Raw genomic sequence first — 226759 nt, forward strand, 5'->3', positions numbered from 1 at the left:
CTGTACTGGCTGGCGAACGCCGACGTACCGATCGCGAGCACGGTCGCCACGACGGTCGCGATGCGTCCGAAGTCCAGGTAGTACTTGTCGTCGCGGTCCTTGACGACGTACGTCTGCCAGATGTCGTACGACATGACGGTGTTGAACGCGGAGATGTTGGCCGCCATACCGGCCATGAACGCGGCGAGCATGCCCGCGATGGCGACACCGAGCAGACCGTTCGGCAGCAGGTCCCGCATCAGGAAGAGCAGCGCGTTGTTGTAGTCGTGCGTGCCCGATCCGGAGAATGCGCCGAGGCCGGCGGCCGCCATACCGGGAATGATGATGATGAAGGGGATGAACATCTTCGGGAAGGTGCCGATGATCGGCGCCCGACGAGCGGAGTTCATGTCCTTGCTGACCATCGCGCGCTGGACCTCGACGAAGTTCGTGGTCCAGTAGCCGAAGGACAACACGAAGCCGAGACCGAAGACGATGCCGATCACGGACAGGGTCGCGCTGCTGAAGCCGGTGAGCCCCTGGCCGGGCCAGGACTGCATCGGGTCGTGGGCGAAGTTCTGCGCGTGCAGCTTGTCCTTCAGGCCGCCCCAGCCACCGATCTTGTGCATCGCGATCAGCGTCAGCGGCAGCAGTGCCGCGACGATCACGAAGAACTGCAGCACCTCGTTGTAGATCGCCGCGGACAGTCCGCCGAGGGTGATGTAGGAGAGCACGATGATCGCCGCGATGACGGTGGAGACCCAGATGCTCCACCCGAACAGCGTGTTGACGATGGTCGCCAGCAGGTAGAGGTTGATGCCCGCGATCAGCACCTGTGCCACCGCGAAGCTGATCGCGTTCACGAGGTGCGCCGTCGATCCGAAGCGGCGGAACATGAATTCCGGCACGCTGCGCACGCCGGAGCCGTAGTAGAACGGCATCATCACCACTGCCAGGAACAGCATCGCCGGGATGGCGCCGATCCAGTAGTAGTGGAACGTGGCCATACCGATCTGCGCGCCGCTGGCCGACATACCCATGATCTCGGTCGCGCCGAGGTTCGCGGAGATGAATGCCAGGCCCGTGATCCACGCGGGCAACGATCGCCCGGACAGGAAGAAGTCGACGCTGCTGGACACCTGACGGCGGGCAACGAGACCGATTCCGATGACGAAGACGAAGTAGAGCGCGATGAGGATGTAGTCGACCGGTCCGGCATCGAGTCTCAACGCGGACGAATCCATGTGCATGGGGGCACCTACGGCTTTCTGTGGGGCCATCGAAGCAACTCGACGGGACGCAACGGGAGTGCGCGACTGCGCAGACACTACTCCGCAGGTGACACGTTCCAACGTTCGGTGTTGAGCGTTTCAGTCGGTCTTTGCCGAACCGAAATGATCCCAACCCACGCTGGCGTGCTCCCGGCCTCCGACGGTGATGCCTGATCCGGGCGCAACGACGCCGATCACGCGCCATTCCGGCGGCACCGAACCGCTCGGGAAACACGCGAGCAGACAGTGTTCCTCTCCCCCGGTGAGCACGCAGGTCTCGGCGTCGGCGACTCCCACCGCGCCGGCCAGCTGCTGTATGTCGCCGGCGAGCGCCGCCGGGTCGAGGTCGATCCGGACGCCGCTCGCGTGGGCGATCCGCCCACCATCGCGCAACAGACCGTCCGAGATGTCGAGCATCGCGGTCGCCCCGGCGCGTGCAGCCACCGGCCCTTGGTCGTATGGCGTGCGCGGACGGCGTTGCGCGAGCACCAGATCCGCGTCCTTGTCCGGCTGATCACGTTGCAGGAGGAGCAGCCCGGCGGCTGCCCGTCCCAGGCTGCCGTGCACGGCCACGTCGTCGCCCGGCCGAGCACCCGACCGTAGGACAGCAGCGACGCCGTCGAGCTCGCCGAGCGCGGTGATGCTGACCATCCTGGTGCCGGCGGGCGCGGACGACAGGTCACCGCCGACCACCACGGTCCCGGCGGCCTGCGCCGCGTCGGCGACACCGGCGGTGAAGTCCGCGACCCAGTCCAACCGCGTCTCCTCACCAGCGACGAGCGTCACCAGCAACCCGGTGCAGCGGCCTCCCATCGCGGCGATGTCGGCGACGTTCTGCACCACCAGCTTGTGCCCCACGTCGGCGCCGTCGGACCACTCATCCAGCCAGTCCCGGCCGAGCACCATGGTGTCGGTCGTCGCGAGCGCCGCCCCGGAGCGGACCCGCAACAGCGCAGTGTCGTCGCCCGGCCCGATCAGCACGTCGTCGCTGCTCGCGAAGCGCGGCAGCACGGTGTCCAGGAGCTGCTGCTCCTCCACGTCGGCCAGTGTGCGCGGGTCCCCGGACCGGGTCCTGGAGTGCGTCATACCTGCTGAATCCACCCTTCGTCACCGCGCGCTTGTCCACGCACGGTAGCGTTTCCGCGGGCACGGCGAGCGTGCCGGCACCCCGTCCCGCGGGGCTTCGCAAGACACTCGGGAGACTACGCAATGGTTCAGGCCTACATCCTCATCCAGGCGGACCTCGGCCAAGCGACGGCTGTCGCCGCCGCGGTGCGCGAGATCCCCGGCGTGCTGTCCTCGGAGGACGTCACCGGCCCGTATGACGTCATCGCCCGCGCCGAGGCCGAGACGCTCGACAAGCTGGGCTCGCTGGTCGTCGCGAAGATCCAGGAAGCCCCCGGCATCATGCGCACGCTCACCTGCACCGTGGTCCATCCTTGATCCGTTCTCTCACCGTGGCCGCCTGCACGGTGGCGCTCACCGCGTCGCTCGTCGGCTGCGGAGGTGACGATGCCGTCAAGGCGTCCCCCGCCGATCTGGCGTCGAATCCGTTGTGCGCCAAGGCTGCTCGGCACTGGCCCACCACAGTGGCCGACCAGAAAGCACGCAAGGTGACCACGAAGTCACCGACCGTGGGCGCTTGGGGTGACCCGGCGATCATCGCCCGCTGTGGCCTCACGTCGCCAGGCCCGACGACCGAGCACTGCGTCAGAGTCGACGGCGTCGACTGGGTCGGCACGAAGCTGTCGGACGGAGCGCGCTACGTCACCTTCGGTCGCTCGCCCGCGGTCGAGGTACTGGTCCCGACGAAGTACAACGCGTTCCCGCCGCTCGGTGCCTTCACCGCAGCGGTGCGGCAGATCCCACAGGGAACCCACCGCTGCAGCTAGCGCAGGCCGACGCGTCGCTCCAGTGCGAGCTCGATCAGCTCGGTGATCAACGACGGGTAGTCGAAGCCGGACTCCGCCCACACCCGCGGGAACATCGACGACGGGGTGAAGCCCGGCATCGTGTTGATCTCGTTCAGTGTCAAGCCCGTTCCGGCCTCATAGAACCAGTCCACACGTGACAGGCCCTCGCAACCGGCCGCCTCGAAAGCCTTGACGGACAGTCGCCGGATCTCCTCCGCGACCTCCTCGGGCAGGTCCGCGGGACAGCTCAGCTGCGCGTCGCTGTCGAGGTACTTCGCCTCGAAGTCATAGAAGGTATGGCGGTCGCCGGTCACCGTGATCTCGCCGATCTTGCTAGCCCGTGCGGGGTCCGAACCGCGCCCCTCGAGCACGCCGCACTCGACCTCGCGACCCGCGATCGCGGCCTCCACCAGCACCTTGGGATCCGACTGACGTGCGACCTCGATGGCCTGCTCCAGGTCTTCGGGACGGTCGACCTTGACGACACCGACGCTGGACCCCGCACGCGCCGGCTTGACGAAGACCGGCATACCGAGGCTGGCGACCCCGTCGAGACAGGCGGCGCTGTCGCGACGCCACTCCTTGTCGGTGATCACGACGTGCGGGCCGACCGGCAGCCCGGCGGCCGAGAAGACGACCTTCATCAGCGCCTTGTCCATCATCACCGCGGACGCGGCCACACCGGAGCCGACATAACGGGTGTCGGCGAGCTCGAGCAAGCCCTGCAACGTGCCGTCCTCACCGAACGGTCCGTGCAACAGCGGCAACACGACGTCGACCGATGTCAGCCGCCGCGGAGGTTCGTTCGGCGCGAAGACCATCACCTCGCGAGCGCCGGGATCGGTCGACAACAGCGCGGTCGTCTCCCCCTGCACGCTCGGCGTGTGGTCGGCGGTGAGCTGCAACGGCTCCGGGTCGTCGGCGACGAGCACCCATCGACCGTCCTGCGCGATGCCGATCGGCACGATGTCGAACCGGTCACGGTCGATCGCGCGCAGCACGCTGGCCGCGGTCGAGCAGGACACCGCGTGCTCGCTGGACCGGCCGCCGAAAACGATTGCGACGACGGGCTTTCGGGTGGATTCATCGGCAGCTGAGCTGGCACCTGCGGCCGGACTGTTCTCACTCATCACCGTGAGCCTAACGTGCAGGACGTGGACGGCCGCGCTATGCAACCGTAGGGCGTGCCAAGGTGGGCGCATGCCTGAAGACGCCAGCAGCTACTCCCCCGCGACCCGACTGGTCGGACTCGGACGCCCTGCCCGGCAGGCCGGAGCCCCGGCGAGCCCGGACATCGAGCTCAGCTCGACGTATGTCGCCGGCGACGGCCCGGCATACGGGCGCTTCACCAACCGCACATGGGAGGCGCTCGAGCAGGTGCTCGGTGATCTCGAGGGCGGCAGCGCACTCGCCTTCGCCAGTGGTATGGCGGCCGTGAGTGCCTGCGTGGACCTGACGCCACAGGGTGGCACCGTCGTCCTGCCGGAGCACGTCTACAACGGGAGCAGCTCCCTGGTCGACCGACTGGCCGAGCACGGACGACTCGTCCCGCGACGGGTCGACCCGACGGACACCGGCGCAGTGCTCAACGCCCTGGACGGCGCGGACCTGGTGTGGCTGGAATCGCCGACCAACCCGATGCTCGAGATCGCCGACCTGCCGACCATCCTGACGGCGGCTCGTGATCGTGGCGTCGTCTCGGTCGTCGACAACACGTTCAACACGCCACTGTTGGCGCGACCGCTGGAGCGGGGCGCGGACGTTGTCGTGCACTCGGTCACCAAGTTCCTCGCCGGCCATTCCGATGTCGTGCTCGGTGCGGTCGTGACCGCCTCCGACGACGTGCGAGAGCGCTTGCACATCCACCGCACTCTGCACGGCGCCATACCCGGTCCGCACGAGGCGTGGCTGGCACTGCGCGGCATGCGCACGCTGCACCTGCGGATGGAGCGCTCGTGCGCCAACGCGGCGGAGCTCGCGGACCGGCTGGCGAAGCACCCTGCGGTCGGCGCCGTCCGTTATCCTGGCTTCGGCGCGATCGTCTGCATCGAGCTCGCCGGGGGCCGCAGCGCGGCGGAGGCCGTCGAGCACGCTGTCCGGCTGTGGCTGCCCGCAACGAGTCTCGGCGGGGTCGAGTCATCGCTGGAGCGTCGGCGTCGGCATGCCGGCGAACCGACGAGCGTCCCGGAACAGCTGCTGCGGTTGTCGGTCGGCGTCGAGGACGTCGAGGACCTGTGGCGTGACCTGGACGCCGCCCTCGGGTCGGCCGGCTGACGTCGTCGTAGCCGGGTGACCCCGGCTAGTTCGTCTCGTGCTTGCGGGCGCGGGACATCAACGCTCCGACGACGTCCTTCGGGTCGCGGCCATCGTGCACGACCGCCGCGACGTTCTCGACGATCGGCACGTCGACGTCAGCACTCTGCGCCAGCTGCAGGATCGACTCGCACGACTTGACACCTTCGGCGGTCTGCTTGGTGCCGGCGATGACCTCGTCGAGCGACATCCCGGACCCGAGGCGATAACCGAACGTACGGTTGCGCGACAGCGGGGACGCGCACGTGGCGACGAGGTCACCGACGCCGGCGAGGCCGAGAAAGGTCTGCGGGTCGGCGCCCAACGCCGTTCCCAGCCGGGCGGTTTCGGCGAGCCCACGCGTCAGCAGGCTGGCCATCGTGTTGTCGCCCATGCCCATGCCGGACGCCATGCCGACGGCGAGTGCGATGACGTTCTTGGTGGCACCGGCTATTTCGGTCCCGACGACGTCGGTGCCCAGGTAGGGCCGGAAGTATGACGTCGCGCTGGCCTCCGCCACCTTGGCCCGCACCAGGGGACTCGCGGCTGCGACGACGGCGGCAGCCGGCTGCCGGGCGGCGATCTCGGGTGCGAGGTTGGGCCCGGACACCACGACGATGCGGTCCTGTTCGACACCGCCTGCCTCGGCGATCACCTGACTCATCCGTTCGCCGGTGCCCAGCTCGATACCCTTCATCAGCGAGACGATCGGCGCATTCGTGGGCAGCAGGTCTCGCCAATCGGCCAGATTGCCACGCAACGTCTGCGACGGGACGGCGAGCACGACGATCTCCGCACCGTCCAGCGCGTCGGCATACGAACCGGTGGCCGTGATCGATTCCGGCAGCTCGCGTTGGGCGAGGTAGGCGGAGTTGAGATGAGTGCTGTTGATCTCGTCGACGACCTCCTGCCGCCGCGCCCACAACCGGACCGTGCACCCGGCGTCCGCCATGATCGCGGCGTATGCCGTGCCCCAATTGCCTCCGCCGAGCACTGCTACCTGAGTCATCGGTCACCCTTCGTCTCTGACGGGTCGGCGATCTTGTGCGGCCCGTCACCGCCGCGCGCCGCATGCTGGGTGCGCGGGTCGAATCGTGTGTCGGGCGCCTTCGCGTGCCGGATGCCCTCCAACAGCCGCGTGATCTCGTCCATCAGCCGCACGCTGGCGGTGCGAAGCTTGACGGCATCGATCGGACCCTCCCGCAGGTCGCTCAGATCGACCTCCGGACCGGCGGCGACGTGGATCAGCTTGCGCGGCAACAGCTTCGGCACCTTGTCGCGGTAGGGCCACATCATCTCCTGGGTGCCCCAGATCGCGAACGGGACCAGCGGCACGCCGCTCTCCAGCGCCAGTCGTGCGGCGCCGGATTTGCCGACCATCGGCCAGAAGTCGGGCTCGCGGGTGATCGTGCCCTCGGGGTAGACGCACACGCAGGCCCCGCGCTCGAGTGCCTCGGTCGCCGCGGACAGCGCGGACGTCGCCCGCGACGTGCCCCGGTAGACGGGGATCTGTCCGGTGCCCTGCAGGATCTGCCGCACCACCGGCGGTTTGAAGAGCGAGGCCTTGGCCAGGTAATGCGGGGCGCGGCCGGAGGCCACGAGGAAATGCGCCAGTGGGAAGTGGTCCATGTTCGAGATGTGGTTGGAGGCGGCGACGAAGCCTCCGTCGCGCGGGACGTGCTCCATGCCTGTCCAGTCACGGATGGTGATCCGCTGCAACACCGGGTACAGCGTCGTGATCACCTTGGAGTACATCGGCTCGATGTTCTCCGTCATCGGGGGACGCGACACGAGTGTTGGCTCCTTACCTCAGTCCGCACGGCGGTCCTGGCTCTGCCCGCACAGGGCGCGACAATACCTGCAGTTCTCACTATCCAACCCCACTCCGCCGCCGCCGCGTAAGTGAACCGCCGCGACAGGCGTGTCGGTCGGTCTGAGAACATCGTCCACGTGGAAGCCGCAGTCACCTCGACCTGGCACGTGATCGTTCCGGTGAAACACAGTGCGAGGGGGAAGTCTCGACTGCGCCCGCCCGCGGGTGTGCAACGACGCGACCTCGCACTCGCCATCGCGCTGGACACCCTCGACACCGTGCTGGCCGTCGTACCCGCGCACCAGGTGTTCGTGGTGACCGCGGACCCCGAGATCCGTCTGCAGCTACGCGGTTCCGGCGCGGCGGTCGTGGACGACCCGGCGCGCGGACTCAATGCCGCTGTCGCTGCGGGCATTTCGGCAGTCAGCGCGGCGGCCCCGCACAGCCCGGCCGCTGTCCTGCTCGGTGATCTTCCGGCTCTCAATGCCGCCGAACTGGCCCGCGGGCTGGCGGCCTGCGCGGCCGCCGAGGCAGCCGTCGTACCCGACCACGAAGGCAGTGGCACCGTGTTGTTGACCCATCACGATGCGGCACGATTGGTCCCCCGATTCGGGACGGGTTCGGCTGCGCGCCATGCGCGTTCGGCGACGACGCTCGAGCTCGATCTACCCCGGCTGCGGACCGACGTGGACAACGACGCGTCGCTCCGTCGCGTCCGTGAACTCGGTGTCGGACCGTGGACCGGACGACTGCTGGACTCCCTCGCCTGAGCGCGCGCCGCGCACGGTGCCAGTTCCTCGTACCCGTAGGCTGGCAGGCATGCAGGCGACCATTCACACCTTCGACAACGACAGCGGCTCCGGCAGTGTGCTGACCGACAACGGCCGGCTGTTGACCGTCGATCACGAGACGTTCGCGAAGTCGCACCTGCGCCATCTGCGACCCGGGCAGCGGGTCAGTATCGAAGTGGGTGGCGAAGGTGTCACCCGCCTCTGGATCGACGGCATCGGCCCCGGTCAGCGGATCCGCTGACCGAACTTCCCGGAGAACAGACCGACGGCCATCCCGTGTGAAACACGAGATGGCCGTCGGCGGTTGCGCGACGTGCGATGCGTCAGCGACGCGAAGCGCGCTTGGCGGTGGTCTTCTTCGCGGTTGCCTTCTTGGCAGTCGTCTTCTTGGCGGTGGTCTTCTTGGCCGCCGCCTTGGCCGGAGTGGCCTTCTTGGCGGTGGTCTTCTTCGCGGCCGCCTTGGCCGGGGTCGCCTTCTTGGCGGTGGTCTTCTTGGCCGCCGCCTTGGCCGGAGTGGCCTTCTTGGCGGTGGTCTTCTTCGCGGCCGCCTTGGCCGGAGTGGCCTTCTTGGCGGTCGTCTTCTTCGCGGTCGCCTTCTTGGCCGTGGTCTTCTTCGCAGCGGTCTTCTTGGCGGGTGCTGCTGCCGCCGCGGTCGACGCGCGACCACCGGCGTTGCCGGTCTTCGGCAGCGAGCGCGGGTTGGCCACTACGGCCTTGAACGCCGTGCCGGGCTTGAACTTCGGCACAGCTGTCTTCTTGATGCGCACTGTCGTGCCGGTGCGCGGGTTGCGGCCGGTGCGGGCCGCACGCGAGATCTTCTCGAAGGTGCCGAAGCCGGTGATGCCGACCTTGTTGCCCTTGGCGACCTCGCGGATGATGGCATCCACCACAGCCTCCAGCGCGTCGCTGGCTGCCTTCTTACTGCCGAGACGGCTTTCCAAGCTCTGGATGAGCTCTGCCTTGTTCATGGGTCCTATCCCCTTCGGGTGGTGCCGGCGTTCGACCGGACGTCCTATTGCACTTCCTCAAGCTGACGCTCGATTGAGACAGACGGTATGCCCACCACGTCAAGTCGGCAACCTGCAACGCCGCTCTATTTGCCCATGGCACAACAGCTTTGGGCGGTCCAAGAGGTCCGCACCGGGTCAATTCCACCCTGTGCGCATGCCGCGCCGGGAGCGCGTCATACCGTGTCGCGATATCTCAACTTCTTTTAACACCAACACAATTCGCGCGGGGCCCCCAAAAGGGACACCCGCGCGAAGTGGTATGACGGACAGCTGGTCAGGCCGGTTGGGTCGACGGTTTCCAGCTCGGTCGGGCAGATTCGAAATTTGTGATCTGATCCGCGTGTCGCAGAGTCAGACTGATGTCGTCCAAGCCTTCCAACAGGCGCCAGCGGATGTAGTCGTCGACCTCGAATCCGAAGACGTGCTCGCCGGCGACCACAGTCCGCTGCTCGAGGTCGACGGTCACCTGCATGCCCGGGTCGTTCTCCAAGAGCTTCCACAGCAATTCGATGTCCTCCTGCCGCAATTGGGCGGCGAGCAGTCCGGCCTTGCCCGCGTTGCCGCGGAAGATATCGGCGAACCGCGAGGACAGGACGACCCGGAAGCCGTAGTCCATCAACGCCCATACCGCGTGCTCACGGGACGAGCCCGTGCCGAAGTCCTGACCGGCGACGAGCACCGAACCGCCCCGGAACGCAGGGTTGTTCAACACGAACGTCTCGTCGTTGCGCCACGCGGCGAACAGGCCGTCCTCGAAACCCGTGCGGCTGACGCGCTTCAGGTAGACGGCCGGGATGATCTGATCGGTGTCGACGTTGCTGCGCCGCAACGGAACTCCCACGCCGGTGTGCTGGGTGAATTTCTCCATGGCTCGTGTCGCTCCTCTTCCCTCGGCTCGGTGCAGCTCAGTTGGTGGTGGTCAGGTCGGCCGGACTCGACAGCGTCCCGCGGATCGCGGTCGCAGCGGCGACGAGTGGGCTGACCAGGTGCGTCCGACCGCCCTTGCCCTGTCGTCCCTCGAAGTTGCGGTTCGAGGTGGACGCACTCCGCTCGCCAACAGCAAGCTGGTCGGGGTTCATGCCCAGACACATCGAGCACCCGGCGAGCCGCCATTCGGCACCAGCTTCGGAGAAGACCTTGTCGAGTCCCTCGCCCTCGGCCTGCAGCCGCACCTTCGCCGATCCGGGCACGACGAGCATCCGCACTCCGTCGGCCACCCGGTGGCCCTTGATGACGTCGGCGGCCGCACGCAGGTCCTCGATCCGGCCGTTGGTGCATGAGCCGAGAAACACTGTGTCCACTGCAATTTCGCGCAGCGGCATACCCGGTGTCAGGCCCATGTACTCGATGGCTCGCTGCGCCGCGGCCTTCTCGTTCTCGCCCGGGAAACTCTCGGGGTCGGGCACGTCCGCGGACAGCGGGAGTCCCTGCCCGGGATTGGTTCCCCACGTGACGAACGGCGTCAGTGCGCTGGCGTCGATGTCGATCTCGGCGTCGAAGGCGGCGTCGTCATCGCTGACCAACTCCGACCATGCCTGCACCGCGGCGTCCCAATCGGCACCCTGCGGAGCGTGTTCGCGATCCTTCAGATAGGCGAACGTCGTCTCGTCCGGGGCGACCATGCCGGCCCGGGCACCGGCCTCGATCGACATGTTGCACATGGTCATTCGAGCTTCCATCGACATCTCACGCACCGTCGATCCGCGGTACTCGAGCACGTAGCCCTGGCCGCCGCCGGTGCCGATCTTGGCGATGACAGCCAGGATGATGTCCTTCGCCGTCACACCCTCCGGCAGCGCGCCCTCGATGTTGATGGCCATCGTCTTGAACGGGTTCAACGGCAGCGTCTGGGTCGCGAGCACGTGCTCGACCTCGCTGGTGCCGATGCCGAAGGACAACGCACCGAACGCGCCGTGTGTCGACGTGTGGCTGTCGCCGCAAACGATCGTCGTACCGGGCTGGGTCAGGCCCAACTGCGGGCCGATGATGTGCACGATGCCCTGCTCGGCATCACCCATCGGGAACAGCCGCACGCCGAACGCCTCGCAGTTCGCGCGCAACGTCTCGACCTGGGTGCGACTCACCGGGTCCGTGATCGGTCCGGCCGTCGTGGGGACGTTGTGGTCCTCGGTGGCAACCGTCAGGTCGGGCCGGCGCACCGTTCGACCCGACAGCCGAAGTCCCTCGAACGCCTGCGGGCTGGTCACCTCGTGCACGAGATGTAGGTCGATGTAGAGCAGATCCGGCTCACCGTCGGCCTGGCGCACGACGTGTTGTTCCCAAACCTTTTCCGCCAACGTGTTTCCCACGTCGACCCTCCTTCACCGAGCCTCGACCCGGGGCGACTCTCGCCCCGGAACACCTGTTGCCGACCGAGCCTGACCGTGAAACTCGCCACAAGGACTTGCGTCTCGCGGACTGAGACGTCAGTATCAGTGCATGGACAACTCTAGCGGTGTTGGCGTTCTGGACAAGGCGGCCGTGGTGCTTTCTGCCCTTGAAGCCGGCCCATCCACCCTCGCCCAACTGGTAGCTCACACCGGACTCGCGCGGCCGACGGCACATCGACTGGCCGTCGCCCTCGAGCACCACCGCCTCGTCGCACGAGACATGCAGGGTCGTTTCATCCTCGGTCCGCGACTGAGCGAGCTCGCCTCCGCGGCGGGCGAGGACCGCCTCCTGGCAGCTGCCGGGCCGGTGCTCGGCGCCTTGCGCGACCACTGCGGGGAGAGCGCGCAGCTCTACCGCAGGCAGGGCGACCAGCGGATCTGCGTCGCCGCAGCGGACAGGCCGATGGGCCTGCGCGACTCGATCCCCGTCGGCGCGACGCTGACGATGCAGGCGGGATCGGCTGCTCAGGTGCTGATGGCCTGGGAGGAACCGGACCGACTGCACCGTGGCCTGCACGGCGCGAAGTTCACCGCGACCATGCTGTCGGCGGTCCGCCGCCGTGGCTGGGCGCAGAGCGTCGGCGAGCGGGAGCAGGGCGTTGCCTCGGTCTCCGCCCCGGTCCGCGGTCCGTCCGGTCGGGTCATCGCCGCGGTCTCGATCTCCGGTCCGATCGAGCGCGTCTCCCGCCAGCCCGGGCGACTGCACGCCGGGACCGTCGTCGCCGGCGCGAACAAGCTCACCGAGGTGCTGGCCCGCGCACATGCGGCCACCCAGCGTCGCGGCGAGTCGGCCTGACCCGGCCTAGGCCGATGACGCGAGCCGCTCGCGGGCGGTGCGCCCGCGACGGGTGAGCGGGATCGACCCGGTGGCCTTCGCCAGGCCCCAGTCATCGAGATTCCCGTATGCCGACTCGTGCCCGCCCGCCGGAACGACATAGGTCTCGTGCCAGATGCCGATGCCGTCGTCCCGGCGCCGGCCGTTCGCGCGGCGGTATATCTCCCGCCAGGCCGGTCGGTGTTCCAATTGCTCGGCACTGGCGTAGCCGTAGAGGTCCTCCGCGCTGCGCCAGTACTGCACCGCGACCGGCCCGCGCGGGCCGACGCAGTTGTATCCGCCGATGAAGCCGAGCCATTGCTCCTCGCCTGCCTCGGAACGCGACTTGTTGCGCCACAGCTCGGCCTGCATGCGCCGCATCGCAGCCGCGACACGGCCCCACTGATCGACCCGCCATGGCTTGCGGACGGTCATGCCGATCAGGAAGACCACGAGGTCACCCTCGTGGGCGTGGGTCGTCATGGTGATCTTCACGGCATACTCCCGGGGCCTATTGGATAGTGCGACTCTCCATTATTGGCGAGTGGTGCTATCCAATGTCAAGATCCCTTCCATGCGCATCTCCGAGCTGGCCGCCCAGACGCAGGTACCCGTCGCCACGTTGAAGTACTACCTGCGCGAGGGGCTGCTGCCGTCCGGCACCGCGACGAGCCGGACACAGGCGACCTACAACGCGGCGCACGTCGACCGGGTCCGTCTGATCCGCGCGCTACTCGAATCGGGTGGGCTGAGCCTGACCCGGGTTCGCCAGGTCCTGGACACGCTGGACAGCCCGAACGTTCCCCGGCACGAACTCCTCGGGGTCGCACAGGAGTCCATCACCCCGCCGCTCCCCCAGCAGCCGGACCCGGAATGGACAGCGCTCGCAACTGAATTCGCAGCGTCCCGCAACTGGCCGACCCGAGCCGACGACCCGTTGCTCGTCCTCCTCGGCGAACAACTTCGTCTCATCGTGGCCGCAGGCGTGCTGGGCGCGGACCTCACGCAACTCGACCGGTATGCCGATGCGGCCGAACGGCTGGCTGCGGTTGACATGAGCACTGTGCCCGACGACGCCGACGGCGCGCTGCGTCAGGTCACGGTCGGCACGGTGCTGACGGATCCGATGATCCTGACCCTGCGCCGGCTCGCCCAGCAGACGCTCAGCACGACGAACGGCGAGTGACTCGCACTACCCGCGAATTCCCTTGTACCACTTGTCGATCGCTGCCTTGCTCGTCGCAAGGTCCGCCCCGGTGTTTTCGCGGTAGAGCTTGATCGCGAGAACCTTCCTGCCCCTCGCGATGGCCGCGCCGATCGCCACCCGCGCCTCGTGTGACAGCTGCAGGTCGAACTCCTCGATCCGTTCGGCCGGCACCTCGGCGCCGCCCCTGCGCCGCACCGTCACCAGGTAGACCACGGCGACCACCACGACGAGCAGCAGGACCAGCAGAATCCACATCCGTCGAGACTACCGAGCCGCCGACGTCGGTCGCCGGCGGTGCGAATCCCCCGGGTTCAGTGCACCGTCCGGCCACCGACGAGCCTCGCGACGTACGCCGCTGCCTCCTCACGACCGAGTCCGTGCGTGGCGATCAGCCCCCGCTCGATGGTCGCGGCGTATGCCGGTGACGGCGGCCGCTCCTGCACGCCCATCGTGTCCGGGAAGGTGAAGGTGAGCACTGGCTCGCCCTCGATGGCGCCCGCGACCAGGACCCGGTCGTAGAGATCGGTGCCACCGACCCATTCCCCGGCCGCGATGGCCTCCGCCAGCGGTAGATTGCCGCCCACGGGCAGATGCCGTTCCTGGAACCACACGTCGGAGAACTGTTCGACCGTGAGCCGGTAGGCGGTCGCGAGGGCCGGACCCTCACCGAGCGGGTCGTAGAACGCCATACCTCCACCCCACACGCCGGATTCCTCTCCGAACAGCACACGCCCGGGCAACTGCGTCGGCCGGCAACCCGTGGGCATCGAGGTGTCCCGGCATCCGGTGTACGTCCGTCGCGCGCCCTCGGGGCGCCCGCCGCTGATGTAGCAATCGAAGCGTTGCGGTGAGAGGTTCGAGCCGTAGGAGGCGTACCAGACGTGCGTGGTCATCCTCCGATGATGGCTCAGCGCACCGACTCCAAGGACGCGGGGCGTGCCTCGCACCGCGTCGCGGTGACGGTCGGCGCGGTCACCGCGGACCGGCCGAGCAGGCACGCGGCGGCACCGAGCACGAGACCACCGATGACGCCCGCGTCCGGACGATCACCGAGCAGCAGCCAGCTGAGCACCGCGGACACCGAGGGTATGACGGCGAAGAGCATGGCCACCTGACCGGCGCCCCCGCGCCGCAGCGCCGCGAGGTAGAAGCTCATCCCGAGCAGTGAGCTGAACCCGATCATCGCGGCCATCGACCAGACCGCCTGCACCGGCCGGTCGACGTGCATCGGTTGCGTCACCGCGAACACCACGGCCGCCGGCACGGACGCGAGTATGCCGATCCCGGTGCCCATGATCGGGTCGACACCACGCACGTGGCGCTGCTGATAGACACCCCCGAACGAGAGTCCGACCAGCGCGATCAGCACACCGACGATGCCGACGCCGAGCGAACCGGCGGACCCGAGCCGGCCGGCGAACGCCACGAGGACGGCAACGACCGCCAGGGCCAGCGCGCACGCACGCCTCCGGGTGATCTGCTCACCCAGCATCGGCTTCGCGAAGGCAGCAGTGACAACGGGATTCATCGACACGATCAACGCGACCAACACCGGAGACAGGCCCAGACTGAGCGCTTCGTAACAGCCGATGAACTGCACCGCCTGGATGAGTACGCCGACCACGACCACGTGTCCGAGTTGCGCTCCGCGCGGCCACGACACCCCGCGCCGGGCTGCAAGCAACAGCAGGATCGGCGCCGACACCACGAAACGCAGCACCAGCACCAGACCGGGCGACATCGCCTGCACGGCGAGCGCGCCGATCGGATAACCCAAGGCGTAGAGGACGACGACGACGAGCGAGAGACGCACCGGAAGTTTCACCGGTCCATCGTCGAACGACGACCGACGCGGCGTCCAACAATGATCAGTGATCATTATCAATCGTGTTTCTTGATCGGTTACGGTGTGACCATGTCCGCGACTCTCGACATCACTCCGCTGCGTTCTCTCGTCGCGATCGCGGGGGCAGGCGGTTTCCACCGCGCCGCCGTGACCCTCCACCTGACGCAATCGGCCGTCAGCCAGCACGTCCGGAAATTGGAGCAGGCGACCGGCCGGCAACTGGTCGAGCGCAGCGGACGCCAGACGCGCTTCACGCCCGACGGTGATCAGCTACTGCGCAGCGCGCGACGCATCCTCGCCGCCCACGACGACGCGGTGCGACTCTTCGAGGACCCGGACTCCCGCACACTGACCATCGGCGCCTCCGAGCACGCCGCCGAGATGCTGCTGCCGGAGATCTCGAGCGCGTTGCGGGCGGCGCTCCCGGAGACGAGCTTCCGCTTTCGCCTGGACCGCACCGCGCACGTCGAGCGAGCCCTCGAGGAGGGTGTCGCAGATCTGATCGTCCTCGCCGAACTCGCCCGGCCGGCCACGACCGAGCGGAGCCGACTCCGGTTGTGCTGGTTCGCCGCGCAGGACTTCCGCGCTCCCGATGCAGGCCCCTTGCCGGTCATCGCCTTCGACGAGCCGTGCATGCTGCGCCGGCCGACCTTCGAGACCCTGGCCGGGGCCGGCCGGGAGTACGACCTCGTCGCGGAGGTGTCGAACCTGTCCGGGGGATATTCGGCGGCGCGCGCCGGGCTCGGCGTCATCCTGCTCCCCCACATCGGCCGGGCACCCGAGGGCCTGGTCGAGTGCGTCGAGTTGCCGGCTGCCCCCGAGGTTCGCATGTCGGTGCGGGCCGCGGCGGCCACACCGGCGCCGGCAGTCCGGGCCGTCACGAAGGCCGTTCGCAGGGCCATGCAGGGGGAATGACGAAGCGCCCGAGTCCAGGTGGACTCGGGCGCTCGTTCTACGTGACCCCAGCGGGATTCGAACCCGCGTTACCGCCGTGAGAGGGCGACGTACTAGGCCGCTATACGATGGGGCCGCGGCTGGTGAAACCATACCCGCAAGCGGGCGATTTCACCGAATCGGCGATCTCTCGCCGATGGCTGGGGTACCAGGACTCGAACCTAGACTAACTGAACCAGAATCAGTCGTGCTGCCGATTACACCATACCCCAAGGGGGTATCACTTCGCTGCTGGCGGAACGCCACCGACGAGGTGAACCGAGGCGAAACATTACCCGGTAGATGGCGCTGCGCCCAAATCGGGGATGTCCAGTCCGTCGGCGGTGGGCGACAACTGCGCCAGTGACGTGATGGACGGCACATCCACCAGCCCCGTCGCCTCCGCCCTACCGTCGCGTCGCAACCAGATCGGCTGCAGGCCGGCGCCGCTCGCGCCGACGATGTCGGCGTCCCACTCGTCACCGATGTATGCCGTCTGCGCCGGCTCACTGCCGAGTCGCTCGCACGCCGCTTCGAAGACCCGGGCGTCCGGCTTACCGAACCCGAGCGTGTCCCGGGTGACCAGCGTGGCGAATCGGTCCGCCAGGTCGGTCACCTCCAGCTTGGGGAACGTCGCATCCGCGGAGGAGTTGGTGAGCGCGCCGACCGCGATCCCCGTCGCCTCGCACGCGGCAAGGAAGGGCAGCACATCGTCGAAGCGGTGCTGTCGAGCGACGAACGCCGGCCGGAACGCGGCCTCGAAGGTCTCGAGCGCACCGCCGGGCACTGCAAGGCCGTGCGCTTGGCCGACCTCGGCGAGACGCCCCGCCCGCATGGTCTCGAAATCGAGCTCGCCGGTGATGTACCGGCGGAAGAACCCGCCCGGATCGCTGCGGAAGCGCGCGGCCGCTGCCGCACACCACAGCTCGTCCTGGTCCGGCCACACCTGCGCCATACCGATGGCGCCGGCGGCGACCATGGCAGCCGTGGTGTCGACCAGCGTGTCGTCGACATCCAACAGAACCGCAGACACCGATAGCCGAACAGACTTCATTCGCAGCGCGTTTCGTCGATCACCGGGCGGTGGCTGCTCAGAGCGTCGCGCGCAGCGCCTTGAGGCGACGCAACGTCGAGTCCTTGCCGAGGATCTCCAGCGACTCGAACAACGGCGGCGAGATGCGCTGCCCGGAGACGGCCGTCCGGATCGGACCGAACGCGAGCCGTGGCTTGATGCCCAATCCGTCGACGATCGCGGCACGCAGCGCTTCCTCCAGACGCGTCGCGGTCCACTCCAGTCCGCTGCCGTCGGGGTTGCCGACGGCTCCGCTGATCGGCTCGAGCGCGGCAATGGCCGCATCGAGCACCTGCGGGGCGCTCTCCTTCAGCTGCTTGCGGGCGTCCTCGGCGATCTCCAGCTTGTCGTCCTCGACGTAGAACGGTGCGACGAGCGCGGACGCCTCCGACAGCAGGTTAATGCGGGTCTGGATGAGCGGCACGAGCGCGTTGAGGCGACCCAGCTGCGGCAATGACGCCGGCTGCGGGAGGGCGCCGTCGCGCTGCAGGAACGGCAGCAGCCGCTGCGCGAGGTCCTGCTCGGACAGCTCGCGCAGGTAGTGCCCGTTCAGCCAGTTCAGCTTGTCCAGGTTGAACACCGCACCGGCCGGGTTGATCTTGTGCCAGTCGAAGTTCTTGCTGAACTCCTCGAAGCTGAAGGTCTCTCGCTCGGTCCCGTCGTCTTCGATGATCGGCGGATGTCCCTGCAACGCAAGGAAGTTCACCAGTGCCTCGGGCAGGTAACCCTGCTCCTGGAACCAGGTCAGCTTCGCCCACGGGCTCTTGCGCTTGGAGATCTTGGCCCGCTTCTCCTCGCGCAGCAACGGGATGTGTGCGAACTGCGGAGCGTCCCAGCCGAGCCACTGGTACAGCAGGATGTGCTTGGGCGTCGAGGAGATCCACTCCTGCCCACGGACAACGTGCGTGATCTCCATCAGGTGGTCATCTACGACGACCGCGAGGTGGTAGGTCGGGAAACCGTCGGCCTTCAGGATCACCTGGTCGTCCGGCCGCGGCGCCTTGGTCGGGCCCATGATCAGGTCGTCGAACTGCAGCGGCGCGTCGTCCGGGATGAGCATCCGGACGACCGGCGTCTCGTTGAAGCCGGGCAGCTGGGCCCGCTCCTCCTTCGTCTTGCCGAGGCAGGTGCGGTCGTAGCCGGTCGGCTGCTTGGTCTTCTGCTGCACCTCACGCATCTGGGTCAGTCGCTCACTGGAACACCAGCAGTAGTAAGCGTGCCCGTCGGCGATGAGCTGCTCGACATACGGCTGATAGGTGTCCAGTCGCTCCGACTGTTTGTACGGCGCGAACGGCCCGCCCTTGTCCGGGCCCTCGTCCCAGCCGAGACCGAGCCAGTGCAGCGTGTCGTAGAGCTGCTGCTCACTGTCCTCCTGGAACCGCGCGCGGTCGGTGTCCTCGATGCGCAGGATGAAGCTGCCACCCTGCTGTCGCGCGAACGCGAGGTCGAAGATCGAGACGTATGCCGTGCCGACGTGCGGGTCACCGGTCGGTGACGGTGCGACACGCAGGCGGGGCTTCTTGGCGGAGACGGAGGTTTCGCTCATGATGCTCCGGATTCTATTGCCAACCCTGTTAGAGCAAGGCTCCGGCCAGCGACTCCTGCATCCAGGTCAGGAAGTCGTAGTAGAGGCCGATGATCAGCCGCGGGTCCTCCGACGCGTCCTCACCCGCCTCCGCGAGGTCGCGTTGCAGTTGTTCGCTGTCCTCGTCGGTGCGCAGCCGAAGTCGCTCCCCCAACGCCAGCCGTACGTCGGCGAGACCGACCAGCAGTGCCTGCGCCTGGCCGAGATCCAGGTCGAGCTTGTCCCGCGTCGCCGGCTGGTCCAATGCGTCGATGGCCGTCGTCAGGTTGGCGACCTTGCGCTGCCGCAGGCTGTGCTCGGTGAGCGCACGGAACTCGGCGGCCACCTCCTGATCGCCCCGGTGCCCATCGGGCAGCAGCCTGGCCAGTGCCGGATCGCGATGTGCGAGTTCCTCCGGGTCGGGCGCGTTCCCGAGCCCGGCCAGCAGGTCCTCGACCGGGTCACCGGAGAGCCCGCCGCTGGGAGTCAGCAGTTCACGCGTCTGACCCAGCAACTCGCGCACGATCGCCCGCTCGTTGCCATCCAGGCGCGCCACGACGCGAGAACCCTTGCGCTTGAACGCAGTTGCCATGCTCAGGCGTCCTTCTCGAAAGTCGCCCACAGACCGTAGCCCTGCATCGCCTCGGTGTCGGTCTCCATCCGTTCCCGTGGCCCGCTCGACACGACGGCCTTTCCGTCGCGGTGGACGGACATCATCAGCTTCTCCGCCTTGGCCTGCGAGTAACCGAAGTAGTTCTGGAACACCCAGGAGACGTACGACATCAGGTTGACCGGGTCGTTCCAGACCAACGTCACCCACGGCCGATCCGTCTGCTCGGTCGCCTCGACGTCGAGGTCGACGTCGGGCGAGGCATGCTCCGGGGGCGCTACAGACACGCCACCACGATAGGCAAGACACCCCAGGGAAAGCGACGCCGCCTGCCTCGACGACGTTAGAGTGACGCGCGTGACCACACCCGTGGGCGCGTCCACCGCGCTGCTTACCGACCACTACGAGCTGACGATGTTGAGTGCGGCGCTGCGTGACGGCACCGCGAACCGTCGCAGCGTCTTCGAGGCGTTCGGTCGCCGCCTGCCCGACGGACGGAGGTATGGCGTGGTGGCCGGCACCGGCCGGCTGCTGGACGCCCTCCAGAACTTCCGGTTCGACGACGCGGAGTTGCAGGCCTTGCGCGAGCGCCGGGTCGTCGACGATCGGACCCTGGACTGGCTGGCGTCATACCGCTTCACCGGCGACGCCTGGGGCTACGCGGAGGGTGAGGTCTACTTCCCCGGCTCACCGATGCTGGTGGTCGAGGCGAGCTTCGCCGAAGCGGTCGTTCTGGAGACGCTGGTGCTGTCGATCCTCAACCACGACACCGCGATCGCGTCCGCTGCCAGCCGTATGACGGCTGCCGCCGAGGAGCGCCCGTGCATCGAGATGGGGTCGCGTCGTACCCACGAGGAAGCCGCGGTGGCCGCGGCCCGCGCGGCATACATCGCGGGCTTCACCACCACGTCCAACCTGGAGGCGGGGCGACGGTACGGCGTTCCGACGACGGGCACGGCCGCGCACGCGTTCACGCTGTTGCACGACGACGAGCGTGCCGCATTCCAGTCCCAGGTCGACACTTTCGGCCCGGGCACCACGCTGCTGGTCGACACCTACGACGTGCCGAACGCCGTGCGGCTGGCGGTCGAGGTCGCCGGCACCGAGCTCGGCGGGGTCCGGCTGGACTCCGGCGACCTGTTGCAGCAGGCGCGCGAGGTCCGCGAGCAACTCGACTCGCTCGGTGCCACGAAGACCAAGATCGTCGTCACCTCCGACCTCGACGAGTTCGCCATCGCGGCACTACAGGCCGGCCCGGTCGACGGCTACGGCGTCGGCACCCAGCTGGTCACCGGATCCGGTGCCCCCACAGCGGGATTGGTCTACAAGCTGGTGGCTCGCGAGAACTCCGCCGGTGAGTTGCAGGGCGTCGCGAAGAAGAGCAAGGACAAGACATCGATCGGCGGCCGCAAGTTCGCGCTGCGCCGCCGCACACCGCAGGGCATCGCCGAGGCGGAGGTCATCGGCATCGGGACACCGCCGGTGGACGACGGCGATGACCGTTCGCTGCTGGTGCCGCTGATCACGAAGGGTGAGCAGGTCTTCCACGGCACACTCGACGATGCCCGCGAGCAGCACCGCATGTCGCGGGCGGAGCTGCCGCCGACTGCTCGGCAGATGTCCCGGGGCGAGCCGGTGATCCCGACGCTCTACCAGCAGGGTGATGACAAGGAGCGGACGCAATGACGAGCATCGAGCTGCTGGACGGCGACGCCGCCGAGCCATACGCCGATCGCATATTCGCCTTGTATGACGCGGTGTTCGGCAGGTTCCCCGACAAGGCGGACTGGCGCGCGCAGCTGTTCGACCGTGACCGCAGGCGCGACGGCTACCGGCTGGTGCTGGCACTCGACGGTGAGCGTGTCCTCGGCTTCGCCTGGGGTTACCGCGGCGAGCGCGGCCAGCACTGGCCGGACCTGGTGGCACGCACGCTGCCGGAGTTGCCGGCCGAGTGGGTTCGCGATCACTTCGAACTCGTCGAGTTGGCGGTCGACCCCGAGGCGCGCCGGCAGGGTCTGGGCGGGCGACTGCACGACGCCCTGCTCGACGGCCTGACCGGCCGTGCACTCCTCGGAACCGTTCTCGCCGTTGACGATCCGGCGCTGCGCCTCTACAAGTCACGCGGCTGGAGCACCCTGGGTCACCTCGAGGACAACCGCCAGGTCATGGGCGCCTACCTGCCACTCCCCCGACGGTAGCCAGCGTGTCGAGCACCGCCCTGAGGAGCCGCGAGGGACGAGCGGCGTCTCGAAGGGTAGGCGTGAGGAACGAGCGCCGTATCGAGACCAAGCGGCGGTGAGCGATATGACGCGCATCGACGTCCTGGACGGCGCGAGCGCCGCTGCCTACGCAGCACGCGTATTCACCCTGTACGACACGGTTTTCGGTGACTTTCCGGACCAAGCCACGTGGCGCGAGCAGCTGTACGACCGCCATCGCGCGCGGGACGACTACCGACTCGCCCTCGCGCTCGACGGCGACCGGACGGTGGGGTTCGCCTGGGGCTACCGCGGCATCCGCGGCCAGTTCTGGCCGGACCTGGTGACACGTTCGCTGCCCGAGGTCGGCCGCGAATGGGTCGGCGACCATTTCGAATTCGTCGAACTCGCCGTCGACCCGGCGTCGCGTCGACAGGGCGTCGGACGTCGGCTGCACGACGCGTTGCTCGACGGCGTGACCGGACGCGCACTGCTCGGCACGAGCGCCGACGACGATGACCCCGCCGTCCAGCTCTACAGATCACGGGGGTGGGTGACGTTGGGCCTCCTCGACGCCGATCGACGGGTGATGGGACTCCGGCTTCTGCCTTCCGCAACGTCGTAGGCTGCACCACATGGGACGCGCACTGGTGCTGGTCGATGTCCAGAACGATTTCTGCGAGGGCGGTTCGCTCGCGGTCGAGGGCGGCATCGGCGTCGCCGAACGCATCGCGGCTTACGTCGACGGGCACGGCACGGACTACTCCCACCTCGTCGCGACCGCCGACTGGCACGTCGACCCGGGCAGTCACTGGTCGAAAACTCCTGATTTCGTGGATAGTTGGCCGATTCATTGCGAGGTCGGGACACCGGGTGCCGACTTCCGTTCCGAGGTACAACCCGTCATCGCACAGGTGGCGGCGGTGTTCCGGAAGGGACAGTACGCAGCGGCATACAGCGGTTTCGAGGGTGCCACGGAGGACGGCGTGGCACTGGCCGACTGGCTGCGCGGCCATGACATCGACGAAGTCGACGTCGTCGGCATCGCCACCGACTACTGCGTTCGCGCCACCGCCCTGGACGCGGCCGCAGCCGGTTTCTCCACCCGCGTGCTGACCGACCTGACCGCCGGTGTGGCTGCGGAATCGACCGCGCGAGCCTTGGACGAGTTCCGCTCCGCCGGCATCGAGGTCGTTCACTGACAGCGCCGAGGCCACGATTCTCGCCGTAGGTCAAAGGTGCGAGCGCGGGAACAATCCGCACATCATGGGCGCTTGAGACGGTGCAGTCACCGCCCCGAGAGGACTCCGTGAGCGAAACCGCGACCACCGCACACAACGGCGCATTGACCCAGGAACAGGAGACGGTCGACGAGGCGTATCTGCGCAGAGACGAACTCCTGGCCGAACTCGAGATCGACCTGGCCAGGGCACCACGGGACACCGTGGAAGCCGCTCGGAACACCACCCTGAGGCGCCGCCGGACCGACCTGCAACACGCCGAGTCCGGCCTGGTCTTCGGCAGGTTGGACGCCACGGACGGCACCGTGCGGCATCTGGGCCGGGTCGGCATACCGCGGGCCGATGACGAATCGGACCCTCTCGTGCTCGACTGGCGAGCACCTGCAGCGCGTGCCTTCTACACCGCCACTCCGCTGGACCCGCAGGGTCAGCAACGGCGCCGGCACATCCACATGGACGCGCGCCGCGTCACCGGGGTGGATGACGAACCGTTGGACGGCTCAACCGATTCCGGTGACCTCGTGGGTGAGGGCGCGTTGCTCAACGCCTTGTCCGCACGGCGTACCGGGCGGATGGGCACAGCCGTGGCGACGCTCCAGAAGGAACAGGACGGCATCGTCCGCGCGAGCAGCGACGGCCCGCTGGTCGTGCAGGGCGGCCCCGGCACCGGCAAGACCGTCGTCGCACTGCACCGCGTGGCGTATCTGCTGTTCACCCACCCGGAGCTCGCCGGCCAGGGCGTGCTGGTGCTCGGACCTTCTCGGCGGTTCCTGGACTACATCGCGCAGGTACTTCCTGCGCTCGGCGAAACCGCTGTCGTGCCCGCGACGTGCGAGACCCTGTTGCCCGGGGCGTCCGTCGAGTGCGACGAGTCACGGGAGCTTGCCGAGATCAAGGGCCGTGCCTGCTGGCAGCCGACCCTCGCGGCATGGGTGCGCTCCCTCGCACCGGCACCCGCCGACCTGACGTTCGTGCTCGACGGCGAGCACCACACGGTGCGGGCGCCGCGCGTTCGACGTGCGCTGGAGAGTGCTCTGGCAGGACGAGATCTGCACGCGGCGCGGCAATGGTTCATCGAGCACATGCACGACCTGGTGACGGACTCCACCGTCGAACGGCACGAGGAGCTGCTGGCCGGGGTCGAGGTGGGCTTCGAGGACATCCTCGCCAAGGTCGACGCCGGACAGGCACGCAACGACGACCGTGGGGTCCGCCTCGACATCAGCGGTTCCGAGGTCGACGGCACGCTGACCGACGCTGACATCGACCGGCTGCACGACCGAATCGCCGGCGACCCCAACGTTGCTCGTGTCCTCGCCGACTTCTGGCCGATCCGCGACGCGCGCCGGACGCTGTACGCACTGCTCGGCGACGAGCGACTGCTGCAGCAGTTCGCCACCTCACTCGACGACAGTGAACGTGCTCTTGTCGCCGGTGCTCCTCGGCAGCTTGCCGCAAGCGACATCGCCTTGCTGGATGCCGTCGCCGAATTGCTCGGCACTGTCGACGCACCGACCGAGCAGGGCGAGTTCCTCGCCGATCGCGCTGCGAACCGGCGGGATTGGGCCTATGGCCACGTGGTCGTCGACGAGGCGCAGGAGTTGTCGGCCATGCAGTGGGAGATGGTGCGACGGCGTGTCCCGAGTCGGTCGATCACCGCGGTCGGAGACATCGACCAGACCGAGGCGCCGCACCGCCATACGACGTGGGCCGAGGCCATCGACCCCGTCTTCGGAACGCGTTGGCGCCGCAGCGATCTGACGATTTGCTACCGGACACCACGGGAGGTCATGGCGCTGACCGGGCCGGTGCTGGCCCGGGCCGGCAGCCAGAACGAACCACCACGAGCGGTTCGGGACTCCGGCATCGACCCGTGGACCGTGACCGTGAGCGAGGCCGAACTCGCCGCCACTGCACGGGATTCGGTGACCGCGATGGCGGCCCGCTGGCCGGGAGGCAGCGTGGGTGTCGTCGCACCCGCCGCCCGTGTCGCCGAGTTGCGGGACCAGCTGCCCGACACCGTCGTATTGGCCGCCACCGAGGCCAAGGGGTTGGAGTGGGATGCCGCCCTGGTCGTCGACCCGGACGGCATCACCACCGAACCCCGCGGCTGGAACGGGTTGTATGTCGCCCTGACCCGCTGCACGCAGGAGCTCGGTCAGTTGCGACTGACGTGAGCCCGGTCAGCTCACCTGGATCGGTGTCGTACCGGACACCAGGCGCCAATCGACCTGGTGGAACGTCGACGGGTCGATCGTCTTGTTCGCGGTGACCCAGTCGATGATCAACTGCCGAATCTCGTTCTGCCTGTTGTAAACGACCTCGGCTGTCGTGACACCCGGGAAGCCGCCACCACCGGACTGGCGGTAGTTGTTGATGGCGATGACGAAGCTGTCGGCGTCGGCGACCGCCGTCCCGTCATACGCGAGGTTGCGGATGCGGTTGCCGGCCGGAACGCTCAGGTCGATGTCGTAGGTCAGTGCCGCGTCGAGGCCGCCCATGACGTCGTAGTTGTAATCCGGGGTGCCGGTCGGTGCCGTCGGCGTCTTCGCGTTGGTGACCTGGTCCATCGTGAACGGGCCGGTGCCGCTGACCTGCTGGAAGTAGCTCACCGACGTCTCGAGGTAGGCCTTGACCTGCGCGCCGGTGAACTTGATGCCGAGCAACGTGTTGTCGTAGATGTACAGCCCTGCGACGTCACGCACGGTCACGTCACCCTCCGGGATGACAGCCGTCCGGCTGAACGGTGCGGCGATCGACAACACCGGGGTGTTCTCGTCCGCCGTGCCGACCAAGCCCGCCTTGAGCGCCTGCGCCTGCACCAGATTGATGAAGTCGACGGCGGCGGCGTCCTCCACACACGCGCGCGCACCGCTCATGGTCTCGGCGCAGGTGCCGATGACGCCGTTGACGTACGTGCGGACCTTTTCGTGCGGGGCGCGCAGCAGCGCGGCGATGGCCGGGTCCTCCGGCGCGGTGTTGGAGTTCAGCAGGGTCGCCGACGAGCTGGCGACCTCCCACTGCCCACGGTTCTTGCGCAGGTTCAGGTCCATCACCGTGACGCGCTCACCGAAGCACAGCGGCTCGGAGAGCAGGACCTGCTTGCCGGTCTGCTCATTGGTGACGAACCGCTGCGGAATCTCGACGTGCGCGTGCCCGACGAGGATCGCGTCGATGTCCGGAACCTGTTGTGCCAACAGGGTGCTGGCGTTCTCGGGGTACGGCAGGGCATCACCGTATGACGAGGAGGTGTCCGCGCCGGAGTGGCACGACACGACGACGATGTCGGCACCGCGTCGTTTGACCTCGGGCACGACCAACTTGGCCTGCTCGACGATGCCGTTGAACTTGACCTTGCCCTCGACGTTGGCCTTGTCCCAGATCGCGACGCCGGGAGTCACCAAGCCGACGATGCCGACGGTCACCGGCTTGTGACCACGCACGTGCACGCGCTTCAGGACGTATGGCGGGAAGACCGACGTGCCGGTGTTCCAGTCGAGCGCGTTCGCACCGAGCAGTGGGTGGTGCAGCTGGCTCTGGAACGTCCGGAGCAGGTCCATGCCGTAGTTGAACTCGTGGTTGCCGAGAGCGGCTGCGTCATACCCGATCTTGTTCATTGCCAACGCCATCGGGTGTATGACGCCCTTGCCGATCGGCTCGATCTTGGCGTAGTAGTACGCCAGTGGCGTGCCCTGGATGGTGTCGCCGGCGTCGAGCGTGATGCAGGTGTCGGCGCCCCGCTCCTCGCGCACGGCCTGGATCAACGTCGCGCACTTGGCAGCGCCCACGTCGTTGTGCGCCGCGTCGTCATACTCCTTGTCGCTGAAGTAGTCCCAGTTGTAGACGTGCCCGTGCAGGTCCGTCGTGCCGAGGACCGTCAGCTTCAGATCCTTGCCCGGGCCACCAGGCTTCGCCTCGGCGTCCGGGGCGTTCACAGCTGCACCGACCACGCCGGCACCCCCGATCATCGTCATGGCCAGCAATTGGCGGCGGCTCGTGGCATGTCGGACGACGGGGTGCATGGAATCTCCTTCAGGGGGTCGGACCGCGCGGATCACGCTCGGCAACTGCACCACGCTAGCGACGATCGAAAGCGAAGTGTCCGTTACGCCGTACCGAACGTGGGTACAACGGTGCGAGAGCCCCACCGCTTAGCATCGGTGAGCATGGATGCCCCAGAGACCGAATGGTTCCGTCGGCACGCCCGCCCTGGCGAGGAGTGGTCCGGGCCCGGATTCGTCCTCACCGCGGACTACCACGCGATCTACCTGTTGAACGACGACATCGACCATCTCCCGGAAGCGAGCGACTCGATCGCGTGGGCATCGCCCGAGGGAAATGTCATCTTCTCCACCGTCCGCCGGTACGGCCCCGTGATCGTTCAGGTCGAGCAGCTGACTTCGGCGCCGGACGCGGAAGACATCAACGGCTGGGACGCCACGACGTCGTTCGTCCTGCCGGTCGTCGATGACGCATTCCTATTGCACTCGCCCTTCGGTGAGCCGTCGTTCAACATCCAGGTGCCTGCCGGCGATCATCGCGTGCTGGTGCGCCGTGTGGTGTCCGGAAAGGACGCGGTCAACGGTGACGACGACTACTTCAACGTTTCCGAGCCGCCCTACGAATTCCTCCTGGTGCAACTGTGGCCCACCGGTGGTAACACCGAGTCCGATCGGCTCCGGCGATTCCGCGCCAGCCGCGACTTGACCGCATGGGCCGCTGCCGCACGGCGATCCGAGGATGCCGCCGAGCACGCCGGAGCTGCGCGCCGAGCGGAGCTCTGGGGACGGCTCGACCCGCCCAGTGATCTGGAGGCGATCGGACCGGAGGCAGCACACGCCGCAAAGGGCTCATATGAACTCGCACTCGGCCTCACCCGATCCAGCCCGCGCGCTGCGCGAGAGACCGCAGCGTGGGCAGTGGAAGCCGTTGCAGCGGAGATCGACGGGCCACCCCCGGTCGATCTCACATCCGCGGTGGAGGCAATCCGGTCAGGCGCGCCACTGCCTGCACCATTCGATGACATCGACATGGCGTTCAGGGCGATGCTTCCGCCGATTGGTGAAGGAGGCTTCGGGTCCTTCAGCTTCGGCGCACAACCAACTCGGCCACGCGGCGCGACCGCGGCAACTTCGGCAACCTGTGCAGCGATCTGCTCGACCAACGTCGCCAACCCGATCGAAGCAGCCATGCGCGCCCTCAACCAGGCCGCAGCCGGGCATGTGGACAAGGCAGAGTTCTGGCGCCGAGCGGAGGAGGCGTTCCGGCGTTTGCAATGACCGTCGGTTATGCCAAGAGTGCGTCGGAGCGCACCCGTGGCATAACCGAGACGGTTGGATCAGCTCTTGCCGCCGACCCAACTCCAGGCGTACTTCCCGTCGTCGGTAGCGCTGCCGGCCTCGCCGAGTTCCATCGGCCGGAACGTGTCGACCATGACCGCGAGCTCGTCGAACTCGTGCACGCCGATGGACTTCTCGTACGCGCCCGGTTGCGGACCGTGCGCGTGACCGCCGGGGTGCAACGAGATCGAGCCCTTGCCGATGCCGGAACCCTTGCGCGCCTCGTAGTCGCCGTCGACGTAGAACATGATCTCGTCGCTGTCGACGTTGGAGTGGTAGTAGGGCACCGGGATCGACGCCTCGTGGTAGTCGACCTTGCGCGGCACGAAGTTGCACACGACGAAATTGGTGCCCTCGAAGACCTGATGCACCGGCGGCGGCTGGTGCACCTTGCCGGTGATCGGCATGAAGTCGGCGACGTTGAACGCGTAGGGGTAGAGACAGCCGTCCCAGCCGACGACGTCGAGCGGGTGGTAGGGATAGGTGTAGATCGTGCCGACGATCTGCCCGCCGTTGCCCCGGTGCTTCACGTAAACCTCTGTGGGAGCGTCGGATTCGGCGCCGACGTCCTCCGCCAACAGCGGCCTGGCCGGCCCGCGCAGGTCACGTTCGCAGTATGGCGCGTGCTCCAGCAACTGGCCATAACGGGACAAGTAACGCTTCGGCGGTGCGATGTGCGAGTTGCCCTCGATCGCATAGGCACGGAACGCCTCGGTGAAACCATCGTCGCCGGCAGCCACCGGCAACCAGCGATGGGTCGTCGCGCGCGGCACGATCAGGTAGTCACCCTCGGCCACGTCGAACGCGCCGAAGACCGTCTCCACCCGCGCGCCACCGCGCTCGACGTACACGCACTCGTCGCCGATCCCGTTGCGGTACCAGGGGCTCGGCGTATCGGCCACGACGTACGAGATGCGGACGTCGCCGTTGCCCAGCACCAGTCGTCGCCCGGTGACGGCATCAACCCCGGTGTCGCCGTCCCCGAACAGGTCGTGCAGCTTCAGGTGCCGCGGCAACAGCGGGTGGTTCGGCTGGGTCTGCTGCGACCAACGGAACTCCCACGGCTGCGCGTCGGAGATCGCCGACGGCAGGCCCCGGTGGTAGAGCAACGAGGAGTCACTGGAGAACCCCTCCTCCCCCATCAGCTCCTCGTAGTAGACGCTGCCGTCCGGCCGCCGCAGCGCGGTGTGCCGCTGTCGCGGCAGCTGTCCCATCGATCGGTAGAACGCCATTGTTCTCCTCTTTCCCCGTCAGTTCCACGTTTCGGACCCATGGCCCGTGGTCGCTGCGGCCGGTCCCCTGGCTACGGTGGCAGCATGCCCAGTCTGCCCACCCGCACGCTGTTCACTCAGTTGGTCGACGACGCGGCCGTCTTCCCGCCGGGAAACTTCTCGCTCTCAGAGGCTATCGACCGACGCTCCACCCGTCGCGGCACCCCGGCATCCGATTTCGTCGGACCGCTGCTGCTGCCACCGCGATTGATCGATGAGGCTCTCGAGGACCACAGCGGATTGGTCATCACCGTCGTCGGCCGGCCGGATGCCGCCCTCGGCGACGTGATCGCCGCGGCGGAGAACGTTGCCGACGCGGCAGGGCACGCACTCGCCGGTGTGGAGGTTGCAGCCGGAGACGGCTGGGAGCGGACCCTCGACCTTGCCGTGCCTGTGGCTCTCGAAGTGCCGGCGGGTGCCGCCGGTCGTGACCTGCTGCCAGGCATTGCCGGCCACGACGGTCAGGTCATCGCGAAGCTGCGGACCGGGTCGACGCCGGCCAACGACGTTCCGTCGGTGAACGACACCGCTGCCTTCATCACCGAGTGCGTGCAACTCGGGGTCGCGTTCAAGCTGACCGGCGGCCTGCACCGTGCGATCGCGCACACTGCCGGCAACGGCACGACCGATGCCGAGGAACAGTTCGGCTTCCTCGGCATCCTGCTCGCGGTGCACGCAGCGCTGATGGGTGGTGACGTGGCCGCAGCCCTGACCGACCGCGACGAAGCGTCGATCACCGATGCGATCCGCGCGATGTCCGAGGCCGACGCGGTCACTGCACGCAACGTCTTCACCAGCTTCGGTTGCTGCGACGTACTCGACCCGATCCGCGACCTGGCCGCACTCGGCCTGATTCCCGAGAGGACCGCATGAGCACCACGACCGACGAGCTCTGGAGCATCGACAACCTGCCGTATGGCGTCGCCAGCACCCCTGACGGCGGCGCTCAAGTCGTCACCCGATTGGGCGACGACGTCGTCGAGCTCGCGACCCTCGCAGCGCTGGACAACATGCGCAAGTGGGCTCGAACCTTCCGGCACAGCTCGCTCAATCCCTTTATCTCCCAAGGCCGTTCGTCCTGGTCGGCGGCCCGCGCCTGGCTGCAGGACATTCTCCGGGACGAAGGCCGACGCGAGCTGGTCGGCCAGGCGACCAAGCCGTTGTCCGAGGTGACGTTGCACCTGCCCGTGGAGATCGCCGACTACGTCGACTTCTACGCCAGCGAACAGCACGCCACGAATGTGGGATCACTCTTCCGCCCGGACAGTGCGGCCCTGCTGCCCAACTGGAAGCACCTTCCGATCGGCTATCACGGGCGCGCCGGGACCGTCGTGGTCTCCGGCACCGACATCGTGCGCCCCGTCGGCCAGCGCAAGGGCAAGGACGACCCCGAGCCCGTCTGCGGGCCGAGCATCCGGCTGGACATCGAGGCCGAGGTCGGCTTCATCGTCGGGGGCGAGACGGAGATCGGAACGCGGCTCACGGTGGACGACGCTGCTGATCACCTGTTCGGTGTCGCCCTCTTCAACGACTGGTCGGCACGAGACATCCAGGCGTGGGAGTACGTCCCGCTCGGCCCGTTCCTCGGCAAGTCGTTCGCATCATCGCTCAGCCCGTGGATCACGCCGATGGAGGCACTGGAGGCGGCGAAAATAGCTCTGCCGAAACAGGATCCGAAACCACTCGACTACCTGCTGGGCGACGGGCTCTACGGTCTCGACCTGCAGTTGGAGGTGCGGCTCAACGACACCGTCGTGTCGACTCCGCCGTACAAGTCCCTCTACTGGAGCCCGGCCCAGATGCTCGCGCACCTGACGGTCAACGGTGCCAGCCTGCGCAACGGCGACCTCTTCGCCTCCGGCACCGTCTCGGGTGACTCGCGCAACCAGCGCGGCAGCCTGCTCGAGCTGTCGTGGAGCGGAAAGCAGCCGATCGAGCTGTCGGACGGCACGACGCGCAGCTTCCTGGAGGACGGCGACACGGTGACGATCAGCGCAACCGCCCCGACCGCCGGCGGTGGTCGGATGGCGCTCGGCGAGGTCACCGGCACGATTCGGCCGAGCCGGTAGGTCGCTCGAAAACGCTTGGCGCTACTGGCGTCCGGCGTACGGCGGAACCGGACCACCGGACGGCGTCTTCGGCGTGCGGGTGTTCACGACATACGTCTTGGCCGCCTTGTCGTGCAGCGACTGGGCGTGGCTATCGCCGAGCGGAACCAGTCCGTCGACAAGGCTGAAGACCGACCCGAGCGACGCCACGAAGGGCACGAACGAGGTGATGTTGCTGACGCCCTTGACGACCGAGCGGATCGCGACCGACCGCAGGTCGGGCTTCGCCGTCGACGAAGCGCCTCGCACCCGAACACCGAAGATCATGTGCCCCAGCGTCTGGCCACGCCAGGCGACCAACGCGATCTCGTAGACCAGGTAGAGCACCAGCGCGGTCAGCGGGAACTGCCACGGCACGTTGTAGACGGCGTCCGGGATCGGTGGCTGGGACCGACCGTCACGCGCCGCGTCGAGCACGTCGTCATACCAGTTGGTGATCGTCGTGACCCACGGGTGCAGCCACGTCCAGGAGACCGCCACGGAGACGACGGACAACAGGATGTTGTCCACGATGTAGGCGAACAACCGGCGCCACCAGGACGCGGTCGGCTCACCGTCGGGTGTCGTCTTCACCGGGCGCGGGGCGTACGGCTGCTGCGCGTATGGCGACTGCGGCCCACCTGGGTACTGCTGCGAACCCGGTTGCTGTTGCTGCTGATAAGGGCGCAGCTGCGGCCGCTGGCCGTACGTGGCCTGCTCCTCGGCCGCCCGCTTGCGCTCCTGCTCCTCCTCGTACTGCCGACGGGCGTCGCCGATCCGGGACTGCTCGAGGTTCGGCTTGACCTTCGGCATCGTGCGGTCACTCCACAGGATCCCGTCCCAGTAGCGAAGCTGATCGGGATTCTGGGGGTCGTCATACCAACCGGACGCACGTTCGCTCATGATGACTCATCCTCTCATTGCACGGCCGGCGACCGATGCTCGGCGCTCTGATGAGCGACGAACGAGCTACGAACGAGTAGGAATCGGAACCGATTCCCGACGCTCAGCTTCGTTAGCCCCGAAATCGAGGCTTCGGAGAGTACGGTCTTCGGTGCTCACCGAAAGGCACGATCAGCTGCCGGACTCATCGGAGTTTCAGCGGCGAAGGGATGATGCAGGATGGCCATAGATACCGAGCCCGCTCCGGCACAGTCGGAGGATCCAAAACTCCAGAGACACGTCGGCCGGATAGGCCTGCTGTTCGCGAGTGTGGGGTCGATCATCGGATCGGGCTGGCTCTTCGGCGCGATGAACGCAGCGCAGACCGCTGGTCCCGCGGCGATCATCTCTTGGGCCCTGGGCGGATTCATGATCCTGCTCATCGGCCTGTGCTACGCAGAACTCGGCACGATGTTCCCGTTGTCCGGAGGCGTCGTGCGGTTTCCGCACATCGGGTTCGGGTCGTTCGCGAGCTATATGACCGGCTGGATCACCTGGGTCGCGTGCATGGCCGTTGCGCCCATCGAGGTCGAAGGTGCGCTGACCTACGCGACGAAGTACGCGGACTTCACCGAAGCGAAGACCGTGGACGGGGCAACCGTGCACACGTTGACCGGCCTCGGACTGGTCGTCGCTGTTCTGGCGATGGCTGTCTTCGTGGTCATCAACTATTTCGGCATTCGGTGGTTCGCTCGAGTCAACAACGTGCTGGTCTGGTGGAAGCTCGGCATCATCACCATCGTCATCGTGGCCTTCCTGATCACTCGATTCGACGGAGGTAACTTCAGTTCGCACGGCTTCGCACCGATGGGCGCGCACGGCGTGTTCACCGCGATCGCGACGTCCGGAATCGTCTTCTCCTACCTCGGTTTTCGACAGGGTATCGAGCTGGCCGGTGAAACTGACAACCCGCGCCGCAACGTCCCGTTCGCAGTCATCGGCTCGGTCCTGCTCACCTGCCTCATCTACGTCCTGCTGCAGGTCGCCTTCGTCGGCGCCGTGAGCCACGGTGACATCGCGAAGGGCTGGGCGCACGTGAGCTTCACCGACGACTTCGGCCCGCTGGCAGCGATCGCGACGGTTCTCGGCCTCGGATGGCTCGCCACGCTGCTCTACATCGACGCCATCGTTTCCCCGGCCGACACCGGACTCATCTACACCACCGTTACCTCCCGGATCTCGTTCGCGATGGCCCGCAACGGCAACGCCCCCAAGGCATTGGCACGGACCACCAGCAACGGTGTCCCGCTGGTCAGCATGATTCTCGCGTTCATCGTCGGCCTGGTCCTGTTCCTGCCGTTCCCGAGCTGGCAGCAACTGGTTGGCTTCATCACGTCGGCCACGGTGCTGTCTTTCGGCTCGGGCCCACTCGTGCTGTTGGCCTTCCGCAAGCAGCTTCCCGATCACGAGCGTCCGTTCCGCCTCCCGGCCGCACCTGTCATCGCGTTCTTGGCATTCTGGTCGTCCAACCTCATCGTCTACTGGACGGGTTGGGAGACCAACTCGAAGTTGTTCATGGCGGTGCTCCTGGGCGTCGTGCTCCTCGTGATCATGTACGCCGTGAACGCCGCACGCGGCCAACAGCCCCAATGGGATTGGCGCCACGGGACCTGGTACGTGCCGTGGCTCGGTGGCCTGGCACTGATCTCCTGGCTGGGTGACTACGGCGGAGGCCAGGGCGTGCTGCACTTCGGATCGGCGTTCCCCGTCACCTTCGTCTTCAGCGCCATCGTCATGGCGTGGGCACACTTTGTGCAGCTGCCCCGCACACAGGTTGACGTGTACATCGAGCACTCTCGGCAGGAGACCCTGCTGGAGGAGCAGGAGCTGGGCGCAGCACCGTGATCGGCTGACGGTCGCTCCTCGCTGCACCATCACGGATGACCGCCGGTCGGGCTTTCGCCCGGCCGGCGGTTTCTTGTGTGCCGGATCGTCGACGTGCTCGCTAGTATGCGAATTGTGTTGAAAATCCTGCTCTTCCTGCATCTGCTTACGGCGATCTTCGCTGTCGGCCCTCTTGTGCACGCGGTCACCACAGCCTCCCGAGGCCTGCGACAGGCGGACGCGAATGCCATCTCGGCGTCGGCACGGATGGCGAAGATCTACTCGATGGTGTCGGTGTTGGTCGTCATCTTCGGCTTCGGCCTGATGTCTCAGAAGCGGCGCGGCGAGGAGCTCGGGTCGTTCGGCGACACGTGGATCTGGCTGTCGGTCCTGTTGTGGGTCGTCGCCGTCGCACTCACCCTCGCCGTCATCGTTCCGGCGCTGGAGAAGGCCGCCGACACCGTCACTAGCGGCGGCCAGGATGCGGCGGGCGACCTGCAGACCGCGGTCAAGGCACAGACGGCCCGCGTTGCCGCATCCGGTGGCGTCGTCGGCATCATCTTCGCCGTCATCGTCGTGCTGATGGTCTATCGCCCCGGCAGCTGATGACCCCCGACGACGTCGCGGAGTTCCTGGCAACACTGCCGGGATGCATGCGGAAGGGCACCCCCGCGGTGCCTGCCTGGTATGTCGACAACCGCATCGTCGCCCGCCTCGTCGCGCCGGACGAACTGATGATCCGGTGTGCGTTCGCCGCACGTGATCGCCTCGTGGCGGATCATGCCGAAACCTTCGGCGTACCACCGGCATACGAGGCGCACATGAAGGTGCAGGCCATGCTGGACGGTGACGCTGACGCCATCAGGGATGCGTTGCGGCAGGCGTGGGAGTTGCAGCGCGCACACTGACCTCGGCATGAAGAACATCGGCCACGACTGCTGCTGCAGTCGTGGCCGATGTTCTTGCGGGTCACGCCGGACGCTTGCTGGGGGCTGGCGCGTCAGGCGGGATCCGAAGTGTTCTCAGAGGTTTCCGCGCTTGTCCTGCTCCCGCTCGATGGCCTCGAAGAGCGCCTTGAAGTTCCCCTTGCCGAAGCCGAGCGAGCCGTGTCGCTCGATCAGCTCGAAGAAGACGGTCGGACGGTCGCCCAGCGGCTTGGTGAAGATCTGCAGGAGGTAGCCGTCCTCGTCACGGTCGACCAGGATGCCGCGCTTCTGCAGCTCCTCGACCGGCACGCGGACCTCTCCGATACGCGCCCGCAACTCCGGGTCCTCGTAGTAGCTGTCCGGGGTGTCGAGGAACTCAACACCGTTGGCACGCAACGAATCCACGGAGGTGATGATGTCGCCCGTGGCGACGGCGAGGTGCTGGGCGCCGGCACCGCGGTAGAACTCGAGATACTCGTCGATCTGCGACTTCTTCTTGGCGATCGCCGGCTCGTTCAGCGGGAACTTCACCCGGTGGTTGCCGTTCGCGACCACCTTGCTCATCAGCGCCGAGTAATCGGTCGCGATGTCGTCGCCGATGAACTCGGCCATGTTCACGAAGCCCATGACCCGGTTGTAGAACTCGACCCACTCGTCCATGTGGCCCAGTTCGACGTTGCCGACGATGTGGTCCAGCGCCTGGAACAGCCGCTTCGGCTGGCCCTCGCGACGCTCGATGGTCGAGGACTGCGCGACGTACCCGGGCAGGTAGGGGCCGTCGTACTTCGAACGGTCGACCAGGGTGTGGATGGTCTCGCCATACGTGGCGATGGCGGCGATACGGATCGTGCCATGCTCATCGGTGACGTCCTCGGGCTCGCGGACGACGGTCGCGCCCGCATTGCGCGCCTGCGCGATGCACTTGTCGACGTCCGGGACCTCGAGCGCGATGTCGACGACGCCGTCACCGTGCTTGCGGTGGTGCTCCACCAACGGGCTGTCCGGGTCGACGGCACCGTTGATGACGAAGCGGATCGAGCCGCTCTTCAGGACGAAGGACTTGTGGTCGCGGTTGCCGGTCTCGGGGCCGCTGTAGGCGACCAGCTCCATCCCCCACGCACTCTGGTAGTAGAGCGCGGACTGGGTCGCGTTCCCGGACACGAAAACGATCGCGTCCCACCCGGTCACCGGGAAGGGGTCCTTGTCGGCGTCGTAGTCCACCAGACCGACCAGCTGCTTCAGCTGCTCCAGGTCCTGGCCGGCGGCGAGTTCATCGGGTGTGAGGTTCACAGTCGTCGTCATGTGCACACTGTGCTCCCAGTCACACGACCGCGCAATCGGGATGCTGTTTGCTGATCATGATGTGCAATATGTGCGATCTTCCGGCGCGCTGATCGAGCATATTGCACACGCAACGAGCACCATTCGTTCGGAGGGGCCGACCGGATCCGCGCGCCGGGAGTCGTCCAACGATTCCTGCACACCGACTACGTTCGAGGTATGCCGCAGATCGACGAGCTCGACGCACGCCTCATCACGCTGCTGACCGACCAGCCGAACATCGGCGTCCTGGGCGCATCCCGGAAGCTCGGCGTCGCCCGAGGCACGGTGCAGGCGCGTCTCGACCGACTGCTCGACCGCGGTGTCATCTCCTCGCTCGCCCCGACCCTCTCGGCCACCGCACTCGGCTACCCCGTGATGGCGTTCTGCACGTTGCAGATCCAGCAACGCAAGGGCCGGCAAGCGGTCGTGGATCACCTGCGCGGCATACCCGAGGTGCTGGAGGTGCACACGATCACCGGCGGTGGGGACCTGCTCGCCCGCGTCGTCGCCCAGGACAACGCCGACCTGCAACGCGTCATCGACCAGATCGTCGAGACCGGACTGGTTGTGCACGCGTCGACCACGATCGCGCTCGCCGAGCTGGTCCCCCATCGGACCCTGCCGCTGGCCGCGGAGGCGGCCGGCGACGGCCGGACCCGATGACGGTCAGCGCTTGCGACCGACGAACCAGTTGCGAATCATGGTGATTCGCTCGGTGACTTCCTCGGTCGACGCCCGGTCGAGCGCCGGTCCGCCGCACTTCACCCGTAGCTCATGATGCACGTGGGCGTGCGGCTTCCCCGACTTCGTGGAGTATGCCGCGACCAGCGCGTTGAGCTCCTTGCGCTGGGCAGCCAGCGCGCGGTGGGCGGCCATCGGCTGGTCGTCCTTCGGCGGACGCTTTCCGGTCCGCAGCTGTTTGTCCTGGCGCTGACGTAGCAGGCTGGTGACTTGCTCCGGCTCCAACAACCCTGGCAGGCCGAGGTATTCGTCCTCTTCGTCACTGCCCGCAACCGCACCCATGCCGAACTGCTGCGCGTCGAACAGCACATGGTCGAACTCCGCCTCGGACTCCAGCGCTTCGAACTTGCCCTCCAACTCGCCGAGCGCCTTCTCCTCACGGTTGGCTTCGGCGAGCAGGCCCTCTTCCTCGTCCCAGATCGAATCCTCAGCCTTCTCAGGCCGATCCAGGGCGTGGTTGCGCTCCTTCTCCATGGTCGCGGCGAGTTCCATGATGGTGGGCACCGTGGGCAGGAAGACGGTCGCCGTCTCACCACGACGCCGGGCGCGCACGAAACGGCCGACGGCCTGCGCGAAGTACAACGGCGTCGAGGTCGACGTCGCGAAGACACCGACGGCCAACCGGGGCACGTCGACGCCCTCCGACACCATCCGCACCGCAACCATCCAGCGGTCCTCCGAAGAGGCGAACTCCTCGATCCGGGACGATGCGCCGCTGTCGTCGGAGAGCACGACCGTCGGGCGAACTCCGGTGAGCTCGTTCAGGGTTCGCGCGTAGGCGCGGGCTGCCGTCTGGTTGGACGCGATCACCAGACCACCTGCGTCGGGCACGTGGCGCCGCACCTCCGTGAGTCGCTTGTCGGCTGCGCGCAGCACCGCCGGGATCCAGGCACCAATCGGGTCGAGCGCGGTGCGCCAGGCCGCGGCGGTCGCATCCTTGGTGAGCGGCTCCCCCAACCGTGCGGAGATCTCGTCGCCCGCCGAGGTGCGCCAGCGCATCGCCCCGCCATACGCCATGAAGAGCACGGGACGCACGACACCGTCGCGCAATGCGTCGGCGTAGCCGTAGGTGAAATCGCTCGCCGAACGGCGTATGCCGTCAGGTCCTTCTTCGTAGTGGACGAACGGGATCGGTGCCGTGTCGGACCGAAAAGGGGTACCGGTCAAGCAGATTCGCCGAGTCGCCGGCTCGAATGCCTCACGAATCGCATCACCCCACGACTTCGTGTCGCCACCATGGTGCACCTCGTCGAGGATGATCAGGGTCCGCTTGCGTTCCGTGCGGTAGCGATGCAACGCCGGCCGACTCGCCACCCCGGCATAGGTCACGGCAATGCCGTCGAACCCCTTGGCGTGCTGCTCCTGAGCGTTGGTGAACCGTGGGTCGATGTGGATCCCGACCCGGGCCGCCGCGTCGGCCCACTGGGTCTTCAGGTGCTCCGTCGGCGCGACGATCGTGATCTGCTCGATGATGCCCCGCTGCATCAGCTCGGTCGCCAACCGCAGCGCGTAGGTCGTCTTACCCGCGCCGGGGGTCGCCACCGCGAGAAAGTCGCGAGGCTGCTCGGTCAGGTACTGCTCGAGCGCCGCGGCCTGCCAGGCCCGCAGCTTGCCGGCAGTCCCCCACGCCGCCTTCCCTGGGAACGCCGGTGACAGGTGCGAGGCGGCCGAGGTACTCATAGGCCGACAAGGCTAACCTCCGGCACCGTCACTCTCGCGAGGCGGGTCAGCGGGCTCAGGACTTGTCGTCGCCACCGTCCTGCGGGGCACGGATGCCTTCGTAGATCTCCTTGCAGGTCGGGCAGACCGGGAACTTCTCGGGGTCACGACCGGGCACCCAGACCTTGCCGCAGAGCGCGGTCACGGGCTCGCCGGAGAGCGCGCTCTCCATGATCTTCTCCTTGCGCACGTAGTGCGCGAAGCGCTCGTGGTCGCCCGGCTCCTGCAGCTGTTCCTGCGCGTCGGTGCGCTCGCGCTCCAACGTCGCCGTCGAGGTGCTCGGGAGACTCGGGGCGCTCTCCGGAGAGGACAGGCGATCCGGTTCGTCGACAGTGCTCATGCCGTCAAGTGTAGTTCGGGGCTCAGTTGAGATCGGGATCCGCCGGGAACGTCGCCGCGAAGGAGACGGAGCTCCGCTGCCGTTTCAGGATGCGCTCCCACAGGCCGTCGGGATCCGGGCTGAACGCATCACCCGACTCGGCGTCGACCACGAACCACATGCCGCGGTCGATCTCGTTCTCGAGCTGCCCCTCGCCCCATCCGGCATACCCCGCGTAGATCCGGAGGCTGTCGACGACGGGGGCGATGATCGGCGGCGGAGCGTCCAGATCGACCAGACACATCCCGCCGAAAAGGTTTCGGATGCCGAGGGATTCGTCGTCGTTGCCGTCTGCGGACGCCAACGCGAGTGCCGTGTCGAGAGACACCGGACCACCCTGGAAGACGCAGTCCGGCGAGGACACGTGCTCCTGCCAACCGGGCAGCACGGCATCCACCTCGGCGCTCAGCGGCCGATTGAGGATCAGCCCGTGCGCGCCCTCCTCGTCGTGATGCAGCACGAGCACCACGCTGCGGGTGAAGACGTCGCCCTCGCCGAGCTCGGACTGCTCCTGCGGAACTGCGACGAGGAGTCGTCCGGTCAGGTCGGTCACTCGACCATTATGAGTGACCGACCTGCCGAAGTGGCTCGGCGCAGGTCAGCGCCCGGAACCGCCGCGCTGGAAGCGGTCGCGACCGCCACCACGGTTGCCGTCGCGTCCGCCCCGGCCGCCGCGGTACCCACCGCGGTCGTTGCCGTAGCGACCCTGGCCGCCGCGGCCGCCGTACGAACGTCCACCACGCGGGGCGCGGGGCGGGCTGATCAGGCGCTGCAGGTCGGACTCGGAGATCGGCGCACCCTCCGGGGTGCTGCCACCGGCCGCGCGGATGACGTCGTCGCCCGGTCGGGCGTTCTGCACCTCGATGTCGACACCGGCAGCTTCGAGCAGACGCTGCATCGTCCGACGCTGGTGCGGCAGGGCCAGGGTCACGACCGTGCCCTTCTCGCCCGCACGCGCGGTGCGACCCGCACGGTGCTGGTAGTCCTTGTGATCCGCGGGCGGGTCGACCTGGAGCACGACACCGACGTCGTCGACGTGGATGCCGCGCGCGGCGACGTCCGTGGCCACGAGCACCGGCACCTTGCCGTCCTTGAAGGCCGCCAGCACGCGGTTGCGCTGGCCCTGGTTGAGACCGCCGTGCAGCGAGGCGGCCAGGACGCCCTGGTCGCGCAGTTCGCCGGCGACCCGGTCCGCGCCGAGCTTGGTGCGGACGAAGACGACGGTGCGGCCGGCCCGGTTGGCGACCTCGGCGGTCACCAGCTTCTTGTGACGCGGCTCGATGAGCAGCGCGTGGTGGTCCATGGTCGCGATGGACGATGTGCCGTCGTCCGTCGCGTGCTCGACCGGGTCGGTGAGGTAGCGCTCGACGACGGTGTCGATGCCGCGGTCGAGGGTCGCCGAGAACAGCAAACGCTGCCCGTCGGTCGGGACCTCGTCGAGGATCTGCTCGATGGCCTCCAGGAAGCCCATCTCGGCCATGTGGTCGGCCTCGTCCAGGATGGCGATCTCGACCCGGCTGAGGTCGGCGGCGCCGCGCTCCATGAGGTCGATCAGGCGTCCCGGCGTGGCGATCAGCAGGTCGACGCCACGTTCGAGGGCGGACAGCTGCGGCTCGTACGGCATACCGCCGGCGACCAGCTTGTGGCGCAGTCCGACGACGTGCACCAGCGGCTGCAGCGCATCGCTGACCTGCATCGCCAGCTCGCGGGTCGGCACCAGCACGATGGCGCGAGGCTGACCCGAACGCGCCTTGCCACCGGCCGCCAGACGCGTGAGCGTCGGCAGGCCGAAGGACAGCGTCTTACCGGACCCGGTGCGGCCGCGGCCGAGCACGTCACGGCCGGCGAGCGCGTCCGGGATCGTTGCGGTCTGGATCGGGAACGGAGAGGTGATGCCGTCGCGGGCGAGTCGCTCCACCAGCTGCTCGGGGAGACCGAGGGCCGCGAATCCGTTGCCCTCCAACGAGATCGGCTCGGCGGGACGCTCGTGCCGGCTCACCGCGGGGCGGGACTCGACGGCGCGCTCGTCGCGACGGGGCCGGTCGAAGTCCCGGCGCTGCGGACGATCGTCCCGGCGGTCGTCCCGTCGGTTGTCGCGGAACGAGCCGTGGCGGTCGTCACGGCGACCGTCACGCCGGTCGTCGCGGCGGTTGTCACGCTGGTTGTCGCGGTATGACGGACGGCGGTCGTCGCGGTCACCGTACGACCGGCGGTCGTCACGGCGCTCGAAGCCCCCGCGGTCCTGCTTCTCGTAGCCACCGCGCCGGTCGTCCCGCCGGTCGTCCCGGCGGCCGTACCCACGGGTGTCCCCGTCCCGACGGTCGGTGCCGCGACGGTCGTCGCGGTCGTCGAAACGTCGCTTCGGCCGGTCGTTGGACCGCTCGGGTCGGCCCTCGGATCGGCTATCGAATCGCCGCTGGCCGCGGTCGTCCGAACGGCGCTGGCCGCGGTCGTCACGGTTCCAGGAGTCGCGCTCACGTCGGTCGTTTCCGCCGCGCCCGCCCTCGTCGCGCTGCTTGCGCACGCCGGAGCGCTTGACCTCGAGCTTCTGCGCGCGGGTCCAACGCGCCTTCTTGCCGTCCATGGATTTCTTGTTGGGCATACGTCATTTCCTCTGAGTTCTACTGGGTGCTGCTGAGCACACCTCGCGAGGCTCGGGCAGGACGGAGAGTCCGCATCATGGGCGGATGTCGCTGCTCGAGGGGTCCTCGGCGCCGGATGATCTCGGCGCTCACAAAAGGAAAATCAGCAATGAACGCAAGACCGCGTAATTAACGAGAACAACGGTAGCGGACCACACACGGCCCGATCAAAACGAGGAACCGGTTCCAGCACGTGACATCCGTCGCACTGAACCGGCCGATCGGCTTGTCAGCCCCTTGAGCGATCGCTCAATTCTGACTATCCTCATGATTGATCGATCGCTCAAATCACCGAAAGCAGGCCACAGTGACCGCAGCACACCAGGACTGGCGCAGGGATCTCGGCGTTTTCACCGCATGGGCGCTGACCGGAATCACCGGGTGCGTCGCAGTGGCGGGCATCCTCACGATCGGCATCTTCGTGATGCCCGTCGTCGGAGTGTTGCTCGGGATCGCGATCTTGCTCACCGGCCGCCGGCCGCACCGCGAGTTCACGATCACCGGTCTGCTGCTCGGCCCGGCACTGTTGCTGCCCGTGATCGGCTGGGTGCTGGCCACGCCTGACACCATCGACGGTCACACGCCGGTCCACTGGACGACGTTCCTGCCATTCGCAGGCACGGGCCTCGCATGCCTGGTCACCGCCCTGGTGCTCTTCGTCATGCTGGGCCGAGATGCTCACCGGTCGGTGCCTCCGGGCCCGGTGCGCCCGTGACAGCTGCCGGGTTGCTCCGGATCCCCAGGTCGACGGATACCGTGGCACCCACCATGGTGGACACCAAGACGAAATTGCTCGAGGCGAGCATGGACGTGCTGCGCACCGACGGGATCGCGGGGGCATCGGCCCGAGTCATCGCCGGCCGCGCCGGAGTGAACCAGGCGTTGGTGTTCTATCACTTCGGCACGCTCAATGGTCTGCTCACGGCCGGCTCACGCCATACCGTCGACCGACTGGCGGATCGCTACCACCAGCTCTTCGCCGAAGTCGACTCCCTCTCCGCGCTGCTGCGGGTCGGCCGTGAACTGCACGAGACCGAGCAGGCGGCCGGCAACGTCGCCGTGATGGCCCAACTGATGGCCGGCGGTCAGCGCGACCCCGAGCTCGCCACCGCCGCCCGGTACGCCATCGACCGATGGATCGCTGAGGTCGAGCAGGTCGTCGACCGGGTGTTGCGATCGAGCGTCCTCGCCGACATCACCCAGGCGCGCGGCCTGGCTCGCGCCGTCTGCGCGAGCTTCATCGGTCTCGAGCTGTATGACGGGATCGACCCCGACGGCGGCACCGCCGCACTGGATGCCCTCACCGAACTGACCGTGCTCGCCGATGCGATCGACGATCTCGGACCCGTCGCGCGGCGCGCGGTTCGGGCGCGACTGAAGTCAGGCACGCGGCGAAAACCCTGAAGTCTCAGGCGTGCTCGTCGCCCTCGTCGGCGCGAACCGCTTCAGCCACCGCGCGCGCGACGACCTTGGAGACGTCCGGCTGGAACACGCTCGGGATGATGTATGCCGGGTTCAGTTCCTCCGGCTTGACGACCGCCGCGAGCGCCTCGGCGGCGGCGAGCATCACGTGGGTCGTCACGCGGCTGGCGGCGGCGTCCAGCAGACCGCGGAACACACCCGGGAAGATCAGCACGTTGTTGATCTGGTTGGCGAAGTCGCTGCGGCCGGTCGCAACCACCGCGGCGTGCTCGGCCGCCGCGGTCGGGTCGACCTCGGGGTCCGGGTTGGCCAGGGCGAAGACGATCGCGTCGTCCGCCATACCCGCGACGTCGTCGCCGTTCAGGACGTTGGGCGCAGAGACTCCGATGAAGACGTCCGCTCCGCGCACGGCGTCCTTCAGCGTGCCGGTCACATGCTCCGGGTTGGTGCACGCGGCGAGCTTGGCCAGGTCGCTGTCCGGGGCGGACTTGATGTCCTCGCGCTCCGGTTCGACCACACCGTTGATGTCGGACAGCACGATGTCCTTTGCACCCGCGGCCATCAGCAGCAGTGCGATCGCCGTGCCGGCCGCACCGGCACCGGACTGGACGATCCGGACCTCGGAAAGATCCTTGCCGACCACTCGGAGGGCGTTGCGCAGTGCGGCGAGCACGACGATGGCAGTGCCGTGCTGGTCGTCGTGGAACACCGGGATGTCGAGTTCGTCGCGCAGCCGGCGCTCGATCTCGAAGCAACGCGGCGCCGAGATGTCCTCCAGGTTGATGCCGGCGAAGACGGGCGCGACCGCCTTGACGGTGCGGATGATCTCCTCGGTGTCCTTGGTGTCCAGGCACAGCGGGAACGCGTCGATGTCGGCGAACCGCTTGAACAAGGCGGCCTTGCCCTCCATGACCGGCAGCGCCGCGAGCGGGCCGATGTCGCCGAGTCCGAGCACTGCGGTGCCGTCGGTGACCACCCCGACGGTGTTGCGCTTGATCGTCAAACGCCTTGCGTCGTCGGGGTTCTCGGCGATGTCGAGGCAGACTCGCGCGACACCGGGCGTGTAGACCATGGACAGGTCGTCGCGGTTGCGGATCGGGACCTTCGACTCGATCTTCAGTTTGCCGCCGAGGTGCGCCAGGAACGTGCGGTCACTGACCTTGTGGATCTCGACGCCCTCGACCGCGCGCATCGCACTGACCAGCTCGGCTGCGTGGTCGGCGTCGCGCGCAGCGGCCGTGACGTCGATGGTCATCCGCGCGTTGTCGGAGTGGTTGATGTCGAGTGCGGTGACCAGTCCCCCGTTGCGCTCGACGGCGCCGGTGAGCTCGCTCACGGCGGTCGCCCGACCGGGCAGATCGACGCGGACGGTGATCGAATTGGACACGGAGGGCTGAGCGGTCATGCGGCCATTGTTGTGCGTCAGCTCACGTGCGTGTCACCGGGGGTCGTCCGGATTCTCCCGACCGTCACCGCAGACCGGCGATGATCGCCGTCACCTGATCCTTCGCATCGCCGAACAGCATCCCGGCGTTGTCGCGGTGGAACAGCGGGTTGGGTACTCCGGCATACCCGGAAGCCATCGATCGCTTGAGGACGATGACGTCGGTCGCCTCCCAGACACGCAGCACCGGCATACCGGCGATCGGCGATCCCGGGTCCTCGGCTGCTGCCGGGTTGACGGTGTCGTTCGCCCCGATCACCAGCACCACGTCGGTCGTGGCGAAGTCGTCGTTGACCTCGTCCATCTCGAGCACGATGTCGTAGGGCACCTTGGCCTCGGCGAGCAGCACGTTCATGTGTCCGGGCAGTCGCCCGGCGACCGGATGTATGGCGAACCGGACCTGGACGCCCTTGTCCCGCAAGGTTTTCGTCAGCTCGGCGACGCCGTACTGGGCCTGCGCGACGGCCATGCCGTAACCGGGGGCGATCACCACCGAGCTCGCTGTCGACAGCAACTCGGCGACCTCGGCGACACTCGTCTCCCGGTGCGCACCGAGGTCGCCACCGGTCGCCGGCCCGGCCTCGATGCCGAAGCCACCGGCGATCACCGACAGGAACGAACGGTTCATCGCCTGGCACATGATGTAGGACAGGTAGGCACCGGAGGAGCCGACGAGCGCACCGGTCACGATCAGCAGGTCGTTCTCGAGCAGGAAACCCGACGCCGCGGCGGCCCACCCGGAGTAACTGTTCAGCATCGACACCACGACCGGCATGTCGCCACCACCGATGGAGGCGACCAGGTGCAGGCCGAGCGCGAGCGCCAGCAGCGTGACGACGACGAGCAACCAGAGCTGCGGCTGCACACAGAACCAGACCGTCAGTGCGACGAACAGGATCAGCGCACCCAGGTTGAGCAGGTTCTTGCCCGGCAGCACCAGTGGCTTCGACGGCATCCGGGCGGACAACTTGAGGAACGCGATCACCGAACCGGTGAAGGTGACCGCGCCGACGAAAACACCGATGAAGACCTCGGCGTGGTGAATCCCCAGCGTGGACAACGCATCCAGGTGCGCGGCCTCGGCACCGTGCGGGTCGTTCTCGACCGACAAGTAGCCGTTCCAGCCGACCAGGACCGCGGCCAGCCCGACGAACGAGTGCAGCAGCGCGATCAGCTCCGGCATACCGGTCATCTCGACGACGCGTGCCCGCCACAGCCCGATCGCGGCGCCGATGATCATCGCGACGACCAGCAGGGCGAGGCCGGAGCCCTGGATGTCCCGGTCGATCGCGAGCGCGATGGTGGCCGCGAGCGCGAGCGTCATACCGGCGATGCCGAAGGTGTTGCCCACCTTGGCGGTCTCGTGCCGGGACAGTCCGTCGAGCGCGAGGATGAAGAGCAGGGCGGCGACGATGTATGCCGCGGAGGCGGCGGTAGCGACACTGATCATGACCGCGCGAACATTCCGAGCATGCGGCGGGTGACCGCGAATCCGCCGAAGACGTTGATCGACGCGAGCAGGATGGCGGCGAACGAGACGATCGTGATCGCCGTGTCGTGCTGTCCGATCTGCAGTAACGCGCCGACGACGATGATGCCCGAGATGGCGTTGGTGACCGACATCAGCGGTGTGTGCAAAGCGTGGTGCACATTGCGGATCACGTAGTAGCCGATGACGATCGCCAGCGCGAAGACCGTCAGGTGCACCGTCAACGCTTCCGGCGAGATGGCCAACAGGACGAAGAGGACTACCGCGACCGCCAGGACACCGGTCAGGCGCCGACCCGGCGTCAGGGGTTGCTTCTCCGGTTGCGCCGCGGGTCGCTGGTCCGGCGTGCCCGGTGGGGGCGCCGCGGACACCTGGACGGCCGGTGGTGGCCAGCGCAGCTCGCCGTCGCGTACGACCAGGATGGAGCGCTGTACGACGTCGTCCTCGTCGATGACCAGCACGCCGTCCTTGGCGGGTGTGAGCAGCTTCAGCAGGTTGACCAGGTTGGTGCCGTAGAGCTGGGACGCCTGAGCCGGCAACCGGCCGGCAAGATCGGTGTAGCCGATGATCGTGACACCGCCCTCGGTGACGATCAGCTCGCCCGCCACGGATCCCTCGACATTGCCGCCGTTGGCTGCGGCCATGTCGACGATGACGCTTCCGGAGCGCATCGACGACACCATGTCCGCGGTGATCAGCCGCGGCGCCGGCCGCCCGGGGATCAGCGCCGTCGTCACGATGATGTCGACGTCCGCCGCCTGCTCGGCATACAGCTGCGCCTCGCGCTCCTTGTAGTCGTCGCCCATCTCCTTGGCATAGCCCGTGGCGGAGACTTCGGCGTTCGGGTCCTCGATCGAAAGGTATTCGCCACCAAGGGACTTGACCTGGTCGGCGACCTCCGGGCGAGGATCGGTGGCACGAACGATCGCACCGAGCGAAACCGCGGTGCCGATCGCGGCGAGACCTGCGACGCCGGCCCCGCACACCAGCACCTTCGCCGGGGGAACCTTCCCGGCCGCCGTCACCTGACCGGTGAAGAACCGGCCGAAACTGTGCGCCGCCTCGACGACCGCGCGGTAGCCGGCGATGTTGGCCATCGAGGACAGCACGTCCAGCGACTGCGCCCGGGAGATGCGCGGCGCCGCATCGAGCGAGAGCGCGGTGATCGGCCGCCGCGCGAGGTCCTCCACCAGGTCCGGGTGCAGCCGTGGAGCGAGTATGCCGACGACGGTCGCGCCCGGGTGCAGTCTGTCGAGCTGCTCGGGCGAGAGCGCATTGACGCCCAGGACGATGTCCGCCTGCCCGGCGTCGCCGACGTCCGCTCCGGCCTCGGCATACGCCTCATCGGCGAAGCTGGCCCGGGCGCCCGCATCGTGCTCGACGACCACGTCGTATCCGAGCTTGCGCAACTCACGGACGGTGGCAGGTGTCGCAGCGACCCGGGTCTCCCCCTCGGCAGCTTCCCTGACGACTCCGACCCGCATGGGGATCCTCTCGCTCGGCTGTCGCCATCGTAGGTGCGGACGGCGCCCGGCGTGGGGATACGAAAACACCGCAACCGGACGAATCCGGTTGCGGTGTCGTGGTGGTCGATGGCTCCTGTGGAGGTGGCGGGAATCGAACCCGCGTCCGCTGGCGGCGAGGTAAGGCTTCTCCGGGCGCAGTGCGCTGAGGATTTTCTCGGCCCCAGGGCTCGCACGCACACGTTCCCTGACAGGCCCAGCCGAGTAAGAGTCCCGTGTCGTCCCTCGGCGTGACGACACAGCAAGTCCTCTAGCTGACGCCAGACACTGAGTCGAGAACTAGCTCAGGCTGACGGACTTCGAGGCTCGCTCAGGCGGCGAGGGCGAAGTCGGTGCGCTTTGAGTCGGCACCTATTGGTTTTGCACGGAGCGTTAACGAGATAACCGTGCATCCTCGGCCCGCTTCCCCTACGACGGCGATCAACGTCGAAACCGATCACCCCCGGGTCAAGTACGAACCATCGTCCACTGTTCAGTTGTGCGTTGCAGCATACGGTTCAACGTTCACCGACGCGAACCGATTCCTTGCCGGGTGACGCCCCGGGCGACTTCGGCTGACTCAGACCCCGAAGTCCGGACGCAGCGGGTATGCCGCCCGTCCGTCGGGCGCGACCTTCTCACCGAGCGCCTGGTGCAACTGGATGTGATTGCGCTCGAAGCCGATCGCCGACCCGGCCAGGTAGAGGCCCCAGACACGTGACGTCTGCTCGCCGGCGTCACGCACGCACTCGTCCCAGTTGGCCGAGAGGTTCCTGCACCATGCGCGGGTCGTGCGGGCGTAGTGCTCGCGCAGGTCCTCGCTGTGCCGGACCTCGAAGCCCTGGTCCTCCATCGCCGTGATGATCGTGCCGACCCCGGTGATCTCCCCGTCGGGGAAGACGTAGCGGTTGATGAACCCTCCGCGGGTGAGCGCCGGCGCCTTGTTGTCCGGTCGGGTGATGCTGTGGTTCAGCATCCGGCCGCCGACCTTGAGCTTGTCGTAGTTGAACTTGAAGTAGCTCGGGTAGTTCTTGACGCCGATGTGCTCGGTCAGCCCGATGGAGCTCACCGCATCGAAACCGGTCTCGGTGATGTCGCGGTAGTCGCCGTGGCGCACCTCGGCGCGGTCGTCGAGGCCGTTCTCCTTCAGGTGCTGCTGTGCCCACGACGCCTGCTCGGCCGAGAGGGTCACACCCAACGCGGTCACGCCGTAGTGCTGCACCGCGTGCTTGACCATGCCGCCCCAGCCACAGCCGATGTCGAGCAGTCGCATGCCCGGCCGGAGTCCGAGCTTCTTGCAGACCAGGTCGAACTTGTGCTCCTGAGCCTGCTCGAGGCTGGCGTCCGCGTCCGGGTAGCACGCGCAGGTGTAGGCCATCGTCGGTCCGAGCACCAGCTCGTAGAAGTCGTTGCTGACGTCGTAGTGGTGGTGGATCGCGGCCGCGTCCCGCTTGCGTGAATGCCGCAGGCCGCGCAACCCCTCGGCCATCCGGCGCCATTGCGGGAGCGATTCCTGCGCCGGCAGCTCGGGAACCCGGAAAGCCTTCGGCCCCAACGACTTCAGGATCTCGGCCATCTCACCGGCCGGCGGCCGCTTGGGCGCGAAACCGTCCAGGAAGAGCGCGAGGAAGTCGTACGGGTCGCCCGGGTCGATGCCCTCGACGACCAGATCGCCGGTGATGTAGGCACGCGCCAGTCCCAGCTCCCCGGGAGCCGTCACGAGGTAGCGCAGTGCCTTCTCGTTGGAGATGTCGATCGTCACGACCGCGTCCGGATTTCCACCGCGGGAGCCGTCGTACGCCTTCACCGCGAAGGGCACGTCGGTGCCGAAGATCCGGTCGGAAATCTCGCCGATGCTCAGGGTCATCGCCGCTTCACCGCCTTTGTGTAGAGATCGGGCAACCGCCCGTCCGGGTCGTACTTGCTCTTGACCGCCTTCAGCGTGTCCCCACCGTAGAGACCCCAGAAGGTCTCCTCGTCGTAGTAGACATCGCTGTAGAGGGATTTGTGGCCACCCAGGTCGTGGACGACGCGCTCGATGTCCTTGTTGACATCGCCGTCGGCCCGGTCCGGGCGGATCTCGACGGTCGACCAGAACCCGACGTTGACGTACTGCTCTCCCCGTTTGAGCGGGTAGAGCGGCCAGGGCTGATCGCCGTGGTCCTGATCCCGAACAGCCAACGGGCACAACCAGATCGGCTCGATCGGGACATTGTCGAGGAACCAGTCGAGGTAATCCTGCGTGCGCTCCAGCGGCACCTCGACGTCCTGGACGACACGCTCGCGGGGCAGCTTGCCCTTCATCGCGTCCAGCTTGGCGAAGTATCCGTGCCGGTTCTCCCAGCGGATGACCTTCCCGTAGACGTCGCTGCGCAGGTAGCGCTTGGGCACCACGCGGCGCACCGCCGGCTTCTGCAGGCCGAACGCCCGATTGCACCAGAACCAGTCGGTGTCCCAACGCCAGATGTAGTCGTGCACCGTCAGGTAGTCGTCACTGCGCTGCTGGATGGACCGGTAGAAGATCTGCTGACCCGTGTAATCGGAGGTGTATGGCGCCGAACTCGCCCACCCGCCGAGCACCAGGTAGGACTCGTCCCGCGAGAACACGACGCCGTCGACGAACTCCACGTCCTCGCCGTCATACGTGCGCTCCTGGAGCACCCGGCCGAGCGTCTCGATGAGTTCGTCGATCGTGCCGAATCGCACGTGCCGCAGATGGACGTAGGGCGCCACCCGCTCCAGCCTGATCTTGAGCCGCACCGAGTAGCCGAGCGATCCGTAGGAGTTGGGGAACGCCCGGAAGAGGTCGGCGTGCTCGTTGTCGTCGCTGGCGGTGACGATCTCGCCCGCACCGGTCAACACGTCCATCTCGAGGACCGACTCGTGCGGCAGCCCGTTGCGGAACGACGACGACTCGATCCCAAGCCCGGTGACCGCACCGCCCAGGGTGATCGTCCGCAGTTGCGGCACGACATACGGCATCAGTCCGTACCGCAACGTCGCGTCGACGAGGTCCTCGTAGGTCGTCATCCCCTGCACGTCGGCGGTGCCGGCCCGCGGGTCCACCTCGACAACGCCGTTCAGCCGCGAAACATCAAGCCCGGGAACAGGATTCGCCTCCCGAGGACGAAACAGGTTGGAGGTCTTCTTCGCCAGTCGAACCGGAGCGTCGGCGGGCATCGCCGCCAACTGACGCCGCAGGTCTTCGACCGCCGTTCGGTGCTTCGCCCAGCCGACGATCTCGCCGCGTGCTCGCGCCACTAGTTCCTCCAAGACCGCACTGTCAGGTTGCGCCCAGCAACCTACTCCCCCGCCGTACGGGGCCGATCGCCAGCCCTCGATAGACAATCGATGCGACTCAGATCACACGACCCCGGACCGAAATGACTTGCGCTCGGGAAACGCGGAGGTCTACCTTGGCATAGAACGAAACAGTTTCGTTTCATCGAAGATCAGGAAGACTGCTCCTCGATGACCTACTCCGCCAGGGAAGGAACACCGCAATGAACGCCTCCGCGAACATCGCCGAAGTCGGCACCAAGCCGCGCGTCGAAGGTGACCGCGAGGCGGAGATCCTGGAAGGCGTCATCGCCACACTCATCGAGGTCGGCTACGACCGGATGACCTTCGATGCAGTGGCCGGCAAGGTACGCGCCAGCAAGGCGACTCTCTACCGGAAGTGGCCGACCAAGGCCGACCTGGTCGTGAGCGCACTGGAGCACCTCAAGGCACAGGGCGGCGAGGACCCGAACGGCCTGCCGGACACCGGCAGCCTGGCGGGCGACCTCACCTTCCACTTCTGCGACGACCAGGAGTTCAACGAGAAGTCGACGCTGCTCTTCGGCGCCGTCGTCTCCGCGATCCATCGGGACCCCGAACTCACCACGGTCTTCAACGAGCGCTTCATGAAGCCGCGCATGGCACAGCTTCGTGACGTGATCGTGCGCGCCCAGCACCGCGGGGAAATCGGCGCGGGCGCCGACGTGGACCAACTCGCCGGCATCCTGCCGTCCGCCATCGCCTACCGGGTGATGACGACGGGCCTGTGTCCGGACGAGCCGTTCATCACCTCCACCATCGAACAAGTCCTGCTCCCGGCCTGCCGGGCCAGCGTGACGGACAGCCACACCGACAGCGGACAGCAGTAGTCCGCAAGATCCGTTTAGCTCTGAGTGTCGAAACAGAGCGACTTCGTTCGACATATCTGTAACAGCACCAACGACCGCCACCCGGCGGCCGGCTGAGCGAACACACCCCCATAGTCAACCGACGATCACATCCGGTCGCCGGCCGAATACTCCTGTGCCTGTTGATAGTCGGGCACCCATCACCGGAAGGAACACCCGATGACCGCAATCGTCGACGTGGTGTCCGAAGAGAAGGCCACCCCGAGGAAGACCAACCTCACCGTGGCGCTCATCGTGATCGCCATGGCGCAGTTGATGATCGTGCTGGACGGCACGATCGTGAACATCGCCACTCCGCACATCCTGACCGACCTGGACTTCACGCAGTCCAGCGTGCAATGGGTCGTGACGGCATACGCCCTGTCCTTCGGCAGCCTGCTGCTGCTCGGCGGACGACTGGGCGACTTGTTCGGCCGCCGCCGCATGTTCATGGTCGGCGTCGCCGTCTTCGCGATCGCCTCGCTCATCGGTGGCATCGCACCCAGTGGTGCACTGCTGCTGGCGGCCCGCGCCCTGCAGGGCGCCGGCGCGGCGCTGGCGTCACCTGCCGCACTCGCCCTGATCAACACCACCTTCCCGGCCGGGAAGGAGCGCAACCGCGCCATGGCCGTGTATGCCGCCATGTCCGGAGCCGGCGCAGCCGTCGGTCTGATCCTCGGTGGACTGCTCACCGAAGCCGACTGGCGCTGGACGTTCTTCATCAACGTGCCGATCGGTCTCGTCGTTGCCGCGCTCGCTCCGCGAGTGCTGGTCGAGTCCGAGGGCAATGACGGCTCGCTCAACATCTGGGGCGCGGTGACCGGCACCATCGGTCTCTTCGGCATCGTCTACGGCCTGTCGCACGCCGGACAGCAGGGCTCCTCGTGGGGCGACTTCGAGACGCTCTTCCCGCTGATCGGCGGACTGGTGATCCTCGCGGTCTTCGTCCTGGTGGAGAGCCGGGTCAAGCACCCGCTGCTGCCGCTGCGCGTCCTGACCGACCGCACCCGCGCCGTGTCGCTCTTCTCGATGCTGCTGATCGGCGCCGGGATGTTCTCGATGTTCTTCTTCCTCGGCCTGTTCATCCAGCAGGTGCTGGGCTACTCGCCGGTGAAGTCGGGCTTCTCGTTCCTGCCGTTCAGCGTCGGCATCATCGCCGCCGCAGGCATCGCCTCCAACCTGGCCGGACGGGTCGACCCCCGCTGGCTGTCCGGTTTCGGTGGCGTGCTGACCACAGCGGCGATGTGGGGATTCACCCAGCTGTCGACCGACAGCGGCTACGCGTCCCACCTGCTGCCGTGGGTGCTGGTCATGGGCTTCGGCATGGGCTTCCTGTTCATCCCGCTGACCATCACCGCCACCGCCGGCGTGAAGAAGGACGACTCGGGGGCGGCTGCGTCCGCGCTCAACACCGCGCAGCAAATCGGAGGAGCTGTCGGGATTGCCGCGTTGACAACGGTGTTCACGCACTACGCCACACAGAAGGGCAACGAGCTCGCGGCTGCGGGCCAGGCCGCCATGGAGAAGGCGACCGCCGCCGGTCAGACTCCGACCAAGGGTCAGATCGCCGACGCGACGCATCAGGCCGCGCTGCAGGCGCAGACCTACGGCTCGACGCACGCCTTCTGGTTCGCCGCAGGCATGCTGCTGATCGGCACCGTGCTGGTCCTCACCCTGCTGAACATCAAGCACACCGAGCTGGCCACCGAGGAAGCCGCAGTTCACGTCGGCTGACACCTCAGCAGCTCCGCACGACAGCCATGGCCCGACCCCGTAAGGTCGGGCCATGGCTCGTTCGTTGCACGTCGTCCCGCGCTCGCTGGATGTCGCGCACGTCAGTGGCCGCCGAGATCCCGAAACGCTCGGCGGCATCACCGCGCCGTTCGGTGGTGTGGTGACATTCGCCGTCGCGGTGGGCGACCACGTGCGCGCCGGCGACGTGCTGGCCGTCATCGAGGCCATGAAGCTGGAGGCCGCGATCACCGCACCGGCGGACGGGCGGGTCCACCGGCTCGGCATACCCGATCAGGCGCTGGTCGAGGGCGGCGACGTGCTGCTGGAACTGCGCTGACCGGGCCGCGCCCAGGCCGTTGGAACCCATCGGCCGCTGCTCGGGTCATAATGGCGTCACCGTGCGGTGGTCGGGAGCCGATCCACCGAGCCGATGACAAGAGCCGACTTCAAGAGCCGACAACAAGGGAAGTGCATTTCATGGCCAGGGCGCGCGCGGCATACGTCGCAGCCTCGATCGTTGTCGGTGTCGGCCTGGTGGCCGGGTGCGGCGGCAGCAGCGGCGGCACCAAGGCGGCTCCGCCATGGACCGAGAACTCCGCACAGGACGGGCTGATCGCGCAGAAGCTGCCCGGGAAGGGCTCCGACCGCAAGGTCGTCTCCGGCGGCGCCCCCTGGTCGTTCACCCTCGCCAAGCCCGATGATCCCAACGTCCCGTCGTCGCAGTGGCCGAGTGCGGACAGTGTGCTCACCTCCGACCAGCTCAAGGGTGCGATCCCCGAGGCGACGTCCGTGACATTGGGGAAGTGCGTCAAGGGCGCCAACGGCCCGGCCCACACCGACAAGAGCGTTTCCTGCCCCTGGTCGATCGCGCTCAAGGACGGTGGCGGCTACACGAACTCGATCGACGTCTCCATCGTCACGATCGGCGCGGACGAGAAGGTCAGCGAGTTGTGGACCGCGGAGCGCAACAAGAACTTCTCGTCCCGCAAAGCCGGCGAGCGCTACTACACCAGCGGCTCGTTCAGCGCCAAGGGCAGCTACTACCTGGACAACAACCAGTCCTCGGTGCTGATCTCGGACGGCAACATCGCCGCCTGGATCAACGTGACCTTCAACGGATTCAACTCGCTGAGCGACTCGCGCAACACCATGCTCACTGGCATCTTCCCGGTGCTCGCCAAGGATCTTGCCGACCGGATGCCGAGGAAGTACGCATGAGCACCCCACGAAGTTTCTCCCCCGCTTCGCTCCTCCGAATACTTCGCAGGGACCCCGCATGAGCACCCCGAAACAGCGCCGCCTCGCTCTCGCGACCGGGCTCGCCGTCGCCGTCGCGGTGACCGTGCCGGCATACACCGCGTATGCCGCGGGCAACGCCGGCACTCCGGCGGCCGCACCCAGCGCATCGCACCCGTCCAGCCGGTCCACCAAGGCGAAGCCGACACCGACCGTCACGCCATACAGTCCCCCGGCGGCGCCGGAGGGTGCCGCACCGCCCGCGGCCAGGATGATCACGCCGTCCGGCCACTTCGGCGTCAAGGTCGATCGCACCGGGAAGAAACCGATGGACGACACGTGGCCGTCGGCCACCGAGGTGTTCACCCAGGCCGAGTTGCGACAGGTCGTGCCCGGTCTCACCGACGTCACCGCAACCACGTGCCACACCGGCAGCCTGCCGGACGGTGGGTCGACCAAGAAGTCGACCACGTGCACCCTGAACCTGCGCATCTCGGGTGAATCCGATGACGACCGCAGCAAGCTGATGATCAACATCCGCGGCTTCGGACTACCCCAGCAGATCGGCAAGGAGTGGTCCAAGGAGCTCGCACAGGCGCGGGCCCGATCCGCGAAACGCCCTGGGCTGTATACCTTTTACCCCAACAAATCGTTCGGCACGTCTGCGGCATACACCGACGGAACCACCACCAAGGTGCTGATGCAGCACGGTGACGTCGCCGGCGAGATCTGGTTCAGCGGCATCGGCTTCACCCACCTGAACTCCGACTACCTGAAGTCCCGACGGCTCTACCGCACCACCGTCGTGCCCGCCCTGGTCCAGTTGCTCGGGGCCAAGTTCACCACCACCGAAAAGGCAGCCGCATGAAACGCCTCGCCCTCGTGACCGCCGCCAGTGTCCTCGCCGTCTCCGCGCTCACCGGATGCGGTGGCAGCGGCAGTGGCGCCGCCTCCGCGTCGAGCACCAGCGACGGACCCAAGCCGCACGAGCCGTACAAGACCGACAAGCCCGGTCAGTGGGACTCCCCCGGCGTCGTCGTCGCCAACAGTGCGGGCCGCAAGCTGGTCCTCGATCCGAAGCTCCCGGTCTATGACCCGCCGATCAGCGACGGCGGTGTCGCACAGTCCGACTGGCCGGTCGCCGGGCGGCTGCTGTCGATCAAGGAGCTGATCGGCATCTTCCCCGACGCCACCAAGATCGGCTTCACCCCGGACGGTCCGACCAAGCTCGTCGTCACACCGTCGCTGAAGGGTGACTCCAACTCCGACAGCGCGACCCAGAACACCATCACTCTCACCATCACGTCGGTGGGCACCGAGGACTCCGTCCTCACGGCATACGACAGCAAGCGGTCCAGTGACCGCACCGTCTACACCGGGGCCGGTGGCAAACCACAGGACGGCCACACCTACTACAAGGACGGGTCGTTCAAGACCCAGCGACTGAGCATCGAGCCAGGTGATGGCGGAGCACCTACCTACAACACCGTCATCGGCAATGGTCGCACCGCCATGCAGCTGAAGATCACCTACGACGGCTTCTACTCACTCGACGGTGACGGCTTCGACTCGGGCCAGATCGTGCAGCAGCAGATCATGCCGTTGATCCTGCAGTTGCTCGCAGCGCGGATGTGACCTACTCGCCCTCGTCCAGGTCGTAGGCCGGCACGCGCAGCGTCGCCACGAAGGTCGCCACTGCCGCGACGATGACCACCACCCCGATGGCGGGGGCGCCGTTCGTCGCGACGGTGAACCCGACGATCACCCCCAGGGCGTTCCACAACAGCGACGGTGTGCGCGCCAGGCTCCGCTCCCGCCAGAACCCCCAGGCGAGCAGACCACAGCACACGCCGAGCGCGAGCACCGTCGCGCCCTCCGTGGCCGCGCGGCCGCCGTTGTCGGTGCCGCCGGAGACGGACTCCACGAGCAGCACGACGGCGAGGATCACCAGCACCACCGTCTGCAGGGCGAGGAGCGCAGCGGGGATCCGCCAGGTGGGTCGGGGCATCCGGGGCGTCGTCACGGCATGCACCGTATGACGCCCGCCACCCTGCGGCGTGACCGACCCCACCGCCGCGGTGACCGTGTGACGGACAACTCACCTTCGATAGGGAAATTCTTGGTCAAAGCGCTTGTGGATTGTTGTTCGTATCTGTGAAAGTTGGGAACAGCGTATGGCGCACGGGCGTTACCCGAGACGAACACTTGGATAAGTCCCGGTCCGCCGACACGAACATCCGCACTCGGGCACCCCCAAGTCGCGGCCTGACACACCACCGATTCGTTGATGCACGTGCTTTCGGCACGCGCATCTGGAGCAAGGAGCAGAACCACATGGATTGGCGCGATCGCGCTGCATGCCTGGACGAGGACCCGGAGCTGTTCTTCCCCATCGGCAACACGGGACCCGCCTTGCAGCAGATCGAGGACGCCAAACAGGTGTGCCGTCGCTGCGAGGTCATCGACACCTGCCTGAAGTGGGCTCTCGAGTCCGGCCAGGACGCCGGTGTGTGGGGTGGCCTCTCCGAGGACGAGCGCCGCGCGCTCAAGCGCCGCAACGCCCGCGCCCGCCGCGCAGGCTAAGGCTCCTCCCGCAGCCGCGCCACGAACCGCACCTGCGTTCCGTGCGGCTCGATCCGTGACCAGCTGATCTCCCCGCGCAGGTCCTGCACGAACGATCGCACGATCTGGATGCCGAGCCCGGACCGCGCCGGGTCGAAGCGCTCGGGCAGACCCGCGCCGTCGTCGGTGACGGTCACCCGCAGCAGGTCCTCTCCGTCGGTGCTGGTCGACCGCTCGGCATCGAGCGTCACCTGTCCACCGTGCGTGGCGAAGCCGTGCTCGATGGCGTTCTGCACCAGCTCGGCGACGACCATCGCCACGGCGGTCGCATCCTCGGCGTGCAACGAGCCGAACGTGCCGGTCAGTCGTGCACTCACCCGCTCCTGCGACCGGTTGCTGATCTCGACCGCCGAGCGCAGCGCACCCGTGGCGATCTCGTCGAACGGGGTGGACTCGTCCCAGCCGCCGCTGAGCGTCTCGTGGACCGCGGCGATGGTGCCGACCCGTCGCACCGCCCCCGCGAGGGCAGCACGCGCCTCGGGGTCGTCCAACCGGCGGGCCTGCAGACGCAGCACGGCGGCGACGGTCTGCAGGTTGTTCTTCACCCGGTGATGGATCTCCCGGATCGTCGCGTCCTTGCTGAGCAGCTCCCGCTCGCGCCGGCGCACCTCACTGACGTCCCGCACGAGCAGCACCGCTCCGGTGCGGTGACCGCCCTCGGACAACGGGATCGACCGGGCGCTGACGTAGGCACTGCGTGACTCGATCTCGGTACTCCACGGGACCCGGCCGGTCAGCACCATCATCAGCTCCTCGTCGACCGGTCCCCGCTCGGGCAGGATCTGGCCCAAAGCCGACGCGAGCCGCGCGCCGACCAGCTGATCGTCGTGTCCGAGCCGGTGCAGTGCCGACACGGCGTTCGGGCTGGCGTAGGTGACGTTGCCCTCCGCGTCCAGCCGCAGCACGCCGTCACCGACGCGTGGCGCGCCTCGCCTGCTCGCCGGCGCCGCGGCCGGGTTCGGGAAGTCCCCCGAGGCGATCATCCGGGACAGCGCGTCGGCCGTCGCCAGATAGGTCACCTCCAGCCGGCTCGGGGTGCGCATCGACGCCAGGTTGGTATGACGCGTCAGCACGGCAACGGCCGTACGACGCTGCACGACCGGGATCGCTTCCTCACGCACCGGAAGGTCGTCGCGCCACATGGTCGAGTGCGACCGGATGATCTGCGGCCCGGCATACGCCTGGACGACGGTGCGCTGCCGGGTGTGATCGATCCGGCTGCCGACGACGTCGTTGACGAACACGCCGACGCCCGTGGTGGGGCGCACGTGCGCGGCGGCGACCCAGCTTCCGTCGCGGGTGGGCACCCACAGCACCAGGTCCGCGAAGGACAGGTCGGCCAGCAGCTGCCAGTCGCTGACCAGCAGGTGCAGCCAGTCCCACGCGGACTGATCCAGGTCGGTGTGCTCGCTCAGCACGTCGTTCATCGAGGGCACGTCGCCGAGCCTAGTCAGCACCGGGTATGGCGAGAGCGGCGCCCGGCATACGCCGGACGCCGCTCTGCGCGATGTGCTCTAGCGGGCCGAACCCGACCGGACCACCGAACGCAGCGTGCGCAGCGCGACCGACAGCGGTGCCAGCCCGGCCTCGTCGAGCTCCGCGACGCCGACCAGCGCCTGCTGGGCACGGTTGATCGACTCGGAGTTCTCCTCGGCCCAACGGGTGAGCCGCTCGTCCGCGGTCTCGGTGGCCGGGGTGTCCGCGATGACGGCGGCCGTGAACGAGTCGAGCACGGCATACAGATCGTCACGGACGGCACCACGGGCCAGCGAGTCCCAGCGGTCCACCCGCGGCAGTCGCGACACGGCCTGCAGGATGCGGTCGATCCCGAGCCGCTCGGACAGCATGAAGTAGACCGCTGCCACATCCGCGACCGGTGTGTCGGTGCTGATGGCCTGCTCGGTGATGTCCAGCAGCGAGTAGGAGTCCAGCAGCGCCGCCGCCCAACCGGTCAGCTGCTCCGGGACACCGCCGACGCTCATCTCCTCCCCACGCAGCCGCCAGCGCTCACGCTCGGAGCCCTGCAGCATCTCGGGCAGCTGCGGCGTCAGCTCACGCACGACCGGGCCGAACCGCTCGATCTCGCCGGCGATGTCCAGCCGGGCCGGCCGGCTGTGCACCAGCCAGCGGGTGGCGCGGTCCAGCAGCCGGCGGAACTCCAGGTAGAGAGCGGTCTGGGAGTCGGTCGGCACCTTGTTGTCCAGCGCCTCGACCTGCGTCACGAAGTCGGTCAGCCCGAAGACCTCACGGGCGATCACGAACGCGCGGGCGATCTGCTCCGGTCCGGCGCCGGTCTCCTCGGCCACCCGGAAGGCGAAGGTGATGCCGCCGCGGTTGATCATCGAGTTGACGACCTGGTTGATGACGATCTCCCGGCGCAGCGGGTGCTCGGCCAACTCGGCGGTGTACTGCTCGCGGATCGGCTTCGGGAAGTATGACGCCAGGCGCTCCTCGAACCACGGGTCCTCGGTGAGCTCGGACTTGCTGAGATCGGCCTTCAGCGCCAGCTTCGCGTAGGCGACCAGGACCGAGAACTCCGGTGAGGTCAGGCCGCTCTCGGCACTGGCCCGTTGGTCGATCTGCGCGTCGCTGGGGAGGAACTCCAACTCACGATTGAGCTCACCACGCTGCTCCAGCCAGTGGATCAGCCGCTGGTGCACCGGCAGCATCGCGTGGGTCTGCGCGCGGGCGTTGCCGAGCAGGACGTTCTGCTCGTAGTTGTCGCGCAGCACCTGCGCGGCGATCTCGTCGGTCATCGAGTGCAGCAGGGTGTTGCGCTGCTCCAGGTCGAAGCGGCCCTTGCGCATGAGGTCGGTGACCAGGATCTTGATGTTGACCTCGTGGTCGGACGTGTCCACGCCGGCCGAGTTGTCGATCGCGTCGGTGTTGACGCGCACCCCGTGCTCGGCGGCCTCGATGCGACCCAGCTGGCTGGCACCCAGGTTGCCGCCCTCGCCGATCACCTTGATCCGCAGCGCGTTGCCGTTGACCCGGATCTGGTCATTGGCGCGGTCACCGATGTCGGCGGCCGTCTCGGAGGATGCCTTGATGTAGGTGCCGATGCCGCCGTTCCAGAACAGGTCGACCGGCGCCAGCAGGATGGCCCGCATGAGTTCGTTCGGCGTCATCTTGACGACGTCGCCGGCCAGACCGAGCGCGGCGCGCACCTGCGGCGTGATCGGGATCGACTTCGCGGTCCGCGGGTGGACCCCGCCGCCCTGCGAGATCAGCGACGTGTCGTAGTCGGCCCACGACGACCGCGGCAGGTCGAACAGGCGGCGGCGTTCGGCATACGAGGTGGCCGCGACCGGCTCGGGGTCGAGGAAGATGTGCCGGTGGTCGAACGCGGCTACCAGCCGGATGTGCTCGGACAGCAGCATGCCGTTGCCAAAGACGTCACCGCTCATGTCGCCGACACCGACCACGGTGAACTCCTGGGTCTGGGTGTCGGTGCCCATCTCGCGGAAGTGCCGCTTGACCGACTCCCAGGCGCCCCGAGCGGTGATGCCCATGGCCTTGTGGTCGTAACCGGCCGAGCCACCGGACGCGAAGGCGTCGTCCAGCCAGAAGCCGTAGTCCTGCGCCACGCCGTTGGCGATGTCGCTGAAGCTCGCGGTGCCCTTGTCCGCCGCGACGACCAGGTAGGTGTCGTCGGCGTCGTGACGCACGACGTCCTTCGGCGGCACGACGTCGCCGGACACGAGGTTGTCGGTCACGTCGAGGAGCCCCGAGATGAAGAGCTTGTATGACGCGATGCCCTCGGCCAGCCAGGCCTCGCGGTCGCTGGGGTCGGGCAGTCGCTTGGCGACGAAACCACCCTTGGACCCGGTCGGCACGATGACGGCGTTCTTGACCATCTGGGCCTTGACCAGGCCGAGGATCTCGGTGCGGAAGTCCTCCGGTCGGTCGCTCCAGCGCAGGCCACCACGGGCGACCATGCCGAAGCGCAGGTGCACGCCTTCGACCCGCGGGCCGTAGACCCAGATCTCGAACTTCGGCTTCGGGCTGGGCAGCCCGGGCACCGAGGCGCAGTCGATCTTGAAGCTCATGACCGGGCTCGGCCGGCCGTCCTCACCGTGCTGGAAAGCGTTGGTGCGCAACGTTGCCCGGATGACGCCCATCATCGTGCGGATGATGCGGTCGTGGTCCAGGCTGCTGACCTCCTCGAGCGCGGCCTCGACCCGCTCCACGATGCGCGCCTCGGTCTCGCCCCGGGACGCGTCGGGCTGCTGCGGGTCGAACCGGGCCTCGAACAGCTCGGTCAGGTCACGCGCGAGGTCGGCGTTGGCCCGCAACGCCTGCTCGATGTAGCTCTGACTGAAGGTGAACCCGATCTGACGCAGGTATTTGCTGATCGCCCGCAGCACCGTGACCTGCCGGGAGCTGAGCCCGGCGTGCAACACGAGCGCGCCCAGGCCGTCGCTCTCCGCGTGGCCCTCCCAGGCGTCGCTGAACGCGGTCTGGAACCGGTCGCGGACCTCCGCGGTCGACGCGTCGTCGGTGCCCCAGTCGGCCTCGCCCTCGGCACGCAGGCCGAAGTCGTAGACGTGCACGACGACGCCGTCGGCCCGCTTCATCGAGTAGGGACGCTCGTCGGTGACCTTGACACCCAGGTTGGTGAAGACCGGGAGTACGTCGGTGAGCACGACGGGGTTCCGGCGGAACAGCTTGAACCGGCGCTCGCTCGGGTCCGCACCGGGTTCGCGGTAGAGCGTCAGCAGGGTGTGGTCGTCCGACTCCAACGCTTCGATGCGACGCAGGTCGGCGACGCCCTGACGCGGGGTGAAGTCCTCCTTGTAGGCCTCCGGGAAAGCCCGGGCGTAGAGGCTCATCACCCGTGCGGACGCGTCCTCGCCGTCCTCCTGGTGGGCGACGGCACCCAGCCGCTCTCCCCAGGTGCGGCTGCTCTCCAGCAACTGTTCCTGCAGGTGCTCCTCGTCGACCTCAGGGACATCGGCGCCCGGACGCAGCCGGACCACAAAGTGGATCCGCGCGAGCGGCGAATCGGCGATGCGCGTGGTGTAGTCGACGGCCGCGGCGTCATACGCGTCGCGCAGGATGCGCTCGATGCGGAGCCGGACGCCGGTGTTGTACCGGTCGCGGGGCAGGTAGACGAGCACCGAGACGAACCGCCCGAACTCGTCGACCCGGCGGAACATCTGCGACTGGCGACGCTCCTGCAGGCGCAGCACGGTCGTGGAGATCTCGTAGAGCTCCTGGCTGGAGGTCTGGAAGAGCTCGTCCCGCGGGTAGGTCTCGAGGACCTCGAGCAGGTCCTTGCCGGAGTGGCTGTCCGGCGAGAACCCTGTGCGGGCAAGGACTTTGGCGACCCGCTCGCGCACCACGGGCACCCGGCGGACCGACTCGGTGTAGGCGCTGGAGGTGAACAGGCCGAGGAAGCGCTTCTCCCCCACCACGTTGCCCTGCGCATCGAACGTGCGGATGCCGATGTAGTCCAGGAACGACGGACGGTGCACGGTCGCTCGCGAGTTGGCCTTGGTGATGGTCAGCAGTTGCGGGTTGCGCGCGATCGCCCGACCGCGTGGGCTGAGCCGGCCGAACGACTGCGACGACGGCTTGTCGAAACGCAGGATGCCGAGCCCGGAGCCGGGTGCGGTGCGCAGCACGTCCTCACCGTCGACCGTGTCGAGGGTGTATTCGCGGTAGCCCAGAAAGGTGAAGTGGTTGTCGGCCAGCCAGCGCAGGAAGCCCTGCGCCTGCTCGACGGCGCGGGCCGGGACCGGCTCCGGGCGGGAGCCGTCCAGGTCGGCGATGACCTGCTCGCACTCGGCGTGCATCTTCGCCCAGTCGTCAACGGCGACACGCACGTCACCCAGGACCCGCTCGATGTCGGCCACCAACCGGCGGTCGGCTTCCTCGTCGGCTCCGAGGTCGATCTCGAAGTGCATCCACGACTCGCTGATCGGCGCGAGCGCCGCCGCACCGGTGTCGGGCATCGCGTCGGCGTCATGGATCTGCTGCAGGTGTCCGGCGGCGTCGCGCTGCACCCACAGCTGCGGGTGGATCAACGCGTGCACCGCACGGTCGTGGCGGGACAACTCGGCGATCACCGAGTCGACCAGGAACGGCATGTCGTCGGTGACGATCTGCAGGATCGCGAACGGGCAGGACCATCCGTCGGTCTCGACGGTGGGGTGCGACATACGCACCTTCGTGGTGCCCGGCGCCCGGTCGGCGGCGAGCTGCTGGTGGGACCGCAGTGTCCCGAGCAGTCGATCCGGGCCGTAGCCGACGATGTCGTCGTCGGCGACGTGGCGGTAATAGCGGTCGAGCAACCACGGCGGGGTGTCGCCCTGCTGCTCCGAAGCGCATTCACGCAAGATTTCTGAACGGGAAGTGCTGTCCACGGACATAGATGTTCTTCGGCCCTCGTCACGACGGTTTCGGGAACGACGTCGTTGTCGCCCCACGGCTCACAGTAGACCCGAGCGTGGCGAAGAACACACCCGGGACACGGGGTCCGAGCCAGCTTGTGGGCAAGCTTTCGCAGAACGGCTCGCGCGGCGTTAGTCTGCCGAGGATGCAGACCAGCGACCGGACCCGAGGAGTCGCGTTGCTGGTGCCCCGATTGCTGAGCATCCAGACCGATCCGGCCGAGTTCGAGACCGCCGACGCCATCGCCGAAGCCATCGAACGGTCGGCCGAGGCACTGTTGCGCTGGCACGACGCGCTGGCCGACATACAGCATCGGGGTGCGCCCTGCTCCGGGCTGCCCGACCCGGTGCTCGAGGAACCGCCGGCCGACGGTCCGGCGCACGCCAGTCGCCGACTCGCCGACCGGGTGTATGCCGGGAGCATCCCGGCCGATCCCGCCGGTCTCGAGGTCGCCGCCAGTGAGTTGCACCGCATCGCGCACTCCGTGACGCGCGTGGCCGCGACCTGTCCGCACGAGCCGATCACGGTGCAGGGCAACGAGATCGCCGCCGCGCTCGACCGGCTGGCGAGTGCGCTGCGCGCGCTCGCGGACACGCTGCGCACCGAGTCCCGCCGCCTGACCGACGCGATGGCCGGTGCCGTGTCGGGTGGCGCGGAGCAGGTCCTGGGACGCGTCGTGCGTGCCGAACACGCGGCACGGTTGGCTGCGGCGACCACATTGCGCGGCTGACCGCGAGGTTCCGACTACGCTGCGGCATATGAAGTATTCGGCGGCCATCGCCGCAATCAGTGGCTGCCGACTCACGAACGACGACTTGGCCGGTACGGTGCGCCCATGAAGATCGAGGAGACGTGGAGCTACGACGCCCCGGCTGATCGGGTGGTCGCGATGTTGCTCGACCCGGCGTTCCAGGAGGCGAAGTGTGTCGCCACCGGTGCCCTGAGCCACTCGGTGTCGGTCACCGAGGAGGCCGGCGTCCAGGTGATCGAGACGCACCGCGAGATGGCGACGGACGGCTTGCCGGAGAACGTCTCCCGGATCGTCGGAAAGACCTTGACCGTCATCGAGATTCAGCGATGGGGACAACCGTCCGACGACGGCGCCCGCACCGCGGACATCGATGTGTCGCTGGGTGGCCTGCCGATCAACTTCGTCGGCCACATCCAGCTGACCCCGGCCGGCGACATCACGAACATGCACGTCCTGGGCGACCTGCGCGCCCGGATACCGCTGGTCGGCAAGAAGGTCGAAACAGCTTCTGCGCCAGCGATATCCGGCGGCGTGCAGATCGAGGCGCAGACCGGCCGGGAGTACCTCGCCGCCCGCTAGCGGTCGAGGCTCGTTCAGCTCCCCAGGCCGCGACCGAGGGCCGCGATGATCTTCGGACGCAGCTCACCGGCGGCGATGACCTCGTCGACCGAGCCGACCTGGACGGCGCGATGGATGCTGTGCACACCATCGAACTCGGCGGCGACCTCGGCGATCTTGGCCGCTCGCAGGTTGGCCTGCAGTTCGTCGAGTTCGACTCGCAATGCTGCGCGTTCGGTGACACCGGCGCCGTCGAAGCGCTGCTGCAGCTCGGCCAGGGCCGGGTCCGCTGCCGCCCGTTTCGCGACCTCTCCGGCGAAGACCACCGCTGCCGCGGGAGCGCCGCCGAGCACCGATGCGAACGAGCCGTCGACGGCCAGCACCGTCATCTGCGGATTGAGTCGCTTGGAGAAGACCACGAACGCGCCGCCGTGGTAGCGCGAGATCACGCAGAACACGATCGGGCCCTGGAAGTTGACGATGGCCCGACCGATCTCGGCGCCGTACTCCAACTGCAGGTTGCGCATCGACTCCGGTGACCCGTCGAAGCCGGAGAGGTTCGCGAGCACCACCACCGGCCGGTTGCCCGATGCGGCGTTGATCGCGCGGGCGACCTTCTTGGACGACCGCGGGAACAGCGTGCCCGCCGTGTAGGTGTCCGGCCCGTCCGTGGGTGGGAAGCCCTGTCGCGCAACGGGTTTGGACTCGATGCCGATCAACGACACGGGGTATCCGCCGATGCGGGTGTCGACCGTGACGGCGGTCTCTGCGTCCGCCATACTCGCCCAGCGTTCGAGCATCTGGTGATCCTGATCGGCGACCGCACGCATCACGCTGCGTATGTCGAAGGCGCGCTTCCGGTCGGGGTTGAGCTCGGCGGAGAAGATGTCCCCCACCGTCGCGAAGTCCCCGTCGTGCGGGCTGTCGGAGATGTCCCGATCGACCGGGTCGGCCGTCGCGGCACGCCGCGGCCCGGACTCCCCCGGCACGACATACGTGTGGTCGTAGTGCTGCATCAGCACCATCAGTGCCCGCGCGAGGTCCGGCACCCAGTACTGGGCCTGACCGTTGGGACCCATCACCCGGTCGTAGCCGCCGATGCCGTGGTTGTCCTCGGCCGACACGCTCCCGGCGAAGTCCAGCGTCTGCTTGCCGGTCAGCACCATCGCGCTGTCCGGAGTCATGATCAGGATGCCCTTGGTGTGCATCAGCATGGTGGCTTCGGCGTTCCAATAGGGCTGCGCGCCGACGTTGATGCCGGCGACGACGATGTTGATCTCGCCGCCGTCCTGCGTGAACTCCACGATCCGCTTGAGCGCGACCGCGACCCAGTCCATGTTCTCGGTGCCGCTGGTCATCGACACCCGCGCACCCGCGGACACCGCGAACCACTCCACCGGCACCCGCATCCGCTCGGCGAGATCGATCGCCGCGACGACCCGGCTGCACTCGGCCTCCGACAACGCCCCGAGCGATTTGATCGGGTCACCGGCGAGCACCACCCGGGTGACGCCCTCCGGGTAGAGGTCGGTCGGGGTGTTGACGACCCCGACGATGATGCCGGCGGTGTTCTGACCACGCGGCCGGTCGACCGGCACCAGGGTGCCGTCGTCGTCGAAGTCGTACTCGACGAACGAACCGGACCCCGCCAGTGTCGGTTCGAGCTCGTAGGGGTAGACCATCCCGCGCCGCCGTGCGCGCAGCACCTTGGCGGCGTAGTCGTCCAGCGGAGCGAGCGGGGTCGTCGGCGGCTCGATGACGTCCGCGGCCACACCGGCGCCCGGCGTGGCGTGGAAGCGTATGGCGATCGGGTTAGGCGTACCGTCCGCGCCCTCGACACGACCCTGGGCCAGCACCTCCTCGATGCCCGCGCCCTCGGTGAGCGGGGTGATCTTCGCCTGCAGGGCGGCCAGGTGCTCGATGTCGGCCTCGACCGGCGGCCAGACCGTCACCCAGACGTGGTTGACGTCCAGCGGGGTCTTCCCGCCACCGTGCGACGCCCGGACCCGGCGGATCGCCTCGAGGCAGTTCTCGACCGCACGCTCGGCGTGCGGCAACGCCACGACCGCACCGTCGTCGTCGCGCACCACGGCCATCTGGCGTACCTGGGCGAGCGCCACCAGCCGTCGATCGGCCGGGTTGCTGCGCGCGACACAGTCGAGCAGCAGCACGTCCTCCGGTGCCTCCAGCCGCGTCACGTCGAACTCGCGCAGCCGCCAGAGGTTCAGGCGACGACCGACCATCGGGTGCATCCCGCGGACCAGATCGTCCTCGACCCAGCCGTTGCCGTCCGCAGCCGGCCGGAAGGTGAAGTAGTCGACCGCACGTGGTGCGGCCGGGCAGACCGCGAACGACACGCGGCGCGGTCGCCGCGCGAACGACAGCCCCGGCAGCAGGTCGAGCAACAGGTCACGTGCCCGGTCGGGGCGTTCGGGCAGGTCGGGCCAGCGCACGTAGATCTCGACGACGCTGTCGTGATCGGTCGCGAGCTGGTCGTCGACCGCCACACGCACGGACCCGTCGCGCAGCTGAGCGATGTCGGCGACGGTCGTCACCACCCGCGTCTGGCCGTGCGTCTCGGAGAGGTACTCAGCACGCGCGACCGGCCGGCCGCCGACGTGCGCCACCTGCAGGTCGTGCAGGTCGTACTCCAGGTAGTGACGCCGGATCAGCACCTCGAGCAGCGGCTCGTAGTCACTGTCGATCGTGCTCGGCTCGGCATACAGCCGATCACGCAGGAACCCGACAAGCTGCTCGGGTATGGCGGTGAGGGCCGCGATACGCGAATCCCTATCGGGCGCAGCGGGATCCGTCAGCGCGGCCACCTCTTCGGCCACGCCGCCCAGGATGCTGGAGCGCTCGACGTCGACGATCGGCTGGTCGAACCAGCGGAAGCGCACCGACCGGGTCAGGTCACCCACGACCGAGAAGCGGCGCTGGGTCGCGCGGACCACCCGCTCGAGCAACGCACGCGCGCTGCTGGTGTCGCTGGGAGCCGGAACCGACAACCAGCTGCGCAACAGCTGGATCGCGATCTCGACGTCGCTGACCTCCTGCTGTGCCAGGAAGATCCGGAAGAGCGCCTCTTCCAACTGCGGTGTGCGGTCCAGCTCGGTGATGCCGTAGTGCCGCAGGACGCGCAGCAGCCGGTCACGGAAGGACTGCGGCAGGTCGCCGCGGTCCAGATCGAGGGTGCGCAGGTAGGTCTGGAAGTGCTCGCGTGCACTGTGCACGCGCAACTCGGAGTGCGACTCGTCGCGTGCCGGCCGGTTGCGGCTGAGCTCGGCGAAGTCCGCGAACATGTCCAGCAGCGCGAGTTCGTCGGCGCTGGGAGCCGCCGTCGTACCGCGCTCGTCCAGGTAGGCGCGCAGCGTGCTCAGGCGGTCGTCGGGGCTGACGTCATACCCCATGAGCGCGGAGCGCATGGTGGCCATCGCCGCGGCGTCACGCTCCTCGCGCGTGCGCACCCGGTCGTCGGTCGGCAGCCCCAGGTCGGTGCCGGAGACCTCCAGCTGGTCCTCGGTGTCGTCGCCCGTCGGCTCCAATCTGACCAGCGGAGAACCGGTTTCGACCTGCGTGCCGGCTCGCACCAGCACCTCGCGGACCCGACCGGTGAACGGCGCCGGCAGCACCGTCTCCATCTTCATCGACTCCAGCACGAGGACCGGCTCGCCGGCGGCGACCTCGTCGCCGACCGCGACCGGTGTGGCGACGACCAGCGCGGGCGCGGGTGCCCGCATGACGCCGCCCTCGTCACGGCTGACCCGATGGGTCACCCCGGCGACCTCGATCAGCAGGGTCGGACCGTGTGACGCGCTGACCAGCCGGAACGCCTCGCCGTCGACGGTCAACCGGCTGTGCACCTCGTCCAACCGCTCGATCGAGGCGGCGACGTTCTGGGTCGCGGCGCCGTTCGTGATGCCCACCGCGTAGTCGTTCGGGCCGACCCGACGCACCGAAACCGTGAAGGTCTCCCCGCGCAGTTTCAGCTCGGTGGTGCTGTCCGGGTCGTGGTGCAGCTGCGGGCGGCCGCCGTATGCCGTGTCGAGGAACCCGGCGATCTCGGCGTGTTCGCGCTCGGCATACCCCTCGATCGCGGCGGCCACCAGCGCGATGCCCGCGTGCGGGTGATCCGAGAGACCGCCCGCGGCGCGCACCCGGTCGATCCAGCCGGTGTCCGCCCAGTCGGGCTCGCCCCGGGTGACCTCGGGCTGCCCGAGGAGTTCGAGCACGAAGCTCTTGTTCGTGACACCGCCCTCGATGATGACGGTGATCTCCTCCATCGCCCGCCGCAGGCGCGCGAGCGCCTCGGACCGGTCGGAACCGTGCGCGATGATCTTGGCGATCATCGAGTCGAAGTCTGCCGGGATCGTGTCGCCCTCGCTGACACCGGTGTCGACCCGGATGCCCGGCCCGGCCGGGAGCTCCAGGCGGGTGATTCGACCCGGCGCCGGCGCGAAGTCGCGGTCCGGGTCCTCGGCGTTGAGGCGCGCCTCGACGGCATGCCCGCGCTCGAGGGGGCGTTCCCCGGTGAGGCGTCCGCCCGCGGCGACCTGCAGCTGCAGTGCGACCAGATCCAGGCCGGTCACGGTCTCGGTGATGGGGTGCTCCACCTGCAGCCGGGTGTTGACCTCCAGGAACGCGAACGTCCGGTCCTGCGGGTGGTAGAGGAACTCGACCGTGCCGGCGCCTCGGTAGTCGACCGCGAGCGCCAATCGCTCTGCGGCGCCTTTGAGTTCGGCGGCCTGCTCCTCGTCCAGCAGCGGGGACGCGGACTCCTCGATGATCTTCTGGTTGCGTCGCTGGACCGAGCAGTCGCGGACTCCGACCGCCCAGGCGGTGCCCTGACCGTCGGCGATCACCTGCACCTCGACGTGTCGTGCGCCGGTGACGAGCTTCTCCAGGAACACGACGCCGCTGCCGAACGCTCGCTCGGCCTCATCGCGAGTGCGCTGGTAGGCGTCCTCCAACTCGGCAGGACCGGTCACCTTGCGGATGCCGCGACCGCCGCCGCCGGCGGTCGCCTTGAGCATCAGCGGATAGCCGACCCGCTCGGCTGCGTCGAGGGCGTCCTGCAGGGTGTCCACTCCGCCACGGCTCCACGGTGCGACCGGGACACCGACCTCCTCGGCGATCAGCTTCGAGCCGATCTTGTCCCCGAGCCGCCGCATGGCCTCCGCCGACGGGCCGATGAAGGTGATGCCGAGGCGCTCGCACAACTCGGCGAACGCCGGGTCCTCCGCGACGAATCCCCAACCCACCCAGCACGCGTCGGCACGGGTGTCGACCAGTGCGCGCTCGAGCGCCGCGAGATCGAGATAGGGCCGGTCCGCGGCGAGTCCGATGAAGTGCGCCTCGTCGGCCTCACGGACGAACGCGGCACCGCTGTCGACGTCGGTGTGGAGCGCGATCGTCTGCAGCGGATCGGCGACGCCGTCGAGGGCGCGGCGGGCGTTGACATCGCGTACGGCGTGGATCAGGCGCATCGCCGCTTCTCCACGGTTGACGATGGCGATGCGGGTCAGTTCTCGAGGGACGGAGTGCACAGGGAGACTCTGCCACTTCCGGTCGGTTACTCCACAGTCCGCACGCCGACGAACGTGTTCTTGTCGGCCGAATTCGTCTCGGCCGGCCCGGAATCAGTCGGTCAGCGCCTCGCGGACCAACGGCAACTCCGTGGCGTCATACCAGGACAGCTCGAGGTCGGCGTCGACGTCGCGTTCACCGGCCGGATCGAGGACGTGGAAACTGGCGATCCGGCGGCGCGGCGGCGCACCCTCGATCCGCACGGCCGATGCGGCGTCCGACTCGGCACGCTCGGTGACCTCGTCGTCATCGACATCGACGGACGCGACCACTCGTAGGTCTCGGGCCGCCGCATCCGTCGCGGCGTCCTGGGTCGCGAGGTACTCCAGGCCCTCGTCGTCCTCGTTCGGCAACTGGGCACGCAACCGGTCGGTGACCGCGAACGCGTGACGGGTTCGCGCCGGCAGCGCGCCGGTCTCGTCCAGCGCGCGCAGTTCCTCGGCGTCCAGGGGCAGGTAGGTCCTGATCAGGTTGCTCATCCGCGAGTCTCCGTTTCGTCCAGCAGTTCGGCGAGGGCATCGGCCAGGCACTGGCCGAACAAGTCCACGTCGGACATCGCCTCCCGGTCGGCGGTCAGGCCGAAGTCGACCCGGCCGTTGTATGACGTGAGCCCGATCGACAGCGTCTGGCCCTTGGGCAGCGGGATGACGGGGTAACTCTCGACCATCGGTGCGTCCCCGGCATACAGGGTGCGTTGGGGCCCGGGCACGTTCGTGATCACCAGGTTGAACATGCGACGCGACATGGCGTTGCCGAGCCGCGCACCCAACGAGTGCAGCGTCGGCGGCGCGAAGCCGGCGAGTCCGGCGATCGAGGCGGCGTCGATCGCCGAGGCGCCGTCGTCCAGGTGCTGGCTGGTGGCATACGCGATCTGGTGCAGGCGCATCTTCGGGCGCGCCTCACCGACCGGCAGGTCGATGAACATCGGCGACACCTCCTCCGCCAGGTGGGCGTCGGGTCCGGCGTCCTCGGGTTGCACGCTCAGCGGCACCAGCGCGCGGACCCGATCACCGCCGGGGACGACCTCACCGCGTGCGAGCAGCCAGCCGCGCAACGCACCGGTGATGGTGGCGAGCACGACATCGTGGACGGTCACCGACTCGGCGCTCTGGTCGCGGATGCGCCGATAGTCGGCGAGTTCGGTCGAGACCATCACGAACCGTCGGTGCACGCTGATGGACCGATTCAACGGACTGTCCGGTGCCGGGCGGGTGGCGATCCGGGCGAGCACACCAGCCGCCGACGCGGCACCGGAGCCGCTCTGCCGGACGAGTCGGTGGGCACCGCTCGCGGCGCCACGGACTCCGCCGGCCGCCAGGTGCGCGACGCTGAGCGGGTTGCGTGCCACGTCGCTGACGGCGCCGAGCAGCAGGTCGAAGCCGCTCGGCGTCCGGGACGCGCGCCAGGTCTGCGGGATGGGCTGCTCGCGGGTCGCCTCGGGGTCGACGATGATCTGACCGATGTCGATCGCATGGATGCCGTCGACCAGCGCGATGTGGGTCTTGGTGACGATCGCGAACCGGCCGCCCTCCAGCCCCTCGACGAGGTAGAGCTCCCACAGTGGGCGGTGCGGATCGAGCGACCGGGCCTGGATGCGGCCGACGAACTCCTCCAGTTGTGCCGCCGTGCCGGGCTTGGGCAGCGCGGACCGGCGTACGTGGTAGCTCACGTCGAAGTGCTCGTCGTCGGCCCACACCGGCGGCAGCAGCCGCCCCGGCACCTGCCGCACCTTCTGCCGGTAGCGGGGCACGAACGCGATGCGATTGCTGACCAGGCTGACCAGTTGTTCGTACTCGAAACCGCCTGCAGGGGGGTCGAAGATCATCACCGATCCCACGTGCATGGGCGTCGTACGGTCCTGCAGGTAGAAGAAGGACGCGTCGAGCGCGCTCAGTCGGTCAGCCACGGCCACATGTTTTCACGATCATGGGGCGAACGCGCGGACGCCGATCAGCGCCGGCCGGCGAACCAGCTGCGCCGGCTCGTCGCCGTCACCCCGGTCAGATCGGCCGCGAGCTGCGCGATCGCCTTGCGTGCGACGGAGCCGGCTGCGTGCTCGGCCAGCACCTGCCCGGCCAGCAGTGCGCCGTCGCACGCGGCCCGGTCGTCCGGGATGATCGCCGGCGACGTGACCCCGGCGAAGCGCTGCAGCGCCTCGGTGACGCGTTGTTCGGGTGAAGAACCGACCGCGGAGGACCGGACCCGGTTCGCGACGACCCACGGCGTAGCGGAGATCACGCCGCGCAACTCGTCGAGACCACGCACCAGACGTTGCAGCCCCACCGGATCCGCCGAGCCGACCGCGAGCACCGTGTCGGCAGCGCCGAGGGCGGCGAGCGTCGCCGCGTTACGGCGCGGCGCCGCCGTGTCGTAGCTGAGCTCCTCGTCCTGCTCCAGCGGGGCGGCCACGTCGACGACGATCAGCCGGCCCAACTGCCGGCATTGTTCGAGGACCGCCTCGAGCGCGTCGTCGCGGACCTCCGGCCACCGATCCGCGCGCGGTAGACCGCTCAGCACCCGTAGCCCGGGCGTCACTTCCGGCGCGACGCCGGCCAGCGAGCGCACGTCGAGATGCCCGGAGTCGGCGAGTCGGGTCGCGGCCGCGACACCGGGTGCCTCGTCCAGCAGCGCCAGGTGCTGCGCGACCGAGGCGGCATGGGTGTCGGCGTCGACGAGCACGGTGGGCACGCCCAGCCGCGCGGCCTCGGCCGCCAGGTTGACGGCGACAACGGTTCGCCCCGGGGCGCCGGGCGGGCCCCACACGGTGACGATCCGGGCGGTCTCCCGCGGCCCGTCCGGCACCGGCGGTGTCGGCAGCGCGAACGACTGCTCCACCACCGGCTTCCGGGGCAGGTATGGCGCTCCCCCGTCGGACAACGCTGCCAGTTCGGCCTCCAGCGACACCGTCGGATCGTCGGATGCATCGGGGACGGAGCCGGCGTCGCGCGTGGCCCCGCTCGACCCGACGCCGCCCGCGGCACTCTCCGCGACGCCCTGCACGGCACGCTCGAAATCGGCCGCAGACGCGGTGACCGGGAGCTGGGTCCGCACGCCCCACTGCTGCAGCACGCGCTGCTCCTCCTCGACACCCGGCTGGTGCACGCCGACGATGCCGACGCCGGCGTCCCGCAGCGCGCTGAGCACGCCGCGGTCCAGCTCGTGGAAGTCGGCCGACAGGACCGCGACGTCGGCACGGCCGGCGGTGCAGATCGCCAGCAGGTCGGCCACGTCCGCGCAGCGCCGGACCAGGCGGACTCCGGTCGATTGACCCAACGCCGCGGCAACCGCCGCCTCGTGGGCTGCGCCGATCGCCGTCACGACCGCGGTCGCCATCAGTCGCCCTTCAGCGGCGAACCGGCGGCCGGCACGAGGTCGACCTTGGCGCCCTGGTTGACCGACTCCAGGACCTCGGCGACCTTGTCGTCCGGCACGAGGACGTGCACCGCGCCGCTGTCGGACGACACCGAGAAGCCTCCGCCGCCACTGGGGACCCGGGCCACCACCGCACCTTCGATGATGCGGGCCGGCGCGGCATACGAGTCCTGGCCGACCTTGGTCTGCTCCTTCGCCGAGACCCATACGTCCACGACCGAACCCTTGACGAGGTTCGAGGACTGGGACGCCTCGACCGGCAACGCGACGGCCTTGACCGACACCTTCGAACTGCTGCCAACGGCGGAGCGTGGGACCAGTTCGCCGGCACGTACTTCCCGGAGCACCTCGCCCCGGGGCAGCGGGTCGTCGGCGCTGAGATAGGTGCCGCCCGCCTGGTCGATGCGGACCTTGACGGCGTGCACGTCCGAGGAGCCGACCTTCTGTCCGGGCACCAGGGGATGTGACGCCTGGAGCACCTCGACCGAGTTGTCGTAGTGGCGCATCGCGGCGGCGCCGCCGATCGTGGCGACGAGCACGAGCAGCACTCCGGCCACCAGCCTGCTGTCGCGCCATGACGGTCGCTGCAGCCGGTGCGCTGTCGGTGTGGGCAGCTCATCCGCTGCACTATGACGTCGACTCTCCACGTGGTCCTCCCCTTGCGGTTCTTCTCATCGAGGACGCCCCCGCCCTCGACATCCAAGACTGTAAAGAATCGGCAGGCCGAACGGGGGTTTGTCCACAGGCGGTCCGTGGGAGACGGTGCCGGATGCGACACAATGAGGCCACTGCCAGTTGCGAGATCAAGGAGGGCACCGCCGTGCCAGCGCGATTCGTGTCCATCGCCGACGTCGCCGAGACGTTGAGCATCTCCTCGCGCCAGGCCTACGGTCTGGTGACCAGCGGAGAACTGCCCGCCATCAAGGTCGGCAAGTCATGGCGCATCGAACTGACCGAGCTGGAGTCCTACATCCAACGGCAGTATGCCGATGCCCAGGCCCGCGTCGCCGCTGGCGACTTCGGCGACGACGAGAGCTGATCGCTCACGCCCGACGCACGATCCCGATCGCGGCGAACGGCACGACCCGGTGACCGGTGACGGCCGTGGCTCGGCGCACCGCATCGGCCGGGTGCTCCGCCAGGTCGACGTGATCCGCGCCGACCTTGTCGATCGTCCCGGTCGCCAGGCCGCCGGAGACGTCGTGGATCGCCACCGCTGCACGGTCCCGCGCGATCGCGCGTAACGCCACACCGACACCGAACCGGCGTCCCAGCCCGCGGTCGTCGTCACTGCGTGTCGCCAGCCCCACCAACGCGGTCACCGAGCTCATCGGCACGAGGGCCGCGTGCCGCCCCTCTTCCTGGACGAGCAACCAGTCCTTGCCGAGATCGTCCAGCGTGCCGCGTACCGAACCGGCGCCCGTCACGACCGTGATCACGCTGCCGACCGACCGCGCCGCACGATCCAGCACCGTGACCTCGGACCGCTCGCGCCGGGTGCGGTCGGCAACCTCGGCCTGCAACTCCCGCCGTTGCTCGGCGAGCAGTTGGGCCTCCAGATCCGAGAACAAGTCCTGCCAACGCACGCCGCAACGGTAGCGGGCCGCGCCACCGCCATGGACAACTGCAGATGAATGTGTTTAAGTGCCTTTGTTGTCAGTTGATGTCGTTTAATACCTTTTACGACCTGATGATGCATCGCAGCACCGGCGCCAAGGGAGGGCGAACATGCGGGACATGGGGATCACCGGGCACATCCACGGGACAGGGCACCGCGCTCGGGCGGTGACACTCGGCGTGCTGGCGGCGGGCAGTGCACTCCTGGCGGCATACCTCGCGTGGGGCGGCATGCTCGGCGAGTTGCACCGACTGGAGCACCGCAGCACCGTCCATACGCCCGATGCACTGCCGGTGCTGCTCTGGGCCGCACTCGTGCTGGCCCTGCTCTGGGCGACGCTGCTGATCGCGCTCGCCACGGCGACGTTGCTGCGCCGTACACCGGGCTCGGGCGGCGGAGACGCCGGGACCGCGCGACGTGGTCCCCACGCCGGCGGGATGATCGGACGAGTCGCCGCGGTCCTGCTCGCGATCACCGCCCTGTCCAGTGTGTCGGCGACCGCACCCGCGTTCGCTGCGTCTCACTCGACCGTTTCGACCGCGGGCACCACCGCGACGCGCTCCCACGTCGCCGGCACCGCGCCGTCCCCGGGTTGGACCACCAGCCAGGACACGAAACACCCTGCGAAAACTGCGGATTCGTGCACGGGTCAGGATGCACCCACTCCGGGATGGGTCCCGGACAAGCCGGCCCGCACCGATCAGGTCGCCCGCGACTGCGCACCCCTGGTGACCGGCAAGCCGGTCGCCGACGACTCCGGGGCGGTCGTCGTGCATCGCGGCGACACCCTCTGGTCGATCGCGGCGGCGCACCTCGGCCCGCACGCCGACGCGCAGACGATCGCCGCCGAGTGGCCACGCTGGTATGCCGCCAACCGCCACGTCATCGGGGACGATCCCGACCTGCTCGAGGTCGGCACCAGCCTGCAGACACCGGACCACGCACTCGAAGGAAGCATCCGATGAGCACCGCCACCGTCCAGCCGTTGCACCTGTCCCCCGCCTCGGGCTGGCAACCGCCGGCCCTCGACGAGTCGGCCGTCGATGTGCTCTACGACGACGTCGTGGCCGCCTCCCGCGACCGGCGGCGCGGCTACTCGCAGCCGGCGCTGCGAGTGGTGCTGGGCGCCGAGGACGTCGACCCGCAGTTCGGTCCGCAGGCGACGCGGAGCCACCTGCTGCCCGAACCGAACGCCTGGCTGCAGCGGATCGCCGGCGCCCTCCTGGAATGTATGACGGGAGTCCGCTCGACGAACCAGATCGCCCGCTGGGTGAGCCCACTCGTCTACGAGCGCGTCAATGCCCGTTCGGTGATCGCCAAGCGCCGCGGCGCACGACCGTTGCATCGGTCACTCGTGCGCCGCGTGCACCTGTGCGAGCCCGACGACGGTGTCGTCGAGGCCAGCGTGGTCATCCAGCACGACGGCCGCGTGCGCGCCATGGCGCTGCGGATGGTCGGTGTCGACGGCCGCTGGATGGTGACCGCGATGGAAATCGGCTAGCGCTCAGCTCTTGGCCTTCGCCTTGCCGGCTTCGTTCTTCTTCGCCTTCTTCCGGGCCCGGCGCTGGGCACGCGGCAGGTTCGAGTCGTCCTCGTCGATGACCCGGCCGTCGTCGTCGACCGCGTGCGCGGTCGCGGCGCCGTCCTCGCCCGGCGCGGAGAAGGTCATCTTCTCCTTCGGCGCGGGCAGCGATGCGGCCACCTCCTCGGGGTCGACCTGCACGTGGAACAGGTGCTGGACCGACTCCTCCTTGATGGCGTCGTTCATGGCACCGAACAGCGCGAAGCCCTCGCGCTGGTACTCCACCAGCGGGTCACGCTGGGCGTACTGCCGCAGGTGGATGCCCTCCTTGAGGTAGTCCATCTCGTAGAGGTGCTCGCGCCACTTGCGGTCCAGCACGGTCAGCACCACGCGGCGCTCGACCTCGCGGCTGACCCGGTCGCCGAGTTCGTTCTCGCGTGCGTCATACGCGTGCTGGGCGTCCGAGCGCAGTTCCTCGGCGAGCAGGTCGGCCTGCAGTCCGGCGCGACCGCCGACCTCCTCCTCGATCTCTTTCTCGGTGAGCGAGACCGGGTAGAGGTCGCGCAATGCCTCCCACAACTTGTCGAGATCCCAGTCGTCGGAGAAGCCCTCGGCGGTGGCGCCGTCGACATACGCATCGACGGTGTCGTTGATGAAGTGGCGGACCTGGACCTCCAGGTCCTCGCCCTCCAGCACCTTGCGACGCTCGCCGTAGATGACCTCACGCTGACGGTTGAGCACGTCGTCGTACTTCAGGACGTTCTTGCGGATCTCGAAGTTCTGCGCCTCGACCTGGCTCTGCGCGCTCTGGATCGAGCGGCTGACCATCTTGGACTCGATCGGGACCTCGTCCTCGATCTTGGCGGTCTGCATGAAGCGGTCGACCATCGCGGCGTTGAACAACCGCATCAGGTCGTCCTGCAGCGACAGGTAGAACCGGCTCTCCCCCGGGTCGCCCTGGCGGCCGGCGCGACCACGCAGCTGGTTGTCGATCCGGCGCGACTCGTGCCGCTCGGTGCCCAGCACGTAGAGACCGCCGAGCTCGACGACCTCCTCGTGCTGCTTCTCGACGGCCTTCTCGGCCTTCGCCAGCGCCTCGTCCCAGGCGTCCTCGTACTCCTCCGGGGTGTCCTCCGGCGACAGGCCCTTGCGCTTCAGCGCAGCCATCGCGATGAACTCCGGGTTGCCGCCGAGCATGATGTCGGTGCCTCGGCCGGCCATGTTGGTCGACACCGTGACGGCGCCCTTGCGACCCGCCTGCGCGACGATCGCCGCTTCACTCTCGTTGTGCTTGGCGTTCAGCACCTCGTGCGGCACGCCCTTGCGGCGCAGCTGCTCGGAGAGGTACTCGCTCTTCTCGACGCTGGTCGTGCCGACCAGGACCGGCTGGCCCTCCTTGTGGCGGTCGACGATGTCGTCGACGACGGCCTTGAACTTGGCCTTCTCGGTCCGGTAGATCAGGTCCGACTGGTCCTTGCGGATCATCGGCTTGTTGGTCGGGATGGTCACGACGCCGAGCTTGTAGATCTGGTAGAGCTCGGCAGCCTCGGTCTGGGCGGTGCCCGTCATACCGGACAACTTGTCGTACATGCGGAAGTAGTTCTGCAGCGTCACCGTCGCGAGGGTCTGGTTCTCGTTCTGGATCTCGACCCCTTCCTTGGCCTCGATCGCCTGGTGCATGCCCTCGTTGTAGCGACGGCCGGCCAGCATGCGGCCGGTGTGCTCGTCGACGATCAGGATCTCGCCGTTCATGACGACGTAGTCCTTGTCGTTCTTGAACAGCTCCTTGGCCTTGATGGCGTTGTTCAGGTAGCCGATCAACGGGGTGTTCTCGGCCTGGTAGAGGTTGTCGATGCCGAGCAGGTCCTCGACGATCTCGATGCCGGACTCCAGCAGACCGACGGTCTTCTTCTTCTCGTCGACCTCGTAGTCGCCGTCACCGGGAAGGGAGTTCTCCTTCTTCGGCGAGCGCTTCAGGTGCTCGACGATCTTGGCGAACTCGACATACCAGCGGGTCGCCTCGTCGGCGGGGCCACTGATGATCAGCGGCGTGCGGGCCTCGTCGATCAGGATCGAGTCGACCTCGTCGACGATCGCGTAGTTGTGGCCGCGCTGCACCAGCTCCGCGTCGGACCACGCCATGTTGTCGCGCAGGTAGTCGAAGCCGAACTCGTTGTTGGTGCCGTAGGTGATGTCCTTGGCGTATTCGACGCGGCGCTCGTCCGGCGTCATCGACGCCAGGATGCAGCCCGTCTCCAGGCCCAGCGCACGGTGCACGCGGCCCATCTGCTCGGCCTGCGTCTCGGCCAGGTAGTCATTGGTCGTGATGACGTGAACACCCTTGCCGGTCAACGCATTCAGGTATGACGGCAGGGTCGCGACCAGGGTCTTTCCCTCACCGGTGCGCATCTCGGCGACATTGCCCAGGTGCAGCGCCGCGCCACCGGCGAGCTGCACGTCGAAGTGCCGCTTGCCGAGGGTGCGCTTGCTGGCCTCGCGCACGGCGGCGAACGCCTCGGGCAGCAGATCGTCCAGCGTTTCACCGTCGGCGAGGCGCTTCCTGAACTTGTCGGTCTCCTCGCGCAGCTCCGCGTCGGACAGTCCTGCGAAGTCCTCCTCGAGCAGATTGACCTGCGCGGCATACGCCTGCAGCTTCTTGAGGGTGCGGCCCTCACCGGCACGCAGGACCTTCTCGACAACCTTGGGCACAGAAACTCCGAAGTAGTTGGACGACCAGCCTGATCGTCTCGACTTGTAGACAGACTCACCCATGCTAATGGTCGGGACCCGGTGATGGGTTCCCGCCCGCGTTACCGGGTGCGGCGATGTGGTTGGCTGCCGGGATGCCGGTCTTCCCCGATGACGTCCCGGAACTCACCGATGGCGTGCTGACGCTGCGCGCACACCGCGAGTCGGATCTGCACCGCATTGTCGAATTCGCGTGCGATCCGCGTTCCCGGGCCGGTGTTCCGCTTCCTTCGCCATACGGCATGGAGCAGGCGCGCGAATTCCTGCAGCAGGTGCGCTCCACCTGGGAGTCCGGACCCGCCCAGGGCGCCTGGGCGATCGAGCTGGACGGTCGCTGGGCCGGCTCGATCAATCTGCACCCGCGCGCCGACGGCACCTCGGAGATCGGCTACGGCGTGCACCCGGACGTGCGCGGTCGCGGCGTGACGACGGCAGCCGCCCGGCTGCTGGTGACGCACGCGTTCGAGAGCCTCGGCCTGCGGACGCTGGTATGGCGCGCCGCGCAGGGCAACTGGGCTTCCCGACGGGTCGCCTGGGCACTCGGCTTCACGCAGGACGGCACCTGGCCGGCCACCCACCACGGACCCGACGGAACCACCACCGGCACCTGGTTCGGACACCTGCACGCGCACGAGCCCCGGACGCCGCAGCTGCCCTGGCGGGAGCCGGCCGAACTCGCGGGCAACGGCATCCGGTTGCGCCCGTGGACCGACGCCGACGCACCCGACGAACCGTTGGACGCGGGCCTGGCCCGCTTCATGCTCGGATCGGCGCCGACCGCCGAGGGCTTCGACAGCTGGCTGCTCGGCCGCCGTGAACGGATGGCGGGCGGCGAGGCGATCGTCTGGTGCATCGCCGACGCGAAGACCGACCGGCCGCTCGGCGGCATCCAGCTCTTCCGGATGAACCTGCCGATGCTGCGCGGCAGCGCGATGCTCGCCTACTGGCTGCAACCGTCAGCTCGCGGCCGGGGACACCTGGCGGCGGCGCTGGACCTCGTGGTGTCGCACGCCTTCGCTGCGCCGGCGGACGGCGGACTCGGATTGCGCCGTCTCGGTGCGAATGCCGACCGGGCGAACCTCCCGTCGCAGCGGGTGCTGCGCGCCGGTGGTTTTCGGGCGGTCGGGACGGTGTCGGGCCTGCCGGCATACGACGACGGGAGCGTGAGCGACGAGACCGAGTTCGAACTGCTCGCGACCGACGACCGGGACGCGCAACGCACCCGGCTGTTGGCCGTTCCGACCCTGCGCACCGCACGCCTGGTGTTGCGCATGTGGGGTGAGCAGGACGCGCCGGAGACCGAGCCGGCGCCCGACCCGCAGGCCGCGGCCGCCATGGGCATCGAGCCCCGCCCACCGGCTGCGACGTACGAGCGCTGGCTGGCGCGCGAGCGTCTCGACGGGCTGAAGGGCACGGCGATCGAGTGGTGCATCGCCGACGCCGAGACCGACCGGCCGCTGGGCTCGATCGGTGTGCGCGGGCTGGACTCTCCCCTGCGCAGCGGCACCGTCGGCTACTGGCTCTACCGCGAGGGTCGCGGCCGCGGGCTCGCGACCGAGGCACTGAAAGCCGTTGTGGATCATGCGTTCTCACCCGACGGGCTCGGCCTGCAACGTCTCGATGCCGCGACCGTGGACGGCAACCACGCCTCCATGCTGACGCTCGCGGGCGCCGGGTTCCGGCAGTACGGCCAGGACCACGCGTCGTTCATCGCCCACGACGGGACGATCACCGACACCGCCTACTTCGAACTGCTGGCCGTGGAGCACGCCCGGCAGCCGGGCGATCCCGCCTAGAAAATCCATGGCTCCCATCAGCAGTGCGTGATTGGCTGCTGCCGTGGTCCCTCCCTCCGACAACGTGACACCCGGTGCGCTCGAGCCGAAAGTGCTGGAATCCCGCGCGATCCGGCTGCGTCCGTGGCGCGACGACGACGTGCGCTTCGTGCAGGAGCCGGACGAGGCCAGCCGCCTGATGGCGACCAGAATGCAGCCCACCCCGAGCACGTATGACGAGTGGCTTCGCGACCGGCGGGAGTCCATGGCGGCCGGGGCCGCCGTCCACTGGTGCATCGCCGATGCCGAGACCGACGAGCCACTCGGCTACCTCAAGGTCGGGCGTCTCGACGTGGACTTCACACGCGGCAACGGCGAGATCGGCTACTGGCTCTACCCGCAGGCTCGTGGTCGGGGTGTCATGTACGACGCCGTCGAGCTGATCCGGCAACACGCCTTCGCCGACCGAGCCTCCGGTGGCCTCGGCCTGCACCGCCTGCAGGCGGGCACGCACATCGAGAACTTCGCATCGGCGCGTGTCCTGCGCCGTGCCGGATTCCGGATGTGGGGCATCGAGCGGTCGGTGCTGGCCCGTGACGGCAGCGGACCGACCGATGCGCTCAACTGGGAACTGCTGGCCACCGACGACGTTGAAGCGCAACGTGTTTCGCCCTTCGTCATACCGACGATCGAGCTGGACGGCGTGCGGTTACGCCCGTGGCGCGACGACGACGTGCGGCACATGCCCGACGAGCCGGATGCGCTCGCGAAGAAGTACATGCCGGCCGCTGCGCAAGTCACCAAGACGTCGTTCGCCGGGTGGCTGGCCCGACAGCGCCGGTACACCGACGAACGCACGTCGCTCCCCTGGTGCATCGCCGATGCGGACTCCGACCAGGCGTGGGGCGACGTCGCGATCTTCCACGTCGGTGACGGCACGGCCACGTCCGGCGAGGTCGGCTACTGGCTGCTGCCCGTCGCGCGGGGCCGCGGCATCCTGCCGGCCGTCCTGGAGTCCGTCGTCGCGCACGCCTTCGCACCCGAACACGCCGGGGGCCTCGGGCTCACCAGGCTGTATGCCGAGACCGACCTGGACAATTACCCGTCCCGATCACTCCTTCGCGGGGCCGGCTTCCGGCAGTGGGGTGAGGACCGGCAGGCCTACACCGCGGCGGACGGCCGCATCACCGACGGCGCCTATTTCGAGTTGCTCTCGACCGATGCGCGCGAACGGCAACGCGCCGTCCAGCCGCCGGCGCTGGGCTTCCCCGACGTCCGGCTGCGGCCGCTGCGCCGTGCCGATGCAGCAGCCGTCGCTCGCAGCTGGTCCGAGCCGCACCTCCGGCAGTGGCTGTCGCTCCCCCAGGACGACCTCGACCGTCGCGCCGCTGACTACGTCGCTCAGCACCGGCACATCGACCTCACCGGACACGGTTGTCGGTGGGTGATCTGCGGTCCCGACGACGAGGAGTTCGCCGGCATGATCGGCCTGCAGAACATCGCGGACGGGAACGCCGAGGCCGGCTACTGGTTGTCGTCCGCCGAGCGCGGCCGAGGTCTTGCGACGCACGCGTTGCGTGCGGTCTGCGCGTATGCGTTCATGCCGAGCGCGCAGGGCGGGCTCGGACTGCGCCGGCTGACCCTCGGTGTCGCCGCGGGCAATGACGCGTCGGCCGCGGTGGCCGAGCGGTGCGGCTTCGACCAGATCGGCCGCGCCCGGTCCGCCGAACTGCTCGGCGACGGCAGCGTCGTCGACCTGTTGCTCTTCGACCGGCTGAAGTCGTCCGGCGACTGAGCCCGGTCGGTCGGTGCCGGTCGGTCGATGCCGGTCAGTCGATGTCGTCGGTCGATGCCGGTCAATCGATGTCGTCGACCGAGTCGTCGACCAGGCCGCCGCGGACGGCATACAGCGCCGCCTGCATCCGGCTGCGCAACTGCAGCTTGTCGAGGATGTTGCGGACGTGGTTCTTGACGGTGTTCTCGGCGATGAAGAGCTCCTCGCCGATCTTGCGGTTGGACCAGCCGCGTGCCACCAGCCCGAGAACCTCCAGCTCGCGATCGGTCAGCTCGCTGGCCGGCTCGTCATCGACCGGCTCCTCGCCGGCCGTCTCGTCGCGTGCCGGTGTGCCGCGCACCATGGCCGAGAACTCGGACATCAGGGTGGAGCCGAGCTCCGGTGACACCAGCGCCTGACCGCCCGCGACGGAGCGGATCGACGTGGGCAGTTGGTCGGGCGCGATGTCCTTGAGCAGGTAGCCGGTGGCGCCGGCCTTCACGGCCTCGACCAGGTCGGAGTGTTCGTCGGAGGCGGTGAGCATCAGCACCCGGGTGTTCGGGAACCGCGCGGTGAGCTGCCGGCACACCTGTACGCCGTTGCCGTCCGGCAGGAAGATGTCCAGCACCACCACGTCCGGCACCGCAGCTGTCGCGATCTCGAGCGCTTCGACGGCGCTGCCGGTCTCCCCGACGACCTCGATGTCGTCCTCGAGGTCGAGGATCATCCGCAGCCCGTGCCGGTAGATCTTGTAGTCCTCGACCAGCAGCACCCGGACCGTCTCGGGGTGCGCAGCAAGCGGGGCCGGTGCTGCACCGGCCCCGCCGCTCGTACGCGAAATGTCAGTCACGTGTCCTTGTCGAACCTTCGGTCATGTGTGCCCTCATGCTGTGCTCGCTGCCGGCGGCTCCTCGACCAGGTCTTCCTGGATGTCGAGCTGTATGACGCCGTAGGACCAGCCACGCCGACGATAGACCACGCACGGTTTGCCGGTGTCGGCGTCCTGGTAGAGGTAGAAGTCGTGGCCCACCAGCTCCATCTCGTTGAGCGCCTGATCGACGCCCATCGGTGCGCTGGAGTGGACCTTCTCGCGGATGTGGATCGGGCAGTCCTCGTCACCGCCGACCTTCGCGATGTGCGGGGGCAACGGCGCACTGTCGGCGTCCTCGCCCTGGGGTGGGAAGTTCAACGTCGAGGTCGCGTCGTGAACCGAGGTGGGGTGTTTCCTGCCGCGGTGGACCCGGCGTTTGTCGCTCGTGCGGCGCAGTCGCTCGCCGAGTCGGGTCATCGCGACATCGAGCGCGCCGTAGACGTCGTCCGCACTGGCTTCCGCGCGGATCACGGCCCGCTTGGCGTGGCAGGTGATCTCTATGCGTTCCGCTTCCTTGGCCTGTCGGGGGTTGGCCTCGTGCGTGACGACCACATCGCAGCGACTGACCCGTGGGTCCAGCTGAGGAACCTTGCTCAGCTTCTCTTCGATGTGCCGACGAAAACGCTCGGGGACCGTGACATGACGTCCGGTAACGGTGATCTCCATGGTGCACTCCTGGTCTCGACTGCAGTCGGTGAGGCGGGTCGGCATCCCTTATCGGCCGAGCGAACACCTCCTCCGGGAGGGCGAACGGAGCACGGTGACGCTGTGTGGTGATCGCACGACCTGCTCCATGCACCGACGGTAGACCACACATCGCCGAACGTAAACGGGTGCGCATCAGACACCTCGCCGTCGGGTCGCCGCCACCGTCGCGGCCACCACCTCAACCGCTCCCGCCGCGAGCAGCGTGGCGCGTGCTTCGACCAGCGAGGAGCCGGTCGTGACGATGTCGTCGACCACCACACAGATACGGCCCGGCACCAGCCCGCGGCCGGAGTGGGTCAGTCGCATCGCGTCGCGCAGGTTGACCGAACGCTCCTCGGCGCTGAGTCCGGCCTGGTCGCGTCCGGTCCGCGACACGCGCAGCACCGGCCGCAGCACCAGTCGGCCGGCCCGCCCGACCGCATGGCGCGCCAGCTCCACCGTCGGCTCCCGGCCGCGGGCCCGCGTCGAGGTGGACCGACTCGGCATCGGCACCACGAGCACCTGCCGGCCGGCCGCAAGCTCGCGTCGGCAGGACCGCTCCTCGCCGAGCAGCCCGGCGAGGGACGAGCGCAGCAACCGCGCCAGGCGCGGGCCGGCATCGCCGCGCCCGGAATCCTTGAATGCGCGCAGCAGTTCGGCGACCGTCCCGTCATACGGGACCTGCGACCAGGTGGTGGGGAAGCCCGGCGGGCACGGGGTCGGCGTCGCCTCGAACGGCTCCGCCTCGAGCGCGTCGGCCAGCTCGGCGCTGCACGACTCGCAGAACGCGACCCGCTGCTCACCGCAACCGGCACACGAGCGCGGCAGCGCGAGATCGCAGAGCTCCTGCAGCGCGTCGATCGGCATGCCCCCACGATGCGGCGCGCGTATGCCGGTCCGTCATACCGTGCGCGACGCCTGTGCACGACCGGCGTCGCCGGCGGGTGCTGTGGACGAACCGCCGGTCAGGTTCCGGAGGCGATCATCGCGCGCACACCGGGCACCTTCTGCCAGCTCGCCCCGACGCGCGTCAGCACGGTGTCGGCGTCCGTGCCGACATACAACGAGCTCGCACCGGCGCCGGTCGCCACGAGGTACGAGCCTCCCGCCGTGTCGCCGAGACCGGTGCTGAGACCGCCGATCGGGACGCTGACCGGTTCGATGCCGCCGGTGTCGCGGTCGTCACACAGCACTGCGAGCGTCACGTAGTCGATCCAGCCCACGTCGCGTACGTCCGTCACGCTCGGCGCCACCCGCAACGGCTTGGTCAACGCCTGCGCGTGCCCCTTCTTGCCGCGGACCACACCCGCGACGTAAACCTGCGAGGCCCCGCCCGCGGTCCGCACCGCCACCGCGATCCGCTCCCCGTCCGGCGACAGCCGAATGGCGATGATGTGCTTGTCGCGCAACCAGGACGCGTCGATCGGCTGCGGCTGGGCGTCGGCGACCGGAAGCTCCGCGTCGACCACCCACAACGTGCCGTATGCCGACGAGGCGCCACCGTCCTTGGCGGTGGATCGACCGGCCACCCACAACTCGTCGACGGAGTCGCCGGAACCCGCGCGGGTGCTGCTGAAGCTCGGCGCCACCAGGTCGGTGCCAAACCCGGCGATCCGGCTCAGCCGACCGTTGACCCATCGGCCGAGCACCGCGTTGGCGCCGTCGATGGCCGCCACCTGCTTGCCGTCACCCGAGACGGCGAGGCGGTACCAGTTGTGGTTGATGGTCGGCAGCGTCGGGTGATCCTTGGAATGGTTCTTGTCGCGCAGGTCGACACCGGCGTCACCGGCATCCATCCATTGCAACTGGGTGTCGCTGGTGCGCCCAACGAGTTGGGCCGGGTTGCCGCTGACCGCCGTGTAGCCGAAGTCCGACGGCGTGGTCGGGCTCTCCGGCAGGTTCGGGGCCTGCAACCGGGCGCCCCCCACGAGCACCACGACCCGTCGTACCTCGCTGACCTGGCCCAGCGTCGCCAGCATGCTGGCCCACAACGCCGTCCGCTGGCTGGGCGTGGCTGACAGCACCTCCTCGCTGACATTGACCGATGCGACGCCGTCGTTGTCGATCGACACCGAGGACCCGGTGAGTTCACTGCCCTTGGGCAGCGGCGCCGCCGTCATACCGCTCATCCACGACGGTGCGCCGCGCACCACCGCCGCCGCCAGCGAGCTGACCAGGCCCGTCTGGGTGTACCACTGCGTGTCGGGCACCAGCGTGTGGCCGGTCGCCGCCGCGTAGTAGACCTCCTGCGGCTGGTAGATCCGCTTGAACTGGTCGACGTTCATCCAGAGCCCGAAGTCGGCGGGCAGCTTGGAGATCCGCCACTCCCCGGCGACCTTGGTCAATCCGAAGTCGGCGCTGGTCGTCGTCCCGTCGGGTGACTCGGACAGGTGCCCCTGTGCGTCGAGTGCGGCGTCGCTCTCGGCCGTCGCGGTGATCGAGTTGGTGCCGCTCGCCATCAGGTCGCGGCTGCCGGTCGTGACGGCGACGGTTCGCGGCGCCCACGAGCTGTCGGCGTCCTTGGTGAGGTATTCGCGCGCTCGTTCGTAGTTCTGGTTGGTGCCCGCCGTCGCGTCGAGGAAGCCGCCGACGATGTCCTTCTGACTCGCGCCCGCGGACGGTCCGGGGTATTCGATGTTGCCGACGGTCGGCGCCGCGTGATTGTCGATCGCCCGACCCGCGCGGACGCCACTCGTGGTCGGCAGGCCGCTGCACCCGGCCATCGCGAGTATGACGAACAGGACGAGTCCGAGGAGCGCCGGACGGTGGTTCATCGCCGGTCCCGTGCCGCGTCGCCCGGCCGGGGCGCTCCAGCGACCGGGGTGCCGATGGTCAGGCTGTTGCCGCTGGGCATCGCGAGACCCACACTGGAGTCGTCCGGGGCCAGGGTGACCGGCGAGCGCCCGATCGGCTGGCCGGCCCGCACCGGCAGGGTGAGCCGGAAGCACGAACCGTTGCCGACCTCACCCCATGCCTGCAGCCAGCCGTCGTGCAATCGCGCGTCCTCCAGCGCGATCGACAGGCCGAGTCCGGTGCCGCCGGTGGTGCGGGCCCGGGCCGGGTCCGCGCGCCAGAAGCGGTTGAAGACCTGCTCGGCGTCGCCCGGTCGCAACCCGACGCCGTAGTCGCGCACCGCGACCGCCACGGCCGTGTTGTTCGCGCCGACGGTGATGTCGACCGGCTTGTGCTCGGCATGCTCGATGGCGTTGGTCACCAGGTTGCGTATGACGCGCTCGATCCGCCGGGCGTCCATCGGGGCGACCGCGGCCCGGCGCGAATGCACGCGCAGCTTCACGCCCTGCGCGTCCGCGAGTCGCTCGCACCCGTCGACGACCCGGCCGACGATGTCACGCAGGTCGACCTGCTCGGTCCCGGCACCCGTCGCGCCGGCGTCGAAGCGGCTGATCTCCAGCAGGTCGGTCAGCAGCGATTCGAACCGGTCCAGCTCGCGGCTGAGCAGTTCCGCCGACCGCGCGACCGGTGCGGTGAAGTCGTCCTTGCTGGCGTGGATCATGTCGACCGCCATACGAATGGTGGTCAGGGGGGTGCGCAGCTCGTGGGAGACGTCGGAGGAGAAGCGTTGCTGCAGTTTCGACAGGTCCTCGAGTTGCCGGATCTGACGTTGCAGGCTGTCGGCCATCGCGTTGAACGACGTCGCCAGGCGGGCCAGGTCGTCCTCGCCGCTCACCTGCATGCGCTCGTTCAGTGCGCCGGCGGTCAGCCGCTCGGAGACGTGTGCGGCGTCGCGGACAGGGGTCACCACCATGCGCGTGACGAGGTAGGCGATCCCGGCGAGCAACAGGGTCAGCGCGAGTCCACCGAGCAGGAAGGTGGTGCGCACGATGCCGAGCATCTGCGACTCGGCGGTCATCGGCGCGACCAGGAAGAGGTCGTAGTTGCCGGCATTGGGTATGGCGATGCGGGAGCCCACGACGACCGACGGCACCCTCCTGCCGTGATCGACCTCCATCGAGCTGATCTGCAGCTGCGCGTGCGTCGGGTCCTTCTGCACGGCGGACCGCACCGACGACGGCACCAGCTTCTCGTCGCCCTGCTTGGTGGAGATGGTGCCCAGCGGTGGGAACGTGTTGCCCGGAGCCCGCACGATCACCAGCCGGACGTTCTGGTCACCGACGTTGGTGCCGACGCCGGAGGCGAGTTGCTGGGCGATCGCACGCAGCGACGCGATGTCCGTGCGCGGCGCGTTGTTGAACTGGCTCTGGGCGTTGTCGCGCTGGTTCAGCGCCTCCTGCTCGGCGATGCTCGTCGCCCGGGACGACAGCCCACCGGCGATGCGTTGGTACATGTAGGTGCCCAGGCCGAGCGCGACGAACAGGCCGAGGAAGACCGTGATCGTGACGACCCGGAAGTGCAGCGAACGCCGCCACAGTCTGGCGATCGCGGCACCGCACCGAACGGCGAGGCGTTCGACGCGGCGCCAGAGCTGCTCGATGGACGCGGGCAATGCGGGCTCCGTCAGGCCGGTCCGGCTTTGTAGCCGACACCGCGCACGGTGAGGACGATCTCGGGGTTCTCCGGGTCCTTCTCGACCTTCGAGCGCAGTCTCTGCACGTGGACGTTGACCAGCCGGGTGTCACCCGCGTGCCGGTAGCCCCAGACCTGCTCCAGCAGCGTCTCCCGCGAGAACACCTGCCACGGCTTGCGGGCGAGGGCGACCAGCAGGTCGAACTCGAGCGGCGTGAGGAGGATCGGCACGCCGTCGCGCTGGACGACGTGTCCGGAGACATCGATGGTGAGATCGCCGAGGGTGAGAGCTTCCGTCTCGACGTCGTCGCCGCGACGCAACCGGGCGCGCACGCGCGCGACGAGCTCCTGCGGCTTGAACGGCTTGGTGATGTAGTCGTCGGCCCCGGACTCCAGACCCAGCACGACGTCGACGGTGTCGGTGCGCGCGGTCAGCATCACGATCGGGGTGGTCGCCTCACCACGGATCTGACGGCACACCTCGACGCCGTCGATCCCGGGCAGCATCACGTCCAGCAGGACGACGTCCGGCTTGGCGTCGCGGAAGGCCTGCAATGCCTGGTCGCCCGTGGCGCAGAAGGTCACCTCCAGGCCCTCCCCCTGCAGGATGATGCCGAGCATCTCAGCCAGCGATGGGTCGTCGTCGACGACCAGAACGCGTCCGTTGGTCACGTGTATGGGTCCTTTCACGAGCGAGCCGCACCCCCGTATGTCGGCGGCATGACGTCCAGCGTATGTCGTCGGCCGACCCGCGGGCCGCACCGCCGCGACCGCAGTAGGGTCGAAGCCGTGAGTATCAAGGTCGATCAGGATGCGCTCGCGGACACCGTCGCCCGATTCGGCAGTGCCTACCTGTTGTCCACCAAGGGTGTCGACGTCAAGGCGGTCGCCGTCGACGTCACGTTCTCCGACGGAGCGTTGCGGGTCCCGTGGACCAAGGGCAGCGCCGCCAACCTGGCTGCGAACCCGGCCGTGACGTTGCTCTTCCCGGCGACCGAACACCACGGCTACACCCTCATCGTCGACGGCACCGGGCGAGCGGCGGACGATCGCATCGAGGTGACGCCGGTGAGCGCCATACTCCATCGGCCTGCGGCGCACGCCGATGGACCGCTCCCGCCGGAGGGCTGCAGCGACGACTGCCGGCCGGTCTGAGCCGGCCCAGCTGAGGCGGTCAGTTCGGCGCGGCGGCCAGTCCGGACCGGAACGCGAAGACCACCAGACCCGCACGGTCGCGGGCGCCGACCTTGGTCATCGCGCGGCTGACGTGGGTCTTGGCGGTCATCGGACTGATCACCATGTGCGCGGCGATCTCGTCGTTGCTCAGCCCGGTTGCGACCAGGGCCACGACCTCGCGCTCCCGTTTGGTGAGCTCGGCGGCGGCACCGATGTCGACGGGTGTCTCGGGGCGTGCGACGAACTCACTGATCAGCCGCCGGGTGACGGCCGGTGACAGCAGCGCGTCACCCTGCATGGCGACGCGCAGCGCCTGCAGCAGGTCGGCCGGTTCGGTGTCCTTCATGACGAATCCGCACGCGCCGGCGCGCAGCGCGTTGAAGACGTATTCGTCGATGCCGTAGTTGGTCAGCATCACGACCAGCACCTGCGACAGTTGCGGATCGCCGGTGATCCGCCGCGTCGCCTCGATGCCGTCCAGGTGCGGCATCTGCACATCCATCAGCACGATGTCCGGGCGGTGTTCTCGGGCCAGGGCCACCGCCTCGACCCCGTCGGTCCCCTCGGCCACGACGGAGATGTCGTCCTCGGCGTCCAGCAGGGCCCGGATGCCGCTGCGGATCAGTGCCTGGTCGTCGACCAGCAGCACCCGGATCATGATGCGGTGCCGACCGGGAGTTCGGCGAAGACGCTGAAGCCGCGCGTGGTGCGGGGTTCGGCGCGCAGCGTGCCGCCGACTCCGGTGACCCGTTCGCGCATGCCGACCAGTCCGTAACCCGGCACCGCCGACGGCTTGGGCGATGCGGTGCCGTCGTCGTCGACCCGGATCGTGACGGCGTGCGCGTCATACGTGATCTCGACGGTGACCGACGCGTCGCCGGCGTGCCGGACGGCGTTTGTCAGCGCCTCCTGCACGACCCGGTAGGCGACCTCGTCGATGTCCGCCGGGAGGCGGCGAACGGCGCCGCTCACACGCAGGGTGGCCCGCAACCCGGCGTCCCGGGTGCGTTGGACGAGCGCCGGAAGTTGGTCGACGGCAAGGCCGTCCGGTGTTTCGACGTCCTCGCGGCGCAGCACGTCGAGCGTCGCCCGCAACTCACGCGCCGCGTCCCCGCTCGCCTCCTGTATGGCGAGCAGCGCATCCGACGGCTCCTCACCCTTCTTGCGCGCCAGGTGCGTCGCGACACCGGCCTGCACCTTGATCACCGAGATGCTGTGGGTGAGCGAGTCGTGCAGTTCGCGGGCGATCCGCAGTCGTTCCTCCGCGGTACGACGCAGGGCCTCCTCCTCGCGGGAGCGTTCTGCCTCCTTGGCACGCCCTTCCGCCTCTTGGAGCTTCGCGTTCCACATCCGGGCGGCGACCAACCCGACGGCCCCGAACAGGAACCACCCGGCTCCTGCAGCTGCACTGACCGCCCGTGACTTCTCCATGTCGTCGAGCTTAGGAGCGTTCGGCCGTCCGCGCGTCCGTCCACGGAAGTATGAATCGGCTACTCCCCGTGCGGTACCCACGGTCGTCCCGTCCCCCGATCACCGCACCGCGAAGTCACTCCCCGTGGGCGACGCGCGGTGGCTGATCCGTCGACAGCATTGTGCTGCAACGATTTTCGAACGAAGGAGAAGTCATGGTGTTCAACCTGGCGACACTGCCCGAGTCGGTCGTGCCCGGTGACGTCGGGTATGCCGAGGCCGCGCGGGTGATGTTCGCGGAGGGCAGTCCGGCGATGATCATGCGCCCGTCGACACGGAGTGAGGTGGCGGACGCGGTGCTGCACGCGCGGCGCAGCGGTCTCGAGATCGCGGTGCGCTCCGGCGGTCACGCACTCCTCGGCCACGGGACGTCGCACGGCGGCGTCGTGCTCGATCTCGGCCGGCTCGACGACGTGACGGTCCTCGACCACGACCGCCGGCTGGTCCGCATCGGCGGCGGCGCGACCTGGGGTCAGGTGGATCAGGCGTTGCGCCCGCTCGGCTGGGCCATCTCGTCCGGCGACACCGCCGACGTCGGCGTCGGAGGCCTCACCCTCGGGGGCGGGTTCGGGTGGTTGCTGCGCCGGAACGGTCTGGCGATCGACAACCTGGTGGGTGCCCGCGTGGTGCTCGCCGATGGGACGTTGGTGAGTGCGTCGAAAACCCAACATCCCGAACTCTTCTGGGCGCTGCGTGGCGGCGGCGGCAACTTCGGTGTCGTGGTGGATTTCGACTTCGTCGCCACCGAGGTGACGACGATCCACTTCGGCGAGATCGTCGTGCGGCTCACCGAGGAGACCGATCTGCTGGCCGCGTGGCGGGACGTGATGCGCGCGGCTCCTGCGGAGATCACCAGCGCTGCCCTGTTGCCTCCGGCCACTGCGGACAGCGAGCCCGTGGCGCTGGTACGGGTCTACGTGAGCGGCTGCGACGCCGACACCGCCGACCGGCTGATCGAACCCTTCCTCGGGATCGGAGAGGTCGTGCGCGCGACGATCGAGGAGCGCGCGTACGGCGAGGTGCTCGAAACCGCCGGCGAGTTGCCGCCCGGCCTACGCATGGTCGGTCGCAACACCCTGGTGGACGAGTTCGACGCGGCCACACTCGGCGCGCTGCATCGGTTCCGCCGGTCGAGCGGCGCCGCTGTCGCAGTGCGCTCCCTCGGTGGCGCGTATGGCGAAGTCCCCTGTGACGCAACGGCGTTCGCCCACCGTGGCGCTGAGGCGATGATCCTCGGTATGACGATGGTGCCGGAGGTTGCCGCACCCGAGCAGGAGTCGTCGCTGGCGGCCGCATGGGCGGAAGTGGCCGCGTGCGGCTCGGGTGTCTATCTCAACTTCCAGAGCAGCGCGACGCCTGTCGACCTGGCTGCGGCATACCCTCCGGCGACCTACACCCGGCTGGTCGCGGCCAAGCGGGAGTACGACCCTGACAATGTCTTCGCGCGCAACCACAACATCGCGCCGTGAGGATGGGTTTCGATACGGCTCCTCCGCTCCGTCACCCCACGAAGTTCTCCCCCGCTTCGCTCCTCCGATACTTCGCGGGGACCCCGACCCGCTCCCCCACCTACTCAACCCGCAACTGGTGACAGGCAAGGGACAGGCGATCGAACGAGAAGTCCAGCCAGGCGACAGGCGAGATCCGGTGACAGGACGACAAGCGGACGCCCGATGGAGCGACGACCAAACTGACGGCGGATGGTCAGCGAACTTGTTCGCGACCATCCGCCGTCAGTTTGCGAGGAGCAGAATCAGGAAGACACCGTTCAGTAGCGGTAGTGGTCCGGCTTGTAGGGGCCGGCCACGTCGACACCGATGTACTCGGCCTGCTCCTTGGTCAGCTCGGTGAGCTGGGCGCCGAGGGCACCGAGGTGCAGGCGGGCGACCTTCTCGTCGAGGTGCTTGGGCAGCACGTAGACCTGGTTGTCGTACTCGCCCGGCTTGGTGAACAGCTCGATCTGCGCGATCGTCTGGTTCGCGAACGAGTTGGACATGACGAAGCTCGGGTGGCCGGTGGCGTTGCCGAGGTTCATCAGACGGCCCTCGGACAGCACGATGATCGAGTTGCCGTTCTTGAAGGTCCACTCGTGGACCTGCGGCTTGATCTCGGTCTTGACGACGCCGTCGACCTTGGCCAGGCCGGCCATGTCGAGTTCGTTGTCGAAGTGTCCGATGTTGGACACGATCGCCTTGTTCTTCATCTGCTGCATGTGCTCGGCAGTGATGATGTTGAAGTTGCCGGTGGTCGTGACGAAGATGTCCGCCTCACCCACGACGTCCTCCAGGCGGGCGACCTGGAAGCCCTCCATCGCGGCCTGCAGCGCGCAGATCGGGTCGATCTCGGTGATGATCACCCGAGCACCCTGCCCCGCGAGCGCCGACGCGCAGCCCTTGCCGACGTCGCCATACCCGCAGACGACGGCGACCTTGCCGCCGACGAGGACGTCGGTGGCGCGGTTGAGACCGTCGAGGACGGAGTGGCGGCAGCCGTACTTGTTGTCGAACTTGCTCTTGGTGACCGCGTCGTTGACGTTGATCGCCGGGAAGAGCAGGTCGCCGGTCTTGGCCAGCTCGTAGAGGCGGTGCACGCCGGTGGTGGTCTCCTCGGTGACGCCCTTGACCTGGGCGGCGACCTTGGTCCACTTCTGCGCGTCCTCGGTGAGGGTGCGGCGGACCAGTGCCTTGAAGACCTGGAACTCCTCGGCGTCCGCGTCGGTGGTCGGCGGCACCTGACCGGCGGCCTCCCACTCCTTGCCGTTGTGGACGAGCATCGTGGCATCGCCACCGTCGTCCAGGATCATGTTGGGGCCGTCGCCCTCGGGCCAGGAGAGCGCGAGATCGGTGCAGTCCCAGTACTCCTCGAGCGTCTCGCCCTTCCAGGCGAACACCGGCACACCCTTCGGGTCCTCGGGGGTGCCGTCGGGGCCGACGACGACCGCGGCCGCCGCCTCGTCCTGGGTGGAGAAGATGTTGCAGGAGCACCAACGCACCTGCGCACCGAGCGCCGTGAGGGTCTCGATGAGGACGGCGGTCTGCACGGTCATGTGCAGCGAGCCGGTGATCTTGGCGCCCTTGAGGGGCTGGCTCGCGCCGTACTCCTCGCGGATGGCCATCAGACCGGGCATCTCGTGCTCGGCCAGGCGAAGCTGGTGACGTCCTGCCTCGTGCAGGCTCAGATCTTTGACCTTGAAGTCGAAGGACATGGGTGTCCGTACCCCTTAATCGTTGCTGTCAATTGTCCGAGCCGGCGCGCCCCTCTGGGCTGCAAACAACAAGGGTCATCACCCACGCCGGTGTCGGCAGTCTACCCGTCGGAGGCCGGCGCGCCCACGTCGTGCAGATGGTGGATCAGGTCGTGCAGGCAGTACTGGCCCAGCGTCAGAACGGTGAATGACGAGCCGTTGGAGCGGCGGCCGGTGCGCGACCACGCGTCGCCGGGAACGGTGTCGTAACGGGTGGCGAGCGCGTCGGCGTTCGGGCCGATCTGCGCGGCGACGGCGAGCGGGGACTGCTCGGCGTAGCGCCCCTCGACCGCGGCCTCGTCCTGATCCCAGTTCTCGAAGGGCGGGTCGTCGTGCTCCAGCATCAGTCGGAGGCGACCGTCGAAGACCCGGCAGACGTCGCGCACGTGGGCGCCGTACTCCAGATCGGACCAGACGCCCGGTGTCCGGCGCACACTCGCGTCGGGCCGGCGCAGCACGTCGGTCCAGGGTCGGACCGCCTGCAGGATGCGGGTGCCGAGCAGGTCCCCGGTGACATGCGCTGCGTCGAATCCGCAGTCGGGACAGGGACGTTCGACGACCCAGGTCCAGTCCTTGTCGTCCGGAACGATGTGGTCCGGAACGATGTCGTCAGCCATGAGAGCTCCTTCGTGCAGCGGTCGCCGGGATGGACGCCAGGGCAAGGTCCAGACCATGTTCGAACGCAGCCGCGGCTCCCCGGGTCGTCAGGTCCGCGGCGCGCCGGTTCTGCTCGACACCGACGGCGCCGAGCACGTGATGGACGATCAGGTCGGTCATGGCCGCAGCCGTCGCCGGGGAGTCGCACAGTTCCCCGACCAGATGGCGCAGGCGCACGAAGGCCGGCACCGACGTGGGATCGAGCGCGTATCCGAGCGCCACGACGTCGGACCCGTCGGGCACCGGCAGGACGGTGGATCGTATGTCGTGAGCGAGCTGCCGGATGCCCTCCAGCGGGGTGCTGCCGGCGGCCGTGCCGACGTCGGCCAGCATGCGCTCGGCGACCCGCACCAGCAGCGTCTGCTTGTTGTCGACGTGCCAGTAGAGCGCGCCGGGTTGCACATCCAGCTCGCGGGCGAGGCGGCGCATGGTGAGGTCGGCCAGGCCGTGCGCGCGCAGCAATTCGACCGCGGTGTCGATGACGTCGTCGTGGTTCAACGGAATGGCTGTCTCCCCTCCGGTTGCGCAGATCGCCCGTCGCGGCATACTTGAACGGTGTTCAAGACTACTTCGTCTCTCGACCATCGTGTCACCGAAATCCTCGACGGTGGTCAGGCAACGCCCGACGACGCACTCGCTGTGTTGCGTGCCCCGGACGTTGAGGTCCTGTCGCTGACCGCGTCGATCTCCCGGTTGCGGCGTGCCCACTTCGGCAACACGGTGAAGGTCAACTACCTGGTGAACCTGAAATCGGGGTTGTGCCCGGAGGACTGCCGCTACTGCTCGCAGGCGCTCGGCTCGGACGCCGACATCCTGAAGTACAAGTGGCTCAAGACCGACGAGGCGATCGAACAGGCCTCGGCGGGTCTGCGCGGTGGCGCGACACGAATCTGCATGGTCAGCAGTGGTCGCGGTCCGACCAACCGCGACGTCGACCGGGTGTCGGACATGGTGACGGCCTTGAAGGGTGAGCACCCTGACGTCGAGGTGTGCGCCTGCCTGGGGTTGTTGAAGGACGGGCAGGCCGAGAAGCTGCGGGCTGCAGGTGTCGATGCCTACAACCACAACATCAATACCGCCGAGTCCCACCACGATTCGATCGTCACCACACACACGTATGCCGACCGGGTCGCCACCGTCGAGCAGGCGAAATCGGCCGGCCTGTCGCCGTGCTCCGGACTGATCGCCGGCCTCGGCGAGACCGACGAGCAACTGGTCGAGGCGTTGTTCGCGCTGCGCGACATCGGCTCGGACTCCATCCCGGTGAACTTCCTGATGCCGTTCGACGGGACCCCGTTCGAGGACACCTGGGAGCTGACCCCGCTGCGCTGCCTGAAGATCCTGGCGATGGCCCGACTCGTCTGCCCGGACAAGGAGATTCGCATCGCGGGCGGCCGCGAGATGCACCTGCGGTCGTTGCAGGCGCAGGCACTGCACCTGGCCAATTCGATCTTCCTCGGTGACTACCTCACCTCCGAGGGGCAGGCAGCCGAGGCCGACCTCGCGATGATCGCGGACAACGGTTTCGTGGTGCTGGGAGCGACAAGCGGGTCGAACGGCGCCTGCGGGCCGAGTAGCGGTGAGGAACGAGCCGCGTATCGAGACCAGCACGACCCGACCATCCGCCGCCGGGGCGCCGGAACCGAGCTTCAGCCGAATGCGTGAGGCGGCCACTCTCTCCACCCGCCGCGGCGGGGATCTTGCCGCGCGCGACCACGGGCTCGTCTGGCATCCGTACGCACCACTGAACGGCCCTGTCCCGTATGCCGTTTCGGGTGCTGCCGGTGTGCGCTTGTCGTTGGACTGCCCGGACGGGACGCGGGCCGAGGTCGTCGATGCGATGGCCTCCTGGTGGTGTGCGGTGCACGGCTACCGCCACCCTTCGCTGGACGCGGCAGCGCACCGGCAGATCGACGAGTTCAGTCACGTGATGTTCGGTGGCCTGACGCACGAGCCGGCGGTGGGCCTGGCCGAGCGGTTGGTGGCGATGGCGCCGGGACCGATGGCGCACGCGTTCTTCGCCGACTCGGGCTCGGTGTCGGTCGAAGTCGCGCTCAAGCTCGCGCTGCAGTTTCAAGCGGCGTCCGGTTCCCCTGAGCGGCAACGGTTCCTCACCATCCGCGGCGGCTACCACGGCGACACCTTCGCCGCGATGAGCGTGTGTGACCCGATCGACGGGATGCACTCCGCCTTCCCGGGCGTGCTCGCCTCTCATGTGTTCGCACCGCGTCCGCCGCTGGCCAGACTCGCGGTCGAGAGCGCCGATGAGCGGTGGGTGACGGACGAGGCCGAGCTTGCCCAGTGGGAGCAGGACTTCCGGCAGCTTGCGACCCGCCACGCCGGTGAGCTCGCTGCGGTGGTCGTGGAGCCTGTGCTGCAGGGTGCCGGCGGGATGCGGCCCTATGACCCGCGCTGTGTCCGGGTGATGCGTGAGGTGGCCGACGAACACGGCCTGCTGCTCGTAGCAGACGAGATCGCGACCGGGTTCGGGCGCACCGGAAGGCTTTTCGCGTGTGAGTGGGCGAATGTCGCTCCCGATGTGATGTGTGTCGGCAAGGCACTGACCGGCGGCTATCTGTCCCTCGCGGCGGTGTTGATGACGTCACGTGTGGGTGCTGCGATCACCGAGTCGGACTTCGGTGCGCTGCTGCACGGTCCGACGTTCATGGCGAATCCGTTGGCCTGCGCGGTGGCGTCGGCATCCCTCGACCTGCTGGCCGATTCGTGGTCGACCGATGTGGCCCGGGTCGGCTCCGGACTACGCGCGGGCCTGTCCGCGGCGCTCGAGCTGGAGTCCGTGGTCGATGTGCGCACGGTCGGCGCTGTCGGCGTCATACAACTCGACCGGCCGGTGGACGTGCCTGCGGTTACGGCTGCTGCGGTGCGAAATGGCGTGTGGGTCAGGCCTTTTCGCGATCTCGTCTACACCATGCCGCCATACATCTGCACGCCGGAGGAGATCGCGACCATCTGCGCCGGGATGATCGCCGCCGTCCGCGAGGTGCACGGATGAGCGCCACCACCAGCGCCGGCTCCTGGGACGGCTGGCTGGCCGAGCGGGCTGACCTACGGCGGGAGCGTGGCGTCGAGCGCACCGACCCGGTGCTGCGGGACGACTCGATGATCGACCTGGCGTCGAACGACTACCTCGGCCTGGCGAGGGACACGCGGGTGATCGGTGCGGCACTTGCAGCCACCGAACGGTATGGCGCGTCGGCCGCCGCATCCCGGCTGGTGACCGGCACACTGCCGGTGCACCGCGAGGTGGAGCGAGCGCTGGTCGATCTGACGGAACAGCCTGCGGCACTTGCCTTTTCGAGCGGATACGCAGCCAACATCGGCGTGGTGTCCGCACTGACCGGTCGTGGCGCACACATCCTGCTGGACGCGCATGCGCACGCCTCACTGCACGACGCGGCACGGATGTCGCGGTCGCCGTACGAGGTGTTCGCGCACAACGACGCCGCGGCGTTGGAGCGTCGCCTGCGCGAGCTCGGCGGCGTCCGAGTGCTGGTCGCGGTGGAGTCGATCTATTCGGTGTTGGGCGACGCGGCGCCGCTCGATGAGTTGTATGCCGTGTGCCGCGCACACGATGCATTGTTGCTGGTGGACGAGGCACACGGGATCGGCGTCACCGGTTCGGGTCGAGGACTGGTGCATGCGCTCGGCCTCGCCGGCGCGCGCGACCTCGTGGTCACTGCGACCTTGTCGAAATCGCTTGGTGCGCAAGGAGGTGCGGCGCTGGGCAGCCCACTGCTGCGCACCCACCTGGTCAACACCGCACGCTCGTTCATCTTCGACACCGGACTCGCACCCGCGGCGGCCGCGGCGGCGGCGGAGGCCGCTCGCATCGTCGCTGCCCGCCCGCAGCTGGCGGCCGCGGTCCACGAACGGGCGGCGATCATCGGCGACCGGTGCGGCATCTCCCCCGCTGCCGGAGCCGTCCAGTCGCTGCCGATGCCCGGACCGCTCGACGCGGTCGCGGCTCGTGAGGAGTTGCGCGCGGCGGGCATCCTGGTCGGCTGCTTCCGACCGCCCAGCGTGCCGGACGGGGTCTCCCGTCTGCGGATCACCGCCCGGGCCGACCTGTCGTTGCAGGACGTCGAGCGTGCGGCTACCCGCGTGCGGACCGTTGCCGAACGTTTCGAACGAGTCCCGCAATGAGCGTCATCGTGGTGACCGGCACGGACACCGATGTCGGCAAAACGATTGCCACTGCAGCGATCGCGGCCACCGCGCGTTCGCGGGGTCGGTCCGTTGTCGTCTACAAGCCGACGCAGACCGGTGTCGTGCCCGACGAACCCGGAGATGTTGCCGTCGTCGAACGACTGACCGGCGTGTCCGGGTATGACGGAGTGCGACTGCTTGCCGCGATGGCGCCCCGGCCGGCGGCTGCATTGGAGGACGCATCGTTGCCGACGATGGACGACCAGGTGGCTCGGATCGATCGCCTGCAGGAGTCGTTCGACGTCGTGCTCGTCGAGGGAGCGGGCGGGCTGCTGGTCGAACTCACCGAAGCCGGCGAGACGATCGCCTCACTCGCGGCCGCCCTCGACGCGCCGGTCGTGGTGGTGGCGCGGTCGGCACTCGGCACGCTGAATCACACCGCACTCACGTTGGAAGCATTGCGGGCCAGGGGTGTTCGCGTCCTCGGGCTGGTGATCGGGTCGTGGCCCGCTGCACCGTCATCCGTCGAGACGAGCAATCGCGTCGACTTCGAGGCGGGTGCGGTGCCGCTGCTGGGCGCCATACCCGCCGGTGCAGGTGGGATGTCGCGTGCGGACTTCACCGAGCGCGCACCTCACTGGCTGCCGGACCTGCCGGTCTAGTCACCGCCAGAGCCAGCGCAGCGCGTCCGGCAGGAGCACGCCCCCGTGATTGCCCGCGTGGGGTCCCTCGCCGAGAACGAAGCGGAAGTCGTATCCCGCCTCAGCGAGTCCCGCTGCGGTGCACAGGTTTTCGGCGAGCCAGTTGTCCTGCGCCTCGTCCCAACCGAGATCGCGGTGGCTCTCCTGCAGGAAGATGCGCAAGGGCTTTCGCGGCGTGCTTGCCAGCAGCCGGGGGTACGGATTGCCGCCGGGGATCTGCGCGAAGCTGGACACCAACCCGATGACCTTCCTGAAGGCGTCCGGACGGTGCCAGGCGGCGGTGACCCCGCAGTTGCCACCGCTGCTCCCACCACACGACCCGCGTGCGTCGGGATGGTCGATGGTCGACGCGATCTCGTCGACGCGCGGCAGGACGTCGCGCAACAGGAAAGTGGCGTATCCGTCGTCGAAGGCGTCGTACTCGGTGTTGCGGTTCTTGCGTGCTGGGGAGTCCGCCGCACCAGGGAGGATGCCCGGGTCGACGAACACACCGATCATCGGCGGGATGGCGCCGGCATGGATGAGGTTGTCCAGCACGACGGCGCCGCGCACGTCGGCGTCCGGGTCGAGGTACCACCAGCCGTCCTGGAAGAACATCACGGGCAGCGGTTCACCTGTCGCGCCATACGGGGTGTGCACCCAGACCGTGCGTTCGGTGCCTGGGTAGACGGTGCTGTCATCGATCGTGAATTGGGTTGTGCTGCCTCGCGGTACGCCGTCCCGGCGAACTGAGTCCGGGCCGTGTTCGTACACGACGTCGGACTGATCGAACGGGAGTGGCGAGTACGGGACCCGGTGCGTCATACCGTCGAGGTTACGGCTGCCGCGCCATACGGACTCGGCTGTCGGACCCCCTGATTAGTGTCGATCCATGGCCACCGCACTCGAGCTGCTGCGGCAGCTGACCGATCGGATCGATGCCCGCGCCTGGGACACCCTCGCTGAGCTGCTCCATCCCGAGTTCGTCTGCCGCTATGTGCACACGGGCGAGTCGTTCAACGCGGACGAGTGGGTGCGGCTCAATGCCGACTATCCGGGCTTCGGCCGCCTCGAGCTCCTCGACTCCGTGGGATCCGGCGACCGTGCCGTCGGACGGGCGCATGTCACCGGCGAATCCGGCGGGGTGACGCAGCATTTCGAAGTCGCGAGCTTCATCACCGAACGTGACGGTCTGATCATCGAGCTGACCGAGGTCTGGACGGATGTCGATGCGACGCCGCCGGAGGGCACGCGACCGCAGTAGGAAGGTGGCATGAGATCTGCCGAAGGCGACCTCCCGGGTGCTGCGCCCAGCGACCCCGACCACATCGTGCTGCAGCAGGTGCTGCGCAGGTTCGGCATCCTCGACGACCTCGTCGGCGCGGAGCAGGTGGGTCGCGCCTGGTCCAACCGTGTCTGGTCGGTCCGAACCAGCGGTGGACGGTATGCCGTGAAGGAGATGCTCAACCCGTGGAACGATCCGCAGTGGCGTGAATGGCTCGAGGAGGCAATCGCCTTCGAGCATCTCGCAGTCGGCGCCGGCATCGCTGCGCCACGTCCGGTGGTGACCCGCACCGGAGCAGCACTGGCCGACATCGATGACCGAACCTTCCGCGTTCACGAGTGGATCGACGATGCGGCCCCCTGCCGGGAGGGCCCGGTATCCGTGCGGGTCGCCCGAGCGCTGGCACATGACCTTGCGACCATGCACGCGCTGAGCGTCGTGCCGAGTCGCACGGATGTCTTTCCGACTCCGACGCCAGCGACCTGCAGCGGATGGCCGACGCTGGTCTCCGACCTGGATCGGGCGGGGTCGCCGTTCGTCGATGCGGCGGAAGCAGCCGCTCCCGAGATCGCCGCGGTCGCCGCATGGTTCGCGCAACGTTCGGTCACCACGGAGCGGAAGGTCATGTCGCACGGCGACGTCGACCAGAAGAACCTCCTGCTGGCCCGCGGCAGGCCTTGGTTGGTCGACTGGGACGTTGCGGCACCGTGGTTCCCGGGCGAAGAGGCTCTGCGAACTGCCCTGTCGTTGGCCGCTTGGCAGGACCCCGCGGTCGCGCAAGCGTTCCTGGCGGCATACGTCGCGGCGGGTGGGGCAACAGCCGATCCGGCACCCGAGTCGGTCAGCGTTGATCTGATCATCGGTGTCGACTGGCTCGACCGCTGCCTCCGGATCGCTGCCGGGCTGCAGGACGTCGAAGCAGCGCGCGCCGACGAGGCACGCGCCCACGTGCCGACACTCTTTCAAAGGCTGCGGACCCAGGTCGAGGTCGCTGCGGATCTCCCTCGCTGGCTGTCTGGGTCCTCGGACTGAGCGGACGGCAGGCGGGCGCACCTGGTCATCACCGGGCGGTGTCAGTTGTCGGGGTTTTCGTCGGCGATGGTGGTGGCGTGTTGCCAGGTGATGTCCATCAGCCAGCGTTCGAGGGTCGAGGTGGTGGGTGGTGGCAGCCCGGGTGGTGCGGGTGGTCTGCTGGTGGCGGTGAATCCGCCGGACCGGGTGGTGGTTTCACCGGCGGTGCCGGTCACGGAGTGGTCGGGGTGTTCCTTGACGTAGTTGCACCGTTCGCACAGGCCTTGCCCGTTCCGCTCACTGGTGCGCCCGCCGCTGGTGTGGGAGCGGATGTGGTCGGTATGCCGGATCGGTGCCCCACACCACGGGGTGCGGCATACCTGATCACGAAACAGGATCAGCGTCGCCAAGAGTCCGGGGTAGCGCCGGGCACGGGTTTCCATCCCGACCAGGTCACCGGTCCCGGGGTGAGTGAACAACCGGCGCACCAACGGCCCGGTCGGGTCACCGGTGCTGAACCAGTCCCGCACCAGATCCGCCGGCACCGGACCGTACCCGGGCAGGTGTGCCGGGGTGTCCCCGGTCAGCGTGTCCAGGGGCATCAGCAGGTTCACCCGTACGTCGGTGCCGCCGGTGGCGGGCCGCCGGCCCGTCACCCGTTCGACGAACGCGTCGGCCATCCGCTGCCCACGCGATAGGCCATCGCCAGTGCCGGCGGCAGCGGTGCCAACGGTATCGGTGCTGGTCTTGCTGGCGGCGTCCTGGAACGTGGAGTGGGCCTGGTCGGCGGTGTTCAACGCGGCCATGCAGGCCAGGGCGTCCTTGACGGGTAGGAACGCGGTCAGGCATGCCATCGCATCGGGTGCGGGCCGCAGCGTGACCCGCCGGGTTGCTTCAGCCGCAGTGCGGCATTCCCGGGCACCGGCGGGGTCGACCCGGTTGGCCAGGGCACGGGCGGCATGGATCAGCCGGGTGCCGGCAACGGTCCCGAGCAGGTCGGCGAGCCCGGCATCCACCGCCACCCGGCCGGGGCGGGTCAGGCCGGTGACTTCGCGGACCAGCCGGGTGGCGTCCCACTCCGACATGACCCCGGCCGCCAAGGCTTGCAGGGTGTGCGGCATGTCTTCGACCAGGGTGTGCGCGACGGTCAGGAACACCGACCCCGCGCGTGGGGCGCACCGGCGGGCCAACCCCACATCGGATCCGACCTTCCGGGCCGTGCTTGCAGCCTCGATCCCGCGGGGCACGTCTCGGGCCGCCTGCGCCTCGGCGGCCGCCACGGCCAGGCGTGCTTGGCGGGCGCTGATCGCGTTACGTAATTCCTCCAAGGCCCGCAGCTCACCCAACGGGTCACCGGTGTCGATGGGTGCGTCGAGTCGGTCGTGGAACGCGCGCACACGGGCCGCGTCGAGGCCACCCGCCCGGGTGCCCGTCGCGCCTTGTTGTGTGTCGTTCATGTGTTCGAGTATTGCATGAATCATGCTGTCCTACAACACTTTTCGTGTCCGGATGTTATCCACATCCCCCTGGTCGGAGCGTGTTTCCTGGCGGGGGATGTGGACAACTCTTGGGACCCTTGAGACGCTCCCCGCTACGCTTCGTCGCTCCTCGGCCACCTCATGCGGTCGGTGGTTTCGAGACGCTCCCCCGCTACGCTCCGTCACTCCTCGGCCACCTCATGCGGTCGGTGGTTTCGAGACGCTCCCCCGCTACGCTCCGCCGCTCCTCAACCACCTCACGGAGAGCACAAGATCGACTGATGGCCGGGCACCAACCCGGCCGAACGATCAGCCACGTGACCGAACGATGAGGCGCGCAAGGTCGGCGGCGGGTGCGTCGTCGGGCCGGGCCTATGCAGCGAAACGGAGCGCTAGCGCAGTGCAGCGGAGTGAGACCGGCACGACGGCGTAGCCGACGCCCCAGGGCGACCGGGCGGCCTTTCGAGACGCTCGTCCCTCGCTCCTCAAGGACCTCGACCGGGCCTTTCGAGACGCTCGTCCCTCGCTCCTCAAGGACCTCGATCAGCTTCTTCGTCGACGCCGACGCCATACGGTGAACGTATGACGCACTGGCACGCGACGGACGGCGGCATCCTGACGCTCCCGTCCGGGCGGACGGTCCGCGGACGCGGGTTGAGCACCGACCCCGACGCGGCGCCGGACCCGGACTTCGGTCTCTACCTCTTGGCATCGCCGCCGCCCGGTACGCCGCCGTGGGCACACACCTGGATCGAATGGACCGACTTCGGGCTGCCCGTCGACCCGGCCGCTGCGCACGTCGCGCTGCGGGACGCCTGGCAACGAGCCGCTCGGGAACGCGTGGAGGTCGCCTGCCTCGGCGGGCTCGGCCGGACCGGGACGGCACTCGCGTGCCTCGCCGTCCTGGACGGTCTGTCCGCCGATGCCGCCATAGCCCTGGTTCGCGATCGGTATGACGTCCGAGCGATCGAGACACCCGAACAACTCGAGTTCATCAGCGATTTCGCGGACGGCCGCGCGGACAGCACCACCGGCGGCCACCGGGACAGCCACACCGACGATCCGCCACGCGCCGTGCGCGTCGGTGCGTATGCCGTCTGCGTCCACGACGGCGCCATACTGCTGACCCACCAGGTCTCGACCGGGCCGGCCCAGCACCGGTGGACACTGCCCGGCGGTGGCGTTCACTTCGGCGAGGAACCCGCAGTCGCCGTGGTGCGCGAATGCCGGGAGGAGACCGGCCTGACTCCTGACCTGGGTCGGATCCTCGGTGTCCACTCCGACATCTACCCATCGGAGGACGGAGTCGAACGACACGGCGTACGCATCCTCTTCGAGGCCACGTTCGGCGACGGACACCCCACCCCGATCAGCCCCGACGACGGCGAGATCGACCGCGTCGGCTGGTTTCCCGTCGATGAACTCCCCGAGCCGATCACCGCATGGGCCGAACTCGGCGCGCGCCTCGGACAACGCTGAACACCGCACGCCGACCCTCCCTGTCGGATAGGGCAACAAACCCTCGCGAACGCCGGCCGTCCCATAGCGTAGTGGGGTGAACCCCACCCCTCGCCGTGACGTCTCCGTCACCCGCGTGAGCGAAGCAACGCCCGAACTGCATTCTGCCGCAGTGCAATTGGTCGCAGAGCTCTCGACCTCGGCACCATCACCACGGTATGACGCGCTCGAAGCACTGCTCGAACACGACGCCATCGACTTCTTCATCGCGACCCTCGACGGCGACATCGTCGGGATGCTCACCCTCGCGACCTTCCCGATCCCGACCGGCACCCGCGCGTGGATCGAGGACGTCGTCGTGTCGTCCGGCGCGCGCGGGTCGGGGACCGGACTGGCACTGGTGCAGGCCGCCACCGACCGCGCTCGAGAGCTCGGCGCGCGAACCGTCGACCTCACTTCCCGCCCGAGCCGGGAGGAGGCAAACCGGCTCTACGTCCGCGCTGGTTTCGAGCAGCGCGAGACGAACGTCTATCGCCTGGAGCTCTAACCCCGCAGGACGCCCGGTCAGCGTGACAGGTCGCCGAGTTGCTCGGCATACCAAGGACTTCCGACGTGCTCGGCGATCTCCCGCAGGCTCCAGTCCCCACCGCGTGGCCGGTCCCACTCCTGCGGACCGACCGACGCGAGACGCAACCGGAACGTCCTGGACAGTCGCGTCAATCGCTCGGTCGCCTCGACGAGATCGACCTCCGTGAATCGCGCCAGATCGGCGTCCGTCGTGATCCGGCTCTCGTACCAGCCGTTCGGCCGAGTGGCGACCCCAGCCAACAACGCCTCCACCTGTGCCAGATGGTCGACGAGATGGTCCGCGTAGCGCCGAATCACCTTGTGCGGCGTGTAGATCCGGTCACCATCTTCGGCCACGCGAGGCACGCCGTCCCACCCGATCCAGGTCCTCGCCAACTCCAACACCCGCTCGGTGGCTCGCTCGATGGCCACGCCGGGATCCGTGTCGTTCCGTTCGTCGATCGTCATCCGGAGAACGTATGCCGGAAACACCTCGGCGCCGGCCGAAGTGTCGTCGAGCCCGCCTACTCCGTCGGCCGGGCCTCGGCCTCGTGCGCCCTGCCCTTGCGCGGTACGACGTGCAGAATCACCAGCACCAGCGCGCCGACGATCGCCCCGGAGACCGCTGCGCACAACGTGTTCGTCAGCCAGCCGAGCACCGGACCGAGCGCGCCCGTGGCGTCGTGCACGGCGTGCTCCAGGTGATGCACAAGGCTGTAGGGCGCATGCCAGCCGAGCTCGTCGAACCCGACCAGCAGGATGTGCCCGCCGACCCACATCATCGCCGCGATGCCGACCGTGGACAGCACGGCCATGACCTTCGGCATACCGGTGACCAGTCCGCGCCCGACACGCTCCCGTGCTCCGGTCGCTCCGTCGGCGAGCGCCAGCCCGATGTCGTCCATCTTCACGATCAGCGCGACCACGCCATAGACCAGCGCGGTGATGAGGAGCGCCACCACGATCAGGATCGCCGCCCGCGACAGGAACGGTTCGTGGTCGACCTCGTTGAGCGCGATGACCATGATCTCGGCGGACAGGATCAGGTCGGTGCGGATCGCACCGGACACGACCTTCTTCTCGTCCTTGGGACCGTCGTCGGCCTCCTCGTGGTGGCCACTCAGCGCCTCCCACAGCTTCTCCGCGCCCTCGTAACTCAGATACGTGCCGCCGAGCATCAGGATCGGCGTGAGCGCCCACTCGGCGAACTGACTGAGGATCAACGCGACCGGCAGGATGATCAGCAGCTTGTTGCGCAGCGACCCGATGGCGATCTTCTTGATGATGGGGAGCTCGCGCTGGGCCGACAGGCCCTCGACATACCGGGGAGTGACCGCCGTGTCGTCGACGACGACGCCGACCGCCTTCACACTCGCCCGCCCGGTGGCGGCACCGACGTCGTCCAGCGACGCCGCCGCGAGTTTCGCCAGTGCTGCGACGTCGTCGAGCAGCGCTACCAGTCCACCTGCCATGCGCGAAGTCTATGCAGCGAACGCCCAGGAACCATTGTCGCCCGCTGTGCGGTTTCGATACGCTCCCCCGCTTCGCTCCTCCGCCACTCAACCCGCTTCGCGGTCGAACTCGAGACCGAGCAGCGCGTTCTCGACGACTTCGGCGAGCGCGGGGTGGATCCAGTACTGCCCGCGGGCGACGTCCGGGACGGTCTGGCCGAGGCTCATCGCCTGGATCACCGGCTGGATCAGCGTGCTGGCCATCGGCCCCATCACGTGCGCACCGACGATCAGTTCGGTCTGTCGGTCGGCGAGCACCTTGAAGATGCTGGTGGTGTCCTCCATCGCCCAGCCGTATGCCGTGTCGCCGTACTTCTGCACCTTGACCGTGACGTCGATGCCGGCCTCGCGCGCAGCGGCCTCCGTCATACCGACGGACGCGATCTGCGGGTGCGTGAACACGGCGGACGGCACGAACCGGTGGTCGAACGCCTGCAGGTCGTCGCCGTGCACCAGGTTGTGCGCCACGACGCGCGCCTCATGGTTGGCGACGTGCTTCAGCTGGTACGGCGAACTCACGTCACCCAGCGCCCACACACCCTCCGCCGTGGTGCGGCCGAACTCGTCCACCTTCACTCGACCATCGGAATGCGTTGCCACTCCTGCGTTTTCAAGACCGAGCCGCGCCGTGTTGGGCTCGCGGCCGGTGGCGACCAGCAGCAGCTCCCCGCTGACCAGCTCCCCCGAATCGAGCTCGAGGACGACCTCGTCGGCCGAGTGCTTCGCGCCGACGACCGCGGCGTCGAGGTGCACGTCCCACTGCTGTGTCGCCAGCTCGGTGAAGGCGTGGCTGATCTCCTCGTCCTCCTTGCGCAACAGCTGCGCGCCGCGATTGACGATGCGGACCTCGACACCGAACGCACCGAAGACGTGGGCGAACTCGGACGCGATGAAACCACCGCCGAGGATCACCATCGACGCCGGCAGCTCGTCGATCCGCATGATCGTGTCGCTGGTGTGGAAGGGCACCCCGGACTCCGAGATGACCTCGGGCACCACGGAATGCGCGCCCGCAGCAATGACGACCTGGTCGGCGGTGACCTGCTCGACCCGGTCACCCACCTGCACCCGCAACTCTCGGGGTCCGACGAACTCGGCATGCCCCTCGTACGCCGTGGTGTTCGCGCCGTCCTCCCGGTACGCGCGGCCACCGGCCTCGATCGGGTCGATCCGCCCGAACACGCGATCGCGGATGTCACGCCACCGCACGCCGTCCAGCGTCGCGTCGACGCCATACCGGCCGGACCCGCGGATCGTGTCGGCCACCTCCGCGGCATACACGAACATCTTGGTGGGGATGCACCCGACGTTGAGGCAGGTCCCGCCGAACAGACCCTCCTCGATCACGGCGACTCGCTTGTCGTCGAAGTCGGGCGTCACGAGCGAGTTGCCGGAGCCGGTGCCGATGATGGCCAGGTCGAAATATGTCACCCGACAAGCGTATGCCGCGCGATACAGCCGGTCTCGATACACCTCCTCCGCTGCGCTCTCCCGGCACTCGACCAACCTGATCGTCCATATGCCGAGAAGTTCGTTCACACTATGGACGCGAGGGAGCAACCTGGATCCCATGACCGAGGACACCCGATGGCGACGCAATCTCGTTGTCTGCGTGGGCGGTTCGTTCACCACAATCGTCGCGATGACGATGCTCGTCCCCTACCTGCCGATCTTCGTGGAGCAACTCGGCGTCCATGACCAGGGTTCCGTGCTGCGCTGGTCCGGCATCGCGTACGGCGCGACGTTCTTCACCGCAGCCCTGGCAGCGCCGCTCTGGGGTGCGCTGGGTGATCGCTTCGGGCGCAAGTCGATGCTCATCCGCGCCAGCCTCGGTATGGCGATCGTGATGTCCTGCATCGGCTTGGCACAGAACGTCTGGCAGTTGGTCGCCCTGCGGCTGCTCACCGGACTGCTCGGCGGCTACGCCTCCGGCTCGACGATCCTGATCGCGGCGCAGACGCCGAAGGAACGCAGTGCGTGGGCGCTCGGTGTGCTGTCCGGCGGGGTGATGGCCGGCAACATCGTCGGACCGCTCTTCGGTGGTTTCGCACCGGAACTCATCGGGGTGCGCACCACGTTCCTGTTCGCCGGCGGGCTGATCTTCCTGGCCTTCCTCGCGACCGCGACGCTCCTGCACGAGGACCACGTCCCGAAGGCGTCGCGACCGCCGCACACCCGCATCGTCTGGTCGGCGCTCCCCCACCGCGGCACGATCGTCATGCTCCTGGTGACCTCGAGCCTGTTGCTCTTCGCGACGATGTCCGTCGAGCCGACCATCACTCTTTTCGTCGGCGAGCTGTCCGACACCGAGCACGCGTCGTTCGCGGCCGGGATCATCATGGCGCTCGGCGCCGCCGGGAGCATCGCCTGCGCTCCGCGGCTCGGCCGGCTCGCCGACCGGATCGGGCACATCCCGGTGATCATCGGGTCCCTCGCCGCTGCCGGCGTCGCCCTGCTGGCTCAGGCTGCCGCACCCAACGTGGTCGTGCTGGCGGTGCTCCGCCTGCTGATGGGTGCGGCGCTCGGTGGGTTGATGCCGGCGATCATCGCCGCGATCCGCCACCGCGTGCCGGACAACGTCGTCGGTCGCGTGCTGGGGTTGTCGGTCTCGGCGCAGTACGTCGGTCAGGTCACCGGACCGTTGATGGGCGGGTATGTCGGGGCGCATTTCGGGCTGCGGTCCGTCTTCGCGATCACGGCCGCGGTACTGCTGGCCGTGGCGGCCGCCGACCTACTGCTCGGACGTGCGGTCGCGCAGGTCGGCGACGTGCGGTGACACGGCCGGATCGACCCCGAAGCCCAGCGCGAGGTAGGTCGCGGCAAAGTCCGTGAGCGCCATCAGCTCCGCCAGCCGCGCAACGGGATGCCCTGCGGTCGCGGTGGATTCGATGACGTGCGCACCGGCGCCACGTGCCGTTCCGAGCACTGCCTCGGTCAGTGCCAGGGCGGCGTCGCTCTCCGGGGTCGGCGGGCGCACCGGCGCGTCCCGCAGCACCATCAGTCCGAGCTTGGGCTGTGCCGGTGCATCCAGGAAGGGGTCGGCGAAGATGTCCGCCTGCCGTGCGGAGGTCGCTCCGGACCCACCGCCGGCGGTGAAGGGACCGTCGAAGCAGGCGACGATCTGGGACGCGGCGTCCGGCAGTTCTCCCCAGGTCGCGGGGATACGCGCCGTCTGCGCCAGCATTGCCGCGGCTCGGCGCGCTGCGACCCCGGACAGCGCGCCGTCGCCGAGCACGACCGGCACCGTCTCGGCGAGTTGCACCGCGACCAGTTTGGCCGGGTTCACGAACGACTCGGACGACGGCCGGAACGCCTCCGCCTGCCCGTCCAATCGATCCGCGACCTCAGGCAGCACCGACTGCGGAACGTCGATCAGGCCGAGGCCGTCACCGGCCATGAGGACCGGAGTCAGCAATGACCACAGCGAAGTTCGCGACGAGGTACGTCCGTGTCCGACCCCGATGTGGACCCCACGGGCCCGGTGGCTGACCTCGGCCAGCGGTGAGTCCTCACTGCCGACGGTGAGCAGTGCGGCACCACGACGGGCCGCCTCCCGGGCGACCGCCACGGGACCTTCGGCGTGTCCCGACAGCGACACCGCGATCACCAGATCGAGCGGACCGACCCAGCCCGGCAGCGGCAGGTTGCGGCGCACAGTGACCGGTACCGGGGAGGACGGCTCGGCGAGCATCTCCAGCACATCGGCGACGACCGCGCTGCCACCGAGCGCCGCCACCACGACCGACCTCGGCCGCTCGCCGTACGCGACGCGGTCGATGCCACCCTCGGTCGACAGGGTCACGGCCTCCCGGACCTGGGCACCGGCGGTCGCCAGCGCGCGCAGCGTCTCCCGTGAATCCCGGCGAGCGAGCTCGTCGGGATCATCGAGTCCGGCTTCGTCCAGGTAGGGCATCGCAGGCGACGAATCAGGCTGTGAACACTCGGGACTCGTCGGCGAGCAACACCGGCACGCCGTCGTCGATGCGGTAACCGCGCCGCTGCCCGGGTGCGCCGCAATCGGCAGTGCACTGCAACTCGGGCGAGCCGTCCGGGCCGGTCCCGTCGACCAGCTCGTGCAGCCCGACCGGGCAGCGCAGGATCTCCCGCAACCAAGGATCAATAGTCGTGCTCATGCGTGATTCTCCTCACGGATCTGCTGCAGGGCGCCGTCGCGCACGATCTCCATCGTCGCACGGTCGGCCGCCTCGACGTTGAGTCGCAGCAACGGTTCGGTGTTGCTCGCGCGGACGTTGAGCCACCACATCGGCTCGCCGACGTGCGCGATCGTCAGGCCGTCGAGCGTGTCCTGCTCGACCTCGCCCTGTTCCCGGGCCCAGTCGCTGACCCGCTCGGTAGCCGCAGCCGCATCGGTCACCCGCGAGTTGATCTCACCCGAGGCGACATACCGGCTGTATGACGCAGCGAGCTCCGACAAGGGCCGGTCCTGCTCGCCGAGCGCCGCGAGGACGTGCATGGCGGCAAGCATCCCGGTGTCGGCGAACCAGAAATCGCGGAAGTAGTAATGCGCCGAATGCTCACCACCGAATATCGCCTGGTGCGAGGCCATTTCGGCCTTGATGAAGGAGTGACCCACGCGCGTGCGGACGGGTTCGCCACCCTGCTCGGCGATGATCTCCGGGACCGCGCGCGAGGAGATCAGGTTGTAGACGACCGGCACGCCGGCGCCGGCCTTGGCGATCTCCCGGGTCGCCACCAGCGCGGTGACCGCCGACGGACTGACCGGCTCGCCACGCTCGTCGATCACGAAGCAGCGGTCGGCGTCGCCGTCGAATGCGAGGCCGATGTCCGCGCCGTGCTGGACGACCGCGCGCTGCAGATCGCGCAGGTTCTCGGGCTCCAACGGGTTGGCCTCGTGGTTCGGGAAGGTGCCGTCCAGTTCGAAGTAGAGCGGCACGACCTCCAGCGGCAACTGCGGCAGTCCCGCTCCGGTGTCGAGCACGGCGGGGACGGTGTGGCCGCCCATGCCGTTGCCGGCATCGACCACGACCTTCAGCGGCCGGCCGCCGGACAGGTCGACGAGGCCGCGCAGGAACGTCGCGTAATCACCGAGCACGTCTCGGGAGGTGACCGCACCGGGAGCGGTGTCGACGGTGACGCTCGCCGGGTCGTCCAGCCGGGCCTGGGCGATCTCGGTGATCTGCGCCAGGCCGGTCTCCCGGCTGACCGGCCGAGCACCCGACCGGCACAACTTGATGCCGTTGTACTGCGCCGGGTTGTGACTCGCGGTGAACATCGCGCCGGGCAGGTCGAGCGCACCGCTGGCGTAGTAGAGCCCGTCGGTCGAGCAGAGCCCGATCTGCACCACGTCCAGGCCGAGCGACGCGGCGCCACGGGCGAAGGCGTCGGAAAGGGCCGGTGAACTGGGTCGCATGTCGTGCCCCACGACGATCGAGTGCGCGCCGTCCGGCAGCGCCACGACCTGTGCGAAGGCCGCGCCGATCGCGAAGGCGACGGCATCGTTCAATTGCTCGGGCACGAGGCCGCGAACGTCATACGCCTTGCAGAAGTCGGCGAGTCGAGGCGAGGTCACGAAGGACGAGCCTACCGGGAGGAGTCCTGCCCCCGGAGCACGGTCAGCACCGGCCGGCCGCCCTCGGTCGGCGGCACCTCGGGTGCCGGCGGCGGTGCCGCTGCGGCACGTACGGCGTCGGCGAGGGCGAGCAGGTCGTCGGGCGTGGGTTCCGGCTCCGACAGGTCGATCGCCAGGCGTACGACGTTCCACCCGCGCGGCGCCGTGAGTCGCGTCGTGTGATCCGCGCACAGGTCGTAGGTGTGCGGCTCCGCGTAGGTGGCGAGCGGCCCGAGCACGGCGGTCTGGTCCGCGTGCACATAGGTGAGGGTCGCGACCGCGGTTGCCTTGCACGCGGTGCGGGAACACAGGCGCTTCACTCTCGGACCAGTCACGATGCTCGACTCTAGGACACCGGGGCCGCCGGTGGTCGATCGGCACGCCGCCGAGCTCTCGGATCGAATCCGGTTGCATCTCGAAAGTGATTGGCACCTATAGAGTCATGGTCATGAGCGTCGATCGGCACGGTCGCGGTTTCCGCGGTCCCCTCGCCTGGCCGCCGGTGCCTGCCATGCGTAGTCGGTCGGCCCAGTTCGACGAGCTCGTTCTGGACGGTGTGGAGAACCTCGAGGGACGCCTCAAGCGCAGCCTCGACGGCATCGAGTTCGCGGTCGAGGACGTCCCGTCGACCGACCCTCCGCCCTGGGAGGCCGATCTCGCGCTGGGCCGTGCGCACCCCGCCCAGCGAGGCCGTGCTGCCCGCGTCGTGCTCTACCGCCGTCCGATCGAGTCGCGCGCCACCGAGGACTCCGACCTCACCGAGCTGGTCTGGGAGGTCCTGGCCGAACAGGTCGCGCACGTGATCGGCATACATCCGGACGATCTGGAGGACTGATGTCGCAGGCGACCGACCCACCCCCGCTCATCCCCGGGCTTCCCGGGATCGCCCGGCAGCCCGTCCTGGTGACCGGTGGCACGGGCACGATCGGCTCGCAGGCGGTGCTCGAACTGCTCCGATCCGGTGTCACTGCAAAGATTTTGACGCGTATGCCGGGCCACGCCACGACTGGAGGCGAGGAGATCGAGGGTGATCTCGCGACCGGCGCCGGACTCGCCGAGGCCGTCGACGGGGTGCAGTCGGTGATCCACTGCGCGAGCAACGCCGCGCACAGCCAGGACGTGGACATCGACGGCACCGCCCGGCTGTGCGAGGCGTTGGCCGAGCACAATCCGACCGCGCGCCTGATCCACGTCTCCATCGTCGGCTGCTGGGAGAATCCGCTCCCCTACTACCGGGCCAAGGCAGCCGCCGAGACCGCCGTCACCAGTTCGGGTCGCACGCACGTGATCGTGCGGGCGACCCAGGTGCACGAGCTCGTCCGTCGACTCGTCGGCGGCCAGGTCGCGGGCTTCGGTGTGGGTATGCGCGGTCTGCGGTTCGCACCGATCGATTCCCGTTGGCTGGCAAAGCAATTGGTCGATCATGCCCTCGAGGAGACGCCGTCGGTGGCCACCGCGGAGTATGCCGGGCCGGAGATCCTGACTGCACGTGAGCTGGCCGTCCTGACCGCGCACGTCGAGGGGCGGCGGGCACCACGTCAGGTGCGGCTACCCGCGGTGGGAGGAACGATGCGCCGTTTCGCCGAAGGCTCGAATCTGCCCGGACCGCATGCAATTCGGGGCGGTGCGACCTACGCGCAGTGGTTGGCCGAGCAGCAGGCCTGAGCCCGACGGTCAGCCGCGGGCGGCGACCAGCCGGTTGGTCGACTGGCTGAGCGGTGTCTGCTGCAACGGGATCGTGGCGAGCAGCGCACCGTCATCGCGCCGGCCGCTGATGGTGACGGCCGCTTGCACGGCGCCGCCTCCCGCAGGTCGCACCCACACGGCTGTGGCGCCCTTGGGGTCGGTCACCACCGGTCGATCCGCAGGAACCTCAATGGTTTTGGTCTCGGCGCCCAATGGAGTCACGATGACAAGCTCGACCTTGGTCCGCTGCTGCGCGGCCAGCATCAGGGTCGTCACGCGGTTGGGTACGCCCGTCGGCAGCGCGATGCCCGCCGGACCCTTGCCCCCCTCCACGGCCGGGGACCAGGCGAGGTCGGTGACACCGGAGTTCGCCGTCCGGCTCATCGCCGATGCCGCGACGGGCACGTCTCCGGTGATCTGGACGTCGTAGCTGCCCGTTGCCAGACCGGTCAGCCGGACCAGCCCGGAGGAGCCGGATCGAACGGTGGAGACCTTGTCGAAGGCGACGTCACCGGACGGACTGATCGCGCGGACACGCACGATCGCCTCGTCCTTGCCCGGCACCGCGACGCGCACCTCGGGCGCCGCGCTCGTTGCCGAAACGCCGGGGATCTCGAGCTTGGTGGCCGGTATGACGGCAGAACTCGTCGTGTCCTCACCGACCGGTGTCTCGCCGTCGAGCCAGGAGTCGGTCAATGAGGCCGACACACCGGCGCCGGTCGCGGTGACATGCACGGCTGCGGACGCCAGGGACGACCCGAAGTCGCCCAGCACCAGCGTCTTTCGCTCCCCCGGTGCCAGGACGGTGCCCTTGACCGTCGCGCCCGCATCGACGCCGTCCGCGCCGACCACGGTTGCGTCGACCGTCGTCGCCGTGGCACCGGTGTTGACCAGCGTCAATCGGGCGACCCGTCCCGCGGCGTCGCCGCCGCCGAAGAACCAGCCGTCCTGGATCGGACCGCCGCAGGGCGCGACGGCCAGCCCTCGCGCACTGGGGCGCACGTCGACCTGTGCCTGCGAGGCGACGAGGCCGGTGGCCAGACCGCCCTTGCCCGCGACCGTCGCTGCTGCACCTGCGGGCAGCACGCCGTCGGCTACGCGGCCGCGCGTCAGGTTCAGCGGCTGGGCATCCTTGCCCGTCAGGCGCACCGAACCGCCGCTCGCGGACGCGGTCAGCCAGGCTGCCGGCGCGGATGCCACCTGCACGCGACCGGCCGTGTCGGTCCCGGTGCACGACAGCGACACATCACTCAGGGTGCTGGACGTCGTGTCGGCAGCGACGCGGCGCACGTCGGCCGGCCGGGTCGCGTCGGCGGTGTCGGTCACCTGGGTCGCTCCCCAGACCAGACCGGCACCCGCAACGACCGTCACCGTTGCCCGGATGGCTCCCCATACCTTCACAACGTCCTCCGTGACCGGCGGTTGCCGAAGGGGATCGCCAGGAAGACCAGCAGAGCGGCGAGCGCACCCTGACCGAGTACGACGGCCGGGTGCTGAACACCCGGGTCGATCGTCAACCGGCCGCCGGAGGCCGGCATCGGGTAGGTGAGGCGGCCGTCGGCGACCACCGGCCGCACGCGATGCCCGTTGATCGTCACGCTGCCGTGGTCACGCCAGCCGAGGCCCTCGGAGATGACCAGGTCGCGCCGGGCGGAACCGGCCGGGATCGTGGTGGTGGATCGCGCGTGTGCCACGGTCGACGGCACACCGTCGATCGGCTGTCCGTCCTGCTCGAGCCAGACGCGACTGCTGCCCACGACCGCTGCGCCGGCGTCTGAGGTCGCGGGGTCGACCCGCCATACGGCAGCACGGGCGGCCTGGGAGATCTGCGTCAGTCCCGCGACGCTCTGCAGCCGATCGGCGATCGCGGCGCGTGAACCGGGGCCGTCGACGATGACGAATCCGACTGCCAGATCACGCAACTGGGTGGTGGCGGAGTCCGCCCGGTCGGGTTGCAGCAGGTCGGTCGCGGCACTTGCGGTCGGGGCGCCACCGCTGGGCACCGGCTCATGGAGGCCGGTCGCCGGCAGCCCCGTCTCGCGACCGGTCAGCTGGTAGGTGATCGTGCCGGCGCTCGAGACGGTCAGCCGCAGCAGACGGACGGCGTTCGGGCCGGTGAGTTGGCCGGACACCACGCTAGGGACTCCGGCGGGCGTCGGCCGCAGCGATGCTGTCGGCTGAGCCTGCCACGCGGCGAGCGCAGCGGTCCCCGCGAAAACGACGCAGCCGGCAACGGTGGCACCGACGGCCAGTCGGTGCGCGAGCCGGGGCGCACGGGCGGAGCGCTCGGCGAGCAGCCCCCGTAGGCCGAGCAGGCCGGCGGCCAGCAGAGCCGCGGCGAAGACGTCGAGACCGAGACCCGCCCACGGTGTGCGCACACCGTCCGACCACTGCACGAGGTGCAGGTGCCCGGCAGCGAGCCCGGCAGCCAGACCGAGCAGGCCGACCAACGCGAGTCCGGTGGACGCCTTGCCGAACCCGGAGCGCACCAGACCGGCCACGCCCACCAGCAGCACCGGGATGCTCGCCCACACGGTGTAGGAGCCGGGTCCGGCCGGGTGCAGCAACAGCAGGTGCCAGACCGGCGTCGAGTGCACGGTGTCCAACCCGCCCGGGCCCGCCAGTGCGGCACGCCAGTCGGTGAGCAGATCCCGCGTCCACCAACCGAGGACGACCCACGGCAGCACCGCGACGGTGAGACCGCGCAGCCGCGCCGATCCGGGACCGATGACGACCACGCCGAGCGCGATCAGTGAGGTCACCAGCAGCAGTGCGGGAGCGAAGGAACCGATGACGGCGCAGACCACCACGGTCCCGCAGGTGACCGGGACGCTTGCCCGCCGACGCCCGATCTCGAAGGCACCGGCGAGAGCGAACGGGAACAGGATGTGCGCCACGACCGGACCCAGGCGTCCGGCGGCGACCGCCGTGGTCAGCGTCGGCAGGGTCGCCCACGCGAGTGCGGCCGCGGCCCGCGGCCAGCGGGCGTGCGTCGCGATGCGTCCGGCGCGGTAGGCCACCAGCCCGGAGAGCGGCATCGCCAGCACGAACAACCAGGCGATCACGGCAGCCGCCGAGGCGCCGCCGTGCACACCCGGGAGCTGCTGTGCCACCCACGCCAAGGGCGCCAGCAGCACGAGGTATGGCGTGGCCGAGCCGGCCTCACCCAGGCCCGGACCGGTCCACGCGTCGCGCCACATGCGCCATACGCCGGACGCGTCCGTGGTGAAGGGCTGCAACGCCCCTCCGGACAGGCCGTTGCCGGTGCCGCGCACAGCCCCGCCGGTGATCAGGTCGCGCCAGCACACACCGGCCGCGACCAGCAGCACGAGGAAGACCCACAGGCCGGGGTTGCGCAGCACGCCGCCGCGACCCGGCGCCGGTCCGACCGGCATGGATTCTGCGTCGCCGGAAACCGGCCCGGTTTCCACGGGCTCGGTCACAGGTATGTCGCGACGTGTCGGCTCGAGGGTGATCGCGTCGCCGATGGTGCCGACCGCGTGCTCGAGCGCGCCACGCCAGGGCACGAAGATGCTGCGCAGGTTGCGCCGCCTGGTGCTCGCCCGGCCGATGAACCGCCAACGCGCGCCGATCACCCGGACGAGCCCGAGCGGCGCGGTGGCCTGGGCGAACTCGGCCAGCGAGCGCCGTGGCCGCTTGAGCAACAGCATGAGGAGTCCGAGGACGGCGCTGCTGACGAACACCCAGAGCGCCATGAACGGCAGGCCGAGCAACGATGCACGGGCGAGCGCGACCTGTCGGTGCCGGCGCACGGTGCGCGGGCTCCGCGGTGCGGGTCGGTCGACGTCGCTGTCCTTGCCGGCCAGGTCCTGGTGGACGCGCGCCGCCGGCACGACGACCACCTGGCGACCGATGAGATGGGCGCGCCAGGACACGTCGAGGCCGTCGCCGTCACCGTCGAATGCCGGGTCGAATCCGCCCAGGCCGAGGTAGACGTCGCGGCGGATCAGCATGCCGGCGCTGCTGACGCCCAGGACGTCACGTCGGTCGTCGTGCTGGCCCTGGTCCGGCTCCCCTTGCATCCGCGAGCCGACGTGTCGGCCGGTGCGGGTCAGGTCGATGCCGACGTTGACGAGGCGGGTCGGGTCGTCGCTGTCCAGGACCTTGCACCCGGCGACACCGATCCGGTCGCTCGCGGCGACCACGGTGGCGAGCTCGGCAAGTGCCGCGCTGTCGGGCGCGCTGTCCTCGTGGAGCAGCCACAGCCATTCGTCGCGGTCGCGAGGGCGGACCGGTCGTTTCCGGGCCCGGCGGCGCGGGCGCAGCGCGACCACGGCATCCTCGCCCGGATCGGGCAGCGCGGTGACGGCGGTGTCGACGATCTCGGCGAACGATGTGCCGGGAGGAACGGTCACCACGGAGAGGGCCCAGTCGGCCTCGCCGATCACGGGGTGGTCCGCGAGCATCCCGGGCAGGTCACGTCCCGGGGTCGCGTCGATGACGATCAGCCGGTCCGGCCGGCGGGAGGAGGCGACGAGCGCCTGCAGGGTGTCGGGAAGACGTGGGTGGTCGCCGTGCTGGACGACGAGCAACGCGGTGACGGCCAGGGCGACGGCGTCGTCATCGGTCGCCAACAACCCGGCACTGGTCAGCTCGGCTGCGTGCCGGGTGGGCCGGGCGTGGATCGTGGTCAGACTGCCCGCTTCTTCAGCTTGCGGCGCTCTCGTTCGGACAAGCCGCCCCAGATACCGAAGCGTTCGTCGTGTGCGAGGGCGTATTCGAGGCACTCGGACTTGACGTCGCACCCGATGCAGACCTTCTTGGCCTCACGAGTGGACCCACCCTTTTCGGGGAAGAACGCCTCGGGGTCGGTTTGTGCGCACAGCGCACGCTCCTGCCACGAAAGCGTTGTCTCTTCATCTTCCTGCTCGAGCCCCTCGTGCAAGAGGGTCAAAACTGTGAACTCCTGCACGGCTCCTCCTCCACCGTCGGTGTGACCTGATGGTGCTAATTACACGCGTGTCATTCCGATACGTCAAGCCCGGAAGTTGCTAACTATCGTTCGCAGACTCCGCGCCCTGCAACGCTTTTCGACCGACGTGCGACCATGGGGCAATGCGCATCACCGCTCTGGCCGGAGGTGTCGGCGGCGCCCGATTCCTGCGTGGCCTCCTGCACCACCTGTCCGGTCGGGCCGACGGTCCGCACTCGCTGACCGTGATCGGCAACACCGGCGACGACATCTCACTCTTCGGCCTGCGCGTGTGCCCGGATCTCGACACCCTGCTCTACACGCTCGGCGGCGGGGTCCACGAGTCGCAGGGCTGGGGCCGCGCCGACGAGACGTTCACGGTGCAGGGCGAGCTCGCGGCATACGGTGCGCAACCGCAGTGGTTCGGTCTCGGCGATCGCGACTTCGGCACGCACATCGTGCGCAGCCAGTGGCTCGGCCAGGGTATGACGCTCAGCGCCGTCGTCGAGCGGCTGGCGCAGCGCTGGAAGCTGCCGGAGCAGGGCGTCACCCTGCTGCCGATGACCGACACCCCCGTCGAGACCCACGTCGTCGTCGACGGCGAGGACGGCGCCGAACGCGCGATCCACTTCCAACAGTGGTGGGTGCAGCACCAGGCGGCGCTGCCGGCGAAGCGATTCGTCGTGGCCGGCCTCAACCAGGCCGCGGCGGCGCCGGGCGTCCTCGACGCGATCCGCACCGCCGACCTCGTCCTGCTCCCGCCCAGCAACCCGGTCGTGTCGATCGGGATCATCCTGTCGGTGCCCGGCGTGCGCGATGCGATGCGCGGCACGAGCGCCCCGGTCGTGGGGGTCAGCCCGCTCGTCGGCGGCGCCCCGGTCCGCGGTCACGCGGACGCCTGCCTGTCCGCCATCGGCGTGCCGGTCACGCCAGACGGCGTCGCCGGGCTCTACGCCGATTTCCTCGACGGATGGCTGGTCGACAAGGCCGATGAATCCGCGATGACCGGCGCCCAGCCGGCCGTCCGGGCGATTCCTCTGCTGATGACGGATGTCGAGGCTGCCGCCGAAATGGCCTCTGAAGCAATAGAACTCGGCCTTTCGCTGCGCCGATGACAAACCTCCGATGATCGCGATCCGCCCGGTCGGCTTCGAGGATGAGGTCACGCCCGAACTCGACCTGCCCGCGCTGCTCGCCGAGCGACTGCGGCCGATCCTCGCAGCCGGCGACATCGTCGTGATCACCAGCAAGATCGTCTCCAAGTGGCTCAGGCTGTATGCCGCGACGAATGTCGATCGTGCGGATCTCGTTCTGCAACAGTCACATTCGGTCGTCGCGGAACGTGCGACGGCTTCGGGCATCACGCGAGTCGTGCATGCCGTCGCCGGCCCGGTGATGGCCGGGGCCGGCATCGACGCCTCCAACTCGGCCGACGAGCGACTCCTGCTCCTGCCCCGTGATGCCGACGCCGTCGCCCGCCGACTGCGCGGCGAGCTGGCGCGATCTCTCGACAGGACAACGGATTTCGCGGTAGTCCTGTCCGACACCTCCGGCCGTTCCTGGCGTGGTGGCCTAACCGACTTCGCACTCGGCGCCGCGGGACTCAACCCGCTGGACGACCTGCGCGGACTGGCCGACACCACCGGGCGCGACCTGGCGGTCACCATCCGCAACATCGCCGACGAAGTGGCCTCTGCAGCCGACCTCGTCAAGGGCAAGATCGACCGGGTGCCGGTCGCCGTGCTCACCGGACTCGATGCGTTCGTCACCGCCGAGGACGGCCCGGGGGCCGCCGGACTCGTCCGCACCGGACCGACCGACTGGTTCGGACTCGGTCGCGCCGAAGCCGTCCGGGCCGCACTCGGCGTCCCTCCCGGCTCCGCCCTTGCCGCCGAGGTCGGTGTCGAATCCGTTGCCCCCGAACCGCTGGAGGACCGGGTGTCCCGCGCCACGCGAGTCGCGCTCGCCGGGGGCGACTCCGTCGCTGCGCACGCGTCGGCCTCGGACGGCTCCGTCGCCATACGGCTGAAGTGCGCGGATCCCGTTGCCCTCGGGCGGGTTTGGGCTCGGCTCGAGGTCGCGATAGCCGGCGAGAGGTTGCAGGGGCACGCTCGTCGCGATGCCTCGGACGCAGTGACGATCGAGGTCACCGAGCCCCAGGACTGAGGCCCCCTCAGCCGACCAGTCTCTCGATGCCGTCGAGGATCAGCCCGAGCCCGAAGTCGATGTCCTGCTCGCTCGGGAAGTCGCCATCGTCGTCGAACGTGCCGGACTCCAAAGCCCTTGACACAGCGGGGTATTCGCCAGGAGTGACGACGGTCGCCAACGTGGCCGCCCAGTCCGCGCCGTCGCCGTACTGCTGCGCCTGGGTGACCATGCTGCGGACGAAACCATCGACGACGAGCAGCGCCGAGGCGGCCGACTGCGGGTCGAGGCCGGTGCTGCCGATCGCCTGCATCCCGCTGTCCATCCAGGCAATGGTGTTCGGCCCGGTCGGCGGTCCCTCGAGGATGATGTCCAACACCCAAGGATGCGCCCGCAACCGGTCGAACTCCGCACGGGCCCACTCCCCCACCTGACGCCGCCAGCCCATGCGGCGGCTGCGCTCCGGTGGGCTGCCGAGGGCGGTGTCCCCGGCGACAGCGACCAGGTCCTGCCGCGAGTCGACATGCCGGTAGAGCGCCATGGTCGTCAGCTTCAGCCGGGCGGCCACGGCTGCCATCGTGACCGCTTCGAGTCCGGACTCGTCCGCGAGTTCCACTGCGACAGCCGCGATCTCGTGAATCGTGACACTCGGCTTCGGTCCACGCCGTGGCTTGTCGACTCCGCCCCAGAGTGCGTGTATGCCACGGCTCATCTCCGACCCGGTCACGCGTGCCTCCCCATGCTCGAAATTATCTCTTTACATCATACACAGTAATGCTCTATGTTCAGTGTCGTACATAAACAGTTTGCGTAATACACCATTAGGAGAAACGATGAAGATGGCGACACAACCGGCATCGCCCACCGCCGGCCGCAGGGAGTGGGTGGCATTCACCGTGCTGGCGCTGCCGCTGCTGCTGGTCTCCATGGACGTCTCGGTCCTCTACTTCGCGGCGCCCGACATCAGCCGCGACCTGCATGCCTCACCGACCCAGCAGCTGTGGATCTTCGACATCTACGGTTTCGTGCTCGCCGGGATGCTCATCACGATGGGTGCGGTCGCCGACCGGATCGGCCCACGACGGCTGCTGCTCATCGGCGCCGCGTGCTTCTCGGCCACCTCCCTGCTGGCGGCATACTCCGGCGGCGCCGCGCAGTTGATCGCGGCGCGCGGGATCCTCGGTCTCGCCGGCGCGACCCTGATGCCCTCCACCCTGTCGATGCTCCGATCGCTCTTCCAGGACGAGCGCCAGCGCGGCCGTGCCATCGGCGCGTGGACCGGCGTGATGACCGCCGGAGTCGGACTCGGGCCGGTGCTGAGCGGCGTTCTGCTGCAACACTTCTGGTGGGGATCGGTGTTCCTGATCAATCTGCCGGCCATGGTCCTGCTGTTGGTGCTCGGTCCGGTGCTGCTGCCTCGCGGCAGCCGGCGGTCGCACCCCCTCGACCTGCCGAGCGCGATGCTCTCGCTCGCCGGAGTGCTCTGCACGATCTTCGGCATCAAGCAGTGGGCTGCCGACGGCCTCGACGTCCGGTGGATCGTCTGCATCGGTGTGGGCCTGTCCCTGGTGGTCGCGTTCGCGCACCGACAGTTCCACCACACACATCCGATGGTGCCGCCGGCGCTGCTGCGCAACCGCACCTACTGTGTCGCGCTGCTGGGCAACAGCATCTGCTCGTTCGCGCTGGTCGGCAACGCGGTGCTGATCACCGCCTACCTGCAACTCGTGCTCGGCTATGAGCCACTGGCCGCAGCGCTGTGGAGCATCCTGCCGACCGTCGGGGTCGCGGCAGTCGCACCGCTCGCCGCGCCGATGGGTGCGCGCTTCGGAAAGGCGACCTCGGCGGCCGCCGGATTGTTGGTCGCCGCAAGCGGATTCGGTGTACTCGCGACTCTCGGCACGTCATCGTTGCTCAGCGCGCTGATCGGTGCCGGGCTGCTCGCCTCCGGGTTGGTCCTGACCATGACCCTGGCCGGCGAACTCGTACTGGCCGCGGTCGACGAGGGGCAGGCGGGCACCGGAGCCTCGGTCTCGGAGGCCGCCAGTGAACTCGGCGGTGCGCTCGGCATCGCGTTGCTGGGCAGTGTCGCCGCAGCCGGTTACCGGTCGCAGGCGGTGGACACGCTGCCGGCCGCCTTCGCACACGGCCCCGCCGGCGGCTCGCTCGCCGAGGCGGCCGGTGTGGCGTCGCGATTGCCCGACTCGCTGGCCGGCCAGGTCATGGACGCGGCGCGTGCGTCATACGTCCACGGGATGCAGCTTGCCATGCTGGCCGGCCTCGTGGTCCTGGTCCTCAGCGCGGCAGGTGCGTGGGCAGGGCGAGCCGGGCTCCGCGGCGGGGAGCGCCCAGCCGCCCGGCCATGACGAGGTGCTGGACCCGGTATCGATGCCCGGCATACGGACGCAGCAACTGCTCGAGGCCGGTGTCGTCGACACGGACACCGGTCAGCGCGTGCCCGATATCCTTGGCCACGTGATAGTCGCCGTAGCTGACGGCATCGGCGTCACCGGCTGCCCGCTGCATCGTCTCGGCCGCCGTCCAGACGCCGACACCGGGCACGGATCGCAAGCGTTCCCAGGCCTTTTCACGCGGCAGCGCGACACACTCCTCCAGTCGCGGCGCAACCTGCAGCACGCGCTGCACCGTGTCGGCCCGGCGTGCGTCGACCCCGGCCCGCAGCCACTCCCACGACGGGATCCGGCGCCACGTCGTGGCGTCCGGGGCGACCAGCAGCCGTAGCGACCCCATCACATCGGTCGGGCCGGGGGCGGGTTCGCCATACCGCCGGACGAGCTGCCGGTAGGCGCCGAAGGCCTGCTTGCCGGTGACGCGCTGCTCAATGACTGCGGGGATCAGACTGTCGATCACCAACCGTGATCGCGCGACCCGCCAGTGCCGATGCACCTTCGCGACCTGTCGAAGCGGGTCGTGGTGGACCACGAAGGTGTCCGGTCGGTCCGCGGCCCCGAGCAGGTCCGGCAGGCCGCCGACCAGCCACTGCGCCCCGGGCCCCCACGCCTGCGCGACGACCCGGTCGCCCTGTTCCGCGGGCTCCAGATGCAGTCGCAGTGTGCCCGGACCGTCGGGGGTGCGGGCGGTGCGCCATACGACGCCGGGCGCGGCGTGGAAGGTCGGATCACCGGAGCCGTGCCGGTAGGTTGCCAGGATCGCCCCGAGCGGAACCGGTCGACCCGGCGCGAAGTCGGCTGTTGCCGCGGGTGGTGTCGTCACCGACGCCGGAAGGTCAACAGCACCAGACCGAAGTTGCCGGTCTCGCCGGCCGCGACGGTGTTGGCCTGGCGGCCCTCCTCGAGCGCGAGGTCCCCGACGAGGGACAGGCCCTGCTCATCGGCGCGGGCGATCAGCGACCGCACATCGGCGACCGCGATCCCGCCGGCCTCGCGCGGCCCCAACCGCAGCGAGACCATGATCAGCCCGCCACGACGTAGTGCCGCGGTGCCGCGTGCGAGGTCCTCGTCGACGGTGGCCGGATCGCTGGAATGCGGATGCAGCCGCACGACGAGGTCGACCGAGCCGGCGTCGATGTCGGTCCCGACCACGTCGGGGCGCATCACGTCGACCGCGATCGGGGCGAAACCGATCCGCGTCGCCCACCGGGAGAAGATCGACCGAGGTCCGGCCGTGTCGACGATCACCGAGTGCCGGCGCCCGTCGTCGACGACACGCAGCAGCGCGGCGAGGGCGCCGAACGCCGCCCAGGCGCTGGTGTCGTCGAGGGTGCGCGCCAGACCCAGCCGGCGGGCAGCCTTGCGGGCGAGTCGTGCCTCGTCGCCGTCCAGCAACAGGCCGGTGCTGCGCACACCGCTGAAGTCGGCCGCCCGCAACGAGACCTTCTGCTCGGCCGGCCGGGGAAGTTTGGAAGCGGTGTCCTTGGCCGCCTGACGGGCACGACCGACCACCCGCTGCACTGCTGGTGAACCCGAGATGCGAGCCGCTGAGGAGTGGACCTTCACCCTTCGACTCTAACCGCAGACCGTGACAGGCGAGGGTAGGTAGCGCGTCAAGAGCCCGCGTTGCACCGTGCCGAGAGCGGTCTCGAGGTGTTCCAGACCGGGGGTGACCACCCGCGTCGCGGTCATCCCGTGCAACGCCGCGAGGTTGAGCAGCGCGGTGCTCGTGCCGCCGATCGCAGCCGATGCGCCGACGACCTCCGGGTTCAGCTCGGCCGGCAGGTCGCCGTTCAGCGTCTCGAAATCGCGGTACCGCGAACGGTCCTCCGCGGGATGCGGACAGACCACCAGTCGCTTGCCGCTCTGTCGCGTCGAGCGTGCGACCTGCTCCACGTGGCGCAGGTATGCCGCCTCGTCGAGCGCACCGATCTCGACCCACGGCGAGCTCAGGAAGATCACCCGGTCATCCAGTGGGTCCGGCCGTCGATCTCCCACGTGCGAACCGAATTCGGCACGGATCCGCGGCTCCAGTGCGTAGCCACGCCGGGCGTCATACATCGCGAAGCGGGCGCTGGTCAGCCCGCGCACCGCACCCTCGACCGCCAGTGCACGCGTCGTCGTCCAGGGCTCCCGAAGGCCCTGCCGGCGCCATGCAGCGCGTCGGGTGCGCCAGTCGCCATACGTGCCCAGGCCCTCGTCGGTGACCACCGTCCGGATCGCCCGGCGCGGTGCCGCGCGTCGCATGGTGAGCCAGGCGCGAATCCCCGGCGCGCCCACCGAGAGATAGGTCACCGGCTCGTCCGGGAGGTCCGCGAGCGCGGCGACCGAGTGGACGATCTGCAACCCGGCGCCCGCCGGCAGCGCGAGGAACCGGCGGATGTCGTCGCTGCCGACGTTCGCCTTCCCCAGGAACCGGCCCCCGGCGAGGTAGGTCACGCGCAGCGGCCCGGCGGCCCCTCGCAGGTAGGCGGCCAGGTGGACCAGGTGCGTGCGGCTGCGCACGCCGGTGACGACTATCTGCACCGGGTCGGGGCTCATCACACCACCGGCGGACGGCCGGTCCGGGCCAGCCGACAGACCGTCCGCCACGTCATCGGGCGCCGTTCACCGGCGTCCGTGCGGACGCCTTCCACGAATCCCCCGATCCACGTGCGCAACGCCCGATGGTCCCGCACCCGGACGACGGTCACGCCGGTCCAGAAGCCGAGGTAGACCGGTACGAGTGGTGCCGGCAGATTGCGTTTGGCCACCCACACCCGGTTGCGTGCGTTGGTGTGGAAGTAGACGTCGTGCCGCGCGGCGTCCGTCGCCGGATGATGTATGACGATGGACGGCGCGTACTCGATGCGCCACCCGACGTCGGCCAGCCGCCACGCGAGATCGACACCCTCGTGACCGAAGAAGAAGTGCCCCGGCCAGCCGCCGACTTGCTCGAAAGCCTTGCGGCGCACCAGAACTGCGGCTTCCCAGAACCATGCCGCCGGACCCGGCCGGCCACCGCCACGCACCTGGAACCGCGGTACCCAACGTCGGGGCGACGGCTTGCCGTCCGGGTCGACACCACGCGGTTGGACGACCGCGATCCGGTCGTCGGCCCGCAGCCGGGCCGCGAGCGCGGCGATCACGTCGGGCGTCGGCAGTGCGGCGTCGTCGTCGTAGAAGTAGATGAACTCGCCACGCGCCTCGCGCGCTGCGACGTTGCGACCCTCGGGGATCCCGACGTTCTCGGGCAGATGGACGCTGCGCACCCAGTCCGGCAGACCCTCCGGCCGCCACCCGTTGCCGACGACCACGACATCGAGTTCGACGCCCTCCTGGGCGCGCAGGGTGGCGAGCGCACGGCGCAGCTCCGCCGGCCGGTCACCCATGTGCAACATCGCGACACCGACGGTGGGCAACGCCGACGATGAATTCGGTGTGCCGACAGTGCCTTCCACCCAGTCGTCTCCCTTGTTGTTCTCGGTGCGAGCTCGCGATTCGGAGGCTACGAGCCGCTCTTGAACGGAATGGGGAGCGTTTCTGAACATCTCGACAACCCTGCTCGTGCAGCGGGTGGCGTGCCGGCCGCGGGAAAGGGCGGGGAATGCGCTGCGGGCCACCGGCCTTGCACCGACATGGACCCCGTTCAGACCTGGCGCATCGACCGCTCCTGGTCCACCGATCTGTCCGCGGGCGCCGTCCTGGAGACGGCTCGTTCGTCGCTGTGGCTCCTGGTGCGCTCCGGCTCGGTCACCATCGGCAGCCTCGGCACCGCAACGGCGATCACGCTGCGCCCGGGCGATGCGGCATACCTGCACCACGCCGTCCTGCATCCGGTGCGGGCCACCGCGGACAGCGCGCTGTTGGCCGCCGATCTGCGCGCGGAACGTGGGACCGTCCCACGGCTGATGATCGCGCGCGACTTCGCCGACACGCAGACCGGCGTCGTGGCGCTGCTGTCGGCGTGTCCGATGCGTGGCGAGATGAAGGTCGAGCGACCCCGCATCACCACCGCGTATGGCGAACTGCTCGGCTCGGCGATGCTCTCCGAGCGCGAGCGCAGCACCGACGACCGGCTGCCGCGGTCGTCCGCCGATCCGGTCGTCCGGACTGCGGCGATCGCGATGGCCGACGACCCGACCCACGACTGGTCGCTCGCCGAACTCGCCGCCCTCTCCCACGTCGGCACCACGACCCTGGTCGACCGGTTCCGACAGGCCATCGGCCTCGCGCCGATGCAGTTGTTGCGCCGGCTGCGGATGCGGCACGCGATGGACGAGCTGGCCGCATCGGACGCCGCCCTGGTCACCGTCGCACGCCGGTCCGGATACGGCTCGGCCGAGGCGTTCGTGCGAGCCTTCCGGGCGGAGACGGGTCACACGCCCGGGCAGTGGCGTCAGTCGGTCCGCGGCACCGTTCGCAGGACGGCGAAGCCGACCGCAGCGAGCGCCGCGGCGATCGCCCCGACGCCCATCGCGGTCCAGACATCCCGGTGATCGACCACCAGTCCGCCGGCGATCGCGCCGACGGTGATCGCCGCCTGGAACGCCGTCACCTGCAATGAGACCGCCGACTCCACCCGCTTCGGCTCGATGCGGGACACCCACAACTGGGTGGTCACCGGCACCATGTTGAAGCCGGTCCCCCACGCCAGGATCGCCAGCGCGACCAGGGCCGACGACGGGTGCAGCGCCAGCACGGCCAGCCCCATGGACAGCATCGCCGGCGCCAGTGCCACGCCCAGCCGCAACCTGCCGGACAGCGAGCCGCCGAGCAGGTTCCCGGCCAGCCCGCCGATCCCCCAGGCCACCAGGAGCACGGTCACCAGCGACGGCGTCACGGCCTGCAGCGCCACCCGGATGTAGGGGTAGGCGGCGAAGTTGCCGAACGCGGCCAATGCCACCAGCCCGACACCGGCCATCAGCCGGCGGTTGCCCAGCGCCTGGCGCATCATGGCTGCCCCCGCTCCGGGATGCGCGGGCACCGGAGGCAGCAGGCGGGCCATCGCCAGCCCGGAAGCCGCCGTCGCCGCGATGAGTATGGCGAAGACACCTCGCCAGCCGATGCTGTCGCCGAGCACCGAGGCCAGCGGTACGCCGACGATGGTGGCGACGCTGGTGCCCAACGACATTGCCGTCGAGACCAGTGCGGGACGCCCGGTGATCGCGACTCCGACGCCGAATGTGAAGGACCAGTAACCGGCGATCGCGACACCCAGCAGGACGCGACCGGCCAGCAGCAACGGCAGCGTCGGCGCCAGCGCCACCAGCACGTTCGAGACCACGGCGAGCGCCAGCAGCCCGAGCAGCACGCGCCGACGGTCGGTCCGCGGCAGCACCGACGCGATCGTCGGTGCGGTGATCGCGCCGGCGAGAGCCGTCGCCGCGACGGCCAGACCGGCGCGTCCCTCGCTGACGTGCAGGTCATGGGCGAGCAACGGCAGCACTCCGGCCGGGACGAATTCGGCTCCGACGAGGACGGCCGTGCCCGTCGCGAGGACGAGCGCGGTCAGCGTCGCCGGGGGTTGTCCGGTGTCGACGCGTGCCTGTTCACTGGTTGTCGCTTCGGTGGTTGTCGCTTCGGTGGTCGTCGGTTCGGTGGTCGTCGGTTCGGTGCAGGTCACGTAGTCAGCATCGGCCAAGGGGGCGTCGAGCCATGGATCTGCCGACCCGACTCATTGATCGAAAGACCGCGCGGTGATCCGCAGACCGCAGCACACCAGCACGTCGTCGACACGCACGCGCTCGATCCGGACCTGCCGCGCGAACTTCCCCGGGACGATCAGCCCCGGCCATTCCAGCCACGAAAGCACTTGCAGGTCAAGCAGTTTCGCCGTTACCTCGCACTGGGTCCAGCGTGGCCACACGACCGCGGGGTCGGTGCTGCGCGCGCGTTTGGCCACCTTGCCGGGCACCGGTTGCGCGACCAGCTCCGCGTCCACCGCGGCCCGGTCCACGAGCGCGTCCGGCACCAACCAGGCCACTCCCCTGCCGTCCGCGAGGTGCGACCGTACGCCGGCGCCGTCCGCGCGCAGTTCGTCGCTCGGCGCGATGCGAAGGTATGCCGGCACGGCATACCGGGCCAGCAACTCCGTGTCGGCGGGGTTCGGCGTACTCATCTCAGATCGAACTGCCGCCGTCGATGGTGATGACCTGGCCGTTGAGGTTCGTGTCGTCGAACAGCAACGACCGCACGACCGGAGCGATGTTGGCCGGCGTCACCATCCGGCCGGACGGAGTGCGCCGGGCGATCGTCGACAGCTGCTCGGTGCCGAGCACCGAGGACATGTCCGACGCGAAGAACCCCGGCGCCACCGAGTTGACCAGGAAACGGCCGTGCATCTCGCGGGCCAGGGTGCGCATCGCGGCGTCGAGACCGCCCTTGGTGGCGGCATACGTCACGAGGCCGGAGTAGCCGCGCTGGGCGCACACCGAGGTGACCATGACGATCCGACCCCGACCGCTGGTCGCCATGGCGTGCCGGATGAACGCCCGAGTCAACACCAAGGGCGCGGTCAGGTTGGTCTGCACGATCTGCCCGATCCGCTCGGGTGAGGTGTGCAGATGCATCGAGTCCTGGCCGATGGCAGCGTTGTTCACCAACGAATCGATTGGTCCGACGGTGTTCTTCGCGTCCTTCAGGAACTGCTTCAGACCGTCCTGGTCGTTGATGTCGAGCGGCGCGGCGAACAGCCTGTCGCCATACTCCTGCTCGAGCTGTTCGATCTCCGGAGTGAGCTTGCGGGAGAACGTCGCGACCTTCGCGCCGTGCTCCAGGGTGTCCCGGACCAGCTCGAGGCCGAGGCCCTTCGTGCCGCCGGTGATCAGCACACACGAGGCGGCGGGGATCGGGTCGGGGATCTGGTCAGACATCGCTCTTCAGGCTCTCCTTGAACGGGATCTCGGGCAGCACGCGCACGCGCCGCGGCACCGAGTAGTCGGGCAGTTGCTGGGCGCACCAGGCGGTCAGGTCGTTCGTGGTCGCCGCGGCCCCGTCGGTGAGGACGACGTCCGCCACCACCATCTGACCGACCAGTGGCGCCTTGCGGCCGCGGACGGCGGCCCACACGACGTCGGGGTGGTCCAGCAGGCGGCGACGGACCGACGATCCGGACGCCTTCGAGCCGCCCACGTTGATCTCGTCGGAGGCGATCCGGCCGACGATCGCGACGCGATCGCTGGTCACCTCCACCCGGTCCCCGGTGGGTATGACGGCAGGCATGCCGTCCGCCGCGTGCGGCGAGACGATCAGTAGTTCGTCGTTCTCGACACGCAGCGTTGGGCGACCCGGGGTGTCCCGGTCCAGCCACGCCGTCGGAAATCCGGCCGACCCGTCGTGCACCGCGATCGCGGCGCCGGCCTCGGAGGAGGCGTAGATCCACGAGATGCGTGCGTCGGGGAAGACCTCGCGCAACCGGTCCAGGATCCCCTGGTCCACCGGTTCGCCGCCGAGGGTGATCTGCTCCAACGGCAGTCGAGCGACGGTGTCACCGGAACGCCACAAGGCCTGCCGCCAGAACGTCGGCGTGCCGGACGCCGCGGTCACGCCGTGTTCGAGCGCGAGCTGGGGCCAGCTGTCGATCTGGTCGGGCTCGACGAAGACGACGTCCTGGCCGGGAACGGTCAGGGACAGCGACACGACCTGCCACCAGGCGTAGGCACCGGTCGCGTAGGGGCACAGCCACACCCGAGGCGGCTGGTCGCCGCCGACCGTCGTCAGTGAATCCAGTGTGTGCGCAACCTGTTTCGGGCGTCCGGTGGACCCGCTGGTGAGCAACCACAACCGCCCGGGCTCGGCCGCGCGGTCGGCATCGGACGGCTCGACCCGGTCGGCTCGCACAACGGCCAGACCGGCGGCGCTGAACTCGGCCGCCTGTTCGTCGTCGATCCGTCGGGCAGCGGTGATGAGTGTCTCTCGGTCACCATCGGTGACGTGCTGCCACACGGCGCGCACGGCGTCGGTGTTGTCCGCCGCGAGGATCGCGGTGGCGTCGGGCCACCCTGATCGGACGGTCAGGTCCGCCCAGGTGCCGGCATACCCGGTGGTGACGATGCGGTTCCCCGCTCCGCGTGGAACCGTCACGCAGGGACCAACTGGTCGATGAAGTCCAGGACGTCACTGACGGTCTCGACCGAGCGCAGCTCGGGAGCGTCGAAGTTCAGCTCGGTGTCCAGCTCGTCCTCGACCCGCAGGGCGAGCTCGGAGAAGTCCAGCGATCGGAAACCGATCCCGTCCAACCGTGCGCTGTCGTCGGCCGGCAGCTCCTTGCCTTGTGCGGCGAGAACTTCACCCATCATCGCTCGCACGTGGTCACGGCTCAGACCGGACATCGGGCCTCCCTTGCTGTTCACCAGTTGTTGTCATTTCGGTCGCCTGGGCGGCATACGTTCCAGGTGACCGGTTCGTCCGACGCCCTCTGGAGAAACACTGAATGCTTCGCCCTGCCACTGACGCCGACAAGGAGAACGTGCGGGTCTGGCGGAACCATCCGCAGGTCCGCGCGGTCTCCTTGACTCAGAACATCATCACCCCCGAAGAACACGCAAACTACTGGAAGTCGTTGGACGGCAGCGCAATTCGCCGACTGTTCATCTTCGAGTACGCCGATGTTCCCGCAGGTGTGGTGACCTTCTTCGACATCGACGACACAGCACGCACGGCGATGTGGGGTTACTACCTCGACAACGACGGTCTGCAGGAGCGCGGTCAGTTGCTGCTCGCGTGGATCAAGGTCCAGCGCGAGGCGGTGAAGCTCGCGTTCGGCGAACTACAGCTCGACGAGTTGTATGGCGAGGTCCTCGACGCGAACGAAGCCGTCCGGTCCATGAACACCCGCAACGGTTTCGAGGAGATCGACGCGCAGGAGCGTCTCGTCGGCGGAGAGCCCGTCACGGTGCACACGATTCGCCGCAGGAGGCAACCGAATGACTGATCCGGTCGACATCACGATCGGCAAGCACACGATCGGCCCGGGACACCGGCCGTTCATCATCGCCGAGGTCTCCGGGAACCACGACGGTTCACTGGACAAGGCCCTGGACATCGTGCGGATGGTTGCGGATTCGGGCGCCCAGGCCGTCAAGCTGCAGACCTACAAGCCGGAGACGATCACCATCGACTCCGACGCGCCGGACTTCCGGTTGTCGGACGGCCATCAGCTGTGGGGTGGTCGCACGCTGTGGGACCTCTACCAGGAGGCGCACACCCCGTGGGAGTGGCACGCACCGATCTTCGAGCTGGCGAATTCGCTCGGACTGGCCTGCTTCTCCTCGCCGTTCGACCCGACGGCCGTCGACCTGCTGGAGTCGCTCGACACCCCGGCCTACAAGATCGCCTCGTCGGAGATCGTCGACCTGCCGCTGGTGCGGCTCGCCGCGAGCAAGGGCAAGCCGATGATCATCTCGACCGGGATGGCCTCGATCAGCGAGATCGACGCCGCGGTCACCGCGGCGCGCAGCACCGGCAACGAGCAGATCGTGGTGCTCTCGTGCACCGCCGACTACCCCGCCAATCCGGAGGACTCGAACCTGCGCGGCATACCCGTGCTCCAGGATGCCTTCGGCACGCACGTCGGGCTGTCGGACCACACGCCCGGGATCGGTGCGCCACTGGCCGCCGTCGCGCTGGGTGCGGTCGTCGTGGAGAAGCATGTGACGCTGGCGCGTGAGGGCGGTGGCGTGGATTCGTCGTTCTCGCTCGAACCGCACGAACTCGCTTCTCTCGCACGCGAATCCGAGGTTGCCTGGCAGTGCCTCGGGCAACCCCGCATCGGCGCCACCGCCGGCGAGCGGGAAGGGCTGCGCTTCCGCCGTTCGCTGTATGTCGTCCAGGACGTGCGTGCGGGTGACCCCGTGACCGCCGACAACGTCCGGTCGATCCGGCCGGCGGGCGGGTTGCCCACCGACCTCTTCGACACCGTCGAAGGACGCACCTTCACCGCCGACACCGCGCGCGGCACCGCATTGACGTGGGACCTGATCTGAGGATGTTGGAAACCGGTCTGCAGATCGACCCGCCGTCGGGCGCCCTCCTGCTCGGCGGGGACCTGCTCCAGTGGTCCGACCTGGAACGCACCGAGCCGTCCAGTGCCACGTCGTACCTGCTGAGCAGGCTGATCCGAAGCCGGCGGCCGCGCAACGCGTTGCTGCTCGGGCCACGAGCCGCTGCGCAGCTCGACGCGATCCCCACCCCCGAGGTGGGCGTCCTGGTGCGCGGCCTGCCCGATGCCCGGCAGTTGTCCGCCCTGGCCCGCGAACGCGACGAGCTGCAGGTATTCTGCGGTGGGGTCGACCGCTTCCCGACCGATCGCACCTACGATCTGGTCGTCTGCCTGGACAGCCCGGGCACGCTGGCCACCCCGGATTCGCCGGGCGCAACACAGGCCGCGGTGGCGCAACTGGTCGAGTCGGTGCTCGCCCCCGACGGCGTGGCCGTCCTCTCCATCGACAACACGCTGGGGTTGGACGATCTGCTCCGGCTGGAGCTGCGGACGACGTTCGACGACGACGCGCAGTGGTTCCGGGGCGCGCCGGACTTCGAGCAGCGCTCGCCATACCGGCACGAGGTCCCGGGCCTGTTGGCCGCGGCGGGACTGCAGGTGCACCGCGAGTACTCGGCATACACGACGTCGCAGGCGCCGGTCCTGCTCGTCGACGAGGACGTCGCCGGCGCAGCTGCCGGCTCCGTCACCGTGCGGCGGACGCTCACGGCGCTCCTGCAGCGGGTCGAGGCGACACGGCACAGCCGGACTCCGGCACTCACCGACCCGTATGCCGCGGCCCGCAAGGTCGTCGCGGCAGGACTCCTGCCGCAGCTCGCACCGGCATGGTTGCTGGTCGCCGGTCACGTCGGCGAGGACGAGGACCGCGGCGGGCCGCTTCCCGACGTGATCCTCGGGGACGACGTCACCGCGCCGGAGTGGGCCGCGGTGCTGACGCTCGACCGGACCGCCGACGGATGGTCGCGCGGTGCGGTCGGTGCCCAGGGCGACGGCCTGCTCACCGAACGACGCGTGAGTCGTGACATCCGGCGCCTCGGTATGACGGACTTCGGCGGCGCCGCCGAGTCGCTCCAGGAACGGCTGCGCGTCGCGGCGGCCCGCGGTGACATGCACGCCCTGCACACCGCCGTCCGGGCGTACAGCGAGTGGTTGCTGGATGCGATGTTCCCCGAGCCGGCCGCCCGGTTCTTCGCGACCCCCGACAACGTGCTGGTCGCCGACGACGGCACGTTGTCCCTGCTCGACGCGAGCTGGAGCTGGTCTGAGTCGCTGGAGCCGGAGACCGCGGTGATCCGCGGGCTGCGGGTCTTCGCGCGGCACCTGTTGCGCAGTGGCGCCGAGCACCGGTGGCGTTCCGACATCAGCCCGGACGAACTCACCAGGACACTCGCCGCGATGGCCGACCTGCCCGTCGACCCGGCCGTCATCGACGGCATCGCGCGGCGGGAGGCCGAGGTCGACGCAGTGCTGCAACACTTGAGTGCGAGTCGCGAAAGTCATTCGTACGCAACGAATCTCGCCGCCGGAGCATCGCAATTCACCGCGACACCCGGTCCGGCACGCGGCTACCGCGAAAGTCTGGCGGTGACCGGCCGGATGTCCCAGGAGCTGCACGAGCGCGGCGAGCAGGTCGAGTGGCTGGAGTCCTCGTTGCGCGACCGCGACAAGCGGGTGGCCGCCCTGGAGCGCGAACTGGCGTCGGTGCGCGGCTCGTTGAGCTATCGGGCCGGCCGCAAGGTCACCGCACCCGGCCGCAACGCCGGTCAGGCAGCGGTGCGTGCCGGCCGCAAGGGCGCCTTGTCGATGCTGCCGCCGGACTTTGCGCCGCGTGCCGAGCGGGCGTTGCGCAAGCTGCTGGATCGCTAGCTGTCCTGGGTCCGGCACGGATTTCAGTAAGGATCTCTCGGGCTGCACCCGACCGCTACCCGGTGTTGGTGGTGCCGATCGTCAAACCACGCGGGCACCACATGGCACTGCGCACAAAGGGACGACCTCACCGGTGTGGTCGGGGTGTTTCGCCAGCCGGCAGGCTTCCCCAACGGCAACGCCTACGACCGTGAGGGACGCCTGATCACCTGTGAGCAAGGCGCGCGCCGCATTGTGCGCACCGAACATGACGCGTCGTTGACCGTCCTCGCCGACAGCTACGCCGGTCGGGCGCTCAACAGCCCGAATGACATGGCGATCGATCACACGGGTGCGATCTGGTTCACCGATCCGCCATACGGGATCAACAACAGCTACGAAGGACGGCGTGGCACCGAAGAGCAGGGTGGCAGTTTCGTTTACCGGATCGACCCGACGGAGCTGCGGGTGGACCGTGTCGCTGACGGCTTCGAGCGGCCGACCGGAATCGCGTTCGCGCCCGGTGAAGAGTGGCTTTACATCGCGGACAGCCGGGCAAGCACCATCCAGAGGTTCCGATGTCGAGGAGACAGCTTGGCCGACGGTGAATCGTTCGTTCGCAGTGCCGTGCCGAGCCTGGACAGTATGGCGCTCGATGAAGACGGCCGGATCTGGATCGGTGCTCTCGACGGCGTGCACTGCTACGACCCGGACGGAACGTTGCTGGGCAAGATCCGCCTGCCCGACGCCGCGTCGCACGTCGCGTTCGGCGGCGTCGAGAACAACGTGCTCTACGTCTGCGCCACGACCTCGCTGTGCGCCTTCATGCTCACGGTCCGAGGGCTCGCGTCGGCTGCACCTCGGTCGCCGAACTAGCCGGCCGGGGTGTCCCAGATCAGCTGCAGGTGCCCCAGCTCGGCCGGTACGTCGACGCCTTCCGCGTTCGTGACGACCCGCAACAGGACCGGCTCGCCCACCGGGCCCTGCTCGATGTGCAGGTCGGCGTGCGCGTGAGCCGGGTTGTCCGACCCCGCGCGCGCCACCAAGCGGCCCCGGACCGGTGCACCGGTCTCCAGGCCGACACCGTCGACGTCGATCAGTCCGGCATCCAGCCAGCGGCGCAGCGCATCGGGCAAAGGGACGGTCGGGTCGTTGGGCAGCAGGCGCCGCCGTGACTCGCGGATCGCCTTGTTGACGGCGCGTCGCGCGAGGGTCGCGGCTCGCGGGGGCTGCCGGCGCAGCCGCACGTGCACCGGTGCGAGTTCCCCGTTCGCGGCCGGCCAGGTGCTGATCAGTTGAACCGCCAGGCCGTCGCGTTGTCGGCCGACGAAGGGCGTGACCGACGCCGTGCCGCTGCGCGGCACGGACAGCTCGATCTGGTCGATGCGGACCCCGACCTGGCTGTACGGCATGATCCGCGCCCGCGCCCAGTCCGGCAATGCCGGGGCGTCCACCGCTTCGAGGATGAGCAGCCCGTCGCGGCTCACCGATCCCGCCGGAAGGTCGAACTCGACCGTGCCGATCGCCGCACTGCCGTGCGTGTCGTCCGCGGGCGCCAGGTAACAGACCGCGCGGGTCTCACCCTGGCTGCGCAGGATCATCAGTCGTCCGGTCGCGCCGTCCTCGCGGGTGACGTGCTCCGGCGGGCGCTTGTGCCACCACTCCTCGGAGGTCTTGTCGATCGACATACGCACCCGGACGCGCAGCGGCCGACTGTCGTCGACGTCGACCTTCGCCCCGATGAGCGAGGGCGACAGCGCGAACCGGCCGACGATCGCGACGCCGCGGGTGAAGCGGTCGACGACCTGCAACTCCGGTCGCTGGCCGGCCGTCAGCATGGTGGGCACCGGCAGCAACGGCGCGGGTTGATCGAAGATCGTGTCGAACGAGAGCGGCGACTCGTCGAGCGCGCGACGCACCTCCTGGGTCACTTGACCGTCACCGCCCCGAGCTGCATCGCCAGTCGTTCGGCGCCGTCGGTGAAATCGAACCTGGTCAAGATGGGTTCCTTCCGTGTCCACATTCGTTGCGTCGCCTGCAACGCCGCCTCACCGTCGCTCTCCACGTGCCGCATCGCGACCGTCAACGCACGGATCAGGCTGTCGTTCTGGCCCATGTCCCAGTGCTGCACGAGCATCGAGGCGACATCTCCCCCGCCGCGGTAGAACCACTGCCAGAGGCGGGCGCGCTCGACCTGTTCCGTGGTGATCGGCGAGTCCCCGGCCAGCAGCTTCTCGATGGAGTCGTCCAGCAGCCGCCAGTAGTCCTCGCGGTCCTGCGCGACCATGCTGAAGCCGCACTGGCTCCACTCCGACCAGCCGGCCTGCAGGGCCGGTACGCCATACACGGGCAGCTCGGCGCTGACACTGCCGCGGACGGTCACGCCGAGGTCGACGAGGCTCCAGATGATGTTCTTGGACAGGTCGAAACTGCGGCGGAACTGCAGGTGCGGGTGGTCCGCGAACCGTGCCTTCACGGTGTCGAAGAAACCCGTCACGTCATACAGGAACTGCGCGGGGTGGTCCTGGAAGAGCCAGTTGACCCGGGTGTCCTGCGCGGCGTGCTCGGCCATCTTCTCGAACCAGTCGGCGAGGTCGTCGAAGATCTCCCGGTTGGTGCCGAGCGCGTCGGAGACCGCGTGGTTGAAGACGACGACGACCGGTTTGCTCTCGTCGAAGCCGAGGCGTTGCATGGCGTGCTTGCGCAGGTCCGCGCGCTCGACCGGATTGGTCAGCTCCAGTGAGCTGACCACGCCGCCGCCGCGCCACCAGGACGGGCGGCCCAGGTTGCTCTTGGCCCGCCACGCGGTCAGTTCGGCACTGCGCCGCAGCAGGTCGCGGTTGGCCCAGAGGCTCTCCTCGAAGAACTGTCCGATCTCGCGGGTGAGGTGCTCGCGAAAGGTGCCCTCGGTCCGGCGTTCCGGCCCGAGCATGTACGCCTTCAGGCCGCCGGTGGTCTGCACGTGGATGACGGGGACCTCGAAGCGCATCGCGGACTCCACGGCCAGGCCCCAATGGTTGTAGTCGACGTGGCTGGTCACGACGGCGACCGGGTTGAGGTGCTGCAGCAGCCCGTCATACACATCGGAGAACTCGGTGCTGCGACGACGCACCTCGTCGGCCTTCTGCGCCTCGTTCTCGGTGACACGCGGCACACGCGCGACCCGGGCGGTCGTCGCCTCCACGACGTCATCCAGCGTCTGCGGGTCGATGCCCGACCGCACGTCCCCCGGTATGACGGTGCCGGCCACCTCGAAGTCGCGGCGGACCCCACGGACCCGCTCGTCGACGATCTCGTGGATGTCGATGACGTCGTCGGCGCCATACGCGTGGGCGAGCTTGGTCAGCAGTTCCTTGTCGTAGTAGGTCCACTGGAAACTCAGCCAGTCCGAGTCCGCGCCGAGCACGATCACAACCCGCGCCGGCGTCACCCGGCGGATGGCGTTGGCGATCGTCAGGCTGCGGATGCCGACCCGGATGTCCTCGGTCATCAGCTCGACCAGGATCGTGGCGTCGCCGGAGGGCAGCGTGTTGGTCAGCCAGAACTGCTGCGCGACCTCGCAGAAGCGGTCGAACGACGCCCCGAGCTTCTGCGGGTTCGGCGCCTGCCGCCGCTTGTCGAAGCGCGTGTCGGTCGACTTAACCGGAAGCTCCTTCAGGACCTTGGTCGTCCGTCGGAATCCGATCGAGTTGCTCACTGTCATCCTCACCACTTTCACTCATCGACGCCCCGTCGGTGACGGGTGCTGCCGCGTCGGCCGCCGGGTCGGCAGCTCGCCAACCCAGCGCTTCACGAAGTTCGTACTGGCTGAGCAGCTCGTCCTCGCCGAGCTGCTCGCGAGCCAGTTGTCGTGCATAGTCGTCCGGCACGAACGGCTGATGGAGTTCGGGGAACAGCCGCAGCTGTTTCGCGCGGCCGCCGAGGACCGCACGTTCGTTCTCCAGGATCATCGGGTCGCCGTACACGCCGATCTGCGCGCCGACGCTGGCGCCGTACAGCAGGGCGCTGCCCAACCGGTTGCTGACCACCCGTCGATGCCTGCGCAGCTCGGCCAATTGCTTGTCGAGGAAATGGACGTCGGTGCCGCGCCACATGTGCCCGCGGTAGCCGTGCGAGATGACGCGGAACCCGGCGCGCTCGTAGATGCGCCGAACTCCCTTGTCCTGGAACTCGTTCCAGTAGAGGCACACGGTGATCGGCACGTCGCCCTCGACCTCGCGCAGCTCGTGCACGTAGCGGTCGTGACTGCCGACGATCTGCTGCTGCTCCCATCCGTGGAACGGGTAGACGATCGTCCCGGTCCGCTCGGCGGGCCGCTCGACCAACTGCGAATCCCGTTCCAGTTGCAGCAGATACGCCCATGGCGAACCGACGACGACATACCGGCGCAGACCCTGCGCCCACCCCCGGCGCGCCACGTCGTGCGACCAGACGAACCGCGGGAAACCGGGTGCGAACTGCGTGCCCACGGCGAACCCGTCGTGCGTGTTCCAACCGTGCTGGAGGTAGCCCCAGATGCGGGGCACCTCCGCCAGTCCGGCATACCGGGCCAGCACGTGGGCGTGCCCGTAGAAATGATTGGCGTGATGCATCGAGGTCAGGTTCCGACGAAGTCACGCACGAGCTCGATGACCCGGTCCACGTCGGAGTCGGACAGCGTCGGGAACATCGGGAGGCTGATCTCCTGCGCGGAGTAGGTCTCCGCGACCGGGAACTGCCCCTGCCGCCAGCCGAGGTCGGTGAAGAGCGGCTGCAGGTGCACCGGGATGTAGTTCACCTGCACCCCGATCCCGTTCGAGCGCAGGTGGTCGAACAACTCGCGGCGCCGGCCGTCGACGATCCGCAGCGGGTACAGGTGCCACATCGGGTCGGCGCCCTCACGGGTGGCGGGCAGACGCAGTGAGTCGATGCCGCTCAGGCCTCGGTTGTAGCGGTGGTGGATCGCCCGGCGACGGGCCTTGAAGAGCGCGAGCCGTCGCAACTGGTTGGACCCGAGCGCGGCGAGCACGTCGGGAAGGCGGTAGTTCAGCCCGAGCGAATGCACCTCGTAGTGCCACGGACCGTCACCCGGCGAGCGCAGCTTCGCGGCGTCACGCGTGTAACCGATCCCCTTGAAATCCCTTGCCCGGTCGAGGATCTCGTCGTATGACGACACGAGCGCGCCACCTTCGGCGGTGGTGAGGTTCTTGGTCGGGAAGAAGCTGAACGTCGTGACGTCGGCGAGCGATCCGACCGGTGTGCCGTCGAGCGAGCCACCGATCGAATGCGCCGCGTCCTCCAGCAGCAGCGCGCCGCCGGAGTGGGCGACCTCCGCGAGACCGTCGGCGTCGATCGGGTGGCCGGCGAAGTCCACTCCGGCCACGACGGCGGTCTGCGGTGTCATGGCGTCCTTCACCGCGACCGGGTCGAGATTGCCGGTGTCCTCGCAGACGTCGGCGAAGACGATCCGGGCACCTTGCCACATCGCGGTGGTCGCGGTGGCGAAGAACGTCAACGGCGTGGTGATCACCTCGTCGCCGGGTCCGACGCCGAGCCCGGCATACGCGGTGTGCAGTGCGGCGGTGCCCGACGTCACGCCGACGGCGGGAGCTTTGAGGCCTGCGATGGACGCGATGTCGCGCTCGAACGCCTGCACCGCGGGTCCGGTCGTCAGCCAGTCGCCGCGCAGCACGTTGGCGACGGCCTCGATGTCGGACTCGTCGATCGACTGTCGGCCGTAGGGAAGCATCGGCCGGCGCCTAGCGCGCGACGGAGGTCAAGCCCAGGTGACCGAGCTCGAGGACACGGGCGATGTCGGCCGCGTCGTACCAGAGGTCGTTCTTGTCCGAGGAGCAGTGGAAGCCGTCCGGGACCGGCTTGGCGTCCTCGATCTTCCGGTAGCCCCAGCTGGCCAGCTCGGGTTCGAGCACGAAGTACTTGCCGTCCTGCACGATGACCGCGCGGCGACCCTCCTCCGGGCTGATCATCTCCTCGTGCAGCTTCTCGCCGGGCCGCAGTCCGATGTCGTGCATCCGGGCACCGGGCGCGATGGCCTGGGCCAGATCGGTCACCTTGTGCGAAGCGATGTGCGGCACGACGAGCTCGCCGCCCTGCATCATCGCGAAGGTGTCCAGCACCATCTGGACCGCCTCCGGCAGCGTGATGAGGAAGCGGGTGCAGCGCATGTCCGTGATCGGCAGCGACTCCCCCGCCTCGTGCAGTGCACGGAACTTCGGGACGATGGAGCCGCGCGAGCCGGTGACGTTTCCATAGCGCACCACGGAGAACCGTGTGGGGTATGCCGCTGCATAGTGGTTGCCGAGAATGAAGAGTTTGTCCGCTGTTAACTTGGTGGACCCGTAAAGGTTGATCGGACTGGACGCCTTGTCGGTCGACAGTGCGACGACTTTCTGCACACCCGCATCAATGGCCGCCTCGACGACATTCTGCGAACCGAGCACATTCGTCTTCACGAACTCGAACGGGTTGTATTCGCCGGTGTCGACCTGTTTCAACGCGGCCGCGTGCACCACGTAGTCGACGCCGTGCATCGCGCGGCGCAACCGCTCCAGATCCCTGACGTCGCCGATGAACCAGCGCAGCCGCGGGTCGTCGTTGAACATCTGGCGAACTTCCCATTGCTTGAGTTCGTCGCGCGAGTAGACGATGACACGATGGGGATTCTGGTCCTCCAGGAGGCGGGTGATGAAGGCCTTTCCGAAAGACCCTGTGCCACCGGTTACCAGGACCGAAGAACCCTGCAGATCAGTCACGTACTAACTCCCAACCAACGTAATCAAGACACTTGCGACAAGGGACGATACGTTGGCGAAATCATGCAGCTACCATCATCGCAATGACATTTGAGGAAACCTTTGACCAACAGCTTTGATCCGTCTCCGGAAACGCCCCGTCTGGCCCTTCGTTGCGACGCGACGTCCGCGATCGGTGTCGGACACGTGGTGCGCTGCGTCGCACTCGGCCAGGAGTTGCGGGGTCGTGGCCACGACGTCGTGCTCTGGGGACGCATCGACGGCATCGCCTGGCTGACCGACCTGGTGGCCGACAGTGGGCTGCGCATTCTTCCTGCCGTCGACGGAGTGGCTGCCCAGGTGGATCAGGCCGTCGACGCAGGCTTCACCGGCGTCGTCCTGGACGGTTATCACCTGGAGACCGGACTCGGCGGCGCGCTGCGTGCGGCCGGGAGGGTGGTGCTCGCGCTCGTCGACGGCGATTTCGGCGCCGCCCAGGAGGCGGATCTGTATGTCGACCAGAACCTCGGCGCGCAGCCGCACCGCGGCGGGCCGGACGGCTCGCAGTGCCTGACCGGAGCCGGTTACACCCTCTTGCGCGACTCCGTCCGTGCCTGCCGCCGCGCGCCGGGACCCGTCAGCGCGTCGGGTGAGATCCGTTCCGTGCTGGCGGTTTTCGGCGGGACGGATCCGGCCGGTGTGGCGCCGCGTGTGATCCCGGCGCTGCTCGCGACCGGTGCGGAGATCGACGTGTCGGTGGTGGCCTCGGACCCTCGCACGGCCGACCGGCTCGCCGCGCTGCCGCGGTCCTCGCGACAGCGGCTGCGCGTCATACCTCCACAGCGGGACTTGGCAGCCCTGGCCGCGGCGAGCGACGTGACGCTCAGCGCCTCCGGCACCACGGTGTGGGAGCTGCTGGCGATCGGTGTGCCGACCGCCGTCGTGTGCGCGATCGACAACCAACGACTCGGGTATGGCGCGCTGCTCGCAGCGGACGTCGCGACCGGGCTCGGAACGATGCCCGACCTGGATTCCGACCTGGTGGCCGCCACCCTCCGCGAACTGATCGAAAACCCGCAGCGCGCAACGGATCTCGCGGCTCGCGGCCAGCAGCTCATCGACGGCGACGGCCGCTGCCGGGTTGCCGACGCGTTCGTCAGCCGGCTCGCAGCGCTGTCGCCTGGGCGGTGACCTGCTCCGCCGACTCCGCTGCCAGCACGACGCTCGTGGAGCCGGTCCGCCCCAAGACCTCGCCTGCCGCAGACGCGTCCGGGCAATGTATGGCGAGCCACCGCTCCCCGAGGACCGTCGGAATCGCATCCCGCAGTTCCCAGGGCAGTTCGAGATACCCGACGCTCGGATCGGTCAGCGCCTCGGTGAGTTCGGAATCGTCCAGCACCCGGCACCCGACCAGTCGCAGCCGGCTCTCCTTCTGGTGACGCAGCAGCACGTCCCGTGACTCCGTCAGATCGGCCGGCGAGTGGGCAACCACGACGTCGACTGTCGAACTGCCCAGTGCAGCAAGGGTTTCCCAGACAGCGGCATCGGCACCGTCGGGCAACCCCGCCGGCAACTCCGCGACGACCCCGACGCGTTCGCTGAGGCCATGACGCAACGCGCGTCCCACTCTGCTCGCGCCGTCGAAGTCGACCACCCGCACGTGCGTCGCCCCGGCCAGCGCAGCGCGCTCCAGCAGTTGTGAGGCGGCCGCCGGTTCGAACGCACCGAACCCGCCGGCACAGATCCACGCCAACGGCTCCGGCACCGCCCCGCCCGCGGCGACCCACGCGTCGAGCAACTCCCGCCAGGAAGCGGTCAGCGCGTCCGGCACGGAGGCCAGTGCGCGGGCCGCGATCGTGAAGTCGAGCAGCGTGTCGACGGTGCACCGCACCCGACCTGCAGCGCCGGAAACCGGTGGCACCCAAGTGAAGTCGTCGGTATGCCGGCGGATCCACGGCGTCACGTGCTCCCTGTCGTATGCCGTCCGCGCCGACCGGTTCGCCTCCCGCAGCAGGCCCGCGGTGAACACCTCGGCACCCATGCCGTAGATCGTCTCGGTCGTCACCCGCAGGTAGTTCTGCCCGGCGTCGCGCAGGTGCCCGATGAGCTCCTCGACATACGCACCGTCGGGGCCCGCGTTGTCACCGGTCAGCCGAACGACGAGGTCGTCGTCGGCCAGGTCCGCTGTCGCCGCCGCGAAGCGGTCCAGCGTGTTGTGCAGGTCACCACGGAAGACGGCGACCCCGGCCGCCTCCAGCGCTGCCGCGAGCGCATCGTCCTCCGGTTCCACACTCGTCGCGACGACGACGTCGAGGCCGGTGTTCGCCGCCCGCTGCGCCGCCAGGACCACCAGAGGACGGCCGGCGAGAGTGAGCAACGCCTTGCCCGGCAATCGGGACGACGACAGGCGGGACTGCAGGACGACACGGACCCTCATGTGCGGACCGTAGCCACCGAAGGTGTCGCGTCTAGGCTCATCAGGTGAATTCCGATGAACTTCGCGCCGCGCTCCTCGCCGGTGACCTCTCCCGCCCGCGGCTCACCTGGTATGACGAGGGCAATGGCGAACGCATCGACCTCTCGGGCAAGACGCTGGTGAATTGGGTTGCCAAGGCTGCGAATTGGCTCGAGACCGAGATGAGCCTCGAGCCCGGTGACGTCGTGCGGCTGGACATGCCGGCCGATCATTGGCGGACGATCTACTGGTCACTCGCAGCGTGGACCCGCGGAGTGAGCGTCACCGCGGACGCCGACGCCGACGCCTCGGTCAGCTTCAGCCCCGATGCCGCAGACCTGATCGAACCCGCCGCGGCGCTGGCGGCCAGTCCCCTGCAAGCCATGTCGGACGCCATGCCGGGACCGGTCGGCGCCATACCTTGCGACGTGCCAGTCGTCGAGGACGTCGCGCCCGGCAGCCGCGTGTTCATCACCGACAACGACGCGGCGCCTGCCCTGACCGCCGCGTTGATCGTCCGCGGTTGTTCCGTCCTGGTGGTGCGCGGCGGCGATGAGCAGGCCCGGTCCGCACGGAGCGCGTCGGAAGCCGTGACCGTCGTCTTGTAATGTCCGTCACATGGACAAAGTGGTCTCTTCGGCGGCAGCAGCCGTGGCCGATATTCCGTCCGGGGCATCGCTCGCGGTCGGCGGTTTCGGGCTCTGCGGCATACCCAGTGTGTTGATCCAAGCGCTCCATCAGACCGATGCCACGGACCTGGAGGTCATCTCCAACAACTGCGGCGTCGACGACTGGGGCCTCGGAATCCTGCTGCGGGACAAGCGGATCCGGCGGATCATCGCGTCATACGTCGGCGAGAACAAGGAGTTCGCCCGGCAGTACCTCGAGGGCGAGCTCGAGGTCGAGCTCACCCCGCAGGGCACCCTGGCGGAGAAGCTGCGTGCCGGCGGTGCGGGGATCGCCGCCTTCTACACCGCGACCGGCGTCGGCACCCAGATCGCCGACGGCGGTATGCCGTGGCGGTATGCCGAGGACGGTTCGGTCGCGCTGGCCTCCCCCACCAAGGAGACCCGCGAGTTCGACTTCGGCGGGACGACCAAGCCCTACGTGCTGGAGGAGGCGATCGTTGCCGACTTCGGTCTGGTCCGGGCCGCCAGGGGCGACCGGCACGGCAACCTGGTCTTCAACCAGTCCGCCCGCAACTTCAACCCGCTCTGCGCGATGTCCGGCAGGATCACCATCGCCGAGGTCGAGGAACTCGTCGAGCCCGGCGAGATCGACCCCGACGACGTACACCTGCCCGGCATCTACGTGCACCGCGTCGTCGAACTCACCGAGGACCAGGCGACCGACAAGCGCATCGAGAAGACGACCACGAAAGGCGGTCAGTGATGGGACTGTCCCGCACTGAGATGGCCGCCCGCGCGGCCCGCGAGTTGTCCGACGGCGACTACGTCAACCTCGGCATCGGCCTGCCCACCCTGGTGCCCAATTACGTGCCGGACGATGTGGAGCTGGTGCTGCAGTCCGAGAACGGCCTGCTCGGCGTCGGTGCCTACCCGGAGGCCGACAAGGTCGACCCCGACCTGATCAACGCCGGCAAGGAGACCGTCACGCTGCGCAAGGGCGCCTCGATCTTCGACTCGGCCACCAGCTTCGGGATGATCCGCGGCGGCAAGGTCGACGCGGCGATCCTCGGCGCCATGCAGGTCTCGGTCGCCGGTGACATCGCGAACTGGACGATCCCCGGCAAGATGATCAAGGGCATGGGCGGCGCGATGGACCTGGTCCACGGCGCCCGCAAGGTCATCGTGCTGATGGAGCACGTCGCCAAGGACGGCTCGCCCAAGATCGTCACCGAATGCACGCTGCCGCTGACCGGTCAGCGGGTGGTCCAGCGGATCATCACCGACCTGGCGGTCATCGACATCACCGACGACGGGCTGAAACTGGTCGAGACCGCACCGGACGTCACCGAGGACGAGGTCCGCGCGGCGACGGGCGCACCGCTGGCCTGAGCGGAAGGTCGCCGGTCAGTCGTCGCTGAGCCGGATCGTGCTGGTCAGGAACCCGTAGCCCCAGGCCAGGTGCATGGTGGCGAGCACCGGCGGCACCAGCGCCCGGACCTGCTGCGGCGAGCCCGCGGAGATGGCCAGGCCGCCGACCGTCACTGCCCCCACGTACCCCGCGGGGATCAACCACAGCGGCCGCCAGAGGAAGCCGCCGACGGCTCCGGCGGCGATCGCCGCGAGCGCGGTCGGCGGAGCGAGGTAGCGGGCGTTGATCGAGCCCTTGTGCCGTCGGGCGACGACCCGGCGCCACTGGCCGTACTGCTTGTACTGCCGCGCCAAGGTGCGGAAGGATCCGCGCGGCCGGTAGGTGACGTTCAGCTCCGGCGTGAACCACACGACGCCGCCCGCGGCGCGCAGCCGGAAGTTCATCTCCCAGTCCTGTGCGCGGGTGAACCGGGCGTCATACCCTCCGACGCGCTGCAGCCAGGACCGCCGGAAGACACCGAGGTAGACGGTCTCGGCTGGACCCGGCTTGCCGCCCAGCTTGAACTTCACCCCGCCGACGCCGAGTTTGGACTTCATCGCGACCGCGACGGCACGCTCGAAGTCCGTCGTGCCCTCGGCGTCCATGATCCCGCCGACGTTCGCCGCACCGGTCTCCTCGAGCACGCGCACCGCCGTCGCGAGGTAGCCGTCGGAGAGGATGCCGTGACCGTCCACCCGCGCGATCACGTCGTATGACGCCGCAGCGATGGCGGCATTCAGCGCATCCGGGGTGCGCCCGGTGGGATTTGTGACAAGTTTCACCCGGTCATCCGTGGCGTGCAGGCGCTCGGCGACCTCGTCGGTGCCGTCCGTGGAGGGGCCGAGAGCGAGGATGACCTCGACCGGTCCGGCGTGCTCCTGCCGCAGAATGGCGGTCACGGACTCGGCCAGGTGCCGCTCCTCGTTGAGGATCGGCATGATCACCGAAACGCCGTCGGTCAATTGCGATTCGGGATGTGGCACGCGTCGCAGATTACACGGCCCCCTCATGCGGCCGCGTTAACCTCGTTCGGTGCCAGACGACGAAGATCCGATCATCATCGACACCCGCAAGGGCGCCGGTGCGCCTCGTCGCCGCCCCGCGCAGGAGCCACAGGAGATCCCGGTCCGGCCGGATCGTGGACGACCCGCGCAGCAGGCCGGCAACCGCAGCACCGCCCCGCACAGTGCGGCACCGTCCGCGCCATACGGCGGTGACTCGACCCGGATGATGCCCACCGGGCAGCGCAACTACCCGCAGGACAACTACCCGCAGGGGCAGGGCGGCGGAATCCGCCCGCCGGGGCCGGCCGGACCGCGGGGGCCGCGCCCGACCCCGCCGGCGGCTGCGCCACCGCGCCGCCGCAAGCGCAAGTGGCCACGCGTGCTGCTGGTGCTGGTGCTGATCGTCGCCCTCTGGGCGGGCCTGCTCGTCTGGGCCGGTCTGTCCGCCTGGGGCAAGGTCACCAAGGTCGACGCGTTCCCGAGCGGCAACCGCCCGGCCGGCGGCAAGGGCACCAACGTGCTGCTCGTCGGGTCCGACTCGCGTGCCGGTATGACGGCCGCACAGGGCAAGGCGCTCGGCACCGGCGGCAGCAGCGTCGGTGGCGGGACCGCACGCACCGACTCGATCATGGTGTTGCACATGCCCGACTCGGGGAAGCCGACGCTGGTCAGCTTCCAGCGTGACTCCTGGGTCAGCATTCCCGGCCACGGCCAGGGCAAGATCAACTCGGCATTCACGATCGGCGGCCCGAAGCTGATGGTGCAGACCATCGAGCAGGCGTCGGGGCTGCGGATCGACCGCTACATGGAGATCGGTTTCGGCGGTTTCGCCGGCGTCGTCGACTCGGTCGGCGGCGTCCGGATGTGCCTGAAACAGGACGTCGACGACAAGGACGCCCACATCAACCTCAAGAAGGGCTGCCAGAACCTGGACGGCAAGAATGCCCTGGGTTATGTGCGATCCCGGCACGCGTTCGCCACCGGCGACCTGGCCCGCGCCGAGCACCAGCGCGAGTTCCTGGCCGCCCTGATGAAGAAGATCGCCAGCCCGACCAACCTGCTGCTGCCGTGGAAGCTGAAGAGCATCGGCTCCGCGGGCGCCAAGGGCGTCGCCGTCAACAAGGGCATGTCGCCCATCCAGGCGCTGAAGATCATGTGGGCCCTGAAGGGCATCAGCAACGGCGGCATCTCCGTGCAGGTGCCGGTGGCCAACCCCAACTACTTCGTCGCCGGCCAGTCGACGGTGCTGTGGGACAAGGCACGGGCGATCAAGCTGTTCGACGACCTGAACAACGACCGGCCGGTCACCGCGCCCCAAACGGGCGGGTGACCCGACCGGGTCGCATCACTTCTTGAGCAGCTGGCGCGCGGCGACCATCCGCTGGATCTGGTTGGTGCCCTCGTAGATCTGGGTGATCTTGGCGTCGCGCATCATCCGCTCCACCGGGTGGTCGACGACGTAGCCGGCACCGCCCAGCAGTTGCACCGCATCCGTGGTGACCTCCATGGCGACATCCGAGGCGAAGCACTTCGCCGCGGCGCCGAAGAACGTCAGATCGTCGTCACCGCGCTCGGACTTGGCCGCCGCGACGTAGACCATCTGACGAGCGGCCTCGAGCTTGATCGCCATGTCGGCGAGCATGAACTGCAGGCCCTGGAACTCCGCGATGGCCTTGCCGAACTGCTTGCGCTCCTTGACGTAGCCGAGCGCGGAGTCCAGGGCGCCCTGCGCGATGCCGACCGCCTGCGCGCCGATGGTGACGCGGGTGTGGTCGAGCGTGCGCAGCGCGATCTTCAGGCCCTCGCCGGGCTGTCCGATCATCCGGTCGCCCGGGATGCGGCAGTTGTCGAAGTGCAGCTCGCGGGTGGGTGAACCCTTGATGCCGAGCTTGCGCTCCTTCTCACCGAACCCGAAGCCCTCGTCGGACTTCTCGACCACGAAGGCGCTGATGTTGCGGCCGCGTTCCCCCTCGGGGTCGGTGACCGCGAGCACGGTGTAGAACTCCGATTCACCGGCGTTGGTGATCCAGGACTTCTGGCCGCTCAGCAGGTAGTCGTCGCCGTCAGGGGTCGCCTTGCACCGCATCGACGCCGTGTCGGAGCCGGCCTCGCGCTCGGACAGCCCGTAGGAGAACATCGCCTCGCCGCGGGCGACCGGCGGGAGGTACTTGCTCTTGATCTCGTCGTTGGCGCCGAGGATGACCGGCATCGAGCCGAGCTTGTTGACCGCCGGGATCAGCGAGGAGGAGGCGCACACCCGGGCGACCTCCTCGATCACGATGCAGGTCGCGAGTGCGTCCGCGCCGACGCCGTCGTACTCCTCCGCGATGTGCGGTGCGTGGAAGTCGGACGCGACCAACGCCTCGAGGGCGGCGCGCGGGAACTCGCTCTTGGCGTCCACCTCCGCGGCGTGCGGGGCGATCTTGTCCTCGGCGACGGCGCGCACGGCCTCGCGCAGCGCGTCGTGGTCCTCGGAGATCTTGAAGAGGTCGAAGTCGTTGTCAGAGCTCACGTGGTGATCCTACTCGTCAGTAACATGCTTCAGTCGGACAGCCCGGGGATGATCTCACGCTCGAACCGCTCGATCGTCGCGAGATCGTATGCCGCGTCCGGGAAGTACGTGATCGCATAACCGAGGCCGGCATCGCGCATGCTGTGCAGCGCCTCCGTGACCTGCTCCAGGGTGCCGACCGTGGCCTGGTCGCGCAGCGACCGGTCGACGTGCGCCGTGGCGTTCTCCTGCGACATACCGCCCTGGACCAGCCGGGCGGCGACCGCACCGAGCTTGTCGTCCAGCTCGGCCTGGTTGTCGGCGATCACGATGTTGGCGTTGCCGGTCAGGGTGATCTCGTCGAAGTCGCGGCCGACGTCGGCGCAGTGCCCCTTGAGGATCTCGGTCTTCGCGGCGAACTGCTCGGCATCGCCGAAGTAGTTCGTGTAGTCGGCATACTTCGCGGCGATCTTGAGGGTGACCTTCTCACCGCCGCCGGCGACCCAGATCGGGATCCGGTTCGCGGGACTGGTGGTCTGCAACGGCTGCGGGAAGCAGAGCGCGCCGTCCACCTGGTAGTACTTCCCGTCCAGCGTGGCCGAGCCGGTTGTCCACATCTGCCGGAAGATGTCGACGCCCTCGCGCAACCGGCCGAGCCGGTCACCGGCCCGCGGGAAGCCGAAACCGTAGGCGCGCCACTCGTGTTCGTACCAGCCGCCGCCGATGCCCATTTCGATCCGACCGCCGCTGATGTGGTCGATCGTCGCCGCGACCTTGGCCAGGTAGGTCGGTTCCCGGTAGCTCATGCAGGTGCACATCTGACCGAGCCGCACTCGTGAGGTGATCCCCGCGAAGCCCGCCATCAGCGACCACGCTTCGTGCGTCGCCTCGTGCGACGGCTCCGGAGTGGTGTGGAAATGGTCGTAGACCCAGACCGACTCCCAGGCCGGCCTCGCGTCCGCATGCCGCACCAGATCGCTCATCACCTGCCAGTGCTGCGCAGGATCGATGCCGACGAGGTCGTAGCGCCACCCCTGCGGGATGAACATTCCGAATTTCATCTGTCGTTCGCCTTCTCCGATTGGGGATGAACCGGACGCCCGGTACCGTGAGCGCCATGTCAACGCGCACCAGGATCACCGTAGTCGGCACCGGTTATGTGGGGCTCTCGATGGCGGTTCTGCTCGCCAGCGTCGCCGACGTCGTCGCCTTCGACATCGACGCCGACCGCATCGCGATGCTGCAGGACCGACGCAGCCCGATCAGCGACGCCGAGATCGAGGATCACCTCACGAACGCCGACCTGTCCCTGACGTTCACCCTCGACAAGCAGCAGGCGTATGACGAGGCGGACTTCGTCATCATCGCGACGCCGACCGACTACGACCCGGAGACGAACTACTTCAACACCTCCACGGTCGAAGGCGTCATCGCCGATGTCGCTGCGCTCAACCCCGCCGCGACGATGGTCGTGAAGTCCACCATTCCGGTCGGCTTCACCGCCGATGTACGCAAGCGTCTCGGCACCGAGAACGTCGTGTTCTCACCGGAGTTCCTGCGTGAGGGCAAGGCGCTCTACGACAACCTGCACCCGTCCCGCATCGTGGTGGGCGAGGTCAGCGACCGCGCCCAGCGCTTCGCGGACCTGCTCGTCGCTGCTGCGGAGGACACCGACATACCGGTGCTGCTGACCGAGTCGACCGAGGCCGAGGCGATCAAGCTCTTCGCCAACACCTACCTCGCGATGCGCGTGGCCTACTTCAACGAGCTCGACACGTTCGCCTCGCGCCACGGCCTCAACACCAAGCAGATCATCGAGGGCGTCAGCCTCGACCCGCGGATCGGAAAGCATTACAACAACCCGTCATTCGGGTATGGCGGCTACTGCCTGCCGAAGGACACCAAGCAGTTACTGGCCAACTACCAGGACGTGCCGCAGACGCTGATCAGCGCGATCGTGTCGGCCAACACCACCCGCAAGGACTTCGTCGCCTTCGACATCCTGGATCGGAACCCGAAGGTCGTGGGCATCCACCGGCTGATCATGAAGTCGGGTTCGGACAACTTCCGCGCCAGCAGCGTGCAGGGCATCATGAAGCGCATCAAGGCCAAGGGCGTCGAGGTGCTCGTCTATGAACCCGAGCTGGATGCCGAGGAGTTCTTCGGTTCCCGCGTCACCCACAGTCTCGACGAGCTCAAGCGCGACGCGGACCTGATCGTCGCCAACCGGCGCACGGACGAGCTGGCCGACGTGGCCGAAAAGGTCTACACCCGAGACCTTTTCGGCTCCGACAGCTGACGTGACGGGCCCCCGGCAGGCGGCCTGTCTGCTGGCGGCAGCGGCGGTGGCGATCACCGGGTGCTCGGCACAGTCATCGGCCGGCGCCCGCGACGTACGGCGCCCACCGGCCGCCGCTGCCTTCGACTATCAACTCGGCGGGCCCTATCGGCCGACTGACGCGGTGCGGATTGTCGAGCGTGACCGGACCTCCGAGCCGGTTCCCGGCAAGTACAACATCTGCTACGTCAACGCGTTCCAGACCCAGCCGGAGCAGGCGGACTGGTGGCGCCGGAAACATCCGAACCTGTTGGTACGCAAGGCCGGTCGCGCCGTGCAGGACCCGGACTGGCCGGGTGAGTACCTGCTGGACACCTCGACCGCGGCGACGCGAGCCGCCCTGCTGAAGATCGTCGGCCCGTGGTTGGACGGCTGCGCGCGCAAGGGCTTCGATGCGGTGGAGCCGGACAACCTCGACTCGTGGACCCGGCGGGGCGCGTCCGGTGCGCTCACCCGGGCGGGCAACGTCAGCTTCGCGCGCCTGCTGGTGCACCGCGCGCACTCGAGCGGCCTGGCGATCGCACAGAAGAACACGCCACAGCTGAAGGGCACCGGCCGCTCGTCGATCGGGTTCGACTTCGCCGTCGCCGAGGAGTGTGAGGTGTATGGCGAATGCGGTCGATACACGGCGGCATACGGCAGGTCGGTGATCGAGATCGAATACACCGACAACGGCCGCGCAGCCTACGCACGCGCCTGTCGCGCGCACAGCGGCGAGCACTCGATCATCCTGCGCGACCGTGACGTGGTGCCGAAAGGCATTGCGGGATACGCCTATTCGGCCTGCTGAGAGCCCGCGACCTCCGCGCGCAGGGCCGCACCCTTGGCGTGCGCCTGATCGCGCAGCTCGACCTGGAAATCGGCCATCGCGGCGCGCAGCCGCTCGCCCTCGGCGTCCGGTGCGGAGGCGAGGATGCGCGCGGCGAGCAGTCCGGCGTTACGGGCCCCGCCGATCGACACCGTGGCGACCGGAACGCCGGCCGGCATCTGCACGATCGACATGAGCGAGTCCATGCCGTCCAGATATTTCAGTGGCACCGGCACCCCGATGACCGGCAGCGTCGTCACCGACGCGAGCATGCCCGGCAGATGCGCTGCTCCCCCGGCACCGGCGATGATCACGCGGATTCCGCGCCCTGCCGCCTGTTCGCCATACGCGATCATCTCGGCAGGCATCCGGTGCGCGGAGACGACGTCGGCCTCGTAGGCGACGCCGAACTCGTCCAACGCCTCCGCGGCCGCGCGCATCACCGGCCAGTCGGAGTTGCTGCCCATCACAATGCCGACAACTGGTGCGGCAGAAGCGGATTCAGAGTTCATTCGGTGACGGTCCCTTCCAAGTAGTCGGCGGCATGCCGGGCGCGTCCACGCAACGCATCGAGGTCGTCGCCATAGACATTGACGTGCCCGATCTTGCGGCCCGGACGGACACCCTTGCCGTAGAGATGGATCTTGAGTCCGGGGTCGCGCGCGAGCAGGTGCTTGTACGTCGGGTAGAGCTCGTCGTAGTCGCCGCCGAGCACGTTGCCCATCACGGTCCACGGAGCACGTGCCGAGACGTCACCGAGTGGTAGGTCGAGCACCGCGCGCAGGTGCTGTTCGAACTGCGAGGTCACCGCACCGTCCATGGTCCAGTGGCCGCTGTTGTGCGGGCGCATCGCCAGCTCGTTGACGACGTATGACGGGGCGCTCTCGCCACCCGGGATCTCGAAGACCTCCACGGCGAACACCCCGGTGATGTCGAGTTCACCCGCGAGCTGCAGTGCGGCCTGTGAGGCATCCGCGGCAAGTGACGGGTCGAGGTCGGGCGCCGGCGCGAGCACCTCGGTGCAGATGCCGTCGGTCTGGACGGTCTGGACGATGGGCCACACCGCGGCCTGACCGGAGGGGCTGCGCGCCACCAGGACCGCGAGCTCACGGCTGAACGGCACGCACTCCTCGGCCAGCAGCGCGGCACCGTGTGCGAACCAGTCGGCTGCCTCTGCTGCGGCGCCGATCACCCGCACGCCCTTGCCGTCATACCCGCCGCGGGGTGTCTTGAGGACCACCGGCCACCCGTGCAGATCGCCGAAGGCCGCGAGCTCCGCCTCGTCCTGCACCTCCGCCCACGCCGGGCAGGGCACACCCAGCGCGGTCAGCCGCTCCCGCATCGCCAGCTTGTCCTGCGCGAACCGCAGCGCCTCCGGCTTCGGGTGGACCGGCACGCCCGCGTCGACCAGCGCCTGCAGGACCTCGGCAGGAACGTGCTCGTGATCGAAGGTGACCACGTCGCAGTCCCGGGCGAAGGCGAGCACCTCGTCCACGTCCAGGTATGAGCCGACCGGCGCCGACGGCACCACCAGGGCGGCGGCCGCATCCGGTGCTTCGGACAGGACACTGAGGGTGAGCGAGAGGTTGACCGCGGGCGGTTGGCACATGCGGGCGAGCTGACCGCCGCCGATGATGCCGACCACGGGGAAGCCGCCCGGGGCACGCTGAGGGGAAGTCACCCGCACACCCTAGTGGCGCCCTCTCAGCCGGTCCTCAGCGCGCGACCCGTACGCTGAAAAGCGTGATCGGGGACAAGATTGTCGACTTCGTGCGTTCGCTGTGGCGAGAGCTCGCCAAGTTCGGCGTGATCGGGGTCATCAACATCATCATCGACCTCGGTCTCTACAACGTGCTGATCGACGGCCCGATGCCCACGAAGGTGACCGCGGCCAAGATCGTCAGCGGCACCGTCGCCACCCTCTTCGCGTGGGTCGGCAACCGCTACTGGACCTTCCGGCACCGGCGTAACCGGCCGGTGCACCACGAGGTCGTCCTCTTCTTCGGCGTCAACGGGGTCGCGCTCGCCGTGTCCGTGCTGTGGGTGGCCTTCGCGCACTACGTCCTGGGTATGGAAGGCAAGTTCTGGCTGAACTTCAACGCGATGTTCGGCATCGGACTCGGCACGATCATCCGGTTCTGGGCCTACAAGCAGTTCGTCTTCCGCAACGAACCGATCGCCGAGGAGTCCGCCGGCCAGGCGTTGACCGATCCGTTGCAGGTCGAGACACAGCGCACCGACCAGCAGGCCTGAGCCGACCGGCCTTCAGTCGTTGTGCCGTTGCAGCGCTGACGGCGCAGCCTCGCCCTCGGACAGGAACAACGCGAACACCGCGGGCTGCGCGCTGCGCAGCTCGAGCCGCCCGCCGTTGGCGCCGGCCAGGTCACGCGCCAACGCCAGGCCCAGACCGGTGCCGCCGGTGCTCACCCGTCGCTTGAAAATGTGCGGCGCGATCGCCGGATCGACACCGGTGCCCTGATCGCTGACCTCGACGACGACCGACGGGCCGTTGCGCCGGGCCATCACCTCGACGGTGCCGGTGCCGTGCTGCAGGGTGTTCTCCAGCAGCGTGGCCAGGATCTGCGACAGTCCGCTGCGGCTCGCCACGACCTGCAGCCCGCGCTCCCCGCTGACCTTGACGCTGCGACGCGCGTCGGCGAAGGCCGGCTGCCATTCGCGCTGCAACTCCGCGATGACCGAGTCGAGCGAAATGGTCGGCAACGGACCGGAGGGCGATTCGCGAGCGCGCTGCAACAGCTTGTCGACCACCGTCGTGAGCCGCTCGACCTGGGCGATGCCGACCGTGGCTTCCTCGTGGATCTGCTTGATGTCGTCGCTGATGGAGATCTCGTCGAGCCGCATGAGCAGCGCGGTCAGAGGGGTGCGCAGCTGGTGACTGGCGTCCGATGCGAACTCCCGCTCAGCGGCCAGGGTCGCCGTGAGCTCGGCCGCACGTCCCTCGAAAACCTGTGAGATCCGGTCGATCTCGTCGATCCCGCTGCGGAGCGGCTCGAAGATCACCGGACCGTCCTCGGCCCGCTCCGCGCGCCGCGTCAGCTCCTCGACCGGCCCTGCGGTCTCCTCGGCCTCACGGGTCGTCAACCACCAGGACAGCCCCACGCCGAGAGCGGTCGCCAGCAGCAGCACTGCGCGCTGCCACCAGCCGGACACCAGCACCAGGGCCGGGATCAGCACGACCAACACCGCGGGCGCGGCGATCCGGGGACCGGCCCGCAGGAGTCTGGCGCGCAAGGTGGGTCAGCTTCCGCCGGCGGGCTCGAAGCGGAAGCCCACGCCGCGGACCGTGGTGATGAACCGCGGCCGGGTGGCGTCGTCGCCGAGCTTGCGGCGCAACACCGAGACGTGCATGTCGAGGGTCTTGGTCGAACCGAGCCAGGCGGTCTCCCAGATCTCATGCATCAGCTGCTCCCGGGAGACGACCTTGCCCTGCTCCCGCACGAGCACCCGCAGGAGCTCGAACTCCTTTGCCGTCAACTGCAATTCGTTGTCTCCGACGAACGCACGACGAGCCTCGGCGTCCAGTCGCACCAGGGGTGCGACCTCGGCCTCGTCCGGCGGGGTACGGCGCAGCAGTGCCCGGGCCCTAGCCAGCAGCTCGGCGAGGCGGAACGGCTTGGTGACGTAGTCGTCGGCGCCGGCATCGAGACCCACGACGGTGTCGACCTCGTCGGCGCGTGCGGTGAGGATGAGAACGGGGACCGAGCTGCCGGAGTTGCGCAGCCGACGGCACACCTCGAGTCCGTCGATGGACGGCAGGCCGAGGTCGAGAATGACCAGGTCAGGGCCGCTCTGGGCACCGTCGAGCGCGGCCAGCCCGTCTTCCCGGACGTCGACGGCGTAGCCCTCCCGCCGCAGCGCACGCGCGAGCGGTTCGGAGATTGCAGGGTCGTCCTCGGCCAACAAGACACGGGTCATGGTGGCGATAGTAGTTCTCCATGACGCCTGGATAGGACCCATGAGGTGATTTGTCCGATTCCGGGCAGGTGAATCGCCTCTCGGGCGACGGCTCGTACGTCCGGGTGCCCGGCGAGCGCCGTCGCGACGTCGGTGTCGGCGAGCACCGTGCCCGGCTCTGCCGCGCTCGACAGCCGGCTCGCGCGGTTGACCGTGTTGCCGTAGACATCGCCGAGTCGCGCCAGCACCCGGCCGGTCGCGACGCCGACGCGCATCCGCGGAATGAGATCGTCGGCGGCTGCCTGGTCGATCAGGTCGAACGCGATCGCGACGCCGCCCTCTACGGTGGTGTGCGAGAAGAGCACCTCGTCGCCGACGGTCTTGACGACCGCACCGCCGTGGGCGGCCACCACGTCCGACGCCAGGGACTCGAAACGCTGCACCAGTGCTGCGAGTTCGCGTTCGCCCAGTTGTCGGGTCAGCTGGGTGAAGTTGACGAGGTCGGCGAAGCCGATGGTCCGGCGTACGCCGATGTGCGACTCCGGCTCGGAGTCGGCGATCATCCGCGAGATCGCGACGGCGAGGTTGCGGCGCCATACATAGGTGATGAGGGGGGTGAGGTCCTCCGCGACGTCGACGGCGCGCTCCGCGGCCAGGCGGGCGACCCGGCTGTCCACGCCGATTCCGTCGTCGCCGGTGACCATGTCGGTGATGACCTGCAGCGACCACATCGCCAGCCGGTCGGTCGAGCGGCCGACGGCACGGGCGAGACCGAGCACGGTGCGTTCGTCCAGCTCACCGTTCTGGACGGTGCGGGCGACGGCGCGCACGGCCTCCAGGTCGGTCTCGGTGAAGACCACGTCGTCGTCGCGCGCACTGGCGAACCCGAGCGCCCGCCAGAGCCGGCTGGTCTCGTCCTCGGTGACACCAGCGGCGCGGGCGATGTCGGCCCGCCGCAACTCGCGCGGCGCTCCCAGCAGCCGCTCCTCGAGCGCGTCGACGAAGGCTGCGCGGTCATGCGGGTCGGGTTCCGGGACCAGCCGGTCCTCCCCCGGCCGAATGTGTATGACGTCACCCACCGCGTGCGGCACCGGGCCCTGCGGAGTGTCGACGAGCAACCGCCCCATGTCGTCGATGTCCAGTGCCGTTCCGGTGACGGATTCGTCGCCGGACAACTCGACCCGGACCAGCTGACCGATGGTGACGCAGGCCGCCCGGTAGGCGTCGTCCTCGTCGACGCCGTCCCACTCGCGCTGGACCAGCGCGAGGGCGCGCAGCACCGCCACGATGAGGTCCTCGCAGCGGACGTCATACCCGGCGAGGTGCAGGGAGGTCGCGGTGTCGACCGGCAGTTCGTCGGCGCGCTGGTGGACATTGATCCCGATCCCGACGACGACGCTCGGGTCGGTGCCGCCGCTGGCCTGGCACAGGATGCCCGCGAGTTTGGCCCACGGCTCCTGGGCGTTGGGCCGGAGCAGGACGTCGTTGGGCCATTTGAGCCCTACCGATGCGCCGGTCAGGTCGCGCACCGCGCGGCGCACGGCGAGCCCGACGAGCAGCGGCACCCAGCCCCACCGCGTCGCATCGCGTGGCAGCGGCATGGTCGCCGACAGCGCGATCGAGGTCCCGGCGGGCGCCACCCACGTCCGGTCCAGCCGGCCGCGGCCCGCGACCTGGTTGTCCGTGACCAACGCGCGCCACGGCTGCGGATCGCGCATCAACTCGTCGTTGGTCGAGGCGACCTGCGGACTCACGTCGACGTCGTGCCACGGGTTGTCCGGCAGGTCGTGGAGCCGATCGTTGATCTCGGACCGGTCCAGGAAGTGGCTCACGTCACCCAGGCTAGTCGCCGATGTTGCGAGGCAAGGTGCCGCCCGTCACCGTTCGGAGACCTCGTCGATGGCCTGGCGGCGCAACAGCACGCCGGCCGGAACGAGTGTCGCCACCGCGGCGATGGCGGTCGCCGCGCCGAGGATCGACAGGACCGTCAGCGGCGCGACGGCGGGCGCCGATCCGCCGACCATTCCGATGCTGAACCCGGTGAGGGTCGCCCACGCGGCCGCCGACCCGACTGCTGCCGCGAGCACGAGGAGGAGCGCCACCTCCCAGCGCAGGTAGCCGCGCACCTGCCGGACCGTCGCGCCCACCAGCCGAACGAGTGAGAACTCGCGGGAGCGGTCCATCGTCGCCATCGCGAGCGTGTTGAAGGCGGCGATGGCGCTGAACACGATGATCAGTGCCAGGAACACGGAGTTCGCGCCGGCGGTGCCGCCGCTCTCCGGGTCGGTCCCCTGCGCGTAGCTCCGTCCGCCGGTCAGCTGCAGTCCGGGGAACGCGTCGAGCGTGTCGGCTGCGACCGAACCCCGGATCAGGACCGCGCCGGCGAGCGGGACGTCGACGTGCCGTCGCAGGGTGTCGAACGGCAGCAGCGCGTCGCCGAACCCGAGCCGGCGGTCGTACACCGCAACCAGCCGGTATGACGTCTTGACCCCGTCGCCGAGCGTCACGTGCACGGTCGAACCGATCGGTCGTCCCTCGGCTGCGAGGTTGCTCATCGCGATGGTCCCCGTCCGGAGGGAGTGCAGTGACCCGCGTACGACGCCGGGCCGGATGACATCGGTCAGCCCGGTTGACCCGACACCCTGCACGGACCGCTTGTCCCTGCCGACCCACAGGGTCGACCGCACGACCGGCACGGCCGCCGTCACCCCGCGTGCATGGCGCAACTCGTCGAGCGCACGATCAGGCACGCCCGGCCCGGTCGACCGGAGCACGTGGTCGACTCGCAGGCCCTCGGTGGCCTGGGTGCGCGCTGCGCTCGCGAGGGTCGCCGGGACGAAGACGATCGTTGCCGTCATACCGATGAGCAGGGCGAGGGGTGCGACGACCGCGGCCACCCGGCGACTGCGGAGCCTCGAATTCTCAACTGCCAGAAAGCCGCTCACGGTGGACAGACGCCACGGGACGCCCAACACAGTCGTCGCGACGCGCACCAGCAGCGGACCGAGCAGCGCGGCCGCGATCAGCCACAGCAGCGCGGACAGGTAGGTCACCGGCATGGCTGCCGGCTCGGTGTGCAGGTGGGTCAACAGGATGGTGATGACCGTGGCACCTCCGGTGACGAGCAGCCCGGCGATCAGCCGGACGGCACCGATGCCCCGGCGCTCCAGCGCGGACTCGGTGAGTGCGTCGGCGGGACTGATCCGTCCGATCCGGCGGGCCGAGATCCGGGCGGCCGCGAGTGCGGCGACCACTGTCACCAGGCCGGCTGCCAGGACCGGGAACACGCTGCGGGTCAGCCGGACCGTGTCGGGCATCGCCCCGGCCGCGATGAATCGCTGCAGCATCACCTCCGCGAGGGGTATGCCGGCTACGGCACCCGGGACGGCGGCGAGCAGCCCGATGACGAGAGCCTCGCGGCCGATCAGCCGGCGCACCTGGCGCGGGGTCGCACCGACCACCCGCAGCAACGCGAGTTCCCGGTGACGTTGTTGCACCGACAGGGAGAAGATGCCGACGACGACGAACACCGCGACGATGAGTGCCGTTCCGCCGATCGCACCGCCCATGCTCGTCAGGGCGACCCGCGCCGATGCAGCGTCGGGGAACTCTGCGGCGCCGCGTGATTCACCGGTCGCGACGCGAGCATCGGTGCCGCGCAAGGCGTTTCGCAGGTCACCCGGGTCGGCGCCGAAGACTCCGTAGGCGGCGACCGCGGAGCCGTGCCCGGAGAGTCGGATCGCTTCGTGCTCGGAGAAGAAGATCGCCGACTGCTCGGTGACCGGATGCCGCGGATCCGCCACTCCGGACACGACATACGTCGTGGGTGAGGCGGTGGACTGCACGCCGATCCGCGAGCCGACGGAGAGGTGCGCCCGGCGGGCGAGGTCACTGTCGATGACGATCTGGTTGTCGCGGGTCGGAGCCGTCCCGTCGACCAGCCGGTATGGCGTGAGCGTCGCGGACCGCCAGTTGTGGCCGAGCGTCCGGTTGTTCACGCCGGGGACGAATCCTGTGCCGGGAGAGAACAATTCGGCGGCGAACGTCCGATCCGGGACGACGGTGGCGCCCTGGACCGCGGCAAGTTTCGCACCGACCTCGGCGGGTGCCCATGCACGTTCGGCCAGCTGCTTGGACTTCGTCTTCTTCTTGATCCCGCCGTGCTTGTGCTTGATCTTCGTCCAATGGATCTGCTGGTCGGCGGTGACGATGGTCGGGGTGCCGGCATACCGCTGCGCGGCGACCGTGCCGTGGATGCCGGTCTCCAGCAGTGCCCCACAACCGCACACCATCGCGGCAGCACAGAAGAGGGCGAGAAAGGCGCCGATGACCGAGCTCTTCCGTCGTCGCAACGAGGACAGCGCGAGGGTGAACATCAGGCCGACGCTCCGACCCGCGTCACGATGTCGGCGATCCGGCCGTCGGCGAGGTGGATGACCGCGTCCGCGTAGGAGGCCGCCACCGGATCGTGGGTCACCATCACCGTCGTGTGCCCGGACTCGTCCACCGCGCGTCGCAACAACACGAGGACATCACGAGCGCTGGCCGTGTCGAGCGCGCCCGTCGGCTCGTCGGCGAAGACGACGTCGGGTGCCGAGATCAGCGCTCGGGCTATCGCGACCCGCTGCTGCTGCCCGCCGGAGAGTTGGGACGGCAGGTGATCGGCTCTCTCCGCCAGGCCGACCTGGCGCAGCACCTGGTCCAGCGCGGCCTTCGAGGAGCGCCGGTGCGCGAGTCGCAGCGGCAGGGCGACGTTCTGCCGAACAGTCAACGACGGCAACAGATTGAACGCTTGGAAGACGAAGCCGATGCGTCGCCGGCGGGCCAGGGTCAGCGCGGTCTCGGACAACGTGGACAGGTCGGTGCCCTCCTCCCCCAACCGGACCGCCCCGGAGTCGGGCCGGTCCAGGCCTGCCGCGCAGTGCAGGAAGGTGCTCTTCCCCGACCCGGAGGGGCCCATCACTGCGGTGAAGGTGCCGCGCGGGATCGTCACGGACACCTCGTCCAGGGCGGTGACCGCCGTGGCGCCCCTGCCGTAGACCTTCGTCACTGCTTCCATGCGGAGCACAGCCGCTGTTCCTCTCGTCATGTTCTCGACGCTAGGGACGACGGCTCTCCTGCGCAGTGGTGCTACGTCCACCTTCGAGCGGTGCCAGGTCCACTCTTCACGGGCCGGGCGACGACGCGCGATGTGCGTTGTCGCCGGATGGTCGTTACGCTGGGTCCCGAACGGGAGTAGTCCCTCGACCGAATGTCGACATACTGGCGGTCCGCCGCCCGGTGTTCGGGGTCACCACAGCAGGTGACCGGACGAGACGTTCGAACCATGACAGCAACCCGCTGCCGGTTCGACGTGCTCGTCCTTTTTTGTTGCCTGGCACGGCGTTCCGGCCCGAAGCCAAGGACCCTCGTGCTCGACCTCGGAATCATCGTCACCGTCTTCGCCCTCGCCTTCGTCGCCGAACTGCCGGACAAGAGTGCCGTCGCCGGCCTCGTGCTCGGCACCCGGTTCCCGTGGCCGTGGGTCTTCACCGGCATCGCGGCCGCCTTTCTCACCCATGTGGTGATCGCGGTGAGCGCCGGCCAACTGCTGCACCTGCTGCCGGAGCGCCTGTTGGAGGCATTGGTCGCAGCGTTGTTCCTGTTCGGGGCGTGGCTCATCTGGCGGGAGGGCGAGCATCAGGACGACATCGAGGCCGAGGGCGAGGCGGAGGTCGCGGGTAAGGGGACGGACGGCGCCGGTTTCCTGAAGGTCGCGTCGCTCGGGTATGGCGTGATCTTCATCGCCGAGTGGGGTGATCTGACCCAGATCCTGACGGCGAATCTCGCTGCGAAGTATGGCGATCCGCTGTCCGTCGGCATCGGCGTCACGCTCGGCCTGTGGGCGGTCGCACTGCTCGCCATACTCGGCGGCAAGACGTTGCTGAAGTTCCTGCCGATCACCTGGATCACCCGCGTCGCGGCTGTGGTGATGATCGTGCTCGGTGTGCTGAGTGCGGTGTCGGCGATCCGCGGGTGAGCGGACCTTCTACGGTTGGCCGATCGCGGCGTCGATCGCGCGCAGCTGGCCGAAGTAGCGACGGTTCACCTTCATGGTTTCGCTGCCGACGCTGACGTCGTAGAAGAGACCCGTCGGCTCGCCGAGGAGTTGTTCTCGCCGTGACTCCTCGATCAAGCGCTTGATGGTGGTCTGCGAGAACGTACCCGACTGAAAGACCAAGAACCGCCTGTCGGTTGCGACGACCACCCGATAGCCGCCATCGCCGAGCTTGTTGCGAATCGTCTTCTGGCCGGCGAACGCACCGTGCACCGTTTCACCCGGCGCCAGATGCGGCTGTGCCTTCTTGATGATCGTGTCGGCCATGGCCATGGTTGTCTCCTTCGACGTGCGGTCGTGGTCAGTGGTTGAGCATGGTTGAGGTCAGCAGGTCGGCGATCCAACCGTCCAGCCGTCGGCGGAGGAGGTCGGCGGTGAGGTCGCTCCTGCCGATGCCGCGGTAGTTCGCGTCCCACGACTCGACGTGTGGGTCGGCCTGTGCGGCGGCCAGCACGTCCCATGCGGGTATGTCGGGAACGGTGTGCCCGGAGAGTTCCGTGTAGCGCTGCAGGAAGTCGTCCGCTGCCTGCGGCGAGCCGAGCAGCACCAGGTCCTGTCGACACCAGGCGACGTCGACGCCGCGGGGTGCGCTGCGGGCGCCGTTCCAGTCGACGACTCCGACCAGCTCGTCACCCGTCCAGAGCGCGTTGCCGCACCAGAAGTCGAAATGGGTGAGGACCCGGTGGCTGAGGTCGAGCCGGCTCCAGGCATCGCGGGCCGCCTCGGCCAACCGCCCTGTGGCGCGTGGCGGTTCCTGCGGCTCGGCGCGCAGCCCCTCGCCGTCGAGCCGGTGGATCGCCGCCAGGGCGAGCGCCATCTGTCCGGCGATCGTGTCGGGGGCGAGTTCGGGAGCCGGGTGTCCGCCGTCGAGTGCCGTGGTCGCGATGATCGGGTGACCTGACTCCGTGCCGTGTGCGAGGAGCCGGGGCGCCGTCGTGCCGAGCGGTCCGAGTCTGTGCAGGACGTCGAGCTCGTGCTCCACGGCGGGCGACTTCTGTGGAAACGCGCGCACGACATACGAATTCACGTCGTCGGTCACCAGGACGGTGATGGCGTGCTGACCGCCGGTGAGTTCACGCACCAGGTACAGCGGTCGGGCGAGGAGCCGTTCGCCCGCGGCGACGACGTCGACAGGGCTCAATTCGCTCATCCGGCGAGCATGTCACGAGCGATGGTCGATGATGTGATCATGGGTGTCGAGCGAGAAACAAGTGACCTGTCCCTCCGCGACACCGTCACGCAGCTCGGCGAGGTGTTCGCCGTGTTCGACGCTCGGACGCAGGACTCGGGCCACATCTCGTATGGCGTCCGCGACGGCGCCGGTCGTCGGTGGTTCGTGAAGACCCCGGGCGACGACGTGCCGAACTCCGGGGGCGCCGACCGTGCTGCGCGATCGCGAGCGCTGCAGCGGTCGGCCGACGTTTCCACTGCGGTGGTACATCCGGCGCTCCTCCCGGTCGAGCGCATCATCACGACGGACGAGGGTGTCGTGACGATCTCCGAGTGGTTCGAGGGTGAACTCGTGCGGGCTCCTGCCGAACTGCGGGAAGACCCGCGGCATGCCTTCAGCCGGTTCAAGTCGTTGCCGGCGGACGAGATCGTGGCAGCTCTCGACGCGGTCATCGACCTGCACGTGCGGCTCGACGAAGCGGGCTGGGTGGCCGGCGACCTGTATGACGGCTGCCTGATGTACGACTTCGTGGCGCACACGATCAGGGTGATGGATTTCGAGTGTTACCACCGTGGTTCGTACGTGAACCACACCGGACGGCTGCCGGGGTCGACCCGGTTCATGGCGCCGGAGGAGTTCTGCATCGGCGCGACGATCGGCTCCAGGACAACGGTGTTCACGCTCGGTCGGATGATCGAGATCCTGCTGCTCGAGCGCAACCCGGGCCACCCGGCGTGTGACGTCGCACGCGCCGCGACCCGGCAGGACCCGACGGCGCGACCCGCATCGTTGGCCGCCTTGCACCACGCGTGGCGTGCTGCCACCGGGCTGCAGCCCACCGCGGGCTGAAGCTGGCCCCGGACTGAATCCGCCGCTGCCTCAACGCCGTCCACGGGTGACGGCTCGCGCGCTCTCGATGGACGCCGTCAAGCACGGGATCGCCCAGCCCTTGAGGGCGACTCCGCCATACAGCTGCTTGACGTTGGATCGCCGATCGCGACGGACATCACTCATGCACGACTCCAGGTGAGAGGACCGGTGGTTCAACGTGTGCCGTTCGATGTGGGGAGGGGTGGAACCGTAATGGTCAGAACGGTGGCGGAGGGTGCGGCATCTCGACCTTGATCTTGCGCAGTGGTCGGAAGTACTGGACACGTCCGCTGATCTGCCGACGCGGTTCAGCGGCACGGCTTCGATCGTGACCGGGTGCGGCGGCGCCTCGAGGTGCGGGTTCTCCCGTTTCGCTCCGCCACCCGCTTTTGTGGGCACCATGATCGGGGTCGTCGCTGGCGCGAGCGCGCTCGCCCGCGTGCTCATGATCGAGCCCGGTGTCGTTCTCGGTGAGTAGGTGGAGGTCGTCCAGGTCGGTGAAGACGTTGGGTATCAGGTCGTGTTCGCGGCACAGGGCCAACCGGATCCCGAATTGTTGCTCCATCCGGCTCACGAACGGTGGACATCGATCACCCGGCCGGTCGTGGTCATACGCCATCGTTCGTAACCGTCTGGTCAGTGTCTGCCAGGTGATCGACGCATCCTGGTGTTGCCGACTCGACCAGAACCGGCCCGTCTTCACATTGTGATGCCCACGATGCAACGCGTGCAGATTGTCCGGATGCGTCGCACCCTCGGCGGGTTCCGTTGCCCCAGGCATGTATTCGGTGTCGTGATCTACATCCGCATCCGCCGCCGACACCCCGCAGTCCCCCGGTGCCCGGCACGTGTGATCCCGACCCTGCACCAACCGGTTCATCCCCGCCGGGACCCGGTACGTGCGCGCGGCATCGATGACAGCGCCCGTCACCGGGTCGGTCACCAGGCGAGCCCACGTCGACCCCGCCTGCACTGCGACCTCCCGCACCTGCGCCGGAGACAGGAACCCGAGGCCGGGGACCTCCCCGAGCCCGCACCCCGCAGCGCTGGAAATGCCCGCAGCACCGGTCCCGTCGGTCAATCGCTGCGCGGCCACCAGATCCTCGGGTAACAACGCCGCCAGCGGGACAATGACGTGCAACCGGCCTGCGGGTGCAGTGCCCAGGCGGTCGTCCCCGGCGACTGTTCCCCGCAACAAGAGGTCGATGCCGATGTCCGCACGCAGTTGCGCCAGGGTGCGCCCGTCACCGCCGGCACGAGCAGCCTTGGCCAGATTGGTGATCCGCTGCTGCGCCGCAAACACGCGCACCGCGTCCCCGGACACCTGCAACACCGCCGTTCCATCCCGGCCAGGGAAGGTGCACGCATCGCGCCGTTCGACGGCTTCCGCGTGCCGGCGTTCCCGGTCCGCTGCCGCCGACTCCACCAACGCCAACTGCCGACGGATCCTGGCCCGGAACCCACTGTGCGACAACGGCACCGGACAACCGCCGCCATCGCCGGCCGCAGCCGTCGTCCGGTCCGGCGGCGCCAACAACCGGTCGATCACCGCACCCGCCACCACCGGATCCAGATGAGCCGTCTCCGCGTAGGCGACCCTGGCCCGCTCCCACGAACACCCACCCGCCCGCAGCAACCCGTGCGCGGCACCGACCCGTTCCGGCATCGCGGTCGCGAACCGCACCCGATCCCGCGCCGCCGTCAACGTGCACCCGGTCAACAGTTGCACCTCATGCACCACCGCCCGACACGCATGCTTGCGATGCGCCGCAACCTTCGCTGGGAACCGCGGATCATCAACCCCCACACCATGATCGGCGAACACGTCCGCCACCAACGCCGCCGTCGCGTCCAACGACACAGCATCCGCGAACCCCTTCACCACCTCCGCAGCCTGCACCACATCCCCCAAGTGCTCCCGCGACACCCGACCCTCCCGCACCGCCGCCCCCGCGTCCCGCCGAGCTCGCCCACCAGACAGATCAGCGCATCCGCCACCGGACCAGGCACACGGGACAGATCCACCACCCGACTGTCGTTCTCCGACGTCATACGCCCACCACCTCCACCCGTCCACTCGTGGTTGCTATCTGTGTTCGAGTTTAGACTCGACCACCGACAACCCCTCCGGGGCGAAACAGCACCAAGATCAACAACTTTGGCCACCCCGGGGTTCGGGACATCGAGGCACTCGCCCCTCGCTCGCCGTCGAGACGGCCGCTCATACCCCACGGATTCCTCAGGGCGAAGCTCGGCCATCTCAGATCCGAGCGTCGGGCGGGCACATTCGCGACCGAACGATGATCGAGTCGACCGAGTCGACCGGACGACAAGGCGAGCCATGCGGCGTCGGGTGCGTCGTCGGGCCGGGCCTATGCAACGGAACGGAGCGTTAGCGGAGTGCAGTGGAGTGAGACCGGCCCGACGGCGTAGCCGACGCCATCCAGGCGACCACCCCGCCCGGGACCTCGAGACGGTCTCCCCGCTGCGCTCCCCCGACTCCTCGGCCACCTCTTGGTCGGCTCTTCGGCCGGCGCGACTGTTGGTCTGCCCCGCGGCACCTTCTGATGGATAGGGTCGCGGAATGGACGATGCAGCATGACCACCGGCCTGCACCACCCCATCAACGCGCCGTGTTGGATCGAGTCGCTGCAACCCGGCGTCGAGGCCGCTATGGCGTTCTACGGTCCGTTGTTGGGGTGGCAGTTCGACGATCCTGCGCCCGACGGTCTCCGCTGCGCACGCCTCCGCGGACGGCGTGTTGCCGGGATCCGTCAGGCACCACCGATCCTCGACCGCGGTGCCTGGGTGTCGTACGTGCAGGTGGCCGACCTTGCCGAGACCGTCGAAACGGTCTCCTCCGCCGGCGGCTCCGTGGTGCTCGGACCAACCGAGGACCACGATGGCCGACCGACCGCGCTGCTGGCCGATCCGTTCGGCGCACCGTTCGGCATCCAGCAGACCGACTCGCCATACGTCGCCGAGACCGTCGACGAACCCGGCGCATGGCAGATGAGCTCGCTGCACACCCTCGACCTGACCGTCGCCGAACAGTTCTACGCGACCGCATTCGGCTGGCGACCCGACTCCGACACGTCGGCTGACTTCGCGCTGTGGCACCTGCCGGACAGCTCCCGGCGCGCACTTGATCCGACCCTGCCCGACGATGTCATCGCGACCGCCACGCCGATCGCCCCGGCGGCCCCGATGCCGCCGCACTGGTCGGTCAATGTGCGCGTCACCGATGTCAACGGCACGGCAGAGTTCGCCGAAGAACTCGGTGGTCAACTCCTCATGCCACCGATGAACACACCTGGCTTCCGCAATGCCGTGATCGCTGACCCGGCAGGCGGAATCCTGGCACTCAGCCAGCAGATCGCTTGATCCGACCCGAGGCCAGCTCATCGCGCTGCCTGCTTGTCGGAACAGCTTCACTCGTCCCGATCGACATACAGACAGAACGGATGCCCGGCGGGGTCGAGCAGGACTCGCACGTCGTCCTGCGGTTGGTGCTCGTGCAGCGTCGCACCGAGCGCCAGGGCGTCGGTGACCGCGGCAGCAAGATCCGTCACGCCGATGTCGAGATGCATCATCATCTGCTGTGCGCCGTGCACGGCCGGCCACACCGGCCGTTCGTAGCCGGCTTCGGTCTGAAAGGCAAGATTCGCAGGGGCATTCGGCACTTGCATCGTGCACCAGTCCGGCTCATCGGTCGCGAGTGGCCACCCCAGCAGATCGCGATAGAAGTAGGCGAGGTGCCGCGCGTCCGGTGCGTTCAGGACCGTCCCGATCCATCCGCTGAGTCCTCGTATGCCGGCCACGGTCCACGCCCTACCGCAAACCCTGCTTGGTCCTGCCGTCGAGCAATTCACGCGCGATCTCGAGATGGCCGGAGTGCGCGGCCGTCTCCTCGATGAGATGCAGCACGATCTCGCGCACCGTCGCCGGCTCGTTCGCCGGGTCCGTGCCGTGCCGTCCGCGTGGCGAAGCATCGAGCGCTGTCCCGGCGAGTATCTCGTCGGTCTGCCGATTCTGATCCCGGTAGTAGGTCAAGACCTTCGACGACGGCCAGTCGATGACGAACGGTGCGTTCGGGTCGTAGGGCTCGTCGTCGTCGTCATCCTCGTCGAAGGCGTGGCCGGGGTCGTGATCGAGGACGACGTCGCACGTCCAGTGCCGTTCGGCGCCGCCGAGATGTGCCACCATCCCCGCCGGGGTCCACCCCGAAGGAACGACCGATGTGTGCCAATCCTCCTCGGACAGCCCGTCCACGATCGAACGTACCGACGCCCGTTGATATTCGAGCGCCGCGAGAAGCGCCGGTCGATCCGGCTCAGCGAAACTGGACATTCTCCGATCATGGCACCGGAGGCCGACACGGGGCGCTCACACCACTCAACAGGTCGCGAGCATGCTGTTCAGCGCGGTCTTCTCACCACTGGTCACCCACAGCCCGTACTTGTCCTTGATCAACACCCACCGGGTGGCATACAGGCAGTACGACGCCGTGTTCGGCGGCTTCCAGTCCGCCGGATCGTCGTCGCCCTTCGACTGGTTCAGCGAGTCGTCCGATGAGACCAGCACCAACGGGTCGTTCGCGTACTGCGTGCGTTTCGTGGTGTCCCATGCCGCGGCACCGGTCGCATACGCATCGCCCAACGGCACGACGTGATCGATGTCGATGTCGGAGGCGGCGTCATACTTCTTGGCGCCGTACGGATCCACCCACGTGCCTTGCAGATCCGTGCAGGTCGACGACATTGTGACGTTCTGCCCGTCCCGGTAGAGCGCCGCGTTCCGCGCATTGCACGAGTTGTTCGGCGCCTCCGGCCAGCCCCAGGTCGACGCGTCGCGCCAGTGCGGGAACAGGTCACGGCTGTACCCGTCCATCGACCCCTTCGCCTTGACCGTCAACGTCGCGAGGTCCGCCTTGGCATCGGCCGACGTACCGGTCAACCCGAGCTTCAGCTGGGCCGCCGCCACCGTGCCGGACACCTCCCCGACCTCGGATGCCTGTGCGGGCGCCGTGGCAGCCATCCCGAATGCGACCGAACCTGCTGAAATTGCAACAAGGAAGCGATATTTCATGGGCCTCGACGCTACGCCGGGCGACTTGTCGCGCGAGTGAAGCGCAGGTCATCCCCCGGTCAAGACTGCGTGCTTTTTCGCCATCTGTTCGTGCTCGTCCTCGTTCAGCACGCGTGCCCCGAGCACCCTCCGCATCGCGTCCACATCGTCGTAGAACGCCCGGAACGCCGTGATCACGTCCACGTCATGGTCGGGCTCGTCGAGCACGCGCACCACATCACCCGGTCGTATGACGCCAGGCGTGACCACACGCAGGTACGCCCCCGAAAGGCCATGCGCGACAAACTTTTTCAGCCAACCCCGCTCGGCCATGTGCATTCGAAACGTGCCGCACGGGATCCGCGGTCCGCTGACCTGCAGCACGACTTGCTCCCCCACAGCCCACCGTTGACCGATCAGTGTCCGATCGACGTCCAGGAAGGCCGTCGTGAGGTTTTCCCCGAACATGCCGTTGTCGAGCTGCCGGTCCAACTGCGTACCCCACCAGTCCAGCTCTTCTCGCGCGACGGCATACACCGCCTGATCGTCGCCGCCGTGGTGTTCTCGGTCGCCGATGAAGTCATCCAGGACACCGCTGCCCAGGCCGCCGTGCTTCGGACCCGGCGCCCGCACACTGATCTCCGGCACGGGACGCTTGTGGATACCGGTCAGCGTCGCCTTGGCCGAATTCGGTTCAGCCCGACCGATATTCGTCGACACCACTTGACAGTCATTCCACTCGCCGGTGCCGACCCAACCATTAGAGGAACACACCAGACGATTGTGCGCGAAGCGCAAACCCGGTGCAACGCCGTTTCACCCGGACTAGCGTGCAGGCTGTGACTGACGACCTCGCACGCACCCCGACCGCTGTCGACTCGATCGCCGAGAACTTCCACAAGAAGTCGATCGAACTCTCCCCGATGTGGGGCACCTACATCGGTTCGCCCGATCGACAGGACGAACTCGACGACTTCTCCCCCGCCGGCCTGGCCGAGCGCAACACCCTGCTGCGCGAGACGCTCGCCGCGCTGGACGGTGTCACCGCCGAGGACGACGTCGACAAGGTCACCATCGACGCCATGCGCGAACGCCTCGGCCTCGACATCGAGCGGTATGACGCACTCCTCGAGCACTCCGCACTCAACGTCATCGCATCGCCGTTGCAAGACGTGCGGGACACCTTCGACCTGATGCCGACCGACACCCCCGAGCAGATCGCCACGATCGGCCGACGGATGCGCGCCATACCGAAGGCGCTCGACCAGTGGTTCGAGTCCCTGCACGTCGCCGCCGACAAGGGCGTGGTCAGCCCGATCCGCCAGGTCACGGCCTGCATCGAGCAGACCAAGGACCACACCGCCGACGACGGCTACTTCAGCGAACTGAAACGCCAGCACCCGGAGATCGCCGAGGACATCGACGTCGCAGCGCAGGCCTACGCGAAGGCCGGCGACCGACTCCGCGAGGAGATCCTCCCCCTCGCACCGGAGTCCGATGCGTGCGGCCGTGAAGCCTACGGACTGAATTCCCGCTACTTCCTGGGTTCCACCGTCGATCTCGAGGAGACGTACGCCTGGGGCCAGGAGGAGCTCGCGCGCATCACCGCGCAGATGCAGGAGGTCGCCGAGCAGATCAAGCCCGGCGCGACGGTCGAGGAGGCGATGGCGGCCCTGGACACCGACCCCGACTACCTCCTGCACGGCACGGACGCGCTGCAGCGGTGGATGCAGGGCAAGGCCGACGAGGCGATCGAGAAGCTCGGCGGCAGCCACTTCGACATCCCGGAGCCGGCACGAACCATCGAATGTTGCATCGCCCCAACGCAATCCGGCGGCATCTACTACACCTCGCCGAGCGAGGACTTCTCCCGCCCGGGCCGCATGTGGTGGTCGGTGCCCAAGGGCGTCGAGGAGTTCAGCACCTGGCGCGAACTCACGACCGTCTACCACGAGGGCGTGCCCGGGCATCACCTGCAGAACGGTCAGACGATCTTCCGGTCCGATCTGCTCAACACCTGGCGCCGCCTCGGCGTCTGGTGCTCCGGGCACGGCGAGGGCTGGGCCCTGTATGCCGAGCGGCTGATGGACGAGCTCGGCTTCCTGGAGGACCCGGGCAACAAGCTCGGCATGCTGGACGGCCAGTCGTTGCGCGCGGCACGCGTGGTGCTCGACATCGGCGTCCACTGCGGCTTCGAGGCACCGGCCGAGGTCGGCGGCGGCGAATGGACCTATGACAAGTGCTGGCAGTTCCTCAACGCGCACTGCGACATGCCCGAGGGTTTCCTGCGCTTCGAACTCGATCGTTACCTCGGCTGGCCGGGCCAGGCTCCGTCATACAAGATCGGCGAGCGGATCTGGATGCAGCTACGCGAGGAGGCCCGCGCACAGGAGGGCGACGACTTCGATCTCAAGGCGTTCCACCGTCGGGCGCTCGACATCGGCTCGGTCGGCCTCGACACGCTACGGGCTGCGGTGCTGCGCACGCTCTGATCGGCGTGGTGCTGCGAAGATAACCAGGTGCATGTCGCGTTACCGATCTTCCTGCTGACCGCGGCGGTCGTCGTACTGGCGACCGTCGCGCGCCGCGTCGGCCTGTCGGCGCCGCTGGTCCTGACCGGCGTGGGTGCGGTGACGTCGTTCCTGCCGTTCATGCCGTACCCGTTCGAGGTCGATCCCGAGATCATCCTGCTCGGCTTCCTCCCGCCGCTGCTGTTCGCCGCCGCGTCCAACTCCTCGCTCGTCGACCTGAGCCGCGAGCGGCGGCAGATCCTGCAGATGTCGGTGCTGCTCGTGCTGTTCACGGCTTTCGGCGTCGCTCTGGTCGTCTGGAAGCTGCTCGACATACCGTTCGCGGCCGCGGTCGCGCTCGGTGCGGTCGTCGCACCTCCGGACGCCGTCGCGGCAACGGCCATCGCACGACGCATCGGCCTTCCCCGACGCGTGGTGTCCGTGCTGGAGGGCGAGTCCCTCTTCAACGACGCAACCGCTCTGGTCACGGTCAACACCGCCAAGGGTCTGATCGCCGGGGGCGCAGGCGCCGCAACGGTTTTCACGGCCGGGCGCGACTTCGTGTGGGCATCGATCGGCGGCGCCGCGATCGGATTCGTCGCCTACCTGCTCGTCGCCTGGGTATGGCGCCACGTGACCGACACGGTCACGATCGTCGCGCTGAGTTTCCTCAGCCCGTGGATCGCCTACCTGCCCGCCGAGGAGCTCCATGCTTCGGGTGTCATCGCGGCCGTGGTCTGCGGTGTCGCGACCGGCCACGCGGCCCCGAAGATCCAGACCGCGCAGTCCCGCGTCGCCGAGCGACTCAACTGGGCATCGGTGACGTTCCTGCTGGAGAACATGGTCTTCCTGCTGATCGGCCTGCAGACCAGGACGATCGTCGAGGGAGTGCGTCGCTCCGACAGCGGGTTGGCGCGAACGCTCGCGATCGCCGTCCTGATCCTGCTGACCGTGATGGCGCTGCGGCCCATCTGGCTGCTCGGTTCCGAGCTGATCAGCCGCCGGCTGGGCTGGTCCAGCACAGCGATGAGCGGCCGGGAGACCGCGATTGCGTCGTGGGCGGGAATGCGCGGCGTCGTCACGCTCGCGGCCGCATTCCTGCTCCCGCACGACGCCCCGCACCGCGAGGCGATGGTCTTCATCGCCCTGTTCGTGACCCTCGGGACGCTGATCATCCAGGGCTTCACCCTTGGCTTCGTCTCCCGCCGACTCGACCTGCACGGACCCGATCCCCGCGAGGACGCCCTGCAGACCGCGCAGCTCACCCAGGCCGCTGTCAATGCCGGCAACCGACGGCTCGAGGAGGAACTGGACGACACCGAGTTCGAGATCCCCGAGCAGGTCATCACGACATTGCGTCACCAGGGCGCGCGCCGTGCCAACCTCGCCTGGGAGCGGCTCGGCCACGGCGACGGGACCAGCGAGACGCCGTCCGACGCCTACCGGCGGTTGCGGTCGGCGATGCTCGACTCCGAGCGCAGCAAGGTGCTGAAGATGCGCGACAAGGGCGTGATGGATCACGAGGTGCTCCAAGCGGTCATGGGCTCGCTCGACCTCGAGGAGTCGATGATCGCGCGTGTCCACGAATTCGACCGCAGCCTGACCGAACGCATGCTGCTCACCCCCGAGGAGCGCCAGTTCGGCTGCGAGCACCTGGCCGAGGCGCCGTTCGCGGTCGACCCGAACACTCCCGAGGGCTGCGAGGAATGCCTGGCCGACGGCACCGTCTGGGTCCACCTGCGACTGTGCCTGTCCTGCGGGCACGTCGGGTGCTGCGACTCCTCGGTGGGCAAGCACGCCAGCAAGCACCACGCCGAGACCGGGCATCCGGTCATGCGCTCCTTCGAACCCGGCGAAGGCTGGCGCTGGTGCTTCGAGGACAGTGTCCTCGGCTGATCCATTGGCTGCACTCCTCAGCGCTGACGCGGCGTCGAGAGCTCACGAGTTCGCGCTCGCCGCGCGACGTCACCGATCGTCGTCGCAGCGTGTCCTCAACGCCGCACTTCCACAGACTCGTGAGATGACGCAATAGGCTTGCCGCTCGTGACCGTCGAACTCATCCTCGCCTCCGCGTCCCCCGCCCGTCTGGCCACCCTGCGATCGGCCGGTGTCGAGCCCGAGGTGATCGTCTCCGACGTCGACGAGCCGGCGGCGATCGCGCGTGCGGAGGCCGGCCTCGGTCAGGCGCTGGCCACGGATGAGGTCGCCCTTCTGCTCGCGCGCGCCAAGTGCGAGGCGGTGGCCGCCGGGACCGATGCCGACGCCCTGGTGCTCGGCTGCGACTCCGTGCTGGAGTTCGACGACCAGACGTTCGGCAAGCCGGCCGACGCCGCCGAGGCGACCGAGCGCTGGCGACGGATGCGCGGCCGCTCCGGGACGTTGCACACCGGGCACTGGATGGTCGACGCACGGGACGAATCCACTGGCGCAACCTTCGGTGTCGTCGCCTCGACCGTGGTGCATTTCGCGGATCTCAGCGACGCCGAGATCGAGGCGTATGTCGCCACCGGCGAGCCGTTGCAGGTCGCCGGAGCCTTCACCATCGACGGGCTGGGCGGTCCGTTCGTGCGTCGCATCGAGGGCGACCATCACAACGTGGTCGGACTCAGCCTGCCGGTGCTGCGGGACATGCTCGCCGAGGTCGGCGTCACGTTCAATCAGTTGCTGGGCTGACCGACGGCATCCGCATCAACCGGGGAAAGGCCAGCACGACGACCCCGGACAGCGCGAGCAGCACGGCGAAGGTGACCATCGCCTCCTCACCGCCGACCGTGCCGATCAGGAAACCCATGGTCGCGGGCGCCAGCGCGGTCAGCACGAGCGACAGCACGTTGTCGGCGCTCATCACCCGGCCGAGCCGGTCGGCCGGGGTGCGGTCGGTCAGCACGGCGATGACCGCGGCGTTGCACGGTGCCAGCAGGAACGTCGCGCACGCCATCAGGATCATCAGCACGACCGGTGCGTGCACGTACGCCATACCGGCGAAGGCGACCGCGCCGACGACCGGTGTCAGGAACATCAGCAGCCCGACGCTCATCCGCTCCAGGATCCGGCCGGCCAGCAGCGACGCGAGCAGCATCGAGACGGCCATCGCACTGGAGACTGCACCGATCCACGCCGGCGCGGTGCCCCGCTGCTGCATGGTGATCGTCACCGACACGACCAGGCCGGTGCCGGCGAAGTTGAGCACGGTCGACAGCAGGGTGATCGTCCGCAGCAACTGGTGCCCGAAGAGGAACTCCAGTCCGGTGCGGATGGAGGGCAGCAACGGTTCCCGGTCCTGGGTGGCGACACCCGGCAACGGCGTACGAACCCGGGACGCGCACACGATGGCGACCAGATAGGTGAGCGCGTCCGCGACCATCGGCAGGCCGCGGGTGATGCCGAAGAGGAAACCACCGATCGGCGGGCCGGCCAGCCCGGCCGTCGCCGAGCGCACCTGGTTGTTGACGGCCGCGCGCGGTATGTCGCTCTTGCGCACCACGTGCCGGACGGCGACCTGCTCGGCGGGGTTGTAGAAACTGTTGGCGACTCCGCCGCACGCGGCAGCGAGCATCAGGTGCGGCACGGTGATGTGGTCGGCGAAGACGGCGATGGCGACCGAGAGGTATGCCGCGCCGCCCAGCGCGGCCGCCGAGATCATCGTCCGCCGGCGGTCCCACCGATCGACGAGCGCACCCGCCGGCAGACCGACGAGGACCAGCGCCATCGTCGTCGCACCGGCGACCAGGCCGACGGCGAACGGACTACCGGTCGCCGCGAGGGTGATGAGCGGGAACGCCAGGCTGCTCATCCGGCTACCGAGGCTGGAAACGGCACCGCCGGCTATGAGGAACGCGTAGTCGCGGTTATGGCTCAACGGCGGTCGATCCACGTCGTCGGTCCCCACCGTCGCGCGCCCCCTTTCGTGCACTGTCACGCTGCCCCACACTGCCATCCCGAACCGGACGGTAGGGGTTGTGGAAGGTAAGGGTTTGGTCAGGAGTCCAGATCACCCGCCCGCAACGCCACGGCGACCCGTTCGGCGGGTCTAGCTTCGTTCTTCGGACAGCTATGCACCCGGCCACCGAAGGAGTCGTATGTCGACCGTTCCCGCATCGACGAAACTCACCGCGGATCAACGAAATTCGTTCGCTGCGGCATACCTCGGCTGGGCGATGGATGCGTTCGACTACTTCCTCGTCGTGCTCATCTATGCCCAGATCGCGAAGGACTTCGGCAAGTCGCTGACCGAGATGTCGCTGATCACGACGATGACGCTGATCATGCGTCCGGTCGGGGCGTTCATCTTCGGGCTGTGGGCCGACCGCGCCGGGCGCCGTGTCCCGCTGATGGTCGACGTGGCGTTCTACTCGGTCGTCGGGTTCCTGTGCGCGTTCGCACCGAACTTCTGGGTGCTGATGATCCTGCGGATGCTCTACGGCATCGGCATGGGCGGCGAGTGGGGCCTGGGAGCGGCGCTGGCCATGGAGAAGATCCCGGCGCAGCGCCGCGGCTTCTTCTCCGGCATCCTGCAGGGCGGTTACTCGATGGGCTACCTGCTCGCCTCACTGGCCTTCCTGGTGCTGAACACCTGGTGGGGGCTGTCCTGGCGATGGATGTTCGCACTCTCGATCATCCCGGCGATCATCTCGCTGATCATCCGCGCCCGCGTCGAGGAGTCGGAGGTATGGCGGGAGAGCCGCCAGCGTTTCAAGTCGACCACCACCAGCGTCGGCGACATCATCAAGAACCCGACGATCTGGAAGCGGTTCATCTTCCTGGTGCTGCTGATGACCGCGTTCAACTGGATGAGCCACGGCACGCAGGACGTCTACCCGACCTTCCTGAAGGAGACGTCCGACCACGCGCTCGGCTTCGCCAAGTCGACGGCCACCTGGATCGCGGTGGTCTACAACATCGGTGCCATCATCGGCGGTGCGGTCGCCGGCGCACTGTCCGAACGGTACGGCCGCAAGACGCTGATCGTCCTGTGTGCCGTGCTCGGCCTGCCGATCGTGCCGCTGTTCGCCTACTCCACGTCGGTCGGCATGATCATCCTCGGCTCGTTCCTCATGCAGGTGATGGTGCAGGGCGCGTGGGGCGTCATACCGGCGCACCTGACGGAGCTGTCCCCCGACGAGATCCGCGGCTTCTATCCCGGGGTCACCTACCAGCTCGGCAACTGCCTGGCCGCCTTCAACCTGCCGATCCAGGAAGCCCTCGCCTCATCGCACGGCTACCCGTTCGCATTGTCCGTCACCATCGTGCCGGTCTTCATCGCCGTCATCGTTCTCACGCTGATCGGCAAGGAACAGAAGGGAATTCAGTTCGGGACACGTGACACGAGCGTTGTTGCTGAAGCCAGCGGCTGACGAACCAGCTGGGGGTTCCGTGCCCGGACGTCGCCGCCACAGGCACGGAACCGACGGCTCAATGGTGCGGCCGGTGGCCGCGTTCCTGATGCGGCATCTGCTGCTTGCTGCCCGGAAACGTCGGTGCGGGATAGTGCTCGACCTCGTACTGAGCACGTGCGAGTTCCGGCCCGGTGTCCGGCAGCCGCGGGGGTCGTTGCCCGCCTCCACCGTGCTGGAAGACCGAGGTCAGGTCACCGAAGGTGCGTCGTCGCCAGTCGGTGATGTTCGGCTCGCGAACACCGGTGAACCGCTCGAGGAACTGCAGCACCGAGGTGTGGTCGAAGTTCTGGCTGGACACCCAGCCGCCCGCGGTCCACGGTGACACGATCAGGCACGGCACGCGGTAGCCACCGCCGATCGGGAGCCCGCCGATGAACTCGTCCGGAGTCCCGGCGGGCGGAGTCGGCGGCACGACGTGATCGAAGAGCCCGTCGTTCTCGTCGTAGTCCAGGATGAAGACCGTCTTCTTCCAGACGTCGGGGTTCGACGCGATGGCTTCGATCTTGGAGGCCACGTAGTCCGCGCCGGCCGCCGGCAGATAGTCGGGGTGTTCGGACTGTGTACTGGTCGGGAGGATCCAGGACACCGCAGGCAACCGGTCGTGCTTGGCGTCGTACTCGAAGGTGCCGTGCGAGTCGACGCTCATCCCCTTCTTGTAGAGCGGCGACGACGGTGACGCCTCCTGGAAGTTCTTGAAGGTCGACAACATGTTCGTGCCGTAGTTGTCCTCTTCCTGGTAGACCTTCCAGCTGACGCCAGCCGCCTCCAGCCGCTCGGCGTACGTCGTCCAGGTGTAGCCGCCGTTGTGCTCGACGTTGGAGATGATTGGGCCGCCGCCGGTGCCGCCCGGGTCGATGGTGCCGGTCATCCAGTACATCCGGTTCGGCCACGTCGGGCCGAACACCGAGCAGTGGTAGTGATCGCAGATGGTGAACGCGTCGGCAAGGGCGTATTGGAAGGGGATGTCCTCGCGCGTGTAGTAGCCCATGACATAAGGGCCGTTCTCCTTGTCGGCCGCGCGGTGCGCGGGCAACCATTGGTCCATCGTCCCGTTGTTCCAGGCCCGGTGCTGCACGCTCCACGCGTGGCTGGTCGACGGAATCGCCTGTGCGCTGGTACGTCTGGTGTCCAAGTGGAACGGCAGCAGATAGCCGTCCGGATTGACGCTGTCCGGCTGGTGGAAGACCGATCGGCCGTTCGGGAGCCGGATGGCTCGACGGTCGTCGAACCCGTCGACGCCGGAGAGGGTGCCGTAGTAGTGATCGAAGCTGCGGTTCTCCTGCATGAGCATCACGACGTGCTTGATATCGCGCATGCGAGGTGCCGTGGTCGGGGTGTCGGCGAGCGCCTTCTGGACGCTGGTCGGCAGCAGGGACATCGCCGCCGCCATACCGCCGCTCGCTGCAGCTGCACCGAGGAAGCGCCGGCGTGTGAGGTGGGCCATGAGAAACCTTTCAGGTTCGTGGATTTCGGCCACACACGAGAGAACTCCTGCGACGGCGACGCTCGATCGAGTTCGAGGGAAACAGCAAACGTCCCCTTGCTTACCAATGCGATTACCCAGTCTTGTTTGCCCACAACAAAATTCGACCATCATGCACGTGCGCATCCCCCATCGTTCGCTACCGCGTCACACGGAGGACGGGCCGCACGATGTGCGCATTGACTTGAAGTCAACTTGAGGTATCACAATTGACACATGATCACTTGTGCCACCTGCGCGGTGGAGTATGACGACCTTGCCGGCGACCGCGACTGCCCCATCTGCGTCGACGAACGACAATATGTGCCGGCCACCGGCCAGGAATGGACCAGCGTCAAGCAGTTGCTCGCGGACGGGAGCCGGGTCGACGTCCACGAGTTGCATCCCGGTCTGACCGCGGTCCACTCGGATGCCGGCATCGGGCAGACCGGTCTGCTGGTGCAGACCGACGCGGGCAACCTGCTCTGGGACCCGCCGGGCCTGATCGACGACGCCGCCGTGGAGGCGGTCGCCGCCCTCGGCGGGATTCGGTGGATCGCACCCAGCCACCCGCACATGTTCGGCGTCCAGCTGGAGTGGTCGGCAGCGTTCGACGACGCCCCGGTCTACGTCAATGCCGCCGACACCGAGTGGCTCGGCAGGCGCGGACCGGCGATCACCGAGTGGGACGACGAGGTCACCCTCACCGAGGGACTGACCCTGATCAAGGTCGGCGGCCACTTCCCGGGCAGCGCCGTGGCGCACTGGGCGCAGGGTGCCGACGGACGTGGCGCGCTGCTCGGCGGTGACTCGATCACGCCGAACCCGGACCGCCGGACGGTTGCCTTCATGCGGTCCTATCCCAACCGGATTCCGTTGTCCGCCAACGTTGCCCTGCGCATCGCCGCACGTGTGGAGCACCTGCAGTACGACGAGATCTGGAACAACTTCGGGCGCAGTGTGCCGACCGACGCGGCCGCCGCGGTGCAACGCTCCGCGCAGCGCCACGCCGCTTGGGCACGTGGCGACTACGACCACCTGACCTGATCAGGCGGGCGCGACGTCGGCCAGCAGCGGCATCCGGCGCAGTGGTCCGACGAGGACGATCACGAGCGCGCTCAGCAGGGTCAGCCCGCCGAGCACGATCAGCGAGACCTCGCCGTTCCACCACTCCACCAGCAGTCCGCCCACCACGGGTGCCAGCGGTGACATCCCCATCAGCAGGGTCATCAACGTGCTCTGCACCCGACCCTGGATGGCGTCCGGTGTGATCGTCATGATGTAGGTGAAGAAGCCCGCGTTGACCGCCGGTATCAGCAGGAAGCCGATCACGAGCAACGCCAGCACTGCGGCGTAGCCGTGGACCAGTGCACAGGCGACCAGGCAGACTCCGAGCAGCACCGTGCCACCGATCAGCACGCGCCCGGCCGCCAGCTTCTTCAGCACGGCCGTGGAGATCACCGCACCGACGATTGTCGCGACGGCAATCGCGGTCTCGGCGAGGCCGATGCCCGCAGGACGAACGCCGCGCTCCTGCAGCACGACGACGAGCACCAGCATGAAACCGTTCACCGCGAAGTTCAGCAGTGTCGCGACGATCACGACTGACCGCAGCACATCGTTGCGCCATACGAACCGAAGCCCGGATCGCATTGCCCGCAAAGGCGGCTCGTGCTCGCCGCCTTCGGGTGGCGGAGCCGGGAGTGGCGTCCGGATCGACATGGCTGCTATCGCCGAGACGATGTATGACGCGACATCGGCCAACACCGGCAAGGAACGGGAGACCGAGAAGAGCAGGCCGCCCAGCGGCGGGCCGATCAGGCCGGTCACCCCCTGCCGGCCCTCGACCACCGACATGGCGGTGCTCAGGTCTTCAGCAGGCACAACGGTTTTCGTCGCCAGGGTGTCGGCCGGGCCGAAGACCGCTTCTGCCGCACCCACCACGATTCCGGCGGCCACCAGCTGCCCAATGGTGAGCACGTCCGCGGCATACGCCAGCACGACCGTCGCGTATGTCGCCGCTGCCACCAGGGCCGACCACACCATCGTCGGCCGCCGGTTCCATCGATCGACGAACGCCCCCGCCGGGACACCCGCGATAACCAACCCGGCGACGACTGCTCCCCCGACGAGGCCCGCCAAGGCGGCGTTGCCGGTCATCCAGAGCGCCAGCAGCGGGAACACGAGCCCGCTCATCCGCGAGCCGATGCCGTTGAGGGTGTTGCCGACCATCAGCAATTGGAAGTCCCGATTGCGCCAGAGCGCGGGCCGGGCCGGAGCCGCGTCGGTGGACGTGCCTGCTGATGTCATGACGGCCAGCTTGCCCCTCACCACCAGGATTCCGCAAGTAACTTTGCGCAACTCTATTTGCGCATTGTTGATTGCGAATTCTGCGTCTCCTCCGGCACAGTGGTCCCGTGAGCACTCCACCGGACCGGTCGCAACCGAAACGACTCGGCGACCCGCGGGAACTCAAAGCGCTCGCCCACCCGCTGCGCATGCGACTCATCGTCGAACTGGTCACCCGAGGTTCGGCGCGCGCCGTCGATCTGGCGAAAACCGTTGGTGAACCTGCCAATTCAGTGAGTTTTCACCTCCGGCAACTTGCCCGCTACGGACTCATCGTCGAGGACACCTCACATGCCGCGGACGGTCGTGAACGCTGGTGGCAGGTGGTGTCCGATGCGGGATTCCGCACCGACATGAGCGAGCTGCGCAAGCTGCCCGGTGGAGCACAGGCTGTCGGGTCACTGGAGAATCTCACCCAGGAGATCGCCCACGCCGCCATGGCAGTTGCTTTCAGCGACACAGATGAGCCGAACGGTCCCAAGAGCTGGTTCAACGACTTCGGCCTGCACTTGTCACGGACCGAAGTCGAGGAGTTCCAGGACGACGCGTGGGACCTGACGTCCCGTTGGATGGAGCGCTCCCGGCAACTTGCCGCGTCCGGCGACGGCGTCGAGCGGCATACCTATGTGGGCTTCTCCTTCGGCGCCCCCGTCAACGATGTGCTTCGCGCCGAAGAGTCCGCAGAGGGAACCACTCCCGGCCAGGCTTCGCGCGAGAAGTAGGCTGCGGAACGCAACAGGTTCGCGGTGTGCCGAGTGATCAGCATGACGCGTCGCAAGAGGGAACCCGGTGTGATTCCGGGACTGCCCCGCAGCGGTATGTGAGAACGACCTCCGTCATACGCACTGGCCTCCGGCTGGGAAGCGACGGACAGTAGGCGCCTTTCGGCGGGCTCACGAGTCCGAATACCTGCCTGTCGCCCGAGCCCGAACCCGGGTTCGGTCGATTCTGTGACCTCTCGGGTGGGTCGCGAAGGAGTTTGAGATGACCAATAGCACCACTGCCACCGTCCTCGGCTGGCCGCGGCAAGGGCCGAAGCGTGAACTGAAGCGCGCGGTCGAGGCCTACTGGGCCGGCCGCACCAGCGCCGACGAACTGCACGACGTGGCTGCGGCACTGCGCGCCGACGCCTGGAAGCAACTGTCCGACAACGGAATCCACGAAGTCCCGACCGGCGACTTCTCCTACTACGACCACGTGCTCGACACGGTCACCATGGTCGGAGCAATCCCCCAGCGGTACCGCGCCGCAGCGACCGACGAACTCGGCGTCTACTTCGCGATGGCCCGCGGCACCGATGCGGTCGCGCCGCTGGAGATGACCAAGTGGTTCGACACGAACTACCACTATCTGGTGCCAGAGCTCTCCCCCGACACGACGTTCACCGCCGATGCCACTCGACAGCTGGCGCACCTCGCGCAGGCGACCGAAGCCGGCCATGCCGCACGTCCGGTGCTGGTCGGCCCGCTCACCTTCCTGTTGCTGTCCAAACCCGCACCGGAGGCACCGGCCGACTTCGACCCGCTCTCCCTGCTCGAGCCCCTGCTCGGCGTGTATGTCGACGTGCTCGGCGCGTTGCACGACGCAGGCGCCGACTGGGTGCAGATCGACGAACCCGCGCTCGTCCTGGATCAGCCGGCAGCGGTGCTCGATGCAGCACGGCACGCGCTCGACCGGCTCGGATCAGCGACGAAGCGACCGAAGCTGTTGATTGCCAGCTATTTCGCCGCCTTGCAGGACGCATTCGAGGTGCTCGCCGAAGCCCCGGTCGACGGCCTGGCGATCGACTGCACGGTGCCGGCGAACGTGACCGCGATCCTTGAGCACGGCCTGCCCGGCAAGCGCCTGGTCGCCGGCGTGATCGACGGCCGCAACATCTGGGCTGCCGACCTCGACGAGCGGTTGACGACCCTGCGGCAGCTGGCCGGTCGCGTCGACGACCTGGTCGTCGGCAGCTCCTGCTCGTTGTTGCACGTCCCGCTCGATGCCTCTCGGGAGACGACGGTCGACGACGAGGTCCGCAGTTGGCTCGCCTTCGCCCACGAGAAGGTGCTCGAACTGCGAACGCTGGCAACGGCGCTCGACGACGAGGGGGCCGCGGCGCCGGCGCTGGACGCGTCGCGTCGGGTGGTCACTTCCCGCCGTGCATCGGCTCGCACGCACGACGATGCCATTCGCGCTCGGGTGGCGGCCGTCAGCGCCGCCGACTCGCGTCGCGACACCGCGTTCGAGCAGCGTCGAGTGCAACAGCAGAAGGCACTCGGTCTCCCGCTGCTGCCGACGACCACGATCGGCTCCTTCCCGCAGACCGACAGCCTGCGCAAGGCACGAGCAGCGTTGCGGCGCAAGGAGATCGATCAGAAGGTGTATGACGCCGCGATGCGCGACGAGATTGCGTCGGTCGTCGCTCTGCAGGAAGAGCTGGGTCTGGACGTCCTGGTCCACGGCGAGCCCGAACGCAACGACATGGTCCAGTACTTCGCCGAACAACTGGACGGCTACCTGGCGACGACACACGGCTGGGTGCAGTCCTACGGCACCCGATGTGTGCGGCCGCCGATCATCTTCGGTGACGTCTCCCGCCCGGAGCCGATGACGGTCCGCTGGTGGCAGTACGCACAGTCGCTCACCGAGCGTCCGGTCAAGGGCATGCTGACCGGCCCGGTGACCATGCTCGCCTGGTCGTTCGTGCGCGATGACCAGCCGGTCGGCGACACCGCACGTCAGGTTGCGCTGGCCCTCCGGGACGAGGTGAGCGACCTCGAGACGGCCGGCTGCCGCGTCATACAGGTCGACGAGCCGGCCCTGCGCGAGACGCTTCCGCTGCGGAGTGCCGACCGTCCGGCATACCTGGACTGGGCGACCGAATCCTTCCGGTTGGCAACGAGTTCCGTCGACGACGGCACCCAGGTGCACACACACATGTGCTATGCCGACTTCGGTGACATCTTCGCCGCGATCGACGACCTGGACGCCGACGTGATCAGTCTCGAGGCGACCCGATCGGGTATGTCGCTGGCGGACGAGTTGCGGGAGTCGGGTTACACCAAGGCCGTGGGTCCGGGTGTCTACGACATCCACTCACCGCGTGTGCCGTCCGTCGAGGAGGTCCGTGGCCTGCTGGAGCGGGCCGTCGCCGCGTTGCCGCGCGAGCAGGTCTGGGTCAATCCGGACTGCGGGTTGAAGACCCGCCGTCCGGAAGAGGTCCGGCCTGCCCTGGCGAACCTCGTGTCGGCCGCCGCGGCCGTCCGGGCTTCCTAACGCTCGGCTGACCAGGGTCCGCGGATCACCGGCGCAGTGTCCTCCTCGTCCTCACCCTCAGGCGCTGTGTGGCGACGGACGAGGGGGATGGTGCGCTCATCGGCCGGACTCGCGCTGGGGCGGCTCGGCAGCCGGTGTGCGTCCTGCGGTGCCTCGGTGGCCCGGGTCGGCATCGGCTCGGTGGCCGCCGGGGCAGCCTCCGCCGCGGCGGGTGCGGGTCGCTCGCGTTCGTCCTCGGACGGCGCGGGCGGCTCGCTGCCGTCGCCGAAGTCGAGTGGGAGCGGCACCTCCTCGTGGGCCGGATCGGCCTCCTCCTCGGAAGGCGCTTCGACGGGTTTGTCGAACCCGACGTCGATCTGCTGGAACCCCTTGAGCCGGGCGGCGCGAGCCAGTCCGCCATACGCCCGGACGTCCGCTTCGGTGAGCTGCACGTTGTCGGTGAACGGCGTGAGCAGGGCGCGTGGCCACAGCCGCAGCGCCCAGACGGCGTTGATCTCCATGCTGACGACGATGATGATCCCCGCGATGTAGAGAAAGAGCATCAGGCCGACAACCAGTGCCAGGGTCGGGTCGATAGCACTGTTGCGCTTGATGACGTGTTCAACGTAGATGCCACCGAATCGCTGCAGCACTTGCCACATCACCGCCGCGAACAACGCCCCCGGCCAGATCTGGCGCCACTGCAGGGACCGGCTCGTCGCAACGTGGTAGGCCACCATCAGCGCGAACATGTCGATGATCAGCGTGCCGAGGTTGATTCCGAACTTGGCCAAGCCGGCCAGATGGACGAGTTCGGGCAAGACGTTGGTGAGGCCCACCGTGGCGAGCAACGACGTACCGAGAAGCGCGATGAGTCCGATCGACTTGCCGCGGGCGGCGAACGGGTTGGGCCGCGAGTTGCGCGCCACCTGGAAGACGCTGTTGCCGATGTACTGGAACGCCTGCGCTGCGCCGAGGGCACCATAGAGCGCAACCAGGGTGCTCGTTGTGATGGAGACCCAGCTGCCGGACAACGCATTCGGCTTGGTGATCTGGTCGCTGATGATCGGGAACTCACTCAGCGCCGATTTGAGCAGGTCCTGCTGGAGGCCGGGATCCCCACTCAGCACCACACCGAGGATCGTCGTGGCGAGGATCAGGAGGGGGAAGAGCGAGACGAACGCGTAGAACGCGAGCAGCGCCCCGAGGTAGTTGCCCATGTCGTCGAAGAACTTGTAGACGACGGCGATCGGGTAGCCCAGCGGCGGGAACTTCCGCTGTGCCTCATCGATCACTGAGTGCGCTGACACCCCTCCACGGTATCCGCATGCCGTGGATCGGCGGAATCACGCGGACCGGCGCGGCGTGCTAACCCGGATCGACGTCGATCAGCCACTCGTGGAGGCGTTGCAGGTCGTCGCTGGTGAACCCTTCGGCGGTCAACAGCCCCGCCGCATCGCCATACAGCCGGTCGAGCTCGTCGAGCGTCACCGTCATCAGCTCCGTCGCCGATCGCCGGTCATCGGCGTCGGAATGGGAGGCGGCATAGTCCCCGACGACCGCGTCGCGGTCCACGCCCACGGCGAGCAACATGATCGCGACGACGAGGCCGGTGCGGTCGGTCCCCGCGTAGCAGTGCACGATCACCCCGTGGTCACCGGAATCGGCGACTGCCCGCACGGCTGCCGCGAGCTGTTCGCTGCGGTCGCGGATGATGCCGCGATAGATGTCCGACATGGTGTCGGTCTGCTCGTCGTCCTGCTCGTCGTCCTGCTCGTCGTCCTGCTCATCGTCCTGCTCATCGTCCTGCTCATCGTCCTGCTCATCGTCAAGGATCGGGCATCCCAGGACCCGAACCCCGGGCCAGACGCGGTCCGGCCAGCCACTGCGTTCGGCGTCGGTCCGCAGGTCCACGAGGGTGCGAACGCCCAGGCCCGTGACGGTTTCCTGTCCGGTCTCGGTGATTGCCTGCAAGCTGCCGGAGCGGAAGAGTCGGCCGGCGCGCACCACGCCATTGCCCGACCGAAAGCCTTCCGTGCTGCGAAAATTGGCAACTCCGTCGACCACGATCGGTGAGTTCGAGGACATTGTCGAACTCTAGACCGGCGGTATGGCGCGGCGGCGCTCCGTGAAGCTCCGATCGCGGCGGGCGGCATACGCCAACCGGTGCAACAGGTCCGAACGCAGTTCCGCGGGGGCGATGACCGAGTCGATCACCAGATCGGAGGCGAGCCGCTCCAGGTCGACGTCCTCGAGGTATTCCTCCCGGCGCGCCTGCACGAACTGCGCACGCTCGATGTCGTCCTCGATCGCCTCGATTTTGCCGGCATACACCGCGTTGACCGCGGCTTCGGGACCCATGACGGCGATCCGGGCGGTCGGCAGGGCGATGGTCGCGTCCGGCCCGAAGCCGGGACCGCACATCGCGTAGAGCCCGGCGCCGTACGCCTTGCGGACCACGACACAGAACTGCGGGACGGTGGCCTCGGACACGGCCGACACCATCTTCGCGCCGTGCCGGATGATGCCGCCGCGTTCGACCTCCGAGCCGATCATGAACCCCGGCACGTCGGCCAGGTAGATGAGCGGGATCGAGTAGGCGTCGCACATCCAGATGAAGCGCGTCGCCTTGTCCGCGCTGTCGGTGAAGAGCACGCCGCCCTTGGCCGCGGAGTTGTTGGCGACGAAACCGACTGTCCTGCCGTCCATCCGGCCGAACCCGACGACCAGCTCGGGCGCGAACAGCGGCTTGATCTCGAAGAACGAGTCGTCGTCGACGAGTCCGTCGATGACCTCGTGTATGTCGAACGGCTGGCTCTCGATCTCCGGCACCGTCGCGTCGGTGAGCGGGACCTCCGGCTCCTCCGCAAGGTATGTCGGGGGCTCGTCGCGCCAGGTGGAGGGCAGGTAGGAGAAGAACAGCTTGGCCAGCTCGATCGCCTCGGTGTCGTCCTCGGCCAGCAGATCGCCGACACCGGAGACAGTGCAGTGCATGCGGGCACCGCCCATCTCCTCGAGCGAAACCTTTTCTCCGACAACCATTTCCGCCATACGCGGGCTGCCGAGGTACATGGATGCGTTGCCCTCGACCATGATGATCACATCGGTGAAGCTCGGGATGTATGCGCCACCTGCTGCGGACGGTCCGAAGAGGCAGCAGATCTGCGGGACCCGGCCGGACAGCGCCACCTGGTTGTGGAAGATCCGTCCCGCGCCGCGGCGGCCGGGGAAGAGCTGCACCTGGTCGGTGATGCGCGCTCCGGCGGAGTCCACGAACCAGAAGATCGGCAACTCCTCACGGAGCGCGGATTCGGTTGCGCGCACGATCTTCTCGACGGTGCGCGCACCCCAGGAGCCCGCCTTCACCGTGGGGTCGTTGGCGACCACGATCGCCGGGCGACCGTCGACCGTGCCGCGACCGGTCACGACACCGTCGGCGGGCAGATTCGCTGCCGTCGCGTTGGCGTAGCGGCCGTCCTCGATGAACGAGCCCTCGTCGAAGAGCAGCGCGATGCGGTCACGGACGTAGAGCTTGTTCTGGGAGTCCAGCTTGGCGCGGGCCTTGTCCGACAGCGTCTGCGTCGCCTCGTGTGCCGCGACCAGGCGCTCCCGGACGTCGGCGACCCGCGGATCCGTCAACTCACTCATGCGCCCAAGCCTAGGCCGCGGGCGATCAGCATCCGCTGGACTTCCGAGGTGCCCTCGCCGATCTCCAGGATCTTCGCGTCGCGGTAGAACCGGGCCACGGGGTACTCCTCCATGAAGCCGTTGCCACCGAAGATCTGCGTGGCGATGCGGGTCGCGGTGACCGCGGACTCGGTCGAGTAGAGCTTGGCGATCGATGCCGCCTGCTTGACCTCGGCGACCGACCGGCGGCCGGCCTCCAACTCGTCCTTCAACCACGCGGCCTTGTAGGTCAGCAGCCGGGACGCCTCGACCATGACGGCGAGGTCGGAGAGCTGGAACGACACACCCTGATTCACGGCGATCGGTTTGCCGAAAGCCGTTCGGGTCTTTGCGTATTCGGTTGCCGCCTCCAAGCACGCCTGCGACAGGCCGACAGCCAGTGCGGAGATCGCGATGCGGCCGTCGTCCAGCGTCTTGAGGAACTGCCGGTAACCCTGGCCGCGCTCCCCCAGCAGGTTGCCCTCGGGCACCACACAATTTGCGAAGGTCAGCCCGTGTGTGTCGGAGACGTTCCAGCCGAGCTTGTTGTATGCGGGCTCCGCGGTGAAGCCCGGAGTGCCCGCCGGCACCATGATCGCGCTGATCTCGGGACGGCCCTTGTCGTCGGTGCCGGTGCGGGCGGTGACCGTGACGACCGAGGTGATGTCGGTGCCCGAGTTGGTGATGAACGCCTTGGCGCCGTTGATCGTCCACTGCCCGTCGGCCAGCGTCGCCTTGGTGCGAGTGGCACCCGCGTCGGACCCGGCGTCGGGCTCGGTGAGACCGAAACCGGCGAGCGCGCGCCCGGCGACCAGGTCCGGCAGGAAGCGCTGCTTCTGCTCGTCCGAACCGTAGGTCAGGATCGGGTTGATCCCGAGGCCCATGCCGGCCGAGAGCGTGATGCCGATCGACTGGTCGACCCGGCCGAGCTCCTCGATCGCCAGGCACAGGTAGGTGAAGCCACCCTCGTCGAGACCGGCGCCGCCATACTCCTCGGGCACGACCAGGCCGAAGAGTCCGAGCTCGCCCATCTTGGGCACCAGGTCGGTCGGGAAGTGATGGTCCAGGTCCCACTGCGCGACGTGCGGGGCGACCTCGCGCTCCGCGAAGTCGCGGACCAACTGCCGGAACTCCTCATGTTCCTGGCTCAACTCGAACATCCGTTGCTCGTCCTTCTCGTCCGGGATCGTCGAAGCAACCTGCTTGACGTTGACGTCAACGTAAAGCATGCTGCCGGGCATGACAACCCCGGACGACGGACAGACGTGGACGATCGCCGATCTCGCCGACGAGTTCGACGTCACGCATCGCACCATCCGGCATTACGAGGAGCTCGGCCTCATCTCCCCCGAGCGCCGCGGCACGGTCCGTGTCTTCCATCGGCGAGATCGCACGCGGTTGGCGCTCATCCTGCGCGGCAAGCGAATCGGCTTCCCGCTGGAGGAGATTCGCACCATCATCGACATGTACGACCAGACGCCCGGCGAGGCCGGGCAGCTCACCTACCTGCTCGAGCAGATCGCCGCGCGACGCGAGGACCTCGAGCAGCGCCGAGCCGACATCGAGCAGACGCTGCGCGACCTGCGGGAGGTCGAGGCGCGCTGCCGCAGCGACCTGCGAGCGCTGCGGCGGCCCTGAGCTAGCGTGTTACCTGTGAGTAACAGCCCAGCCTTCACGTCCGTCGACGAGGTGTCCCGCGCGCTGGCGGACGCGGGCTACCTGGCATCCGACGAGATCTCGACCACCGTCTACCTGGCAGCGGCGCTCGGCCGGCCGATCCTGGTCGAGGGTCCGGCCGGCGTCGGCAAGACGGCACTCGCGTCCGCGCTGTCGCAGGCGCTCGAGCAGCGGCTCGTCCGCTTGCAGTGTTACGAGGGCGTCGACGAGGCCCGCGCGCTCTACGAGTGGAACCACGCCAAGCAGCTGCTGCGCATCACCGCCGAGCAGGACACCGCCTGGGACGACCTGCGCACCGACATCTTCGGTGAGGAGTTCCTGCTCCCCCGCCCGCTGCTGACCGCCGTACGCAGCGAACAACCCGTCGTCCTGCTGATCGACGAGGTCGACAAGGCCGACGAGGAGATGGAAGGCCTGCTGCTGGAACTGCTCTCGGAGTTCCAGGTCACCATTCCCGAGCTCGGCACCCTGCGCGCCGCGCACCGTCCGCTGGTGGTCCTCACCTCGAATGCGACCCGCGAGCTGTCCGAGGCGCTGCGCCGCCGCTGCCTCTTCCTGCACATCGACTACCCCTCTGCGGAGCTCGAGCAGCGCATCGTCCAGTCGCACGTGCCCGACCTGCCGGACGTGCTGGCCGCCTCCGTCATCCGCATCGTCGGAGCGCTGCGAGCGCTGGAACTTCGCAAGGCACCATCGGTCGCCGAGACGGTCGACTGGGCCGGAACCCTGCTCAGCCTGGGGGCGACCGAGCTCGATCCGGCCACCGTCCGACGCAGTCTCGGCGTGATCCTCAAGCACAACAGCGACATCGAGCTCGCCCACAAGAAGCTCGACCTCGACCGTGACCTCGCCGGCTGAAGCGGCCGAATCACCGGCCGTCGCAAGTCGATTCATCCGACTCGGCGCTGCGATGCGCGGCCACGGCATACGCGTCGGCCCGAGTGAGGTGACCGACGCCGCACGCGTCGCCACCGCGCTCGGCTTCGACGACCGGGCACGATTGCGCTCCGGTATGGCGGCCGCGATGGTCCGGCAACACGAGGACCGGGCGACGTTCGACCAGCTCTTCGACCTCTACTTCCCGGCAGCGACCGGCTCCCGAACCACGTCGGACACACCCGCGAACGAGACCGACCTGCGTGAGCAGCTCGCCCGGGCGCTCGCCGCCGGCGACGACGCGGAGCTGGACCGTCTCGCCGCGGCAGCAGTCGAGTTGCTCGGCGCGATCGACGAGGCCGAGCCCGAGCGTGGCTGGAGCTCGGCCCGCACGCTCGAGGCGCTCGCACCACAGCGCGCGATCTCCGCGGCACACCGACAGCTGCGCGCGACGCAGGAGGGCTCCGGCGGCGAGGGCAACGCCCAGGGCCCCGGCTCCGGTATGGCGCCCGCGGCCTCCGCCGCCGCCGACACCTCCTGGGCCGTCAACCCGTGGGACCGGCCGGACACCCGACCGGAACAGCTCACCGACCGGGTCGACCGCGACGAGCTGCGCCGCCGTGTCGAGGACTTCCGCGGCCGGGTCGGCACCGAGACCCGCCGGCGCAACGCCGAACTGCGGGACCGGGACCGCCTGGCCCAGCTCGCCGTCCCCGCCACGCTGCGACAGCGCGACTTCGTCAGCTCCGGCGAGCGGCAGCTGGAGCAGCTGCGCCGCGAGATCGACCCACTGGCAAGGAAACTCGCGGCTCGGATGACTGCGCGCGAACGCGCCGGCCGCGGCAGCATCGACGTCCGCCGCACGCTGCGGGCCTCCATGTCGACCGGCGGAGTGCCGATCACGCCGGCATACCGGCATCGCGCGCCGCACCGCCCCGATCTGGTCCTGTTCGCCGACCTGTCCGGCTCCGTCGGCGGCTTCTCCACCTTCACGATGCTGCTGATGCAGGCGCTGCACCAGCATTTCCGGCGGGTCCGGGTCTTCGGCTTCGTCAGCAGCACCGCTGAGATCACCGACGTCGTGCACGAACTGCCGCCCGGCACGTCCCTGACGAGCTGGGCACTCAGCACGCCGGAGCTGATCGGCCGCGGCACCAACTCCAGCTACGGCTGGGCGCTGCGCACCTTCGCGCGCGGCCATCTGGACGCCATCACCAAGCGATCGACCGTCCTCGTCCTGGGCGATGCCCGCAACAACTTCGGCGACCCGAACGTCGCCGATCTCGAGCGGGTGCGGGACCGCGCCCGACACATCGTGTGGCTCAATCCGGAGCCGAGATCGTTGTGGGGGCAAGGGGATTCGGCTGTCCGGAGTTATCGGGAGGTGGTGCCGATGCACGAATGCCGCAATCTGGACCAGCTGCGCCACTTCGTCGCCGACACGATGCCTACCTGAAAGCCTGCCGGACCCGTTTCGGCATACTGGCTGCCACCATGCTTGTTCGAGTGACCGCTGCCGCCCTCGGCGCCGCCGTACTGCTGGGTGCCGGTGCGCCCGCGTATGCCGCCACCGACCCGGCCGTTGCACCGACCGACGTGCGGTTCACCACCGCGCGTGGTGACGCACCGAACCTCCACCCGGGCATCTACCGGACGGCCGCACCGACCGGTACCACCGAGAACTACGCCGCGATCAAGCGACCCGAGGGCGGCGCGGTGACCGTCGCCATCTTCGGTTCGGTGGATGCGGAGATCACCACCTCCGACGGCAACACCGACTGCTCCGACCGCGGGGTCAGTCTGCGCAACAGCGACACCGGTTACACCTTCGTGTATGTCGACCCGGCGAAGTCCGAGCGCCAGGGCTACCAGCCGGACGACTGCGCGTCGGCCACCGACCTCGTCCTGGCGATCAAGGCGGACGACTCGCCGTCGGCGTCGTCCTCGTCCCCCGCACCGGGTGGACAACTGCAGTTCGCGGTCAGCGTCGAGCCGAAGATCGAGCACCTCGGCTCGCCGTCGCTCAAGAGCCAGCAGGACGAGATCGAGGCGCCCAGCAAGTCGGCCGGCGGCGCCTCCCGCACGCTCAGCGACCAGCTGTTCGCACCGACGAGCCTGACGCCGAACAGCTATCCGGTCGACCTCACGCCGGGCAAGCTCGCCGTCGCCCGGGTCCGGGTCGGCTGGGGTCAGCGGCTCGCCGCATCGGTCGACGCACCACGCAACGGCACCAACTTCGCTCCGGACGAGTCACTCGAACTGTCGGTGACGGCGTTCAGTCCGCAATGGGCACCGGTGGGTGGCGGCAGCGGGTCGCAGCTGCTGTTCAAGAAGGAGTCCACCGAGCAGACGGCCGGCACCTACACCGCACCGGTCAACGCCGCGAACCGCAACGTGACCTATGACAGCGCGGGCGATGTCGGGACCGACAGCGCGCAATGGACGACGGTGGCCGGTTGGTACTACGTCGTCATACGAGTGGCCGCCTCCGACGACGGTGCGAAACTTCCGACGAAGAAGCTGCCCGCCCGGTTGAACCTCGCGGTCATCGGCTCCCCGACCGCCGGACCCACCTACGTCGCGGCCGACGGCAAGGCGGTCGCGGCTCCCCCTGCCTCCGAGTTGAGCCAGGGCGGCAGCAGCGACTCCGGGTCCGGCACCACCACGGCCCTGCGGATCGCCGGCTCGGCGCTCGTCGTCGCCCTTGCCGCCGGCGTCATTGCGGTGTTGCTGCGTCGCCGCGCCTGAATCAGGGCTTCTGCCAGGTGTATCCGGCGCCGTCGGCGACGCACTGCAGCGTCGCGGTGCCGGTGGTGTTGTTCTCGAGTGTGCCGGCGTCCTGCCATTGACAGGTGCCGCCGTTCGCGGCTCCGCCCGGCGTGAGGCTGCCCTTGTCCGACGATCCCGGCAACCAGATCCCGAGCAACGCCGCGATCGCCACCACGGGCACGAGCGCCAGGCCCACCTTCCGCCCGGTCGCCGAACCGGACTGCGCCGAAATGGTCGGCGCGGACGGACCCGGCTGTGAGCGGCGCTGGGTGCGCGTCGCCTCGTGCGCGTGCGGATGCGGCTGCCGCGTCGCGACGTCCGGCACGCGGGTCACCGCGGGCGCCGTCGCCGGCTCCACCCGGCTGAGCGCGATCCGCTGCGGGACGACGATCGCCTGCTGGTCCACCCAGGCCAGCTCCGGAGTCTCGAGTGCGTCGGCCGCGGCGGCTGCCGACGGCGGGCGACCCTGCGGATCCGGGTCGGCCAGGTCGGTCACGACCCGCCAGAGCCGGTCGGGTATGCCGCCCGGTCGCGGCGGCACCTGATCGCGACTGCGCCGCATCTCGTCGGGCCGGTGCGCCGTGAGCAGCTGGAACGCGAGGATGCCCGCGGCATACAGGTCGAAACCGGGTGCCGGGTCAGCTCCGGCGAGCTGTTCGGGTGCGAGGTAACCGCGTGTGCCGAGCACCACGGAGGTGGTCGTCATACGCGGTGAATCGGTGGGTACGGCGATGCCGAAGTCCGTGAGCATCAGGTGCGGGCGCGCGGTGCCGGTGGCGGCCAACAACAGGTTCGCCGGCTTCACGTCACGGTGTATGACGCCCGCACCGTGCACGGCATCCAGCGCGCGCAACAACTGGCGCAGCAGTTCGGCGACGTACCGCGGCGGGAGGGTGCGGTGGTCCTGCAACAGATCGCTGACCGCGCCGCCGTCGACCAGGGGCATGGTGAACAGCACCCGGTCGTCCTCGCCGGCCCAGCCGAGCGGGGTCACGACGTTCGGGTGATGGATGCGGGTGCTCTGCTCGCGCATGAAGCGCAGCAGCGCACCCGCATCCGATTGCCGCAACACCTTGGCGGCGAGCGTGCGGTCCTGTTTCCGGTCGTGGACCTGCCAGACCGAACCCATCCCGCCCTCGCCGATGATGTCGATCAGCTCATAGCGACCCGCGAATACCTCTCCCACGGGTCAGCAGGATGCCAGAGGTCGCGCCTCAGCCGAAGGTCGCCGGGTCCGGACCGGTGCGCCCGTCGCGGTCCAGCGGTGCGATCGCGGCGAGATCGTCCTCGGTCAGCTCGAAGCCGAAGACGTCGAAGTTCTCCGCGATGCGCGCCGGCGTGACCGACTTCGGGATGACGACGTTGCCGATCTGCAGGTGCCAGCGCAGGATCACCTGGGCGGGTGTCTTACCGAGCCGCTGCGCGATCTGCGCGATCACCGGATCGGTGAGGACATCGCCACCCGACGCCAGCGGGCTCCACGCCTCGGTCACGATGCCGTTCGCGGCGTGGAACGCGCGCAGCTTCTCCTGCTGCAGGTAGGGGTGCAGCTCGACCTGGTTGATGGCCGGGAACTCGCCCAGCTCGTCCTTGACCCGCTGCAACTCCTCGATGCCGAAGTTGCACACGCCGGCGGCCCGGATCCGGCCGTCCTCGCGCAGCTTCAGCAGGGCGCGGAAGGTGTCGACGTACGTGTCCTGGGCCGGCGCCGGCCAGTGGACGAGGTAGAGGTCGACCGCGCGACCGAGTCGCTTCTCCGAGGCGTCGAAGGCGCGCAGCGTCGCGTCATATCCCTGGTCGTCGTTCCACACCTTCGTGGTCAGGAAGACGTCGTCGGCGCTCAGCTCCGAGCGACCGAGCGCGTCTCCGACGCCGGCCTCGTTGCCATAGATCTTCGCCGTGTCGATGTGCCGGTAGCCGGTCTGCAGCGCCGCGGTGACCGCGGGCGCGACCTCGTCGTCGGGCACCTGCCACACGCCATAACCGAGTTGCGGGATGAGTACGTCACCGCCCTGTCCGCGCAGGGCGACGGTGGGCACGGGGTTGTTGTCCTGATCGCTCATGGCGGAGACAACACCACCGACCCCGCGTGTATGCCGGAGCGCAATCCCCGTCTCACGCCCCGAACACGTGATCCGGATCACCCCTCGCTACAGTCGGCGCCATGCCGGAACTGCACAAGGTCCTGATCGCCAACCGTGGTGAGATCGCGGTACGGGTCGCCCGCGCGTGCGCCGACGCCGGACTCGCGTCCGTGGCGGTGTATGCCGAGCCGGACCGGGACGCCCTGCACGTCCGCGTCGCGGACGAGGCCTACTCGCTGGACGGCTCGACACCGGGTGACTCCTACCTGGTCGGTGACAAGTTGCTCGAGATCGCGCGTCGTTCCGGTGCCGACGCAGTGCACCCCGGCTACGGATTCCTTTCCGAGAACGCCGAATTCGCCCAGTCCGTGATCGACGCGGGGCTGACCTGGATCGGCCCTCCCCCGGCAGCGATCGACTCCCTCGGCGACAAGGTCAAGGCGCGGCACATCGCGACCGCCGCGGACGCGCCACTGGTGCCCGGCACCAAGGACCCGGTCGAGGGTGCCGACGAAGTCGTCGCATTCGCAACCCAACACGGGCTGCCGGTCGCCATCAAGGCCGCGTACGGCGGTGGCGGTCGCGGCCTGAAGGTCGCCCGCACGATCGAGGAGATCCCCGAGCTGTTCGACTCCGCGGTCCGTGAGGCGGTCACCGCGTTCGGGCGCGGCGAATGTTTCGTCGAACGCTTCTTGGACAAGCCGCGACACGTCGAAACCCAATGCCTGGCAGACACTTTCGGCAATGTCGTGGTCGTCTCCACCCGTGACTGTTCGCTGCAGCGTCGCAACCAGAAGCTGGTCGAGGAGGCGCCCGCGCCATACCTGAGCGATGCGCAGCACGCCGAGCTGGTCCGCGCCTCGAAGGCGATCCTGACCGCGGCGGGCTACGTCGGCGCGGGCACCTGCGAGTTCCTGGTCGCCCAGGACGGCACGATCAGTTTCCTGGAGGTCAATACCCGCCTGCAGGTCGAGCATCCGGTGTCCGAGGAAGTCACCGGTATCGACCTGGTCCGCGAGCAGTTCCGCATCGCCGCCGGCGAGGAACTCGGGTATGACGACCCCGCCCCGCACGCCCACTCCATCGAATTCCGGATCAACGGCGAGGACGCCGGCCGTGGCTTCCTGCCGGCGCCGGGCACCGTCGAGACGTTCAACGCTCCCAGCGGCCCCGGCGTGCGAGTCGACTCCGGCGTCGTGTCCGGCGATGTCGTCGGCGGCGCCTTCGACTCGATGCTGGCCAAGCTGATCGTCACCGGCCGCACCCGCACGGAGGCGCTGGAGCGTTCCCGTCGTGCTCTCACCGAGATGGTCGTCGACGGTATGCCGACCGTGCTGCCGTTCCACCGCGCCGTCGTCGCCGACCCGGCGTTCGCGACCGACGACGAGACGCCCTTCGCCATACACACGCGGTGGATCGAGACCGAGTTCGACAACCGGATCGAGCCGTATGACGGCACCCCCGCGACCGGCGACGATGCACCCGCGCGGCAGTCCTTCGTGGTCGAGATCGACGGCCGTCGGCACCAGCTCACCCTGCCGGGCGACCTGCAACTCGGCGCCGGCGGTGGCGGGGGCGCCGCACCGGCGGCCCGCCGACGGGCTCCGAAGCGATCCCGCGCCGGCTCGGGCACCGCGGCGGTCTCCGGTGACACAGTCACCGCGCCGATGCAGGGAACCGTCGTGAAAGTCGCTGTCGCAGAAGGCGATCAGGTCGAAGCCGGTGACACGGTCGTGGTTCTCGAGGCCATGAAGATGGAGCAGCCCATCACCGCACACCGCTCCGGCACCGTCACCTCGATCACCGCCACCGTCGGCGCGATGGTCCCGGCCGGCACGGCGCTGGCGAACATCAGCGACTGAGGTCGAAGTCCTCGAGGTCCGCATCGCCGATCGCCCGCAGGACGAGCGTGACCATCGACCGCAGGTAGGCCTGCCGGTCGGCCGCTGCGGTGGCGAGCAGGCCACTGAGCACCACACCGTCCAGGCTCGCGACGATCGCCTCGGCGCGCAGCCGCGCGGAGGACTTCTCCGAGCGGCAGACGATGTTCTCGACGATGTCGGTGAGGTTGGCCCGCCAGGCGACGATCGGCTCGCTGAGCGACGGCGTGCGGCCTGCTTCCAGCGCCAGCTCGGACATGGTGACGATGAGGGCGGGATGGTCCGACCACCGCACGAGCATCTCGATCGTCGCGTCGATCGCGGACTCGATCCCGTCGTCCTCGCCCTGAGGTGTCGGCAGGGAGGCGCCCAGTGCGCGCACATCGGCATGCAGGGCCTCCGCGACGAATCCACTCAGCGCGGTCAGCAGCGCCAGCCGCGTGCGGTAGTAGACCGAGCAGGTGCCCTCCGGCATACCGGCCTCACGATCCACGGCACGGTGCGTCAGTCCTCGCATCCCGGACCGCCCGACGACGGCGATCGCACTGCGCAGCAAGAGTTCCTGGCGTGCTGCAGTGCCTTCGGGACTCTGGCCGGAACGCGTGCGCGCGGCTCGTCTGCGGGCGGTCACGCCTTCACCTTCTCACGGTCCGCGCCCGCACGTGACGAAGCCCACGTCATCCGGATTTGGCACCTAGCCTCTACAGTTGTAGTGTGTAATCACTACAAACGTAGTAGCCAAACTTCAGGAGTCCTCATGATCAACATCAACGCCTTCTTCATCGGCTTCGTGGTCATCAACGCGATCGCGCTCGCGCTCCTCGTCGGCTTCGCGGCCGTCACCCTGACGAGCTTCTTCGCCCGCAACCGCAAGCAGCGCATCGCTCGCCACGAGCCGTTCACCCGGTACTACTCGCACCTGGCGTTCAGCCACTGACGAACACCGCGCGCACAGTCGCGCGGACGCACCACGAAGCGGCGCCACCTCGTTCTCCCCTTTGCGAGGTGGCGCCGCTTCGTGTTGTCCGGCCGGCGCCGTAGATTGGGGTCCCGTGACCGCGCTCGTGAAATTCGTCATTCTGACCATCGTCGTCATCGGCGTGATCATCGGGCTGCGCACGCTGCGGCCCAAGCTGCGCGAGCAGCGCCACCGCCGGTGGGAGAAGGCCGGCCTGCTGCCGCACCAGGTGGATCCCTACGCTCCCCGCGACGAGAAGAACGACGACGACACCGACGGCCGGGACGACCGCCCCTAGGTCGCGGCTCAGATCTCGGCTTCGTGCAGCCGCCTGGCCGCTTCGGCGATGGACCCGGTCATCGACGGGTAGACCGAGAAGGTGCTGGCCACCTGGTCGACCGTGAGCCGGTTCTGGACGGCCAGGCCGATCGGGTAGATCAGCTCCGAGGCCTGCGGCGCGACCACGACACCACCGATGATCGTGGTGCTGCCCGGGCGGACGAAGAGCTTCACGAACCCGTCGGTGATGTTGCGCATCTTGGCCCGCGGGTTGGTGGACAGCGGGAGCGTGACCACTCGTGCCTCGATCCGGCCCTCCTCGACGTCGGCCTGTGAGTAGCCGACGGTCGCGATCTCCGGGTCGGTGAAGATGTTGGCGCAGACACCACGGAGGTTGAGCGGCGCCACGGCGTCACCGAGCGAGTGGGCCATCGCGATCCGGCCCTGCATCGCGGCGACGGAGGCCAGCGGCAGCACCCCGGTGCAGTCGCCTGCGGCGTACACACCCTGCGCCGAGGTGCGGGACACCCGGTCGACGGTGATGTGACCGGACCTGGTGACGTCGACGCCCACCGTCTCCAGCCCGATGTCGTGGGTCAGCGGGACGGAGCCGACAGCCAGCAGCACGTGCGAGCCGCGCACCTCGCGGCCGTCCTCGAGAGTGACCACGACCTCATCGCCCTCGCGGCGCGCTGCCGCCATCCGGGATCGGCCCAGGACATTCATGCCACGCCGCCGGAAGACGTTCTCGATGACGGTCGCGGCGTCGGCGTCCTCGCCGGGCAGCACCCGGTCGCGCGACGACACCAGCGTCACGTCGCAGCCGAGGCCGAGGTAGGCGTGCGCGAGTTCGGCGCCGGTGACACCGGAGCCGACCACGATCAGCTTCTCGGGCAGCTCGGTGAGGTCGTAGATCTGCTGCCAGGTCAGGATCCGCTCACCATCGGGTATGGCGGTGTCCATGACGCGGGGCGTGCACCCGACGGCGAGCAGGATGACGTCGGCGCTCAGCTCTTCGGTGCCGCCGTCGGCCAGCTCGGCGGTGACCCGACCCGGGCCGGCGATCCGCCCGCGGCCGTTCCGGATGCGGACGCCGACGCTCTCCAACTGGGCCCGGATGTCCCGGCTCTGCGCCTCGGCCAGGCCGAGGATCCGCTCGTTGACCTGCTTCGCGTGCGCTTCGGCGTGCTGGTCCTCGTCGGTGCCCTCGAAGCCGACGCCAAGCCGGCCCGCGGCCGCGAACCGGGACATGAAGTCGGAGGTCGCGATGAGAGTCTTGCTCGGCACGCAGTCGGTGAGCACTGCAGCACCACCGAGGCCGGTCTGCTCGATGACGGTGACCTGGGCGCCGAGCTGCGCTGCGACCAGCGCGGACTCGTACCCGCCGGGACCGCCACCGATGATGACCACGTTCTTCTGGCGTCCACTCACAAGGCCGCATCATTCCATGTCGTGGTGTCGCCGCCGAAAACACATGCTTCCCGCATGCGAGGTGGGGGCGCACGTCATACGCTGGCGCCCGTGACTGATTCGAACCCGTTGACCGACCCGGCGACCGACCCCTTCGAGGTCGCCCGAGCGGCCGCCGCGACCATCGCCGAACGCACCGGCGCACCCCGGCACGACATCGCCCTCGTCCTCGGTTCCGGCTGGGGCCAGGCGGCCGACCGGATCGGCGAGACGCTGGCGACGGTCGACAATGCGGAGGTGCCCGGCTTCGCCGCGGCTGCGGTGGCCGGACACTCCAGTGCCATGCGATCGATCGCGATCGGTGACACCGGCGCCCGGGCGCTGGTCTTCGGCACGCGCACCCATTTCTACGAGGGCAAGGGCGTGCGCTCGGTCGTCCACGGAGTGCGCACCGCGGCCGCCGCGGGATGCCACACGATCGTGCTGACCAACGGGTGCGGCGGGCTGAACCGGTCCTGGGGCCCCGGCACCCCGGTGCTGATCCGCGATCAGATCAACCTCACCGCGCACTCCCCCGTCGAGGGCGCGAACTTCATCGACGTGACCGACCTCTACACGCCCCGGCTGCGCGAGCTCGCCCGCTCGGTCGACCCGTCGCTGGACGAGGGCGTCTACGCGCAGTTCCGTGGGCCGCAGTACGAAACGCCCGCCGAGGTGAAGATGGCCGGCGTCCTGGGCGCCGACCTGGTCGGTATGTCGACCGCTCTCGAGGCGATCGCCGCCCGCCAGGCCGGCCTGGACCTGCTCGGCGTGAGCCTGGTGACCAACCTCGCCGCCGGGATCAGCGACCAGCCGCTCTCGCACCAGGAGGTCATCGAGGCCGGTCAAGCGGCCGCCGAGCGGTGCGGCACCCTGCTGGCCGACGTCGTCGGTCGGATCGCTACCGAGGGGCGAGAGAAGGCATGAACGACGTGATCGCGCAGGCGCGCGACTGGATCGCCGACGACCCGGACCCGAAGACGCGACAGGAGCTCGAATCCGTCGTCGCCGCAGCCGAATCCGGTGATTCAGCTGCTCTGGAGGACCTGCAGGACCGGTTCTCCGGGCTGCTCGAGTTCGGCACGGCCGGACTGCGCGGTGCGCTCGGTGCGGGTCCGGCGCGGATGAACCGCGTGGTCGTCATCCGGGCGGCTGCGGGTCTGGCGGCATACCTGCAGGAGAAGCTCGGCAAGCGCGACGTCACCGTCGTCATCGGGTATGACGCCCGGCACAACTCGGACGTCTTCGCCAAGGACACGGCCGCCGTTTTCGTCGGGGCGGGCGGGCGGGCGATGGTCCTGCCGCATCCGCTGCCGACACCGGTGCTGGCGTTCATGATCCGTCATCTCGGCGCGGACGCCGGTGTCATGGTGACCGCGAGCCACAACCCGCCGCAGGACAACGGCTACAAGGTCTACCTGGGCGACGGCAGCCAGATCGTCGCCCCCGCCGACGCCGAGATCGCCGCCGCGATCAGCCGCTTCCCGCGCGCGGCGGACGTGCCGCAGGCCGACGACGGCTGGCAGACACTGGCCGACGACGTGGTCGACGACTACCTGGACGCGGTCACGCAGGTCGTCCGCCCGGATGGGCCGCGCGACCTCAAGATCGTGCACACCGCGCTGCACGGAGTCGGATCCGCTGTGTTCCGAGCGGCTTTCGATCGTGCCGGCTTCGCGGCGCCGTCGTCCGTCGCCGACCAGGCCGAGCCCGACCCGGCGTTCCCGACCGTCGCCTTCCCGAACCCGGAGGAGCCGGGTGCGATCGACCACGCCTTGGCACTCGCGGCCGAGACCGACGCCGATCTGGTCATCGCGAACGACCCGGACGCCGACCGCTGCGCGGTCGCGGTGCCACGCGCCGCGGGTTGGGCGATGCTGCGCGGTGACGAGGTGGGTGCGTTGCTCGGCGCCTACCTGCTGCACCGCGGAGTGGCCGCCGACGGGGTCTTCGCCAACTCGATCGTCTCCTCGCGACTGCTGGCCGCCATGGCGAAGAAGGCCGGGGTGCCGCATGCGGAGACGCTGACCGGGTTCAAGTGGATCAGCCGGGTTCCGTCCCTCGCGTTCGGTTACGAGGAGGCGCTCGGCTACTGCGTGGACCCGGGCGCGGTCCGGGACAAGGACGGCATCAGCGCGGCATTGCTGATCGCCGAATTCGCCGCACAGTGCAAGGCCGAGGGCACGTCGCTCGACGGCGTCCTTGACGACCTTGCCGCCATACACGGCACGCATGCGACCGACAGCTTCGCCGTGCGCGTCTCCGACCTGACGATCATCGATCAGATCATGGCGCGGCTGCGCGCGCAGCCGCCGGAGGTCGTTGCCGGACAACCCGTCTCGAAGATCGACGACCTCGCGGAGGGCGCCGGTGGGCTGCCACCGACCGAAGGATTGCGATACTTCCTGGCCGACGACACCCGGGTGATCGTCCGACCCAGCGGCACGGAACCGAAGCTGAAGATCTACCTGGAGGCGATCGACGCCGACCCCGCTGTCGCCGGCCGCAAGCTTGCCGACGTGCGCGCCGAGTTCGAGCGGCTCACCGCCGCCGGCTGAGCGGCAGGCTGAGACGTCACGCGATGATCGCCACCACGACGAAGACGACGGCCACCACGAGGGCCGTGATGGCCGGCCAGGCCGGCACAGCCACGAACTCCTCCTCGGCCCGCACCGACGGGTCCCGCTGCACTGCGCCTGCGTAGTCGAGCTGGCCGGCCCGGATCTGTTCGGCGACCCCGGCCGCGGATCCGGGGCGTGCCTCCATGACGTTCGCCGGATCGTCCACCTCGACCCGGCGGGACCCGAGACCGGCGCCGAGCATCGAGCCCATCCCACCGCCTCGACGACTCGTGCGGCGTGGCCGCTGAGCGGTGATCGCCCAGGACCCGTAGCCGTTGCCCTTCGCGTCGTAAACCTTGAGGTTCCAACGCTGTTCGATCAGGTCGATCGACGGCCAGCTGCAACGCACGTCCCGCACGATGTTGCACAGCAGCACGCCCGCCTGAGTCATCCGGACGCACGGACGCAGGAAGATCACCCAGACGAGAAGCAACCCCGCCAGGGGCCACAGCAGGTTCGTCGGGTGATCCCAGCCCTCGCCGAACAGGATCAGCAGGAGGAAGACCACACAGGCGACGGCCAGGACGATCCCGGGCGCGAGCATCGCGGGTTGCCGGAACGTGCGGCGGGGACCTGACGCGGAGCTGTCGCGCGAGGGAAGATTGAAGGGCATGACGGGTACGCTGCACCGGTGAGCCCCTCATCTGCAACTTCGCGTGCCCGGGACATGCTCGGCGTCGCGTCCCTGACCAACAAGGCCTTGCGTACCTGGCTGCACGGTCTGCCCGGTGTCGACCAGGTCGGCATCGAGGCCCGAGCCGCCGCTCTGGCGACCCGCTCGATCAAGACCACCAGCAAGGCGTGGGCCATCGACACGGCCATCGGCATGATCGACCTGACGACCCTCGAGGGCGCCGACACCCCCGGCAAGGTCCGCAGTCTGTGCGCCAAGGCGCAGTTGCCCGACCCCACCGATCTCGGCACCCCGCAGGTTGCCGCAGTCTGCGTGTACGGCGACCTGGTTCCCACCGCGAAGGACGCGCTCGGCAGCAGCGGCATACACATCGCCGCGGTCGCCACCGCATTCCCGTCCGGCCGCGCGAGCCTCGCGGTGAAGTTGGCCGACACCAAGGACGCCGTGAAGGCCGGCGCCGACGAGATCGACATGGTCATCGATCGTGGCGCGTTCCTGGCCGGCGACTACCGGCTGGTCTTCGATCAGATCGCCGCCGTCAAGGAGGCATGTGCCCGTCCCGGCGACGCGCCGGACGCGCACCTGAAGGTCATCCTCGAGACCGGGGAGCTCGCGACCTACGACAACGTCCGCCGCGCGTCGTGGCTGGCCATGCTCGCCGGCGCCGATTTCATCAAGACCTCCACCGGCAAGGTCCAGCCGGCCGCGACGATGCCGGTCACCCTGCTGATGTTGGAGGCGGTCCGCGACTGGCGCGAGCTCACCGGCGAGATGGTCGGGGTCAAGCCCGCGGGCGGCATACGCACCAGCAAGGACGCGCTGCGCTACCTGGTGATGGTCAGCGAGATCGCCGGTGACGACTGGCTGTCGCCGGACTGGTTCCGCTTCGGCGCGTCCAGCCTGCTGACCGACCTGCTGCTGCAGCGCCAGAAGCTCCGCACCGGTGCCTACTCCGGCGCCGACTACGTCACGATTGACTGAGGTTTCGATACGGCTCCCCCGCTTCGCTCCTCCGCCTACTCAACCACCGTGGAAGTTTAAAGATGACACCGAAATTCGAATACGCACCGGCACCCGAGTCGCGTTCCGTCGTCGACATCGCCTCGTCATACGGCCTCTTCATCGGTGGCGACTTCGTCGATCCGATCAACGGGAAGTCGTTCAAGACCGTCAACCCGGCGACCGAGGAGAAGCTCGCGGACGTCTCCGAGGCGAGCGCCGAGGACGTCGACAAGGCCGTGCGTGCCGCCCGGCGTGCCTACGAGCGGACCTGGAGCAAGCTCTCCGGCGCCGAGCGGGGCAAGTACCTCTTCCGCATCGCCCGGATCCTGGCCGAACGCGCCCGCGAGTTCGCGGTCCTGGAGACGCTGGACAACGGCAAGCCGATCAAGGAGTCGCGTGACGTCGACGTCCCGACCGCGGCGGCGCACTTCTTCTACCACGCCGGCTGGGCCGACAAGCTGGACTACGCAGGCCTCGGGTCGAATCCGCGACCGCTGGGCGTCGTCGGCCAGGTCATCCCCTGGAACTTCCCGCTGCTGATGCTGGCCTGGAAGATCGCGCCGGCGCTGGCCACCGGCAACACCGTGGTGCTCAAGCCCGCGGAGACGACACCGCTGACCGCCCTGCTCTTCGCCGATGTATGCCGCCAGGCCGAGCTGCCGGCCGGCGTCGTGAACATCGTCACCGGTGCCGGTGCCACCGGCCAGGCGCTGATCGAGCACCCGGACGTCGACAAGATCGCCTTCACCGGATCGACCGGCGTCGGCAAGTCGATCGCCCGGACGATCGCGGGCACCCGCAAGCGTCTCTCGCTGGAGCTGGGTGGCAAGGCCGCCAACATCGTCTTCGACGACGCACCCATCGACCAGGCGGTCGAGGGCATCGTCAACGGCATCTTCTTCAACCAGGGTCACGTCTGCTGCGCGGGCAGCCGGCTGCTGGTGCAGGAGTCGATCGCGGACGACGTCATACATCGGCTGCAGCGGCGCCTGCAGACGCTGCGCGTCGGCGACCCGATGGACAAGAACACCGACGTGGGCGCGATCAACTCCGCCGCACAGCTGGCCCGCATCACCGAGCTCGTCAACGCCGGCGAGGCCGAGGGCGCCACGCGCTGGAGCCCGGAGTGTTCGCTGCCCGAGCGCGGATACTGGTTCGCCCCAACGGTTTTCACCAATGTCTCGCAGGCCCATCGGATCGCACAGGAAGAGATCTTCGGGCCGGTGTTGTCGGTCCTGACCTTCCGGACGCCGGACGAGGCCGTCGCGAAGGCCAACAACACGCCTTACGGACTGTCGGCCGGCATCTGGACCGACAAGGGCTCCCGGATCCTCGCGGTCGCCGACCGGCTGCGCGCCGGGGTGGTCTGGGCCAACACGTTCAACCGCTTCGACCCGACGTCCCCGTTCGGCGGCTACAAGGAGAGCGGCTACGGCCGCGAAGGTGGCCGTCAGGGGCTCGCTGCTTACCTGGACACGGAAGGAACGCACTGATGGCACGCCTCGAGGTGCGCAAGACCTACAAGCTCTACATCGGCGGGAAGTTCCCCCGTTCGGAGTCCGGCAGGTCCTACGAGGTCGTCTCGTCCGGCCGCTCCCACAAGTTCCTGGCCAACGCCGCACACGGCTCCCGCAAGGACATCCGCGACGCCGTCGTCGCGGCGCGCAGCGCGGTCAAGGGCTGGTCGGGAGCCACGGCATACAACCGCGGCCAGGTGCTCTACCGCGTCGGCGAGATCCTGGAGGGTCGCCGCGAGCAGTTCATCGCGGAGGTCTCCGCGAGCGAGGGCGTGACCAAGCCGCAGGCGACCCGGATCGTCGACGCGGCCATCGACCGCTGGGTCTGGTATGCCGGATGGCCCGACAAGTTGCCGCAGGTGCTCGGCAACCTCAACCCGGTGGCCGGCCCCTACTTCGACATCTCTGCTCCCGAGCCGACCGGAGTAGTGGGCATCCTTGCGCCACAGGAGAGTTCGCTGCTCGGGCTGGTGTCGGTGATCGCTCCGGCGATCGTCTCCGGCAACACCGTGGTCGTCGTCGCGAGCGAGGAGCGTCCGCTGCCGGCCATCTCGTTGGGCGAAGTGCTGGCCACCTCGGACGTGCCCGGCGGTGTCGTCAACATCGTGACCGGCCGCACCGGCGAGCTCGCTCCGTGGCTCGCCTCGCACGCCGATGTCAACGCGATCGACCTGGCGGGCGCCACCGAGCTCGCCTGGGGTGAGCTGGAGGCGTCAGCAGCCGACACCGTCAAGCGTGTCGTCCGGCCCGCCGGCGACGGCGCCGACGCGATCGAACCCGACTGGCACGACGCACCGGACCTGTCGCGGATGACGGCGTTCCTGGAGACCAAGACCGTCTGGCACCCCAAAGGCCTGTGAAGGACCAACAATCACCAGCACGCGTCCTCGTCCTCGGCGGCCCCAGCGGGTCGGGCAAGTCACGCTGGGCCGCCCACCTGTCGCAGGAGCATGGCTGGCCGATCGTCCGGCTCGACGACTACTACAAGGACGGCGACGACCCGACACTGCCCACGTCCACGCTGGGCATCGCCGACTGGGACGACGTGCGGTCCTGGCGGTGTGACGACGCGGTGGACGCGCTCGAACGCCTATGTCGCACAGGCGAACTCGTCGCACCCGTCTACGACATCTCGGCGTCAGCGGCGACCGGCACGCAGCACGTGACGCTGCGCGGCGCCCACACGGTGATCGCGGAGGGCATCTTCGCGCCATACGTGATCGAGCCGTTGCGCACCCGGGGCCTGTTGGCCGGCGCCTACTGCGTGCACCACAACCGGTGGGTGACCTTCGCGCGACGATTGGTCCGCGACCTGTCCGAACGACGCAAGCCGCCACTCACCCTCGTCCGACGTGGTCTGCGGCTCGCCCGGGCCGAACCGGACATCGTCCGGGAACAACTACGGCTCGGCGCAGAACCGATCCGGCCCAAGGAGCTGGCCAGGCGGCTGTCGCACCGGTGGTGAGAGCAACTACGCACCGCTGCCAAGCTCCATGCCCGTCTTTGAAGCCGCGGTAGGGCGACCACGACGTTAGTGGGCTCGGGTTCCCTGGGCGAGGGCGTCATCCGGGCCAACCCGCTTGTGGAGTGCTGACAGGGACTGCGACGACGCGGCCGTTCCAGGAAGCTGACGTCGCGGCCTGCGCCATTCCTGGCCAATCGGCGATCGTCGCGTACAAGGTTGGTTGTTTCGACCCGCCGAGCATGCAGGCGTACCCGCCCTGGGGGAGGTCAACGACGGCCAGGACCTCTCCGCCTTCGCGCACCCGCACGCAGTGTCGGCCGGGGACGCTGGCATACCAGGCGGCACCGACGGTGTCGAGGCAGATCCCATCGGGAGCGTCGTCTCCGAGGTCGGCCCACACTCTGCGGCCGGACAGGTCTCCCTTGGGTCCGATGTCGAATGCGGTCAGGCGGCAGCGGTGCGACTCGGCGACCAGCAGCGTCGCGTTGTCGGGGGTGACGGCCATGCCATTGGGGAAGGCGAGGTCGTCCGCGACCACCTTTGGCCGGCCGGATTGGTCGACCAGCGCGATGAACCCCGGCGCGGGGTCACCAGTTGGGGACGGGCCGTTGAGTGGGTCGTACCCGGGGTTGTTGATGTAGGTGTTCCCCCTGCCGTCGATGACAATGTCATTGCTGGCGTGCCCCGACAGGCGGGACAGGTCGACGTGTGTCTGCAGGACGCCGTCACCATCGGGCGAAGCGAGGGCGTTCAGGGTGCTGGAAACGACCCGCAGACACGGGTGTGAAGTCGAAACACATCGGCATCGACCTGTGCCGCAGCATTACTTCGGTCTGACCGGATTCGTCGACGGCGAGGATCTGGCCGGTGATCCAGTCGGCGAACCAGAGTCGCCCCTTGTGCCATCGCGAGGATTCCACCAAGCCGTGCCCGGCACTCAACGTGCGGCTCGCTGCCGGGTGGGCACCGTGGGTTCGAGATTCCGGCTCGTTGGGTGTGTCCGACGGCATGAGCTCCACGCTACGGACCACTGGTCGGATGAGCCATGGGTCGGGGCCCCCTACACCGGAGTCGAGACAGTGCGCCGACATCAAGCTGCACGACGGGTGCGCGGCCACGCCGTGGTGTAGAGCAGCTGGTGCTGTCGCCGAGCACGACGGGGTGCGCGGCGACGCGGCGCTCGTCGACGAAGTCGTTGGCCTGCTCGCACGGAAGCTGTGCGCGACAGGCCGTGCCAGCACGGATCAGCTGGTCCAGTATTTCCAGGTGACATCGATGAGGGTGCGTTCGATGTATGACGCGGTGGGTGGTGGCAGTCCGGGTGGTGCCGGTGGCCGGCTGGTCGCGGTGAGAGTCCCGAGGCTGGTCGTGGTTTCACCGGCGTGACCGGTGACGTCGTGGTCGGGGTGTTCCTTGACGTAGTTGCAGCGTTCGCACAGGCCGTCGCCGTTGCGTTCACTGGTGAGTCCGCCGTCCGCGTGGGATCGGATGTGGTCGGTGTGCCGGATCGGTGCCGTGCAGTACGGGGTGCGGCAGGTCTGGTCCCGCAACCGGATGAACTCGGCCAGCAGTCCGGGGTAGGCGCGGGCTCGCGAGTCCATCCCGACCAGGTCTCCGCTGTCGGGGAAGGCGAAGATGCGCCGCACCTGGACCGCCAGGTCGGGGTCGGTCACCCACTCACGGGCCAGGTCCGCCGGGATCGGCCCGTACCCAGGAAGGTAGGCCGGCACGTCGCCGGTCAAGGTGTCGACCGGCATCAGCAGGTTGACCCGCACCTGCGGCTTCGGCGACCTCGTGCGGCTGCGCGAGGTTTGTGAACTGTCGGCACCGGCCGACTCGGGTCCGCTTCCGTCAGACGGCACGGTTGCGTTCGGTGCCGCGGTCGATTCGGCAGCCGCCGACGGATCCTCTTTGTCTACGGCCGGGTCCTCGAGGCCACGTTTGGTGACGCGGTCGACCAAGGTGTCGGCCATGACTTGCCCGCGTGGGTGGTGCGGGGTGGCGGTGGCGTCTGCGGCGCTGCTGAGTGCTGCATAGCAGGCGACGCCGTCCTTCACGGGGAGCAGGGCGCTCAGCCGGGTCATGCAATCCGGTGCGGGGCGCAGGCTGACGCGGCGTTCGGTTTCGGCTCGTGCCCGGCGTGCGGCGACCGCGGCTGGGTCTGCCTGGTAGGCGTGTTTCCTGGCCTCGGCTTCCAGTCGCTGGTGGCTGACGGTGCCAAGGTGGTCGGCGACGGCCGCGTCCACAGTGGCCCGGGACTCACGTTCCAGGCACGCGGTTTCCCGGCAGAGCATGGTGGCGTCCCACTCGGTGATCACCCCGGCAGCCAAGGCCGCACGCGTGTGCGACATCTCGTCCACCACGGCGTGGGCGAGGCCGAGCAGCCGGGATCCGAGGTGCGGGGCACACCGGCGGGCGAGCGCGACCTGTGAGCCGACCTGTCGGGCCGTGTCAGCCCTGGAGATTCCGCGTGGCACATCACGTGCCGCCTGGTTCTCGTGCACGGCCACGGCCAGGCGGGCTTGCCGGGCGGCCAGCGCGTTCTTCAACTCCTCACACGCCCGCAGCTCCGCCAGCAGGTCACCGTCGGTGATTGTGCCGTCGAGCCGGTCGTGGAACGCGCGCACCACGGACGCGTCGAGGACACCGATGGTGCCCTCGACTGCGTTCTGCAGTGTGTCGTTCATGTGTTCGAGTATGCCATGAATCATGCTGTTACACAACGATTTTCGAGCACGAGTGTTATCCACATCCCCCTCGTGTCGCACCCGTCGTCCCAATGCCGATCACTATGTCCGGTTCGGAGGGCCACACGTGGTGGATCATCGATCGCCCGTACAGGTATTGCGTGGGGGCCAACAGTTCATGCGGGGTTTGAGCGCATCTGACTGAACAGGCGACGAGCGCCGAAACGGCTCGCCTTCTTGAGATCAACTGGGCCCGGTTGTCTTTGCCCGATATGCCGCAGCCACCGTGTTGACCCGGCCATACGCTGCCCCGATAGTGGATCCTGTTGTGGCACACGTGTGAGTGGTGTCGTGCGTTGTGACATCGTCGAACTGTGACCACGCACGCACAACGTCTTGGAGATCACGCTGTGGTGTCGGCGGCGCTGGACGCGCTGTCTGATCTTCAGTTGACCGAGTTGGTCCGCGCCGGGCGTGGCGGACGAGTCGGTGTCGGGGGTTCGACGCTCACGATCGAAGTCGCGGGTCAACATGTCTTCGTCAAGTTGATCCCTGTGACTGCCCTTGAACATGCCGCCGGCCCAGGTTGTACGCAGAACTTGTTCGGATTGCCAACCTGGTACCAGTACGGCGTCGGCGAGGGATCGACAGGTTTCAGTGTGTGGCGCGAAGTCGCTGCCCATCAATCGGCGAGCGACTGGGTGCGTCACGAGGAGTGCGATAACTTCCCGCTCCTTTATCACTGGCGCGAGATACCGCACGAGCAGGTCGGCGGGATGGGGATCGATCCTGACGGCATCGATCGCGCGGTCCGGTTTTGGGGTCAGTCTCAGGCAATCGAAACGCGGCTACGTGCACTTGCCCGGTCCCGCACTGTCGTCGCCCTCTTCCTGGAGCACATTCCCTTCGTGCTTCGCCCCTGGTTGAGCAACCAACTCAACGCCGGCGGCAGGCAGGCAGCGGCAGCCGTCAGGCTTGTTGATGAGCAGCTGTCCAGGATCGTTGAGCACCTGCGTTCGCATGGCATGTCTCACTTCGATGCTCACTTCGACAATGTCCTGACCGATGGCGAGCGAATTTATCTCTCCGACTTCGGTCTCGCGACCTCGCAAGATTTCCAGCTGGACACGATCGAACGGGAATTCGTCATACTCACCTCCGATCACGACGTCGCCTATGGCGCGACCGTCTTGGTCAATACCATCGCCAGTATTTGCGTCGGCTTCGCAGGACCCGGCCAGCGCAATGATTACCTGCGTGGCTGTCATGACAGCGGTTTGGCCCCGGGACTCACCGGTTCGATCGCCGACACTGTCATACGCCACGCCTCAGTCGCGAGCATCGTGAACGACTTCTACTGGAAACTGCACGACGGTGACGTGACCACCGCGTATCCAGCGACCTCGATCGCTACGGCGATTGAACGAGCAGGCATGCGCTGATAAGCGCGCTTGGCCCGGCCAGCGCCTGACCGCCCGATGAACGATCGTCTATAGGCACAGTTCGGTCAGGAAGAGATCTCGGTTGGTGCGCAGAAAAGCTGCGTCATTGTTCGCCCATCGGACTGCGCCGCGTGCATGTTCCCGACGCGCTGTGGAGGCGCTGCGGTCGGCGGCGACCCGCGCCTCGATTTGGGCGATGCGTGCTTGTTGGTCGAGTACAGCGGTGAGGAGTTCGTCGCCTGGTAGGGCGGGGTCATAAGCGTCACGGAACGCCCGCAGGCGTTGCGCCTGGTCATGTACTGGGACGTTGCCAACTGATTGCACGCACCGAGTCCAGCCGGCGTATCCAACGTCCTCGACCGGTTTGCCGGGTCGTGCACTATCCCAGTCGATCAGCGCAACTGGCCGGCCGTCGCGCATGATCACGTTGTATGGGCCGGGGTCGCCGTGCAGTAGACAGGACGATCCTGATTCGAGGAAGTCTGCGCCGCTGGTGATGGTGTGTAGTCGCCTGAGGATGGAGGCGATATTGCGGTATGCGGCCTCCTGCCGTTGACTGGGGTGATCGGTGGTCGTTCCGGGTACGTACTCGAACACGTCCCGGTCCTGTTCATCGACGCCCAAATAGGTCGGGGCGTGTGCGAACCCGTGCTCGTTGAGCCAGGTCACGGCGGTGGAGACGAAAGGTGCCCGATGGCCACGGGGCCGGCGCACGGTGTCCCCGACCCGCACCACTCCAGGAGTTGTGCGGCCACCGTGCAACTCCTGTTCCTCCATGAGAACGACGCTACGCGGCAAGCCCGGCGGTACGCGGGGCGACCCACGTTCCACAAGCGGATCGTGTATCGACACAGCGTCGATACTGAGTCTGACGATTGCGGAGATCGAAAGCGACTTTGGGTGTGATTGGCCAGGTGATTGTGCTGAACGGAAGTCCTCGGTCTGGCAAGTCGAGCATCGCTTCAGCGATCCAAGAGTCGTGTCCGGGTGTGGATGAACGTCGGGCTCGACAACTTCAAGAACGCGACACCAGAGAGATGTCAGCCGGGGATCGGCATTCGCCCCGGCGGGGAGCGACCAGACTTGGAGCCGCTGGTGAAGACCCTCTACTTGGCGATGTACGAGTCGATCGCTGCGCACAGCCGCCGCGGGACCAACGTCGTCGCGGACACCACCCACCACGACGACTCTTCCCAGCCGCTCAATATCCTCGTGGGCTGCGCGTCGATCGTTGCCGATCTGCCGGTCTTGTTCGTGGGAGTGCGGTGCCCGATTGAGGGCGTCATGCGGCGTCGGATCCCGACGTGGGGTGCGGGGTAAGGTCGGAAGTCACTTCTCCGTAAAGCAGTCCGCTTTCGACAGCTGCTGTTCGAGGTCTATGAGCTATTTTTTCCGACCAAAGAAGCCAGTCAGGGCAGCGCCGACAAGCAACGCGACGACCAGAATAATGAGCGCATCTAGCATTCCTTCACCTCCTCATCGTCTCGATCGCGCTGTCAACCAACTGCAGCTCCACCGCCGCAACCATTCCCTCGCCATTCCTCGAAGGTATGTCACACAGCATCAGCCGCGCAGGACTGCGCCCACCCGGTCCAACGCGCCCGGGACCAGCGTCCGCCGGTAAGACACTCGGCCCTCACCCAGCCGCCCCGAGGTCACCACGCCGATGTCCTCGAGCATCTGCATCTCGTCGATCCGCGCCGGCAGATCCGCGGTCACCCTCGGCCCAGCCATCAGAGCCTGCAGCTCCTTCGCACGCGACGGCGGCACTGTGCGGTTGGTGGCAGTGGGTCGAACCATGGCAGCAGTATCGCGCGCAGCTGCCTCATGACCGATCGCTGAGCGGCAAGACGCATGCGGCGAAATGACCCCCTACACGTTTCACGACGTGACTACGTTGGCAGCTTCAGCAGGCAGCGAAGGGCGGGGCGTTCGATGACAGCAACGGTCAGGGTCCGTAGGAAGAAGGCGTTCTGGGTGAACCGGGGACGCTCGTTCGCGATCCTGATCAACGATGTCGAGCGCGGCATCGTGAAGAATGGTTCATCTGTGGACATCGAGGTGGAGCCTGGGGAGTTCGTGATACAGGCTCGCATCGACTGGGGTGGTTCGCCGGCCCTGACGTCAACGGTTGGCGATGGCGAGATCGCGTGTTTCGTAGTCTGCAACGGCAGTACGACGTCGGTTGCCCACGAACCCATGAAGTACCTGACCCTCGAGCAAGAGGAGTGAGCAGCGGGCAGGATCGCGACCCGTTCCGCAGGACGATCGTTGTCTGAACATCGGCGGGAGTCAGCGAGTCAATAGCGTCGGTCGCAGTGTGTAGGTCGGTTGCTCAGCTGTCGACGCGCAGAGTTTCCAGTGCCTGGCCGTGCTGATCGAGTGCCGTAATCGAGATCGGCCGGTTGCCGGTCCAGACGATCGCGAGACGTCCGTGCGATGGGGGTCTGATCTGGCGATCATCTTCGACCAGCACTCGATCGACTGCAGGGACCACGTTGATCAGCGCATACGCAACCCATCGGCGGCCGGCTCTGCAGCCGCCGCCACTATTCGACTCGACGAAGTGGCCCTCTCTTAACGGAGCAGGTCGCAGCAGAACATCTAGTTCTTCACCTCCGCCGCCGCCCCCTCCAAGTAATGACCACCGGGTACCGGTCCTCGCCAGCACGTGCTCTTCCCACTCGGCGCCGCCGTGTGCGCGGCGCAAGAACACTGTGACGGCCACGTCGCCATTCACATCCGCCGCGACTGGAAGAAAACGTCGCCGCCGCGACAACGCAACCGGGCCCGCGACGGGTCCGCCATCAATCAAATGGAGCGACTCGACAAGCTGGTCGTATGTCATGTTCAACAGCTTGCACTACCCGCCCTGGGCGACGCGGGACGAACGCTCGGTGCCCCCTCGCCTGTCTCAGTTGACGTTCCGTGAACGGTGATCCTGCACGTCTAGGCGAGAACATGCCGAGGTCGCCGAGCGCGGTCCCGTAAGACCCGCCCGGCCGGGCATCCCGGGACACGGGCGTCCTACGGTGCACGCGTGCACATCTCGGAAATGTCTGCAAACGGTCCCGAGTCTCACCCTGAGCGACACTTGCTGCTCGGACGCGCACTGACGTCAAGCATCCTCGAACGCACCGCACTAGGGTCAACCCATGAGCAACGGATGGACGAGCCCCGGGGGTGACTCGCCCGGCCGCGACGACGGAGCACCGCCGCCGCAGTACGGCCAGTACGGCCCGCCCCCGCCGGCATACGGGCAATACGGCCAGCAACCACCGCAGTACGGCACCGGTCCGCAGGGCTACGGGCCGCCGATGTTCCAGCTCGCCCCGAAACCGGGCGTCATACCGTTGCGGCCGTTGAACCTCGGCGACATCTTCAGCGGCACCTTCGGCACCATCCGGGGCAACCCGGGAGCGACGCTCGGCCTGTCGGCGTTGATGGCGCTCATCGTCGCCGTGCCTTCCGTGCTCGTCACGATCGCGTTCACCAACGCCGACCTCACCGTCACGGACAGTGACGGCACCACGACGAACCTCGGCGGTCAGCTCGGCCTCATCGTCAGCTCGGTGTTCTCCTGGTTCGCGGGTGTCCTGCTGGCGGGGATGCTCACCGTCGTCGTCGCCGAGGCCGTGCTCGGCCGGCGCATCTCGATCGGCCAGACCTGGCGTCAGGTGCGTGGTCGGCTGCTACCGCTCATCGGCCTGACGCTGATGATCGTTGCGGCGATCGTGCTCGGCTGCGGTGTCGTCGTCGGCATCGTCGTCCTGCTCGCCGTCACGACCGGTGCGGTGGGTGCGGTGACGTCCGGCGTCGTGCTCGGCATCGGCGCCGTCGTCGCTCTGGTCTGGTTGGCCACCAAGGTCGGCCTGGCCGCGCCGGGGCTCGTCCTGGAGAAGGTGGGCCCGGTGCGCGCCATCGCGCGGTCCTGGCACCTCACCCGCCAGCAGTGGTGGCGCATCTTCGGGATCACCCTGCTCGCCCAACTCGTCGTCTACGTGGTCAGCCAGGTCGTGTCCTTTCCCGCCGCGATCGTCGCGGTCGCAAGTTCCGACGACGGCGGCCTCGGCGTCGGTGGAGCAGTCGCGATCCAGCTCGTCGCGGTGCTCGTCAGCGCGCTGACGACCCCGTTCACCGCAGGAGTGACCGCCCTGCTCTACCTCGACCAACGGATCCGCAAGGAAGCCCTGGACGTCACCCTGATGGAGGCTGCCGCCAAGGACGGTGCCGGTGCACCGTGACAGGGGCCTTCCCCTGGACCCGAGCGGTCGCACCGCGCACGACTGGCTGCAACGCGAACTCGCCAAACCGGCATACGCCGACCAGCGCAGCTGGCTGCAGCGACTCTGGGACTGGGCCACCGACCGGCTCGACGCCCTGCTCAACGGAGTCGGTGGAGCGCTGCCGCTGTGGGTGCTGATCCCGCTGCTGCTGGTGATCGTCGCCATCGTGGTCTTCGCCCTGTCCCGTCTGCGCGGCAGCTCCGCCGGCCGAGCCGACGTCCCGGACGAGGGCGTGCTCGCCGACGTCGACCTGACCGCCGCGCAGCTGCGCGAGCGCGCGTCACGATTGGCGTCCGAGGGAGCGCATTCGGCCGCCTTCATCGACCACTTCCGGGCGGTCGCCCGCCGGGCCGAGGAACGCGCGCTGTTGCTGCCGCAACCCGGCCGCACCGCCCACGAGGTGGCCGCCGAGCTCGGCGCCTTCTTCCCGGCGAACACGGCCGCGATCCGTTCGGCCGCAACGTTCTTCGATGAGGTCCGGTATGGCGACACCGTTGCCGCACCCTCCGACGTGACCCGGATCGCGGCCCTCGACCGAGAGCTGGACGCCACCCGCCCACAGCACGCCGCCGTGCATGGGGTGACCGCGTGATCACGCGGGGCCGGGTGGTCATCACCGGCATCGTGGTGTGCCTGCTCACGGTGCTGGTCGGAGCGGTCGTGCTCACGCCACGGACCTCCAGCGAGCCGCTCGACCCCGCGTCCCCGGGCCCGGACGGGAGCCGCGCCGTGGCGCAGGTGCTCGGCCAGCGCGGTGTGGACGTGACGATCGCCCACCGCGTCGGCGACTTCAGCAGCGACGAGGTCCGCGGTGCGACGCTGGTGATCACGCGCCCACAGCTGCTCGCAGCGCGGACGGTGCAGCGGACGATGGCCATGGCCGCCAACGCCCGCCGCGTCGTGATCGTGGATGCCGACCCGTCGACCGTCAAGGCACTGGGGCTACCCGTCTCGCAGGTCGATCCGCTGGAAACAGAGCCTGTTTCGCGATGTGCGGTGCCCTGGTTGAAGGGGCTGAGGTTGAGTTTCGCCGACCTCGGTTACCGCCTCACCGACGTCGGCCGGGTGTGCTTCGGCGAGGGTGGGCAGGGTGCTCTCGCCGTCCTGCCTGCCGAGGGTCGTGCACCGGAGATCGTGCTCCTCGGCAGCCACGCGGTGCTGGCCAACAAGACTGTCGTCGATGCCGATAATGCCGCGATCATCCTGCGCACCCTCGGCAGCAGTGACCACCTCGTCTGGTTCGCACCCACCCTGGCGACGGGTGACAGTGACGCCGCGCAGGGACCGAAGTGGCCCGGCTGGTTCCACCCGGCAGTCTGGTTGGGCGCTGCCGTCATACTCGTCGTGATGGTATGGCGCGGAAGGCGTTTCGGCCGGCTGGTGCCCGAACCGCTGCCGGTGGTGGTGCCCGCCGGCGAGACGACCCGCAGCCGCGGACAGCTCTACCGCAAGGCGCATGACCATGCCCGGGCGTCGGCGGTGCTGCGGCAGGCCACCCGGATGCGGCTGGCGCGGTATCTCGGCCTGGCGCCGAACGGCCGACCCGAGACCCTGGTCGACCGCACTGCTCGAGCCGCCGAACACGATCCTCGGCAGGTGGCGGACCTGCTCTACGGCACCGACCCACCCGACGAGGACGCCATGACCTCGCTCGCACAAGACTTGCAACAGCTCGAAAGGCAGGTACGACGATGACATCGCCCTCCCCCGACCACGTGGACGGAGCGCAACGGGCCAGGGCCGCCCTCAACGCGGTGCGTGGCGAGGTCGCCAAGGCCGTTGTCGGCCAGGACGCTGCGGTGACTGCTCTGGTCATCGCGCTGCTCGCGCGCGGCCATGTGCTGCTCGAGGGAGTGCCGGGTGTCGCGAAGACGCTGCTCGTGCGGTCGATGGCGGCCGCGTTGTCGATCGAGACCAAGCGCGTGCAGTTCACCCCGGACCTGATGCCGGGTGACATCACCGGTTCGCTCGTATTCGACTCGCGCACTTCGGAATTCAGCTTCCGGCCCGGCCCGGTCTTCACCAACCTGCTGCTCGCGGACGAGATCAACCGCACTCCCCCGAAGACCCAGTCGGCACTCCTGGAGGCGATGGAGGAGCGTCAGGTCTCGGTCGACGGCGAGGCCCGCCCGTTGCCGGCGCCGTTCCTGGTGGCAGCCACCCAGAACCCCGTCGAGTACGAAGGCACCTACCCGCTGCCGGAAGCGCAACTGGACCGCTTCCTGATGAAGGTCAGCATGCCGTTACCGGACCGCGACGCCGAGTTGGAGGTGTTGCGCCGGCACGCGGCGGACTTCGACCCGCGGGACCTGGCCGCTGCGGGCATCCGGCCGGTCGCCGGTGCGGACGACCTCGCCGCCGGTTCCGCCGCGGTGCGTGGTGTGCAGGTCGGTGCCGACGTCGCGACATACATCGTGGACCTGGTGCGTGGCACCCGCTCCGCGCCGTCGTTGTCCCTCGGGGCAAGTCCGCGCGCCGCGACCGCCCTGCTCGCCACGAGCCGCGCCTGGGCGTGGCTCAGTGGGCGCGACTTCGTCACCCCGGACGACGTGAAGGCGATGACGCGCGCGACGCTGGCCCACCGTCTCCAGTTGCGACCGGAGGCCGAACTCGAAGGCGTCAGCACCGCCGCGGTGCTCGACTCGGTGATCGGCGCAGTCCCGGTCCCCCGGTGACACCATGGCAGTGACCGGCCGCACCGCGTTGCTCGCCGCGCTTGGCATCGTCGTCGTGGTCGTGCATCCGGGGATCGCGACCGTCTTCTGGTGGCTGGGCGTCGTTGCGCTCCTGGTGGGACTCGACCTGTGGCTCGCGCCGGCCACGACTTCGCTTGCGGCACAACGCTCTTCGATCCGGCCCGTGCGCCTCGGCGAGACTGCGGCGAGCACTCTGACGGTGCGCAACACCGGGTCGCGCCACCTGCGCGGCGCCATACGTGACGGCTGGCAGCCGTCCGCCGGCGCACGCGGTGAACGCATGTCGCTGCGCCTCGGACCCGGCGAACAGGCTCGGCTGGTCGTCGAGCTGACACCCACCCGACGCGGTGACCGACGCGCGGACCGGGTGACCATCCGAACGGCCGGTCCGCTCGGTCTGGCGCTGCGGCAGCGGTCGGTCGAGATCCCGGGCGCGGTCCGCGCGTTGCCGGCCTTCCCGTCCCGTCGGCACCTGCCGAGTCGGCTCGCGCAGCTACGGCAGATCGACGGCCGGTCCGCGGTGCGGGTCCGTGGGCAGGGGACCGAGTTCGACTCCCTGCGCGACTACGTCGACGGCGACGACGTACGCAGCATCGACTGGCGTGCGACGGCGCGTCGACAGCACCCGGTGGTGCGCACCTGGCAACCGGAGCGCGACCGGCGGGTAGTGATCGTGCTCGACACGTCGCGTACCTCGGCCGGGCGGATCGGTGACAGCACCCGGCTCGACGCGGAGATGGATGCGACCCTGCTGCTGGCGGCGCTGGCCTCCCGCGCGGGAGATCGGGTCAGCCTCCTGGCCGGTGACCGCACGATCCGCACCCGCGTCGCCGGCATCACCGATCGTGCCGAGCTGATGCACACCCTCATCAATGCCATGGCACCCGTGGAACCCGCTCTGGTGGAGGCGAACTGGCGCACGCTACTGGGGACCGGAGGGGCGCTGCCGAAGCAGCGTTCCTTGCTCGTCCTGGTCACCCCGTTGGAGCCTGCGGCGATCCAGGAGGGGCTGCTCCCGGTCGTGGCGAACGTCGCGACCCAGCATCGGGTGGTCGTCGCCTCGGTCGCCGATCCCGGCGTGCGTGCCCTGGCGCTGGAACGCGGCTCCGCCGCCGAGGTGTATGACGCCAGCGCCGCCGAGCGCACCGAGCTGTTGCGGGGCGACACCCGGATCGCATTGGAACGTCTCGGTGTGACGGTGCTGGACGAGGAGCCGGACGCCCTCCCTCTGGCGCTGGTCGACCACTACCTGATGCTGAAGAGTCGCGGCCTGCTCTGAGCCGCTGTCACGCACTGACCGGGAGCACCGCGCTCCGGTCCGCCTCGGCCACATCGCCGGTGACACCCTCCGCGACGGCCCGGCGACCGAGCACGAAAACGTAAGCCAGGAAGGCGATCTCGGCCACCACGCCGATCCCGACCCGCAGCCAGGTCGGCAGCGGCGACGGCGTCACGAAGGCCTCGATCGCGCCACTGACCAGCAACACGCCGACCAGTCCGATCGCGACGACGATGATCGACCGACCCTCGTGGGCCATCGCATCCGCGCGGGTGCGCGCACCGGGCTCCACCCACGACCAGAACAGCCGCAGGCCGCAGCCGGCAGCGACGAAAACCGCTGTCAGCTCGAGGATCCCGTGCGGCAGGATCAGCCCGAAGAAGTCGCCGCCGTGGCCGTAGGAAACCATGATGCCGCCCTGGACACCGACGTTGTACACGTTGTTCCACAGCATCCAGATGATCGGGAAACCGAGCACTCCCAAGGCAATACACATCGCAGCGACCCAGGCGTTGTTGGTCCAGACCCGGGTCGCGAAGTCGGCACCGCCATACTCGGAGTAGTAGTCGCGGAAGTCGTGGTTGACCAACTGCTGGGCGGCCTCGGGTGAGATGAAGGACGCCTGGACCGCCGGGTTCCGCGCAACCCATGCACCGAGCACCACGGCGGCGACGACGTTGGCCAGTGCCGTCCCGATCCACCACCACCGGGTCCGGTAGAGCACCGCCGGGAAGTCACGGACCACGAAGTCCGCCAGCCGCGACCAGGTCATCGTGCGGCGCCGCAACGACGCCGTGCGCGCCCTGGCCAACACGGTCGACAGGTACTGCACGACCGTCGGGTCAGGAGCGGCCGACCGGATCAGCGACAGGTGGGTCGCCGTGCGCTGGTAGAGATCCAGCAACTCGTCGGCCTCCGCACCGCTGAGGGTCCGTCGTCCGCTCAGTGCACGCAGCTGCTCCCACTCGGGGTAGTGCGCGGTGACGAACGCATCGAGGTCCATGCGAGCGACTATAGGGTGGCCACATGACTTCCGCGCAGCCCGCGCCCGCGCGCCGGCTGCGCGGCGCGGACAGCGATCTGATGGTCACCGGCGAGGCCGTGCTCATCGACGTTCCGTCCGCGCCGCTGCCCACCCGGCTGCTCGCCGCGGTCATCGACTGGTTCGGTTACATCCTGTTGCTCGTCGGGCTGGTCCTGCTGGTCACGTTCGCCTCGAACGGCGGCAGCGACGCCACCCTCAACACGCTGTGGCTGCTCAGCGTCATCACCTGCTTCCTGGTGGTGCCGGTGACGGTCGAGACCCTCACCCGCGGCCGGTCGCTCGGCAAACTCCTCGTCAAGCTGCGCGTGGTGCGCGATGACGGCGGCCCGATCGTCTTCCGGCACGCCTTCGTGCGCGGCTTGATCGGCGTCATCGAACTCCCGCTGCTCAGTGGGGTTCCGGCGGTCATCGCGTCGGTCGCCAACGCACGCGGGAAGCGGCTGGGCGACTTCGCCGCCGGGACGTATGTCGTCCGCGAGCAGACCGGGCTGCGGCTCAGCCCGCCGCCACCGCCCCCGCCATACCTGCGGGCCTGGGTGACCGGCGCCGACCTGGCACCCTTGCCGGACGGCCTGGCACTGGCGATCCGGCAGTTCCTCATCCGTCGCGCGACACTGACCCCGGCGGCACGCAACGCACTCACCACCGACCTGATGCGCCAGGTGATGCCACTGGTCTCCCCGCCGCCGCCCGCCGGGACGCACCCGGAGGACGTGCTGTCCGCGGTACTGACCGCACGCAGCGATCGCGAGGCCGGCCGGCTGGCCCGTGAGCAGGCGACCCGCTCCCGCCTCCTGCCGCCCGACCCGCTGCGTCGTCAGCCCTGGCTGTAACCGGGTTTGATCACGTCGTCGATGATCGAGAGGCGCTCGTCGAACGGCAGGAACGCCGACTTCATCGCATTGATGGTCGCCCACCGCAGGTCGTCCACGGTCCAGCCGGCCTCGTCGACGAGCAACTGCATCTCACGCGACATGGAGGTGCCGCTCATCAACCGGTTGTCGGTGTTGACGGTCACCCGGAAGCGCAGGTCCTTCAGGCGGGTGATCGGGTGCTCGGCGATCGAATCCGCCGCTCCCGTCTGCAGATTGGACGACGGACACATCTCCAGCGGGATCCGCCGGTCACGCACGTATGCCGCCAGCAGCCCCAGCTTCTCCCCCGGCTGACCGAAGTCGGTGATGTCGTCCACGATCCGCACACCGTGACCCAGCCGCTCCGCCCCGCACCACTGGATGGCCTCCCAGATGCTCGGCAACCCGAACGCCTCACCGGCGTGGATGGTGAAGTGGGCGTTCTCCCGCTGCAGGTACTCGAACGCGTCCAGGTGGCGCGTGGGCGGGAAGCCGGCCTCGGCGCCGGCGATGTCGAAGCCGGCCACGCCGTCGTCCCGGTAGCGAACCGCGAGCTGGGCGATCTCGGTCGACTTCGCGGCGTGCCGCATGGCGGTGAGCAGCGCGCGTACGACGATACGGCCGCCGCCGGCCTGCTCCCCGTCGCGGAAGCCGGCGTTGACCGCCTCGACGACCTCCTCCAGGGTGAGTCCGCCTTCGAGGTGCTGTTCGGGCGCGTAGCGCACCTCGGCATACACGACGCCGTCGGCGGCCAGGTCCTGGGCACATTCGGATGCCACGCGCCGCAACTGATCGGCGGTCTGCATCACCGCGACGGAGTGTTCGAACGTCTCCAGGTAGCGCTCGAGCGAGCCGGAGTCGGCCGCCTGGCGGAACCAGCTGCCCAACGACTCGGCGTCGGACGCGGGCAGGGCGTCGTACCCGCTTTCCTGCGCGAGCTCCACGATCGTCGCCGGACGCAGCCCGCCGTCGAGGTGGTCATGCAGCAGGACCTTGGGTAGTGCCTTGATCTCCGGGCGGATGTCGTCACTCATCGCGGTGCACCGTGTCCGGTGAGAACGCCGGCAGACAGACGGCGATGTAGTCGGCGCCGTCCGGTCCGGTGGAATACCGGATGCGTTCTCCCGCGGTCGTTTTCAGCGTCTCGCCGGCGCTGACGGTCGTACGTTCACCGTCGCCGTGCTCGACGATCACAGTGCCGCGCAGCACCACGGTGAACTCGTCGAACTCGGGCGTCTGGAACGGCTCCGACCACTCGCCGGGCGCCTGCATGTGGGCGACACTCAGCCGCTTCTCACCGGTGCTCGCAGCGCCGATGTGCTCGTCGATGATTTTTCCACCGGGCACCGGGATCCGCACCGGCTCCGCGTAACGATCAACCATTCCGACACTCTAGTGAGTGTCGGAATGGTTGGCAGGTGGCCGGGCGGGTTATGCGATCCGGTCGATCACCAATGGCGTTGTCTCTCCGGCGGATTCACCGATCGACCACGCGCCGGCAAGTGCCTCTGTCGCCCGGGCGAACCGGTCGGGGGTGTCCGTGTGCAGGGTCAGCAGCGGCTGCCCGGCGGTGACCCGATCGCCCGGCTTGGCGTGTATGACGACCCCGGCCCCGGCCTGCACCGGGTCCTCCTTGCGTGCCCGGCCGGCGCCCAGCCGCCACGCGGCCACTCCGACCGCGAGCGCGTCGAGACGCTGCAGCACACCGGTACTGTCCGCGGTGATCACCTCGGTGTCGTTCGCGACCGGGAGCGTCGCACTCGGGTCACCGCCCTGCGCCGAGATCATTCGGCGCCATACGTCCATCGCCCGGCCGTCCCGCAGCGCCTCCGCCGGGTCGACATCGGATTTGCCTGCGGCTGCGAGCATTTCGCGTGCCAGAGCCACGGTCAGCTCCACGACGTCGGACGGTCCGCCGCCCGCAAGCACGTCAACCGACTCCTGCACCTCCAGGGCGTTGCCCGCGGTCAGGCCGAGCGGCGTCGACATGTCGGTCAGCAGGGCAACGGTCAGGACGCCCGCGTCGGTCCCGAGGTCGACCATCGTCCGTGCCAGCTCGCGGGCCTGGTCGGCGGTCTTCATGAACGCGCCGCTGCCGACCTTCACGTCGAGCACCAGCGAGCCGGTGCCTTCGGCGATCTTCTTGCTCATGATCGAGCTGGCGATCAGCGGGATCGCCTCGACCGTGCTGGTCACGTCACGCAGGGCGTAGAGCTTCTTGTCCGCGGGTGCGAGCCCGGCGCCGGCGGCGCAGATGACGGCGCCGATCTCGTCCAGCTGTCGCAGCATCGCGTCGTTCGACAGCGAGGCCTGCCATCCCGGGATCGACTCCAGCTTGTCCAGCGTGCCGCCGGTGTGGCCGAGACCGCGACCGGACAGCTGCGGGACCGCGACGCCGTAGACGGCGACGAGCGGCGCCAGCGGCAGGGTGATCTTGTCGCCCACTCCCCCGGTCGAGTGC

Annotated in this window: 214 protein-coding genes, 2 tRNA genes, 1 other RNA gene, 1 pseudogene and 1 riboswitch (2 of these 219 cut by a window edge); of the genes and pseudogenes, 97 read left to right on the top strand and 121 right to left on the bottom strand. The window is 68.6% G+C overall.

Annotation, left to right across the window (positions count from 1 at the left end; all coding sequences use genetic code 11):
* Together ACZ50J_RS15660 and thiL are read right to left on the bottom strand one after the other, a co-directional pair.
* On the bottom strand, positions 1–1223 hold the 5' portion of the coding sequence (locus tag ACZ50J_RS15660; RefSeq protein ID WP_464301360.1) for a sodium:solute symporter family protein. Its footprint begins 445 nt before the window's first position; 1223 of the gene's 1668 nt are visible here — the first part of the coding sequence; it begins with the start codon at positions 1221–1223; the stop codon falls past the left edge of the window.
* 126 nt (positions 1224–1349) lie between these two features.
* Positions 1350–2336: a thiamine-phosphate kinase gene (thiL, locus tag ACZ50J_RS15665; protein WP_464298082.1), complete on the bottom strand. Its 987-nt coding sequence runs from the start codon at positions 2334–2336 to the stop codon at positions 1350–1352.
* Between the two features lie 123 nt (positions 2337–2459).
* Here thiL and ACZ50J_RS15670 point away from each other — a divergent pair, with 123 nt between their 5' ends.
* A complete protein-coding gene (locus tag ACZ50J_RS15670) occupies positions 2460–2693 on the top strand; it encodes an Lrp/AsnC family transcriptional regulator (RefSeq protein ID WP_188838156.1) in 234 nt (77 codons plus the stop codon).
* Positions 2690–3142 (top strand): DUF3515 family protein, encoded by a 453-nt coding sequence (locus ACZ50J_RS15675; RefSeq protein ID WP_464298083.1) that lies wholly within the window; start codon positions 2690–2692, stop codon positions 3140–3142. Before ACZ50J_RS15670 ends, ACZ50J_RS15675 begins: the two co-directional genes overlap by 4 nt.
* Here the strand turns inward: ACZ50J_RS15675 and ACZ50J_RS15680 are convergent.
* Positions 3139–4293: a D-alanine--D-alanine ligase family protein gene (locus ACZ50J_RS15680; RefSeq protein ID WP_464298084.1), complete on the bottom strand. Its 1155-nt coding sequence runs from the start codon at positions 4291–4293 to the stop codon at positions 3139–3141. The two genes, ACZ50J_RS15675 and ACZ50J_RS15680, sit on opposite strands and share 4 nt — an antisense overlap.
* Positions 4294–4363: 70 nt before the next feature.
* On the opposite strand from ACZ50J_RS15680, the gene ACZ50J_RS15685 reads away from it, so the two are divergent.
* Positions 4364–5437: a trans-sulfuration enzyme family protein gene (locus tag ACZ50J_RS15685; protein ID WP_464298085.1), complete on the top strand. Its 1074-nt coding sequence runs from the start codon at positions 4364–4366 to the stop codon at positions 5435–5437.
* Positions 5438–5462: 25 nt separating this feature from the next.
* Here the strand turns inward: ACZ50J_RS15685 and ACZ50J_RS15690 are convergent, their stop codons facing one another.
* The gene (locus ACZ50J_RS15690; protein ID WP_464298086.1) at positions 5463–6464 is read right to left on the bottom strand and encodes an NAD(P)H-dependent glycerol-3-phosphate dehydrogenase; all 1002 of its coding nucleotides are present in this window, start codon (positions 6462–6464) and stop codon (positions 5463–5465) included.
* A complete protein-coding gene (locus tag ACZ50J_RS15695; protein ID WP_464298087.1) occupies positions 6461–7246 on the bottom strand; it encodes a lysophospholipid acyltransferase family protein in 786 nt (261 codons plus the stop codon). Before ACZ50J_RS15695 ends, ACZ50J_RS15690 begins: the two co-directional genes overlap by 4 nt.
* 159 nt (positions 7247–7405) lie before the next feature.
* Here ACZ50J_RS15695 and cofC point away from each other — a divergent pair, with 159 nt between their 5' ends.
* The gene (cofC, locus tag ACZ50J_RS15700) at positions 7406–8038 is read left to right on the top strand and encodes a 2-phospho-L-lactate guanylyltransferase (RefSeq protein ID WP_464298088.1); all 633 of its coding nucleotides are present in this window, start codon (positions 7406–7408) and stop codon (positions 8036–8038) included.
* Between the two features lie 49 nt (positions 8039–8087).
* The gene (locus ACZ50J_RS15705; RefSeq protein ID WP_464298089.1) at positions 8088–8300 is read left to right on the top strand and encodes a hypothetical protein; all 213 of its coding nucleotides are present in this window, start codon (positions 8088–8090) and stop codon (positions 8298–8300) included.
* Positions 8301–8382: 82 nt separating this feature from the next.
* On the opposite strand, the gene ACZ50J_RS15710 is transcribed toward ACZ50J_RS15705, so the two are convergent.
* The 3 genes from ACZ50J_RS15710 to leuC all read right to left on the bottom strand — a co-directional run bounded on the left by ACZ50J_RS15710 (position 8383) and on the right by leuC (position 11378).
* Positions 8383–9027 carry an HU family DNA-binding protein gene (locus tag ACZ50J_RS15710; protein ID WP_464298090.1) on the bottom strand — a complete coding sequence of 215 codons (645 nt, stop codon included), beginning with the start codon at positions 9025–9027 and terminating at the stop codon, positions 8383–8385.
* A 316-nt stretch (positions 9028–9343) separates the two neighbouring features.
* Positions 9344–9937, bottom strand: a complete 594-nt coding sequence (gene leuD / locus ACZ50J_RS15715) for a 3-isopropylmalate dehydratase small subunit (protein WP_464298091.1) — start codon at positions 9935–9937, stop codon at positions 9344–9346.
* 37 nt (positions 9938–9974) lie between these two features.
* Positions 9975–11378 carry a 3-isopropylmalate dehydratase large subunit gene (leuC, locus tag ACZ50J_RS15720; protein WP_464298092.1) on the bottom strand — a complete coding sequence of 468 codons (1404 nt, stop codon included), beginning with the start codon at positions 11376–11378 and terminating at the stop codon, positions 9975–9977.
* A 130-nt stretch (positions 11379–11508) separates the two neighbouring features.
* Between leuC and ACZ50J_RS15725 the strand changes: the two genes are divergently transcribed.
* Positions 11509–12255, top strand: a complete 747-nt coding sequence (locus ACZ50J_RS15725) for an IclR family transcriptional regulator (protein ID WP_464298093.1) — start codon at positions 11509–11511, stop codon at positions 12253–12255.
* A gap of 6 nt (positions 12256–12261) precedes the next feature.
* On the opposite strand, the gene ACZ50J_RS15730 is transcribed toward ACZ50J_RS15725, so the two are convergent.
* Positions 12262–12768 carry a DUF4188 domain-containing protein gene (locus ACZ50J_RS15730; protein ID WP_464298094.1) on the bottom strand — a complete coding sequence of 169 codons (507 nt, stop codon included), beginning with the start codon at positions 12766–12768 and terminating at the stop codon, positions 12262–12264.
* 79 nt (positions 12769–12847) lie between these two features.
* Here ACZ50J_RS15730 and ACZ50J_RS15735 point away from each other — a divergent pair, with 79 nt between their 5' ends.
* Positions 12848–13459: a MerR family transcriptional regulator gene (locus ACZ50J_RS15735; protein WP_464298095.1), complete on the top strand. Its 612-nt coding sequence runs from the start codon at positions 12848–12850 to the stop codon at positions 13457–13459.
* A gap of 6 nt (positions 13460–13465) precedes the next feature.
* On the opposite strand, the gene ACZ50J_RS15740 is transcribed toward ACZ50J_RS15735, so the two are convergent.
* The 3 genes from ACZ50J_RS15740 to ACZ50J_RS15750 are packed head-to-tail and all read right to left on the bottom strand — an operon-like array spanning position 13466 to position 15305.
* A complete protein-coding gene (locus ACZ50J_RS15740) occupies positions 13466–13735 on the bottom strand; it encodes a hypothetical protein (protein WP_464298096.1) in 270 nt (89 codons plus the stop codon).
* Between the two features lie 56 nt (positions 13736–13791).
* Positions 13792–14373 (bottom strand): histone deacetylase, encoded by a 582-nt coding sequence (locus tag ACZ50J_RS15745; protein WP_464298097.1) that lies wholly within the window; start codon positions 14371–14373, stop codon positions 13792–13794.
* Between the two features lie 14 nt (positions 14374–14387).
* Positions 14388–15305 (bottom strand): DMT family transporter, encoded by a 918-nt coding sequence (locus ACZ50J_RS15750; protein WP_464298098.1) that lies wholly within the window; start codon positions 15303–15305, stop codon positions 14388–14390.
* 90 nt (positions 15306–15395) lie between these two features.
* Here ACZ50J_RS15750 and ACZ50J_RS15755 point away from each other — a divergent pair, with 90 nt between their 5' ends.
* On the top strand, positions 15396–16241 hold the full coding sequence (locus tag ACZ50J_RS15755; RefSeq protein ID WP_464298099.1) for a LysR substrate-binding domain-containing protein: 846 nt from the start codon (positions 15396–15398) through the stop codon (positions 16239–16241).
* 42 nt (positions 16242–16283) lie between these two features.
* Here the strand turns inward: ACZ50J_RS15755 and ACZ50J_RS15760 are convergent.
* The 6 genes from ACZ50J_RS15760 to clpS form a co-directional block, all read right to left on the bottom strand.
* A tRNA-Glu gene (locus ACZ50J_RS15760) sits at positions 16284–16356 on the bottom strand.
* A gap of 61 nt (positions 16357–16417) precedes the next feature.
* A tRNA-Gln gene (locus ACZ50J_RS15765) sits at positions 16418–16492 on the bottom strand.
* A gap of 59 nt (positions 16493–16551) precedes the next feature.
* Entirely contained in the window at positions 16552–17313 is a 762-nt protein-coding gene (locus ACZ50J_RS15770; RefSeq protein WP_464298100.1) for an HAD family hydrolase, read from the bottom strand.
* Positions 17314–17350: 37 nt separating this feature from the next.
* On the bottom strand, positions 17351–18877 hold the full coding sequence (gltX, locus tag ACZ50J_RS15775; protein ID WP_464298101.1) for a glutamate--tRNA ligase: 1527 nt from the start codon (positions 18875–18877) through the stop codon (positions 17351–17353).
* Between the two features lie 28 nt (positions 18878–18905).
* Positions 18906–19487 (bottom strand): DUF2017 domain-containing protein, encoded by a 582-nt coding sequence (locus ACZ50J_RS15780; RefSeq protein ID WP_464298102.1) that lies wholly within the window; start codon positions 19485–19487, stop codon positions 18906–18908.
* 2 nt (positions 19488–19489) lie between these two features.
* Positions 19490–19792 carry an ATP-dependent Clp protease adapter ClpS gene (clpS, locus tag ACZ50J_RS15785; protein WP_464298103.1) on the bottom strand — a complete coding sequence of 101 codons (303 nt, stop codon included), beginning with the start codon at positions 19790–19792 and terminating at the stop codon, positions 19490–19492.
* A gap of 70 nt (positions 19793–19862) precedes the next feature.
* Here clpS and ACZ50J_RS15790 point away from each other — a divergent pair, with 70 nt between their 5' ends.
* The 5 genes from ACZ50J_RS15790 (at position 19863) to ACZ50J_RS15810 (ending at position 25121) form a co-directional block, all read left to right on the top strand.
* Positions 19863–21191 carry a nicotinate phosphoribosyltransferase gene (locus tag ACZ50J_RS15790; protein WP_464298104.1) on the top strand — a complete coding sequence of 443 codons (1329 nt, stop codon included), beginning with the start codon at positions 19863–19865 and terminating at the stop codon, positions 21189–21191.
* Entirely contained in the window at positions 21188–21703 is a 516-nt protein-coding gene (locus ACZ50J_RS15795; RefSeq protein WP_464298105.1) for an N-acetyltransferase family protein, read from the top strand. The genes ACZ50J_RS15790 and ACZ50J_RS15795 overlap by 4 nt, the downstream gene beginning before the upstream one ends.
* Positions 21704–21809: 106 nt before the next feature.
* Positions 21810–22328, top strand: coding sequence for an N-acetyltransferase family protein (locus ACZ50J_RS15800; RefSeq protein WP_464298106.1), 519 nt, complete (start codon positions 21810–21812; stop codon positions 22326–22328).
* A gap of 10 nt (positions 22329–22338) precedes the next feature.
* Positions 22339–22905: an isochorismatase family protein gene (locus ACZ50J_RS15805; RefSeq protein ID WP_464298107.1), complete on the top strand. Its 567-nt coding sequence runs from the start codon at positions 22339–22341 to the stop codon at positions 22903–22905.
* Between the two features lie 107 nt (positions 22906–23012).
* Positions 23013–25121 (top strand): HelD family protein, encoded by a 2109-nt coding sequence (locus ACZ50J_RS15810; RefSeq protein ID WP_464298108.1) that lies wholly within the window; start codon positions 23013–23015, stop codon positions 25119–25121.
* 6 nt (positions 25122–25127) lie between these two features.
* Here ACZ50J_RS15810 and ACZ50J_RS15815 read toward each other — a convergent pair whose 3' ends face one another.
* The gene (locus tag ACZ50J_RS15815) at positions 25128–26966 is read right to left on the bottom strand and encodes a bifunctional metallophosphatase/5'-nucleotidase (protein ID WP_464298109.1); all 1839 of its coding nucleotides are present in this window, start codon (positions 26964–26966) and stop codon (positions 25128–25130) included.
* A 144-nt stretch (positions 26967–27110) separates the two neighbouring features.
* Between ACZ50J_RS15815 and ACZ50J_RS15820 the strand changes: the two genes are divergently transcribed.
* Positions 27111–28223 (top strand): hypothetical protein, encoded by a 1113-nt coding sequence (locus ACZ50J_RS15820; protein WP_464298110.1) that lies wholly within the window; start codon positions 27111–27113, stop codon positions 28221–28223.
* 59 nt (positions 28224–28282) lie between these two features.
* Here the strand turns inward: ACZ50J_RS15820 and ACZ50J_RS15825 are convergent, their stop codons facing one another.
* The gene (locus ACZ50J_RS15825; protein ID WP_464298111.1) at positions 28283–29515 is read right to left on the bottom strand and encodes a homogentisate 1,2-dioxygenase domain-containing protein; all 1233 of its coding nucleotides are present in this window, start codon (positions 29513–29515) and stop codon (positions 28283–28285) included.
* Positions 29516–29599: 84 nt separating this feature from the next.
* Here ACZ50J_RS15825 and ACZ50J_RS15830 point away from each other — a divergent pair, with 84 nt between their 5' ends.
* Both ACZ50J_RS15830 and fahA read left to right on the top strand, forming a co-directional pair.
* Positions 29600–30427 (top strand): hypothetical protein, encoded by an 828-nt coding sequence (locus ACZ50J_RS15830; RefSeq protein ID WP_464298112.1) that lies wholly within the window; start codon positions 29600–29602, stop codon positions 30425–30427.
* Positions 30424–31623, top strand: a complete 1200-nt coding sequence (gene fahA, locus ACZ50J_RS15835; RefSeq protein ID WP_464298113.1) for a fumarylacetoacetase — start codon at positions 30424–30426, stop codon at positions 31621–31623. The genes ACZ50J_RS15830 and fahA overlap by 4 nt, the downstream gene beginning before the upstream one ends.
* Before the next feature lie 21 nt (positions 31624–31644).
* Here the strand turns inward: fahA and ACZ50J_RS15840 are convergent, their stop codons facing one another.
* Entirely contained in the window at positions 31645–32544 is a 900-nt protein-coding gene (locus tag ACZ50J_RS15840) for an RDD family protein (RefSeq protein ID WP_464298114.1), read from the bottom strand.
* Positions 32545–32763: 219 nt separating this feature from the next.
* Here ACZ50J_RS15840 and ACZ50J_RS15845 point away from each other — a divergent pair, with 219 nt between their 5' ends.
* The 3 genes from ACZ50J_RS15845 to ACZ50J_RS15855 all read left to right on the top strand — a co-directional run bounded on the left by ACZ50J_RS15845 (position 32764) and on the right by ACZ50J_RS15855 (position 35315).
* On the top strand, positions 32764–34428 hold the full coding sequence (locus ACZ50J_RS15845) for an APC family permease (RefSeq protein WP_464298115.1): 1665 nt from the start codon (positions 32764–32766) through the stop codon (positions 34426–34428).
* 114 nt (positions 34429–34542) lie between these two features.
* A complete protein-coding gene (locus ACZ50J_RS15850) occupies positions 34543–35013 on the top strand; it encodes a DUF2269 family protein (protein WP_464298116.1) in 471 nt (156 codons plus the stop codon).
* Complete coding sequence (locus ACZ50J_RS15855; RefSeq protein ID WP_464298117.1) at positions 35013–35315, top strand: hypothetical protein; 303 nt, start codon at positions 35013–35015, stop codon at positions 35313–35315. The genes ACZ50J_RS15850 and ACZ50J_RS15855 overlap by 1 nt, the downstream gene beginning before the upstream one ends.
* A gap of 114 nt (positions 35316–35429) precedes the next feature.
* On the opposite strand, the gene hppD is transcribed toward ACZ50J_RS15855, so the two are convergent.
* Positions 35430–36635 (bottom strand): 4-hydroxyphenylpyruvate dioxygenase, encoded by a 1206-nt coding sequence (gene hppD, locus ACZ50J_RS15860; RefSeq protein ID WP_464298118.1) that lies wholly within the window; start codon positions 36633–36635, stop codon positions 35430–35432.
* Positions 36636–36833: 198 nt separating this feature from the next.
* Between hppD and ACZ50J_RS15865 the strand changes: the two genes are divergently transcribed.
* Entirely contained in the window at positions 36834–37319 is a 486-nt protein-coding gene (locus tag ACZ50J_RS15865) for an Lrp/AsnC family transcriptional regulator (RefSeq protein ID WP_464298119.1), read from the top strand.
* A gap of 3 nt (positions 37320–37322) precedes the next feature.
* Here ACZ50J_RS15865 and ACZ50J_RS15870 read toward each other — a convergent pair whose 3' ends face one another.
* Genes ACZ50J_RS15870 through ACZ50J_RS15885 form a run of 4 tightly spaced genes read right to left on the bottom strand, consistent with a single transcriptional unit; the run spans position 37323 to position 42097 of the window.
* Positions 37323–39077 carry a DEAD/DEAH box helicase gene (locus tag ACZ50J_RS15870; protein WP_464298120.1) on the bottom strand — a complete coding sequence of 585 codons (1755 nt, stop codon included), beginning with the start codon at positions 39075–39077 and terminating at the stop codon, positions 37323–37325.
* 55 nt (positions 39078–39132) lie between these two features.
* Positions 39133–39456: a DUF3039 domain-containing protein gene (locus tag ACZ50J_RS15875; RefSeq protein WP_464298121.1), complete on the bottom strand. Its 324-nt coding sequence runs from the start codon at positions 39454–39456 to the stop codon at positions 39133–39135.
* A gap of 22 nt (positions 39457–39478) precedes the next feature.
* Positions 39479–40048, bottom strand: coding sequence for a YqgE/AlgH family protein (locus tag ACZ50J_RS15880; RefSeq protein WP_464298122.1), 570 nt, complete (start codon positions 40046–40048; stop codon positions 39479–39481).
* A gap of 45 nt (positions 40049–40093) precedes the next feature.
* Complete coding sequence (locus ACZ50J_RS15885) at positions 40094–42097, bottom strand: DEAD/DEAH box helicase (protein WP_464298123.1); 2004 nt, start codon at positions 42095–42097, stop codon at positions 40094–40096.
* A gap of 347 nt (positions 42098–42444) precedes the next feature.
* On the opposite strand from ACZ50J_RS15885, the gene ACZ50J_RS15890 reads away from it, so the two are divergent.
* The gene (locus tag ACZ50J_RS15890; RefSeq protein WP_464298124.1) at positions 42445–42852 is read left to right on the top strand and encodes a hypothetical protein; all 408 of its coding nucleotides are present in this window, start codon (positions 42445–42447) and stop codon (positions 42850–42852) included.
* Positions 42853–42905: 53 nt separating this feature from the next.
* On the top strand, positions 42906–43541 hold the full coding sequence (locus ACZ50J_RS15895; protein ID WP_464298125.1) for a TetR/AcrR family transcriptional regulator: 636 nt from the start codon (positions 42906–42908) through the stop codon (positions 43539–43541).
* Between the two features lie 4 nt (positions 43542–43545).
* Here ACZ50J_RS15895 and ACZ50J_RS15900 read toward each other — a convergent pair whose 3' ends face one another.
* The 6 genes from ACZ50J_RS15900 to ACZ50J_RS15925 form a co-directional block, all read right to left on the bottom strand.
* On the bottom strand, positions 43546–44964 hold the full coding sequence (locus tag ACZ50J_RS15900) for an NAD-dependent malic enzyme (RefSeq protein ID WP_464298126.1): 1419 nt from the start codon (positions 44962–44964) through the stop codon (positions 43546–43548).
* Between the two features lie 64 nt (positions 44965–45028).
* Positions 45029–46453 (bottom strand): Re/Si-specific NAD(P)(+) transhydrogenase subunit beta, encoded by a 1425-nt coding sequence (gene pntB / locus ACZ50J_RS15905; RefSeq protein ID WP_464298127.1) that lies wholly within the window; start codon positions 46451–46453, stop codon positions 45029–45031.
* On the bottom strand, positions 46450–47976 hold the full coding sequence (locus tag ACZ50J_RS15910) for a Re/Si-specific NAD(P)(+) transhydrogenase subunit alpha (RefSeq protein WP_464298128.1): 1527 nt from the start codon (positions 47974–47976) through the stop codon (positions 46450–46452). Before ACZ50J_RS15910 ends, pntB begins: the two co-directional genes overlap by 4 nt.
* A gap of 115 nt (positions 47977–48091) precedes the next feature.
* Positions 48092–48459, bottom strand: a transfer-messenger RNA (tmRNA) gene (gene ssrA, locus ACZ50J_RS15915).
* Positions 48460–48574: 115 nt separating this feature from the next.
* The gene (locus ACZ50J_RS15920) at positions 48575–49861 is read right to left on the bottom strand and encodes a class I SAM-dependent methyltransferase (RefSeq protein ID WP_464298129.1); all 1287 of its coding nucleotides are present in this window, start codon (positions 49859–49861) and stop codon (positions 48575–48577) included.
* Complete coding sequence (locus tag ACZ50J_RS15925; RefSeq protein ID WP_464298130.1) at positions 49858–51267, bottom strand: FAD-binding oxidoreductase; 1410 nt, start codon at positions 51265–51267, stop codon at positions 49858–49860. Before ACZ50J_RS15925 ends, ACZ50J_RS15920 begins: the two co-directional genes overlap by 4 nt.
* Before the next feature lie 230 nt (positions 51268–51497).
* Here ACZ50J_RS15925 and ACZ50J_RS15930 point away from each other — a divergent pair, with 230 nt between their 5' ends.
* The 6 genes from ACZ50J_RS15930 to ACZ50J_RS15955 all read left to right on the top strand — a co-directional run bounded on the left by ACZ50J_RS15930 (position 51498) and on the right by ACZ50J_RS15955 (position 56765).
* Entirely contained in the window at positions 51498–52142 is a 645-nt protein-coding gene (locus tag ACZ50J_RS15930; RefSeq protein WP_464298131.1) for a TetR/AcrR family transcriptional regulator, read from the top strand.
* Between the two features lie 198 nt (positions 52143–52340).
* Positions 52341–53894, top strand: coding sequence for a DHA2 family efflux MFS transporter permease subunit (locus tag ACZ50J_RS15935; protein WP_464298132.1), 1554 nt, complete (start codon positions 52341–52343; stop codon positions 53892–53894).
* A 52-nt stretch (positions 53895–53946) separates the two neighbouring features.
* Positions 53947–54231, top strand: coding sequence for a biotin/lipoyl-containing protein (locus ACZ50J_RS15940; RefSeq protein ID WP_464298133.1), 285 nt, complete (start codon positions 53947–53949; stop codon positions 54229–54231).
* A gap of 140 nt (positions 54232–54371) precedes the next feature.
* The gene (locus ACZ50J_RS15945; RefSeq protein ID WP_464298134.1) at positions 54372–55112 is read left to right on the top strand and encodes a hypothetical protein; all 741 of its coding nucleotides are present in this window, start codon (positions 54372–54374) and stop codon (positions 55110–55112) included.
* A 58-nt stretch (positions 55113–55170) separates the two neighbouring features.
* Positions 55171–55998, top strand: coding sequence for a hypothetical protein (locus ACZ50J_RS15950; protein WP_464298135.1), 828 nt, complete (start codon positions 55171–55173; stop codon positions 55996–55998).
* Positions 55995–56765 carry a hypothetical protein gene (locus tag ACZ50J_RS15955; RefSeq protein WP_464298136.1) on the top strand — a complete coding sequence of 257 codons (771 nt, stop codon included), beginning with the start codon at positions 55995–55997 and terminating at the stop codon, positions 56763–56765. The genes ACZ50J_RS15950 and ACZ50J_RS15955 overlap by 4 nt, the downstream gene beginning before the upstream one ends.
* Position 56766: 1 nt before the next feature.
* On the opposite strand, the gene ACZ50J_RS15960 is transcribed toward ACZ50J_RS15955, so the two are convergent.
* Positions 56767–57153 (bottom strand): hypothetical protein, encoded by a 387-nt coding sequence (locus tag ACZ50J_RS15960; RefSeq protein ID WP_464298137.1) that lies wholly within the window; start codon positions 57151–57153, stop codon positions 56767–56769.
* Between the two features lie 311 nt (positions 57154–57464).
* On the opposite strand from ACZ50J_RS15960, the gene ACZ50J_RS15965 reads away from it, so the two are divergent.
* The gene (locus ACZ50J_RS15965; protein WP_123270792.1) at positions 57465–57713 is read left to right on the top strand and encodes a WhiB family transcriptional regulator; all 249 of its coding nucleotides are present in this window, start codon (positions 57465–57467) and stop codon (positions 57711–57713) included.
* On the opposite strand, the gene ACZ50J_RS15970 is transcribed toward ACZ50J_RS15965, so the two are convergent.
* Together ACZ50J_RS15970 and ACZ50J_RS15975 are read right to left on the bottom strand one after the other, a co-directional pair.
* On the bottom strand, positions 57710–59179 hold the full coding sequence (locus ACZ50J_RS15970; protein ID WP_464301361.1) for a sensor histidine kinase: 1470 nt from the start codon (positions 59177–59179) through the stop codon (positions 57710–57712). The genes ACZ50J_RS15965 and ACZ50J_RS15970 overlap by 4 nt on opposite strands.
* Before the next feature lie 87 nt (positions 59180–59266).
* On the bottom strand, positions 59267–64093 hold the full coding sequence (locus ACZ50J_RS15975; RefSeq protein ID WP_464298138.1) for an NAD-glutamate dehydrogenase: 4827 nt from the start codon (positions 64091–64093) through the stop codon (positions 59267–59269).
* A 200-nt stretch (positions 64094–64293) separates the two neighbouring features.
* Between ACZ50J_RS15975 and ACZ50J_RS15980 the strand changes: the two genes are divergently transcribed.
* Positions 64294–64878 (top strand): hypothetical protein, encoded by a 585-nt coding sequence (locus ACZ50J_RS15980; RefSeq protein WP_464298139.1) that lies wholly within the window; start codon positions 64294–64296, stop codon positions 64876–64878.
* A 105-nt stretch (positions 64879–64983) separates the two neighbouring features.
* Positions 64984–65478 carry a DUF2505 domain-containing protein gene (locus ACZ50J_RS15985; RefSeq protein ID WP_464298140.1) on the top strand — a complete coding sequence of 165 codons (495 nt, stop codon included), beginning with the start codon at positions 64984–64986 and terminating at the stop codon, positions 65476–65478.
* A 14-nt stretch (positions 65479–65492) separates the two neighbouring features.
* Here the strand turns inward: ACZ50J_RS15985 and ACZ50J_RS15990 are convergent, their stop codons facing one another.
* The 5 genes from ACZ50J_RS15990 to ACZ50J_RS16010 form a co-directional block, all read right to left on the bottom strand.
* On the bottom strand, positions 65493–71003 hold the full coding sequence (locus ACZ50J_RS15990; RefSeq protein WP_464298141.1) for an ATP-binding protein: 5511 nt from the start codon (positions 71001–71003) through the stop codon (positions 65493–65495).
* Positions 71004–71096: 93 nt separating this feature from the next.
* Entirely contained in the window at positions 71097–71522 is a 426-nt protein-coding gene (locus ACZ50J_RS15995; RefSeq protein WP_464298142.1) for a DUF6912 family protein, read from the bottom strand.
* Positions 71519–72949, bottom strand: a complete 1431-nt coding sequence (locus tag ACZ50J_RS16000) for a WS/DGAT/MGAT family O-acyltransferase (protein WP_464298143.1) — start codon at positions 72947–72949, stop codon at positions 71519–71521. Before ACZ50J_RS16000 ends, ACZ50J_RS15995 begins: the two co-directional genes overlap by 4 nt.
* 44 nt (positions 72950–72993) lie before the next feature.
* On the bottom strand, positions 72994–74376 hold the full coding sequence (locus ACZ50J_RS16005; RefSeq protein WP_464298144.1) for an AAA family ATPase: 1383 nt from the start codon (positions 74374–74376) through the stop codon (positions 72994–72996).
* Complete coding sequence (locus tag ACZ50J_RS16010; RefSeq protein WP_464298145.1) at positions 74376–75062, bottom strand: hypothetical protein; 687 nt, start codon at positions 75060–75062, stop codon at positions 74376–74378. Before ACZ50J_RS16010 ends, ACZ50J_RS16005 begins: the two co-directional genes overlap by 1 nt.
* Before the next feature lie 122 nt (positions 75063–75184).
* On the opposite strand from ACZ50J_RS16010, the gene ACZ50J_RS16015 reads away from it, so the two are divergent.
* On the top strand, positions 75185–75454 hold the full coding sequence (locus ACZ50J_RS16015) for a helix-turn-helix domain-containing protein (protein ID WP_464298146.1): 270 nt from the start codon (positions 75185–75187) through the stop codon (positions 75452–75454).
* A gap of 4 nt (positions 75455–75458) precedes the next feature.
* Here ACZ50J_RS16015 and ACZ50J_RS16020 read toward each other — a convergent pair whose 3' ends face one another.
* Complete coding sequence (locus ACZ50J_RS16020; protein WP_464298147.1) at positions 75459–76001, bottom strand: hypothetical protein; 543 nt, start codon at positions 75999–76001, stop codon at positions 75459–75461.
* A 142-nt stretch (positions 76002–76143) separates the two neighbouring features.
* Here ACZ50J_RS16020 and ACZ50J_RS16025 point away from each other — a divergent pair, with 142 nt between their 5' ends.
* Both ACZ50J_RS16025 and ACZ50J_RS16030 read left to right on the top strand, forming a co-directional pair.
* Positions 76144–76998, top strand: coding sequence for a LysM peptidoglycan-binding domain-containing protein (locus tag ACZ50J_RS16025; protein ID WP_464298148.1), 855 nt, complete (start codon positions 76144–76146; stop codon positions 76996–76998).
* Complete coding sequence (locus ACZ50J_RS16030; RefSeq protein WP_464298149.1) at positions 76995–77534, top strand: Rv3235 family protein; 540 nt, start codon at positions 76995–76997, stop codon at positions 77532–77534. Before ACZ50J_RS16025 ends, ACZ50J_RS16030 begins: the two co-directional genes overlap by 4 nt.
* A 3-nt stretch (positions 77535–77537) precedes the next feature.
* Here the strand turns inward: ACZ50J_RS16030 and secA are convergent, their stop codons facing one another.
* The gene (secA, locus tag ACZ50J_RS16035) at positions 77538–80264 is read right to left on the bottom strand and encodes a preprotein translocase subunit SecA (protein ID WP_464298150.1); all 2727 of its coding nucleotides are present in this window, start codon (positions 80262–80264) and stop codon (positions 77538–77540) included.
* A 116-nt stretch (positions 80265–80380) separates the two neighbouring features.
* On the opposite strand from secA, the gene ACZ50J_RS16040 reads away from it, so the two are divergent.
* Positions 80381–82099, top strand: a complete 1719-nt coding sequence (locus tag ACZ50J_RS16040) for a GNAT family N-acetyltransferase (protein ID WP_464298151.1) — start codon at positions 80381–80383, stop codon at positions 82097–82099.
* Positions 82100–82142: 43 nt separating this feature from the next.
* Positions 82143–83873 (top strand): GNAT family N-acetyltransferase, encoded by a 1731-nt coding sequence (locus tag ACZ50J_RS16045; protein ID WP_464298152.1) that lies wholly within the window; start codon positions 82143–82145, stop codon positions 83871–83873.
* Positions 83874–83934: 61 nt separating this feature from the next.
* Here ACZ50J_RS16045 and ACZ50J_RS16050 read toward each other — a convergent pair whose 3' ends face one another.
* The 6 genes from ACZ50J_RS16050 to mtrA all read right to left on the bottom strand — a co-directional run bounded on the left by ACZ50J_RS16050 (position 83935) and on the right by mtrA (position 90573).
* Positions 83935–84702, bottom strand: a complete 768-nt coding sequence (locus ACZ50J_RS16050; RefSeq protein WP_464298153.1) for a response regulator — start codon at positions 84700–84702, stop codon at positions 83935–83937.
* A 33-nt stretch (positions 84703–84735) separates the two neighbouring features.
* A complete protein-coding gene (gene hpf / locus ACZ50J_RS16055; RefSeq protein ID WP_464298154.1) occupies positions 84736–85389 on the bottom strand; it encodes a ribosome hibernation-promoting factor, HPF/YfiA family in 654 nt (217 codons plus the stop codon).
* Positions 85390–85563: 174 nt separating this feature from the next.
* A complete protein-coding gene (locus ACZ50J_RS16060) occupies positions 85564–86277 on the bottom strand; it encodes a ComF family protein (RefSeq protein ID WP_464298155.1) in 714 nt (237 codons plus the stop codon).
* A 98-nt stretch (positions 86278–86375) separates the two neighbouring features.
* Positions 86376–88184 carry a GerMN domain-containing protein gene (locus ACZ50J_RS16065; RefSeq protein WP_464298156.1) on the bottom strand — a complete coding sequence of 603 codons (1809 nt, stop codon included), beginning with the start codon at positions 88182–88184 and terminating at the stop codon, positions 86376–86378.
* The gene (gene mtrB / locus ACZ50J_RS16070) at positions 88181–89875 is read right to left on the bottom strand and encodes an MtrAB system histidine kinase MtrB (RefSeq protein ID WP_464298157.1); all 1695 of its coding nucleotides are present in this window, start codon (positions 89873–89875) and stop codon (positions 88181–88183) included. Before mtrB ends, ACZ50J_RS16065 begins: the two co-directional genes overlap by 4 nt.
* A gap of 11 nt (positions 89876–89886) precedes the next feature.
* Complete coding sequence (gene mtrA / locus ACZ50J_RS16075; protein WP_464301362.1) at positions 89887–90573, bottom strand: MtrAB system response regulator MtrA; 687 nt, start codon at positions 90571–90573, stop codon at positions 89887–89889.
* A gap of 111 nt (positions 90574–90684) precedes the next feature.
* On the opposite strand from mtrA, the gene ACZ50J_RS16080 reads away from it, so the two are divergent.
* Positions 90685–91050, top strand: a complete 366-nt coding sequence (locus ACZ50J_RS16080) for a pyridoxamine 5'-phosphate oxidase (protein WP_464298158.1) — start codon at positions 90685–90687, stop codon at positions 91048–91050.
* A gap of 19 nt (positions 91051–91069) precedes the next feature.
* Here the strand turns inward: ACZ50J_RS16080 and ACZ50J_RS16085 are convergent, their stop codons facing one another.
* The gene (locus ACZ50J_RS16085) at positions 91070–91729 is read right to left on the bottom strand and encodes a response regulator (protein WP_464298159.1); all 660 of its coding nucleotides are present in this window, start codon (positions 91727–91729) and stop codon (positions 91070–91072) included.
* Positions 91726–92502 carry a sensor histidine kinase gene (locus tag ACZ50J_RS16090; RefSeq protein WP_464298160.1) on the bottom strand — a complete coding sequence of 259 codons (777 nt, stop codon included), beginning with the start codon at positions 92500–92502 and terminating at the stop codon, positions 91726–91728. The genes ACZ50J_RS16085 and ACZ50J_RS16090 overlap by 4 nt, the downstream gene beginning before the upstream one ends.
* Positions 92503–92696: 194 nt before the next feature.
* Between ACZ50J_RS16090 and ACZ50J_RS16095 the strand changes: the two genes are divergently transcribed.
* Positions 92697–94010 carry an FAD-binding oxidoreductase gene (locus ACZ50J_RS16095; RefSeq protein ID WP_464298161.1) on the top strand — a complete coding sequence of 438 codons (1314 nt, stop codon included), beginning with the start codon at positions 92697–92699 and terminating at the stop codon, positions 94008–94010.
* 299 nt (positions 94011–94309) lie between these two features.
* Here the strand turns inward: ACZ50J_RS16095 and ahcY are convergent, their stop codons facing one another.
* The 3 genes from ahcY to ACZ50J_RS16110 form a co-directional block, all read right to left on the bottom strand.
* Positions 94310–95746: an adenosylhomocysteinase gene (ahcY, locus tag ACZ50J_RS16100; RefSeq protein ID WP_464298162.1), complete on the bottom strand. Its 1437-nt coding sequence runs from the start codon at positions 95744–95746 to the stop codon at positions 94310–94312.
* A gap of 101 nt (positions 95747–95847) precedes the next feature.
* A complete protein-coding gene (locus ACZ50J_RS16105) occupies positions 95848–96402 on the bottom strand; it encodes a DinB family protein (RefSeq protein WP_464298163.1) in 555 nt (184 codons plus the stop codon).
* Positions 96395–96988 (bottom strand): TetR family transcriptional regulator, encoded by a 594-nt coding sequence (locus ACZ50J_RS16110; protein WP_464298164.1) that lies wholly within the window; start codon positions 96986–96988, stop codon positions 96395–96397. The genes ACZ50J_RS16105 and ACZ50J_RS16110 overlap by 8 nt, the downstream gene beginning before the upstream one ends.
* Before the next feature lie 9 nt (positions 96989–96997).
* On the opposite strand from ACZ50J_RS16110, the gene bioB reads away from it, so the two are divergent.
* The 4 genes from bioB to bioD are packed head-to-tail and all read left to right on the top strand — an operon-like array spanning position 96998 to position 101271.
* Positions 96998–98107: a biotin synthase BioB gene (gene bioB, locus ACZ50J_RS16115; protein ID WP_464298165.1), complete on the top strand. Its 1110-nt coding sequence runs from the start codon at positions 96998–97000 to the stop codon at positions 98105–98107.
* A complete protein-coding gene (locus ACZ50J_RS16120; RefSeq protein ID WP_464298166.1) occupies positions 98100–99455 on the top strand; it encodes an adenosylmethionine--8-amino-7-oxononanoate transaminase in 1356 nt (451 codons plus the stop codon). Before bioB ends, ACZ50J_RS16120 begins: the two co-directional genes overlap by 8 nt.
* Positions 99452–100606, top strand: coding sequence for an 8-amino-7-oxononanoate synthase (locus ACZ50J_RS16125; RefSeq protein ID WP_464298167.1), 1155 nt, complete (start codon positions 99452–99454; stop codon positions 100604–100606). Before ACZ50J_RS16120 ends, ACZ50J_RS16125 begins: the two co-directional genes overlap by 4 nt.
* Complete coding sequence (bioD, locus tag ACZ50J_RS16130; RefSeq protein WP_464298168.1) at positions 100603–101271, top strand: dethiobiotin synthase; 669 nt, start codon at positions 100603–100605, stop codon at positions 101269–101271. The genes ACZ50J_RS16125 and bioD overlap by 4 nt, the downstream gene beginning before the upstream one ends.
* On the opposite strand, the gene ACZ50J_RS16135 is transcribed toward bioD, so the two are convergent.
* Positions 101272–102114, bottom strand: coding sequence for an alpha/beta hydrolase (locus ACZ50J_RS16135; RefSeq protein ID WP_464298169.1), 843 nt, complete (start codon positions 102112–102114; stop codon positions 101272–101274).
* 67 nt (positions 102115–102181) lie between these two features.
* On the opposite strand from ACZ50J_RS16135, the gene ACZ50J_RS16140 reads away from it, so the two are divergent.
* Together ACZ50J_RS16140 and ACZ50J_RS16145 are read left to right on the top strand one after the other, a co-directional pair.
* Entirely contained in the window at positions 102182–102553 is a 372-nt protein-coding gene (locus ACZ50J_RS16140) for a nuclear transport factor 2 family protein (protein WP_464298170.1), read from the top strand.
* A 9-nt stretch (positions 102554–102562) separates the two neighbouring features.
* A complete protein-coding gene (locus ACZ50J_RS16145) occupies positions 102563–103606 on the top strand; it encodes a phosphotransferase family protein (RefSeq protein WP_464298171.1) in 1044 nt (347 codons plus the stop codon).
* Between the two features lie 41 nt (positions 103607–103647).
* Here ACZ50J_RS16145 and ACZ50J_RS16150 read toward each other — a convergent pair whose 3' ends face one another.
* Positions 103648–105042 carry an HNH endonuclease gene (locus tag ACZ50J_RS16150; protein WP_464298172.1) on the bottom strand — a complete coding sequence of 465 codons (1395 nt, stop codon included), beginning with the start codon at positions 105040–105042 and terminating at the stop codon, positions 103648–103650.
* Between the two features lie 603 nt (positions 105043–105645).
* On the opposite strand from ACZ50J_RS16150, the gene ACZ50J_RS16155 reads away from it, so the two are divergent.
* On the top strand, positions 105646–106542 hold the full coding sequence (locus tag ACZ50J_RS16155) for an NUDIX domain-containing protein (protein ID WP_464298173.1): 897 nt from the start codon (positions 105646–105648) through the stop codon (positions 106540–106542).
* A gap of 76 nt (positions 106543–106618) precedes the next feature.
* Positions 106619–107068, top strand: a complete 450-nt coding sequence (locus tag ACZ50J_RS16160; RefSeq protein WP_464298174.1) for a GNAT family N-acetyltransferase — start codon at positions 106619–106621, stop codon at positions 107066–107068.
* Positions 107069–107085: 17 nt separating this feature from the next.
* On the opposite strand, the gene ACZ50J_RS16165 is transcribed toward ACZ50J_RS16160, so the two are convergent.
* The 3 genes from ACZ50J_RS16165 to ACZ50J_RS16175 all read right to left on the bottom strand — a co-directional run bounded on the left by ACZ50J_RS16165 (position 107086) and on the right by ACZ50J_RS16175 (position 110030).
* The gene (locus tag ACZ50J_RS16165; protein ID WP_464298175.1) at positions 107086–107556 is read right to left on the bottom strand and encodes a hypothetical protein; all 471 of its coding nucleotides are present in this window, start codon (positions 107554–107556) and stop codon (positions 107086–107088) included.
* 56 nt (positions 107557–107612) lie between these two features.
* Positions 107613–108560 carry a DUF808 domain-containing protein gene (locus tag ACZ50J_RS16170; RefSeq protein ID WP_464298176.1) on the bottom strand — a complete coding sequence of 316 codons (948 nt, stop codon included), beginning with the start codon at positions 108558–108560 and terminating at the stop codon, positions 107613–107615.
* An 87-nt stretch (positions 108561–108647) separates the two neighbouring features.
* The gene (locus ACZ50J_RS16175; RefSeq protein ID WP_464298177.1) at positions 108648–110030 is read right to left on the bottom strand and encodes a mycothione reductase; all 1383 of its coding nucleotides are present in this window, start codon (positions 110028–110030) and stop codon (positions 108648–108650) included.
* Positions 110031–110169: 139 nt separating this feature from the next.
* Between ACZ50J_RS16175 and ACZ50J_RS16180 the strand changes: the two genes are divergently transcribed.
* On the top strand, positions 110170–111375 hold the full coding sequence (locus ACZ50J_RS16180; protein WP_464298178.1) for an MFS transporter: 1206 nt from the start codon (positions 110170–110172) through the stop codon (positions 111373–111375).
* Here ACZ50J_RS16180 and ACZ50J_RS16185 read toward each other — a convergent pair.
* From ACZ50J_RS16185 to ACZ50J_RS16200, 4 genes are read right to left on the bottom strand one after another with little or no spacing between them, the layout of a single operon-like run.
* A complete protein-coding gene (locus ACZ50J_RS16185; RefSeq protein WP_464298179.1) occupies positions 111331–112512 on the bottom strand; it encodes an SIS domain-containing protein in 1182 nt (393 codons plus the stop codon). The two genes, ACZ50J_RS16180 and ACZ50J_RS16185, sit on opposite strands and share 45 nt — an antisense overlap.
* 13 nt (positions 112513–112525) lie before the next feature.
* Positions 112526–112732, bottom strand: a complete 207-nt coding sequence (locus ACZ50J_RS16190) for a Trm112 family protein (protein WP_464298180.1) — start codon at positions 112730–112732, stop codon at positions 112526–112528.
* Complete coding sequence (locus ACZ50J_RS16195; RefSeq protein WP_464298181.1) at positions 112729–114150, bottom strand: phosphomannomutase/phosphoglucomutase; 1422 nt, start codon at positions 114148–114150, stop codon at positions 112729–112731. Before ACZ50J_RS16195 ends, ACZ50J_RS16190 begins: the two co-directional genes overlap by 4 nt.
* An 11-nt stretch (positions 114151–114161) precedes the next feature.
* Positions 114162–114524, bottom strand: coding sequence for a DUF3499 domain-containing protein (locus ACZ50J_RS16200; RefSeq protein ID WP_464298182.1), 363 nt, complete (start codon positions 114522–114524; stop codon positions 114162–114164).
* Positions 114525–114637: 113 nt separating this feature from the next.
* Here ACZ50J_RS16200 and ACZ50J_RS16205 point away from each other — a divergent pair, with 113 nt between their 5' ends.
* Both ACZ50J_RS16205 and ACZ50J_RS16210 read left to right on the top strand, forming a co-directional pair.
* Positions 114638–115024 (top strand): metallopeptidase family protein, encoded by a 387-nt coding sequence (locus ACZ50J_RS16205; RefSeq protein WP_464298183.1) that lies wholly within the window; start codon positions 114638–114640, stop codon positions 115022–115024.
* On the top strand, positions 115024–115854 hold the full coding sequence (locus ACZ50J_RS16210; RefSeq protein WP_464298184.1) for an SDR family oxidoreductase: 831 nt from the start codon (positions 115024–115026) through the stop codon (positions 115852–115854). Before ACZ50J_RS16205 ends, ACZ50J_RS16210 begins: the two co-directional genes overlap by 1 nt.
* A 9-nt stretch (positions 115855–115863) precedes the next feature.
* Here the strand turns inward: ACZ50J_RS16210 and ACZ50J_RS16215 are convergent, their stop codons facing one another.
* Genes ACZ50J_RS16215 through ACZ50J_RS16225 form a run of 3 tightly spaced genes read right to left on the bottom strand, consistent with a single transcriptional unit; the run spans position 115864 to position 120808 of the window.
* Positions 115864–117276 carry a DUF5719 family protein gene (locus tag ACZ50J_RS16215; RefSeq protein WP_464298185.1) on the bottom strand — a complete coding sequence of 471 codons (1413 nt, stop codon included), beginning with the start codon at positions 117274–117276 and terminating at the stop codon, positions 115864–115866.
* Positions 117273–120473: a glycosyltransferase gene (locus ACZ50J_RS16220; protein ID WP_464298186.1), complete on the bottom strand. Its 3201-nt coding sequence runs from the start codon at positions 120471–120473 to the stop codon at positions 117273–117275. The genes ACZ50J_RS16215 and ACZ50J_RS16220 overlap by 4 nt, the downstream gene beginning before the upstream one ends.
* Before the next feature lie 53 nt (positions 120474–120526).
* Complete coding sequence (locus tag ACZ50J_RS16225) at positions 120527–120808, bottom strand: WhiB family transcriptional regulator (protein ID WP_464298187.1); 282 nt, start codon at positions 120806–120808, stop codon at positions 120527–120529.
* Between the two features lie 143 nt (positions 120809–120951).
* Between ACZ50J_RS16225 and cofD the strand changes: the two genes are divergently transcribed.
* Together cofD and ACZ50J_RS16235 are read left to right on the top strand one after the other, a co-directional pair.
* Positions 120952–121923, top strand: a complete 972-nt coding sequence (gene cofD / locus ACZ50J_RS16230) for a 2-phospho-L-lactate transferase (protein WP_464298188.1) — start codon at positions 120952–120954, stop codon at positions 121921–121923.
* 10 nt (positions 121924–121933) lie between these two features.
* Positions 121934–122974, top strand: a complete 1041-nt coding sequence (locus ACZ50J_RS16235; RefSeq protein ID WP_464298189.1) for a coenzyme F420-0:L-glutamate ligase — start codon at positions 121934–121936, stop codon at positions 122972–122974.
* A gap of 7 nt (positions 122975–122981) precedes the next feature.
* Here the strand turns inward: ACZ50J_RS16235 and ACZ50J_RS16240 are convergent, their stop codons facing one another.
* Positions 122982–123680 carry a TetR/AcrR family transcriptional regulator gene (locus tag ACZ50J_RS16240; protein WP_464298190.1) on the bottom strand — a complete coding sequence of 233 codons (699 nt, stop codon included), beginning with the start codon at positions 123678–123680 and terminating at the stop codon, positions 122982–122984.
* Between the two features lie 106 nt (positions 123681–123786).
* Here ACZ50J_RS16240 and ACZ50J_RS16245 point away from each other — a divergent pair, with 106 nt between their 5' ends.
* The gene (locus ACZ50J_RS16245) at positions 123787–125319 is read left to right on the top strand and encodes an MFS transporter (RefSeq protein WP_464298191.1); all 1533 of its coding nucleotides are present in this window, start codon (positions 123787–123789) and stop codon (positions 125317–125319) included.
* Here ACZ50J_RS16245 and ACZ50J_RS16250 read toward each other — a convergent pair.
* From ACZ50J_RS16250 to ACZ50J_RS16265, 4 genes are read right to left on the bottom strand one after another with little or no spacing between them, the layout of a single operon-like run.
* Positions 125249–126187: a DNA-3-methyladenine glycosylase family protein gene (locus ACZ50J_RS16250; protein ID WP_464298192.1), complete on the bottom strand. Its 939-nt coding sequence runs from the start codon at positions 126185–126187 to the stop codon at positions 125249–125251. The genes ACZ50J_RS16245 and ACZ50J_RS16250 overlap by 71 nt on opposite strands.
* On the bottom strand, positions 126184–126930 hold the full coding sequence (locus ACZ50J_RS16255) for a hypothetical protein (protein ID WP_464298193.1): 747 nt from the start codon (positions 126928–126930) through the stop codon (positions 126184–126186). The genes ACZ50J_RS16250 and ACZ50J_RS16255 overlap by 4 nt, the downstream gene beginning before the upstream one ends.
* 9 nt (positions 126931–126939) lie before the next feature.
* On the bottom strand, positions 126940–127905 hold the full coding sequence (locus tag ACZ50J_RS16260; protein WP_464298194.1) for a hypothetical protein: 966 nt from the start codon (positions 127903–127905) through the stop codon (positions 126940–126942).
* On the bottom strand, positions 127905–128804 hold the full coding sequence (locus ACZ50J_RS16265; RefSeq protein WP_464298195.1) for a glycosyltransferase family 2 protein: 900 nt from the start codon (positions 128802–128804) through the stop codon (positions 127905–127907). The genes ACZ50J_RS16260 and ACZ50J_RS16265 overlap by 1 nt, the downstream gene beginning before the upstream one ends.
* 177 nt (positions 128805–128981) lie before the next feature.
* Between ACZ50J_RS16265 and ACZ50J_RS16270 the strand changes: the two genes are divergently transcribed.
* Complete coding sequence (locus ACZ50J_RS16270; protein WP_464298196.1) at positions 128982–129842, top strand: helix-turn-helix domain-containing protein; 861 nt, start codon at positions 128982–128984, stop codon at positions 129840–129842.
* On the opposite strand, the gene ACZ50J_RS16275 is transcribed toward ACZ50J_RS16270, so the two are convergent.
* The 5 genes from ACZ50J_RS16275 to ACZ50J_RS16295 are packed head-to-tail and all read right to left on the bottom strand — an operon-like array spanning position 129743 to position 133676.
* Positions 129743–130969, bottom strand: a complete 1227-nt coding sequence (locus ACZ50J_RS16275) for an MFS transporter (RefSeq protein WP_464298197.1) — start codon at positions 130967–130969, stop codon at positions 129743–129745. The two genes, ACZ50J_RS16270 and ACZ50J_RS16275, sit on opposite strands and share 100 nt — an antisense overlap.
* A 51-nt stretch (positions 130970–131020) precedes the next feature.
* Positions 131021–131464, bottom strand: a complete 444-nt coding sequence (locus ACZ50J_RS16280; RefSeq protein WP_464298198.1) for a hypothetical protein — start codon at positions 131462–131464, stop codon at positions 131021–131023.
* Between the two features lies 1 nt (position 131465).
* Entirely contained in the window at positions 131466–132218 is a 753-nt protein-coding gene (locus ACZ50J_RS16285; RefSeq protein WP_464298199.1) for an SDR family NAD(P)-dependent oxidoreductase, read from the bottom strand.
* On the bottom strand, positions 132211–133428 hold the full coding sequence (locus ACZ50J_RS16290) for an AMP-binding protein (protein WP_464298200.1): 1218 nt from the start codon (positions 133426–133428) through the stop codon (positions 132211–132213). The genes ACZ50J_RS16285 and ACZ50J_RS16290 overlap by 8 nt, the downstream gene beginning before the upstream one ends.
* Positions 133425–133676, bottom strand: a complete 252-nt coding sequence (locus ACZ50J_RS16295; protein WP_464298201.1) for an acyl carrier protein — start codon at positions 133674–133676, stop codon at positions 133425–133427. Before ACZ50J_RS16295 ends, ACZ50J_RS16290 begins: the two co-directional genes overlap by 4 nt.
* Positions 133677–133777: 101 nt before the next feature.
* On the opposite strand from ACZ50J_RS16295, the gene pseH reads away from it, so the two are divergent.
* The 4 genes from pseH to ACZ50J_RS16315 all read left to right on the top strand — a co-directional run bounded on the left by pseH (position 133778) and on the right by ACZ50J_RS16315 (position 138067).
* Complete coding sequence (gene pseH / locus ACZ50J_RS16300) at positions 133778–134278, top strand: UDP-4-amino-4,6-dideoxy-N-acetyl-beta-L-altrosamine N-acetyltransferase (protein ID WP_464298202.1); 501 nt, start codon at positions 133778–133780, stop codon at positions 134276–134278.
* Positions 134271–135329, top strand: a complete 1059-nt coding sequence (gene pseI / locus ACZ50J_RS16305) for a pseudaminic acid synthase (protein ID WP_464298203.1) — start codon at positions 134271–134273, stop codon at positions 135327–135329. Before pseH ends, pseI begins: the two co-directional genes overlap by 8 nt.
* Before the next feature lie 2 nt (positions 135330–135331).
* Positions 135332–137212, top strand: a complete 1881-nt coding sequence (locus ACZ50J_RS16310) for a hypothetical protein (protein ID WP_464298204.1) — start codon at positions 135332–135334, stop codon at positions 137210–137212.
* A 135-nt stretch (positions 137213–137347) separates the two neighbouring features.
* Entirely contained in the window at positions 137348–138067 is a 720-nt protein-coding gene (locus ACZ50J_RS16315) for an SMP-30/gluconolactonase/LRE family protein (RefSeq protein WP_464298205.1), read from the top strand.
* Here ACZ50J_RS16315 and ACZ50J_RS16320 read toward each other — a convergent pair.
* The 5 genes from ACZ50J_RS16320 to pseB are packed head-to-tail and all read right to left on the bottom strand — an operon-like array spanning position 138064 to position 143943.
* A complete protein-coding gene (locus ACZ50J_RS16320; protein WP_464298206.1) occupies positions 138064–139122 on the bottom strand; it encodes a hypothetical protein in 1059 nt (352 codons plus the stop codon). The two genes, ACZ50J_RS16315 and ACZ50J_RS16320, sit on opposite strands and share 4 nt — an antisense overlap.
* Positions 139119–140894 (bottom strand): hypothetical protein, encoded by a 1776-nt coding sequence (locus ACZ50J_RS16325; protein WP_464298207.1) that lies wholly within the window; start codon positions 140892–140894, stop codon positions 139119–139121. The genes ACZ50J_RS16320 and ACZ50J_RS16325 overlap by 4 nt, the downstream gene beginning before the upstream one ends.
* Positions 140830–141783, bottom strand: coding sequence for a hypothetical protein (locus tag ACZ50J_RS16330; protein ID WP_464298208.1), 954 nt, complete (start codon positions 141781–141783; stop codon positions 140830–140832). Before ACZ50J_RS16330 ends, ACZ50J_RS16325 begins: the two co-directional genes overlap by 65 nt.
* A 5-nt stretch (positions 141784–141788) precedes the next feature.
* A complete protein-coding gene (locus tag ACZ50J_RS16335; RefSeq protein WP_464298209.1) occupies positions 141789–142919 on the bottom strand; it encodes a DegT/DnrJ/EryC1/StrS family aminotransferase in 1131 nt (376 codons plus the stop codon).
* A gap of 10 nt (positions 142920–142929) precedes the next feature.
* Complete coding sequence (gene pseB, locus ACZ50J_RS16340) at positions 142930–143943, bottom strand: UDP-N-acetylglucosamine 4,6-dehydratase (inverting) (protein WP_464298210.1); 1014 nt, start codon at positions 143941–143943, stop codon at positions 142930–142932.
* Positions 143944–144129: 186 nt separating this feature from the next.
* Between pseB and ACZ50J_RS16345 the strand changes: the two genes are divergently transcribed.
* Entirely contained in the window at positions 144130–145113 is a 984-nt protein-coding gene (locus ACZ50J_RS16345; RefSeq protein ID WP_464298211.1) for a PseG/SpsG family protein, read from the top strand.
* Here the strand turns inward: ACZ50J_RS16345 and ACZ50J_RS16350 are convergent.
* A complete protein-coding gene (locus ACZ50J_RS16350; RefSeq protein ID WP_464298212.1) occupies positions 145079–146359 on the bottom strand; it encodes a cytidylyltransferase domain-containing protein in 1281 nt (426 codons plus the stop codon). The genes ACZ50J_RS16345 and ACZ50J_RS16350 overlap by 35 nt on opposite strands.
* A gap of 44 nt (positions 146360–146403) precedes the next feature.
* Here ACZ50J_RS16350 and ACZ50J_RS16355 point away from each other — a divergent pair, with 44 nt between their 5' ends.
* Genes ACZ50J_RS16355 through ACZ50J_RS16365 form a run of 3 tightly spaced genes read left to right on the top strand, consistent with a single transcriptional unit; the run spans position 146404 to position 148395 of the window.
* Positions 146404–146985 carry a TIGR03089 family protein gene (locus ACZ50J_RS16355; RefSeq protein WP_464298213.1) on the top strand — a complete coding sequence of 194 codons (582 nt, stop codon included), beginning with the start codon at positions 146404–146406 and terminating at the stop codon, positions 146983–146985.
* Positions 146986–146995: 10 nt separating this feature from the next.
* Positions 146996–147769, top strand: a complete 774-nt coding sequence (locus ACZ50J_RS16360; protein ID WP_464298214.1) for a CoA transferase subunit A — start codon at positions 146996–146998, stop codon at positions 147767–147769.
* Entirely contained in the window at positions 147769–148395 is a 627-nt protein-coding gene (locus ACZ50J_RS16365) for a 3-oxoacid CoA-transferase subunit B (RefSeq protein ID WP_464298215.1), read from the top strand. The genes ACZ50J_RS16360 and ACZ50J_RS16365 overlap by 1 nt, the downstream gene beginning before the upstream one ends.
* Positions 148396–148410: 15 nt before the next feature.
* Here ACZ50J_RS16365 and ACZ50J_RS16370 read toward each other — a convergent pair whose 3' ends face one another.
* Complete coding sequence (locus ACZ50J_RS16370; protein WP_464298216.1) at positions 148411–149397, bottom strand: glycosyltransferase family 2 protein; 987 nt, start codon at positions 149395–149397, stop codon at positions 148411–148413.
* Between the two features lie 49 nt (positions 149398–149446).
* On the opposite strand from ACZ50J_RS16370, the gene ACZ50J_RS16375 reads away from it, so the two are divergent.
* A complete protein-coding gene (locus ACZ50J_RS16375) occupies positions 149447–150748 on the top strand; it encodes an LCP family protein (protein ID WP_464298217.1) in 1302 nt (433 codons plus the stop codon).
* A gap of 15 nt (positions 150749–150763) precedes the next feature.
* Here the strand turns inward: ACZ50J_RS16375 and ACZ50J_RS16380 are convergent, their stop codons facing one another.
* Positions 150764–151930, bottom strand: coding sequence for an acyl-CoA dehydrogenase family protein (locus ACZ50J_RS16380; protein ID WP_464298218.1), 1167 nt, complete (start codon positions 151928–151930; stop codon positions 150764–150766).
* Positions 151931–151959: 29 nt separating this feature from the next.
* Positions 151960–152970 carry an LLM class F420-dependent oxidoreductase gene (locus tag ACZ50J_RS16385; protein WP_464298219.1) on the bottom strand — a complete coding sequence of 337 codons (1011 nt, stop codon included), beginning with the start codon at positions 152968–152970 and terminating at the stop codon, positions 151960–151962.
* Between the two features lie 56 nt (positions 152971–153026).
* On the opposite strand from ACZ50J_RS16385, the gene ACZ50J_RS16390 reads away from it, so the two are divergent.
* Positions 153027–154208: a nucleotide sugar dehydrogenase gene (locus ACZ50J_RS16390; RefSeq protein ID WP_464298220.1), complete on the top strand. Its 1182-nt coding sequence runs from the start codon at positions 153027–153029 to the stop codon at positions 154206–154208.
* 1 nt (position 154209) lies between these two features.
* Positions 154210–155037, top strand: coding sequence for an endo alpha-1,4 polygalactosaminidase (locus ACZ50J_RS16395; protein ID WP_464298221.1), 828 nt, complete (start codon positions 154210–154212; stop codon positions 155035–155037).
* Here ACZ50J_RS16395 and purE read toward each other — a convergent pair.
* Both purE and ACZ50J_RS16405 read right to left on the bottom strand, forming a co-directional pair.
* Entirely contained in the window at positions 155022–155567 is a 546-nt protein-coding gene (gene purE, locus ACZ50J_RS16400; protein WP_464298222.1) for a 5-(carboxyamino)imidazole ribonucleotide mutase, read from the bottom strand. The two genes, ACZ50J_RS16395 and purE, sit on opposite strands and share 16 nt — an antisense overlap.
* The gene (locus ACZ50J_RS16405) at positions 155564–156736 is read right to left on the bottom strand and encodes a 5-(carboxyamino)imidazole ribonucleotide synthase (RefSeq protein WP_464298223.1); all 1173 of its coding nucleotides are present in this window, start codon (positions 156734–156736) and stop codon (positions 155564–155566) included. Before ACZ50J_RS16405 ends, purE begins: the two co-directional genes overlap by 4 nt.
* 62 nt (positions 156737–156798) lie before the next feature.
* On the opposite strand from ACZ50J_RS16405, the gene ACZ50J_RS16410 reads away from it, so the two are divergent.
* Positions 156799–157308, top strand: coding sequence for a GtrA family protein (locus tag ACZ50J_RS16410; protein ID WP_464298224.1), 510 nt, complete (start codon positions 156799–156801; stop codon positions 157306–157308).
* A gap of 12 nt (positions 157309–157320) precedes the next feature.
* Here the strand turns inward: ACZ50J_RS16410 and ACZ50J_RS16415 are convergent, their stop codons facing one another.
* The 5 genes from ACZ50J_RS16415 to ACZ50J_RS16435 are packed head-to-tail and all read right to left on the bottom strand — an operon-like array spanning position 157321 to position 164059.
* Positions 157321–158307, bottom strand: coding sequence for a sensor histidine kinase (locus tag ACZ50J_RS16415; protein WP_464298225.1), 987 nt, complete (start codon positions 158305–158307; stop codon positions 157321–157323).
* 6 nt (positions 158308–158313) lie between these two features.
* A complete protein-coding gene (locus tag ACZ50J_RS16420; RefSeq protein WP_464298226.1) occupies positions 158314–158991 on the bottom strand; it encodes a response regulator transcription factor in 678 nt (225 codons plus the stop codon).
* On the bottom strand, positions 158988–160802 hold the full coding sequence (locus tag ACZ50J_RS16425) for a biotin--[acetyl-CoA-carboxylase] ligase (protein WP_464298227.1): 1815 nt from the start codon (positions 160800–160802) through the stop codon (positions 158988–158990). The genes ACZ50J_RS16420 and ACZ50J_RS16425 overlap by 4 nt, the downstream gene beginning before the upstream one ends.
* Positions 160803–160847: 45 nt before the next feature.
* Positions 160848–163346 (bottom strand): FtsX-like permease family protein, encoded by a 2499-nt coding sequence (locus ACZ50J_RS16430; RefSeq protein WP_464298228.1) that lies wholly within the window; start codon positions 163344–163346, stop codon positions 160848–160850.
* The gene (locus tag ACZ50J_RS16435; RefSeq protein WP_464298229.1) at positions 163346–164059 is read right to left on the bottom strand and encodes an ABC transporter ATP-binding protein; all 714 of its coding nucleotides are present in this window, start codon (positions 164057–164059) and stop codon (positions 163346–163348) included. The genes ACZ50J_RS16430 and ACZ50J_RS16435 overlap by 1 nt, the downstream gene beginning before the upstream one ends.
* A gap of 237 nt (positions 164060–164296) precedes the next feature.
* Between ACZ50J_RS16435 and ACZ50J_RS16440 the strand changes: the two genes are divergently transcribed.
* Positions 164297–164989 carry a TMEM165/GDT1 family protein gene (locus tag ACZ50J_RS16440; RefSeq protein ID WP_464298230.1) on the top strand — a complete coding sequence of 231 codons (693 nt, stop codon included), beginning with the start codon at positions 164297–164299 and terminating at the stop codon, positions 164987–164989.
* A gap of 9 nt (positions 164990–164998) precedes the next feature.
* Here the strand turns inward: ACZ50J_RS16440 and ACZ50J_RS16445 are convergent, their stop codons facing one another.
* Both ACZ50J_RS16445 and ACZ50J_RS16450 read right to left on the bottom strand, forming a co-directional pair.
* Positions 164999–165340: a hypothetical protein gene (locus tag ACZ50J_RS16445; protein WP_464298231.1), complete on the bottom strand. Its 342-nt coding sequence runs from the start codon at positions 165338–165340 to the stop codon at positions 164999–165001.
* A 28-nt stretch (positions 165341–165368) separates the two neighbouring features.
* Positions 165369–166217, bottom strand: a complete 849-nt coding sequence (locus ACZ50J_RS16450) for an aminoglycoside phosphotransferase family protein (RefSeq protein WP_464298232.1) — start codon at positions 166215–166217, stop codon at positions 165369–165371.
* Positions 166218–166256: 39 nt separating this feature from the next.
* On the opposite strand from ACZ50J_RS16450, the gene ACZ50J_RS16455 reads away from it, so the two are divergent.
* Complete coding sequence (locus ACZ50J_RS16455) at positions 166257–167087, top strand: serine/threonine-protein kinase (RefSeq protein WP_464298233.1); 831 nt, start codon at positions 166257–166259, stop codon at positions 167085–167087.
* Positions 167088–167117: 30 nt separating this feature from the next.
* Here ACZ50J_RS16455 and ACZ50J_RS16460 read toward each other — a convergent pair whose 3' ends face one another.
* Together ACZ50J_RS16460 and ACZ50J_RS16465 are read right to left on the bottom strand one after the other, a co-directional pair.
* Positions 167118–167252 (bottom strand): hypothetical protein, encoded by a 135-nt coding sequence (locus tag ACZ50J_RS16460; RefSeq protein ID WP_464298234.1) that lies wholly within the window; start codon positions 167250–167252, stop codon positions 167118–167120.
* A gap of 73 nt (positions 167253–167325) precedes the next feature.
* Positions 167326–169035: an HNH endonuclease signature motif containing protein gene (locus ACZ50J_RS16465; protein WP_464298235.1), complete on the bottom strand. Its 1710-nt coding sequence runs from the start codon at positions 169033–169035 to the stop codon at positions 167326–167328.
* A gap of 671 nt (positions 169036–169706) precedes the next feature.
* Between ACZ50J_RS16465 and ACZ50J_RS16470 the strand changes: the two genes are divergently transcribed.
* Entirely contained in the window at positions 169707–170492 is a 786-nt protein-coding gene (locus ACZ50J_RS16470) for a VOC family protein (RefSeq protein ID WP_464298236.1), read from the top strand.
* Between the two features lie 47 nt (positions 170493–170539).
* Here the strand turns inward: ACZ50J_RS16470 and ACZ50J_RS16475 are convergent, their stop codons facing one another.
* The 4 genes from ACZ50J_RS16475 to ACZ50J_RS16490 are packed head-to-tail and all read right to left on the bottom strand — an operon-like array spanning position 170540 to position 172973.
* Positions 170540–170929, bottom strand: a complete 390-nt coding sequence (locus tag ACZ50J_RS16475) for a VOC family protein (RefSeq protein WP_464298237.1) — start codon at positions 170927–170929, stop codon at positions 170540–170542.
* Between the two features lie 10 nt (positions 170930–170939).
* The gene (locus tag ACZ50J_RS16480; protein ID WP_464298238.1) at positions 170940–171458 is read right to left on the bottom strand and encodes a DinB family protein; all 519 of its coding nucleotides are present in this window, start codon (positions 171456–171458) and stop codon (positions 170940–170942) included.
* A 45-nt stretch (positions 171459–171503) separates the two neighbouring features.
* Positions 171504–172196: an HNH endonuclease family protein gene (locus ACZ50J_RS16485; protein WP_464298239.1), complete on the bottom strand. Its 693-nt coding sequence runs from the start codon at positions 172194–172196 to the stop codon at positions 171504–171506.
* 48 nt (positions 172197–172244) lie between these two features.
* Positions 172245–172973, bottom strand: a complete 729-nt coding sequence (locus tag ACZ50J_RS16490) for an MOSC domain-containing protein (RefSeq protein ID WP_464298240.1) — start codon at positions 172971–172973, stop codon at positions 172245–172247.
* A 41-nt stretch (positions 172974–173014) separates the two neighbouring features.
* Here ACZ50J_RS16490 and ACZ50J_RS16495 point away from each other — a divergent pair, with 41 nt between their 5' ends.
* The 3 genes from ACZ50J_RS16495 to ACZ50J_RS16505 all read left to right on the top strand — a co-directional run bounded on the left by ACZ50J_RS16495 (position 173015) and on the right by ACZ50J_RS16505 (position 177358).
* Positions 173015–174667, top strand: a complete 1653-nt coding sequence (locus ACZ50J_RS16495; RefSeq protein WP_464298241.1) for a DUF885 domain-containing protein — start codon at positions 173015–173017, stop codon at positions 174665–174667.
* Positions 174668–174694: 27 nt separating this feature from the next.
* Entirely contained in the window at positions 174695–176581 is a 1887-nt protein-coding gene (locus ACZ50J_RS16500; protein ID WP_464298242.1) for a Na+/H+ antiporter, read from the top strand.
* A 147-nt stretch (positions 176582–176728) separates the two neighbouring features.
* Positions 176729–177358 (top strand): Maf family protein, encoded by a 630-nt coding sequence (locus ACZ50J_RS16505; protein WP_464298243.1) that lies wholly within the window; start codon positions 176729–176731, stop codon positions 177356–177358.
* On the opposite strand, the gene ACZ50J_RS16510 is transcribed toward ACZ50J_RS16505, so the two are convergent.
* Positions 177339–178622 (bottom strand): MFS transporter, encoded by a 1284-nt coding sequence (locus tag ACZ50J_RS16510; protein WP_464298244.1) that lies wholly within the window; start codon positions 178620–178622, stop codon positions 177339–177341. The two genes, ACZ50J_RS16505 and ACZ50J_RS16510, sit on opposite strands and share 20 nt — an antisense overlap.
* Positions 178623–178764: 142 nt before the next feature.
* Here ACZ50J_RS16510 and ACZ50J_RS16515 point away from each other — a divergent pair, with 142 nt between their 5' ends.
* Complete coding sequence (locus tag ACZ50J_RS16515; RefSeq protein WP_464298245.1) at positions 178765–180039, top strand: MFS transporter; 1275 nt, start codon at positions 178765–178767, stop codon at positions 180037–180039.
* A 58-nt stretch (positions 180040–180097) separates the two neighbouring features.
* Here ACZ50J_RS16515 and ACZ50J_RS16520 read toward each other — a convergent pair whose 3' ends face one another.
* Positions 180098–181525 carry an alkaline phosphatase family protein gene (locus tag ACZ50J_RS16520; RefSeq protein ID WP_464298246.1) on the bottom strand — a complete coding sequence of 476 codons (1428 nt, stop codon included), beginning with the start codon at positions 181523–181525 and terminating at the stop codon, positions 180098–180100.
* Between the two features lie 255 nt (positions 181526–181780).
* Here ACZ50J_RS16520 and ACZ50J_RS16525 point away from each other — a divergent pair, with 255 nt between their 5' ends.
* The gene (locus ACZ50J_RS16525; RefSeq protein ID WP_464298247.1) at positions 181781–182590 is read left to right on the top strand and encodes an MBL fold metallo-hydrolase; all 810 of its coding nucleotides are present in this window, start codon (positions 181781–181783) and stop codon (positions 182588–182590) included.
* Here the strand turns inward: ACZ50J_RS16525 and ACZ50J_RS16530 are convergent, their stop codons facing one another.
* A complete protein-coding gene (locus ACZ50J_RS16530; RefSeq protein ID WP_464298248.1) occupies positions 182591–183853 on the bottom strand; it encodes an MFS transporter in 1263 nt (420 codons plus the stop codon).
* Between the two features lie 107 nt (positions 183854–183960).
* Here ACZ50J_RS16530 and ACZ50J_RS16535 point away from each other — a divergent pair, with 107 nt between their 5' ends.
* Both ACZ50J_RS16535 and metE read left to right on the top strand, forming a co-directional pair.
* Positions 183961–184614 (top strand): helix-turn-helix domain-containing protein, encoded by a 654-nt coding sequence (locus ACZ50J_RS16535; protein ID WP_464298249.1) that lies wholly within the window; start codon positions 183961–183963, stop codon positions 184612–184614.
* A riboswitch (cobalamin riboswitch) is annotated at positions 184613–184823 on the top strand. Its footprint overlaps the gene before it by 2 nt.
* Positions 184824–184876: 53 nt before the next feature.
* Positions 184877–187153 carry a 5-methyltetrahydropteroyltriglutamate--homocysteine S-methyltransferase gene (gene metE / locus ACZ50J_RS16540; protein WP_464298250.1) on the top strand — a complete coding sequence of 759 codons (2277 nt, stop codon included), beginning with the start codon at positions 184877–184879 and terminating at the stop codon, positions 187151–187153.
* On the opposite strand, the gene ACZ50J_RS16545 is transcribed toward metE, so the two are convergent.
* The 4 genes from ACZ50J_RS16545 to ACZ50J_RS16560 are packed head-to-tail and all read right to left on the bottom strand — an operon-like array spanning position 187150 to position 191958.
* Positions 187150–188442, bottom strand: coding sequence for a YihY/virulence factor BrkB family protein (locus tag ACZ50J_RS16545; protein WP_464298251.1), 1293 nt, complete (start codon positions 188440–188442; stop codon positions 187150–187152). The two genes, metE and ACZ50J_RS16545, sit on opposite strands and share 4 nt — an antisense overlap.
* 58 nt (positions 188443–188500) lie before the next feature.
* Positions 188501–189220, bottom strand: a complete 720-nt coding sequence (locus ACZ50J_RS16550) for a tyrosine-protein phosphatase (RefSeq protein WP_464298252.1) — start codon at positions 189218–189220, stop codon at positions 188501–188503.
* A 9-nt stretch (positions 189221–189229) separates the two neighbouring features.
* Positions 189230–190780 (bottom strand): acyl-CoA carboxylase subunit beta, encoded by a 1551-nt coding sequence (locus ACZ50J_RS16555; protein WP_464298253.1) that lies wholly within the window; start codon positions 190778–190780, stop codon positions 189230–189232.
* Positions 190777–191958, bottom strand: coding sequence for an acyl-CoA dehydrogenase family protein (locus tag ACZ50J_RS16560; RefSeq protein WP_464301363.1), 1182 nt, complete (start codon positions 191956–191958; stop codon positions 190777–190779). Before ACZ50J_RS16560 ends, ACZ50J_RS16555 begins: the two co-directional genes overlap by 4 nt.
* A gap of 79 nt (positions 191959–192037) precedes the next feature.
* Between ACZ50J_RS16560 and ACZ50J_RS16565 the strand changes: the two genes are divergently transcribed.
* From ACZ50J_RS16565 to ACZ50J_RS16580, 4 genes are read left to right on the top strand one after another with little or no spacing between them, the layout of a single operon-like run.
* Positions 192038–192436 (top strand): MerR family transcriptional regulator, encoded by a 399-nt coding sequence (locus ACZ50J_RS16565; protein ID WP_464298254.1) that lies wholly within the window; start codon positions 192038–192040, stop codon positions 192434–192436.
* Positions 192437–192451: 15 nt separating this feature from the next.
* A complete protein-coding gene (locus tag ACZ50J_RS16570) occupies positions 192452–193333 on the top strand; it encodes an AAA family ATPase (protein WP_464298255.1) in 882 nt (293 codons plus the stop codon).
* The gene (locus ACZ50J_RS16575) at positions 193317–194807 is read left to right on the top strand and encodes a VWA domain-containing protein (protein WP_464298256.1); all 1491 of its coding nucleotides are present in this window, start codon (positions 193317–193319) and stop codon (positions 194805–194807) included. The genes ACZ50J_RS16570 and ACZ50J_RS16575 overlap by 17 nt, the downstream gene beginning before the upstream one ends.
* 50 nt (positions 194808–194857) lie before the next feature.
* A complete protein-coding gene (locus tag ACZ50J_RS16580; protein ID WP_464298257.1) occupies positions 194858–196099 on the top strand; it encodes a hypothetical protein in 1242 nt (413 codons plus the stop codon).
* 1 nt (position 196100) lies between these two features.
* Here ACZ50J_RS16580 and ACZ50J_RS16585 read toward each other — a convergent pair whose 3' ends face one another.
* Together ACZ50J_RS16585 and ACZ50J_RS16590 are read right to left on the bottom strand one after the other, a co-directional pair.
* Entirely contained in the window at positions 196101–197306 is a 1206-nt protein-coding gene (locus ACZ50J_RS16585; RefSeq protein ID WP_464298258.1) for a serine/threonine-protein kinase, read from the bottom strand.
* 28 nt (positions 197307–197334) lie between these two features.
* Complete coding sequence (locus ACZ50J_RS16590; protein WP_464298259.1) at positions 197335–198183, bottom strand: aldo/keto reductase; 849 nt, start codon at positions 198181–198183, stop codon at positions 197335–197337.
* Positions 198184–198284: 101 nt separating this feature from the next.
* Here ACZ50J_RS16590 and ACZ50J_RS16595 point away from each other — a divergent pair, with 101 nt between their 5' ends.
* On the top strand, positions 198285–200066 hold the full coding sequence (locus ACZ50J_RS16595) for an acetyl/propionyl/methylcrotonyl-CoA carboxylase subunit alpha (protein WP_464298260.1): 1782 nt from the start codon (positions 198285–198287) through the stop codon (positions 200064–200066).
* On the opposite strand, the gene ACZ50J_RS16600 is transcribed toward ACZ50J_RS16595, so the two are convergent.
* Positions 200056–200715 (bottom strand): TetR/AcrR family transcriptional regulator, encoded by a 660-nt coding sequence (locus tag ACZ50J_RS16600; RefSeq protein WP_464298261.1) that lies wholly within the window; start codon positions 200713–200715, stop codon positions 200056–200058. The genes ACZ50J_RS16595 and ACZ50J_RS16600 overlap by 11 nt on opposite strands.
* A gap of 126 nt (positions 200716–200841) precedes the next feature.
* On the opposite strand from ACZ50J_RS16600, the gene ACZ50J_RS16605 reads away from it, so the two are divergent.
* Both ACZ50J_RS16605 and ACZ50J_RS16610 read left to right on the top strand, forming a co-directional pair.
* Positions 200842–201021: a hypothetical protein gene (locus tag ACZ50J_RS16605; protein WP_464298262.1), complete on the top strand. Its 180-nt coding sequence runs from the start codon at positions 200842–200844 to the stop codon at positions 201019–201021.
* Positions 201022–201136: 115 nt separating this feature from the next.
* Positions 201137–201340 (top strand): hypothetical protein, encoded by a 204-nt coding sequence (locus ACZ50J_RS16610; protein ID WP_464298263.1) that lies wholly within the window; start codon positions 201137–201139, stop codon positions 201338–201340.
* A gap of 8 nt (positions 201341–201348) precedes the next feature.
* On the opposite strand, the gene ACZ50J_RS16615 is transcribed toward ACZ50J_RS16610, so the two are convergent.
* A complete protein-coding gene (locus ACZ50J_RS16615) occupies positions 201349–202752 on the bottom strand; it encodes an NAD(P)H-quinone dehydrogenase (protein WP_464298264.1) in 1404 nt (467 codons plus the stop codon).
* A gap of 54 nt (positions 202753–202806) precedes the next feature.
* Between ACZ50J_RS16615 and ACZ50J_RS16620 the strand changes: the two genes are divergently transcribed.
* Together ACZ50J_RS16620 and ACZ50J_RS16625 are read left to right on the top strand one after the other, a co-directional pair.
* Positions 202807–203697: a purine-nucleoside phosphorylase gene (locus ACZ50J_RS16620; protein WP_464298265.1), complete on the top strand. Its 891-nt coding sequence runs from the start codon at positions 202807–202809 to the stop codon at positions 203695–203697.
* Complete coding sequence (locus ACZ50J_RS16625) at positions 203694–205328, top strand: phospho-sugar mutase (protein WP_464298266.1); 1635 nt, start codon at positions 203694–203696, stop codon at positions 205326–205328. The genes ACZ50J_RS16620 and ACZ50J_RS16625 overlap by 4 nt, the downstream gene beginning before the upstream one ends.
* Positions 205329–205344: 16 nt before the next feature.
* Here ACZ50J_RS16625 and ACZ50J_RS16630 read toward each other — a convergent pair whose 3' ends face one another.
* The gene (locus tag ACZ50J_RS16630; protein ID WP_464298267.1) at positions 205345–206004 is read right to left on the bottom strand and encodes a hypothetical protein; all 660 of its coding nucleotides are present in this window, start codon (positions 206002–206004) and stop codon (positions 205345–205347) included.
* 54 nt (positions 206005–206058) lie between these two features.
* Here ACZ50J_RS16630 and deoC point away from each other — a divergent pair, with 54 nt between their 5' ends.
* From deoC to ACZ50J_RS16650, 4 genes are all read left to right on the top strand, one after another.
* A complete protein-coding gene (deoC, locus tag ACZ50J_RS16635; protein ID WP_464301364.1) occupies positions 206059–207006 on the top strand; it encodes a deoxyribose-phosphate aldolase in 948 nt (315 codons plus the stop codon).
* Positions 207007–207068: 62 nt separating this feature from the next.
* Positions 207069–208520 (top strand): aldehyde dehydrogenase family protein, encoded by a 1452-nt coding sequence (locus ACZ50J_RS16640; RefSeq protein ID WP_464298268.1) that lies wholly within the window; start codon positions 207069–207071, stop codon positions 208518–208520.
* On the top strand, positions 208520–209404 hold the full coding sequence (locus ACZ50J_RS16645) for an aldehyde dehydrogenase family protein (protein WP_464298269.1): 885 nt from the start codon (positions 208520–208522) through the stop codon (positions 209402–209404). Before ACZ50J_RS16640 ends, ACZ50J_RS16645 begins: the two co-directional genes overlap by 1 nt.
* Entirely contained in the window at positions 209401–210009 is a 609-nt protein-coding gene (locus ACZ50J_RS16650; RefSeq protein ID WP_464298270.1) for an AAA family ATPase, read from the top strand. Before ACZ50J_RS16645 ends, ACZ50J_RS16650 begins: the two co-directional genes overlap by 4 nt.
* A 97-nt stretch (positions 210010–210106) precedes the next feature.
* On the opposite strand, the gene ACZ50J_RS16655 is transcribed toward ACZ50J_RS16650, so the two are convergent.
* The 3 genes from ACZ50J_RS16655 to ACZ50J_RS16665 all read right to left on the bottom strand — a co-directional run bounded on the left by ACZ50J_RS16655 (position 210107) and on the right by ACZ50J_RS16665 (position 212696).
* Positions 210107–210784, bottom strand: coding sequence for an SMP-30/gluconolactonase/LRE family protein (locus ACZ50J_RS16655; RefSeq protein WP_464301365.1), 678 nt, complete (start codon positions 210782–210784; stop codon positions 210107–210109).
* Positions 210735–211019, bottom strand: a complete 285-nt coding sequence (locus ACZ50J_RS16660) for a hypothetical protein (protein ID WP_464298271.1) — start codon at positions 211017–211019, stop codon at positions 210735–210737. Before ACZ50J_RS16660 ends, ACZ50J_RS16655 begins: the two co-directional genes overlap by 50 nt.
* Before the next feature lie 234 nt (positions 211020–211253).
* Positions 211254–212696, bottom strand: a complete 1443-nt coding sequence (locus tag ACZ50J_RS16665; RefSeq protein WP_464298272.1) for an HNH endonuclease — start codon at positions 212694–212696, stop codon at positions 211254–211256.
* A 374-nt stretch (positions 212697–213070) separates the two neighbouring features.
* On the opposite strand from ACZ50J_RS16665, the gene ACZ50J_RS16670 reads away from it, so the two are divergent.
* The gene (locus tag ACZ50J_RS16670; protein ID WP_464298273.1) at positions 213071–214138 is read left to right on the top strand and encodes a serine/threonine protein phosphatase; all 1068 of its coding nucleotides are present in this window, start codon (positions 213071–213073) and stop codon (positions 214136–214138) included.
* A gap of 48 nt (positions 214139–214186) precedes the next feature.
* On the opposite strand, the gene ACZ50J_RS16675 is transcribed toward ACZ50J_RS16670, so the two are convergent.
* Positions 214187–214807: a phosphotransferase gene (locus ACZ50J_RS16675; protein WP_464298274.1), complete on the bottom strand. Its 621-nt coding sequence runs from the start codon at positions 214805–214807 to the stop codon at positions 214187–214189.
* Between the two features lie 251 nt (positions 214808–215058).
* Here ACZ50J_RS16675 and ACZ50J_RS16680 point away from each other — a divergent pair.
* Positions 215059–215458 (top strand): annotated as a pseudogene (locus ACZ50J_RS16680) (phosphotransferase-like protein).
* A 243-nt stretch (positions 215459–215701) separates the two neighbouring features.
* Here the strand turns inward: ACZ50J_RS16680 and ACZ50J_RS16685 are convergent.
* Complete coding sequence (locus ACZ50J_RS16685) at positions 215702–215938, bottom strand: hypothetical protein (protein ID WP_464298275.1); 237 nt, start codon at positions 215936–215938, stop codon at positions 215702–215704.
* Positions 215939–216073: 135 nt separating this feature from the next.
* Between ACZ50J_RS16685 and ACZ50J_RS16690 the strand changes: the two genes are divergently transcribed.
* A complete protein-coding gene (locus ACZ50J_RS16690; RefSeq protein WP_464298276.1) occupies positions 216074–216370 on the top strand; it encodes a hypothetical protein in 297 nt (98 codons plus the stop codon).
* Positions 216371–216473: 103 nt separating this feature from the next.
* On the opposite strand, the gene ACZ50J_RS16695 is transcribed toward ACZ50J_RS16690, so the two are convergent.
* On the bottom strand, positions 216474–216986 hold the full coding sequence (locus ACZ50J_RS16695; RefSeq protein ID WP_464298277.1) for a hypothetical protein: 513 nt from the start codon (positions 216984–216986) through the stop codon (positions 216474–216476).
* Positions 216987–217293: 307 nt separating this feature from the next.
* Here ACZ50J_RS16695 and ACZ50J_RS16700 point away from each other — a divergent pair, with 307 nt between their 5' ends.
* The 5 genes from ACZ50J_RS16700 to ACZ50J_RS16720 are packed head-to-tail and all read left to right on the top strand — an operon-like array spanning position 217294 to position 222399.
* On the top strand, positions 217294–218382 hold the full coding sequence (locus ACZ50J_RS16700) for a DUF7847 domain-containing protein (RefSeq protein ID WP_464298278.1): 1089 nt from the start codon (positions 217294–217296) through the stop codon (positions 218380–218382).
* Positions 218372–219016, top strand: a complete 645-nt coding sequence (locus ACZ50J_RS16705; protein WP_464298279.1) for a DUF4129 domain-containing protein — start codon at positions 218372–218374, stop codon at positions 219014–219016. The genes ACZ50J_RS16700 and ACZ50J_RS16705 overlap by 11 nt, the downstream gene beginning before the upstream one ends.
* The gene (locus ACZ50J_RS16710; protein ID WP_464298280.1) at positions 219013–220119 is read left to right on the top strand and encodes a DUF4350 domain-containing protein; all 1107 of its coding nucleotides are present in this window, start codon (positions 219013–219015) and stop codon (positions 220117–220119) included. The genes ACZ50J_RS16705 and ACZ50J_RS16710 overlap by 4 nt, the downstream gene beginning before the upstream one ends.
* Positions 220116–221099 carry an AAA family ATPase gene (locus ACZ50J_RS16715; RefSeq protein ID WP_464298281.1) on the top strand — a complete coding sequence of 328 codons (984 nt, stop codon included), beginning with the start codon at positions 220116–220118 and terminating at the stop codon, positions 221097–221099. Before ACZ50J_RS16710 ends, ACZ50J_RS16715 begins: the two co-directional genes overlap by 4 nt.
* A 4-nt stretch (positions 221100–221103) precedes the next feature.
* Entirely contained in the window at positions 221104–222399 is a 1296-nt protein-coding gene (locus ACZ50J_RS16720; RefSeq protein WP_464298282.1) for a DUF58 domain-containing protein, read from the top strand.
* 7 nt (positions 222400–222406) lie between these two features.
* On the opposite strand, the gene ACZ50J_RS16725 is transcribed toward ACZ50J_RS16720, so the two are convergent.
* A complete protein-coding gene (locus tag ACZ50J_RS16725; RefSeq protein WP_464298283.1) occupies positions 222407–223402 on the bottom strand; it encodes a stage II sporulation protein M in 996 nt (331 codons plus the stop codon).
* A 23-nt stretch (positions 223403–223425) separates the two neighbouring features.
* Between ACZ50J_RS16725 and ACZ50J_RS16730 the strand changes: the two genes are divergently transcribed.
* Positions 223426–224277 carry an RDD family protein gene (locus tag ACZ50J_RS16730; RefSeq protein ID WP_464298284.1) on the top strand — a complete coding sequence of 284 codons (852 nt, stop codon included), beginning with the start codon at positions 223426–223428 and terminating at the stop codon, positions 224275–224277.
* Here ACZ50J_RS16730 and ACZ50J_RS16735 read toward each other — a convergent pair.
* The 3 genes in view from ACZ50J_RS16735 to ACZ50J_RS16745 are tightly spaced (at most 48 nt apart) and all read right to left on the bottom strand, a layout consistent with a single transcriptional unit that may run on beyond the window.
* A complete protein-coding gene (locus tag ACZ50J_RS16735) occupies positions 224262–225332 on the bottom strand; it encodes an adenosine deaminase (protein ID WP_464298285.1) in 1071 nt (356 codons plus the stop codon). The genes ACZ50J_RS16730 and ACZ50J_RS16735 overlap by 16 nt on opposite strands.
* Positions 225325–225681 carry a cupin domain-containing protein gene (locus ACZ50J_RS16740; RefSeq protein WP_464298286.1) on the bottom strand — a complete coding sequence of 119 codons (357 nt, stop codon included), beginning with the start codon at positions 225679–225681 and terminating at the stop codon, positions 225325–225327. The genes ACZ50J_RS16735 and ACZ50J_RS16740 overlap by 8 nt, the downstream gene beginning before the upstream one ends.
* A 48-nt stretch (positions 225682–225729) precedes the next feature.
* Positions 225730–226759 carry the 3' portion of a thymidine phosphorylase gene (locus tag ACZ50J_RS16745; RefSeq protein WP_464298287.1) on the bottom strand. The gene runs 254 nt beyond the window's last position, so 1030 of the gene's 1284 nt are visible here — the last part of the coding sequence; its start codon lies off the right edge, out of view; its stop codon occupies positions 225730–225732.

This window comes from Flexivirga sp. G2 (assembly GCF_055397625.1).

Coding starts and splice junctions, on each gene's coding strand:
- ACZ50J_RS16060 (WP_464298155.1), bottom strand. CDS start 86,277: ATGCCGATCGACGCGCTGCAGGAGCTCTGCGATCTCGCGCTGCCGCGC.
- ACZ50J_RS16445 (WP_464298231.1), bottom strand. CDS start 165,340: ATGGCCATGGCCGACACGATCATCAAGAAGGCACAGCCGCATCTGGCG.
- ACZ50J_RS15970 (WP_464301361.1), bottom strand. CDS start 59,179: ATGAACGACGTGCTGAGCGAGCACACCGACCTGGATCAGTCCGCGTGG.
- ACZ50J_RS15955 (WP_464298136.1), top strand. CDS start 55,995: ATGAAACGCCTCGCCCTCGTGACCGCCGCCAGTGTCCTCGCCGTCTCC.
- ACZ50J_RS16555 (WP_464298253.1), bottom strand. CDS start 190,780: ATGAGTGAGTTGACGGATCCGCGGGTCGCCGACGTCCGGGAGCGCCTG.
- ACZ50J_RS15940 (WP_464298133.1), top strand. CDS start 53,947: ATGGCTCGTTCGTTGCACGTCGTCCCGCGCTCGCTGGATGTCGCGCAC.
- ACZ50J_RS16205 (WP_464298183.1), top strand. CDS start 114,638: ATGAGCGTCGATCGGCACGGTCGCGGTTTCCGCGGTCCCCTCGCCTGG.
- ACZ50J_RS16625 (WP_464298266.1), top strand. CDS start 203,694: ATGAACGACGTGATCGCGCAGGCGCGCGACTGGATCGCCGACGACCCG.
- ahcY (WP_464298162.1), bottom strand. CDS start 95,746: ATGTCCTTCGACTTCAAGGTCAAAGATCTGAGCCTGCACGAGGCAGGA.
- metE (WP_464298250.1), top strand. CDS start 184,877: ATGACCAATAGCACCACTGCCACCGTCCTCGGCTGGCCGCGGCAAGGG.
- ACZ50J_RS16480 (WP_464298238.1), bottom strand. CDS start 171,458: ATGTCCAGTTTCGCTGAGCCGGATCGACCGGCGCTTCTCGCGGCGCTC.
- ACZ50J_RS15840 (WP_464298114.1), bottom strand. CDS start 32,544: ATGAGCGAACGTGCGTCCGGTTGGTATGACGACCCCCAGAATCCCGAT.
- ACZ50J_RS16715 (WP_464298281.1), top strand. CDS start 220,116: ATGACATCGCCCTCCCCCGACCACGTGGACGGAGCGCAACGGGCCAGG.
- fahA (WP_464298113.1), top strand. CDS start 30,424: ATGAGCACCACGACCGACGAGCTCTGGAGCATCGACAACCTGCCGTAT.
- ACZ50J_RS16325 (WP_464298207.1), bottom strand. CDS start 140,894: ATGACAGTGAGCAACTCGATCGGATTCCGACGGACGACCAAGGTCCTG.
- ACZ50J_RS16645 (WP_464298269.1), top strand. CDS start 208,520: ATGGCACGCCTCGAGGTGCGCAAGACCTACAAGCTCTACATCGGCGGG.
- ACZ50J_RS16525 (WP_464298247.1), top strand. CDS start 181,781: ATGATCACTTGTGCCACCTGCGCGGTGGAGTATGACGACCTTGCCGGC.
- ACZ50J_RS16015 (WP_464298146.1), top strand. CDS start 75,185: ATGCGACACAATGAGGCCACTGCCAGTTGCGAGATCAAGGAGGGCACC.
- ACZ50J_RS16550 (WP_464298252.1), bottom strand. CDS start 189,220: ATGTCCTCGAACTCACCGATCGTGGTCGACGGAGTTGCCAATTTTCGC.
- ACZ50J_RS16145 (WP_464298171.1), top strand. CDS start 102,563: ATGAGATCTGCCGAAGGCGACCTCCCGGGTGCTGCGCCCAGCGACCCC.
- ACZ50J_RS16285 (WP_464298199.1), bottom strand. CDS start 132,218: ATGTCTGACCAGATCCCCGACCCGATCCCCGCCGCCTCGTGTGTGCTG.
- ACZ50J_RS15995 (WP_464298142.1), bottom strand. CDS start 71,522: ATGAGCAACCTGATCAGGACCTACCTGCCCCTGGACGCCGAGGAACTG.
- ACZ50J_RS16565 (WP_464298254.1), top strand. CDS start 192,038: ATGACAACCCCGGACGACGGACAGACGTGGACGATCGCCGATCTCGCC.
- ACZ50J_RS16065 (WP_464298156.1), bottom strand. CDS start 88,184: ATGAACCACCGTCCGGCGCTCCTCGGACTCGTCCTGTTCGTCATACTC.
- ACZ50J_RS16360 (WP_464298214.1), top strand. CDS start 146,996: ATGGACAAAGTGGTCTCTTCGGCGGCAGCAGCCGTGGCCGATATTCCG.
- ACZ50J_RS16640 (WP_464298268.1), top strand. CDS start 207,069: ATGACACCGAAATTCGAATACGCACCGGCACCCGAGTCGCGTTCCGTC.
- ACZ50J_RS16515 (WP_464298245.1), top strand. CDS start 178,765: ATGTCGACCGTTCCCGCATCGACGAAACTCACCGCGGATCAACGAAAT.
- ACZ50J_RS16385 (WP_464298219.1), bottom strand. CDS start 152,970: ATGAAATTCGGAATGTTCATCCCGCAGGGGTGGCGCTACGACCTCGTC.
- ACZ50J_RS15670 (WP_188838156.1), top strand. CDS start 2,460: ATGGTTCAGGCCTACATCCTCATCCAGGCGGACCTCGGCCAAGCGACG.
- ACZ50J_RS16365 (WP_464298215.1), top strand. CDS start 147,769: ATGGGACTGTCCCGCACTGAGATGGCCGCCCGCGCGGCCCGCGAGTTG.
- ACZ50J_RS15845 (WP_464298115.1), top strand. CDS start 32,764: ATGGCCATAGATACCGAGCCCGCTCCGGCACAGTCGGAGGATCCAAAA.
- ACZ50J_RS15800 (WP_464298106.1), top strand. CDS start 21,810: ATGACGCGCATCGACGTCCTGGACGGCGCGAGCGCCGCTGCCTACGCA.
- ACZ50J_RS15705 (WP_464298089.1), top strand. CDS start 8,088: ATGCAGGCGACCATTCACACCTTCGACAACGACAGCGGCTCCGGCAGT.
- ACZ50J_RS15710 (WP_464298090.1), bottom strand. CDS start 9,027: ATGAACAAGGCAGAGCTCATCCAGAGCTTGGAAAGCCGTCTCGGCAGT.
- ACZ50J_RS16595 (WP_464298260.1), top strand. CDS start 198,285: ATGCCGGAACTGCACAAGGTCCTGATCGCCAACCGTGGTGAGATCGCG.
- ACZ50J_RS16725 (WP_464298283.1), bottom strand. CDS start 223,402: ATGGACCTCGATGCGTTCGTCACCGCGCACTACCCCGAGTGGGAGCAG.
- ACZ50J_RS16095 (WP_464298161.1), top strand. CDS start 92,697: ATGGTGTTCAACCTGGCGACACTGCCCGAGTCGGTCGTGCCCGGTGAC.
- ACZ50J_RS16485 (WP_464298239.1), bottom strand. CDS start 172,196: ATGAAATATCGCTTCCTTGTTGCAATTTCAGCAGGTTCGGTCGCATTC.
- ACZ50J_RS16030 (WP_464298149.1), top strand. CDS start 76,995: ATGAGCACCGCCACCGTCCAGCCGTTGCACCTGTCCCCCGCCTCGGGC.
- cofD (WP_464298188.1), top strand. CDS start 120,952: ATGCGCATCACCGCTCTGGCCGGAGGTGTCGGCGGCGCCCGATTCCTG.
- ACZ50J_RS15930 (WP_464298131.1), top strand. CDS start 51,498: ATGAACGCCTCCGCGAACATCGCCGAAGTCGGCACCAAGCCGCGCGTC.
- ACZ50J_RS16700 (WP_464298278.1), top strand. CDS start 217,294: ATGAGCAACGGATGGACGAGCCCCGGGGGTGACTCGCCCGGCCGCGAC.
- ACZ50J_RS16440 (WP_464298230.1), top strand. CDS start 164,297: ATGACAGCAACCCGCTGCCGGTTCGACGTGCTCGTCCTTTTTTGTTGC.
- purE (WP_464298222.1), bottom strand. CDS start 155,567: ATGAACTCTGAATCCGCTTCTGCCGCACCAGTTGTCGGCATTGTGATG.
- ACZ50J_RS16260 (WP_464298194.1), bottom strand. CDS start 127,905: ATGAGCCCCGACCCGGTGCAGATAGTCGTCACCGGCGTGCGCAGCCGC.
- ACZ50J_RS16350 (WP_464298212.1), bottom strand. CDS start 146,359: ATGAGGGTCCGTGTCGTCCTGCAGTCCCGCCTGTCGTCGTCCCGATTG.
- ACZ50J_RS16125 (WP_464298167.1), top strand. CDS start 99,452: ATGAGCGCCACCACCAGCGCCGGCTCCTGGGACGGCTGGCTGGCCGAG.
- ACZ50J_RS16280 (WP_464298198.1), bottom strand. CDS start 131,464: ATGAGTACGCCGAACCCCGCCGACACGGAGTTGCTGGCCCGGTATGCC.
- ACZ50J_RS15745 (WP_464298097.1), bottom strand. CDS start 14,373: ATGACCACGCACGTCTGGTACGCCTCCTACGGCTCGAACCTCTCACCG.
- ACZ50J_RS15910 (WP_464298128.1), bottom strand. CDS start 47,976: ATGCGGGTCGGAGTCGTCAGGGAAGCTGCCGAGGGGGAGACCCGGGTC.
- ACZ50J_RS15740 (WP_464298096.1), bottom strand. CDS start 13,735: ATGTGGATTCTGCTGGTCCTGCTGCTCGTCGTGGTGGTCGCCGTGGTC.
- ACZ50J_RS16190 (WP_464298180.1), bottom strand. CDS start 112,732: ATGAGCACGACTATTGATCCTTGGTTGCGGGAGATCCTGCGCTGCCCG.
- ACZ50J_RS16105 (WP_464298163.1), bottom strand. CDS start 96,402: ATGGCTGACGACATCGTTCCGGACCACATCGTTCCGGACGACAAGGAC.
- hppD (WP_464298118.1), bottom strand. CDS start 36,635: ATGACGACGACTGTGAACCTCACACCCGATGAACTCGCCGCCGGCCAG.
- ACZ50J_RS15865 (WP_464298119.1), top strand. CDS start 36,834: ATGCCGCAGATCGACGAGCTCGACGCACGCCTCATCACGCTGCTGACC.
- ACZ50J_RS16420 (WP_464298226.1), bottom strand. CDS start 158,991: ATGACCCGTGTCTTGTTGGCCGAGGACGACCCTGCAATCTCCGAACCG.
- bioD (WP_464298168.1), top strand. CDS start 100,603: ATGAGCGTCATCGTGGTGACCGGCACGGACACCGATGTCGGCAAAACG.
- ACZ50J_RS16150 (WP_464298172.1), bottom strand. CDS start 105,042: ATGAACGACACACAACAAGGCGCGACGGGCACCCGGGCGGGTGGCCTC.
- ACZ50J_RS16210 (WP_464298184.1), top strand. CDS start 115,024: ATGTCGCAGGCGACCGACCCACCCCCGCTCATCCCCGGGCTTCCCGGG.
- ACZ50J_RS15945 (WP_464298134.1), top strand. CDS start 54,372: ATGGCCAGGGCGCGCGCGGCATACGTCGCAGCCTCGATCGTTGTCGGT.
- ACZ50J_RS16510 (WP_464298244.1), bottom strand. CDS start 178,622: ATGGCAGTGTGGGGCAGCGTGACAGTGCACGAAAGGGGGCGCGCGACG.
- ACZ50J_RS16110 (WP_464298164.1), bottom strand. CDS start 96,988: ATGCCGCGACGGGCGATCTGCGCAACCGGAGGGGAGACAGCCATTCCG.
- ACZ50J_RS16330 (WP_464298208.1), bottom strand. CDS start 141,783: ATGCATCACGCCAATCATTTCTACGGGCACGCCCACGTGCTGGCCCGG.
- ACZ50J_RS16450 (WP_464298232.1), bottom strand. CDS start 166,217: ATGAGCGAATTGAGCCCTGTCGACGTCGTCGCCGCGGGCGAACGGCTC.
- ACZ50J_RS16605 (WP_464298262.1), top strand. CDS start 200,842: ATGATCAACATCAACGCCTTCTTCATCGGCTTCGTGGTCATCAACGCG.
- ACZ50J_RS15815 (WP_464298109.1), bottom strand. CDS start 26,966: ATGCACCCCGTCGTCCGACATGCCACGAGCCGCCGCCAATTGCTGGCC.
- ACZ50J_RS16455 (WP_464298233.1), top strand. CDS start 166,257: ATGGGTGTCGAGCGAGAAACAAGTGACCTGTCCCTCCGCGACACCGTC.
- hpf (WP_464298154.1), bottom strand. CDS start 85,389: ATGGAGATCACCGTTACCGGACGTCATGTCACGGTCCCCGAGCGTTTT.
- ACZ50J_RS16140 (WP_464298170.1), top strand. CDS start 102,182: ATGGCCACCGCACTCGAGCTGCTGCGGCAGCTGACCGATCGGATCGAT.
- ACZ50J_RS15725 (WP_464298093.1), top strand. CDS start 11,509: ATGGACAACTCTAGCGGTGTTGGCGTTCTGGACAAGGCGGCCGTGGTG.
- ACZ50J_RS16660 (WP_464298271.1), bottom strand. CDS start 211,019: ATGCCGTCGGACACACCCAACGAGCCGGAATCTCGAACCCACGGTGCC.
- ACZ50J_RS15820 (WP_464298110.1), top strand. CDS start 27,111: ATGGATGCCCCAGAGACCGAATGGTTCCGTCGGCACGCCCGCCCTGGC.
- ACZ50J_RS16005 (WP_464298144.1), bottom strand. CDS start 74,376: ATGGCGACCGCGGTCGTGACGGCGATCGGCGCAGCCCACGAGGCGGCG.
- ACZ50J_RS16310 (WP_464298204.1), top strand. CDS start 135,332: ATGTTGGAAACCGGTCTGCAGATCGACCCGCCGTCGGGCGCCCTCCTG.
- ACZ50J_RS15795 (WP_464298105.1), top strand. CDS start 21,188: ATGACGAGCATCGAGCTGCTGGACGGCGACGCCGCCGAGCCATACGCC.
- ACZ50J_RS16665 (WP_464298272.1), bottom strand. CDS start 212,696: ATGAACGACACACTGCAGAACGCAGTCGAGGGCACCATCGGTGTCCTC.
- ACZ50J_RS15875 (WP_464298121.1), bottom strand. CDS start 39,456: ATGAGCACTGTCGACGAACCGGATCGCCTGTCCTCTCCGGAGAGCGCC.
- ACZ50J_RS16590 (WP_464298259.1), bottom strand. CDS start 198,183: ATGAGCGATCAGGACAACAACCCCGTGCCCACCGTCGCCCTGCGCGGA.
- ACZ50J_RS16270 (WP_464298196.1), top strand. CDS start 128,982: ATGGACCCCGTTCAGACCTGGCGCATCGACCGCTCCTGGTCCACCGAT.
- ACZ50J_RS15735 (WP_464298095.1), top strand. CDS start 12,848: ATGCGCATCTCCGAGCTGGCCGCCCAGACGCAGGTACCCGTCGCCACG.
- ACZ50J_RS16165 (WP_464298175.1), bottom strand. CDS start 107,556: ATGACGATCGACGAACGGAACGACACGGATCCCGGCGTGGCCATCGAG.
- ACZ50J_RS16735 (WP_464298285.1), bottom strand. CDS start 225,332: ATGAGTGACGACATCCGCCCGGAGATCAAGGCACTACCCAAGGTCCTG.
- ACZ50J_RS16685 (WP_464298275.1), bottom strand. CDS start 215,938: ATGGTTCGACCCACTGCCACCAACCGCACAGTGCCGCCGTCGCGTGCG.
- ACZ50J_RS16740 (WP_464298286.1), bottom strand. CDS start 225,681: ATGGTTGATCGTTACGCGGAGCCGGTGCGGATCCCGGTGCCCGGTGGA.
- ACZ50J_RS16470 (WP_464298236.1), top strand. CDS start 169,707: ATGACCACCGGCCTGCACCACCCCATCAACGCGCCGTGTTGGATCGAG.
- gltX (WP_464298101.1), bottom strand. CDS start 18,877: ATGAGCGAAACCTCCGTCTCCGCCAAGAAGCCCCGCCTGCGTGTCGCA.
- ACZ50J_RS16720 (WP_464298282.1), top strand. CDS start 221,104: ATGGCAGTGACCGGCCGCACCGCGTTGCTCGCCGCGCTTGGCATCGTC.
- pseI (WP_464298203.1), top strand. CDS start 134,271: ATGACTGATCCGGTCGACATCACGATCGGCAAGCACACGATCGGCCCG.
- pntB (WP_464298127.1), bottom strand. CDS start 46,453: ATGATCAGTGTCGCTACCGCCGCCTCCGCGGCATACATCGTCGCCGCC.
- ACZ50J_RS16120 (WP_464298166.1), top strand. CDS start 98,100: ATGCGTGAGGCGGCCACTCTCTCCACCCGCCGCGGCGGGGATCTTGCC.
- ACZ50J_RS15950 (WP_464298135.1), top strand. CDS start 55,171: ATGAGCACCCCGAAACAGCGCCGCCTCGCTCTCGCGACCGGGCTCGCC.
- ACZ50J_RS16295 (WP_464298201.1), bottom strand. CDS start 133,676: ATGTCCGGTCTGAGCCGTGACCACGTGCGAGCGATGATGGGTGAAGTT.
- ACZ50J_RS16620 (WP_464298265.1), top strand. CDS start 202,807: ATGCGAGGTGGGGGCGCACGTCATACGCTGGCGCCCGTGACTGATTCG.
- ACZ50J_RS16560 (WP_464301363.1), bottom strand. CDS start 191,958: ATGTTCGAGTTGAGCCAGGAACATGAGGAGTTCCGGCAGTTGGTCCGC.
- ACZ50J_RS15755 (WP_464298099.1), top strand. CDS start 15,396: ATGTCCGCGACTCTCGACATCACTCCGCTGCGTTCTCTCGTCGCGATC.
- ACZ50J_RS15920 (WP_464298129.1), bottom strand. CDS start 49,861: ATGACCCTGAGCATCGGCGAGATTTCCGACCGGATCTTCGGCACCGAC.
- ACZ50J_RS15685 (WP_464298085.1), top strand. CDS start 4,364: ATGCCTGAAGACGCCAGCAGCTACTCCCCCGCGACCCGACTGGTCGGA.
- ACZ50J_RS15885 (WP_464298123.1), bottom strand. CDS start 42,097: ATGCCCAACAAGAAATCCATGGACGGCAAGAAGGCGCGTTGGACCCGC.
- ACZ50J_RS15780 (WP_464298102.1), bottom strand. CDS start 19,487: ATGGCAACTGCGTTCAAGCGCAAGGGTTCTCGCGTCGTGGCGCGCCTG.
- ACZ50J_RS16390 (WP_464298220.1), top strand. CDS start 153,027: ATGTCAACGCGCACCAGGATCACCGTAGTCGGCACCGGTTATGTGGGG.
- ACZ50J_RS16040 (WP_464298151.1), top strand. CDS start 80,381: ATGTGGTTGGCTGCCGGGATGCCGGTCTTCCCCGATGACGTCCCGGAA.
- ACZ50J_RS16085 (WP_464298159.1), bottom strand. CDS start 91,729: ATGATCCGGGTGCTGCTGGTCGACGACCAGGCACTGATCCGCAGCGGC.
- thiL (WP_464298082.1), bottom strand. CDS start 2,336: ATGACGCACTCCAGGACCCGGTCCGGGGACCCGCGCACACTGGCCGAC.
- ACZ50J_RS15770 (WP_464298100.1), bottom strand. CDS start 17,313: ATGAAGTCTGTTCGGCTATCGGTGTCTGCGGTTCTGTTGGATGTCGAC.
- ACZ50J_RS16730 (WP_464298284.1), top strand. CDS start 223,426: ATGACTTCCGCGCAGCCCGCGCCCGCGCGCCGGCTGCGCGGCGCGGAC.
- ACZ50J_RS16530 (WP_464298248.1), bottom strand. CDS start 183,853: ATGACATCAGCAGGCACGTCCACCGACGCGGCTCCGGCCCGGCCCGCG.
- ACZ50J_RS15935 (WP_464298132.1), top strand. CDS start 52,341: ATGACCGCAATCGTCGACGTGGTGTCCGAAGAGAAGGCCACCCCGAGG.
- ACZ50J_RS16180 (WP_464298178.1), top strand. CDS start 110,170: ATGACCGAGGACACCCGATGGCGACGCAATCTCGTTGTCTGCGTGGGC.
- ACZ50J_RS15855 (WP_464298117.1), top strand. CDS start 35,013: ATGACCCCCGACGACGTCGCGGAGTTCCTGGCAACACTGCCGGGATGC.
- ACZ50J_RS16155 (WP_464298173.1), top strand. CDS start 105,646: ATGACGCACTGGCACGCGACGGACGGCGGCATCCTGACGCTCCCGTCC.
- ACZ50J_RS16235 (WP_464298189.1), top strand. CDS start 121,934: ATGATCGCGATCCGCCCGGTCGGCTTCGAGGATGAGGTCACGCCCGAA.
- ACZ50J_RS16335 (WP_464298209.1), bottom strand. CDS start 142,919: ATGCTTCCCTACGGCCGACAGTCGATCGACGAGTCCGACATCGAGGCC.
- ACZ50J_RS16435 (WP_464298229.1), bottom strand. CDS start 164,059: ATGACGAGAGGAACAGCGGCTGTGCTCCGCATGGAAGCAGTGACGAAG.
- ACZ50J_RS16690 (WP_464298276.1), top strand. CDS start 216,074: ATGACAGCAACGGTCAGGGTCCGTAGGAAGAAGGCGTTCTGGGTGAAC.
- ACZ50J_RS16170 (WP_464298176.1), bottom strand. CDS start 108,560: ATGGCAGGTGGACTGGTAGCGCTGCTCGACGACGTCGCAGCACTGGCG.
- ACZ50J_RS16135 (WP_464298169.1), bottom strand. CDS start 102,114: ATGACGCACCGGGTCCCGTACTCGCCACTCCCGTTCGATCAGTCCGAC.
- ACZ50J_RS15985 (WP_464298140.1), top strand. CDS start 64,984: ATGAAGATCGAGGAGACGTGGAGCTACGACGCCCCGGCTGATCGGGTG.
- pseH (WP_464298202.1), top strand. CDS start 133,778: ATGCTTCGCCCTGCCACTGACGCCGACAAGGAGAACGTGCGGGTCTGG.
- ACZ50J_RS15805 (WP_464298107.1), top strand. CDS start 22,339: ATGGGACGCGCACTGGTGCTGGTCGATGTCCAGAACGATTTCTGCGAG.
- ACZ50J_RS16245 (WP_464298191.1), top strand. CDS start 123,787: ATGAAGATGGCGACACAACCGGCATCGCCCACCGCCGGCCGCAGGGAG.
- ACZ50J_RS16520 (WP_464298246.1), bottom strand. CDS start 181,525: ATGGCCCACCTCACACGCCGGCGCTTCCTCGGTGCAGCTGCAGCGAGC.
- ACZ50J_RS15830 (WP_464298112.1), top strand. CDS start 29,600: ATGCCCAGTCTGCCCACCCGCACGCTGTTCACTCAGTTGGTCGACGAC.
- ACZ50J_RS16090 (WP_464298160.1), bottom strand. CDS start 92,502: ATGGAGAAGTCACGGGCGGTCAGTGCAGCTGCAGGAGCCGGGTGGTTC.
- ACZ50J_RS15895 (WP_464298125.1), top strand. CDS start 42,906: ATGGTGGACACCAAGACGAAATTGCTCGAGGCGAGCATGGACGTGCTG.
- ACZ50J_RS15965 (WP_123270792.1), top strand. CDS start 57,465: ATGGATTGGCGCGATCGCGCTGCATGCCTGGACGAGGACCCGGAGCTG.
- ACZ50J_RS16460 (WP_464298234.1), bottom strand. CDS start 167,252: ATGAGTGATGTCCGTCGCGATCGGCGATCCAACGTCAAGCAGCTGTAT.
- ACZ50J_RS15825 (WP_464298111.1), bottom strand. CDS start 29,515: ATGGCGTTCTACCGATCGATGGGACAGCTGCCGCGACAGCGGCACACC.
- ACZ50J_RS15680 (WP_464298084.1), bottom strand. CDS start 4,293: ATGAGTGAGAACAGTCCGGCCGCAGGTGCCAGCTCAGCTGCCGATGAA.
- ACZ50J_RS16025 (WP_464298148.1), top strand. CDS start 76,144: ATGCGGGACATGGGGATCACCGGGCACATCCACGGGACAGGGCACCGC.
- ACZ50J_RS15980 (WP_464298139.1), top strand. CDS start 64,294: ATGCAGACCAGCGACCGGACCCGAGGAGTCGCGTTGCTGGTGCCCCGA.
- ACZ50J_RS16430 (WP_464298228.1), bottom strand. CDS start 163,346: ATGTTCACCCTCGCGCTGTCCTCGTTGCGACGACGGAAGAGCTCGGTC.
- ACZ50J_RS15900 (WP_464298126.1), bottom strand. CDS start 44,964: ATGACCGCTCAGCCCTCCGTGTCCAATTCGATCACCGTCCGCGTCGAT.
- ACZ50J_RS16695 (WP_464298277.1), bottom strand. CDS start 216,986: ATGACATACGACCAGCTTGTCGAGTCGCTCCATTTGATTGATGGCGGA.
- deoC (WP_464301364.1), top strand. CDS start 206,059: ATGCTCGGCGTCGCGTCCCTGACCAACAAGGCCTTGCGTACCTGGCTG.
- leuD (WP_464298091.1), bottom strand. CDS start 9,937: ATGGAGAAATTCACCCAGCACACCGGCGTGGGAGTTCCGTTGCGGCGC.
- ACZ50J_RS16630 (WP_464298267.1), bottom strand. CDS start 206,004: ATGCCCTTCAATCTTCCCTCGCGCGACAGCTCCGCGTCAGGTCCCCGC.
- ACZ50J_RS16185 (WP_464298179.1), bottom strand. CDS start 112,512: ATGCCCTACCTGGACGAAGCCGGACTCGATGATCCCGACGAGCTCGCT.
- ACZ50J_RS15690 (WP_464298086.1), bottom strand. CDS start 6,464: ATGACTCAGGTAGCAGTGCTCGGCGGAGGCAATTGGGGCACGGCATAC.
- ACZ50J_RS15870 (WP_464298120.1), bottom strand. CDS start 39,077: ATGAGTACCTCGGCCGCCTCGCACCTGTCACCGGCGTTCCCAGGGAAG.